The 211967-nt window shown below is 56.7% G+C and carries 194 protein-coding genes and 4 tRNA genes; 88 read left to right on the top strand and 110 right to left on the bottom strand.

The features are described 5' to 3' along the window. Positions 1-204 precede the first annotated feature (204 nt). The 12 genes from ABLU80_RS08075 to mltB form a co-directional block, all read right to left on the bottom strand. Positions 205-281 (bottom strand) — tRNA-Arg (locus ABLU80_RS08075). Positions 282-431: 150 nt separating this feature from the next. Beyond that, positions 432-508: transfer RNA gene (locus tag ABLU80_RS08080), tRNA-Arg, on the bottom strand. A gap of 4 nt (positions 509-512) precedes the next feature. Next, positions 513-605 (bottom strand) — tRNA-Ser (locus ABLU80_RS08085). A gap of 337 nt (positions 606-942) precedes the next feature. Further along, a complete protein-coding gene (csrA, locus tag ABLU80_RS08090) occupies positions 943-1128 on the bottom strand; it encodes a carbon storage regulator CsrA (RefSeq protein ID WP_000906486.1) in 186 nt (61 codons plus the stop codon). Between the two features lie 363 nt (positions 1129-1491). Beyond that, positions 1492-4119: an alanine--tRNA ligase gene (gene alaS, locus ABLU80_RS08095; protein ID WP_015703239.1), complete on the bottom strand. Its 2628-nt coding sequence runs from the start codon at positions 4117-4119 to the stop codon at positions 1492-1494. A 251-nt stretch (positions 4120-4370) separates the two neighbouring features. Next, a complete protein-coding gene (gene recX / locus ABLU80_RS08100; protein ID WP_042894995.1) occupies positions 4371-4871 on the bottom strand; it encodes a recombination regulator RecX in 501 nt (166 codons plus the stop codon). Between the two features lie 70 nt (positions 4872-4941). Further along, a complete protein-coding gene (recA, locus tag ABLU80_RS08105; protein ID WP_015370055.1) occupies positions 4942-6000 on the bottom strand; it encodes a recombinase RecA in 1059 nt (352 codons plus the stop codon). Positions 6001-6089: 89 nt separating this feature from the next. Then, a complete protein-coding gene (gene pncC, locus ABLU80_RS08110) occupies positions 6090-6587 on the bottom strand; it encodes a nicotinamide-nucleotide amidase (protein ID WP_020078118.1) in 498 nt (165 codons plus the stop codon). Between the two features lie 138 nt (positions 6588-6725). After that, a complete protein-coding gene (locus ABLU80_RS08115) occupies positions 6726-7604 on the bottom strand; it encodes a metal ABC transporter substrate-binding protein (RefSeq protein ID WP_047080553.1) in 879 nt (292 codons plus the stop codon). A gap of 7 nt (positions 7605-7611) precedes the next feature. Further along, the gene (locus ABLU80_RS08120; protein WP_015370052.1) at positions 7612-8475 is read right to left on the bottom strand and encodes a metal ABC transporter permease; all 864 of its coding nucleotides are present in this window, start codon (positions 8473-8475) and stop codon (positions 7612-7614) included. Then, on the bottom strand, positions 8472-9182 hold the full coding sequence (locus ABLU80_RS08125; protein WP_072033712.1) for an ATP-binding cassette domain-containing protein: 711 nt from the start codon (positions 9180-9182) through the stop codon (positions 8472-8474). The genes ABLU80_RS08120 and ABLU80_RS08125 overlap by 4 nt, the downstream gene beginning before the upstream one ends. A gap of 305 nt (positions 9183-9487) precedes the next feature. Next, positions 9488-10567, bottom strand: a complete 1080-nt coding sequence (gene mltB / locus ABLU80_RS08130; RefSeq protein ID WP_020078114.1) for a lytic murein transglycosylase B — start codon at positions 10565-10567, stop codon at positions 9488-9490. A 276-nt stretch (positions 10568-10843) separates the two neighbouring features. On the opposite strand from mltB, the gene ABLU80_RS08135 reads away from it, so the two are divergent. The 7 genes from ABLU80_RS08135 (at position 10844) to gutQ (ending at position 15826) form a co-directional block, all read left to right on the top strand. Further along, positions 10844-11407 carry a PTS glucitol/sorbitol transporter subunit IIC gene (locus ABLU80_RS08135; protein WP_020078113.1) on the top strand — a complete coding sequence of 188 codons (564 nt, stop codon included), beginning with the start codon at positions 10844-10846 and terminating at the stop codon, positions 11405-11407. Next, positions 11404-12375 (top strand): PTS glucitol/sorbitol transporter subunit IIB, encoded by a 972-nt coding sequence (locus ABLU80_RS08140; protein ID WP_020078112.1) that lies wholly within the window; start codon positions 11404-11406, stop codon positions 12373-12375. The genes ABLU80_RS08135 and ABLU80_RS08140 overlap by 4 nt, the downstream gene beginning before the upstream one ends. Before the next feature lie 13 nt (positions 12376-12388). Then, entirely contained in the window at positions 12389-12751 is a 363-nt protein-coding gene (srlB, locus tag ABLU80_RS08145) for a PTS glucitol/sorbitol transporter subunit IIA (protein ID WP_015703247.1), read from the top strand. A gap of 12 nt (positions 12752-12763) precedes the next feature. Next, a complete protein-coding gene (srlD, locus tag ABLU80_RS08150; RefSeq protein WP_008806161.1) occupies positions 12764-13543 on the top strand; it encodes a sorbitol-6-phosphate dehydrogenase in 780 nt (259 codons plus the stop codon). A gap of 124 nt (positions 13544-13667) precedes the next feature. Further along, positions 13668-14027, top strand: a complete 360-nt coding sequence (gutM, locus tag ABLU80_RS08155) for a transcriptional regulator GutM (RefSeq protein WP_015370045.1) — start codon at positions 13668-13670, stop codon at positions 14025-14027. A 67-nt stretch (positions 14028-14094) separates the two neighbouring features. After that, entirely contained in the window at positions 14095-14868 is a 774-nt protein-coding gene (locus ABLU80_RS08160; protein ID WP_063446014.1) for a DNA-binding transcriptional repressor, read from the top strand. Then, positions 14861-15826 (top strand): arabinose-5-phosphate isomerase GutQ, encoded by a 966-nt coding sequence (gene gutQ / locus ABLU80_RS08165; protein WP_020078109.1) that lies wholly within the window; start codon positions 14861-14863, stop codon positions 15824-15826. The genes ABLU80_RS08160 and gutQ overlap by 8 nt, the downstream gene beginning before the upstream one ends. On the opposite strand, the gene norR is transcribed toward gutQ, so the two are convergent. Then, positions 15789-17339: a nitric oxide reductase transcriptional regulator NorR gene (norR, locus tag ABLU80_RS08170; RefSeq protein WP_032712392.1), complete on the bottom strand. Its 1551-nt coding sequence runs from the start codon at positions 17337-17339 to the stop codon at positions 15789-15791. The two genes, gutQ and norR, sit on opposite strands and share 38 nt — an antisense overlap. A gap of 187 nt (positions 17340-17526) precedes the next feature. Between norR and norV the strand changes: the two genes are divergently transcribed. Next, complete coding sequence (gene norV / locus ABLU80_RS08175; protein ID WP_047064118.1) at positions 17527-18975, top strand: anaerobic nitric oxide reductase flavorubredoxin; 1449 nt, start codon at positions 17527-17529, stop codon at positions 18973-18975. Then, entirely contained in the window at positions 18972-20105 is a 1134-nt protein-coding gene (gene norW, locus ABLU80_RS08180; protein WP_139397427.1) for an NADH:flavorubredoxin reductase NorW, read from the top strand. Before norV ends, norW begins: the two co-directional genes overlap by 4 nt. Positions 20106-20201: 96 nt before the next feature. On the opposite strand, the gene ABLU80_RS08185 is transcribed toward norW, so the two are convergent. The 4 genes from ABLU80_RS08185 to ABLU80_RS08200 all read right to left on the bottom strand — a co-directional run bounded on the left by ABLU80_RS08185 (position 20202) and on the right by ABLU80_RS08200 (position 25129). Then, positions 20202-21215: a HoxN/HupN/NixA family nickel/cobalt transporter gene (locus tag ABLU80_RS08185; protein WP_230250486.1), complete on the bottom strand. Its 1014-nt coding sequence runs from the start codon at positions 21213-21215 to the stop codon at positions 20202-20204. 1 nt (position 21216) lies between these two features. Next, positions 21217-23445, bottom strand: a complete 2229-nt coding sequence (gene hypF / locus ABLU80_RS08190; RefSeq protein ID WP_230250485.1) for a carbamoyltransferase HypF — start codon at positions 23443-23445, stop codon at positions 21217-21219. 8 nt (positions 23446-23453) lie between these two features. Beyond that, positions 23454-23981: an electron transport protein HydN gene (hydN, locus tag ABLU80_RS08195; RefSeq protein ID WP_015370036.1), complete on the bottom strand. Its 528-nt coding sequence runs from the start codon at positions 23979-23981 to the stop codon at positions 23454-23456. A gap of 134 nt (positions 23982-24115) precedes the next feature. After that, positions 24116-25129 (bottom strand): LacI family DNA-binding transcriptional regulator, encoded by a 1014-nt coding sequence (locus ABLU80_RS08200; RefSeq protein ID WP_015370035.1) that lies wholly within the window; start codon positions 25127-25129, stop codon positions 24116-24118. A 267-nt stretch (positions 25130-25396) separates the two neighbouring features. Here ABLU80_RS08200 and ascF point away from each other — a divergent pair, with 267 nt between their 5' ends. Continuing rightward, a complete protein-coding gene (gene ascF / locus ABLU80_RS08205) occupies positions 25397-26833 on the top strand; it encodes a PTS cellobiose/arbutin/salicin transporter subunit IIBC (RefSeq protein ID WP_015703257.1) in 1437 nt (478 codons plus the stop codon). A 26-nt stretch (positions 26834-26859) separates the two neighbouring features. Continuing rightward, on the top strand, positions 26860-28284 hold the full coding sequence (locus tag ABLU80_RS08210) for a 6-phospho-beta-glucosidase (RefSeq protein WP_032712398.1): 1425 nt from the start codon (positions 26860-26862) through the stop codon (positions 28282-28284). A gap of 104 nt (positions 28285-28388) precedes the next feature. Here the strand turns inward: ABLU80_RS08210 and hycI are convergent, their stop codons facing one another. The 9 genes from hycI to hycA form a co-directional block, all read right to left on the bottom strand. Next, on the bottom strand, positions 28389-28898 hold the full coding sequence (gene hycI, locus ABLU80_RS08215) for a hydrogenase maturation peptidase HycI (protein WP_086630486.1): 510 nt from the start codon (positions 28896-28898) through the stop codon (positions 28389-28391). Beyond that, positions 28891-29301, bottom strand: coding sequence for a formate hydrogenlyase maturation HycH family protein (locus tag ABLU80_RS08220; protein WP_015370031.1), 411 nt, complete (start codon positions 29299-29301; stop codon positions 28891-28893). The genes hycI and ABLU80_RS08220 overlap by 8 nt, the downstream gene beginning before the upstream one ends. Next, entirely contained in the window at positions 29298-30065 is a 768-nt protein-coding gene (locus ABLU80_RS08225) for an NADH-quinone oxidoreductase subunit B family protein (protein WP_348849885.1), read from the bottom strand. The genes ABLU80_RS08220 and ABLU80_RS08225 overlap by 4 nt, the downstream gene beginning before the upstream one ends. After that, on the bottom strand, positions 30065-30607 hold the full coding sequence (locus tag ABLU80_RS08230; protein ID WP_015370029.1) for a formate hydrogenlyase complex iron-sulfur subunit: 543 nt from the start codon (positions 30605-30607) through the stop codon (positions 30065-30067). The genes ABLU80_RS08225 and ABLU80_RS08230 overlap by 1 nt, the downstream gene beginning before the upstream one ends. A gap of 9 nt (positions 30608-30616) precedes the next feature. Next, positions 30617-32326 carry a formate hydrogenlyase subunit HycE gene (hycE, locus tag ABLU80_RS08235; protein ID WP_015370028.1) on the bottom strand — a complete coding sequence of 570 codons (1710 nt, stop codon included), beginning with the start codon at positions 32324-32326 and terminating at the stop codon, positions 30617-30619. 16 nt (positions 32327-32342) lie between these two features. Next, positions 32343-33266 (bottom strand): respiratory chain complex I subunit 1 family protein, encoded by a 924-nt coding sequence (locus ABLU80_RS08240; protein ID WP_042895019.1) that lies wholly within the window; start codon positions 33264-33266, stop codon positions 32343-32345. Between the two features lie 2 nt (positions 33267-33268). Next, positions 33269-35095 (bottom strand): formate hydrogenlyase subunit 3, encoded by a 1827-nt coding sequence (hycC, locus tag ABLU80_RS08245; RefSeq protein WP_032712401.1) that lies wholly within the window; start codon positions 35093-35095, stop codon positions 33269-33271. Then, positions 35092-35700 (bottom strand): 4Fe-4S dicluster domain-containing protein, encoded by a 609-nt coding sequence (locus tag ABLU80_RS08250; protein ID WP_015370025.1) that lies wholly within the window; start codon positions 35698-35700, stop codon positions 35092-35094. Before ABLU80_RS08250 ends, hycC begins: the two co-directional genes overlap by 4 nt. Before the next feature lie 82 nt (positions 35701-35782). Beyond that, entirely contained in the window at positions 35783-36232 is a 450-nt protein-coding gene (hycA, locus tag ABLU80_RS08255) for a formate hydrogenlyase regulator HycA (RefSeq protein ID WP_015370024.1), read from the bottom strand. A 212-nt stretch (positions 36233-36444) separates the two neighbouring features. On the opposite strand from hycA, the gene hypA reads away from it, so the two are divergent. The 10 genes from hypA (at position 36445) to ABLU80_RS08305 (ending at position 46111) form a co-directional block, all read left to right on the top strand. Continuing rightward, positions 36445-36789, top strand: a complete 345-nt coding sequence (gene hypA / locus ABLU80_RS08260; protein WP_015370023.1) for a hydrogenase maturation nickel metallochaperone HypA — start codon at positions 36445-36447, stop codon at positions 36787-36789. A 6-nt stretch (positions 36790-36795) separates the two neighbouring features. After that, the gene (gene hypB, locus ABLU80_RS08265) at positions 36796-37668 is read left to right on the top strand and encodes a hydrogenase nickel incorporation protein HypB (protein ID WP_348849886.1); all 873 of its coding nucleotides are present in this window, start codon (positions 36796-36798) and stop codon (positions 37666-37668) included. After that, positions 37659-37931 carry a HypC/HybG/HupF family hydrogenase formation chaperone gene (locus ABLU80_RS08270; RefSeq protein WP_015703264.1) on the top strand — a complete coding sequence of 91 codons (273 nt, stop codon included), beginning with the start codon at positions 37659-37661 and terminating at the stop codon, positions 37929-37931. Before hypB ends, ABLU80_RS08270 begins: the two co-directional genes overlap by 10 nt. Next, positions 37931-39052, top strand: coding sequence for a hydrogenase formation protein HypD (gene hypD / locus ABLU80_RS08275; protein WP_015370020.1), 1122 nt, complete (start codon positions 37931-37933; stop codon positions 39050-39052). Before ABLU80_RS08270 ends, hypD begins: the two co-directional genes overlap by 1 nt. Then, positions 39049-40059: a hydrogenase expression/formation protein HypE gene (hypE, locus tag ABLU80_RS08280; RefSeq protein ID WP_348849887.1), complete on the top strand. Its 1011-nt coding sequence runs from the start codon at positions 39049-39051 to the stop codon at positions 40057-40059. Before hypD ends, hypE begins: the two co-directional genes overlap by 4 nt. A 139-nt stretch (positions 40060-40198) precedes the next feature. After that, complete coding sequence (gene flhA, locus ABLU80_RS08285) at positions 40199-42271, top strand: formate hydrogenlyase transcriptional activator FlhA (protein ID WP_032708978.1); 2073 nt, start codon at positions 40199-40201, stop codon at positions 42269-42271. Positions 42272-42682: 411 nt separating this feature from the next. After that, positions 42683-43600: a metal ABC transporter substrate-binding protein gene (locus tag ABLU80_RS08290; protein ID WP_348849888.1), complete on the top strand. Its 918-nt coding sequence runs from the start codon at positions 42683-42685 to the stop codon at positions 43598-43600. Then, on the top strand, positions 43597-44418 hold the full coding sequence (locus tag ABLU80_RS08295; protein ID WP_015703269.1) for a manganese/iron ABC transporter ATP-binding protein: 822 nt from the start codon (positions 43597-43599) through the stop codon (positions 44416-44418). The genes ABLU80_RS08290 and ABLU80_RS08295 overlap by 4 nt, the downstream gene beginning before the upstream one ends. Further along, complete coding sequence (sitC, locus tag ABLU80_RS08300; RefSeq protein ID WP_348849889.1) at positions 44415-45263, top strand: iron/manganese ABC transporter permease subunit SitC; 849 nt, start codon at positions 44415-44417, stop codon at positions 45261-45263. The genes ABLU80_RS08295 and sitC overlap by 4 nt, the downstream gene beginning before the upstream one ends. Further along, positions 45257-46111, top strand: coding sequence for a metal ABC transporter permease (locus tag ABLU80_RS08305; protein ID WP_213193807.1), 855 nt, complete (start codon positions 45257-45259; stop codon positions 46109-46111). Before sitC ends, ABLU80_RS08305 begins: the two co-directional genes overlap by 7 nt. Before the next feature lie 164 nt (positions 46112-46275). On the opposite strand, the gene ABLU80_RS08310 is transcribed toward ABLU80_RS08305, so the two are convergent. Next, on the bottom strand, positions 46276-46617 hold the full coding sequence (locus ABLU80_RS08310) for a nitrous oxide-stimulated promoter family protein (RefSeq protein WP_042895283.1): 342 nt from the start codon (positions 46615-46617) through the stop codon (positions 46276-46278). 60 nt (positions 46618-46677) lie between these two features. Then, positions 46678-47565, bottom strand: a complete 888-nt coding sequence (locus ABLU80_RS08315) for a LysR family transcriptional regulator (RefSeq protein WP_015370012.1) — start codon at positions 47563-47565, stop codon at positions 46678-46680. A 183-nt stretch (positions 47566-47748) separates the two neighbouring features. On the opposite strand from ABLU80_RS08315, the gene ABLU80_RS08320 reads away from it, so the two are divergent. Both ABLU80_RS08320 and ABLU80_RS08325 read left to right on the top strand, forming a co-directional pair. After that, a complete protein-coding gene (locus ABLU80_RS08320; RefSeq protein ID WP_015370011.1) occupies positions 47749-48690 on the top strand; it encodes an AEC family transporter in 942 nt (313 codons plus the stop codon). Positions 48691-48725: 35 nt separating this feature from the next. Beyond that, positions 48726-50435, top strand: coding sequence for a thiamine pyrophosphate-requiring protein (locus ABLU80_RS08325; RefSeq protein ID WP_348849890.1), 1710 nt, complete (start codon positions 48726-48728; stop codon positions 50433-50435). Positions 50436-50450: 15 nt separating this feature from the next. On the opposite strand, the gene ABLU80_RS08330 is transcribed toward ABLU80_RS08325, so the two are convergent. Further along, positions 50451-50744: a SelT/SelW/SelH family protein gene (locus ABLU80_RS08330; protein WP_015370009.1), complete on the bottom strand. Its 294-nt coding sequence runs from the start codon at positions 50742-50744 to the stop codon at positions 50451-50453. A gap of 199 nt (positions 50745-50943) precedes the next feature. On the opposite strand from ABLU80_RS08330, the gene ABLU80_RS08335 reads away from it, so the two are divergent. The 6 genes from ABLU80_RS08335 (at position 50944) to mutS (ending at position 59724) form a co-directional block, all read left to right on the top strand. Then, positions 50944-53295: a TonB-dependent receptor gene (locus ABLU80_RS08335; RefSeq protein ID WP_047058921.1), complete on the top strand. Its 2352-nt coding sequence runs from the start codon at positions 50944-50946 to the stop codon at positions 53293-53295. A gap of 73 nt (positions 53296-53368) precedes the next feature. After that, positions 53369-54400 (top strand): hemin-degrading factor, encoded by a 1032-nt coding sequence (locus ABLU80_RS08340; RefSeq protein ID WP_047080421.1) that lies wholly within the window; start codon positions 53369-53371, stop codon positions 54398-54400. Then, positions 54397-55215 (top strand): hemin ABC transporter substrate-binding protein, encoded by an 819-nt coding sequence (locus tag ABLU80_RS08345; protein ID WP_047080420.1) that lies wholly within the window; start codon positions 54397-54399, stop codon positions 55213-55215. The genes ABLU80_RS08340 and ABLU80_RS08345 overlap by 4 nt, the downstream gene beginning before the upstream one ends. Further along, complete coding sequence (locus tag ABLU80_RS08350; RefSeq protein WP_047080419.1) at positions 55215-56210, top strand: iron ABC transporter permease; 996 nt, start codon at positions 55215-55217, stop codon at positions 56208-56210. The genes ABLU80_RS08345 and ABLU80_RS08350 overlap by 1 nt, the downstream gene beginning before the upstream one ends. Then, on the top strand, positions 56203-56982 hold the full coding sequence (locus tag ABLU80_RS08355) for a heme ABC transporter ATP-binding protein (protein WP_348849891.1): 780 nt from the start codon (positions 56203-56205) through the stop codon (positions 56980-56982). The genes ABLU80_RS08350 and ABLU80_RS08355 overlap by 8 nt, the downstream gene beginning before the upstream one ends. A gap of 180 nt (positions 56983-57162) precedes the next feature. After that, positions 57163-59724 carry a DNA mismatch repair protein MutS gene (gene mutS, locus ABLU80_RS08360; RefSeq protein WP_047080417.1) on the top strand — a complete coding sequence of 854 codons (2562 nt, stop codon included), beginning with the start codon at positions 57163-57165 and terminating at the stop codon, positions 59722-59724. 56 nt (positions 59725-59780) lie between these two features. Here mutS and ABLU80_RS08365 read toward each other — a convergent pair whose 3' ends face one another. The 9 genes from ABLU80_RS08365 to ABLU80_RS08405 all read right to left on the bottom strand — a co-directional run bounded on the left by ABLU80_RS08365 (position 59781) and on the right by ABLU80_RS08405 (position 68654). Further along, complete coding sequence (locus tag ABLU80_RS08365) at positions 59781-60923, bottom strand: type 1 fimbrial protein (protein ID WP_052767589.1); 1143 nt, start codon at positions 60921-60923, stop codon at positions 59781-59783. 21 nt (positions 60924-60944) lie between these two features. Continuing rightward, the gene (locus ABLU80_RS08370; protein ID WP_015370001.1) at positions 60945-61496 is read right to left on the bottom strand and encodes a fimbrial protein; all 552 of its coding nucleotides are present in this window, start codon (positions 61494-61496) and stop codon (positions 60945-60947) included. A 23-nt stretch (positions 61497-61519) separates the two neighbouring features. Then, entirely contained in the window at positions 61520-62071 is a 552-nt protein-coding gene (locus tag ABLU80_RS08375) for a fimbrial protein (protein ID WP_015703284.1), read from the bottom strand. Further along, positions 62071-64662 carry a fimbria/pilus outer membrane usher protein gene (locus tag ABLU80_RS08380; RefSeq protein WP_260841888.1) on the bottom strand — a complete coding sequence of 864 codons (2592 nt, stop codon included), beginning with the start codon at positions 64660-64662 and terminating at the stop codon, positions 62071-62073. The genes ABLU80_RS08375 and ABLU80_RS08380 overlap by 1 nt, the downstream gene beginning before the upstream one ends. A 38-nt stretch (positions 64663-64700) precedes the next feature. Then, a complete protein-coding gene (locus ABLU80_RS08385; RefSeq protein WP_163331769.1) occupies positions 64701-65387 on the bottom strand; it encodes a fimbria/pilus periplasmic chaperone in 687 nt (228 codons plus the stop codon). A 49-nt stretch (positions 65388-65436) separates the two neighbouring features. Then, complete coding sequence (locus ABLU80_RS08390; RefSeq protein WP_015703287.1) at positions 65437-65973, bottom strand: hypothetical protein; 537 nt, start codon at positions 65971-65973, stop codon at positions 65437-65439. Between the two features lie 413 nt (positions 65974-66386). Continuing rightward, positions 66387-66623, bottom strand: coding sequence for a non-oxidative hydroxyarylic acid decarboxylases subunit D (locus ABLU80_RS08395; RefSeq protein ID WP_047080415.1), 237 nt, complete (start codon positions 66621-66623; stop codon positions 66387-66389). A 10-nt stretch (positions 66624-66633) separates the two neighbouring features. Continuing rightward, entirely contained in the window at positions 66634-68061 is a 1428-nt protein-coding gene (locus tag ABLU80_RS08400) for a non-oxidative hydroxyarylic acid decarboxylases subunit C (RefSeq protein WP_045361374.1), read from the bottom strand. A 2-nt stretch (positions 68062-68063) separates the two neighbouring features. Further along, a complete protein-coding gene (locus ABLU80_RS08405; RefSeq protein ID WP_032723273.1) occupies positions 68064-68654 on the bottom strand; it encodes a non-oxidative hydroxyarylic acid decarboxylases subunit B in 591 nt (196 codons plus the stop codon). Positions 68655-68826: 172 nt separating this feature from the next. On the opposite strand from ABLU80_RS08405, the gene ABLU80_RS08410 reads away from it, so the two are divergent. After that, complete coding sequence (locus ABLU80_RS08410) at positions 68827-69246, top strand: MarR family transcriptional regulator (protein ID WP_047052758.1); 420 nt, start codon at positions 68827-68829, stop codon at positions 69244-69246. Here the strand turns inward: ABLU80_RS08410 and ABLU80_RS08415 are convergent. Then, a complete protein-coding gene (locus tag ABLU80_RS08415; RefSeq protein WP_045367332.1) occupies positions 69243-70130 on the bottom strand; it encodes a LysR family transcriptional regulator in 888 nt (295 codons plus the stop codon). The genes ABLU80_RS08410 and ABLU80_RS08415 overlap by 4 nt on opposite strands. 122 nt (positions 70131-70252) lie before the next feature. Between ABLU80_RS08415 and ABLU80_RS08420 the strand changes: the two genes are divergently transcribed. Continuing rightward, the gene (locus ABLU80_RS08420) at positions 70253-70630 is read left to right on the top strand and encodes a DUF4440 domain-containing protein (RefSeq protein ID WP_348849892.1); all 378 of its coding nucleotides are present in this window, start codon (positions 70253-70255) and stop codon (positions 70628-70630) included. 52 nt (positions 70631-70682) lie between these two features. On the opposite strand, the gene rpoS is transcribed toward ABLU80_RS08420, so the two are convergent. From rpoS to cysG, 13 genes are all read right to left on the bottom strand, one after another. Beyond that, entirely contained in the window at positions 70683-71675 is a 993-nt protein-coding gene (gene rpoS / locus ABLU80_RS08425; RefSeq protein WP_015703292.1) for an RNA polymerase sigma factor RpoS, read from the bottom strand. 157 nt (positions 71676-71832) lie between these two features. Beyond that, positions 71833-72975: a murein hydrolase activator NlpD gene (nlpD, locus tag ABLU80_RS08430; protein ID WP_015703293.1), complete on the bottom strand. Its 1143-nt coding sequence runs from the start codon at positions 72973-72975 to the stop codon at positions 71833-71835. Between the two features lie 124 nt (positions 72976-73099). Beyond that, complete coding sequence (locus tag ABLU80_RS08435; RefSeq protein ID WP_348849893.1) at positions 73100-73726, bottom strand: protein-L-isoaspartate(D-aspartate) O-methyltransferase; 627 nt, start codon at positions 73724-73726, stop codon at positions 73100-73102. Further along, on the bottom strand, positions 73720-74481 hold the full coding sequence (gene surE / locus ABLU80_RS08440) for a 5'/3'-nucleotidase SurE (RefSeq protein WP_015369987.1): 762 nt from the start codon (positions 74479-74481) through the stop codon (positions 73720-73722). The genes ABLU80_RS08435 and surE overlap by 7 nt, the downstream gene beginning before the upstream one ends. Next, positions 74462-75511: a tRNA pseudouridine(13) synthase TruD gene (truD, locus tag ABLU80_RS08445; RefSeq protein ID WP_348849894.1), complete on the bottom strand. Its 1050-nt coding sequence runs from the start codon at positions 75509-75511 to the stop codon at positions 74462-74464. Before truD ends, surE begins: the two co-directional genes overlap by 20 nt. Further along, positions 75508-75987, bottom strand: a complete 480-nt coding sequence (ispF, locus tag ABLU80_RS08450; protein WP_320944743.1) for a 2-C-methyl-D-erythritol 2,4-cyclodiphosphate synthase — start codon at positions 75985-75987, stop codon at positions 75508-75510. The genes truD and ispF overlap by 4 nt, the downstream gene beginning before the upstream one ends. Continuing rightward, entirely contained in the window at positions 75987-76697 is a 711-nt protein-coding gene (gene ispD, locus ABLU80_RS08455; RefSeq protein WP_348849895.1) for a 2-C-methyl-D-erythritol 4-phosphate cytidylyltransferase, read from the bottom strand. Before ispD ends, ispF begins: the two co-directional genes overlap by 1 nt. Positions 76698-76716: 19 nt before the next feature. Then, positions 76717-77028 carry a cell division protein FtsB gene (gene ftsB / locus ABLU80_RS08460; protein WP_015369983.1) on the bottom strand — a complete coding sequence of 104 codons (312 nt, stop codon included), beginning with the start codon at positions 77026-77028 and terminating at the stop codon, positions 76717-76719. A 138-nt stretch (positions 77029-77166) separates the two neighbouring features. Beyond that, complete coding sequence (locus ABLU80_RS08465; RefSeq protein WP_015369982.1) at positions 77167-77493, bottom strand: DUF3561 family protein; 327 nt, start codon at positions 77491-77493, stop codon at positions 77167-77169. 50 nt (positions 77494-77543) lie between these two features. After that, positions 77544-78149, bottom strand: coding sequence for an adenylyl-sulfate kinase (cysC, locus tag ABLU80_RS08470; RefSeq protein WP_348849896.1), 606 nt, complete (start codon positions 78147-78149; stop codon positions 77544-77546). After that, positions 78149-79576: a sulfate adenylyltransferase subunit CysN gene (gene cysN, locus ABLU80_RS08475; protein ID WP_032709009.1), complete on the bottom strand. Its 1428-nt coding sequence runs from the start codon at positions 79574-79576 to the stop codon at positions 78149-78151. Before cysN ends, cysC begins: the two co-directional genes overlap by 1 nt. A 9-nt stretch (positions 79577-79585) precedes the next feature. Beyond that, positions 79586-80494 carry a sulfate adenylyltransferase subunit CysD gene (gene cysD / locus ABLU80_RS08480; RefSeq protein WP_015369979.1) on the bottom strand — a complete coding sequence of 303 codons (909 nt, stop codon included), beginning with the start codon at positions 80492-80494 and terminating at the stop codon, positions 79586-79588. A gap of 9 nt (positions 80495-80503) precedes the next feature. Beyond that, a complete protein-coding gene (gene cysG / locus ABLU80_RS08485) occupies positions 80504-81910 on the bottom strand; it encodes a siroheme synthase CysG (protein ID WP_162619666.1) in 1407 nt (468 codons plus the stop codon). 246 nt (positions 81911-82156) lie between these two features. Between cysG and ABLU80_RS08490 the strand changes: the two genes are divergently transcribed. After that, positions 82157-83203, top strand: a complete 1047-nt coding sequence (locus ABLU80_RS08490) for an aminopeptidase (protein ID WP_221694940.1) — start codon at positions 82157-82159, stop codon at positions 83201-83203. A 73-nt stretch (positions 83204-83276) separates the two neighbouring features. Here ABLU80_RS08490 and cysH read toward each other — a convergent pair whose 3' ends face one another. From cysH to cysJ, 3 genes are all read right to left on the bottom strand, one after another. After that, positions 83277-84011 carry a phosphoadenosine phosphosulfate reductase gene (gene cysH, locus ABLU80_RS08495; protein WP_015369976.1) on the bottom strand — a complete coding sequence of 245 codons (735 nt, stop codon included), beginning with the start codon at positions 84009-84011 and terminating at the stop codon, positions 83277-83279. A gap of 101 nt (positions 84012-84112) precedes the next feature. Next, a complete protein-coding gene (gene cysI / locus ABLU80_RS08500) occupies positions 84113-85825 on the bottom strand; it encodes an assimilatory sulfite reductase (NADPH) hemoprotein subunit (protein WP_015369975.1) in 1713 nt (570 codons plus the stop codon). After that, positions 85825-87624, bottom strand: coding sequence for an NADPH-dependent assimilatory sulfite reductase flavoprotein subunit (gene cysJ / locus ABLU80_RS08505; RefSeq protein WP_042895330.1), 1800 nt, complete (start codon positions 87622-87624; stop codon positions 85825-85827). Before cysJ ends, cysI begins: the two co-directional genes overlap by 1 nt. Positions 87625-87941: 317 nt before the next feature. On the opposite strand from cysJ, the gene queD reads away from it, so the two are divergent. Further along, the gene (gene queD, locus ABLU80_RS08510) at positions 87942-88307 is read left to right on the top strand and encodes a 6-carboxytetrahydropterin synthase QueD (RefSeq protein ID WP_015369973.1); all 366 of its coding nucleotides are present in this window, start codon (positions 87942-87944) and stop codon (positions 88305-88307) included. A gap of 66 nt (positions 88308-88373) precedes the next feature. On the opposite strand, the gene ABLU80_RS08515 is transcribed toward queD, so the two are convergent. Further along, positions 88374-89162, bottom strand: coding sequence for an SDR family oxidoreductase (locus ABLU80_RS08515; protein ID WP_348849897.1), 789 nt, complete (start codon positions 89160-89162; stop codon positions 88374-88376). Between the two features lie 191 nt (positions 89163-89353). Continuing rightward, positions 89354-90025 (bottom strand): 7-carboxy-7-deazaguanine synthase QueE, encoded by a 672-nt coding sequence (gene queE / locus ABLU80_RS08520; RefSeq protein ID WP_015369971.1) that lies wholly within the window; start codon positions 90023-90025, stop codon positions 89354-89356. Between the two features lie 514 nt (positions 90026-90539). Between queE and ABLU80_RS08525 the strand changes: the two genes are divergently transcribed. Continuing rightward, complete coding sequence (locus tag ABLU80_RS08525) at positions 90540-91649, top strand: SDR family oxidoreductase (RefSeq protein ID WP_015369969.1); 1110 nt, start codon at positions 90540-90542, stop codon at positions 91647-91649. 67 nt (positions 91650-91716) lie between these two features. Here ABLU80_RS08525 and eno read toward each other — a convergent pair whose 3' ends face one another. The 5 genes from eno to rlmD all read right to left on the bottom strand — a co-directional run bounded on the left by eno (position 91717) and on the right by rlmD (position 99546). Beyond that, the gene (eno, locus tag ABLU80_RS08530; RefSeq protein ID WP_015369968.1) at positions 91717-93015 is read right to left on the bottom strand and encodes a phosphopyruvate hydratase; all 1299 of its coding nucleotides are present in this window, start codon (positions 93013-93015) and stop codon (positions 91717-91719) included. 81 nt (positions 93016-93096) lie between these two features. Further along, positions 93097-94734, bottom strand: a complete 1638-nt coding sequence (gene pyrG / locus ABLU80_RS08535) for a glutamine hydrolyzing CTP synthase (protein ID WP_015703305.1) — start codon at positions 94732-94734, stop codon at positions 93097-93099. Positions 94735-95013: 279 nt separating this feature from the next. Continuing rightward, entirely contained in the window at positions 95014-95805 is a 792-nt protein-coding gene (gene mazG, locus ABLU80_RS08540) for a nucleoside triphosphate pyrophosphohydrolase (protein WP_015703306.1), read from the bottom strand. Between the two features lie 70 nt (positions 95806-95875). Beyond that, positions 95876-98113, bottom strand: a complete 2238-nt coding sequence (gene relA / locus ABLU80_RS08545) for a GTP diphosphokinase (RefSeq protein WP_015369965.1) — start codon at positions 98111-98113, stop codon at positions 95876-95878. Between the two features lie 128 nt (positions 98114-98241). Then, positions 98242-99546, bottom strand: a complete 1305-nt coding sequence (rlmD, locus tag ABLU80_RS08550; RefSeq protein ID WP_348849898.1) for a 23S rRNA (uracil(1939)-C(5))-methyltransferase RlmD — start codon at positions 99544-99546, stop codon at positions 98242-98244. Between the two features lie 110 nt (positions 99547-99656). Here rlmD and barA point away from each other — a divergent pair, with 110 nt between their 5' ends. Further along, on the top strand, positions 99657-102407 hold the full coding sequence (barA, locus tag ABLU80_RS08555) for a two-component sensor histidine kinase BarA (RefSeq protein ID WP_015369963.1): 2751 nt from the start codon (positions 99657-99659) through the stop codon (positions 102405-102407). A gap of 150 nt (positions 102408-102557) precedes the next feature. On the opposite strand, the gene ABLU80_RS08560 is transcribed toward barA, so the two are convergent. From ABLU80_RS08560 to syd, 8 genes are all read right to left on the bottom strand, one after another. After that, positions 102558-103697 (bottom strand): glycerate kinase, encoded by a 1140-nt coding sequence (locus tag ABLU80_RS08560; RefSeq protein WP_103825698.1) that lies wholly within the window; start codon positions 103695-103697, stop codon positions 102558-102560. A gap of 66 nt (positions 103698-103763) precedes the next feature. Next, a complete protein-coding gene (gudD, locus tag ABLU80_RS08565; protein ID WP_020078056.1) occupies positions 103764-105104 on the bottom strand; it encodes a glucarate dehydratase in 1341 nt (446 codons plus the stop codon). A 17-nt stretch (positions 105105-105121) separates the two neighbouring features. Next, positions 105122-106462: an enolase C-terminal domain-like protein gene (locus tag ABLU80_RS08570; protein WP_320944737.1), complete on the bottom strand. Its 1341-nt coding sequence runs from the start codon at positions 106460-106462 to the stop codon at positions 105122-105124. A gap of 2 nt (positions 106463-106464) precedes the next feature. Further along, positions 106465-107817 carry an MFS transporter gene (locus tag ABLU80_RS08575; protein WP_015369959.1) on the bottom strand — a complete coding sequence of 451 codons (1353 nt, stop codon included), beginning with the start codon at positions 107815-107817 and terminating at the stop codon, positions 106465-106467. A gap of 472 nt (positions 107818-108289) precedes the next feature. Then, the gene (locus ABLU80_RS08580; RefSeq protein WP_015369957.1) at positions 108290-108733 is read right to left on the bottom strand and encodes a flavodoxin; all 444 of its coding nucleotides are present in this window, start codon (positions 108731-108733) and stop codon (positions 108290-108292) included. A gap of 5 nt (positions 108734-108738) precedes the next feature. Then, positions 108739-109533 (bottom strand): tRNA pseudouridine(65) synthase TruC, encoded by a 795-nt coding sequence (truC, locus tag ABLU80_RS08585; protein WP_048231311.1) that lies wholly within the window; start codon positions 109531-109533, stop codon positions 108739-108741. Beyond that, on the bottom strand, positions 109533-109862 hold the full coding sequence (locus ABLU80_RS08590; protein WP_320944736.1) for a YqcC family protein: 330 nt from the start codon (positions 109860-109862) through the stop codon (positions 109533-109535). The genes truC and ABLU80_RS08590 overlap by 1 nt, the downstream gene beginning before the upstream one ends. Positions 109863-110492: 630 nt before the next feature. Further along, the gene (gene syd / locus ABLU80_RS08595) at positions 110493-111038 is read right to left on the bottom strand and encodes a SecY-interacting protein (protein WP_015369954.1); all 546 of its coding nucleotides are present in this window, start codon (positions 111036-111038) and stop codon (positions 110493-110495) included. A 68-nt stretch (positions 111039-111106) separates the two neighbouring features. On the opposite strand from syd, the gene queF reads away from it, so the two are divergent. The 5 genes from queF to xni all read left to right on the top strand — a co-directional run bounded on the left by queF (position 111107) and on the right by xni (position 117560). Continuing rightward, the gene (gene queF / locus ABLU80_RS08600; RefSeq protein ID WP_020078049.1) at positions 111107-111952 is read left to right on the top strand and encodes an NADPH-dependent 7-cyano-7-deazaguanine reductase QueF; all 846 of its coding nucleotides are present in this window, start codon (positions 111107-111109) and stop codon (positions 111950-111952) included. Positions 111953-112064: 112 nt separating this feature from the next. After that, positions 112065-113432 carry a nucleotide 5'-monophosphate nucleosidase PpnN gene (ppnN, locus tag ABLU80_RS08605; protein ID WP_015369952.1) on the top strand — a complete coding sequence of 456 codons (1368 nt, stop codon included), beginning with the start codon at positions 112065-112067 and terminating at the stop codon, positions 113430-113432. A gap of 493 nt (positions 113433-113925) precedes the next feature. Further along, positions 113926-115215, top strand: a complete 1290-nt coding sequence (locus tag ABLU80_RS08610) for an HAAAP family serine/threonine permease (RefSeq protein ID WP_015369950.1) — start codon at positions 113926-113928, stop codon at positions 115213-115215. A gap of 66 nt (positions 115216-115281) precedes the next feature. Beyond that, the gene (locus ABLU80_RS08615; protein WP_015369949.1) at positions 115282-116649 is read left to right on the top strand and encodes an L-serine ammonia-lyase; all 1368 of its coding nucleotides are present in this window, start codon (positions 115282-115284) and stop codon (positions 116647-116649) included. A 152-nt stretch (positions 116650-116801) separates the two neighbouring features. Next, entirely contained in the window at positions 116802-117560 is a 759-nt protein-coding gene (xni, locus tag ABLU80_RS08620; protein WP_047466376.1) for a flap endonuclease Xni, read from the top strand. A gap of 43 nt (positions 117561-117603) precedes the next feature. Here the strand turns inward: xni and rlmM are convergent, their stop codons facing one another. Genes rlmM through gcvA form a run of 3 tightly spaced genes read right to left on the bottom strand, consistent with a single transcriptional unit; the run spans position 117604 to position 120053 of the window. Beyond that, positions 117604-118704: a 23S rRNA (cytidine(2498)-2'-O)-methyltransferase RlmM gene (gene rlmM / locus ABLU80_RS08625; RefSeq protein ID WP_015369947.1), complete on the bottom strand. Its 1101-nt coding sequence runs from the start codon at positions 118702-118704 to the stop codon at positions 117604-117606. After that, on the bottom strand, positions 118697-119092 hold the full coding sequence (locus ABLU80_RS08630) for a DUF423 domain-containing protein (RefSeq protein ID WP_015369946.1): 396 nt from the start codon (positions 119090-119092) through the stop codon (positions 118697-118699). The genes rlmM and ABLU80_RS08630 overlap by 8 nt, the downstream gene beginning before the upstream one ends. Positions 119093-119135: 43 nt before the next feature. After that, complete coding sequence (gcvA, locus tag ABLU80_RS08635) at positions 119136-120053, bottom strand: glycine cleavage system transcriptional regulator GcvA (RefSeq protein ID WP_015369945.1); 918 nt, start codon at positions 120051-120053, stop codon at positions 119136-119138. A 432-nt stretch (positions 120054-120485) separates the two neighbouring features. On the opposite strand from gcvA, the gene csdA reads away from it, so the two are divergent. Continuing rightward, positions 120486-121691, top strand: coding sequence for a cysteine desulfurase CsdA (gene csdA, locus ABLU80_RS08640; protein WP_348796334.1), 1206 nt, complete (start codon positions 120486-120488; stop codon positions 121689-121691). Further along, complete coding sequence (gene csdE, locus ABLU80_RS08645) at positions 121691-122122, top strand: cysteine desulfurase sulfur acceptor subunit CsdE (protein WP_020078046.1); 432 nt, start codon at positions 121691-121693, stop codon at positions 122120-122122. The genes csdA and csdE overlap by 1 nt, the downstream gene beginning before the upstream one ends. A 77-nt stretch (positions 122123-122199) precedes the next feature. On the opposite strand, the gene tcdA is transcribed toward csdE, so the two are convergent. Beyond that, positions 122200-123009: a tRNA cyclic N6-threonylcarbamoyladenosine(37) synthase TcdA gene (gene tcdA, locus ABLU80_RS08650; protein ID WP_015703318.1), complete on the bottom strand. Its 810-nt coding sequence runs from the start codon at positions 123007-123009 to the stop codon at positions 122200-122202. A 79-nt stretch (positions 123010-123088) separates the two neighbouring features. Then, positions 123089-124186, bottom strand: coding sequence for a murein transglycosylase A (mltA, locus tag ABLU80_RS08655; RefSeq protein WP_015369941.1), 1098 nt, complete (start codon positions 124184-124186; stop codon positions 123089-123091). A 212-nt stretch (positions 124187-124398) separates the two neighbouring features. Between mltA and ABLU80_RS08660 the strand changes: the two genes are divergently transcribed. Continuing rightward, a tRNA-Met gene (locus ABLU80_RS08660) sits at positions 124399-124475 on the top strand. An 87-nt stretch (positions 124476-124562) separates the two neighbouring features. On the opposite strand, the gene amiC is transcribed toward ABLU80_RS08660, so the two are convergent. After that, positions 124563-125816 (bottom strand): N-acetylmuramoyl-L-alanine amidase AmiC, encoded by a 1254-nt coding sequence (amiC, locus tag ABLU80_RS08665; protein ID WP_020078045.1) that lies wholly within the window; start codon positions 125814-125816, stop codon positions 124563-124565. Positions 125817-126042: 226 nt separating this feature from the next. Here amiC and argA point away from each other — a divergent pair, with 226 nt between their 5' ends. Together argA and ABLU80_RS08675 are read left to right on the top strand one after the other, a co-directional pair. Then, positions 126043-127374: an amino-acid N-acetyltransferase gene (gene argA, locus ABLU80_RS08670; RefSeq protein WP_015369939.1), complete on the top strand. Its 1332-nt coding sequence runs from the start codon at positions 126043-126045 to the stop codon at positions 127372-127374. Between the two features lie 692 nt (positions 127375-128066). After that, positions 128067-128372 carry a hypothetical protein gene (locus ABLU80_RS08675; protein WP_045387089.1) on the top strand — a complete coding sequence of 102 codons (306 nt, stop codon included), beginning with the start codon at positions 128067-128069 and terminating at the stop codon, positions 128370-128372. A 35-nt stretch (positions 128373-128407) separates the two neighbouring features. Here the strand turns inward: ABLU80_RS08675 and recD are convergent, their stop codons facing one another. The 12 genes from recD to rppH all read right to left on the bottom strand — a co-directional run bounded on the left by recD (position 128408) and on the right by rppH (position 146999). Next, positions 128408-130246, bottom strand: a complete 1839-nt coding sequence (gene recD / locus ABLU80_RS08680; protein WP_348849899.1) for an exodeoxyribonuclease V subunit alpha — start codon at positions 130244-130246, stop codon at positions 128408-128410. Then, complete coding sequence (recB, locus tag ABLU80_RS08685; RefSeq protein ID WP_348849900.1) at positions 130243-133788, bottom strand: exodeoxyribonuclease V subunit beta; 3546 nt, start codon at positions 133786-133788, stop codon at positions 130243-130245. The genes recD and recB overlap by 4 nt, the downstream gene beginning before the upstream one ends. Further along, complete coding sequence (gene ptrA / locus ABLU80_RS08690; protein WP_086630503.1) at positions 133785-136670, bottom strand: pitrilysin; 2886 nt, start codon at positions 136668-136670, stop codon at positions 133785-133787. Before ptrA ends, recB begins: the two co-directional genes overlap by 4 nt. Before the next feature lie 163 nt (positions 136671-136833). Beyond that, entirely contained in the window at positions 136834-140205 is a 3372-nt protein-coding gene (gene recC / locus ABLU80_RS08695; RefSeq protein WP_032709039.1) for an exodeoxyribonuclease V subunit gamma, read from the bottom strand. 12 nt (positions 140206-140217) lie between these two features. Then, positions 140218-140541 carry a prepilin-type N-terminal cleavage/methylation domain-containing protein gene (locus tag ABLU80_RS08700; protein WP_015369934.1) on the bottom strand — a complete coding sequence of 108 codons (324 nt, stop codon included), beginning with the start codon at positions 140539-140541 and terminating at the stop codon, positions 140218-140220. Continuing rightward, positions 140526-140933 (bottom strand): DUF2509 family protein, encoded by a 408-nt coding sequence (locus ABLU80_RS08705; RefSeq protein ID WP_047740355.1) that lies wholly within the window; start codon positions 140931-140933, stop codon positions 140526-140528. Before ABLU80_RS08705 ends, ABLU80_RS08700 begins: the two co-directional genes overlap by 16 nt. Continuing rightward, positions 140930-141493 (bottom strand): prepilin peptidase-dependent protein, encoded by a 564-nt coding sequence (locus tag ABLU80_RS08710; RefSeq protein WP_063445841.1) that lies wholly within the window; start codon positions 141491-141493, stop codon positions 140930-140932. Before ABLU80_RS08710 ends, ABLU80_RS08705 begins: the two co-directional genes overlap by 4 nt. Next, positions 141484-141948 carry a prepilin peptidase-dependent protein gene (locus ABLU80_RS08715; protein WP_063445840.1) on the bottom strand — a complete coding sequence of 155 codons (465 nt, stop codon included), beginning with the start codon at positions 141946-141948 and terminating at the stop codon, positions 141484-141486. The genes ABLU80_RS08710 and ABLU80_RS08715 overlap by 10 nt, the downstream gene beginning before the upstream one ends. A gap of 186 nt (positions 141949-142134) precedes the next feature. Next, positions 142135-142929 (bottom strand): thymidylate synthase, encoded by a 795-nt coding sequence (gene thyA / locus ABLU80_RS08720; RefSeq protein ID WP_015369929.1) that lies wholly within the window; start codon positions 142927-142929, stop codon positions 142135-142137. Positions 142930-142935: 6 nt separating this feature from the next. Then, entirely contained in the window at positions 142936-143811 is an 876-nt protein-coding gene (lgt, locus tag ABLU80_RS08725) for a prolipoprotein diacylglyceryl transferase (RefSeq protein WP_015369928.1), read from the bottom strand. Between the two features lie 398 nt (positions 143812-144209). Further along, a complete protein-coding gene (gene ptsP, locus ABLU80_RS08730; RefSeq protein ID WP_348849901.1) occupies positions 144210-146456 on the bottom strand; it encodes a phosphoenolpyruvate--protein phosphotransferase in 2247 nt (748 codons plus the stop codon). Positions 146457-146468: 12 nt separating this feature from the next. Continuing rightward, the gene (rppH, locus tag ABLU80_RS08735) at positions 146469-146999 is read right to left on the bottom strand and encodes an RNA pyrophosphohydrolase (RefSeq protein WP_015703328.1); all 531 of its coding nucleotides are present in this window, start codon (positions 146997-146999) and stop codon (positions 146469-146471) included. Positions 147000-147452: 453 nt separating this feature from the next. Between rppH and ABLU80_RS08740 the strand changes: the two genes are divergently transcribed. From ABLU80_RS08740 to ABLU80_RS08760, 5 genes are all read left to right on the top strand, one after another. Then, a complete protein-coding gene (locus ABLU80_RS08740; protein WP_223575784.1) occupies positions 147453-147617 on the top strand; it encodes a hypothetical protein in 165 nt (54 codons plus the stop codon). 64 nt (positions 147618-147681) lie between these two features. Further along, a complete protein-coding gene (gene mutH, locus ABLU80_RS08745; RefSeq protein ID WP_015369924.1) occupies positions 147682-148377 on the top strand; it encodes a DNA mismatch repair endonuclease MutH in 696 nt (231 codons plus the stop codon). Between the two features lie 63 nt (positions 148378-148440). Continuing rightward, positions 148441-149154 (top strand): TerC family protein, encoded by a 714-nt coding sequence (locus ABLU80_RS08750; RefSeq protein WP_015369923.1) that lies wholly within the window; start codon positions 148441-148443, stop codon positions 149152-149154. Positions 149155-149277: 123 nt separating this feature from the next. Continuing rightward, complete coding sequence (locus ABLU80_RS08755) at positions 149278-149496, top strand: YgdI/YgdR family lipoprotein (protein WP_004867116.1); 219 nt, start codon at positions 149278-149280, stop codon at positions 149494-149496. A 252-nt stretch (positions 149497-149748) separates the two neighbouring features. Then, the gene (locus tag ABLU80_RS08760) at positions 149749-150789 is read left to right on the top strand and encodes an NADP(H)-dependent aldo-keto reductase (protein ID WP_015369921.1); all 1041 of its coding nucleotides are present in this window, start codon (positions 149749-149751) and stop codon (positions 150787-150789) included. Positions 150790-150874: 85 nt separating this feature from the next. On the opposite strand, the gene lplT is transcribed toward ABLU80_RS08760, so the two are convergent. Together lplT and aas are read right to left on the bottom strand one after the other, a co-directional pair. Further along, positions 150875-152068 carry a lysophospholipid transporter LplT gene (gene lplT, locus ABLU80_RS08765; RefSeq protein ID WP_020078036.1) on the bottom strand — a complete coding sequence of 398 codons (1194 nt, stop codon included), beginning with the start codon at positions 152066-152068 and terminating at the stop codon, positions 150875-150877. Next, the gene (gene aas / locus ABLU80_RS08770; protein ID WP_348849902.1) at positions 152061-154220 is read right to left on the bottom strand and encodes a bifunctional acyl-ACP--phospholipid O-acyltransferase/long-chain-fatty-acid--ACP ligase; all 2160 of its coding nucleotides are present in this window, start codon (positions 154218-154220) and stop codon (positions 152061-152063) included. Before aas ends, lplT begins: the two co-directional genes overlap by 8 nt. Before the next feature lie 621 nt (positions 154221-154841). Here aas and galR point away from each other — a divergent pair. Then, on the top strand, positions 154842-155858 hold the full coding sequence (gene galR / locus ABLU80_RS08775) for an HTH-type transcriptional regulator GalR (RefSeq protein ID WP_015703331.1): 1017 nt from the start codon (positions 154842-154844) through the stop codon (positions 155856-155858). Here galR and ABLU80_RS08780 read toward each other — a convergent pair. Further along, complete coding sequence (locus tag ABLU80_RS08780) at positions 155819-156298, bottom strand: GNAT family N-acetyltransferase (protein ID WP_015703332.1); 480 nt, start codon at positions 156296-156298, stop codon at positions 155819-155821. The genes galR and ABLU80_RS08780 overlap by 40 nt on opposite strands. A 196-nt stretch (positions 156299-156494) precedes the next feature. On the opposite strand from ABLU80_RS08780, the gene ABLU80_RS08785 reads away from it, so the two are divergent. Next, positions 156495-157496 (top strand): LacI family DNA-binding transcriptional regulator, encoded by a 1002-nt coding sequence (locus tag ABLU80_RS08785; RefSeq protein ID WP_161798777.1) that lies wholly within the window; start codon positions 156495-156497, stop codon positions 157494-157496. On the opposite strand, the gene lysA is transcribed toward ABLU80_RS08785, so the two are convergent. Further along, positions 157489-158751 (bottom strand): diaminopimelate decarboxylase, encoded by a 1263-nt coding sequence (gene lysA, locus ABLU80_RS08790; RefSeq protein ID WP_015369915.1) that lies wholly within the window; start codon positions 158749-158751, stop codon positions 157489-157491. The two genes, ABLU80_RS08785 and lysA, sit on opposite strands and share 8 nt — an antisense overlap. Before the next feature lie 136 nt (positions 158752-158887). Here lysA and ABLU80_RS08795 point away from each other — a divergent pair, with 136 nt between their 5' ends. After that, entirely contained in the window at positions 158888-159814 is a 927-nt protein-coding gene (locus ABLU80_RS08795) for a LysR family transcriptional regulator (RefSeq protein ID WP_015369914.1), read from the top strand. Here ABLU80_RS08795 and ABLU80_RS08800 read toward each other — a convergent pair. The 4 genes from ABLU80_RS08800 to ABLU80_RS08815 form a co-directional block, all read right to left on the bottom strand. Continuing rightward, entirely contained in the window at positions 159801-160493 is a 693-nt protein-coding gene (locus tag ABLU80_RS08800; protein WP_348849903.1) for an aspartate/glutamate racemase, read from the bottom strand. The two genes, ABLU80_RS08795 and ABLU80_RS08800, sit on opposite strands and share 14 nt — an antisense overlap. Positions 160494-160572: 79 nt before the next feature. Continuing rightward, positions 160573-161928, bottom strand: coding sequence for a carbohydrate porin (locus ABLU80_RS08805; protein WP_348849904.1), 1356 nt, complete (start codon positions 161926-161928; stop codon positions 160573-160575). A 109-nt stretch (positions 161929-162037) separates the two neighbouring features. Beyond that, positions 162038-163468 carry a glycoside hydrolase family 32 protein gene (locus ABLU80_RS08810; protein ID WP_348849910.1) on the bottom strand — a complete coding sequence of 477 codons (1431 nt, stop codon included), beginning with the start codon at positions 163466-163468 and terminating at the stop codon, positions 162038-162040. Between the two features lie 18 nt (positions 163469-163486). Beyond that, a complete protein-coding gene (locus ABLU80_RS08815; protein WP_015369910.1) occupies positions 163487-164728 on the bottom strand; it encodes an MFS transporter in 1242 nt (413 codons plus the stop codon). Between the two features lie 223 nt (positions 164729-164951). On the opposite strand from ABLU80_RS08815, the gene ABLU80_RS08820 reads away from it, so the two are divergent. After that, positions 164952-165947: a LacI family DNA-binding transcriptional regulator gene (locus ABLU80_RS08820; protein ID WP_015369909.1), complete on the top strand. Its 996-nt coding sequence runs from the start codon at positions 164952-164954 to the stop codon at positions 165945-165947. Here ABLU80_RS08820 and ABLU80_RS08825 read toward each other — a convergent pair whose 3' ends face one another. The 4 genes from ABLU80_RS08825 to ABLU80_RS08840 form a co-directional block, all read right to left on the bottom strand. Continuing rightward, positions 165948-167366: a sugar porter family MFS transporter gene (locus ABLU80_RS08825; RefSeq protein ID WP_015369908.1), complete on the bottom strand. Its 1419-nt coding sequence runs from the start codon at positions 167364-167366 to the stop codon at positions 165948-165950. It lies immediately after the preceding gene. A gap of 294 nt (positions 167367-167660) precedes the next feature. Further along, a complete protein-coding gene (gene kduD, locus ABLU80_RS08830) occupies positions 167661-168422 on the bottom strand; it encodes a 2-dehydro-3-deoxy-D-gluconate 5-dehydrogenase KduD (RefSeq protein WP_015703339.1) in 762 nt (253 codons plus the stop codon). A gap of 366 nt (positions 168423-168788) precedes the next feature. Beyond that, a complete protein-coding gene (locus ABLU80_RS08835) occupies positions 168789-169967 on the bottom strand; it encodes an acetyl-CoA C-acetyltransferase (protein WP_015369905.1) in 1179 nt (392 codons plus the stop codon). Positions 169968-170078: 111 nt separating this feature from the next. Next, the gene (locus ABLU80_RS08840) at positions 170079-170954 is read right to left on the bottom strand and encodes a LysR family transcriptional regulator (protein ID WP_015369904.1); all 876 of its coding nucleotides are present in this window, start codon (positions 170952-170954) and stop codon (positions 170079-170081) included. Between the two features lie 102 nt (positions 170955-171056). On the opposite strand from ABLU80_RS08840, the gene ABLU80_RS08845 reads away from it, so the two are divergent. From ABLU80_RS08845 to ABLU80_RS08865, 5 genes are all read left to right on the top strand, one after another. After that, entirely contained in the window at positions 171057-171518 is a 462-nt protein-coding gene (locus ABLU80_RS08845) for a multidrug/biocide efflux PACE transporter (RefSeq protein ID WP_110916206.1), read from the top strand. A gap of 139 nt (positions 171519-171657) precedes the next feature. After that, positions 171658-172887: an amino acid permease gene (locus ABLU80_RS08850; protein ID WP_015369902.1), complete on the top strand. Its 1230-nt coding sequence runs from the start codon at positions 171658-171660 to the stop codon at positions 172885-172887. Positions 172888-173002: 115 nt separating this feature from the next. Further along, a complete protein-coding gene (locus ABLU80_RS08855; RefSeq protein ID WP_042897671.1) occupies positions 173003-173869 on the top strand; it encodes an aldo/keto reductase family oxidoreductase in 867 nt (288 codons plus the stop codon). A 400-nt stretch (positions 173870-174269) separates the two neighbouring features. After that, positions 174270-174974, top strand: a complete 705-nt coding sequence (locus ABLU80_RS08860; protein WP_015369900.1) for a hypothetical protein — start codon at positions 174270-174272, stop codon at positions 174972-174974. Next, entirely contained in the window at positions 174974-175564 is a 591-nt protein-coding gene (locus tag ABLU80_RS08865; protein ID WP_015703343.1) for a helix-turn-helix transcriptional regulator, read from the top strand. The genes ABLU80_RS08860 and ABLU80_RS08865 overlap by 1 nt, the downstream gene beginning before the upstream one ends. 21 nt (positions 175565-175585) lie before the next feature. On the opposite strand, the gene ABLU80_RS08870 is transcribed toward ABLU80_RS08865, so the two are convergent. Further along, a complete protein-coding gene (locus ABLU80_RS08870) occupies positions 175586-176287 on the bottom strand; it encodes a winged helix-turn-helix domain-containing protein (protein WP_015369898.1) in 702 nt (233 codons plus the stop codon). A gap of 21 nt (positions 176288-176308) precedes the next feature. Then, positions 176309-176626, bottom strand: coding sequence for an antibiotic biosynthesis monooxygenase (locus ABLU80_RS08875; RefSeq protein ID WP_015369897.1), 318 nt, complete (start codon positions 176624-176626; stop codon positions 176309-176311). Positions 176627-176995: 369 nt separating this feature from the next. On the opposite strand from ABLU80_RS08875, the gene ABLU80_RS08880 reads away from it, so the two are divergent. Continuing rightward, positions 176996-177208, top strand: coding sequence for a YdgH/BhsA/McbA-like domain containing protein (locus ABLU80_RS08880; protein ID WP_015369896.1), 213 nt, complete (start codon positions 176996-176998; stop codon positions 177206-177208). Between the two features lie 112 nt (positions 177209-177320). Here ABLU80_RS08880 and ABLU80_RS08885 read toward each other — a convergent pair whose 3' ends face one another. Beyond that, positions 177321-178187: an EamA family transporter gene (locus ABLU80_RS08885; RefSeq protein ID WP_049052336.1), complete on the bottom strand. Its 867-nt coding sequence runs from the start codon at positions 178185-178187 to the stop codon at positions 177321-177323. A gap of 80 nt (positions 178188-178267) precedes the next feature. Between ABLU80_RS08885 and ABLU80_RS08890 the strand changes: the two genes are divergently transcribed. From ABLU80_RS08890 to ABLU80_RS08940, 11 genes are all read left to right on the top strand, one after another. Next, positions 178268-178774: a MarR family transcriptional regulator gene (locus ABLU80_RS08890; protein ID WP_015369894.1), complete on the top strand. Its 507-nt coding sequence runs from the start codon at positions 178268-178270 to the stop codon at positions 178772-178774. Between the two features lie 162 nt (positions 178775-178936). Beyond that, positions 178937-179407, top strand: coding sequence for a MarR family transcriptional regulator (locus ABLU80_RS08895; RefSeq protein ID WP_015369893.1), 471 nt, complete (start codon positions 178937-178939; stop codon positions 179405-179407). A 346-nt stretch (positions 179408-179753) separates the two neighbouring features. Next, positions 179754-180899, top strand: a complete 1146-nt coding sequence (locus tag ABLU80_RS08900; protein ID WP_116326303.1) for an amidase family protein — start codon at positions 179754-179756, stop codon at positions 180897-180899. 39 nt (positions 180900-180938) lie between these two features. Continuing rightward, positions 180939-182105: an acyl-CoA dehydrogenase family protein gene (locus ABLU80_RS08905; RefSeq protein ID WP_015369891.1), complete on the top strand. Its 1167-nt coding sequence runs from the start codon at positions 180939-180941 to the stop codon at positions 182103-182105. 17 nt (positions 182106-182122) lie between these two features. Continuing rightward, positions 182123-182635, top strand: coding sequence for a nuclear transport factor 2 family protein (locus tag ABLU80_RS08910; RefSeq protein WP_045387129.1), 513 nt, complete (start codon positions 182123-182125; stop codon positions 182633-182635). A gap of 22 nt (positions 182636-182657) precedes the next feature. Beyond that, positions 182658-183962 (top strand): aromatic ring-hydroxylating dioxygenase subunit alpha, encoded by a 1305-nt coding sequence (locus tag ABLU80_RS08915; protein ID WP_015369889.1) that lies wholly within the window; start codon positions 182658-182660, stop codon positions 183960-183962. Continuing rightward, on the top strand, positions 183962-184441 hold the full coding sequence (locus ABLU80_RS08920; protein WP_015703347.1) for an aromatic-ring-hydroxylating dioxygenase subunit beta: 480 nt from the start codon (positions 183962-183964) through the stop codon (positions 184439-184441). Before ABLU80_RS08915 ends, ABLU80_RS08920 begins: the two co-directional genes overlap by 1 nt. Positions 184442-184448: 7 nt before the next feature. Further along, positions 184449-185189 (top strand): SDR family NAD(P)-dependent oxidoreductase, encoded by a 741-nt coding sequence (locus ABLU80_RS08925; RefSeq protein WP_348849905.1) that lies wholly within the window; start codon positions 184449-184451, stop codon positions 185187-185189. Positions 185190-185213: 24 nt separating this feature from the next. Further along, positions 185214-186182 carry a PDR/VanB family oxidoreductase gene (locus ABLU80_RS08930; protein WP_348849906.1) on the top strand — a complete coding sequence of 323 codons (969 nt, stop codon included), beginning with the start codon at positions 185214-185216 and terminating at the stop codon, positions 186180-186182. An 11-nt stretch (positions 186183-186193) separates the two neighbouring features. Continuing rightward, complete coding sequence (locus ABLU80_RS08935; RefSeq protein ID WP_049052332.1) at positions 186194-186688, top strand: flavin reductase; 495 nt, start codon at positions 186194-186196, stop codon at positions 186686-186688. Positions 186689-186819: 131 nt separating this feature from the next. Continuing rightward, on the top strand, positions 186820-188100 hold the full coding sequence (locus ABLU80_RS08940; RefSeq protein WP_045359475.1) for an MFS transporter: 1281 nt from the start codon (positions 186820-186822) through the stop codon (positions 188098-188100). Positions 188101-188143: 43 nt separating this feature from the next. Here ABLU80_RS08940 and ABLU80_RS08945 read toward each other — a convergent pair whose 3' ends face one another. The 4 genes from ABLU80_RS08945 to ABLU80_RS08960 all read right to left on the bottom strand — a co-directional run bounded on the left by ABLU80_RS08945 (position 188144) and on the right by ABLU80_RS08960 (position 192956). Further along, positions 188144-188587 carry a hypothetical protein gene (locus ABLU80_RS08945; protein ID WP_224787770.1) on the bottom strand — a complete coding sequence of 148 codons (444 nt, stop codon included), beginning with the start codon at positions 188585-188587 and terminating at the stop codon, positions 188144-188146. Between the two features lie 565 nt (positions 188588-189152). Continuing rightward, positions 189153-191636, bottom strand: a complete 2484-nt coding sequence (locus ABLU80_RS08950) for a fimbrial biogenesis outer membrane usher protein (RefSeq protein WP_348849907.1) — start codon at positions 191634-191636, stop codon at positions 189153-189155. A gap of 18 nt (positions 191637-191654) precedes the next feature. Further along, the gene (locus ABLU80_RS08955; protein WP_015369880.1) at positions 191655-192338 is read right to left on the bottom strand and encodes a fimbria/pilus periplasmic chaperone; all 684 of its coding nucleotides are present in this window, start codon (positions 192336-192338) and stop codon (positions 191655-191657) included. A gap of 51 nt (positions 192339-192389) precedes the next feature. After that, positions 192390-192956 (bottom strand): fimbrial protein, encoded by a 567-nt coding sequence (locus ABLU80_RS08960; RefSeq protein ID WP_047069219.1) that lies wholly within the window; start codon positions 192954-192956, stop codon positions 192390-192392. 350 nt (positions 192957-193306) lie between these two features. Between ABLU80_RS08960 and ABLU80_RS08965 the strand changes: the two genes are divergently transcribed. Further along, positions 193307-193552 (top strand): hypothetical protein, encoded by a 246-nt coding sequence (locus ABLU80_RS08965; protein ID WP_015369878.1) that lies wholly within the window; start codon positions 193307-193309, stop codon positions 193550-193552. 33 nt (positions 193553-193585) lie between these two features. Here the strand turns inward: ABLU80_RS08965 and ABLU80_RS08970 are convergent, their stop codons facing one another. After that, a complete protein-coding gene (locus ABLU80_RS08970; RefSeq protein ID WP_032706451.1) occupies positions 193586-194059 on the bottom strand; it encodes an Lrp/AsnC family transcriptional regulator in 474 nt (157 codons plus the stop codon). A 138-nt stretch (positions 194060-194197) separates the two neighbouring features. Here ABLU80_RS08970 and ABLU80_RS08975 point away from each other — a divergent pair, with 138 nt between their 5' ends. The 12 genes from ABLU80_RS08975 to ABLU80_RS09030 all read left to right on the top strand — a co-directional run bounded on the left by ABLU80_RS08975 (position 194198) and on the right by ABLU80_RS09030 (position 205999). Further along, entirely contained in the window at positions 194198-194809 is a 612-nt protein-coding gene (locus ABLU80_RS08975; RefSeq protein WP_015703356.1) for a LysE family translocator, read from the top strand. A 581-nt stretch (positions 194810-195390) separates the two neighbouring features. Continuing rightward, positions 195391-195519 carry a hypothetical protein gene (locus ABLU80_RS08980; RefSeq protein ID WP_015369874.1) on the top strand — a complete coding sequence of 43 codons (129 nt, stop codon included), beginning with the start codon at positions 195391-195393 and terminating at the stop codon, positions 195517-195519. A gap of 124 nt (positions 195520-195643) precedes the next feature. Then, complete coding sequence (locus ABLU80_RS08985) at positions 195644-196249, top strand: tyrosine-type DNA invertase (RefSeq protein WP_015369873.1); 606 nt, start codon at positions 195644-195646, stop codon at positions 196247-196249. A 579-nt stretch (positions 196250-196828) separates the two neighbouring features. After that, entirely contained in the window at positions 196829-197425 is a 597-nt protein-coding gene (gene fimE, locus ABLU80_RS08990; RefSeq protein WP_015703357.1) for a type 1 fimbria switch DNA invertase FimE, read from the top strand. A gap of 495 nt (positions 197426-197920) precedes the next feature. Next, positions 197921-198469, top strand: coding sequence for a type 1 fimbrial major subunit FimA (gene fimA, locus ABLU80_RS08995; RefSeq protein ID WP_015369870.1), 549 nt, complete (start codon positions 197921-197923; stop codon positions 198467-198469). Between the two features lie 72 nt (positions 198470-198541). After that, positions 198542-199081, top strand: a complete 540-nt coding sequence (locus ABLU80_RS09000; protein ID WP_020078010.1) for a fimbrial protein — start codon at positions 198542-198544, stop codon at positions 199079-199081. Between the two features lie 74 nt (positions 199082-199155). After that, positions 199156-199842: a fimbria/pilus periplasmic chaperone gene (locus ABLU80_RS09005; protein WP_020078009.1), complete on the top strand. Its 687-nt coding sequence runs from the start codon at positions 199156-199158 to the stop codon at positions 199840-199842. Between the two features lie 81 nt (positions 199843-199923). After that, positions 199924-202557 (top strand): fimbrial biogenesis usher protein, encoded by a 2634-nt coding sequence (locus tag ABLU80_RS09010; protein WP_348849908.1) that lies wholly within the window; start codon positions 199924-199926, stop codon positions 202555-202557. Positions 202558-202570: 13 nt separating this feature from the next. Beyond that, positions 202571-203098, top strand: coding sequence for a fimbrial protein (locus ABLU80_RS09015; protein WP_170926280.1), 528 nt, complete (start codon positions 202571-202573; stop codon positions 203096-203098). A 12-nt stretch (positions 203099-203110) separates the two neighbouring features. Further along, on the top strand, positions 203111-203614 hold the full coding sequence (locus ABLU80_RS09020) for a fimbrial protein (protein WP_015369865.1): 504 nt from the start codon (positions 203111-203113) through the stop codon (positions 203612-203614). 17 nt (positions 203615-203631) lie between these two features. Next, entirely contained in the window at positions 203632-204534 is a 903-nt protein-coding gene (locus ABLU80_RS09025; RefSeq protein WP_015703361.1) for a fimbrial protein, read from the top strand. Then, entirely contained in the window at positions 204521-205999 is a 1479-nt protein-coding gene (locus ABLU80_RS09030) for an EAL domain-containing protein (RefSeq protein ID WP_176338757.1), read from the top strand. Before ABLU80_RS09025 ends, ABLU80_RS09030 begins: the two co-directional genes overlap by 14 nt. A gap of 36 nt (positions 206000-206035) precedes the next feature. Here the strand turns inward: ABLU80_RS09030 and ABLU80_RS09035 are convergent, their stop codons facing one another. Next, the gene (locus ABLU80_RS09035) at positions 206036-206308 is read right to left on the bottom strand and encodes a GNAT family N-acetyltransferase (RefSeq protein WP_015369862.1); all 273 of its coding nucleotides are present in this window, start codon (positions 206306-206308) and stop codon (positions 206036-206038) included. A gap of 11 nt (positions 206309-206319) precedes the next feature. Further along, positions 206320-206550 (bottom strand): 4Fe-4S mono-cluster protein YjdI, encoded by a 231-nt coding sequence (yjdI, locus tag ABLU80_RS09040; protein ID WP_020078004.1) that lies wholly within the window; start codon positions 206548-206550, stop codon positions 206320-206322. Between the two features lie 422 nt (positions 206551-206972). Between yjdI and ABLU80_RS09045 the strand changes: the two genes are divergently transcribed. The 4 genes from ABLU80_RS09045 to ABLU80_RS09060 are packed head-to-tail and all read left to right on the top strand — an operon-like array spanning position 206973 to position 211690. Then, positions 206973-207245 carry a YtcA family lipoprotein gene (locus tag ABLU80_RS09045; protein WP_015369860.1) on the top strand — a complete coding sequence of 91 codons (273 nt, stop codon included), beginning with the start codon at positions 206973-206975 and terminating at the stop codon, positions 207243-207245. 6 nt (positions 207246-207251) lie between these two features. Beyond that, positions 207252-208280, top strand: coding sequence for a multidrug transporter subunit MdtN (mdtN, locus tag ABLU80_RS09050; protein WP_032706346.1), 1029 nt, complete (start codon positions 207252-207254; stop codon positions 208278-208280). Positions 208281-208289: 9 nt separating this feature from the next. Beyond that, positions 208290-210221, top strand: a complete 1932-nt coding sequence (locus ABLU80_RS09055; protein ID WP_348849909.1) for an FUSC family protein — start codon at positions 208290-208292, stop codon at positions 210219-210221. Continuing rightward, entirely contained in the window at positions 210218-211690 is a 1473-nt protein-coding gene (locus ABLU80_RS09060; protein ID WP_032715765.1) for an MdtP family multidrug efflux transporter outer membrane subunit, read from the top strand. The genes ABLU80_RS09055 and ABLU80_RS09060 overlap by 4 nt, the downstream gene beginning before the upstream one ends. The last annotated feature ends 277 nt before the right edge of the window (positions 211691-211967 follow it).

A 211967-nucleotide genomic window follows, 5' to 3' on the forward strand; every position in this document is an offset into this window, starting at 1 on the left:
CCTCCGACCGCTCGGTTCGTAGCCGAGTACTCTATCCAGCTGAGCTACGGATGCATCGGGAAACTTGCTTTACTACGCGTCAGTGTCACAACTAACACATGCCACACTGAGTATGATGGAGTAATCGGTAGAGTGACTCGATTACGCCTCGCACTGCGGGCCGCTGCTTTCACAGCGCTCTTCTTTCTGCTTACAGAGAGAAGATGGTGCATCCGGGAGGATTCGAACCTCCGACCGCTCGGTTCGTAGCCGAGTACTCTATCCAGCTGAGCTACGGATGCATCGGGAAACTTGCTTTACTACGCGTCAGTGTCACAACTAACACATGCCACACTGAGTATGATGGAGTAATCGGTAGAGTGACTCGATTACGCCTCGCACTGCGGGCCGCTGCTTTCACAGCGCTCTTCTTTCTGCTTACAGAGAGAAGATGGTGCATCCGGGAGGATTCGAACCTCCGACCGCTCGGTTCGTAGCCGAGTACTCTATCCAGCTGAGCTACGGATGCAAAATGGCGGTGAGGCGGGGATTCGAACCCCGGATGCAGCTTTTGACCGCATACTCCCTTAGCAGGGGAGCGCCTTCAGCCTCTCGGCCACCTCACCACACAACACGCCTCTTGCGAGTGCTTCGAAGAACTTGTTTCTGCTCTTCGTCGCTGCGATGGCGCACATATTACTTTCTGAGACTTATAAGTCAAACAATTTTTCGAGAGCTTTTTCCGTTTGCACACTTCACGCGCAATTAGCCTGCAAAAACGGCAAAAAGAGTATTTTATCAACAGGAAATAGCCCTTTACGGCCACTCAAAAGCGACAACGAAAAATGACGTACGGCGAATAAAAACAAAAGAGAGGATGTCGCGAGAGAAGAAACAGGAGAAGAAAAGAGAAAAACGACCGCCGGAGGGATGCGCCTCACAATAAAGCGAGGCGCGGAAAGCTTAGTAACTGGACTGCTGGGATTTTTCAGCCTGGATACGCTGGTAGATTTCTTCACGATGTACAGAGACTTCTTTAGGGGCGTTGACACCAATACGTACCTGGTTACCCTTAACCCCTAAAACTGTCACAGTGACCTCATCTCCAATCATGAGGGTCTCACCAACTCGACGAGTCAGAATCAGCATTCTTTGCTCCTTGAAAGATTAAAAGAGTCGGGTCTCTCGCATCCCGGCATTATCCATCATATAACGCCAAAAAGTAAGCGATGACAAACACCTCGCGGTGTAAGCAGTCACGGCATCACATTCTGTTAAACCTAAGTTTAGCCGATCTACACAACTTCAACCCGACTTTATCGTTATCAATACTTATGACGCAAGGTGCCGTAACCCTCTGGTTACGGCACCTATACCCGTCATACTTCAAGTTGCATGTGTGTTGGCTTTCCTCGCTCACCCCAGTCACTTACTTGAGTAAGCTCCCGGGGATTCGCTGCGTCGCCGCCTTCCTGCAACTCGAATTATTTAGGGTAAATGCGTTTATAGTTATTACAGTTTTGCGCTGACCCAGCCTTTCACACTGGCTAACGCAGCAGGGAGAGCAGACGCATCGGTACCGCCGGCTTGCGCCATATCCGGACGACCGCCCCCTTTACCGCCCACCTGCTGGGCGACCATACCAACCAGCTCCCCTGCTTTCACGCGGTCTGTCACATCCTTAGACACACCTGCAATCAGAGAAACCTTACCATCCGCTACCGTAGCTAATACAACGACCGTCGAACCGAGCTGGTTTTTCAGATCATCAACCATGGTACGCAGCATTTTCGGCTCAACGCCGGCCAGCTCGCTGACCAGCAGCTTAACGCCGTTAATTTCTTCGGCTTTACTGGAGAGATTAGCGCTCTCCTGCGCTGCAGCCTGCTCTTTCAGCTGCTGCAGCTCTTTTTCCAACTGACGGGTACGCTCAAGCGCCGCACGAACTTTATCGCCGATGCTGTGGCTATCGCCCTTCAGCAGCTGCGCGATATCACTGAGCTGATCGCTCTGCGCATGCAGGCTGGCAATCGCCCCTTCGCCGGTCACCGCTTCAATACGGCGCACGCCTGCGGCGGTACCGGATTCAGAGGTAATACGGAACAGGCCAATATCACCGGTACGCGCTGCATGAGTACCGCCGCACAGCTCGGTGGAGAAATCGCCCATCCGCAGTACGCGAACGCGATCGTCGTATTTCTCGCCAAACAGCGCCATAGCGCCGGATTCACGCGCGGCATCGATATCCATAATATTGGTTTCGATAGCCAGGTTACGACGGATCTGCGCGTTGACCAGATCTTCTACCGCACGAATCTCTTCCGGCTTCATCGCTTCAAAATGCGAGAAGTCAAAACGCAGCGCTTTATCGTTAACCAGTGAGCCTTTCTGCGCCACGTGGGTACCGAGGACCTGGCGCAGCGCCGCGTGCATCAGGTGCGTCGCGGAGTGGTTGAGACGGATACGCTGACGGCGAGCCTGATCGACATCGGCCTGCACCGCGTCACCCACTTTCAGGGAACCGCTGGCGACTTTACCGATATGACCAATAGCCTGGCCGTACTTCTGCGTATCGCTGACCGCGAAGGAGAAGCCAGCGCCTTTCAGTTCGCCTTTATCGCCTACCTGACCGCCGGATTCCGCATAGAACGGCGTCTGGTCAAGGACTACAACCGCATCCTGACCCGCGCTGACGCTATCAACCGCTTTGCCGTCGATGAACAGCGCAGTAACTTTGCCGTTCAGCTCCAGATGATCGTAGCCTTTAAATTCCGATGCGCCGTCAACGCGAATCATCGCGTTATAGTCAGCGCCGAAACCGCTGGACTCACGTGCGCGGCGGCGCTGCTCTTCCATCGCGGCTTCAAAGCCTGCTTCGTCAACCTTGATGTTGCGCTCGCGGCAGACATCCGCAGTCAGGTCAACCGGGAAGCCATAGGTGTCATACAGACGGAAGGCGGTTTCGCCGTCCAGCGTGTCGCCTTTAAGCTTCGACAGTTCCTCATCCAGCAGCGCCAGTCCACGCTCCAGTGTGCGCGCAAACTGCTCTTCTTCGGTTTTCAGCACCTGCTCAACCAGAGCCTGCTGCTGTTTCAGCTCTTCACCGGCGGCGCCCATCACGTCGATAAGCGGAGCAACCAGTTTCCAGAAGAAGGTGTCTTTCGCGCCCAGCATGTTGCCGTGGCGAATCGCGCGGCGAATGATGCGACGCAGCACGTAGCCGCGGTTTTCATTCGACGGGATCACGCCATCAGCAATCAGGAATGCGCAGGAACGAATGTGATCGGCAATAACGCGCAGCGACTTGTTAGTCAGATCGGTCGCGCCGGTGACTTTCGCCACGCTCGCAATCAGGTTGCGGAACAGGTCGATGTCATAGTTGGAATTAACGTGCTGCAGTACAGCGGCAATACGCTCCAGCCCCATACCGGTATCAACGGAAGGCTTCGGCAGCGGCTCCATGGTACCGTCAGCCTGACGGTTGAACTGCATGAAGACGATGTTCCAGATCTCAATGTAACGGTCACCATCTTCTTCCGGGCTTCCCGGAGGGCCGCCCCAGATGTGGTCGCCATGGTCAAAGAAGATTTCGGTGCATGGGCCGCACGGACCGGTATCGCCCATCTGCCAGAAGTTATCAGAAGCAAACGGCGCGCCTTTGTTGTCGCCGATGCGGATAATACGCTCGCGCGGAACGCCCACTTCATTGGCCCAGATGTCGAAAGCTTCGTCATCGGTCTCGTAAACGGTAACCCACAGTTTTTCTTTCGGCAGGGCGAACCAGTTCTCACCGGTCAGCAGTTCCCATGCGTATTTGATGGCATCCTGCTTGAAGTAATCGCCGAAGCTGAAGTTGCCCAGCATTTCGAAGAAGGTGTGGTGACGCGCGGTGTAACCGACGTTTTCCAGATCGTTGTGTTTACCGCCCGCACGCACGCAACGCTGCGCGGTGGTCGCGCGCGAATAATTACGTTTGTCGAGACCAAGGAAGACATCCTTGAACTGGTTCATCCCGGCGTTGGTAAACAGCAGGGTCGGATCGTTGTGCGGCACCAGGGAGCTGCTGGCAACTACCTGATGTCCCTTACTATGGAAAAAGTCGAGAAACGCCTGACGGATCTCAGCGGTGCTCTTGCTCATAATTATCCTGAAATCAAGCTACACTTCATCCTTCAAGTCGCCTCTGACCTGGCGGAACGTCCTCTCCCGGTAGTGAACTCACGTACGCCCCAGAAGCTGTTCTCTCTTGCCGCCGTGATGCAGCTTGAATGATTTTGTGTATAAGGAATAATCGCCCTGGACGCTGATTATGCAATCACAAGCAGCGGCCCGACGGAATAAAGTGGGAATAAGATAAGTTTTCTTTAGAGGGAAGTAAAATCCCCGATGGGTCAATCTGCAAAATTTCGCCAGATTTCCTGGATATCTTCCATCAGATAGCCGCGGTACAGCAAAAATCGCTGGATTTTAACTTTTTCAGTAAAGGCGGTAGGTAACGGTTCGCCGTATTTACGCTGCGCCTGCTCTTTCGCCAGCGCCGCCCAGTCGATTTCACACTCGCGCATCGCGCTTTCGATGTCGCTGCGGCCAATGCCCTTTTGATTCAACTCCTGGCGGATACGTGCCGGCCCATAGCCCTTGCGGCTCCGGCTGGCAATAAACTGGCGAACAAAACGCTGGTCATCAAGATAGCGGTTTTCCAGGCACCAGCCGACAACCTGTTCGAGCTCTTCCGGCGTAATGTCCAGCTTTTCAGGGCCGTTTTTACTCATTACCGGCGCCGCCAGCTTACGCCGCAGCTCCTGTTCGCTATGATCGCGCATCGCCAGAATACGAATTGCGCGATCCAACAGACGCGCATAGCCGGAGCGGCGTGGTGAAGTCTCAGTCACAGGCACCTCGATAATCTAAGAAAAGCAAAAGGGCCGCATCAGCAGCCCTTTGTCACTCTTTTAGACGATATCAGAAATCTTGTTCGGTTTCTTCTGCGTCGTTACCGTCAACCGCGAAGTCCGGCGTGGAGTCCTGGTTGTTGAGCAGCAGTTCGCGAACCTTCTTCTCAATTTCTTTCGCCGCCGCCGGGTTATCTTTCAGCCAGGAGATTGCGTTCGCTTTACCCTGACCGATTTTGTCGCCGTTGTAGCTATACCAGGCACCTGCTTTTTCAATCAGCTTCTCTTTCACGCCGAGGTCAACCAGCTCGCCGAAGAAGTTGATGCCTTCACCGTAGAGGATCTGGAATTCAGCCTGTTTGAACGGCGCGGCGATTTTGTTTTTCACCACTTTCACACGGGTTTCGCTGCCGACGACGTTGTCGCCCTCTTTCACCGCGCCGATGCGGCGAATGTCCAGACGTACGGAAGCGTAGAACTTCAGCGCGTTACCACCGGTGGTGGTTTCCGGGTTACCGAACATCACGCCGATTTTCATACGGATCTGGTTGATGAAGATCAGCAGCGTGTTGGACTGCTTCAGGTTACCAGCCAGTTTACGCATCGCCTGGCTCATCATACGCGCCGCGAGGCCCATGTGAGAGTCGCCGATTTCGCCTTCGATTTCCGCCTTCGGCGTCAGCGCCGCCACGGAGTCGACGACGATAACGTCTACCGCGCCGGAACGCGCCAGCGCGTCACAGATTTCCAGCGCCTGCTCGCCGGTATCCGGCTGGGAGCACAGCAGGTTGTCGATATCAACGCCCAGCTTGCGGGCATATACCGGATCCAGCGCGTGTTCGGCATCGATGAACGCACAGGTTTTGCCTTCACGCTGCGCTGCGGCGATAACTTGCAGCGTCAGGGTAGTTTTACCCGATGATTCCGGCCCGTAGATCTCAACGATACGGCCCATTGGCAGACCGCCTGCGCCGAGCGCGATATCCAGAGAAAGCGAACCGGTGGAGATGGTTTCCACGTCCATGGAACGGTCTTCACCCAGGCGCATGATGGAGCCTTTACCGAATTGCTTTTCGATCTGGCCCAGTGCTGCCGCCAACGCTTTCTGTTTGTTTTCGTCGATCGCCATTGTTACTCCTGTCATGCGAGGTGAAGCGCGTTCGCTTCGCCGTTAATATTTGTTCAGTTGAGGCAATTATACTGTATGGTCATACAGTATCAAGTATTTTGTAGAAATTGTTGCCAGAGCAGATTTAACGCATAGGCCGTCGCCTGACGACGCACCGCTTCGCGGTCTCCGGCAAAGCATTCGCGGCGGGTCACGCCCTGCCCGTTCGCACAGGCGACACCGAACCACACGGTGCCGACGGGCTTCTCCGCGCTGCCGCCGTCCGGGCCGGCGATACCGCTGACCGATACCGCATAGGTGGCGCGCGCCGCGCGTAGCGCGCCAATTGCCATCTCGACAACCACCGGTTCGCTCACCGCGCCGTTATCCAGTAACGTCACTTCGCTCACGCCAATCATCTGCGATTTGGCTTCGTTGCTATAGGTCACGAAACCGCGCTCAAACCACGCTGAGCTACCGGCAATATCGGTCAGCGCTTTGGCTATCCAGCCGCCGGTGCAGGACTCCGCGGTGGTCACCGTCGCGCCCTGCGCTTTCAGCGCCAGCCCAACCTGTTCGCTTAGCTGCATTAATTCTGAATCGGTCATTTTTGCCCCGCTTAAGCCAGATAAAGAGGCCATCAAAGATAGCACTTTCGGCAGAGATATGGGGACGAGCTGGTGATTTTACGAGGGGGGATCCAAAAATGGGCCGTCCCGCTGCAACCGGGACGACCAGACAACTCGTTACTTCATACTATTGACGATGAGCTCGACGTTATGGCGCAGCATTTTAACGTAGCTATCGGCCACGCCGCCCGGCTTAGACAGCGCTTCCGGATAGAGTTCGCCGCCCGGTTGCGCCCCCGTCGCGCCAGCGATTTGCTGCACCAGACGCGGGTCCAGCTGGTTCTCCATAAACCAGGTATGCACGCCATCGGCTTTGATTTGCTTAATCAACGCCGCCACCTGCGCCGCGCTAGCTTCGCTCTCGGATGAGAGTCCCTGCGGCGCAAGGAACGTCACGTTGTAAGCGCGGCCAAAATAGCCGAAAGCATCATGGCTGGTCAGCACTTTACGCTTCACCTGCGGGATGGCGCTAAACTGCGCCTTCGCCCAGCCGTCAATTGCCGTCAGCTGCTCGATATAACGCTTACCGCTGCTCTGGAGCGCCGCTTTATCCTGCGGGTCGGCTTTCACCAGGCCATCAAGGATATTCTGCGCGTACAACGCGCCATTAGCGGCGCTATTCCAGGCGTGCGGATCGGTCACCGTTTTACCGTCTTCATCGAGGGTATGCGTCTTAACCCCTTTTGACGCCACCACTAATTCGCCCTTAAAACCGGACGCTTTCACCAGCCGATCCAGCCACCCTTCCAGACCAAGCCCGTTGACCACCACCACGTCGGCTTTGCTGAGCAGCGCGCTATCCTTCGGTGAAGGTTCAAAGGTGTGCGGATCGCCATCCGGCCCTACCAGCGTATCGACATGAACATGCTCGCCGCCGACCTGCTGCACCATATCGCCCAGCACCGAAAAGCTGCTTACCACGTTCAGCGTTTTTGCTATCGCCCCCTGCGCCATCAGCCCCACGGCTAACGCCATCACCACTGCACTTCGTTTCATCATTTCCTTACCCCATTAATTTGCGCCAGCCAACGACCAGCCGGCTGCGCGTGCCAAAAAACACTGAAATAAAAAACAGTACGCTGGCGGTCAGCACGATGGCGGGCCCGGCGGGTAAATTCACTGCCCACGAAAGGCTCAATCCCATCCAGGCGCAAAACGCGCCGATCGCCGCCGCCAGCAACAAAATGCCCGGCAGCGTTCGCGCCCAGCAGCGCGCCGCTACCGCGGGCAACATCATCAGCCCTACCGCCATTAACGTGCCGAGCACCTGAAACCCCGCCACCAGGTTCAGTACCAATAGCGCGAGAAACAGGCCGTGCAGCAGCGCCGGTAGCCGCCGCGCGTTGACCTGTAGCCAGGCGCTATCGAACGCCTCGCTAACCAGCCCGCGATAAAACAGCGCAATGCACAGCAGCGTCAGGCTCGCCACGCCGGTGACAAAGAACGCCGCGTCGCTATCCACCGCCAGAATCGAACCGAACAGCAGGTGCAGCAGATCGACGCTGGAGCCGCGCAGCGAGACCAGCGTGACGCCAAGGGCCAGCGAGCCGAGGTAAAACCCGGCAAAACTGGCGTCCTCTTTCAGCGGCGTTCGCCGGCTGACCCACCCCGCCACCAGCGCCACCGCGATCCCGGCGATAAATCCGCCAACGCTCATCGCCAGCAGCGACATGCCGTTAAGGAGATAACCCGCCGCCACTCCCGGCAGAATGGCGTGCGACAGCGCATCGCCCATCAGGCTCATCCGTCGCAGCAGCAATAGCACGCCTAACATGGTGGTGCTCAGCGACAGCGCGAAGCACACCACCAGCGCCCGGCGCATAAAGCCAAATTCAATAAAAGGTTGAAAAAAGGTATGCCAGATCATGCCTGCCTCGCGGTGTTGAAGGCGGGAAGCACACTTGACGTCTCGCCCCAGCGCGCGTGCTGGGGTTCAAGCAGCAGCGTCTCGGGAAAGAAATCGGCCACGCACTGGTTATCGTGCAGCACCGCCAGTATCGTTTGCCCCTGGCGGTGCATATCGACGATAAGCGCCATCAGCTCGCGGCTGGTGGCCTCATCGACGCCGGTAAACGGCTCGTCCAACATCACCAGCGGCGCCTGTTGCACCATCACCCTGGCAAAGAGCATGCGCTGGAACTGGCCGCCCGAGAGCTCTTCAATTGGCGTATTAGTCAGCGCGCTGATCCCCACCCGCTCGAGCGCCGCGGCGATGCGCCGACGCTCGTCGCCGCCCAGACCGCGCAGCAGCGAGACTCGCGGCCATGCCCCCTGGCTGACGACATCGCGCACCAGCAGCGGAAACTGTGATTCCAGGGCATGGCGCTGCGCCAGCCAGCCGACCACGGGCCGCCCTTTGCGCCAGTTAAGCCGTCCGCTAACCGGCGGAATAAATCCAGCCAGCGTTTTCAGCAGCGTCGATTTACCGCAGCCATTAAGCCCGACAATCGCCGTCAGGCTTCCCGCCGCAATCACGCCGCTCATCGCCGGAGTGATTGCCATGCCTTCATACCCGGCAACCAGATGATCCAACTCAATCATGGCAGCGCCACCGCCCACCATGTGGCCAGCCATAGCGCCGCCAGCAGTCCGCAGGCGATTGCCACGCGCGCCGCGCCGGATGCCATAAAAACCGATGTGAACATATTCCCGCCACGATAAAATGTTATAACATAACAATATGGGATTCAGAAAAGAATGTAAATCTGCGTCAGCAAGAGGAAATGTAACAAAGGTCAACAAAAGACATGCAGAAGGGAAAAAACGGATGGATAAGCGCGGCGTCCCGGGGCTACCAACCGGATACCAGACCGTAGCCCGGATAAGGCGCTACGCGCCGCCATCCGGGGAACTCGAAATATGTCGGCTGGATGAAAGGATCAATAACCGCCGCGGGCCTGCGAAACCGCCAGCCCCAGCTGCCAGACAGCCATCGCGTAGTGGGTGCTGTGGTTATATCGGGTGATAGTGTAGAAGTTCGGCAGACCATACCAGTACTGGTACCCGGTGCCGATATCCAGCCGCAGCAGACTGGCCTGCTGATGGTTGCCAAGCGGCTGCGTTGGGGTTAATCCCGCCGCCGACAGCTGTGAAACGCTGTATTTGGTTTTAAAGCCGTTATCCAGACCCGGCGCCTGGCCCAGCGCCTGCACCGCGACGGTATCGCCGCTCACCCAACCGTGCTGTTTAAAGTAGTTCGCCACGCTACCGATGGCATCAACCGGATCCCACAGGTTGATATGACCGTCGCCGTTGAAGTCCACCGCGTATTGCTTATACGACGACGGCATAAACTGGCCGTAGCCCATCGCGCCGGCAAAGGAGCCTTTCAGATCCAGCGGGTCATCGCTTTCGCTGCGCGCCATCAGCAGGAAGGTTTCCAGCTCAGAGGAGAAGTATTCAGCGCGGCGCGGATAGTTAAACGACAGCGTCGCCAGCGCATCGAGGATGCGGGTTTTGCCCATCACCCGGCCCCAACGGGTTTCCACGCCGATAATGCCGACGATGATTTCCGGCGGTACGCCGTAGACCTGATACGCGCGGTTCAGCGCGTCCTGATACTGGTTCCAGAACACCACGCCGTTCTGCACGTTATCCGGCGTAATAAACTGTTTCTTATAGCGTAACCAGGCGCCGTTTGGCCCGGTCGGCGGCAGCCCGCTCGGCGCCTGGCGATCCATCAGTCGCAGCACGTAGTCCAGGCGCTTAGCCTGCGACAGGATCTCCTGGAGCTGCTGTCTATCGAAGCCGTGCTTCGCCACCATCTTATCGATGAACTGCGCCGCCGCTGGGTTATTGGCGAAATCGCCTCCCATCTGCATCACGTTATGCTGCGGTTCCAGCAAAAAGCCGCCGGTTCCGCTCGCCATCTCCGCTTCCGCGGGGGTCTTAGGTTTGCTGCTGCAGGCAGCCAGAAGTGCACATAAAGGGAGTAAAGCCAGATAGCGACGCTTCAACATGGGAATTCCATTTAACAAAATCGGCAAAGGGTAATTATGGTAAAGCATGCGCCCGCCAACAAGGAAGCGGCAATACATTTGCAGACAAAATAGTTCTTTTTTTGCACGTTCTCCGCATTCGATCCGCACGTTAATTTTTTCACTCATCGCGCACAAACTTTCAAAATAAAATATTTATCTTTCATTTTGCGATCAATTTAACACTTTTAAACCTTTCAAAGTGATTAAAATCAGCCTCCAGTTAGCAAGAAAAATAACACGCTGAAGGAGAGAACAATGATTGAAATCGTTACCCACGGCGCTGAGTGGTTCATCGGCCTGTTTCAGAAAGGCGGCGAGGTGTTTACCGGTATGGTGACCGGGATCCTGCCGCTGCTGATAAGCCTGCTGGTGATCATGAATGCGCTGATCAACTTTATCGGCCAGCAACGGATCGAAAAGCTGGCGCAGCGCTGCGCCGGCAACCCGCTTACCCGTTACCTGCTGCTGCCCTGCATCGGCACCTTTGTCTTCTGCAATCCCATGACCTTAAGCCTTGGCCGCTTTATGCCGGAGAAATACAAACCGAGCTACTACGCGGCGGCCTCCTATAGCTGTCATTCGATGAACGGGCTGTTTCCGCACATCAACCCCGGCGAGCTGTTTGTCTATCTCGGTATCGCCAACGGCCTCACCACGCTGGGCCTGCCGCTTGGCCCGCTGGCGGTGAGCTACCTGCTGGTTGGCCTGGTAACCAACTTCTTCCGCGGCTGGGTCACCGATCTGACCACCTCTATTTTCGAAAGAAAAATGGCGATTCAACTTGACCAGAAAGTGCATCTGTCAGGAGCGACATCATGACCCGTATTCGTATTGAAAAAGGAACCGGCGGTTGGGGCGGCCCGCTTGAACTCGACGTTGTTGAGGGCAAAAAGATTGTCTATATCACCGCAGGCACCCGCCCGGCGATCGTCGATACGCTCGCCAGCCTGACCGGCTGGCAGGCGGTTGATGGATTTAAAGAAGGTGAACCGGCGGAAAGCGAAATTGGCCTCGCCATTATTGACTGCGGCGGCACCCTGCGCTGCGGCCTCTACCCGAAGCGCCGTATTCCGACCATCAACATCCACGCCACCGGTAAATCCGGGCCGCTGGCGCAGTATATCGTCGAAGATATTTACGTCTCCGGAGTAAAAGAAGAGAACATCAAACTGCTGGAAGATAGCGGCGAGACGGCAGTGCAACCACTCCCCGCCGCGGGCCGCGATTACGATGCCAGCAAGAAGATTACCGAACAGAGCGACGGCCTGCTGGCTAAGGTCGGGATGGGGATGGGTTCAGTGGTCGCGGTGCTGTTCCAGGCCGGGCGTGACACCATTGATACGGTGCTGAAAACCATTCTGCCGTTTATGGCCTTCGTCTCGGCGCTGATCGGCATCATCATGGCCTCCGGCATCGGCGACTGGATTGCCCACGGCCTGGCGCCGCTCGCCAGCCATCCGCTGGGGCTGGTGACGCTGGCGCTGATCTGCTCCTTCCCGTTGTTATCGCCGTTTCTCGGCCCCGGCGCGGTGATAGCCCAGGTGATCGGCGTGCTGATCGGCGTCCAGATCGGCCTTGGCAACATTCCACCGCACCTCGCCCTGCCCGCGCTGTTTGCCATTAATGCCCAGGCCGCCTGCGATTTTATCCCGGTAGGCCTGTCGCTGGCCGAAGCCCGTCAGGATACCGTACGCGTCGGCGTGCCGTCGGTGCTGGTCAGCCGCTTCCTCACCGGCGCGCCAACCGTGCTGATCGCGTGGTTCGTTTCCGGATTTATTTACCAATAAGAGGTTCCTGAAGATGACCGTCATTTACCACACCACTATTACCCGTATCGGCGCCAGCGCGGCGACGGCGCTGGAAGAACAGATGCTCATTACCTTCCGCGAGGGCGCCCCGGCGGATATCGAAGAGTATTGCTTTATTCACAACCACGGCGAGCTGTGCGGCGAGCTGCGCCCGGGCGCAGAGCTACAGCTCGGCGATCGGCATTATCCGGTGACCGCCGTCGGCGAGGTCGCCGAGCAAAACCTGCGCGAGCTGGGCCACATCACCCTGCGCTTTGACGGCCATCGTCAGGCGGAGTTTCCCGGAACCGTTCACGTCGCGGGCCCGGTACCGGACGCCATCGCGACCGGCTGTGTACTGAAATTTGTTGCTTAGAAGGAGAGAAAGATGAATCAGGTTGCTGTTGTCATTGGTGGCGGACAAACCTTAGGAGAGTTTCTGTGCCGCGGTCTGGCCGCCGAGGGCTACCGCGTGGCGGTGGTCGATATCCAAAGTGAAAAAGCCAGCCGCGTCGCCCAGGAGATCAACGCTGAATATGGCGAAGGTACGGCATACGGCTTCGGCGCCGACGCCACCAGCGAAGCCAGCGTCACGGCGCTGGCCCACGGCGTAGATGAGATTTTCACGCGTGTCGATCTCCTGGTCTACAGCGCCGGTATCGCTAAGGCCGCCTTTATTAGCGACTTCGCGCTGGGCGATTTTGACCGCTCGCTGCAGGTCAACCTGGTGGGCTATTTCCTCTGCGCCCGCGAGTTCTCACGGCTGATGATCCGCGATGGCATCAAAGGTCGCATCATTCAGATCAACTCGAAATCCGGCAAAGTCGGCAGTAAGCATAACTCAGGCTATAGCGCGGCGAAGTTCGGCGGCGTCGGGCTGACCCAGTCGCTGGCGCTGGATCTGGCGGAATACGGCATTACCGTGCATTCGCTGATGCTCGGCAATCTGTTGAAATCACCGATGTTCCAGTCGCTGCTGCCGCAGTACGCCACCAAGCTCGGCATTGATGAGAGCGAAGTCGAGCAGTACTACATCGATAAGGTGCCGTTGAAACGCGGCTGCGATTACCAGGATGTGCTGAACGTGTTGATGTTCTACGCCAGCCCGCAGGCATCGTACTGCACCGGGCAGTCGATTAACGTCACCGGCGGCCAGGTGATGTTTTAAAAGGTTCCCGGATGGCGCTGCGCTTATCCGGGTTACAAAACTGTAGGTCGGGTAAGGCGTTAGCCGCCACCCGACAAAAAACGGTACCCGGGTTGTACCCGGCATCACACCTTCAGGAGACATTATGGTTACCGCACTCATTACCGTCGCCGCTATTGCCTGGCTTTGCCAACTGGCGTTCGGCGGCTGGCAGATCCGCCGCTTCAATCGCGCCTTTGATCGCCTTTGCCAGCAGGGCCGCGTCGGCGTCGGCCGCTCCTCCGGGCGCTTTAAACCGCGCGCGATTGTCGCTATCGCCGTCGATGAAAACGATCGTATTTGCGATACGCTGTTGATGAAGGGACTCACCGTCTTCGCCAGTCCGCAAAAAATCCCCACGCTTAGCGGTAAACATCTCGAGGAATTGCAGCCTGATGTGATCTTTCCCAATGATCCGCTCTGTCAGAATGCACTATCATTAGCGCTTAATCCGAAACATGCATAATTTCGTTGTGAAAGTTAATATCTTGCGAAATTATCACTTCGAAACTTAAACGCAGGATACAACGCCTATGAAACCACGTCAGCGCCAGGCAGCCATTCTCGAGCACCTGCAATCGCAGGGCAAATGCTCGGTCGAAGAGCTGGCGCAACACTTCGACACCACCGGCACCACTATCCGTAAGGATCTGGTGGTTCTGGAGAATGCCGGGACCGTCATCCGCACCTACGGCGGCGTAGTGTTAAATAAAGACGAGGCCGACCCGCCTATCGACCACAAGACGCTGATCAACACCCATAAGAAAGCGCAGATTGCCGAGGCCGCTGTACGATACATCCACGATGGCGATTCAATTATCCTCGACGCCGGCAGCACCGTGCTGCAGATGGTGCCGCTGCTGAGCCGCTTCAATAACATCACGGTGATGACCAACAGCCTGCATATCGTCAACGCGCTTTCCGAGCTCGATAACGAGCAGACCATCCTGATGCCGGGCGGCACCTTCCGTAAAAAATCGGCCTCTTTTCACGGCCAACTGGCGGAAAACGCCTTCGAACAATTCAGCTTCGACAAGCTGTTTATGGGCACCGACGGCATTGATCTGGTCGCGGGCGTCACCACCTTTAACGAGGTCTATACCGTAAGTAAGGCGATGTGCAACGCCGCCCGCGAAGTGATCCTGATGGCCGACTCATCCAAGTTTGGCCGTAAAAGTCCCAACATTGTCTGCGGCCTTGAACGCGTGGATAAATTGATTACCGATGCCGATATTGACCCTGAATTCCAGCGGGCGCTGGAAGCCAAAGGTATTGAAGTCATTATTACTGGAGAACATCATGAGTAACTTTTTGTTAGAGGCCGGACGCCAGACCCTGATGCTTGAGCTGCAGGAGGCGAGCCGCCTGCCGGAACGCCTGGGCGACGACTTCATCCGCGCGGCGGAAACCATCATCCACTGCGAGGGCAAACTGATTGTCTCCGGTATCGGTAAATCCGGCCACATCGGTAAAAAGCTTGCGGCAACCTTCGCCAGCACCGGCACCCCGGCCTTTTTCGTCCATCCGGCGGAAGCCCTGCACGGCGATCTCGGCATGCTCGATAGCCGCGACGTGATGCTGTTTATCTCCTACTCCGGTAGCGCGAAAGAGCTGGATCTCATCGTGCCGCGGCTGGAAGAGAAATCCATTCCGCTGCTGGCGATGACCGGCAAATCCACCTCGCCGCTGGCGCTGGCGGCGAAAGCGGTGCTGGATATCGCCGTGGAGCGCGAAGCCTGCCCGATGCATCTCGCGCCGACCTCCAGCACCGTCAACACGCTGATGCTGGGCGACGCGCTGGCGATGGCGGTGATGCAGGCGCGCGGTTTCAATGAAGAAGATTTCGCCCGCTCCCACCCGGCGGGCGCCCTCGGCGCGCGTCTGCTGAACAAAGTACATCACCTGATGCGCCGCGACGAAGAAGTGCCGCGGGTCAATGCCGAGGCCAACGTCATGGACGCCATGCTTGAACTAAGCCGAACCGGGCTCGGCCTGGTGGCGGTATGCGATGAAACCAACCGCGTGCAGGGCGTTTTCACCGACGGCGACCTGCGCCGCTGGCTGGTTGCTGGCGGTACGCTCAACGATAGCGTCACTCGGGCGATGACCCGCAACGGCGTAACACTGCAGGCGGAAAGCCGCGCGGTGGAAGCCAAAGAGCGGCTGATGAAACACAAAATCAGCGCCGCGCCGGTCGTGGATGAAAACGGCCAACTGGTCGGCGCCATCAACCTGCAGAACTTTTACCAGGCTGGGATCCTTTAAGCCCCAGACGTTTCGCCAGCCGATGCAGGTTGGCGACGTCCAGTTCCAGCGCACGGGCAGTCGCCGCCCAGTTGCGCTGGTTCGCCTCCAGCGCGCGGCTAATCGCTTCTCGCTGAAAAGAGTCAGTCGCCTCGCGCAAATTGACGTTTTCCGTCGCCGGCGCCGCTGCCGCCGTCTCAGCCGGCAACATCGGCGCCGTCACAGCAAACTGGAAATGCTGCGGCTCCAGTACCACTTCATCACCGGCCTGGGTGGCCCGAGCCAGCACCACCGCCCGGTGAATAGCATGCTCCAGTTCGCGCACATTGCCCGGCCAGGACCACTGCTGCAGCCTGTTTCGCGCCGCCTCAGCCAAAATGACCCGCGCCAGCCCCATCCGCAGGCGGCACTGCTCACAGAAATAGCCCGCCAGCAGCACCACATCGTTCTCCCGTTCGCGTAGCGCCGGAACCGACAGCGGGAAGACGCTCAGCCGATGGTACAGATCGGCGCGAAAGCGCCCTTCCACCACCTCCTGGCGCAGATCGCGGTTCGTCGCCGCCAGCACCCGCACATCGACCCGCAGGCTGCGGTCATCGCCGACGCGCTGAATATCGCCATACTGCAACACGCGCAGCAGCTTCGCCTGCAACGCCAGCGACAGTTCGCCGATTTCATCAAGGAACAGGGTGCCGTTATCAGCCATCTCAAATTTACCGCTGCGGTTGCTGATAGCCCCGGTAAATGCCCCTTTCACATGGCCGAACAGCTCGCTCTCCGCCACGCTTTCCGGCAGCGCCGCGCAGTTGAGATAGACCAGCGGATTGGCGGCTCGCGGCGATCCCTGGTGCACCGCCTTCGCCACCAGCTCTTTACCGGTGCCGGTTTCGCCGCTTATCAGCACGTTTAAATCCGAGGCGGCGACGATATCGATCTCTTTTTTCAGCTGCAGCATGGGCGCCGACAGGCCGATAATCTCCTGACGCTCAGGCTGCGCGTCATTCACCGGCTGCACCGGCAACACGTTTTGCGCCTCAAGGCGGGCGATGAGCAGCGCGTTATTCAAGGCGCCAGCCACCAGCGCGGCAATCAGCCGCAGCTCTTCATCGCTGAAACTATCGAAACGATCGGCATCCATACCATCAAGGGTCAGCGCGCCAATCAGCGTCTGTCCGGCAAACAGCGGCAGGCCAACGCAGGCGTGAACCTTCAGGCTCTCATGACCGGGGATCAGCCCGTCATAGGGGTCGGGCAAATCGCTATCCGCCGGGAAGCGCACCACATCCCCGGCGCGCGCAATCGCCTCAAGCCGCGGGTGTCCTTCCAGGGCAAAGCGCCGACCGAGCACATCCTGCGCCAGGCCATCGATTGCCAGCGGCACAAACTGATGCGCCTCATAGCGCAGCAGCGCCGAGGCATCGCAGCCGAGGATCTGCCGCAGGGTAGTAATCAGGCGCGAAAAACGGTCGGCATGACCGATATCGCTTTGTAAATCAATGGCGATTCTCGCCAACTCGTCGACGGAAAAACTCATTGCCGCTCCATTGTCATTTTGACAATACACATTGTCATAACGACTATTTTAATCATTGTCATTTTGACAGCAACTAAAATCAGAAAAAATTAAAAACAGCTAATTATCAATGAATTAAAAACTTGGCACGCAACTTGATATAAGCCAATCAACTGAGTTTAAACACACTGTATTGATTGAGGTTGCTATGTCTATTGCGGTTAAAAATAACATTCTTTGGGTTGGCCAACGCGATTGGGAAGTGCGTGATTTCCACGGTACCGAATATAAAACGCTGCGCGGCAGCAGCTACAACAGCTATCTCATTCGCGAGGAGAAAAACGTGCTGATCGATACCGTCGATCATAAATTCAGCCGCGAGTTCGTGCAGAACCTGCGCAGCGAAATCGATCTGGCTGACCTCGACTATATCGTCATTAACCACGCCGAAGAGGACCATGCCGGCGCGCTGACCGAACTGATGATGCAGATCCCGGATACGCCGATTTACTGCACCGCCAACGCCATCGACTCGATCAACGGCCACCATCATCATCCTGAGTGGAACTTCCACGTGGTGAAAACCGGCGATACTCTCGATATCGGTAATGGTAAACAGCTGATCTTCGTGGAAACGCCGATGCTGCACTGGCCTGACAGCATGATGACCTACCTGACCGGCGACGCGGTGCTGTTCAGCAACGACGCCTTCGGCCAGCACTACTGCGACGAACACCTGTTCAACGATGAAGTGGACCAGATTGAACTGTACGAACAGTGCCAGCGCTACTACGCCAACATCCTGACGCCCTTCAGCCGCCTGGTGACGCCGAAAATTACCGAAATCCTCGGCTTCAACCTGCCGGTGGATATGATTGCCACCTCCCACGGCGTGGTCTGGCGCGATAACCCGACGCAAATCGTCGAGAAATACCTCGAGTGGGCGGCGGATTACCAGGAAGATCGCATCACGATTTTCTACGACACCATGTCCAATAACACCCGTATGATGGCGGACGCCATCGCTCAGGGGATCACTGAAGTCGACCCGCGGGTAGCGGTAAAAATCTTCAACGTCGCCCGCAGCGACAAAAACGACATTCTCACCAATGTTTTCCGCTCGAAAGGCGTGCTGGTGGGCACCTCCACCATGAACAACGTGATGATGCCGAAAATCGCCGGGCTGGTGGAAGAGATGACCGGGCTGCGTTTTCGCAATAAACGCGCCAGCGCCTTTGGCTCGCACGGCTGGAGCGGCGGCGCGGTAGACCGTCTGTCCACCCGCCTGCAGGATGCCGGCTTTGAGATGTCGCTGAGCCTGAAAGCCAAATGGCGCCCGGATATCGACGCGCTGGAACTGTGCCGCCAACACGGTCGTGACATCGCCCGCCAGTGGGCCCTCTCTCCGCTGCCGGTTGCTGAAGCAGCGACAACGCCGGAACCACAGGATTGCGTCTGCGCCGCCGCCGCGGCCGCTGACCTCGGTCCCATGATGCAGTGCAGCGTGTGCCAGTGGGTCTATGACCCGGCGAAAGGCGAACCTAACCAGGATGTACAACCGGGGACGCCGTGGAGTGAAGTGCCGGACAATTTCCTCTGCCCTGAGTGTTCTCTTGGCAAAGATGTCTTTGACGTACTGGCGACGGAGGCAAAATGAGTGATGGCATCGTCATCATCGGCTCGGGCTTCGCGGCCCGCCAGCTGGTGAAAAATATTCGCAAGCAGGATACGCAAATCCCGCTGACGTTAATCGCCGCCGATAGCATGGATGAGTACAACAAACCGGACCTCAGCCATGTCATCAGTCGCGGGCAGAAGGCCGACGATCTGACCCTGCAAAGCGCAGGCGAGTTCGCCGAGCAGTACAATCTGCGTCTGTTTCCCCATACCTGGGTAAGCGATATCGACGCCGAAAACCGGTTAGTGAAGAGCCAGGATAACCAGTGGCGCTACGACAAACTGGTGCTGGCCACCGGCGCGACGCCGTTTATCCCGCCGGTGCCGGGACGCGAGCTAATGCTGACGCTGAACAGCCAGCGCGAATATGGCGCGGCGCAGAGCCAGCTGCACGACGCGAAGCGCGTGCTGATCGTCGGCGGCGGCTTGATTGGCTGTGAACTGGCGATGGATTTCTGCCGCGCCGGTAAAGCGGTAACGGTAGTCGACAATTCAGCCAGCGTGCTGGCGGCGCTGATGCCGCCGGAGGCCAGCAGCCGCCTGCAGCATCGGCTTACCGAGATGGGCGTACATCTGATGCTCAAGGCGCAGCTTGAGGGGTTAGAGCAAACCGCCGATGGCATTCGCGTCAGTCTCGATCGCCAGCGCGCGATAACCGTCGATGCGGTGGTGGCCGCCGCCGGCCTGCGCCCGGAAACGTCGCTGGCGCGCCATGCCGGATTGCAGATTAACCGCGGCGTGGTGGTCAATAACCAACTGCAAACCAGCGACCCGGCAATTTATGCGCTCGGCGACTGTGCGGAAATCAACGGTACGGTACTGCCGTTCCTGCAGCCGATTTTACTCAGCGCTATGTGCCTGAGTAAAAACCTGCTGGCGCAAGCGGGCGAGCTCACCTTGCCGCCAATGCTGGTGAAAGTGAAAACGCCGGATCTGCCGCTGCATCTGGCCGGCGACACCCGCCGCGACGATCTGACGTGGAATATCGTGGCCGCCAAAGAGGGGCTGGTGGCGAAAGGCGTGGATGCCGAAAACCAGCTGCGGGCCTTTGTGGTGAGCGAAGATAAGATGAAGGAAGCCTTTGCGCTGCTCAAGCAACTGGTGAGGTGATGGTTTTCCCGGCTTGCGGCGTAAACGCCTTAGCCGGGCTACGGTATTGTCCTGGTAGCCCGGCTAAGCGCAGCGCAAGCCGGGAAAATAGCCAGCCTAGCGCGCCAAATTATCGTAGCCGCGCCAGCGATAATTAAGCACCGACAGCGCCCAACAAACGACGAACAACCCCACCACCACAAACCCGGCATCGCCGAGGTTATCGTTTAACGCCCCTACCCAGCGCCACACCCCGCCGCTTAGGGCGAACTTATCCATTAACAGCCCCAGCGCCTCCAGGCCGCCGATAAACAGCGCCACCACCACCGAGGTGCCGGTGATGGTCATATTGTAATAGAGCTTGCGCTGCGGCTTGCTGAACGCCCAACCGTAGGCGCCGACCATCAACACATTATCAAGCGTATCCACCAGCGCCATGCCGCTGGCGAACAGCGCCGGGAAGACCATTATCGACCAAATCGAAATGCCGCTCGACGCGCCGGCGGCGGAAATACCCAGCACGCCGATTTCGGTGGCGGTATCAAAGCCGAGACCGAACAAAAAGCCCACCAGATACATCTGCCAGCTGCGGCTTATCAGCCGGAAGGTTTTGCCAAACAGCCAGCTCATCATGCCGCCGCCGCTGACGATTTCGTCGCTGACCTTTTCACCGCGCTTCCACGCCTGGAAGCTGCGCCACACGCTGCGCAAAATCACCAGATTGACCAGCGCCATTGCCAGCAGAAACAGCGCCGATACCGCAGTGCCAATCACGCTGCCGGTATCGTGTAGCCAGCTCATCTGCTGGCTGAAGGCGGTGGCCGTCGCGGCGATCGCCGCCGACGACAGCACCACGATCGACGAATGCCCTAGCGAGAACCATGCCCCGACGCCAAACGGCCGCCGCCCCTGCTGCATCATTTTGCGGGTGACGTTATCAATCGCCGCAATATGGTCGGCGTCGACCGCATGGCGCAGGCCGTAACCCCAGGCCAGCAGACTGGCGGCCATCAATGCCCCGCTGTCGCCAAACGCCTGAAACGCCCATAGCCAGGCCAGGGCGTTCGCGGCGATAAGTCCCAGTACCAGCGCCGCCGCACGCGGCTGTTGGCGTAAAATCATCGTTATCATCTTAAATCCTTTGAGACTGCCAGCGGGCAGCGGCCACCACCGCCTGACCGTAGGCGATCGCGCCATCGCCAGCAGGAAGCTGCTGCGGCAAAAGCAAAGTAAAGTCAGAGAGGTAATCGCTGAGGCGGGCGGCGAGCAGCTGATTATGCAACACGCCGCCGCTACAAACGATCGTCGCGATCCCGCGGGAAGCGGCGCGGTCGCGCGCCAGCGCTGCCAGCCCGCAGGCCAGCGCATCATGAAAGGCCCAGGCTTTCTGCGCGGGCGTCGCCTGCCAGCGCAACCACTGTTGCCAGAAGGTGGCTAAATCCAGTTCGCCGCCACGACAGGGCAGCGTGACCGGATGGCTGACGCCCGGACAGCTGGCTGCCAGCGCCTCCAGCCGACAGGCAGCCTCGCCTTCGTAGCTCAGGGTTTCCGGCGCGCAATCCAGCGCGCAGGCGACGGCATCAAACAGCCGTCCGCAGGAAGAGGCGCGCGGCGAATTAATGCCGCGTTCGATGGCCTGCGCCAACAGCGGCCAGTTTCGCTGCCCCAGCGCGGCGGTTTGCGGGTATGACTGCCAGTCGGGAATAAATGCCAGGCACTGGGCCAACAAATTTCGCCACGGCTGGCGCGCCGCGAGATCGCCGCCCGGCAGCGCGACGGCCGGGAGGCCGCCAAGATGTTCGCATTCGCGGTAGTTCATCCGCAGGCATTCGCCGCCCCACAGCGCGCCGTTTTCCCCCATGCCAATGCCATCGAGGGTCAGGGCAATCACATCGCCGCCGTCGAGCGGCCAGCGGTGTTCCGCCAGGCAAGCCGCCGCGTGGGCATGGTGATGCAGTACCGGCTCGACCGGTAACGACATTGACGCCGCCCACTGTGTCGAGCGATAGCCGGGATGGGCGTCAACCGCTACCCGTTGCGGCGCAAATGCATAAATGCTCTGCATTAACCGCAGCGCACTGCGCCACTGTTGCTCGACGCCCTCCTCGCCGAGATCGCCAAAATGCTGGCTCAGCACCGCCTCGTCGCCGCGCGCCAGACAGAAGGTATTTTTCATATCCGCCCCCAGCGCCAGCAGCGGCGGAATATTATCCAGGCCCGGCGGCAGCGGCAGCGCATCCGGCACGTAGCCTCGGGCGCGGCGCAGCATCTCACCACTTGAGCGCACCAGCGAATCGTCCATACGCTGCACGATATCGCGATTATGTAGCAGAAAACCGTCGGCGATAGCGGCTAAGTCGGTGAGCGCTTCGTGATTACTCAATGCCGGAGGGCGGCCGCTGAGGTTGCCGGAGGTCATCACTATCGGGCGCGCCAGCGCCTGCAGAAGTAAATGCTGCAGCGGATTAGACGGCAGCATCACCCCGACTTCCGCAAGCCCTGGCGCAATCTCGTCACACAGGCCGGGAACCTGCGCTTTAGCCAGCAATACAATCGGCGCGGCGGGCGAGCGCAGCAGCGTTGCCGCCGCGGCGGGTAACCCCGTTGCCGTCGGCAGCATTACCGCCAGCGGTTTTGCCGGGCGCCGTTTACGCGCGCGCAGCGCTTCCACCGCCACGCTATTGCCGGCATCGCAGGCCAGATGAAAACCGCCAATCCCTTTTATCGCCACAATATCGCCCGCCGCCAGCCGCGCGATGGCCGCCTGCAGCGCCGCTTCAGCGAATAGCGTTAGCGTTCCCGCCCGCCACTCCAGCTGTGGGCCGCAATCGGCACAGGCCACCGGCTGGGCGTGAAAACGGCGATCGGCAGGCTGCCGATACTCGGCAGCGCAGCGCGGACACAGCGGGAACGGCGCCATCGCGGTAAAGGGACGATCGTATGGCATGGCGCGAATGATGGTGAAGCGCGGCCCGCAGTGGGTACAGTTGATAAAGGGGTAGCGGTAGCGGCGTTCTTGCGGATCGTTCATCTCCGCCAGGCACGCCGGGCAGGTTGCGGCATCGGGAACAATCTGCGTGCGCATACTGCCGCCGCCGCTGTGGCGAATGGTGAAATCCTGAGGAAGCCTGTGCCAGTGAAACGGGGTGCAGTCGGTGCTGTCAATGCGCGCCAGCGGCGGGCAGTGACGGGCCAACGCGGCAGAAAAGCCACCGTCGTCGCCGATCAGCCTGACCAGCACGCCGTCGCCGTCGTTACAGACATCGCCGCCGCGCGCCATTTGCCGCGCCAGTTGCCAGACGAAGGGGCGGAAACCCACCCCCTGCACTTTGCCGCGAATGCGGATTTGCACCCCGTTCATGCGGCGTATTACCAGGCCAGCGCCGTACGGCGACGTTTTTCGAGGTTCATCTGCTCAAGCTTGTTGCGGTCGACGCAAACCAGCGCGTGGGTCGGGCAGGCTTCAATGCAGGCCGGACCGCTATCGCGCTGGTGGCACAGGTCGCACTTGTTGGCTTCGGCTTTTTCCGCCATGACGTTCAACCCGGCGCCGCTGTGGCGAACGACCGGGCGCACCACCACTTCCATCGCTCCATACGGGCAGGCCACGACGCAGGTTTTACAGCCGATGCAGCGCTCCTGCATCACGTGGACAAAGCCTTTATCGCGGCTGATGGCGCCGTTCGGGCAGACGTTGGCGCATGGCGCGTCTTCACATTGACGACAGGCCGTCGCCGTCGACACATTGACGCCTTTGATCACGTGAATACGCGGCAGGAACGACTGCGGCGTCAGCGCGGCGCAATCCTGATTTTCCTGATGAGAGACCACGCAGGCCACTTCACAGGTGCGGCAGCCGATGCATTTGCTCGCATCGGCGATAATGAAACGGTTCATCCATTTCTCCAGCGGAAAGAAGTTAACGCGCCGGATTATGCATAATACGTTCCAACTTTTATTTTATTGAAATATAAGAGAATTAAATTAAACTCCGCTGTCATCGTCACAACTGACGATGACAGATGACGACATCAGGCATGCGGGCCGCGCGCCAACGACTCGCGTTCAATCAGCTCGCCGGGGAAAGTTTGCTGATATTTAAATTCGCCGCCGTCGAGCATAAAGATCAGCCTGTTGATGCTCTCTTTCATCATTTCGGTGACCGGAATTTTAACGCTGGAGAGCGAAGGGATCACATACGGCGCCAGCGCGATGTCATCGAAACCGATCACCGATACCTGCTGCGGCACTGCAATCCCCTGCTGGTGCAGTTGCTTAATCGCGCCGATCGCCATGTCGTCATTACTGGCGACCAGCGCGCTGAAACTTACGCCGCGTTGGCAGAGCGCTTCGACAGCGGCGGCTCCGGTTTGTGGCGTCCAGCGCCCTTCAACGATCAGTTCTTGCCGCACGGGAAGCCCCAGTCCTGCCAGCGCGTCTTTATAACCAGAGAGACGCTCAACCCCGGTAGGCGAATCCAGCGAACCGGTGATAAAAGCAATGTCGCGATGCCCGCTGGCAATTAACTTTTCAACCGCCATCCGCGCCGAGGCTTTGTGATCGGACCATACGCAGTGGCTGGCGTGGCGGCGCAGGCGACGGTTCAGCACCACGATCGGCTGCTCATGATTGTCGATTATCTCATCCATCTCATCGACGCTTAGAAAGCGCGGATAGATGATGATCGCATCACAGCGCATATCGAGCAGATACTGAATCGCCTCGCGCTCCTCTTGCGCGCTGTGTTTGCCGTCGGCCAGGATCAGCTGCCGCCCCTGATCTTCCGTCAGCCGCGCCACGTGAAACAGCAGCTCGCTGAAATAAACGCCGTGATAAAGGGTGTTGGTTACCACCAGTCCGATAGTCTGGCTTTTTTTGGTCGCCAGATTACGCGCCAGCAGATTCGGCCGATAACCGCTTTCGGCAATTGCCTGAAACACCCGGTCTTTGGTTTCCTGGCTGACATAGCCGTTGCCCGACAGCACCCGCGACACGGTCGCCTTTGATACTCCCGCGCGCTTCGCAACCTCCAGCATCGTTGCCATGGGGTTCTTCCTGTAACTTAAGTTGCCTGCAGTGTACTGCACGTCTCGCTGTTTTTCAGCAGCCGACATCACCGGGATGCTTTCCAGCCGCTGCCTACAAAGCGATCAAAATCACAAATTTGCAAAGTGATTTTTTTAATTCTTGTATGACTCAATGAAACTCATCATGATTTTGTGGAACCGGTTTCCTATGCATATACCGCGCATAGCCGCCGTCAGGCGCTGGCGTGTAATCAGTACCCTATTGATAAAACAGGATAAAATCCGATGTCTAAAAATTATGCAGCCCTGGCGAACCAGATCCTGACGGCGCTCGGCGGCGCAGATAATGTCGTTGCCGTGACCCACTGCATGACCCGCCTGCGCTTCGTGGTGAAAGATAACCAACGCGTGGACGCCCCGGCGCTGAAAGCGCTGCAAGGGGTACTTGGCGTCGTGCGTAGCGATAACCAGTGTCAGGTGATCATCGGCAATACCGTCTCGCAGGCGTATCGCGAGGTGCTGAATCTGCTGCCCGGCGAGTTGCGCCCGGCGGAGCCGCAAGGGAAACCGCCGCTGACCTTAAAACGCGTCGGCGCCGGGATCCTTGATGCGCTGATCGGCACCATGTCGCCGCTGATCCCGGCGATTATCGGCGGATCGATGGTCAAACTGCTGGCGATGATCCTGGAGATGAGCGGCGCGTTGCCAAAAGGCTCTCCGACGCTGACCATTCTGACGCTTATCGGCGACGGCGCGTTCTTCTTCCTGCCGCTGATGGTTGCCGCTTCCGCGGCGGTTAAATTCAAAACCAATATGTCGCTGGCTATCGCTATCGCCGGGGTGCTGGTGCATCCGGGATTCATCGAATTAATGGCTAAAGCCGCGCAGGGAGAACACGTTGAGTTCGCCTTCATTCCGGTTACCGCGGTGAAATACACCTACACGGTGATCCCGGCGCTGGTGATGACCTGGTGTCTCTCTTATATCGAACGCTGGGTCGATCGCATCACCCCGGCGGTGACGAAAAACTTCCTTAAACCGATGCTGATCGTGCTGATTGCCGCGCCGCTGGCGATCCTGCTGATTGGCCCGCTCGGTATCTGGATCGGCAGCGCGATCTCCGCGCTGGTGTACACGATCCATAGCTATCTCGGCTGGCTGTCGGTAGCGATCATGGGCGGACTCTGGCCGCTGCTGGTGATGACCGGGATGCACCGCGTCTTTACGCCAACCATCATTCAAACCATCGCTGAAACCGGCAAAGAGGGCATGGTGATGCCATCGGAAATCGGCGCCAACCTGTCGCTGGGCGGATCGTCGCTGGCGGTGGCGTGGAAAACCAAAAACCCGGAGCTACGCCAGACCGCATTAGCGGCGGCGGCATCGGCGATTCTGGCCGGGATTTCCGAACCGGCGCTGTACGGCGTGGCGGTACGTCTGAAACGCCCGCTGGTCGCCAGCTTAATCAGCGGCTTTATTTGCGGCGCGGTGGCGGGAATCGCCGGGCTGGCCAGCCATTCGATGGCGGCACCGGGGCTGTTCACCAGCGTCCAGTTCTTCGATCCGGCCAATCCGATGACTATCGTTTGGGTCTTTGGCGTGATGGCGCTGTCGGTGGTGCTCTCCTTTGTGCTGACGCTGCTGCTCGGTTTTGAAGATATCCCGGTAGAAAATGCCGCCGCCGACGCCAGACAGCGCCAGGGCGCGGCCACTCACGCCTGAACACTTTTTTGAACGCGAGGTAACGCATGTCGAGTTTTCCACACGGATTTTTATGGGGCGGCGCTCTGGCCGCCAACCAGTCTGAAGGCGCTTATCTTGAAGGCGGCAAAGGGCTGACGACCGTTGATACTATTCCGCACGGCGCCCATCGCCTGGCGGTGAAGCTAGGCCAGGAGAAGCGCTTTACGCTTCGCGAAAATGAATTCTATCCAAGCCACGTAGCGATCGATTTTTACCATCGCTATAAAGAGGATATCGCCCTGATGGCGGAGATGGGGTTTAGCGTCTTCCGCACCTCTATCGCCTGGAGCCGCCTGTTTCCGCGCGGCGATGAACAACAGCCAAACCCGGAAGGTATCGCCTTCTATCGTGCGATGTTTGAAGAGTGCAGAAAGTACGGGATCGAACCGCTGGTCACCCTGTGCCACTTTGATGTACCGATGCATCTGGTGACGGAATATGGCTCCTGGCGTAACCGGAAGATGGTCGATTTTTTCAGCCACTATGCGCGCACCTGTTTTGAAGCGTTTGACGGACTGGTGAAATACTGGCTCACCTTCAATGAAATCAACATTATGCTGCATAGTCCCTACTCCGGCGCCGGTCTGGTGTTCGAGGAGGGAGAAAATCAGGAGCAGGTGAAATACCAGGCCGCGCATCACGAGCTGGTGGCCAGCGCGCTGGCGACAAAAATTGCCCATCAGGTTAACCCGCAAAACCAGGTCGGCTGCATGCTGGCGGGCGGTAATTTCTACCCCTATTCCTGTAAGCCGGAAGATGTCTGGATGGCGTTGGAAAAAGATCGTGAAAACCTGTTCTTTATCGATGTGCAGGCACGCGGCGCGTATCCGGTGTGGGCCGCGCGGGTATTCCGCGAGAAAGGCGTCACTATTGCCAAACAGCCGGGCGACGACGAAATCCTCAAAAACACCGTTGATTTTGTCTCCTTTAGCTATTACGCCTCGCGCTGCGCGTCAGCGGAGATGAACGCCAGCAATACCAACGCCGCCAATATCGTCAAGTCGCTGAAGAATCCGTACATTGCGGCCAGCGAATGGGGCTGGGGCATCGATCCGCTCGGCCTGCGCATCACCATGAACATGATGTATGACCGCTATCAGAAACCGCTATTCCTCGTGGAAAACGGGCTCGGCGCGCGCGATGAAATTGACGCCAATGGCGAAATCAACGACGACTACCGCATTAGCTATCTGCGTGAGCATATCAAGGCGATGCGCGACGCCATCGATGACGGTATTCCGGTCATCGGCTATACCAGCTGGGGCTGTATCGATTTGGTCTCCGCCTCCACCGGCGAGATGAGCAAGCGCTATGGCTTCGTGTATGTCGATCGCGACGATGCCGGAAACGGCACGCTTGCGCGCAAGCGTAAGAAATCGTTCTGGTGGTATAAGAAGGTCATCGCCAGCAACGGGGCGGATCTGGAATAGCCGGTATTGCCGGGTGGCGGCTTACGCCTTACCCGGCCTACGGTCCGTACGGCCTGCCGTTATTTTATTCACCACGCTGGCTGAAACTGCCGGTGTTGGTGGCCTCAAAATCGCTGAGACGTTCCCGGCAGGCCGGGGAACGCCTGCTCCTCGGCCGCTTCCAGCGCGGCAAAACCGCCCTGCTCCTGCCAGCCATCAAGCCGCGCGTATACCGTCGCGACGGCGTCTTTCACAGGCTGAGTCATCGGGTAATAGAAACCGACTATATCGGGCTGAATGCCCACAAAAATCACCTCGCCAACATCCTCTTTTAATTGATCGATAAGATAGTTAAGCGGCATATTGTGGGTGGTCATCATAAACATGTCGGCGATATCGTCCGGGTCGACAATGCGGATTTCTCCGGGGTTGAGCCCCATATCGGTCGCGTCGACGATCAGCAGCCGGGTCGGGCGCAGCTCGCGGATGGCGACGATATCGTTTTCCGGCGCGCTGCCGCCGTCAATCACCACCCAGCCGCCGACCGGATTGGCCGCGCACATCTCCGCCAGCAGCGGGCCTGCGCCGTCATCGCCCATCATGCTGTTGCCGACACACAGTAAAACGTCAGTCACGTAGTCTCCTCACCATCAGATAGATGGCGCTTTCCTGGTGAATATCGTGCAGCATGCTGAGCAGGGTTTTACTCCACGCCTGCTGCTGCGGGGTCTGCGCGGACTGCGCTTTATCAAAGGCGTTAGCCAGCATCGCCACGTGATTGCTGTCGATAACGATCTCGCCATACTTCGGCACGCCTTCCATTTTGCGCCGCGCGGCGCTGCCCGCTTCCAGCGTACCGATCCACGCCAGATAGTCCTCCCAGGGGCAGCTTAACGCCGCCTCCAGGCAGTCAATGACGCCGAGGTGGTGGCCAATCGCCAGGCTGTAATAGACCACCTGCTGCGCCTGATCCGGCGTCGCGTCGTTCTCATCAATAAATTTACGGCTCAGCTGACTGAACACCACCGTCTCGCTCATCGGATACGCGCCCCCTCGACCACCTGATTCAGGTGCGTGACGATCTCGGTCAGACGCGGATCTTTCTCCGCTTCCAGCCAGCGCAGTACCTGGTTATCGCCCTGCCCCAGTAGACGCATATAGTCGTCGGCGATCTGGCGGCCATAGCGATAGCCGGCCAGACGGCGCGCTTCGCGATCGATACGCACCCGCAGCGGCTGCACCATGTTGGGATGCAGCAATTCGGTTGGCTGGTCGTCAAGCTCGCCCGGCTGGCGGGCATGGATTTTTTGCTCCAGCAGACCAAGCGCCATCGCAAAACCGTACAGCGTGGCGGCAGGCGTCGGCGGACAGCCCGGAATATAGACATCGACCGGCACGATTTTGTCGGTGCCGCCCCATACGCAATACAGATCGTGGAAGATACCGCCGCTGTTGCCGCAGGCGCCGTAAGAGAGGCAGATTTTCGGATCCGGCGCCGATTGCCAGGCACGCAGCGCCGGCGAACGCATCGCGCGGGTCACCGCGCCGGTAAACAGCAGAATATCGGCATGGCGCGGCGACGGCACTACTTTAATCCCGAAGCGTTCGGCATCGAAAAGCGGCGAAAGGGTGGCGAAAATCTCGATTTCGCAGCCGTTACAGCCGCCGCAGTCGACGCGGTAAACGTAGGCGGAACGTTTGATTTTTTTCAGCAGCGAGGCCTTCATGCTGGCGATGGATTCATCCACCGACATCGGCAGCGGAATGCCGTTTTCATCGCGCGGGCCTAATAAATTGCTCATCAGCTGGCCTCCCTCATGTGGCGAGTCAGTTCAATACGATCGGATGGCACCAGGCATTTCTGACGCTTGCATTCCGGGCAGGTCTCAAAACTTTCGCGGTGCAGTTCGGCGCGGGTATCGCCGTTGTGCTTAAGCAGCGCGATAGCGTAGTCGATCTCTTTTTGTACCGCGAAAGGCCGTTCGCAGACCCGACAGTGACAGATGGCAAAGCGCGACTGCTGGAGGAAATCCTCTTTTTTCCACACCGCCAGTTCATACTCCTGCGACAGCTTAATCGCCGCCGTCGGGCAAACTTCTTCACAGCGGCCGCAGAAAATGCAGCGCCCGAGGTTGAACTGCCACGCCAGCTGGTTAGTCGCCAGGTCGGTCTCTACCGTCAGGGCGTTAGACGGACAGGCATTCACGCAGGCCGCGCAGCCGATGCACTGCTGCGGATTGTGTTCCGGTTTGCCGCGGAAGTTTTTATCCACCGGCATAGGCTCCAGCGGATAGGAGTGGGTCGCGGTGCCGGTCTTGATGACTTTTTTGATAAAGGTAAACATGGCGATTCCTTATTTCAGCGGCGAGTTTTTACGCTCGATGCTGTAGCGCTCCAGCTCTTTGTACGGCACCACTTTGCTTTTCTTCTTACGTACATCGACCACCGTCATTCGGTCGGTACAGGAGTAGCAAGGGTCGAGGCTGCCAATAATCAGCGGCGCGTCGGAGACGGTGTTGCCGCGCAGCATATAGCGCAGGGTCGGCCAGTTGGCGTAGGTCGCCGCACGGCAGCGCCAGCGGTACAGTTTTTGGTTGTCGCCGGTCATGCTCCAGTGGATATCGTCGCCGCGCGGCGCTTCCGAGAAGCCCAGCGCGAAGCGGTGCGGAATATAGGTGAAGCCATCCACCATCAGCGGGCCGCCGGGCAGATTGTCGAGACCGAAATCAATCATATTCAGCGCGGTATAAACTTCGTTGATACGCACCTTGAGGCGGGAAATCACGTCGCAGCCCTGCTCGCTGTGAACTTCCATCGGCAGCAGACCGTAACCAACGAACGGGTGATCGGCGCGAGTATCGCGGGCGTGGCCGCTGGCGCGGACCATCGGGCCGACGTTACTGAAGTCGCGGGCGATTTCTGGATCCAGACGGCCAATACCGACGGTGCGCTGTTCCATGTTCGGCGTGCTGAGCAACATATCCACCAGCTCCTGCACATCGCGGCGCATCTGCTGCGCCAGCTGGCGGGTCTGGATCATGTCCTCTTTCAGCAGATCGCGGCGAATCCCGCCGATCAGGTTCATACCGTAGGTTTTACGCGCGCCCGTGAGGATCTCCGCCATCTTCATTGAGGTTTCGCGTACGCGGAAGAACTGCATAAAACCGGAGTCAAAACCGGTGAAGTGGCAGGCCAGGCCAAGGTTCAGCAGGTGCGAGTGCAGGCGTTCTACTTCCAGCAGAATGGCGCGGATCATCTGCGCGCGCTCCGGCACCACGATGCCCATCGCGTTTTCCACCGAGGTGGTATAGGCGGTACTGTGGGCGAAGCCGCAGATGCCGCATACCCGGTCCGACAGGAACGTCACTTCGTTGTAGCCCATGCGGGTTTCCGCCAGCTTTTCCATGCCGCGGTGGACATAGAACAGGCGGTAATCGGCGTCGATAATGTTCTCGCCGTCGACAAACAGACGGAAGTGTCCAGGCTCATCGGAGGTGACGTGCAGCGGGCCAATCGGCACCACGTTGTTTTTCTTACTGCCGAGCTCGTTAATGAACTCGTAGGTCTCCGCGTCGGTGGTCGGCGCCGGGCGCTGGCGGTAGTCCATGCTGTCTTTACGCAGCGGATAGAGTTCATCCGGCCAGTCATCCGGCAGCACCAGGCGGCGCTCGTCCGGCAAGCCCACCGGCACCAGACCGTACATATCGCGTACTTCGCGTTCACCCCATACCGCCGCCGGCACGCGCGGGGTCACCGACGGATATTCCGGTTTGTTAGCGTCGACTTCCACGCGCACGGTGATCCAGCATTTAGTGCCCTGCTCCATCGACAGCACGTAGTAAACCGCGTAGTGGCCGTTCAACTTACGTTCGTCGTTGCCGAACAGTACCGACAGCCAGCCCCCCTGCTTGTAGTACAGGAACTCGACCACTTCCGGCAGGTAGTTAACCTTCACGGTGACGGTAAGCTGATCTTTGGTCTGCCAGGCTTCATCCAGCACCACGCCAGGAAAGGCCTGGTGCAGCGCCGCAAGATAGTGTTGACCGATTTTTTCTTCAGACATGCTCAAATTCTCTTAATCACGCCACCAGCAAGGAGACGAAAGCTAAAAAGGCGAAACCAAACCCGGCCCAGGTAACGCGGGAGGTGGCACAAAAGCGCAGACGCGCCATGCTGTTTTCGAACAGCGCGATAATCAGCACTCCCGCCACCAGCTTGACGATGGCGACCACCAGCGCCAGCAGCAGGCCTGGCGCGCTAAAACTGGTCATCTGTCCCCACGGGATAAATACGCCGACGAACATCTGCAGCACCACCAGCTGTTTCAGGCTGATGCCCCACTTCAGCACCGCGAAACCGCTGCCGCTGTACTCGGAAAGCGGCCCTTCCTGCAGTTCCTGTTCGGCCTCGGCTAAATCGAACGGCAGCTTGCCCATTTCGATAAAGGTGGCGAAAGCGCAGGCGCACAGCGCCAGGATCAGCGGGATGCTGCGCTCGGCGGGCCAGTGGTAAACGGTATCGGTAATCGCGCTAATATGGGTGGAGCCGGCAACCTGCGCCGCGACCCACAGCCCAAGCAGCAGGATCGGTTCGACCAGCACGCCGAGCATCGCTTCACGACTGCTGCCGATGGCGGTGAACGGACTGCCGGTATCCAGGCCGGAAATGGCGAAGAAGAAGCGGGCGATGGCGAACAGATAGATAAGCGTAATCAGGTCGCCCAGCCCCGGCAGCGGTGAATCTACGGTCACCACCGGCAGCGCGGCGGCGATGGTCAGCATCACGCCAACCATCACAAACGGCGTCAGGCGGAATACCCAGCCGGAAGCGTCCGGGCCCACGCTCTGGCGACCCAGCAGTTTCAGGATATCCCGATACTCCTGCAGTACCCCCGGCCCGCGGCGGTTATGCAGGCGCGCGCGGGCAACGCGGGTCAGGCCGGACAGCAGCGGCGCGACGGCAAACAGTACCAGCGCCTGTATTAATGCAACGAATAGGTTCACTCTCAGGCTCCTCGCGAAATCACAATCACCACCAGTACCGCCAGTTCGATCAGCGCCACGCTGCGCAGCAAGGCGGGCGCGGCGGCGTTCTGCCAGCCGGGCACCAGCCGTACCGGATTCAACCAGTGACGCAGCTTCAGCAGCGGCGCAAAGGCTTCTTTCACCGGCATGGCGAAGCCGTGGGCGGTGACCACCATCGCTTGTTCATGGTCGTAGCCGCAGACCCACGCCGCGCCGCGCGAGCGCGCCGGCAGGCGGTCGCCTTTGAAGAAGATCATCAGCAGGAACGGCAGCAGCGGACAGGCAATCAGCAGAATGGCGATCAGCGGCTGCGACACGACGCTTGTAGCCTGCGCAGGAACCGGAATAACGTGGCCGACCAGCGGCAACAACCATGGCGCCGCCACGCCGCCGATGACACAGCACGCGGCGGCCAGCACCACGCTTAAGGTCATCAGCCAGGGCGCGCAGGTGGCGTTTTCCGCCTCTTTACTGCGCGGCGCGCCGAGGAAGGTGACGCCGTAGACTTTGGCCATACACATCACCGCCAGCGCCCCGGTAATCGCCAGGCCAACCGCCAGCAGCGGCCCCAGCAGACGGCCGATAAACACCTCGCCGGTGCTCAGCTTGAAGAAGGATTGATAGATAACCCATTCACCGGCAAAGCCGTTCAGCGGCGGCAGCGCGGCCATCGCCATCAGCCCCACCAGCATGGCGAGTGAAATCAGCGGCATTTTTTTACCGATGCCGCCCAGCTTCTCGATATCGCGATGACCGGTACGGAACCACACCGCCCCCGCGCCAAGGAACAGCGTGGTTTTGAACAGGCTGTGGTTGATCAGATGGTACATGCCGCCGATAAAGCCCAGCACCATCAGCGCATTATTGCCGGTAGCAATACCGGTGACGAACGCGCCGAGGCCAAGCAGAATAATGCCGATGTTTTCCAGGGTATGGTAAGCCAGCAGGCGCTGGATATTATGTTCCATCAGCGCGTACAGCCCGCCGATAAAGGCGGTAATCATTCCCAACACCAGCAGCAGCACGCCCCACCACAGCGGTGGCACGCTACCGGCCAGCGACACGGTCAGGATGCCGTACAGACCGACCTTCATCACCACTGTAGAAAACAGCGCGGCGGCCGGGGCGCTGGCGCCCGCATGCGCCTGCGGCGCCCAGCCGTGCAGCGGGATCACCCCGGCGAGCAGGGCAAAACCGAGCAGACCCGGCAGCCACAGCGCCATGTTCTGCGGCGCGCCAGCGGCCAACTGGCTAATCGCCGCCAGATCGAGAGTGCCGTAGAACGACCACACCAGCCAGCAGGTCCACGCCAGCAGCAGGGTACCGAGACGCCCCAGCGCAAACCACAGTTTGCCGGACTGCGCGCAGCCGGTAAGGAACGCGGCGCACAGCGCCATGATTTCCGCCATCACCACCAGGCTGCCGAAGTTAGTCACCACCACCGCGCAGGTGGCGGCAGCCAGCAGCAGGTTAACCAGCAGGCCGTTGGATTTGACCTGCGGATGACGATGCCAGGAAATGTTAAACAGCGAAATCGGCAGCGCCGACAGGCCGATGGCCAGCAGCCACAGAGCGTTAATCCCGCCCACCCGCATCGCCAGATGCAGATACTGCAGCATGCCGCCGTTGATCCGCTCCGGCGCGATCAGCGCCGAGAAGCCGGCGACGATTAACATCGCGCTGGCGACCGCGCCGCCGATCCCGGCAATCGCGCCGCTCAGCGGTTTACGCAAACTAAATAAAAACGCCAGCACCGCGCTGGCGGCATACCAGGCAACCGCCTGATTCACTAATGCAACCACGCTCATTTCACGCCTCCTTGTTGCGCCTGAAACAGCGACAAATCGCCGAGGTCGGTATTAAAGGTCAGTTCGCGCTTACGCTTGCTGGACTTAGCAATGTCGCGAATATCCACCAGCACTAAGGCTTTGGTCGGACAGGTCCGCACGCAGGCCGGGCCCTGCTCATCAAAGTGGCAGAGGTCGCATTTCACGGCGATAGCGCGAACGCCAGGCACCCAATCGAGCAGCGAGCTGACGCGGGCCGGAGCCGGCGGCGCGGCGGGCGCCATCGGCGTGTTAGCGTTGGCGGGAATATCCAACGGGCGGCTGCCGGAGAATTCAATCGCGCCGAACGGGCAGGCGATGCCGCACAGTTTGCAGCTCACGCACAGGCTTTCATTCAGCTGTACCGCGCCGTCAACGCGAGTAATGGCGTTGACCGGGCACACCGCGGCGCAAGGCGCGTCTTCACAGTGGTGGCACATCTGCGGCGCAGACTCTTTTTCATTACGCATGACCTGCAGGCGCGGCATACTTTGCAGGCCATACTGGCGGTGCGTCTCGGAACAGGCGGCTTCGCAGGTGCGGCAGCCGATACAGACGCTGGAATCAGCAATTACAAAACGGTTCACCGGGTCATCCTCGGGTGAAAGTCACTTTTGACGAAATCAGGCCGCGCAGGTGTCGGTTTCGACACTTGTCGACACCTCATAATTAATGGACCTGCGCCAGATGGCTTAAATCCACCGGCTGGTCGCGCTCCATGGCCTCATACAGGCGGTCATAGACGGTGGCGATGATCGCCAGGTAGTGTTCTAGCACCGCTTCGCGGGAACGGTTACTGATGCGACCGTCAATTACGCCTTCCGCATCCAGCGTCGCCTGGGCGATCAGCCGTTTGTCATCGCCATTTTTGCTTTCTACGTAGTATTCGATGGTGTGGCTGTTAAAGCCTTCCGCCAGCGCGACATATACCTGAAAGTGGCCGAACAGCACGAAGCACAGCTCTTTGTCCGGCGCGCAGCTCATCGCGTGATGCAGACGCGCTTTCGACAGGGTGATGCCCTGAACCAGCGAGTTGCAGTAGGTGTGCCACTGCTCCTGATGCTGGCGGTGACGATCGGCGATGTAGTCCGCCTTTTCACTTAATTCCCAAATTGTCATCCCGGATCCTCCCGTTACATGAGATGCACCGGTTAAGCATTTTCCATGCCAAAATTTATTTATTTGAATTTAAAGGAATTATTATAAAACCACGCACCATCACGACATGTCGATGACAGCCGCACGTCGTCGTCATCGACAGTTCCCCCACCGTTTATGGTCTCCTGGCATCGTTATTGCATATAGCCGCCATAGTATTAACGGAGGCCAATATGCACGAAATCACGCTAAGCCAGCGGGCGCTGGAAATTATTGAGCAACAGGCGCGGCAAAACGGCGCGCGCCGGGTCACCGGCGTGTGGCTGAAGGTTGGCGCGTTTTCCTGCGTGGAGGCCAGCGCCCTCACCTTCTGTTTTGAACTGGTGTGCCGCGGCACGCTGGCGGAAGGCTGCGCGCTGCACATTGCCGAGCAACAGGCCGAATGCTGGTGTGAACGCTGTCAGCAGTATGTGCATCTTGTCTCTCAGCACGTCCGCCGCTGCCCGCACTGCGATAACGACCAGTTGCAGATCGTGGCGGATGATGGCTTACAGATTCAGCGTTTAGAATTGGAGTAAAAGATTATGTGTACGACATGCGGCTGCGGAGAAGGCAACCTTTATATCGAAGGCGATGAACATAACCCGCACTCGGCGTTTCGCAGCGCCCCCTTCGCCCCCGCCCCGCGCCAGACCATGACCATCACCGGCGTAAAAACCGATAACTTCACCCCGACCCGCAGCGCGCAAGGCGATCTGCATTACGGCCACGGCGAAGCCGGTACCCACGCGCCGGGCCAGAGCCAGCGGCGGATGCTGGAAGTCGAAATCGACGTGCTGGATAAAAACAACCGCCTGGCGGCGCGCAACCGCGCGCGCTTCGCGGCGAATAACCAACTGGTGCTAAATCTGGTCTCCAGTCCCGGATCCGGTAAAACCACCCTGCTCACCGAAACTCTGACCCGCCTGAAGGGCATCGTCGACTGCGCGGTCATTGAAGGCGATCAGCAGACGGTCAACGATGCCGCGCGCATCCGCGCCACCGGCACGCCGGCGATTCAGGTCAATACCGGCAAGGGCTGCCATCTCGATGCGCAAATGATTGCCGACGCCTCTGCGCGCCTGCCGGCTGGCGATAACGGCATTCTGTTTATCGAAAACGTCGGTAACCTCGTCTGCCCGGCCAGCTTCGATCTTGGCGAACGTCATAAAGTGGCGGTGCTGTCGGTTACCGAGGGAGAAGATAAACCGCTGAAGTATCCGCATATGTTTGCCGCCGCGAGCCTGATGCTGCTCAACAAAGTCGACCTGCTGCCGTACCTCAACTTTGACGTCGAGAAGTGCCTCACCTGCGCGCGGGAAGTGAATCCGCATATCGAGATTATTTTGCTCTCCGCCACCAGCGGCGAAGGCATGGACCAGTGGCTTAACTGGCTGGAGACGCAGCGATGTGCATAGGCATTCCGGGGCAAATTCGCACGATTGACGGGGTGATGGCGAAGGTGGAAGTGTGCGGCATTCAGCGCGAAGTCGATCTGACCCTGGTCGGCGCCGTCGACGAGCAGGGCCAGCCGCGCATCGGTCAGTGGGTGCTGGTACACGTCGGGTTCGCCATGAGCGTGATTAACGAAGCCGAAGCGCGCGATACCCTCGAGGCGCTGCAAAACATGTTCGAGGTTGAACCGGACGTCGGCGCGCTGCTGTACGGCGAGGAGCGATAATGCGTTTTGTTGATGAATACCGCGCGCCGGAGCAGGTGCTGCAGCTGGTCGAACATCTGCAGCAGCGCGCCCGGCTGCTGGACTACAGTGAAGCCCGCCCGCTGCGGATGATGGAGGTCTGCGGCGGCCATACCCACGCCATCTTCAAATTCGGCCTCGACCAGCTATTACCGAACAATATTGAATTTATTCACGGCCCCGGCTGCCCGGTGTGCGTTCTGCCGATGGGCCGCATTGATGCGTGTATCGAGATAGCCAGCCGTCCGGGAGTGATTTTCTGCACCTTTGGCGATGCGATGCGCGTGCCGGGAAAAAACGGGTCGCTGCTGCAGGCGAAGAGTCGCGGCGCCGATGTGCGAATCGTTTACTCGCCGATGGACGCCCTGCGGCTGGCGCAGCAGAATCCGCAGCGCGAGGTGGTGTTTTTCGGTCTCGGTTTTGAAACCACCATGCCCGCCACCGCGCTGACGCTGCGTCAGGCCCGCGAGCGCAACGTCGGCAACTTCTACTTTTTCTGTCAGCACATCACCCTACTGCCAACGCTGCGCAGCCTGCTGGACCAGCCGGACAACGGTATCGATGCGTTTCTCGCCCCCGGCCACGTCAGTATGGTGATTGGTACTGATGCCTACGGTTTCATCGCCAGCGACTATCATCGGCCATTAGTCGTTGCTGGATTTGAACCACTTGATCTACTGCAAGGCGTGATCATGCTGGTTGAGCAGAAAATAGCGCAGCGCAGTCAGGTAGAGAATCAGTACCGTCGCGTGGTGCCGGATGCCGGTAACGCGCTGGCGCAGGCGGCAATCGCCGAAGTCTTTTGCCTGAGCGGCGATAGCGAATGGCGCGGCCTGGGGACGATCAACGATTCCGGCGTTTGCCTGACGCCAGATTATCAACGCTTTGACGCCGAGGCCCATTTCCGCCCGGCGCCGCAGCGCGTTTGCGACGACCCGCGCGCCCGCTGCGGTGAAGTGCTGACCGGGCGTTGTAAACCACACCAGTGCCCGCTGTTTGGCCGCGTCTGCAATCCACAGAGCGCCTTTGGCGCGCTGATGGTCTCCTCAGAGGGCGCCTGCGCCGCCTGGTATCAATATCGCAGTCAGGAAAATAAAGCATGAAAAGCATTCAGTTAGCTCACGGTAGCGGCGGTCAGGCGATGCAGCAACTCATTGGCGAGCTGTTTATGCAGGCCTTCGCCAATCCCTGGCTGGCCGAACAGGAAGATCAGGCGCGTTTAGATCTCGCCGGGCTTGCCGCCCAGGGCGATCGGCTGGCCTTCTCAACGGACAGCTACGTTATTGACCCGCTGTTTTTCCCCGGCGGCGATATCGGCAAGCTGGCGGTCTGCGGCACCGCCAACGACGTGGCGGTCAGCGGCGCCGTGCCACGCTATCTCTCCTGTGGGTTTATCCTCGAAGAGGGGCTGGAGATGGCGACGCTGGAAGCGGTGGTGCGCAGCATGGCAACTACCGCTCAGCAGGCCGGGATTGCCATTGTGACCGGCGATACCAAAGTGGTGCCGCGCGGCGCAGCGGATAAATTATTCATCAATACCGCCGGTATTGGCGCCATCCCCGGCGATATTCACTGGGGAGCGCAGCAGATTAGCGCCGGCGATGTGCTGCTGGTCAGCGGCACGCTCGGCGATCACGGCGCCACCATTCTTAACCTGCGCGAACAACTGGGGCTGGACGGCGCGTTATCCAGCGACTGCGCGGTGCTGACGCCGCTTATCCAGATCCTGCGCGAGGTTTCGGGCATCAAAGCGCTGCGCGACGCCACCCGCGGCGGCGTCAACGCGGTGGCGCACGAGTTCGCCGCCGCCAGCGGCTGCGGTATCGAATTACATGAAGCGAAGCTGCCGGTCAACGATACGGTGCGCGGCGTCTGCGAACTGCTGGGGCTGGACGCCCTGAATTTCGCCAACGAAGGTAAACTGGTGATTGCCGTCGCCAGAGAAGCCGCGCCGCGCGTACTTGAGCATTTACGGTCTCACCCGCTCGGACAGAATGCCGCGATAATTGGTGACGTTGTCGAGCGCGCCGGCGTACGCTCCGTAGGATTATATGGCGTTAAACGTACGCTCGATCTTCCCCACGCCGAACCGCTGCCGAGAATTTGTTAACCATTGAACCCACCCCGGATTGTGGCTTTCGCCTTATCCGGGCGACCTCAACGGCGGCAACAATTGTTTTATTAACAGACTATTATTTGATTCATCTCTTTATTCTGCGCCGCGCTGCGGCGCTTTTTGGACTTAAGCAATGTCGTATACACCAATGGGCGATCTCGGGCAGCAGGGTCTGTTTGATATCACCCGTATTTTATTACAGCAGCCCGATCTGGCCGCGCTGAGTGAAACGCTAACCCGTCTGGTGCAGCAATCCGCGCTTGCCGACCGGGCGGCGATTATCTTGTGGAACCACGGCAACCATCGCGCCGCCAGGTACGCCTGCGACGACGCCGGGCAGCCGGCAAGCTACGAAGATGAAACCGTACTGGCGCACGGCCCGGTACGCCGCCTGCTGTCGCGCCCCGACGCGCTACATTGCGACAACGTGACCTTCGCCGAAACCTGGCCGCAGCTGGCCGCCAGCGGCATTTACCCGGAATTCGGCTACTACTGCCTGCTGCCGCTGGCGGCGGAAGGCCGCATCTTCGGCGGTTGTGAGTTCATCCGCGACGACAACCGGCCATGGAGCGAAAAAGAGTACCAGCGCCTGCATACTTTCGCGCAGATTGTCGCCGTCGTCACCGAGCAGATCCAAAACCGGGTCAGCAACAACGTCGATTACGACCTGCTGTGCCACGAGCGCGATAACTTCCGCATCCTGGTGGCCATCACCAACGCCGTCCTGTCGCGCCTCGATATTGACGAGCTGGTCAGCGAGGTGGCGAAAGAGATCCACCGCTATTTCCGCATCGACGCCATCAGCGTGGTGCTGCGCAGCAACCGCAAAGGCAAGCTCAATATCTACTCCACCCACTATCTCGACGCCAGCCATCCGGTCCACGACCAAAGCGAAGTCGATGAAGCCGGCACGCTAACCGAGCGGGTGTTTAAGAGCAAAGAGATGCTGTTGCTCAATCTGCATGAGCACGACTCGCTGGCGCCGTATGAGAAAATGCTCTTCGAGATGTGGGATAACCAGATCCAGACCCTATGCCTGTTGCCGCTCATGTCCGGCAATACGCTGCTCGGGGTACTTAAGCTGGCGCAGTGCGATGAACAAGTATTTACCACCACCAACCTTAAACTGCTGCGGCAAATCGCCGAGCGCGTATCGATAGCTATCGATAATGCCCTCGCCTACCGCGAGATCCAGCGTCTGAAAGAACGGCTGGTGGATGAAAACCTGGCGCTCACCGAACAGCTCAACAACGTCGAAAGCGAGTTCGGCGAAATCATCGGTCGCAGCGAAGCGATGCACAGCGTGCTTAAACAGGTGGAGATGGTGGCGCAGAGCGACAGTACGGTGCTGATCCTCGGTGAAACCGGCACCGGTAAGGAACTGATTGCCCGCGCTATTCATAACCTGAGCGGGCGCAACGGCCGACGGATGGTGAAAATGAACTGCGCGGCGATGCCCGCGGGCCTGCTGGAAAGCGATCTGTTCGGCCACGAGCGCGGCGCTTTTACCGGCGCCAGCGCCCAGCGCATCGGCCGTTTCGAACTAGCGGACAAAAGCTCGCTGTTCCTCGATGAGGTCGGCGATATGCCGCTGGAACTGCAGCCGAAGCTGCTGCGCGTTCTCCAGGAGCAGGAATTCGAACGTCTGGGCAGCAATAAACTGATTCAGACCGATGTACGGCTGATCGCCGCCACCAACCGCGATCTCAAACAGATGGTTATCGATCGTGAATTCCGCAGCGATCTTTACTATCGGCTCAATGTGTTCCCGATCCACCTGCCGCCGCTGCGCGAACGCCCGGATGATATTCCACTGCTGGTGAAAGCATTCACTTTCAAAATCGCCCGCCGTCTGGGGCGCAACATCGACAGTATTCCTGCGGAGACCCTGCGCACGCTTTCGCGCATGGAGTGGCCGGGCAACGTGCGCGAGCTGGAAAACGTCGTCGAGCGCGCGGTGTTGTTGACCCGCGGCAACGTACTGCAACTGTCGCTGCCGGAAATGCATATTGAACAGGAGACGCTGGCGCCGGAAGTGCTGCCGGAGGAAGGCGAAGATGAATATCAGCTGATCGTCCGGGTACTGAAAGAGAGCAACGGCGTGGTGGCCGGGCCAAAAGGCGCCGCCCAGCGCCTGGGGCTCAAGCGCACGACGCTGCTGTCGCGCATGAAGCGTTTAGGCATTAATAAGGATCGGTTAGTCTAGCCCGGCGATATGTCTCTCATAGCGTGGGGATTCTCCCGGAGGCGGCGCATTGCGCCTTCTCCGGGCTACCAAATCGCGCGGGACCGTAGGTCGGATAAGCGTAGCGCCATCCGACAAAATAACGGCACAACAGCTTGCGCTCTCCCCGGTGGCGCTTACGCTTACCGGGGCTACCAAATCGCACATGAACCGTAGGTCGGATAAGCGTAGCGCCATCCGACAAAATAACGCGGCGCCCCATCAATTACCGGACCGAATCCGGATTACCCCTCCCTCCCCAATCCCTTCTCAGCCTAATCATTACCCCAACATCTAAATAAGAATTATTTTCATTTATAAATAGCTTGTGCTATATAACATAGCAAAGGCTATAAACGATGATTAATTAATCGCAATACCGTGAGGGATCCTATGACGCATCTGCCGCCGTTCAAGTGCCTGTTGTTCTCCGCCGCATTAGCGCTGCTTGCCATCGCCCCCGCTCAGGCGCAAGAAAAATTTAAAGTCATTACCACCTTCACCGTGATCGCCGATATGGCGCAGAACGTCGCCGGCGACGCCGCCGATGTCAGCTCAATCACCAAGCCGGGCGCGGAAATTCACGAATATCAACCGACCCCGGGCGATATCAAACGCGCGCAGGGGGCGAAGCTTATTCTCGCCAACGGTCTCAACCTCGAACTGTGGTTCGCCCGTTTTTATCAGCACCTGAACGGCGTACCGGAAGTCGTGGTCAGCAACGGTATTCAGCCGATGGGTATCAGCGATGGCCCCTACAACGGCAAACCCAACCCACACGCGTGGATGTCGGCGGATAATGCGCTGATCTACGTCGATAACATTCGCGATGCGCTGGTGAAATACGATCCCGTCAATGCCGAAACCTATCGCCGTAACGCCGAGGCCTACAAAGAGAAGATCCGCCAGACCATGGCGCCGCTGAAGGCCGAACTGGCGAAATTGCCGGCGGACAAACGCTGGCTGGTCACCAGCGAAGGCGCATTCTCCTATCTGGCGCGCGATAACGGCCTGCAGGAGCGTTATCTGTGGCCGATTAACGCCGACCAGCAGGGCACGCCGCAGCAGGTGCGTAAAACCATCGACACCATGAAGAAGGAGCATATCCCGACCATCTTCAGTGAAAGCACCATCTCCGACAAACCGGCGCGACAGGTCGCCCGTGAAGCCGGCGCCCACTATGGCGGCGTACTGTATGTTGACTCGCTAAGCGCCGCCGACGGCCCGGTGCCGACCTATCTTGACCTGCTGCGCGTCACCACCGAAACCATCGTCAAAGGGATCAACGATGGCCTGAGGAAACAGTCATGATTGCGCCGCAAGCGGGTCTTATCGTCGACCAGGTCACAGTGACCTATCGCAACGGCCACACCGCCCTGCGCGATGCCTCGTTCAGCGTACCGCGCGGATCGATTGCCGCGCTGGTGGGGGTCAACGGCTCCGGTAAATCGACGTTGTTCAAAGCGCTGATGGGCTTCGTGCGCGTCGGCCACGGCGATATCGCCATTCTCGGCCAGCCGGTCAACCGCGCGCTTCGGCAAAATCTTGTTGCCTACGTACCGCAATCGGAAGAGGTGGACTGGTCTTTTCCGGTGCTGGTGGAAGATGTAGTGATGATGGGCCGCTATGGTCATATGGGCTGGCTGCGGCGGGCGAAGCCCCGCGACCGGCAGATTGTCGATGACGCGCTGGCCCGCGTAGGGATGAGCGAATACCGCAAAAGGCAAATTGGCGAGCTCTCCGGCGGGCAGAAAAAGCGCGTGTTCCTCGCCCGCGCCATTGCTCAGGAAGGCAAAGTGATCCTGCTCGATGAGCCGTTTACCGGCGTCGATGTGCAGACCGAGGCGCGGATCATTGCCCTGCTGCGAGAACTGCGCGACGAAGGCTGTACCATGTTGGTTTCTACCCATAACCTCGGTTCAGTCAGCGAATTTTGCGATTACACGGTGATGGTGAAAGGCACCGTGCTGGCCAGCGGCCCGACGGAGACCACCTTCACCGCCGAGAACCTGGAGCTGGCCTTCAGCGGCGTGTTGCGTCACGTCACGCTAACCGGCGCGGAAGAGCGTATTATCACCGACGATGAGCGGCCGTTTATCAGCCATCGCGCGGCGGGGGGCCAACGATGAGCTGGCTGCTGGAGCCGTTTGGCTATCAATACATGCTCAACGCGATGTGGGTCTCGGCATTAGTCGGCGGCGTCTGCGCCTTTCTCTCCTGCTACCTGATGCTCAAAGGCTGGTCGCTGATTGGCGACGCCCTCTCCCACTCGATCGTTCCCGGCGTCGCCGGCGCTTATATGCTTGGCCTGCCCTTTGCGCTGGGCGCGTTTCTCTCCGGCGGCCTGGCGGCAGGCGGCATGCTGTTTCTTAACCAGCGTTCGCGGCTTAAAGAGGACGCCATCATCGGGCTGATTTTCTCCTCGTTTTTCGGCATCGGTCTGTTTATGGTGTCGCTGAATCCGACCTCGGTGAACATTCAAACCATTATTCTCGGCAATATTCTCGCCATCGCTCCGGAGGATATTATCCAACTGGCGGCGATTGGCTTTATTTCGATGGCGATCCTGTTGCTGAAGTGGAAAGACCTGATGGTCACCTTCTTCGATGAGAACCATGCCCGCTCGATTGGCCTTAACACCAGCGGCCTGAAGCTGCTGTTCTTCACTCTGCTGGCCGCCTGCACCGTGGCGGCGTTGCAAACCGTCGGCGCGTTTCTGGTCATCTGTCTGGTCGTGACGCCCGGCGCCACCGCCTGGCTGTTAACCGATCGCTTCCCGCGTCTGCTGGCCATTGCCGTCGCTATCGGCAGCCTGACCAGCTTCTTCGGCGCGTGGCTGAGCTACTATCTTGATGGCGCCACCGGCGGCATCATCGTGGTGGCGCAGACGCTGCTGTTCTTAGCCACCTTTGTCTTCGCGCCGAAGCACGGCCTGCTGGCTAACCGCCGCCGCGCCAGGGAGGCCTCATGCTAACGATGCTCCTTGAACCATTACAGTTCCCGTTTATGGTCAACGCGATGCTGGTGGCGACGATCGTCGCCGTCCCCTGCGCGCTGCTGTCGGTATTTCTGGTGTTAAAAGGCTGGGCGCTGATGGGTGATGCCATGAGCCACGCGGTGTTTCCCGGCGTGGTGGTGGCCTACATTATCGGTATCCCCTTCGCCATCGGCGCGTTTATTGCCGGCTTATTCTGCGCCGTCGCCACCGGTTTTCTCGACGATAACAGCCGCATCAAGCGCGATACCATTATGGGGATCGTCTTCTCGGGGATGTTCGGCGCCGGGCTGGTGCTGTACGTGGCGATTCAATCCGAGGTCCATCTCGACCATATTCTGTTTGGCGATATGCTGGGGATATCCGCCAGCGATATCGGGCAAACGGCGGTGATTGCGCTGGTGATTGCGCTGATTATCGGGCTAAAGTGGCGCGATTTTTTACTGCACGCCTTTGATCCCAATCAGGCCAAAGCCAGCGGCCTGCGCTGCGGGCTGCTGCATTATGGTCTGCTGTGCATGATCGCGCTGACTATCGTCGCGACGTTAAAGTCGGTGGGGATTATTCTGTCGATTTCGCTGCTGATAGCACCCGGCGCTATCGCCCTGCTGCTGACGCGGCGCTTTGTCAGCGCATTATTGCTGGCAACGGTAATCGCCGTGGGCTGTTCGCTGGCGGGCGTCTGGCTGTCGTTTTATCTCGATAGCGCGCCGGCGCCAACCATCGTGGTGCTATTTACCGCGCTGTTCGTGCTGGCCTTTGTCGCCAGTACGGTCCGTGACGGTCAGAAACAGAGGGCGTCAGCAACGCTCCCCGGTGGCGGTTAACGCCTTAGCGGGGCGACAAAAAACGCGAATGCCAGGAGCTGTAGCCCTGCTAAGCGCAGCGCGAGCAGGGAGAATTGTCGGATGGCGCTACGCTTATCCGACCTACGATCCTTCAACCGCGATCCCGGTGGCGGCGAAGCGCAGCGCAAACCGTGGAAAGGCCGCTATTTTTTCGGCCGGTATTTTTCCGGCAGCTCCGGCACCGGCCGCCTGTCGTCAATCAGGTGACGAATGGTCAGAATCGGGTGGCGCCAGAGCATCCGCGGCCCGGCCCAGCGCATGATCTGCTTCATCTCTTCCCGCTTCGCCGGCTGATAGCAGTGTACCGGACACTGTTTACAGGCCGGCTTCTCTTCGCCAAATACGCACTTATCCAGCCGCTTGTCGGCGTAGGTATTGAGCGCCCGGTAATGCTCACCTTCGTCACGGGCGTCCGGGCAGCGGCGTTGATACAGCCGAATCATACAGCTGATAGTCTTTTTTTCACGTTCGATGCGTTTGCCCATATCACAGCCTCAAGCCAATAAGATGCATTGATTATACACCTTTGTCTCTGTCAGGGCATCTCACTGCTTCAGATGCTGGATTAACTGCAGCGCGGCTCCGGATAACACACCAAAATGGCTCCAGGCATAGAAATCTCTGACAAACACGCTGCCTTCCGCTTCCAGCGGGCGCAACAATCCAAGCTTCTCTTCCAGTCGATAGACGGGGGCGGGCATTGACGTTAAAAGATCGCTCTCAGCGATAAAGGATTTTATCGCTGCGGATGAAGCGCACTCGATAATCGGAACCGGACAGGGCAGCTGATGCGAGCGAAAAATATCTTCGAGGATAAGCATCGGCGTGCTTAACGGCGGCGGCATGATCCATGGATAGTCGAGCATCGCCGCAAGCGACAGACGTTTTTCTTTTTGCAGCGGATGGCCTGGCCTTGAAATGATACAAATACGATCCTGCCAGTTAATTTTTCCACGAACTACGATTTTATCGTCGTGCGGTAAAGGCCCGCAGAGGGCGATATCAATTTCATGCATCAGCAGCAACTTAAACAACTCTGAGTCAATGCGGTCGAATATTTTGATGTGTATCTGGGGATGGCGTTTATGAAAGGCGGCTAATTTATCAATAAAATGGCTGGTTAACAGACTGGATACGCAGCCGATTCTCAAAATCCCCTTGCCCGCCCCGCGGATCAGCGCCATTTCCTCTCTGGCCTTGTTCTCCGTGTTCAACATTGTCATGGCATAGGGTAAAAACGCGCTGCCATACTCACTTAACGCCATTCCATGCTTATGTCGTTCAAATAAGGTGGCATTCAGATCCTCCTCCAGGGTCAGCAATAATCGGCTGAGCCCGGATTGCGTAATCCCCATTTTCTCCGCAGCCAGGGTTAAATTTCCTTCGCTGGCGACGGTAAGAAAGGCTTGTATCTGTTTAATTTTCATAGCCATGACAATTACTCATTGAACGAATTATTTTTACATTTCCCTGGCGCTTCTTTTTGCGTCAAGAATGCAGTAAGCAACGAAAAAAAAGAAAAGTGCAACAGCGGCGCATTTCCGTGGGAAACACTCTCAATATTTATAGATCAACACCCTGACCCTAACGATAATTTATAATGAGAATAAATCACTATGACACAGAACAACATTCTATTAATCCTCGGCGCTATTTTACCCGTTATCATTACCGTTCTCATTGGCTATATCAGCGGTAAACGCAAAGACTTCAACTGGCAGCAGGCTGGTGATATTAATAAAATTGTGATGCTGTATGCTTTACCGCTGAGTATTTTCAGTAATATGGTCATGACGCCGCGGCATATCGTGATGAGCATGGGGCCGGTCGCTATCGCCATTATCCTGGCGCTAATTCTGAGTTTCCTTATTCCCTTAGCTATCGCCCGTTATATCTGTAAACGCTCCCTGGCGCTCAGTACCCTACAGGCTCTGGCCATCGGCTCGCCGGCCGTTCCCTTCATTGGCACCTCGGTACTGGCTTTTTTATTCGGTACCGTCAGCGCCTCACTCATTACTGTTTCCAGTATTACGCAAAATGTCTTCCAGCTCCCGCTGGTGATGATTCTGATGTCCGTTGCAACGGGGGATAAAAGCCAGAATATCTCTTTTGCCACGCGGGTCATCAACGCCATCAAGCAGCCGGTTGTATGGTCGCCGGTTGTCGCGCTGATATTAGTATTAATGGATATTCATATTCCAGAAACCGTATCAATGTCGCTAGGTCTGCTGGGTAAGGCCTCCGGCGGACTGGCGCTGTTTGCCGCAGGCATCGTGCTCTATACTCGCAGCATTGTCATCACCTCCGCCACCATTATTACCGTCATCGCCCGTAATATTCTGGTGCCCGGCGCCTGCTACCTCATTTTGTTAAAAATGGGTTTCAGCATGGAGCAAATAAAACAAGTGGTATTAACGATGGCGATTCCTGTGGGCTCGATCGCCATTATTATTGCTATGCAATATAAGTCCGGCGAGCAAGAAATGGCCTCGACCATGGCGCTAAGTATTATTACTTCCATCATTACGATGGGCGCATTTATTTTCCTGACCTTTTAATCACGGCGATAACATCGCGTTAATCCGGAGAGAATATGACTTCTATCACTGTATCGGCCGCTGAATTATTACTGCACCGGCTTCAGGCCCTCGACGTGGCCTATATTTTTATTAATTCGGGTACCGATTATCCCCCGGTTATTGAAGCGTGGGCCAAAATGCGCGCCACGGGACAACAGGTACCGGAGCTGGTGATATGTCCCCACGAGAACGCCGCTATTGGCATGGCCCATGGCTATTATCTCGGGAGCGGGAAAGTGCAGGCCGTCATGGTTCACACTAACGTAGGCCTGGCCAATGCCGCCTGCGGCGTCATCAATCTGGCCAACAGCAATATTCCGGTGCTGATTTTTGGCGGACGCACGCCGATTAGCGAGCATTCACACTTTGGTTGTCGCAACACGCCGATTGGCTACGGCCAGGAGATGCGCGATCAGGCGGCGCTCATTCGCGAGTCGGTGAAATGGGACTTTGAATTACGCATTGCCGATCAGATCGGCGAGCATGTTGACAGAGCATGGGCGATAGCCCGTTCATTGCCAAAGGGGCCGGTGTATTTGAGCCTGCCCCGCGAGCCGCTATGCGAAACGTTCACCATCGATGAACAAGCGCTTTATGCCTCCCCCACCCAGCAGCCGGTCCGCTATGCGCCAACGCGGGCGGATATTGCCAGCGCCGCCGATGCGATAGCCAATGCCAGACAGCCGGTCATCTTCGCCCAGCGCGGCGCAAGAACGTCTGGTGGCTTTGCGCGGCTCAATACCCTGGTTAAGGAGTGGGCCATTCCGGTGGTGGAATACTGGGGCACTGAAGTCACCCTCGGCAGCGACAATCCTATGCTGGCAGGCAGCGATCCCGAAGGCTGGCTTTCTGCCGCCGACGTCATCATCGTTATCGACTCGCAGGCCCCGTGGATCATCGAAGAAAGCCGCTGCAACGACAGCTGTAAGGTGATCCAGATCGGCCCCGATCCGCTTTTTTCCCGCTACCCCGTCCGCGGTTATCGCGCCGATATTAACCTGGCCGGAGAAACCGACGAGGTATTCGAACTTTTACAAGAGGCGCTCCAGCCGCTTGTGGCGGCGAAGCAACGGCAGGTGGCTGAACGTGAAAAGCATGTGCTTAATCTGATACAACACGCGAAGAACCAACGTGAAGCCCTCCTCCACACCAACCAAAAAGGGGCAATTGGCAAACCCTGGCTGAGTTACTGTCTGGGTCAGCTTGCCAATCAACATCAGGGGAAGATCGTCTCTGAACTGACAACAATGCCGCAGTTCACCGGCCTGACTCAGGCGGACAGTTATTATCAGGAAGCGCTGGCGGGCGGTCTGGGTGAAGCGTTGCCCATCGCCTTAGGGCTGCAGCTCGCCCGGCGGGGTGAGCTTATCATCGCCGCCGTGGGCGACGGCTCCTATCTCTTTGCCAATCCGGCGGTGTGTCATCACATCGCGGAAGTGATGAAGCTTCCCGTGTTGGTGGTGGTCGGCAACAATGGCGGCTGGGGAGCGGTGGCGGGCGGCACCCGGGCGCTCTATCCCGACGGCTATGCTGCTAAGATGAACGCTATCCCGGCCACCGCGTTTTCGTCGTCGCCAGATTTCACCGCGCTCGCCGCCTCCAGCCGCGCGGCTGCGCTGACGGTTTCGCTGGCGGAAGATCTCCCCGGGGTACTGGAAGAGGCGGTCGCTATTATTCGCACTCGCCGACAAAGCGTACTGGTCAACGTTGAACTAGGACGTTAATCACAGCCAGCCGTTTTAGACCTGCTTCCCGGCATTATCCACGTGCCCCAGCGCTTTTTCCGGGAAGCAGACGTCCCTCACCCGCCGTTTCAGCTCGGCAGCGTCCGGGAAACCGCCGTCCCGTTTGCGCTCCCAGATGAGCGCCTCATCGACGCTCACCGTAAAAATGCCGCCGGTACCGGGCACCAGCGTGACCGAAGCGATATCGGTACTAAAGGTATGCAGCAGCTCCTGGGCCATCCAGCTGGCGCGCAGCATCCAGTTGCATTGGGAACAGTAGTGAATGGTAATCATCGCTTTATGGCTCATGTTGGCTTGCTCCCGTCCGCACGAATGTAAACAAAATTCAGAATAGATGATTATTTTGTTGCAAACGATAATACCTATCATTACCATTCGCAATTACTAAATCAGGAATACCACTGTCCGCCAGGGAAAACACGGACCAACCTGCACTCTGGAAGTAACGCGTGAGCCGATACTAATAATTATCAAGGCGTGGCTACAAATGTACAAATCGACTCAATCAGCAGCATGGTGTAAGAAAAGCCTGCTGGCGACTTCTCTGCTCGCAGCAATCGCGCAGAATGCCGCTATCGCGGCCGTGACCCAGGATAACACGACGGATAGCGCGGAACAGATGGTGGTGACCGCCCCGGCCCCACAGCTGAAAGCCGGCAGCGAGCATTCGGTGAGCGCGCAGGAACTGCAGGACAAAGGCGCCAACGACTTCGGCTCAATCATGCGTTATGAACCCCTCATCAGCGCCACCGGCGCCAGCGGCGGTTCCGGCAACGGTAAAAGCGGTTTCGATCGCGGCGGCTATACCGGCTACAACATCCGCGGCCTCGAAAGCAACCGTGTCGGCATCGATGTTGACGGCATTGCCCAGCCAAACGCCACCGGCCGCGGCTACGTTGGCCGTTCCGGCCTCAACACCTTTGGCATTGGCCGCGATTATATCGACCCCTATATGTACGGCAGCGTGGATATTCAGTCGGGCGCCACCTCAACCGAGACCGCTAACAGCTCAATCGGCGGCAACGTCTCCTTCCGCCCGAAATCGGCGGATGACTATCTGCGCCCGGGCAAAACCAGCGCCTTTGGCTACCAGAGCGGCTACGACTCTTCCGACCGCAGCTGGCATAACGGCGTCACCGTCGCCGGCGGCGATGAAACGCTGCGCGGCATTTTCGTCTACAGCCGCCGTGATGGCCAGGAAACCGAGAACAACAGCGGTAGCGTCGACGCTTACCCGGCAAACTGGCACTCTGACGCGTTTATGGCCTCCGGCATCTGGCAGCCGAACGATGAACATAAGTTCACCAGCACCTTCGACTACTATCACAAGACCAACCACAGCCACTTCGATTCGTGGGACTCCAGCGGTAACAGCGTGATCGGCACCGCCAACCAAACCAACCAGACGCGGCGCTGGGGGCTGAGCCTGAAAGACGACTGGACGCCGATGAACGATTACATCGACAGCGTCTCGACCAAGGTGTATTACCAGCATACCGAGGCTCACGACTGGACCTGGATGCCGGATAGCGTCACCCGCAAAATGCAGACGGTCAATTCCGACTACGATACCGATACCTGGGGCCTGCAGACCGCGCTCGCGAAAAGCATCGGCCGCCACGACCTGAGCGCCGGTTTTAACGCCAGCACGACCAAAACCCAGCGGCCATTTAGCCAATCGCCGATCCCTAGCGTCTACAGCGAAATTATGCAGCCGGAAGCGGACAGCCGTAGCTACACCATCGGCGGTTACGTGCAGGATCAGATCAACTTCGATCTCGATAGCCACAACTTCGCGATTATTCCCGGCGTACGCGTGACGCATCAGTCCACTAAACCGGAAGATCTGTCCGATCTTAGCGCTAACAGCAGCGTGCTCACCGAATCGTCGGTGGCGAATCTGTATGGTAAAAACAGCGACACCCAGGTGCTGCCGTCACTGACGTTCCAGTACGACATTACGCCGCGGCTGATGACCTATCTGCAGTACCAGCGCGGCGCGCAGTTCCCGAATGCCAGCCAGCTGTATGGTTCGTGGAACCTGGGCTCCAGCTATGCCGGCAGCCAGCAGTACGCGCTAATCGGCAACAACGATCTGAAAACCGAGACCAGCGACAATATTGAATGGGGTATCAAGGGCGAAGTCACCGAAGGCATCACCGTGCGTACCGCGCTGTTCTACAACAGCTATAAGAACTTTATCGCCTATACGCGTTATTCGCGCGCCAACAATCCGGGCAAATTCACTAACGTCCCGTCGAATATTTACACCATTTATCAAGCGGAAAACCGCGATAAGGCCTATATCTACGGCGGCGAGATCAGCACTAAATTTAACTTCGGCACCTGGTTTGAGCAGGTGGATGGCCTGAGCGCCACCCTCGCCTGGGGCTATAGCGAAGGGAAATCGAAATCCAGTTACTACGGCGATAAATACGTCGACCTCGACAGCGTCGCGCCAATGAAAGCGATCGTCGGCGTGGCGTGGGACGATCCGGCTAAGCGCTACGGTACGGCGCTGACCGCCACCTTTGTTAAGGGCAAACAGGCCACTGCCACCAGCCGCGAGAGCTACAACAACACCGGCTCCGCCATCGCCGATTCCAGCACCGAATATATGCGCGTGCCGGGCTACGGCATGCTGGACTGGACCGCTTACTGGCAGGTGGCGAAGAACGTTCGCCTCAACGGCGGGGTTTACAACATTACCGACCGTAAATACTGGGACTACCTGAGCAGCCGCAACATCGAGACCAGTACCAATCAGGATGCCAACGATAAAGCGCTGGCTGTGATGCCCGGAAGGACCTGGCAACTGGGCGTGAATATCGATTTCTGATCGCCCGAATAATTACAAACCTGCCCCCCGGCCCGCGGGCCGGGGAAATTCATCGTAGAGAAGGATGTGAATTATGCAAAACGCACACGACGATCTGTGGCAGCGCTACCAGGCCACCAAAGCCCGCTCCACCGCCAAATATGCCCGCGACATCGCCGCAGAGATGGGAATTAGCGAAGCCGAATTAACCGCCGCGCGCGTCGGTCACGATGCCGTGCGTCTGCACGACGACGTACGGGCGATTATCGCCGCCCTGGAGAGCATCGGCGAAACCAAATGCATCTGCCGCAACGAATACGCGGTGCACGAGCAGGTCGGCGAATTTACCCATCAACACCTGAGCGGCCACGCCGGGCTGGTGCTCAACCCGCGGGCGCTCGACCTGCGCCTGTTCCTCAGCCAGTGGTCAAGCGTGTTCCACCTCAACGATAACGGCCGCCAGAGCATCCAGTTCTTTGACCCGCACGGCGATGCGCTGCTAAAGGTTTACGCCACCGGGAAAACCGATATGGCGGCATGGCAAACGCTGGTAGCCAAATTCAGCGAGACGGCGCCCGGCGCGCTGACGATTCGCCCGGCCGACCGCGTGAAGTACGCCGACTCCGCCGACGCCGCGGCGCTGGAAAACGAGTGGCGCGCAATGACCGATGTGCACCAGTTCTTTGGCCTGCTGCGTAAACACAATCTTTCCCGTCAGCAGGCCTTCCGCCTGGTGAGCGACGATCTGGCCTGCCGCATCGACAATAATGCGCTGCCGGGACTGCTGGAAACGGTACGCCAGGACGGCAATGAAATCATGATCTTCGTCGGCAACCGCGGCTGCGTGCAGATCTTCACCGGCGTGCTGGAAAAGCTGGCGCCGATGCGCGGCTGGATCAACATCTTCAATAGCGCCTTTACCCTGCATCTGCGCGAAGACAGCGTGGATGAAATCTGGGTCACCCGTAAACCGACCTCCGATGGCCACGTCACCAGCGTCGAACTGTTTGCCAAAGACGGTACGCAAATCGCCCAGCTGTACGGCCAGCGCAGCGAAGGCCACCCGGAGCAACAACAGTGGCGTGCGCAGGTGGCGCGTCTGTGCGCGGAAGGGCAGCCGGCATGAAACGTTGGGGAATACTGCTTGCCGCACTGCCGCTGTTCGCCAGCGCGGCCGCCGAACGGGTAATTTCCCTCGGCGGCGACGTCACCGAAATTGTCTACGCGCTGAACTCTGGGCAGCAACTGGTGGCGAAAGACAGCACCAGCACCTGGCCTGCCGCCGCGCAGAAGCTGCCGGACGTCGGCTATCTACGGCAGTTAAACGCCGAGGGGATCCTCTCCTTACGCCCGCAGCTGGTACTGGCCAGCACGCAGGCGCAGCCGTCGCTGGTGCTGCAGAAAGTGCAGGACAGCAAGGTGACGGTCGTCAACGTGCCGGGCGGCGATAACCTTGCCGCCATTGATAACAAAATCGCCGTTATCGCCAAAGCATTAGGTAAAACTCCGGCAGGCGACGTGCTGCGCCAGCAGGTCAAGCAGCGGATAGCCGCCATTCCCTCACGGCCTATCGCCAAACGGGTGCTGTTTATCCTCAGCCACGGCGGGATGAATACCATGGTGGCCGGACAGCACACCGCCGCCGATGGCGCGATCCGCGCCGCCGGGCTGCAAAACGCAATGCAGGGCTTTGACCATTATCGCGCGATGTCACAGGAAGGGGTGGCCGCAAGCCAGGCGGATCTGGTGGTGATTTCCGCCGATGGTCTCAAGGGGATGGGCGGCGAAAGCGGGTTATGGAAATTGCCCGGTCTGGCGCAAACGCCCGCTGGCCGCCATAAACAGCTACTGGCGATCGACGATATGGCCCTGCTCGGCTTCGGCCCGCGTACGCCGCAGGCGCTCCTCGAACTGCGGAAAAAAGCGGAGCAGTTGCCCTGATGCGCCCTGCCCTCGTTCGCCATTTGCTGTTGATGACGCTGCTGCTGGTCGCATTGACGCTCTACGCCACCACCCTCGGCGCAATGCGATTGCCATTGATCAACCTGCTGCCCTCCGGCGATGAAATCCTGCGCCATATCTGGCTGACGATCCGTCTGCCGCGAGTGCTGCTGGCGCTGCTGGTCGGCGCCGCGCTGGCGCTGTCCGGCTGCGTGATGCAGGGGCTGTTTCGCAACCCGCTCGCCGACCCGGGGCTGCTGGGTATCAGCAGCGGCGCGGCGCTGGCGGTGGCCTGCTGGCTGGTGTTGCCGCTCAGCGTGCCGGCGCTGTTAGCTCTGTATATGCCGATGCTGGCGGCTTTTATCGGCAGCCTGGCAGTGATGGCAGTGATTTTTATCCTCAGCCGCGCAGGCGACGGTTCGCTGTCGCGGCTGCTGCTGGTGGGGATCGCCATCAACGCTTTATGCGGCGCGCTGGTTGGCGTGCTGGCCTGGCTAAGCAATGATGCTCAGCTACGCCAGCTGTCGCTGTGGGGAATGGGTAGCCTGGGTCAGGCCGAATGGCCGACGCTGCTGGTGGCGGCCAGCCTGATTATTCCGGCGTCAATAGCGGTGTGGCGGATGGCAACACGTCTTAACCTGCTGCAACTCGGCGATGAAGAGGCGCACTATCTCGGCGTTAACGTGCGGGCGATACAGCGGCTGCTGTTGTTATGCAGCGCGGTGCTGGTTGCCGCGGCGGTGGCGATAAGCGGCGTCATCGGCTTTATCGGCCTGGTGGTGCCGCATCTGATGCGAATGTGGCTGGGGGCGGACCACCGCGGGCTTATCCCTGGCTCGCTGCTGGCGGGCGCGATTCTGCTGTTGATTGCCGATACCCTGGCGCGCACCGTCGCCGCGCCGGCGGAGATGCCGGTGGGGCTGCTGACCAGCCTGCTCGGCGCGCCGTGGTTCCTGTGGTTGATATTTCGTCGGGAGAAACCAATCCATGGATAACAACTATCGGGCGCAAGGGCTGTCGCTGCGGCTCGGCCAACGTCAGGTGATTGACCAGGTTTCGCTGACGCTTCGCGGCGGCGAGATGACCGCGCTGATCGGCCCGAACGGCGCGGGCAAATCCACCCTGCTGCGGCTGCTAACCGGCTTCCTTACCCCGGATAGCGGCGAACGCATGATGGACGGCAAAGCGCTGGAGCGTTGGTCGCCGCAGGCGCTATCGCGCCGCCGGGCGGTGATGTTGCAGCGCACTCCACTCCAGGCCGACTGGACGGTGGAAACGGTTATCGCCATGGGGCGCTCGCCGTGGGAAGCGACCGCCAGTCCGCAGACTCTGCGCGATGTTATGGCGGAAACCGGCTGCGATCATTTGCGCGGCAGGCGCTATCCGTCGCTTTCCGGCGGCGAGCAGCAGCGGGTACAGCTGGCCCGCTCTCTCGCGCAGCTGTGGCAAAACGGCGCGCCGCAGGGATGGCTGTTTCTGGATGAACCCACCTCGGCGCTGGATCTCTATTACCAGCAGCATCTGTTACGCCTGCTCAAGCGGCTGACCGCTTCCGGCCAGCTACATGTCTGCGTGGTGCTGCACGATCTCAACCTCGCCGCCCTGTGGGCCGACCAGATTCTGCTGCTGCACCAGGGACAGGTGGTAGCGCAGGGCACGCCGCATCAGGTTATCCAGCAGGAAATCATCCGCCGCTGGTACGGCGCGGACGTGCGCCTCGGCCAGCATCCGGAAAAAGCGATTCCACAGGTTTATCTGGCGCCCTGAACGTCACGTGCGGCCAGCTTAGCGATGGCCGCGCGCCTGAGAATTGGAATCAGGATCGCTGCGTCCACTTCGTCACTTTCCCTCAAATGCCTATCTCCGTTATCATGTCTTCCTCATGCGATAACGACGACAATAATAAAATCGCACTCTATTAAAAATCAGGGACCTGGATAACACCCTATGAGCACAATCGACAATTTAGACGCCCATACCCCAATGATGCAGCAGTATCTGAAGCTGAAGGCTCAGCATCCGGAGATCCTGCTGTTTTACCGGATGGGCGACTTTTACGAGCTGTTTTATGACGACGCCAAACGCGCCTCGCAGCTGCTCGATATCTCGCTGACCAAACGCGGCGCTTCCGCGGGCGAACCGATTCCCATGGCCGGCATTCCCCACCACGCGGTGGAAAACTATCTCGCAAAGTTGGTAAACCAGGGCGAGTCGGTCGCGATTTGCGAACAGATTGGCGATCCGGCCACCACCAAAGGGCCGGTTGAACGCAAAGTGGTACGCATCGTCACGCCGGGCACCATCAGCGATGAAGCGCTGCTGCAGGAGCGCCAGGACAACCTGCTGGCCGCCATCTGGCAGGACAGCAAGGGCTTCGGCTACGCGACGCTGGATATCAGCTCCGGGCGCTTTCGCCTGAGCGAACCGGCCGACCGCGAGACCATGGCGGCGGAACTACAACGTACCAATCCGGCGGAACTGCTGTATGCGGAAGATTTTGCCGAATCGTCACTGATTGAAGGCCGCCGCGGCCTGCGCCGTCGCCCGCTATGGGAGTTCGAAATCGACACCGCGCGCCAGCAGCTCAACCTGCAGTTCGGCACCCGCGATCTGGTGGGCTTCGGCGTCGAAAACGCCCCGCGCGGGCTGTGCGCCGCCGGCTGCCTGTTGCAGTACGTAAAAGATACCCAGCGCACCTCGCTGCCGCACATCCGCTCCATCACCATGGAACGCCAACAGGACAGCATCATTATGGATGCCGCCACCCGTCGCAATCTGGAGATCACCCAGAATCTCGCCGGCGGCGTTGATAACACCCTTGCCTCGGTGCTCGACTGCACGGTCACGCCGATGGGCAGCCGCATGCTCAAACGCTGGCTGCATATGCCGGTACGCGATACCGCGGTGCTGGTTGAACGCCAACAAACCATCGGCGCCTTACAGGAACGCTATACCGAGCTGCAGCCGGTGCTGCGTCAGGTCGGCGACCTTGAGCGTATTCTGGCGCGTCTGGCGCTGCGTACCGCCCGCCCACGCGATTTAGCCCGTATGCGCCATGCCTTCCAGCAGCTGCCGCTGCTGCGCGAGCTGCTGGCCGACGTTGACTGTCTGCCGGTGCAACAGCTGCGCGAGAAAATGGGCGAGTTCGCCGAACTGCGTGAACTGCTGGAACGCGCGATCATCGACGCGCCGCCAGTGCTGGTGCGTGACGGCGGCGTTATCGCTCCGGGTTATAATGAAGAGCTGGATGAGTGGCGGGCGCTGGCCGATGGCGCGACCGATTATCTCGACAAACTGGAAATCCGCGAACGCGAGCGGCTGGGCCTTGATACCCTGAAGGTCGGCTACAATGCCGTTCATGGTTACTACATCCAGATCAGCCGCGGCCAGAGCCAGCATGCGCCGATCCACTATGTGCGCCGCCAGACGCTGAAAAACGCCGAGCGCTACATTATTCCTGAACTGAAGGAATACGAAGATAAGGTCCTGACGTCTAAAGGCAAGGCGCTGGCGCTGGAAAAACAGCTCTATGACGACCTGTTCGAAAAGCTGCTGCCGCATCTGGCCGACTTACAAACCAGCGCCAGCGCGCTGGCCGAGCTGGACGTACTGGTGAACCTCGCGGAACGCGCGGAGACCCTGAACTACTGCTGCCCGACCTTTATCGATAAACCCGGTATTCGCATTACCGAAGGCCGCCACCCGGTGGTGGAGCAGGTGCTGAAAGAGCCGTTTATCGCCAACCCGCTGCAGCTGGCGCCGCAGCGCCGCATGCTGATCATCACCGGCCCGAACATGGGCGGTAAAAGTACCTATATGCGCCAGACCGCGCTGATTGCGCTGCTGGCCTATATCGGCAGCTACGTGCCGGCGCAGAAAGTAGAAATTGGCCCGATCGATCGCATCTTTACCCGCGTCGGCGCGGCAGATGACCTGGCGAGCGGCCGTTCCACCTTCATGGTGGAGATGACCGAAACCGCCAATATTCTGCACAACGCCACCGAACACAGCCTGGTGCTGATGGACGAGATTGGTCGCGGCACGTCTACCTACGACGGTCTGTCGCTGGCGTGGGCCTGCGCGGAGAATCTGGCAAATAAGATCAAAGCGTTGACCCTGTTCGCCACCCACTACTTCGAGCTCACCCAGTTGCCGGAAAAAATGGAAGGCGTGGCCAACGTGCACCTCGATGCGCTGGAGCATGGCGATACCATCGCCTTTATGCACAGCGTGCAGGACGGCGCGGCCAGCAAGAGCTATGGCCTGGCGGTCGCCGCGCTGGCGGGAGTGCCGAAAGAGGTGATCAAGCGCGCGCGGCAGAAACTGCGCGAGCTGGAGAGCATTTCGCCAAATGCCGCCGCCACGCAGGTTGATGGTACGCAGATGTCGCTGCTCTCCGCGCCGGAAGAGACCTCGCCGGCGCTGGAAGCGCTGGAGAATCTTGACCCGGATTCGCTGAGCCCGCGTCAGGCACTGGAGTGGATCTACCGCCTGAAAAGCCTGGCGTAATTAACCGTTAAATAACAAAAAGCCTGGCGTCATCGTCAGGCTTTTTGTTTTTAGCATCAGTTATATTGCAGGGTGATCGTCCCGGTGGCATTGGCGGTACCGGGGGTAATGGTTTCCCCTATTTTATGGTAGTTAGCCCGGAAGGTCAGAGTTTCATTGGCGGAAGCGCCGCCAGGGTTGGTCGCGTCAGCATAGGTACTGGCCGTGCCGGTATCTCCGGAAAAGGGCGTAGCGCCATCAGCGTCGGTCCCCGCAGACCAGGTTGAAGTGTCACTGCGCTTTGAGTAAAAGATCGGTATCGTCTGGCCTGCGCTCATCAACACATAGAACCCGCCATTGGGAAGTTTTCTTTCCAGCTGTACCCCCACCCCCGTCGCCGTACTCCCGTCGCCATTATCGGATAGCGCAATCGTTGAATCATCTCCCGCCACCGTCGCCGCATTCATGGTCATCGAGACATTGGTTCCCGGCTCGCAGGTCAGATTGACGTTTTTTTCCGGACCGGAATAGACGTAGCCGGTACTATCAAATGCCGACACTTCGACATCCCCCATTGGGAAGTTGAGACTCGCCACATCCGCCGTACAGCCCATCGCATGTACTTCAACCGTGGTGGTCGACAGCGTCAGCGTGGAGGCGATGTCGCCATCACTGCTATCAATACTCTGCGTTTCGCGATAATCGACCCGCGCCAGCGGGCTCGGAACGTTAAACGTACCGCTGGTTATCGGCCCGCCGGTGGCGATAATCTGCACCCGATAGGCGGAGTTATTGAGGGTGTGGTCAGAGCCTGCCCCGGCATCGTGTTCCTGCCAGCTGTTATCGATCGCCCGTTCGTCATCAAACGGACCCGCCTGATTAATGGTATAGACGCGGATACCGAGCCCGGTGGCGGTTGAACCATTGGTCAACGGATAGACATTATCCTGCAGCGGGCTGGCGGTGGTTAACGCGCCGGCGTAGTGAAAACCAACGTAATAGGACCCCGCACAGTTCTTGATGGTTGTCGTGCCGCCGGACATATATCCGGAGTCATAAAGGATCTCGCCCGGCGCATAATTTTTACTGGAGACCAGTAGCTGCTGCGGCATCGCGACATAAGATTGCGACGGGGTGTCGTCGGTACGATGACAAACCGCCTGGACCGCCAGCGGAAACAGCCCCAGCAATAACAGGGTGGGATATAAAAATTTTAACACGTTGTTTGCCTTAAATCGGGGTTAATTATAGGTCACGTTCAACGTGACCGCGGAGCTGAATTTACCCGCCGTTGGGGCGCCATGAGGGGTGTACATGCGGGCAATAAATTTCAATGCGCCCGCGCCATTTTCAATGGGTACCGGATAACTCACCCCATTGGCCAGCGCCACGTGGATAGCTGGATAATCGAACAACTGCAATCCAACATCGGTAGCGCCATCGGCATCAGGCGTCACCTGATTGGCATAAATGACCGAGCCATAGGTCGGGTCTTCGGAATAGGGCGTGCCGGTGAAGGTGACTGTGGCCTGGCTGATTTCAGCAGTACAGCTGTCAAAACTGATGGTGACTGGAACATTACCGGTGTTACCGCCGGCAACAGAAAAGTCTCCTTTATAGTATTTCCCCAGATCTACGGTTTCAGGATTGGTGACATTACAGGTTCCTGCGGCAATCCTGCCGTGAAAGGTAATATCACGTGTCTCCCGGAGATTATTATCCCCAGCCAGAGCTGACATTGCGCTAACCAGCATCCCCGCGAAAAACAGAACAGCATATAAAAATTTTGACATGTCTCCTGCCTTTTATCAGGTAACTAGTTATAAACAACGTTCAGGGTGACGACGCTCTGGAACTCCCCGGTGCCGGGGTTGTGGCCTGGAGTTGCCATTCTTGCGATAAAAATGATTTCACCGGCATGGCTGTCTGACTCGAGAGTGACGTCATGACTCTGCCCGTTAGACATTTGCCAGTGATCCGCATCAGTTAATAATTCCAGTGCAACATCGGTTGCGCCGCCCCCCTCTGCCGTAATCCCGTTGGCAAAATAGAATGGCTGGGTTCCATCTACGGCACCGGTAAACGCTACCGTCGCTTTAGTCAGCGAGGGAGAACAGTTAGTGAAAGAGACAGTGAACGGGACATTGTCCGTGCTATCGCCTTCATTAATAAAATCCGTTGGCAGATAGGTTCCTAGTTCAACGGTCGCGGGATAACTAACATTACAGCTGCCTGCCACAATATTCCCCGTGACGCTGAAGTTAATGACATCCTGTGTGTTGTACGCCAGCGCAGACGGCAGCCCGGCAACGAAAAGCAGGCTCGTCGCCGCCATGCGTCGGACGGTAGCAAAATGAAAGCGTGACATCAGTGAGCCCCCTGGACGGGATGGCATATCCCGTTGATAAACAGAATATCGGCCTGCGACTTCGCGCCCGCCAGTGTGTAGTCAACGGCACACTGTTTGTTCGCCCCGTCGCCCCACTTGACCATCAGTTGCCCTTTATCGGCGAGACCAACCAGGTACACTTCGCCACTGTCGCCGACGATGCTGCTGCGGGTGTCGTCCGAATCATCGCTGGTTTGCGTGACTACCGCGCCGAACGGCACCGGCTTACCGTTGAAGATCAACGTCATCATCGCCTTCCGGCCAATCCAGGTGTTGTACTTCACGCGGACCACCGCGCCTTTGGTCGGCACCACGGTTTTGGCGACGTTATCAATGGCCGCGGTGGCATCGCTGGCCTCCACGGTATTGAGGGAAATCTGATTACTGTGGTACGGACGCACGTACGGCACAATCGCATTACCAAAGTAGTCGGTATGGACGTTAGTCTGGCCATTGATCGGCACCCCGGAGACGCCCGGCGTTTCCACCAGCGCTACGCTGTCATTCAACTGACGGGCCAGGGTAATACCGCCGCTGTGAACCACCATTCCACCGCGCAGGCTATAGTTCAGACGACGGCTGTAGTCGTCGTAGCTGTAACCGGCGGACACATCGGCATACGAGCTCTGGTAGCCGACGGTAACGTTGCCGTTGGTCGCTTCTGAATCGGCGTTATAGCCTTCCGACACCTGCCAGTTGAGCTGGTTTTGCTGCATTGCGGTGCCGGAAATACCGATGTTATGCGTGGTATCGCCGTGTTTGCTGCTGTTCATCGAGTAGTTAGCCGAAATCGACTGCGCCGCTTCACTATTGCTGAAGGCGCTGAACGGTACGCTAAAGTTAAGCGAGAAGACGTTATCGTCATCGTATTCATCGGAATCGTTGCCATAACCGCCATCAACGTTTTTCGTGTGCGCATAGTTCAGCGAGTACGATACCGGCCCCAGCGTGCTGCTGAAGCCGAGGTTCAGCGAGTCGGCGTGCTGGCTATTCCAGTAGGAGGCGTCATACATGGTCAGGGACAACGTACCGAAAGGCAGCGTCTGTGAGATAGTCACGTCGAAACGATTACGTTCGCGACCGTTATCGATGGCGCTGTTGCCCGGGTCCCAATCATTGAGGAAATCCTGGAACGACAGATAACCGCGGGTTGAGAATTTGTAGCCAGCCACCGCAATATCGGTGTTGGTCTGCTGCAGCGTCTTGCTGTAGCGCACGCGGTACGACTGGCCGCTATGGTGTTCCATCTGCCGTATATTGTCCGGTTGCGGGACATCCGCCCACGACTGTGAAATATCAAAAGAGAGCGCCCCGGCGCTGCCGAGGTTAAACCCGGTACCGGCAATCAGGTTGGAGTATTTGTCTTCCGCCTGAATATAACCGCCGTACAAGGTCACGCCTTTGCCGACGCCCCAGGCCGCCGATCCCTGGACAAAGTTAAAGTCTTCCGCCCGCGAATCCGATCCGTCCTGGCGGGTTTTACCCGCCACCAGACCATACTGCACCTGTCCTTCACGCTGTAGCACCGGCAATGTGGCGTAAGGGACGATGAAGCTACTTTGCGAACCATCAGACTCCTTGATCACCACTTTCAGGTCGCCGGAGCTACCGGTCGGGTACATATCGCTGAATTCGAATGGCCCCGGCGGCACTGTGGCCTTATAGATGCTGTGTCCATTCTGGTACACGGTGACCTCGGCGTTGCTGCGGGCGATACCGCGGATCACCGGCGCGAAGCCCTGCATGCTGTCCGGCTTCATATCATTATCGGAATACATCTGTACCCCGGTAAAACCCACGCTATCAAACACGCCGCCTCGGGTGGTGCCCTGCCCGAGAACCAGTTGGCTTTTCAGGGATTTAATATCGCGGGAAGCGTAGGTGTACACCGAATCCCACTCACTTTCGGATTCAGAGTGGCTGTAGGTGGAATAGTTACGCAAACGCCACGCCCCCAGGTTCAGCCCCGGCTGTAGGCTGACGAACTGGTTGCTACTGTCCACGCCATTACGGTGGTGCAAATCCTGCTGACCAGAGACGCTGTAGTTAAGCAAACCGGCGGCAATACCTTCATCCCATCGCTCTGGCGAAACGTAGCCACGGGCGGTGTTGAGCAGGGCAACCTGCGGGATAGTGAGATCAAAGCGCTGATTCGCCAGATCCATTTTCTGTTCCAGACCCGGAATAGCCTGCATGCTGGCGCACTCGCTGGTTTTGTCCTGTTCGCTAAAGTAGTTATCGACCCGCACATTCCAGGCTTTCAGCTCAGACACGCTCAGGCACGCCCCCACAACCTGTCCGGCAGTGGTGTTCTTGTCGTCCGACAGCTTGCGAAAGGAAATGGTTTTAGTATCCACCAGGCTACCGTTGATATAAATATCGACGTTATAGTCACCAGGCGGTACCTCATCTTTGGCAAACAGACTGAGATCCATCATTGGCGTCTCTGTACTATCCGTTTCCAAAAGACGAGGGTTAAAATGTTCCTGAGCAATGGCGCTGAAAGAACTGAAGGCAATACTGAGCCCCAGCCCTAAAGAAAGGACATAGGTATGCTTAACTTTTTCCATTATTACCCTGTATCCGTACGGGATACGTACCGTGCCGATTAATATGAAGAGACTTTGTCCTGACCTTTCACGCCGTAATCATTAATCAGCGACCAGGTCACTTTGCCGTGGGAGGGGATCTTCCCTTCGGAAATATTCAGCGTGGAGAACGGCGCGACAAAATATTGGCCGCTGAGCGCATGATTATTAATTTCTATGCTGGAGAAGTTCATATAAAACGGCGTCGGATTATTGACCTGCACACCGCCGGCAGCTGGCTTCCATACCACTTTATTTGCACTGCTTTCCGGCGACTGGCCTTTGAGCGCAACCGGGCGATAGATCAGCTTAATTTTCGAATTAATGGCAATCTGCATGGTATTTTTGCCAGCAGAACTATCATCCGTAGCGGGAATACCTTTTACGTTTAGCCACAATAATGATTCGCGATCTTCCGGAACCGGCATCCCTGAACGAACAATCCGGATTGACGCTTTTTTCCCGGCTTCGAGGCGAAACAGCGGCGGCGTAATAATCATAGTTTCTTTTTTCAGCGCGCTACCTTCGGCGGGACTGACCCAGGATTGCACCAGATTGGTAACTTTGTCCGAGTTTTCCACGGATAACGAGGCGGCCTGATGGGAGCCGTCAAAAATCACCCGCGTTCCGCCGGTAACGATACTGGCAGACGCATTCAGACTGGCAACGGCGGCCACACAAAAAACAAAAGCTGCGATGGGTTTCATTATGCAATGCACTCACAGAAATATAAGGAGGGTTTCCCCTCCTTCAGGATTAGTTATAACGGACGTTATAGGTCACGACGGACTGAACCGTACCAGCAACAGCCTGATCAACAGCAATCATCGATGCGGTGTAGGTCTCGGTAGCAGAGCCAGAGTCCAGGGTAATAGGATCGTTGTCTGCATTGTTCTTCACGATGGTGCCATTAGAACCGCCTTGCTTCAGTTGAACGGCAACGTTTTGTGCAGCAGTGACGCCAACCCCAGAGGCAGTATTCGCGAAGTACGAGTCATCACCAGCCACCGGGTCAACCGGCGCAGAGAAGACAATATTGACATTGGACGCAGTCGGGCACTGGTCCAGATTAAAAACGAACTGTTTCGGCGCGCCGAGGTCACCTTTTGCTACCAAATCAGTTGCTGCCACGCTGCCCAGTTCAACGGTTGCATCCGGAGTACCGCCATCAACAGTGATATTGCAACCCGTCTCCAGCACTTCACCGTTAAAGGTAATGGTGTTAGATGCCATCGCTGCCGCGCTCATGCCAAAAGTCAGAACCAGAGCTGCGCCGATTTTAGTAAGTTTCATTCTTTAATATCCCAATAAAAATAATAAACATCGCAATTATTAATTGTTGTCAAAATGACAACCGAAAAGCATTATCAACAAACGCCCATTAAATAATGCACGTTCAGTGATAATGTTTATTAACTCGTTTAGAAAAAATGGACGTCAATATGTATTTTAAAATACCCCATCGAGTCCATATTTAGACTACAAGATATTTACAGATTGATTCAAATTGGATGCATTTAATTAAAAACTTATGGAGGGTTGACTGTTTAAAAAACACCCAGAGAGAAGCAGAAATGAGTAATGATAGCTGACAGGATGTGAATTATAATCCTTAATGATTAAGTCACTAGTTATAATCTAATTGAAAATAGTTGTCACGCCCTTTAATTCTAAATAAAAAGGCCCGGAATATCCGGGCCAGTGATTTAACGCTTTTCTTCCGCCAACAGCGGTGGAATATGCGGCACCTGTGGCGCTTCATCAATATCTTTCTGCGTCATGCGGAACGCTTGCGGATAATGTTCGCGGCTGGTACGACGCAGCGGTTCGGTATTACGCCAGGTATAGAGGCAGTGCTGACACTGGTAAACGATCCACACCCCTTTTACCGGCGACGTCGCCATCACTTCAATCTGTTCATCAGCACAACGTGGACAAATCATCTTCTTCTCCTTATTTACGGTTGGCCAACATGGCGGTCAGTTTTTCAGCCCAGGCTTTGGTTTCCGGTAAATCCTGAACCGGCTGGCTGTAGTGACCGCGAAGGTCAGGCGCAACCGGGGTGGTGGCGTCGATAATCAGTTTGTCGGTGATCCCCGCCGGACTGGAACCTGGGTCGAGCTCCAGTACCGACATGTTCGGCAACTGTACCAGGTCGCCCGCCGGGTTGACCTTCGAGGAGAGCGCCCACATCACCTGCGGCAGGTTGAACGGATCGACATCTTCATCGACCATAATCACCATTTTCACGTAACCGAGGCCGTGCGGGGTAGTCATCGCCCGTAATCCCACCGCGCGGGCAAAACCGCCGTAGCGTTTTTTGGTGGAGATAATCGCCAGCAGGCCATGGGTGTACATGGCGTTGACCGCCTGCACTTCCGGGAACTCCGCCTTCAGCTGCTGGTACAGCGGCACGCAGGTCGCCGGGCCCATCAGATAGTCGATTTCGGTCCACGGCATTCCGAGATACAACGATTCAAAAATCGGTTTTGTGCGATAAGAGACTTTATCGATACGCACCACCGTCATATTGCGGCCGCCTGAGTAGTGGCCGGTGAACTCGCCGAACGGCCCTTCGATTTCACGCTTGCGCCCTTCAATCACCCCTTCAAGGATAACCTCTGAGCCCCAGGGAACGTCAAAGCCGGTCAGCGGCGCGGTGGCGATGGGATACGGGCTTTCGCGCAGCGCGCCCGCCATCTCATATTCTGACTGATCATATTTCAGCGGCGTGGCGCCCATCAGGGTAATAATCGGATCGTTACCCAGGGTGATGGCAATGGGCAGATCCTCACCGCGCTCTTCCGCTTTATGCAGATGCAGCGCGATATCGTGCATCGGTACCGGCTGCAGGCCCAGTTTGCGCTTGCCTTTCACTTCCATCCGGTAAATACCGACGTTCTGCTTGCCGAAGTTGTCCGGGTCAAGCGGATCGCGCGAAACCACACAGGCTTTGTCGAGATAGAAACCACCGTCGCCATCGTTCAGGCGGAACAGCGGCAGAATATCGAACAGGTTGATATCGTCGCCATCAACGGTGTTTTCCGCCCACGCCGGATTGGCGCGACGCTCCGGCGTTACCGGGAATTTATCCCAGCGGCGAATAAATTCATCAATCTGCTTTTTCACCGGCGTGTTTGGCGGCAGCCCCAGCGAAATCGCGTGGTTTTGCCAGGAACCGATGGTGTTCATGGCGACACGGGCGTCGGTAAAGCCGCGAATGTTATCGAACCATAGCGCCGGCGCGCCGTCGCCGATGCGCCCAGTGGCGTTAGCGGCAGCGGCGAGGTCCGGCTCGGCATTCACCTCTTCGCTAATTTTTAGCAGTTGCCCCTGCTCATCCAGCGCCTGCAAAAAGCTGCGTAAATCATCAAAAGCCATGACTAATTCTCCTGTGATAAATTCCCGACCGCGCGTAAGCCGTTCCAGCGACGCGCTTTGTGGTATTCGAGACCAAACTGATCCAGCACCCTGGTCACGATATGGTTGGTGATATCCTCTACCGTTTCCGGGTGGTTGTAATAGGCAGGCATGGGCGGCACCATCGCCACGCCCATGCGCGACAGCGCCAGCATGTTCTCCAGATGAATGGTGCTCAGGGGCATTTCACGCGGCACCAGAACCAGCTTGCGCCCCTCTTTCAGCACCACGTCCGCCGCGCGGCCGACTAACCCTTCCGCATAGCCAGCGCGAATACCCGCCAGCGTTTTCATGCTGCAGGGGATAACAATCATGCCGTCGGTACGAAACGATCCTGATGAGATGGTCGCGGCCTGATCCGCAGGGCTATGGCAGAAGTCCGCCAGCGCGGCGACATCACGAGCGCTATAGGGCGTTTCCAGCTCAATGGTGGTTTTTGCCCATTTCGACATGACCAGATGCGTTTCCACATCCGGCATTTCATTCAGCGCCTGTAACAGCGCGACGCCTAACGGCGCGCCGGTCGCCCCGGTCATCCCAATAATCAGTTTCATTCGCTACCTCATACATTGTTCGTATACGAACCTTTGTATTAAAACTACGCTCATTCTTAGGGGATCTCAATATCGTTCGTACACGATCGCATCAATAATCAAAAAAATGAGATGTGAAAAGAAGCCGAAAATACGGCTATCATAAAGGTGATATTTTTGTGACGGAGTGTCCATGGAGTTACGTAACGAGGCGTTCCACCTTCTACGCCAGCTTTTTCAACAGCATACCGCGCGCTGGCAGCATGAATTACCGGAACTGACCAAGCCGCAATACGCGGTGATGCGCTCGGTCGCCGAACATCCTGGTATCGAGCAGGTGACGCTTATCGAAGCGGCCGTCAGCACGAAAGCGACGCTGGCGGAGATGCTTAGCCGGATGGAGAAACGCGGGCTGGTACGCCGCGAACACGATCCGAGCGATAAACGTCGCCGCTTTGTCTATCTGACGAATGAAGGGCAGGCGCTGCTGGCAAATTCCATGCCGCAGGGCAACCGGGTCGATGAAGAATTTTTGAGCCGCCTTAACGAAGAGGAGCGCGCGCAGTTTTCCCGGCTGGTGCTGAAAATGATGGAAAGTAAAAACGCGGATTAAGCGGTTCGTTCGCGCAGAAAATCGATAAATGCCCGGACCTTGGTTGGCACATGCTGCGCGTCCGGGTAGACGGCGTATACCCCCTGCGATGGAAAAATATACTCTGGCACTACCCGCACCAGCTCCTGCCGCGCGATAGCTTCGGCCACCAGCCACTCCGGGAGCAGCGCCACCCCGCTTCCCGCCAGCGCGAAGCCCATTAACGCTTGTGCACTATCGGCTGAGATCCGCGGTGGTTGCGTAATTTCAAAAGCGATCGATTGCCCTTCGACGGTCAGGAGCTGCCAGCGCAGCGGCGTCGCTAAGCGCTCGTTAACTATCCACTCCGCCTGTGCCAGGTCGGCAAGCGTGCGCAGCGGATGTTTATCCAGCCAAATCGGCGAGGCCACGGGCACGATGGCGAAACGCGAAATCCGGGCCGCATGATAGCGTGAATCGGCCAGGGTCCCGAGGCGTATCGCGACATCAAAACGTTCAGAGATCAAATCCGCGTGATAAGACGATGAGACGTGACGCACCCGCAGCGCCGGATGTCGACGAGCAAATTCCGCCAGTGCCGGGATAATCACCTGGGCGCCATATTCCGGGGTGGTGGTGATCCGCAGTTCACCGCTTAACCCGGCGTGGCTGGCGCGCACCTCATCCTGTAAATTCTCCGCGTCTTTCAACAGCCCGACGCCGCGCTGGTAAAACACCGCCCCGGCTTCGGTGAGCGTTAACCGGCGCGTCGAACGCAGCAGCAACGTCACCCCCAATTCACTCTCTAGCTGGCGAACGTTAAAACTGACCACCGCTTTGGTCTGCCCAAGCGCCGCCGCCGCGGCAGTAAAGCTTCCGGCATCAACAACGGCGACAAACATGGTAACGCGCTGCAGGTTTAGCATTTGAATAGAGCTTATTGTCAAAAATTTTTAGACAGTATATCCCTGAAAAGCGCATTTATCCGCCCCTGAGACGCGGTTTACAGTAATCCCCTGCATTGCCTGCAGCTTAATCCGGAGAAAACATGAACCCATGGATCCAAGAAGTTATCGACGCCCACGTGATCATTGAACAATGGCTGGGCCGGAAAGAAGGTAGCGCACAAGCGCTGATGAGCCGTTTTGCGCAAGAATTTACAATGGTTCCTATCAGCGGCGCTAAGATGGATTACCCGACGGTAAGCGGCTTTTTCCATAGCGCTGGCGGCAGCCGCCCGGGATTAAGTATCGTGGTTGATAATGCGCAGGTGTTGAGCGAATGGCATGACGGCGGCGCGGTGCTCTACCGCGAAAGCCAGACCCTGCCGGAACGAGGCGAAGTCGTGCGCTGGTCCACGGCGATATTTCAACGCATTGAGGGAAAAATCCTCTGGCGTCACCTGCAGGAAACCCGTATCGGTTAATGCAAAGGAAAAGGCCCAATCGCTGGATTGGGCCTTTTTGAGAGAAAACGATTTATTCGCGGAATAGCGCTTCGATGTTTAGCCCCTGTCCCTGCAGGATCTCCCGCAGGCGGCGCAGGCCTTCCACCTGAATCTGACGCACGCGTTCGCGGGTCAGGCCGATTTCACGACCCACATCTTCAAGCGTTGCGGCTTCATATCCCAGCAGCCCGAAACGACGAGCCAGTACTTCGCGCTGTTTGGCGTTCAGTTCGAACAGCCATTTGACGATGCTTTGTTTCATATCATCGTCCTGCGTGGTGTCTTCCGGGCCGTTGTCTTTTTCATCGGCCAGAATATCCAGCAGCGCTTTTTCTGAGTCACCGCCCAGCGGGGTATCCACTGAGGTAATGCGCTCGTTCAGACGCAGCATACGGCTAACGTCATCAACCGGTTTATCCAGCTGTTCGGCTATCTCTTCGGCGCTTGGCTCGTGGTCCAGCTTATGCGACAACTCGCGCGCGGTACGCAGATAAACGTTCAGCTCTTTCACAATATGGATGGGTAAACGAATGGTACGGGTTTGGTTCATAATCGCCCGTTCAATCGTTTGACGGATCCACCAGGTGGCGTAGGTTGAAAAACGGAACCCACGCTCCGGGTCAAACTTCTCAACTGCGCGGATCAGGCCGAGGTTACCTTCTTCAATCAGATCCAGCAGCGCCAGACCACGATTGCTGTAACGACGAGCAATCTTCACCACCAGACGCAGGTTACTTTCAATCATGCGACGGCGTGAAGCAACATCTCCACGTAGTGCGCGACGGGCGAAATAGACTTCTTCTTCGGCCGTCAGCAGCGGGGAATAACCAATCTCACCAAGATACAGCTGTGTCGCATCGAGAACGCGCTGGGTGGCGCCTTGCGACAGCAGCTCTTCCTCAGCCAGATCGCTATCACTGGGTTCCTCTTCTACTAAGGCTTTCTCGTCGAAAACCTCCATTCCGTTCTCATCAAATTCCGCGTCTTCATTTAAATCATGAACTTTCAGCGTATTCTGACTCATAAAGGTGGCTCCTACCCGTGATCCCTGAGCAAAGCACCTTCCGCGACCCATCACTAAACGACGCCGGAGTTATCCTCTTTATGCCTCCACTGAAGGAGGCATATCGCGACCGCCCTGGCGCCTTTCATGGTGTTACGCTTATCCGTACTTTGCCAAATTATCGCTGCGGTAAGTACTGCAGCGGGTTGACGGATTTCCCCTTGTAACGAATTTCAAAATGTAATCTTGTTGAGCTGGTTCCGGTGCTACCCATGGTAGCGATTTTCTGCCCCGCTTTGACTTCCTGTTGCTCCCGAACCAGCATGGTATCGTTATGAGCGTAGGCACTCAGGTAATCATCGTTGTGTTTGATGATAATAAGATTACCGTAACCGCGCAGTGCGTTACCGGCATAGACGACGCGCCCATCGGCGGTCGCGACAATAGCCTGTCCTTTACTGCCTGCAATGTCGATACCTTTATTGCCGCCTTCCGCGCCGCTAAAGTTCTCGATAACCTTGCCATCAGTCGGCCAGCGCCATGATGAGATCGGCGAACTGGTAGACGTACTGCTTGCAGTCGGTTGGGTTGTGCTAACGGTTGATGGCGCCGTAACCGGAGCGACCGCTGTCGTGGTCGTTGCTGGTTTATTATTCGGCAACATCTTAGTAGCACTCTGTTCACCTGAAGATTCAGAATACGTAATAGTCGGTTGTGACGCAACCACTGCGGTGGATTTTTGTGCAGAAGTTGTGGTGGCCGTCGCACCGCCGCTTGCTTGCGCGCTAGCCTGAGATACCGGGTTTTCGCCGGTGATCGGCTGGCCTGCGGAGTTGCCGACCTGCAGCACCTGGCCCACGTTCAGCGCGTACGGCGCCGGGACGTTGTTGCGTTCCGCAAGATCGCGGAAATCGTTGCCGGTGACCCATGCGATATAGAACAGGGTATCGCCGCGCTTAACGGTATAGGTGCTGCCGCCGGTGTAGCTGCCTTTCGGAATATCGCCATATTTACGGTTGTAAACGATCTTACCGTTCACCGTCTGTACCGGCTGCTGAGCCATCGGCTGAACCTGGGTCGGCTGAGTCTGAATTGGCTGGGTCTGCATCGGCTGAATCGGCTGAGCCGGCGGAACTTGCTGCGCGCCGGAGGATGGCGGTGTAATCAGCATCCCGGAATTGGTGCTGGAGGACGCAGCGCCGCTTGCCGAATTCACCGGCGCAGGCGGATTATTGGTATTTGTACACCCGGCCAGCCAGAGTGAAACCAGTGACAACGCCGCAATACGGCTTACGGTAAATTTTGGGCTTCCCGCGCTCATTTATCCCCCAGGAATATGTTAACTGCCAATATCTTGCTTACCGGGCAGCGCCCGGCCAGGACACTGAAAAATGTGTCCACCCTACGCCTAAACTTAGGCAAAAAAAACCTGGAATAATCCGGGTTCAGGCCAGTTCCCCTCTGACGAGCGGAACAAAGCGAACGGCTTCGACGGTATCGATGAAAAATTCGCCGCCGCGGCGACGGATCCGCTTCAGGTACTGATGTTCTTCACCGACAGGCAAAACCAGCACGCCGCCTTCATCAAGCTGCGCCATCAGCGCGGTCGGAATTTCCGGCGGCGCGGCGGTGACGATAATCGCGTCAAAAGGCGCGCGAGCCTGCCAACCCTGCCATCCATCGCCATGACGGGTTGAAACATTATGTAAATCAAGTTGTTTAAGACGCCGACGCGCCTGCCACTGCAGGCTCTTAATCCGCTCAACCGAGCAGACGTGGTGCACGAGGTGCGCCAGGATCGCCGTCTGATAGCCGGAGCCGGTGCCGATTTCCAGCACCCTTGAGTCCGGCGTCAGTTCCAGAAGCTCCGTCATCCGCGCCACCATATAAGGCTGCGAGATGGTTTGCCCCTGGCCAATCGGCAGCGCGGTGTTTTCCCACGCCTTATGTTCAAAGGCTTCATCAACGAATTTTTCGCGCGGAACCTGCGCGATTGCCTCGAGGACTCGCTCATCGACGATGCCCTGAGTGCGTAGCTGATTCAACAAACTTTCAACACGTTTACTTACCATTGCGTATCAACCCCGACGCGTTCTAACCAATCGGTTACCACCTCATGTGCCTGATGAGCGGTTAAATCGACATGCAATGGCGTTACGGAAACATAGCCTTCATCCACCGCCGCAAAATCGGTCCCCGGCCCGGCATCGCGCTTATCTCCCGGCGGGCCGATCCAGTACAGCGTATTGCCGCGCGGATCTTTTTGCGGGATGACCTGGTCGGCCGGATGCCGGTTACCGCAGCGGGTGACGCGAATGCCTTTGATTTGCTCGAGGGGAAGATCCGGCACGTTGATGTTGAGGATCCGCCCGGTACGCAGCGGCTCGCGGCTTAACGCGCGCAGAATGGTGCACGTCACTGCCGCCGCGGTATCGTAATGTTGATAGCCGTTCAGCGAAACGGCAAGGGCGGGAAAACCAAGATGGCGGCCTTCCATCGCGGCCGCGACGGTACCGGAATAGATAACATCATCGCCAAGATTGGGGCCCGCGTTGATTCCTGAGACCACAATATCCGGGCGCGGGCGCATCAGCGCGTTAACGCCGAGATAGACGCAGTCGGTCGGCGTGCCCATCTGGACGGCGATATCGCCATTTTCAAAGGTGAACGTGCGTAGAGAAGATTCCAGCGTGAGCGAATTTGAGGCGCCGCTGCGATTACGATCGGGTGCAACAACCTGGACCTCGGCAAATTCGCGTAAGGCCTTCGCCAGGGTTTGGATCCCCGGCGCGTGGATACCGTCATCGTTACTCAGCAATATTCGCATAGTCACCCGTTGTATTGATAAGTTCCCTTACCACGCTGGTGGCAAAACTTCCCGCTGGCAGCCAGAAGCGCAGTTCAACAGTGACATCATCCCACCAGTTCCAGCACAATTGCTGCGGATACAGCAGCATCGCCCGGCGCGCGGCTTCAACTTTTTCGCGCGTCAGCAGCGCCTGTAGCGACGTTTCTTCGGCTATCGCGGCTTGCTCGGCGGCCAGCGCGTCGCGTTGGCTGCCCCAGTCGCCGCTGCCCGGCAGCGCAGCGGTAATCATCAGCTCGCGGTTATCGACCCGCGTCTGCAATTCCGCCAACTCTTCGGTGGTTGCCACAAACCAGCTTCCGCGCCCCGCTAATTGTAGCGCATCGCCATCAACAACCTGATTAAATTCCGTTTTTTTTAATCTAATTGCAACTTGCTGATTAAACAACGCGCTGCGAGCCGCCGACAACCAAAAACTGCGTTTATTGCGATCGCGCACCGGTTCGCCGCTCTCGGCCCAGCGCAAAGCGCCCTGCAGGTTACTGCCGCCGATACCAAAGCGTTGCGCGCCAAAATAGTTCGGCACGCCGCCGTCGGCAATCGCCTGCAAGCGCTTTTCGACATCGTCGCGTTCGCTGATTTCCCGCAGGATCAGCGTGAACTGGTTGCCCTTCAGCGCGCCTAAACGCAGCTTACGCTTATGGCGGGCATACTCCAGCACCTGGCAGCCTTCGAGCTGAAACTTGCTCAGATCCGGCATCTCTTTGCCCGGCACGCGGGCGCACAGCCACTGTTCGGTGACCGCGTGCTTATCCTTTTGCCCGGCAAAGCTCACTTCGCGCGCATGGATTTTAAGGAATTTCGCCAGCGCATCGGCAACAAAACGGGTGTTGCAGCCATTTTTCAGAATCCGCACCAGCACATGTTCGCCTTCGCCATCAGGGGCGAAACCGAGGTCTTCGACCACCAGAAAGTCTTCCGGATTGGCCTTCAGCCGCCCCTGGCCCAGCGGCTTGCCGTGCAGGTATGTTAAGTCATCAAAGGCGATCATTGCGCAGCCTTACGCAGCAGCGCCACCGCTTCACAGGCGATGCCTTCGCCACGGCCAGTGAAGCCAAGCTTCTCGGTGGTGGTCGCTTTCACATTGACGTCGTCCATATGGCAGCCGAGATCTTCGGCGATAAACACGCGCATCTGCGGGATATGCGACAGCATTTTTGGCGCCTGGGCGATGATGGTGACGTCAACGTTGCCAAGGGTATATCCCTTCGCCTGAATCCGCCGCCACGCTTCACGCAGCAGCTCCCGGCTATCCGCGCCTTTAAAGGCCGGATCGGTATCCGGGAACAGTTTGCCGATGTCGCCGAGCGCCGCGGCGCCTAGCAGCGCGTCGGTCAGCGCATGTAGCGCGACATCGCCATCGGAATGGGCGAGCAGCCCTTTCTCATAAGGAATACGTACCCCGCCAATAATAATTGGCCCTTCACCGCCAAAAGCGTGTACGTCAAAACCGTGTCCAATTCGCATTAAGCCTTCTCCTGGTGTCGGGAACGGGTAAGGTAAAATTCGGCCAGCGCCAGATCTTCCGGGCGCGTTACTTTAATATTATCAGCTCGTCCGGCGACCAATTCGGGATGGAAGCCGCAGTACTCCAGCGCCGACGCTTCATCGGTGATGGTCGCGCCTTCATCCAGCGCGCGCGTCAGGCAGTCAAATAGCAGTTCACGCGGGAAAAATTGCGGCGTCAGCGCATGCCATAAATCATTGCGTTCAACGGTATGGGCGATCGCGGTTTTGCCCGGTTCGGCACGCTTCATGGTATCGCGCACCGGCGCGGCAAGAATCCCGCCGACGCGGCTTGTCGCGCTCAGCGCCAGCAGTCGCGAGAGATCGTCCTGATGCAGGCATGGTCGCGCGGCATCATGAACTAGCACCCATTGCGCATCCGCTAACGCTTTTAGCCCCGCCAGTACCGAATCGGCGCGCTCGGCGCCGCCGTCAACGACGGTGACCTGCGGATTATGGGCTAAGGGAAGTTGACTAAAGCGGACGTCGCCAGGGCTGACGGCGATCACCACCCGCTGAACGCGTTCGTTCGCCAGCAGCGCGGCGACCGAATGTTCGAGAATCGTTTTGTTACCGATTGAGAGATATTGTTTCGGGCACTCCGTTTGCATACGGCGGCCAAAACCGGCTGCCGGCACCACGGCGCAAACGCCCGGAAAAGTGGCTGCCATATTGTCATCCTGGGCTTGTTTATCGATTATTCTGCGCAGAACCCTGATTGCGTTTTGAGGCATCCGGCACCAGACGATAGAACGTTTCGCCCGGGCGGGTCATGCTGAGTTCATTGCGTGCGCGTTCTTCGATCGCTTCCTGACCGCCGTTGAGATCGTCAATTTCGGCGAAAAGCTGATCGTTGCGCGCTTTTAATTTGGCGTTAGTGGCCTGCTGAGCGGAGACATCGTCATTAACCCGGCTATAGTCGTGCAAACCATTTTTGCCAAACCACAGCGAGTACTGTAGCCAGACCAGCAAAGCTAATAATAGCAGCGTTAATTTACCCATCCTGCCCCCTGAAAAACGGCATCATCATCCCATAACTCGCCGGAGTACTCTACCCTGGCGCGCGGACGATGCCGCGTAACGCGGGGACTGTACCACATTTTTGCGATGGATACCCAGGCTTGATTCATCCCAAAAAGGCTATCCCAACAGCCAGAGGAACAGCAGACCAAACATCAGCCCGACGGTTAAAATCGTCGCGCAAACGCTGTAAATCAGCTTGCCGTCCAGTAATGAATGTAGCGCAATACCGACCACCACGGCGACCGGCATAATGGCAAGGAAGAAAGGCCAGGTGTAGAGGAAGAAAAAGAGCGTATTACCGCCATACAAGAGGAAGGGAATACCCAGCGCCAGCAGCCACGAAATAAAGCCCACGGCGGCGCCCGACAAAGACCAGGTGGTCTCGTCGCTGGCCGCCGGAGGCGGTTCTGAACGAATAATACTGAGGTTCTGGGTATTGCGCATATCGAATCCTGTTGACCGGCCGACCGGCACCCCTCGATGCCGTTGCCTTTTCAGGATCTGATAATATCGCTCTGTCGAAGCAGGTCTAATAGTTGGTGCACCAAATTTGTTACCAATTGTTCACCATCCAGATGAATTTCAGCATTCTCCGGGGATTCATAGACCGAATCGATACCGGTAAAATTGCGCAACTCCCCTGCCCGCGCCTTTTTGTACAATCCTTTCGGATCCCGCGTCTCACAGATGGCTAACGGGGTATCGACAAAGACCTCGATAAAGCGTCCTTCCCCCAAACGCTCACGTACCATCTGCCGTTCTGCACGATGCGGAGATATAAATGCCGTCAATACAACCAGCCCGGCATCGACCATCAGCTTAGCCACTTCACCGACGCGGCGAATGTTCTCTTTGCGATCGTCGTCACTGAATCCCAGATCGCTGCACAGCCCGTGACGCACATTATCGCCGTCAAGCAAATAGGTGCTTACGCCAAGCTCGTGCAGCGCCTCTTCCAGCGCCCCGGCGACGGTGGATTTACCCGACCCCGAGAGGCCGGTAAACCACAGCACCACGCCGCGGTGGCCATGGTGCTGCTCGCGCTGCTCGTGGGTCACCGGATGCGCATGCCAGACGACGTTTTCGTCATGCCGGGCCATTACTTGCCTCCCAGCAGATCGCGCGCGTCCCAGTGCGGGAAATGTTTACGAATCAATTGATTCAGTTCCAGTTCAAACGCGCTGTACTGCGACGTCGGGGCCTGCGCCTGCAGGTGCGGTTCGTTGACCATTCCCGCGCCAACCGTCACGTTGCTCAGGCGATCGATAAAGATAAGCCCGCCGGTCACCGGGTTGTCCTGATACGGATCGAGCACCAGCGGCTCGTCAAAGGTCAGCTCCACCAGCCCGATGCCGTTCAGCGGCAGGGTTTCGACTTCACGCTGGGTCAGATTGTTGATGTCCACCTGATAGCGGATAGCGTCAACGCGGGCGCGGGTTTTCTTGCCAGCCACTTTGATGTCATAGCTTTGGCCCGGCGACAGCGCCTGCTCCGCCATCCACACGACGTCGATGCTGGCGCTTTGTACCGCAGGCAACGAGGCTTCGGCGTCAACCAGCAAATCACCGCGGCTGATATCGATTTCATCTTTCAGGACGATAGTGATCGCTTCCCCCGCCCCGGCCTGAGGCAGGTCGCCGTCAAAGGTGACAATACGCGCCACGTTCGACTCGACGCCCGACGGCAACACCTTCAGGCGCTGGCCAACGGTGACCGTACCGGAAGCGACGGTGCCGGAGAAACCGCGGAAATCCAGGTTCGGACGGTTCACGTACTGCACCGGGAAGCGCAGCGGCTGGCTTTCAACCTCGCGCTGGATGTCAACGGTTTCCAGCACTTCCAGCAGCGTCGGGCCGCTGTACCACGGCATTTTATCGCTCTGGGTGGCGACGTTATCCCCTTCCAGCGCCGAGAGCGGCACGAAACGGATATCAAGCTTGCCCGGCAGCTGTTCGGCGAAGGTCAGATAATCTTCACGAATTTCATTGAAGCGCGCTTCGCTGAACTCGACGAGATCCATTTTGTTCACCGCGACCACCAGGTGCTTAATCCCCAATAGCGTAGAGATAAAGCTGTGGCGGCGAGTCTGGTCGAGCACGCCTTTGCGGGCGTCAATCAGCAGGATCGCCAGATCGCAGGTGGACGCGCCGGTCGCCATATTACGGGTGTACTGCTCATGGCCCGGCGTGTCGGCAATGATAAATTTGCGTTTCTCAGTCGAGAAGTAGCGATAGGCGACATCAATGGTGATGCCCTGCTCGCGCTCGGCCTGCAGGCCATCCACCAGCAGCGCCAGATCCAGTTTCTCGCCCTGAGTACCGTGACGCTTGCTGTCATTGTGCAGGGAAGAGAGCTGATCTTCATAAATCTGGCGCGTATCGTGCAGCAGGCGGCCAATCAAGGTACTTTTGCCGTCATCGACGCTGCCGCAGGTCAGAAAACGCAGCAGGCTTTTGTGCTGTTGCGCGTGCAGATAAGCTTCTACGCCGCCTTCTTTAGCAATTTGTTGTGCAATCGTAGTGTTCATGGCGGCTCCTTAGAAATACCCCTGACGTTTTTTCAGCTCCATGGAGCCTGCCTGGTCGCGGTCAATGACGCGCCCCTGACGTTCGCTGGTGGTGGATACCAGCATCTCTTCAATAATTTCCGGCAGCGTTTGCGCGTTGGACTCTACCGCGCCGGTCAGCGGCCAGCAGCCGAGGGTACGGAAGCGCACCATCTGCTTTTTGATCATCTCGCCCGGCTGCAGATCGATACGGTCGTCATCGATCATCATCAGCATACCGTCGCGCTCCAGTACCGGGCGCTCTGCCGCCAGGTACAGCGGAACGATTTCAATATTTTCCAGGTAGATGTACTGCCAGATATCCAGCTCGGTCCAGTTAGAGAGCGGGAAGACGCGAATGCTTTCGCCTTTGTTAATCTGGCCGTTGTAGTTGTGCCACAGCTCCGGACGCTGATTTTTCGGGTCCCAGCGGTGGAAACGATCGCGGAAGGAGTAAATACGCTCTTTAGCGCGGGATTTTTCTTCATCACGACGCGCGCCGCCGAATGCGGCATCAAAGCCGTATTTGTTCAGCGCCTGCTTCAGGCCTTCGGTTTTCATGATATCGGTGTGCTTGGCGCTGCCGTGAACGAACGGGTTGATGCCCATCGCCACCCCTTCCGGGTTTTTATGCACCAACAGTTCGCAGCCATAGGCTTTGGCGGTACGGTCACGGAATTCATACATCTCACGGAATTTCCAGCCGGTATCGACGTGCAGCAGCGGGAACGGCAGGGTCCCCGGATAAAACGCTTTGCGCGCCAGATGCAGCATTACGCTGGAATCTTTACCGATGGAGTACATCATCACCGGGTTAGAGAATTCGGCGGCCACCTCACGAATGATATGGATGCTTTCCGCCTCCAGTTGCCGCAGGTGAGTGAGTCGTTTTTGGTCCATAACCGTTCCTTAAGCCAGATTTACCACAGAAGAGTTAAACCCTTCCGCTGTCGTTGTGTGTTGAAACCAGGCGAGCTGCTGATGCAGCTGTACCACTTCGCCCACCACCAGTAGCGCGGGCATTGGGGCATCTTTCGCCAGATGTTCGAGCTGTTGTAACGTGCCTGTCAGCGTCTGCTGATCCTCGCGAGTGCCGCGGGAAATCACCGCCACCGGAGTATTCGCGTCGCGGCCATGGGCGATCAGCTGAGCGCTGATGTCCGCCGCTTTCATGGTGCCCATGTAAATCGCCAGCGTTTGTTGGCTCTTCGCCAGCAGCGCCCAATCAAACGGCGCGCTGTCAGATTTATAGTGACCGGTGACGAAAACTGCGCTTTGCGCATAATCGCGATGGGTCAGCGGAATGCCGGCATAGGCCGTCGCGCCCGCCGCGGCGGTAACGCCTGGCACCACCTGGAACGGGATCCCGGCGGCGGCGGCCGCCTGCAGTTCTTCCCCGCCGCGTCCGAAAATAAACGGATCGCCGCCCTTCAGGCGCACCACCGTTTTCCCCGCTTTGGCAGCCTCCACCAGCATTTGATTCGTTTCGTGCTGCGGTACGGAGTGCTCGCCCGCGCGCTTGCCAACGCAGATCATTTCGGCATCGCGGCGCACCAGTTCCCGCACGCTCTCGGTCACCAGATGGTCATAAAACACCACGTCCGCCTGTTGAATCGCCTGCAGGCCGCGTAGCGTCAGCAAGCCGGCATCCCCCGGCCCGGCGCCTACCAGAATAATTTCGCCCACGCTGCGTTCCGGCCTGTCGAGTTCATCCTGCAGCGCCCGTTCCGCCGCCGCGTGGTTACCGGCCACCATCAGGCTGGCAAAACGCCCGGTGAAAACGCGCTCCCAGAAGCGACGACGCGCTTCGGTGGTGGTCAGCCGGGTTTTGAGATGATGGCGCCAGTAGCTCGCCGTTTCGGCCAGCCGCCCTAGATTGGTGGGCAGTAGCGCTTCGATTTTTTCTCGCAGAATGCGCGACAGCACCGGCGCCTTGCCGCTGGAGGAGATCGCCACCAGCAATGGCGACCTGTCGACAATAGAAGGAAAGACGAATGAGCACAGCGGCTGGTCATCCACCACGTTCACCAGGCGGTAGCGGGCGTTAGCCGCGGCAAACACCCGCTGGTTGAGTTCACGATCGTCGGTGGCGGCAATCACCAGAAATACATCGTCCACCTGCTGCTCATCAAAGGCGGTTGCCCGCCAGCTGATTTGCTGACGTTCAACCTGTTCAGCGAGCTCCGGCGACAGGACGGCGGCGACCACCTGTACCTTCGCCTGCGCCCGCAGCAAGAATTTAATCTTACGGACGGCAATTTCACCGCCGCCGATAACCAGCACGGGTCTCTCTTTCAACTCGGCAAACAGGGGCAAGTAATCCACGGCGCAACAACTCTCTTACATTCAGCAATAGAGGGACTATAGGGGGCGGCCTTGAGCAAATGAAATTACGAAATGGAATGAGTTGTGACGCAAAAGAATAACGAGCTGGAAATCTAAATATCAAAAAGTGCTTAACACGCTCATTTTCCGCTATTTAAGAGCAAATGAAATTGTTTAAGCGCCGTCACAGTTTCATACTAACGCGGTCGAAATGTTTCGCTTGTGTAAGGACCCATTATGTTTTCCGCGATGTGCCGCCGTCTGCTGCCGCTGGCGCTTGGCACAGGTTTTGTCTTCTCCGCCGCTCCGGCATTCAGCGCCCTGGGCGACACCGCCAATACCCAGGCCCGCCATATTGCTACCGTCTTCCCCGGAAGAATGACCGGTACGCCGGCCGAGATGCTATCAGCCGATTATCTTCGTCAACAGTTTGCCCAGATGGGTTATCAGAGCGACGTGCGTAGCTTTAATACCCGCTACATCTATACCGACAGCAATCAACGTAAGAACTGGCACAACGCCACCGGCAGCACGGTTATCGCCGCGCATGAAGGCCAGTCTCGCCAGCAAATCATTATTATGGCGCACCTCGATACCTACGCGCCGCAGAGCGATAAAGACGTTGAGAACAACCTTGGCGGCCTGACGCTGCAGGGGATCGACGATAACGCAATGGGGCTCGGCGTGCTGCTGGAGCTGGCGGAACATTTAAAGAACGTCCCCACCCGTTACGGCATTCGCTTTATCGCCACCAGCGGCGAGGAAGAAGGCCGCCTGGGCGCGCAAAACATACTTAAACGCATGAGCGAGGCGGAAAAGAAAAATACGCTACTGGTGATTAATCTCGATAACCTGGTGGTCGGCGATAAGCTCTATTTCAATAGCGGGCGCAGCACGCCGGCATCGGTACGCAAGCTGACCCGCGATCGCGCGCTGGCTATCGCCCGTAGTCACGGTATCGCCGCGTTCACCAATCCAGGGCTGAATCCGGAGTTCCCGAAAGGCACCGGTTGCTGTAACGATGCCAGCGTTTTTGATAACGCCGGGATCCCGGTACTCTCCGTGGAAGCGACTAACTGGTCATTGGGTAAAAAGGATGGCTATCAGCAGCGCAGTAAAACCCGTAGCTTCCCGCAGGGTACCAGCTGGCATGATGTACAACTGGATAACCAACAGTATATCGACAAAGCGCTGCCGGGAAGGATCGAGCACCGCGGGCGCGATGTAGTGAAAGTGATGTTGCCGCTGGTGAAAGAGCTGGCGAAAGTTGAGAAGAAAAAGTGATTTGCGCAAAGCGAACCCGCGGTATAGCCCGCGTGTCCGCTTTGGAATAACACTCTCCGGCATAGCGCATCGCTTAGCCTTCGTGCAATCCGCACTCCCGCTTGAGGCCAAAGAATCGGGTTTCTTCTTCCGCCATACCGGGTTCCCATTTACGGGTAGTGTGAGTGTCACCAACGGACAAATACCCCTGCTCCCATAGCGGGTGGTATTTCAGGCCGTGCTTTTGCAGATACTGATAAACCGTCCGGTTATCCCAGTCGATAATCGGCAGCAGCTTAAAGACGCCGCGCTGGATAGCCAGCACCGGTAAATGCGCCCGGCTGCCGGACTGCTCGCGGCGCAGGCCAGCAAACCAGGTGCGGGTGTTGAGCTCCTTCAGCGCCCGGTTCATCGGCTCAACTTTGTTGATTTCATTGTACTTCTCAATGCCTTCAACGCCCTGCTCCCACAGTTTGCCGTAACGCGCTTCCTGCCAGGCGGCGCTTTCCGTCGCCCGGTAGACTTTAAGGTTCAGGTTGAGCTTCTCGGTCAATTCATCAATAAACTGATAGGTTTCCGGGAACAGATAGCCGGTATCGGTCAGGATCACCGGAATGTCCGGGCGCAGCTGGTTCACCAGATGCAGGCTGACTGCCGCCTGAATACCAAAGCTTGAAGAGAGCGCATAGTCGCCGGGCAGGTTTTCCAGCGCCCACGCCACGCGTTCTTCGGCGCTGAGTTTTTCCAGCTGAGTGTTAACTTCCGCCAGCGCCATGACGCGTTCTACTTTAGGCAGATCGTTCAGCGCGTTTAGATCGAGTTTGGACATAGATTCCTCACTGTGTGCCTTGCCTGATGGCGCTTCGCTTATCAGGCCTACGCGAACGGTAGGCCTGATAAAGCATTCATGCCGCTATCCGGCAATTCAGGTTATTCCCAGAAATCACGCGCCGGGTCGAGCACCGGGCGAATGATGCCCGCACGCACCGTAAAGTCGCCGAAGCCTTCACCCGCTTCGCGCTCTTTCGCCCAGCGCCCTACCAGCTCGTCGAGCGAAGCAAGGATCTCCGGCTCGGTGATATTTTCACGATACATTCGTGGAATGCGCGTCCCGCTGCGGTTGCCGCCGATATGCAGGTTATAGCGGCCAGGGGCTTTACCCACCAGGCCAACTTCCGCCAGCATCGCGCGGCCGCAGCCGTTCGGGCAACCCGTGACGCGGGTTACGATATGCTCATCGCCAACGCCGTGCTTGCTCATCACCTCTTCGACCTTGTCGATAAACGACGGCAGGAAACGCTCGGCTTCGGCCATCGCTAACGGACAAGTCGGGAACGACACGCAGGCCATTGAGTTCTCACGCTGCGCCGTGACGGCATTCATCAGGCCATGATCGCGGGCCAGTTTCTCGATCCGCGCTTTCTGATCTTCCGGTACGCTGGCGATGATCAGGTTCTGGTTGGCGGTGATGCGGAATTCACCTTTGTGAATCTTCGCGATCTCCAGCAGGCCAGTTTTTAGCGGGCGGCCCGGATAATCCAGAATACGGCCGTTCTCAATAAACAACGTCAGGTGCCAGTTATTATCGATACCCTTAACCCAGCCGATGCGGTCGCCGCGGCCGGTAAACTCGTACGGACGAATCGGTTCGAATTTGATCCCGGCACGACGCTCAACTTCCGCCTTGAAGGTCTCCACGCCGACGCGCTCAAGGGTATATTTGGTTTTCGCGTTTTTACGATCGGTACGATTACCCCAGTCGCGCTGGGTGGTCACGACCGCTTCCGCCACTGCCAGGGTATGCTCCAGCGGCAGATAGCCAAACTCGCTGGCGGTACGCGCATAGGTTTTCTTATTACCGTGCTCGATAGACAACCCGCCGCCCACCAGCAGGTTAAAGCCGACAAGCTTGCCGTTTTCCGCAATCGCCACGAAGTTCATATCATTGGCGTGCAGATCGATATCGTTCTGCGGCGGGATCACCACCGTCGTTTTGAATTTACGCGGCAGATAGGTCTGGCCGAGGATCGGTTCCTCGTCGGTGGTGGCGACCTTTTCCTGATCCAACCAGATCTCAGCATAGGCGCGGGTACGCGGCAGCAGATGTTCAGAGATCTTCTTCGCCCACTCGTAGGCTTCGGCGTGCAGCTGCGACTCAAACGGGTTCGAGGTGCACAGCACATTGCGGTTCATATCGTTGGCGGTCGCCAGCGCGTCCAGGCCAACGGAGTGCAGCATCTGATGCACCGGCTTCACGTTCTTCTTCAGAATACCGTGGAACTGGAAAGTCTGACGGTTGGTCAGACGAATACTACCGTAGATGGTGTTATCCGCGGCGAATTTATCGATCGCCTGCCACTGTTTGGTAGTGATAACGCCGCCCGGCAGACGGCAGCGCAGCAGCATCGCGTGGCGCGGCTCCAGTTTCTGCGCCGCGCGTTCCGCGCGAATATCGCGGTCGTCCTGCTGGTACATACCGTGGAAGCGGATGAGCAGGAAGTTGTCGCCTTTAAAACCGCCGGTCAGGCCGTCATTTAAATCTTCCGCGATGGTGCCGCGCAGGTAGTTGCTCTCGATCTTCATACGCTCGGCGTCGGAGAGTTTACCTTCGACCACCAGCGGGCCAGGATGTTTTTCGCTCATTAGTAGACATCTCGCTGATAACGGCGCTCAACGCGCAGCTCACTTAAAAATTCGTCCGCCGCTTCGGCGTCCATCGCGCCGTATTCGGCAATCACTTCCAGTAACGCCTGCTCGACGTCTTTCGCCATACGATTGGCATCGCCGCAGACATAAATATGGGCGCCGTCGTTAATCCAACGCCACACTTCAGCCCCCTGCTCGCGCAGTTTGTCCTGTACATAGATTTTTTGTTGTTGATCGCGAGACCAGGCCAGGTCGATACGGCTCAGCACGCCCTCTTTGACGTAGCTCTGCCATTCCACCTGATAGAGAAAATCTTCCGTGAAGTGCGGATTGCCGAAGAACAACCAGTTCTTCCCTTCCGCCCCTTCCGCCGCGCGCTGCTGCATAAAGGCGCGGAACGGCGCGATCCCGGTTCCAGGGCCAATCATGATAACCGGGGTTTGCGGGTTAGCAGGCAGACGGAAGTTGTCATTGTGTTCGATAAAGATGCGCACTTCGCCATCTTCTTCCACGCGGTCGGCGAGGAAGCTGGACGCGCCGCCGGCGCGAGCGCGGCCTTCGATGTCATAACGCACGACGCCAACGGTAACGTGGACTTCGTTTTCCGCTTCCGCCTGTGAGGACGCAATAGAGTAGAGGCGCGGCGTTAGCGGGCGCAGTAGGCCGATTAAGGCTTCCGCATCCAGTTGCGCCGGCGAGAAGCGCACCATATCGACGATAGGCGTCGTCGCAGCGTAGTGCTGCAACTGCGCTTTATCGCCGACCAGCGGCAGCAGCGTTTCACTGCGGGTCAGGGTGGCATAGTTCTCAACAATATTGGCGGTGTTGACCGTCAGCTCAAAATGCCACTCCAGCGCTTGCGCCAGCGGCAGCGTTTTGCCTTCGATCGTGACCGGTTCATCACCCTTGAGCCACAGCAGCTCCACCAACTCTTTGACCAGCGCAGGATCGTTCTGATACCACACGCCTAGCGCATCTCCCGGCTGATAACGCAGGCCGGAATCACCCAGATCGATCTCAATATGACGGACATCTTTTTCCGAGTCGCGACCGGTTATTTTTTGATTCACAGCAAGCGTCGCCGTCAGCGGCGCTTCTTTAGTATACGGACTGGTATGAATTTCATTCACGGCGCCGCTGGTCGCAAGCTGGGCAGGCGCAGCCGTCGGCGCGCGCGCTTTCAGCACATCCACTACGCGAGCGCGCCATTCCGCCGCCGCGGCTTGATATTCAACGTCGGCATCAACGCGGTCTAGCAGGCGTTCGCCACCCAGTTCGGCCAGTTTGCTATCGAAATCTTTGCCGGACTGGCAGAAAAACTCATAGGAGGTATCGCCGAGGCCAAACACCGCGAAGGCGGTGCCATCGAGCTTCGGCGCTTTCTTTGAAAACAAGAACTTATGCAATGCGACGGCTTCTTCCGGCGGCTCACCTTCACCCTGAGTCGACGTCACCACTACCAGCAGTTTTTCACCGGCGATTTGTTTGAATTTATAGTCGCCAGCGTTCACCAGTTTCACATTCAGCTGCGCAGCCTGCAGATCGTCGCGCAGCGCTTCAGCAACCCGACGCGCGTTGCCGGTCTGCGAAGCGGAAATCAGGGTGATGGCCGGCGCTTCTACCACCTGAGCGGGCGCGCTTACCGCGGCGCCGGGCTGCTGGTTCAGCATGCCCCAGAAGTAGCCGGATACCCAAGCCAGTTGGGTTGGCGTAAAGTCGGTCGTGGCCGCCTGTAGGCGCGCCAGTTGCTCCGGGTTTAGCGGCAGCAGATTGGAAGGTGGGGCCTGTGTCGTCATGCGTCGTTATGTTCCAGTAAGCAAAGCTGTTATTCACGCCCTGTCAGCGCGACAAAAACAGAAGAGATTGTAAGGTTAACGGCGGGCATACTAACAATTAAAGAAGGGATGGAAATAACAAATAACCAAATGGACTAACCTGTTTTAGTTATAGTTATTAACAACAAAAACGATTAGTTAACCTGTTGAAAAATAATAAATTAAATCATCAAAACACCACAAAAATGGCGATTTTGCGTTCAGGGCCGTTTTAGTTAATGCTAAAAAATGTACTTTCCGGTACCCTACGGCGGTTTTTTTCGTCCTGTTGAGAGTTAATGATGTCCACCACGCTGTTTAAAGATTTCACCTTCGAAGCCGCCCACCACCTGCCGCACGTACCGAAAGGCCACAAATGCGGTCGCCTGCATGGTCACTCTTTTATGGTGCGTCTGGAGATTACCGGTGAAGTCGATCCCCATACCGGGTGGATCATGGATTTCGCCGAGCTGAAAGCCGCGTTTAAACCGACCTACGATCGTTTAGACCACTATTACCTGAACGATATCCCAGGACTGGAGAACCCAACCAGCGAAGTGCTGGCCAAGTGGATTTGGGATCAAATGAAACCGCTGGTTCCTCTGCTGAGCGCGGTAATGGTAAAAGAGACCTGCACCGCAGGCTGCGTCTATCGCGGCGAGTAATGCCCTGTCTATCCGCCATCGGGCTGCAGCCATGGCGGTTTTCTGTTTCATCCCACGCCGTTGGAATCAGCGCACCAGATAGCCGCCATCCACCGCCAGAATATGACCGTTAACGTAATCCGAAGCCCGGCTGGCGAGGAACACAACGGCGCCCATTAAATCCTGCGCTTCTCCCCAACGGCCTGCGGGTATATGCGCAAGTACGCGTCGGTTCTCTTTTGGGATACTGCGGGTGATAGCGGTCATGGCAGTTTCGTAATAGCCAGGCGCGATGCCGTTAACCTGAATATTATGCGGGCCCAGCTCATCGCAGTAGGCTTTGGTTAAGCCAGCCAGCGCATGCTTGGTGGCGGCATAGGCCGGCGACCAGATGCCGCCGAGATAAGAAAACACCGAACAGATATTAATAATCTTACCGCTTCGCCGCGGAACCATAATTTTCGCGGCTTCGTGGCTGAGCTCGAACGCTGCGGTCAGGTTAGTCTCGATCATCGGATCCCAGTCTGTTCGCCCAAAGCGCAGCACCTTATTCAACTGACAAATACCGGCATTGTTCACCAGAATATCAACGGTACCGAAACGTTCGCAGCAGGCGGCGATAATCCGCTGCGGCATACCGCCATCGGTGATATCCGCCAGCATGAATTCCAGCTCAACGCCCTGCTGTTCGATAAGTTTGCGGGTTTGCGTGTGTTCTTCGCGCAGAGCGGGAACAAACAGATTCGCGCCGGCGGTCGCCAGAGCAACGGCAAAAGCCTGCCCCAGGCCGCTATTACCACCGGTAACGATAGCGGTTTTCCCCTTGAGCGAGAAGAAGTCCATAGAGAAGGCAGTGGATGGATCAATTGGCTGCATGGTTAACTCGTTCCTTAAGTCAACGTATCAGCCGCCCGCTTCAGGCGGCTGAATTAATGCGCCAATGATAGCACTGCTGTCATGAAGGCGTATCTCAACCCCGGCGCTGAAATCGAGTGCAAAGATGAATTCATATATGAAGAAGAGAGCTGCCGGGCGGTTAGCAACCTACCCGGCAATGAAAGAGGTGATCAGGCGATGTTCAGGTATTTATGCGTCTGCATGGATAAGCGCCAGTTTCGGGCGATACAGGTCTCAATGCACAACCGCGTGGCATCTTCTTTTTGGCTAATCGGCTGCAAGGCAATAATACGCGGCTTTTCGTCGGCCAGCGTTTCCAGCAGTTCATCCAGCGCTTCGATATCGCGCACGCGGCCAACCGGATGCTTGATTTCATCGGCGCGCTGCAGCGCCTGCGAAAGCACATCATAGCCGCCGCGCATGTTCACTTTCGGCGAGACCGTGACCCAGGTGTTGTGGCTGCAGCGCACTTCATGGGTGCCGCTGGTTTCAATCTGGCAGCTGAAACCATGTTGCTCAAGCAGATCGGTCAACGGCGTGAGATCGTGAATACAGGGCTCGCCGCCGGTAATCACGACGTGACGGGCGGTCCATCCCTGACGGCCAATGATCGCCAGCAGATCGTCGCTGGTCGCCGGGCCCCACTTATCGCTCTCTTTGGTTTTAGCGAGGATACTAAATAGAGACACTTCCCGATCGGCCAGCTTATCCCAGGTATGTTTGGTATCGCACCAGGCGCAACCAACCGGGCATCCCTGCAAACGAATAAAAATGGCAGGCACGCCGGTAAAGTAACCCTCGCCTTGCAAGGTCTGGAACATCTCGTTAATCGGGTACTGCATAGTCATCTCTGTTCAGGTGGTAAAAAGGTATTATCGCAGATTCAGGCGCTCAGGTCTTGTCCTCAGCTGCGATTACCAGACCCCATCGTCAGCTTTTCGTAAGCCATCTTTTTATATTAGCTAGCAAACTATAAAATAAGCACAAAATGTATTTACGATATTTTGAGTATTATTTTAGCATGCGCCGCACTTGGTCATTGAATTGGATTATTTATTACTTTCTTCAGATGTATCTGCGCGCGGATAAAGATGTAACAAAGAATGTCTTTGATGATCGTAATGACATTATCCATCGCTGTCCAAAGCAACAAAAAGAAATTATTAATCAACGATGTACAAACCGATACATGAAACAATGAATCTTTTATCTTCGCCCAGGGTCAAATTCAATTCACTTGATTTCCATAGCTTAAAATAAGCTTAAGAAAGCGCTTGTTGCCGCCTGTTTTTATTTAATCTCCGTTTAATTTTCTGCGCCTAGAATCCAGTCGACCAACCATGAGAGACTGCATTCATGAATACATTATTAATTACAGGCGTTACCGGATTTCTGGGTGGAGCGGTATTAGAGAATATCCTCAATAATGAAAATGGGATTAATCTACTGCTCCTGGTGCGAGCCAATAACGATGAAGCGGCTCTGGCCCGGGTGAAGGAAAACCTGCGTAAATTCAATATTGCAGAGGAGAAGCTGGCCGCATTAACCCCCCGGCAGATCCTGCTCGGCGATTTGTCATCACCGGAGACGTTCCTGAGCGACCCGCGTCTGGAGCAGGTCACTCACGTGATCAACAGCGCTGCCGTCGCCTCATTTGGTAATAACCCACTCATCTGGAAAGTGAACGTCGAAGGAACGTTCAAATTTGCCCAACGGATGTCCCGCGTAGCTGGACTACAACGTTTTCTCCACGTCGGCACCGCGATGTCCTGTACCCCGGAGCCAGATTCACTGGTCGCAGAAAGCGCTGAATTCCGCGAGCACGCCGAGCATCTGGTGGAGTATACCCATTCCAAATCGACGATTGAGCGCCTGATGCAGGAGCAATGCCCGACGTTACCGTTAGCCATCGCCCGCCCTTCTATCGTCGTTGGTCATACTCATCACGGTTGCCAGCCCTCAAGCAGCATTTTTTGGGTGTTCAGCATGGGGCTGATGCTGCAAAAATTCCTCTGCTCCCTGGAAGACCGTGTTGACGTGATCCCGGTCGACTACTGCGCCGATGCACTGCTGATGTTATTACAACGCCCGTTGGCGCGTGGTGAAGTCGTGCATATCTCCGCCGGAGAAGAAAACAGCGTGAAATTTGCGGAAATCGATCGCGCGATGGCCTCAGCGCTGGAGCAGGCTCCGGTAGGCGACCGATACGCGCAGGTCAGCTACGAGACGCTGGTTAAAATGCGCCGTGAGTTGAAGGATATTTTTGGCCCGTGCAACGAGCGCCTGATGCTCAAAGCGATGCGCCTGTATGGCGCCTTCGCGACGCTTAACGTCCGCTTCAGCAATGATAAGCTGCTGAGCATGGGCATGCCTAAACCGCCGCGTTTCACCGATTATATCGACCGCTGCGTACAAACCACCCGCGGGCTTTCTATCCCGCAGCAGATGGCCGTCGATTTTAAGTAAACACAATGCGCAGGTAAAAAAAATGCCAGTCCGCAGACTGGCATTTTTATTTCACAAAAAGTCAGGATTAAGCCTGGCCTTTGATCTCTTTACGACCGTTGTACGGCGCTTTTTCACCCAGCGCTTCTTCGATGCGAATCAGCTGGTTGTATTTAGCAACGCGGTCAGAACGGCTCATAGAACCAGTTTTGATCTGGCCTGCAGCGGTACCAACAGCCAGGTCAGCGATGGTAGCGTCTTCAGTTTCGCCAGAACGGTGAGAGATGACAGCGGTGTAGCCAGCGTCTTTCGCCATCTTGATTGCAGCCAGAGTTTCGGTCAGAGAACCGATCTGGTTGAATTTGATCAGGATGGAGTTAGCGATGCCTTTTTCGATGCCTTCTTTCAGGATCTTGGTGTTGGTTACGAACAGATCGTCACCAACCAGCTGGATTTTGTCGCCCAGTACTTTGGTCTGGTATGCGAAACCGTCCCAGTCAGACTCGTCCAGACCATCTTCGATGGAGACGATCGGGTACTGTTTGGTCAGTTCTTCCAGGAAGTGGGTGAACTCTTCAGAGGTGAACGCTTTGTTGCCTTCGCCAGCCAGAACGTATTTACCGTCTTTGTAGAATTCAGAAGCTGCGCAGTCCATCGCCAGAGTGATGTCTTTGCCCAGTTCGTAGCCTGCTGCTTTTACCGCTTCAGCGATAACAGCCAGCGCTTCGGCGTTGGAACCCAGGTTCGGCGCGTAGCCGCCTTCGTCACCAACTGCAGTGTTCATACCTTTGGATTTCAGAACTTTCGCCAGGTGATGGAACACTTCAGAACCCATACGTACGGCTTCTTTCAGAGTCGGCGCGCCAACCGGCTGAATCATGAATTCCTGGATGTCGACGTTGTTGTCAGCGTGCTCACCACCGTTGATGATGTTCATCATCGGAACCGGCATAGAGTATTTGCCCGGAGTGCCGTTCAGTTCAGCAATGTGTTCGAACAGCGGCTGGCCTTTAGAAGCAGCTGCTGCTTTGGCGTTCGCCAGGGATACCGCCAGGATTGCGTTCGCACCGAAGTTGGATTTGTTTTCAGTACCGTCCAGGTCGATCATGATCTTATCGATGCCAGCTTGATCTTTAGCATCTTTACCCAGGACTGCCTGAGCGATCGGGCCGTTTACCGCAGCAACAGCTTTGGTTACGCCTTTACCCAGGAAACGGGATTTGTCGCCATCGCGCAGTTCCAGCGCTTCGCGGGAACCAGTAGAAGCACCTGACGGAGCAGCTGCCATACCGACGAAACCACCTTCCAGGTGTACTTCGGCTTCAACAGTCGGGTTACCACGGGAGTCGATGATTTCACGACCGATGACTTTAACGATTTTGGACATTAGGTTTTCCTCAGTACAAGTTAAACTAAAACTCCAGACAAACAATGCACCCAATTGGGTGCATTGCCGTTCTAACTCTTTTTACTTCGCCTGACGCTTCTGGTACTCGCTCGCGGCTTTCACAAAGCCTGCAAACAGCGGGTGGCCGTCACGCGGCGTCGAAGTAAACTCCGGGTGGAACTGGCAGGCCACAAACCACGGATGGTTCGGCACTTCGATGATCTCGACCAACTGATCATCCCCGGAACGGCCCGCAACGCGCAGGCCGGCAGCTTCAATCGGTTTCAACAACATGTTGTTGACTTCGTAGCGGTGACGATGGCGCTCGGTGATAGTCGGCTCGCCGTACAGCTGACGGACCAGAGAATCATCACCCAGTTGGCACTGCTGCGCGCCAAGGCGCATGGTGCCGCCGAGGTCGCTCTTCTCTGAACGAACTTCAACGTTGCCTTCTTCGTCACGCCATTCGGTAATCAGCGCCACCACCGGGTACTTACAGTCTGGCACAAATTCCGTAGAGTTGGCGTTTTCCATGCCCGCTACGTTGCGCGCGAACTCAATCAGCGCAACCTGCATACCCAGGCAGATGCCCAGATATGGAATATTGTTCTCACGCGCATAGCGCGCGGTGGCGATCTTACCTTCAACGCCACGGTAGCCGAAGCCGCCCGGGATGAGGATCGCGTCCAAATCTTTGAGGATTTCGACGCCGCGCGTTTCAACATCCTGCGAATCGATAAGCTTGATGTTGACGGTCACGCGGTTTTTCAGACCACCGTGTTTCAGCGCTTCAATCACCGATTTGTAGGCATCCGGCAGTTCAATGTACTTACCAACCATACCAATGGTGACTTCGCCTGCCGGGTTAGCTTCTTCATAGATTACCTGTTCCCATTCGGCCAGGTTTGCTTCCGGACAAGTTAAGCTGAATCGTTTACAAATATAATCGTCCAGACCCTGAGATTTCAACAGGCCTGGAATTTTATAAATGGAATCGACGTCTTTCAGAGAAATCACAGCCTTTTCCGGGACGTTACAGAACAATGCAATTTTTGCACGTTCGTTGGCCGGAACCGCGCGATCGGAGCGGCAAATCAGGATATCTGGCTGGATACCGATGGAGAGCAGCTCTTTAACAGAGTGCTGAGTCGGTTTAGTTTTGACTTCACCCGCCGCCGCCATGTATGGCACGAGGGTCAAGTGCATGAACAGAGTATGCTCACGGCCGATTTCTACCGCCATCTGGCGAATAGCTTCGAGGAACGGCAGGGATTCGATATCGCCTACGGTACCGCCGATTTCAACCAGCACCACGTCATGGCCTTCGCCGCCAGCCAGTACGCGCTCTTTGATGGCGTTGGTGATGTGCGGGATAACCTGTACGGTTGCGCCCAGATAGTCGCCACGGCGCTCTTTACGCAGAACGTCGGAGTAGATTCGACCGGTGGTGAAGTTGTTGCGGCGAGTCATCTTGGTGCGGATGAAGCGCTCGTAGTGGCCCAGGTCCAGATCGGTTTCAGCGCCGTCTTCAGTAACGAACACTTCCCCGTGCTGGATTGGGCTCATGGTGCCCGGATCGACGTTGATGTACGGATCCAGTTTCATGATAGTTACATTGAGCCCACGGGCTTCAAGAATGGCTGCCAGGGAAGCTGCGGCAATGCCTTTACCCAGAGAGGATACGACCCCGCCGGTCACAAAAATATAGTTCGTTGTCATGCTGAACCTGAGAAGTTAGGGTAAAACGATGGAATAACCAGGACGGGAAAGTAGTATACCCGAACATGCGTGACGCCACAAACTTTCATTCTCCCCTCCTCTTCTTTCTACCAGCCGCACCTGCGTTGCGACTCGAACAACTCGAAGAGGCAGGCTACATGGTGTTTCAACAACATAACGGAATGAGAAAATAGCCGCTTTTGGCGAAATGTTTTTGACGTAAATCAAGCGCTTGTTATTTATAAAATCACACAAATAGCGCTTGATCACGAAAACTCGTTAGAGATCAGTTTCCTGGCGTTTTACTTCCTGCCACACTTCTTCCATGGTTTCGAGGTCAACGCCGGTCATTTCCAGACCTCTGGCGGCGACAATACGCTCAACTTCGCGGAAGCGGCGCTCAAATTTGAGGTTCGCTTTCTGCAATGCGACCTCGGCTTTAACCCCTAAATGACGGGACAAATTCACCGTGGCGAACAGCAAATCGCCCACTTCTTCCTCAAGTTTAGCTTCATCAACCACCGCCTGCTGCGCTTCATGCATGACTTCATCTATCTCTTCATGCACTTTATCGAGCACCGGGCCAAGCGAGGTCCAGTCAAAGCCGACCGCCGAGCAGCGACGCTGAATTTTATGCGCGCGCATCAGCGCCGGCAGGCTATGCGGAATATCATCCAGCGCCGAGTGTTGCGCCTTTTCCGCTCGTTCCGCGCTCTTAATCTGCTCCCAGCGCGCCAGCACTTCCGCACTGTTCCCGGCCGAAGCATCGCCAAAGATATGCGGATGACGACGTTCCAGTTTGTCGCTGATGGCGGCGCAGATATCGTTGAAATCAAAACGCCCTTCTTCCTGCGCCATCTGCGCATAGAACACCACCTGGAACAGCAGATCGCCAAGCTCGCCGCGCAGATCGTCAAAATCTTCGCGCGCAATGGCGTCCAGCACTTCATAGGTCTCTTCAAGAGTGTAAGGGGCGATAGTGGCAAAGGTCTGTTCTTTATCCCACGGGCAGCCGTTTTCCGGGTCGCGCAGGCGGCGCATGATGCCGAGCAGGCGGTCAATTTGAGTCATGTAACAATCCTGGAAATTTAAAATAGTAGGCCGGATAAGGCATCTATGCCTTATCCGGCCTACAGACGAATTAACCGCCGTGCAGACGACGCGCGTCGATCACATCCGGCACCTGGTTCAGCTTGCCGAGCACCCGGCCCAACACCTGCAGGTTGTAGATTTCAATGGTCATATCGATGGTCGCCAGTTGCTGTTTCGTATCGCTGCGGCTGGCCACGCCCAGCACGTTCACCTTCTCGTTGGCAAGAATAGTGGTAATGTCGCGCAGCAGGCCGCTGCGGTCGTTGGCGACCACGCGCACCACCAGCGAATATCCCGCCGAATAGCTCTCACCCCATACCGCATCAACGATGCGTTCCGGCGCGTGAGACTGCAGCTCAGCCAGCTGATCGCAGTCGGCGCGGTGTACTGAAATCCCGCGCCCCTGGGTGATAAAGCCGACGATTTCGTCGCCGGGGATCGGCTGGCAGCAGCGGGCAATGTGATGCATCAGATTGCCGACGCCCTCAACCACCACCCGGCCATTGTCTTTGCTGCGGTTCTGCGGGGTGTAGGTTTTTTGCTGCAGTTGCTTCAGCGCGGCCGCATCCTGCTCGGCGGCGCTCGGTTTGTTGAACTGCGCCTGCAGGAAGTTGACCATCTGGTTAAGGCGAATATCGCCGCCGCCGATAGCCGCCAGCAGTTCATCCAGTTCATTAAAGTTGTAGCGCGGCAGCAGATGTTTCTCGGCATCCTTCAGGCTGATGCCCAGATGCTCGAGCTCATCATCGAGGATCTGCCGCCCGGCGAGAATGTTTTTATCGCGATCCTGTTTACGGAACCAGGCGTGAATTTTGGAGCGTCCACGGCTGGTGGTCACGTAGCCAAGGTTCGGGTTCAGCCAGTCGCGGCTTGGGTTCGGCTGCTTCTGGGTGATTATCTCAATCTGATCGCCCATCTGCAGCTGATAGGTGAACGGCACAATGCGCCCGCCAATTTTGGCGCCGATGCAGCGGTGCCCGACATCGCTATGGATATGGTAGGCAAAGTCGAGCGGAGTTGAGCCCGCCGGCAGATCAACCACGTCGCCCTTCGGCGTAAACACGTAGACCCGGTCATCGAAGACCTGGCTGCGCACTTCGTCGAGCATTTCGCCGGAATCGGCCATCTCTTCCTGCCAGGCGATCAGCTTACGCAGCCAGGCGATACGGTCTTCATGGCCGCGACCGCCGCTCGCCCCGGCGCTGGCACCCTCTTTATACTTCCAGTGCGCCGCCACGCCGAGCTCGGCGTCTTCATGCATCTGTTTGGTGCGAATTTGGATCTCAACCGTTTTCCCGCCCGGCCCAAGCACCACGGTGTGAATAGACTGGTAGCCGTTCGGTTTCGGGTTGGCGACGTAATCATCAAATTCGTCAGGCAGATGACGATAGTGGGTATGCACGATCCCCAGCGCCGCGTAGCAATCCTGCAAACGTTCAGCGACGATACGTACCGCGCGCACGTCAAACAGCTCATCAAAAGCGAGATGCTTCTTCTGCATTTTGCGCCAGATGCTATAGATATGCTTCGGACGCCCGTATACCTCAGCCTTCACGCCTTCATTTTTCATTTCTGAGCGCAGGTGGCCGACGAACTCATCGATGTAATGTTCGCGGTCGATACGGCGTTCGTGCAGCAACTTAGCAATACGCTTATATTCGGCTGGATGCAGGTAACGGAAGCAGTAGTCTTCCAGTTCCCACTTCAGTTGACCGATGCCTAAGCGGTTCGCCAGCGGCGCATAGATGTTGGTACACTCTTTTGCTGCCAGTACGCGCTCATCTTCGGGTTCATCTTTTACCTCGCGCAGGTGAGCGATACGTTCCGCAAGCTTGATAACCACGCAGCGGAAATCATCGACCATCGCCAGCAGCATGCGGCGAATATTGTCGACCTGTTCTGAGGAGACGGTGTCGGTGTGCGTGGCTTTAAGCTGGCGAATCGCCGCCATATCACGCACGCCGTGAATCAGGGTAACGACGGATTTGCCGACGCTCTCTTGCAGGACCTCTTCGCTGACGACGTTGCCGTCCGCCAGCGGAAACAGTAAAGCGGCCCGCAAGGTATCGATATCCATATTGAGCATGGAGAGAATTTCTACCATCTCCACGCCGCGCCAAAGCAGGAGATCCGCCTGCGGGTGTCCCTGCGTTGTTACGCGACAATAATCCCAGGTCTCGGCTAAGCGCTCACACGACTGCTGGCTGGAAATCCCCAGACTCGCGATCCATTTCTTCGGGTCAAACTCACCAGCTTTATTAAGATGTGCACTTCTTACCGCAACCATTGTCCTCTCCTTAAGGGACTCAGCCTACCGAAGTCAGCAAGCCGTATTTTATACCCGTCATACTTCATCCTTCAGTCCACACCGCCATCAGGCATCTTCACTGTCGCCTCGATGCGGGCTGAACAATTTTATGTAAGCTCGCGCTCAAACAATACTATCGATTCCAGGTGCCCGGTGTGCGGGAACATGTCCAGCATCGCCAGACGTTGAATGCGATATCCCGCCTGAAGCAACGCTTCGCTATCGCGCGCCAGCGTCGCCGGGTTACATGAAACATAGACCATCCGCCGCGGTGCCAGCTTGATAATATGCGCCATCACGCCCGGCGCCCCGGCTCTTGCCGGGTCGAGTAGAATTTTATCAAAGCCATGCTTCGCCCAGGCCTGCTGGGTAACATCTTCTTCCAGGTTTTCATGAAAGAAAGTCACGTTCTGCAATTCATTGAGGGCGGCATTTTCCCGACCCTTTGCCACCAGCGCGGGTACGCCTTCGACGCCCACCACGCTCGCCGCCGCTTTGGCCAGCGGCAGGGTGAAATTGCCCATACCGCAAAACAGATCCAGAACGCGGTCCTGCGGCTGAATATCTAACCAGGCCAGCGCCGTACGCACCATTTTCTGGTTTACGCCATCGTTGACCTGGATAAAATCGCGCGGACTGAACACTAAGCGTAGTCCGTCTGACGTGTACCATGGTTCATCGCCGCGAATATGTTCAAGTATCTCGCTTTGCGGCGCGAGGTACAGGGATAGACCGTGAGTTTGCGAAAAACGTTCCAGTTTTTCTTTATCCGCCGCCGTCAGCGCGGCGGTATGGCGTAAAACCATCAGCGGGCCATTATCCGCCTGCACCAGCTCAACGTGGCCAAGTTGACGTTGTGATTGCAGGCTGGTTAAACACTCGCGCACCGCGGGTAACAACGCCTCAAGTTGGGGCGCCAAAACGGGGCACTGCACCACATCGATGATTTCGCTGGAGTTGGCCTTGCGAAAACCCATCTGCAGTTGTTGGGTCTTTGGCTGATAATTCAAGCTAAAACGCGCCCGACGCCGGTAGCCCCAGGGTTCAGCGGCTATAATGTCGTCAACGTCACGTTTCATCAGGCGGGAGAGCGCGGCGCGCTTGCTTTGCTGCTGTAGTTCAATGCTCGCATGTTGCTGCTGACATCCGCCGCAGACGCCGAAATGCGGGCAGCGCGGCGCGACGCGCTGTGGGCTGTCGTTGAGACGGCGTTTAACCTGAGCGCGGGCATACTGTTTTTTATCCTCTACCAGCACGACTTCCGCCTGCTCTTGCGGCAACAGGCCGGGGATAAACAGCGCCTTACCCTGATGACGGGCTACGCCCTGGCCAAAGGGATCAAGGTCATTTACCGTCACGGTTATGATCTGGCGCGTCGTCACACGCCGTTTTGCAGAGTAGAATTGCGCCATCGTAGAGGATTATCTCAAAAATATACTGACTCTATACATGAAATCATTCGGGCTACCAATGCAGAAGCCGTCTGAAGGTTGATATGTATATTCTCCCATAATGGAACCGCATGACCAACTACAGCCTACGTGCTCGCATGATGATTCTTATTCTGGCGCCGACCGTTTTGATTGGTCTGCTGCTCAGTATTTTCTTCGTTGCCCACCGCTATAACGACCTGCAGCGGCAGTTGGAAGATGCCGGCGCCAGTATTATCGAACCGCTGGCGGTATCCAGTGAGTACGGCATGAATTTGCAAAATCGCGAGGCGATCGGCCAACTTATCAGCGTGCTTCACCGCCGCCATTCCGATATCGTGCGGGCTATTTCTATTTATGATGCTAAAAACCGGCTGTTCGTTACCTCTAACTTCCAGCTCGATCCGCGGGAAATACAGCTCCCGCGCGGCGCGCCCTTCCCTCGCCGGCTGAGCGTCACCCGCCACGGCGACATCATGGTACTGCGCACGCCTATTGTGTCAGAAAGCTATCTGCCCGATGAGTCACCGGAAAGCGATGCTAAAATGCCGGACAATATGCTCGGCTATGTGGCGCTGGAGCTCGACCTTAAATCTGTGCGCCTGCAGCAGTACAAAGAGATATTTATCTCAAGCGTCATGATGCTGTTTTGTATCGGCATTGCGCTGATTTTCGGCTGGCGCCTGATGCGCGACGTGACCGGACCGATTCGTAATATGGTCAACACCGTTGACCGCATCCGCCGCGGCCAGTTGGATAGCCGCGTTGAAGGTTTTATGCTCGGCGAGTTGGATATGCTGAAAAACGGCATTAACTCGATGGCGATGTCGCTGGCGGCCTACCACGAGGAGATGCAGCACAATGTCGATCAGGCGACCTCGGATCTGCGCGAAACGCTGGAGCAGATGGAGATTCAGAACGTCGAGCTGGATCTGGCGAAAAAGCGCGCCCAGGAGGCCGCGCGCATCAAGTCCGAGTTCCTTGCCAATATGTCGCACGAGCTACGAACTCCGCTTAACGGCGTGATTGGCTTTACCCGCCTGACCTTGAAAACCGATCTCAACGCTACCCAGCGCGACCACCTGACCACCATCGAACGTTCGGCGAATAATCTGCTGGCCATCATCAATGATGTGCTGGATTTCTCCAAGCTCGAAGCGGGCAAGCTGATTCTGGAAAGCATTCCTTTCCTGCTGCGCAATACCCTGGATGAAGTGGTGACCTTGCTGGCACATTCGGCGCACGATAAAGGCCTTGAGCTCACCCTCAACATTAAAAGCGACGTCCCGGATAATGTGATTGGCGATCCGCTGCGCCTGCAGCAGGTGATCACCAATCTGGTGGGTAACGCGATTAAATTCACCGAACACGGCAACATTGATGTGCTGGTTGAACAGCGGGCGATGAGCAATTCGCGAGTACAAATCGAAGTACAGATTCATGATACCGGCATCGGCATTCCGGAGCGCGATCAGTCGCGGTTGTTCCAGGCCTTCCGTCAGGCCGATGCCAGTATCTCACGCCGCCACGGCGGCACCGGCCTGGGGCTGGTTATCACTCAGCGGCTGGTCAAAGAGATGGGCGGCGATATCTCATTCCATAGTCAGCCGAACCGCGGTTCCACCTTCTGGTTCCATATCAGCCTTGACCTGAATCCGAACGCTATTACCGACGGTTTCGATACCCATTGCCTGGCGGGCAAGAAGCTGGCCTACATTGAAGCCAATACCACCGCTGCGCAAAGCACGATGGAACTGCTGGCAACTACACCGCTGGAAGTGGTCTACAGCCCGACGCTGTCAGCGCTGCCGGATGCGCACTACGATATTTTACTGGCCGGTATTCCGGTGTCGATGCGCGATCTCAGCAACCAGCGGGAAAAACTGGTCCGCGCTTGCTCACTTTCCGATACCCTGGTGCTGGGGCTGCCTTGCCACGCGCAGGTTAGCGCCGAAGAGCTGAAAAGAAACGGTGTTACCGCCTGCCTGCTTAAACCATTGACCTCCACGCGGCTTTTCCCGGTGCTGATGGCCTCTTGCCGCGCGCAGCCGCCGGTGCCACAGCCCTATATCGATAGCGATAAACTGGCGATGACGGTAATGGCGGTAGATGATAACCCGGCCAACCTCAAGCTTATTGGCGCGCTGCTGGACGATCTGGTGCAGCATGTCATTCTGTGCGATAGCGGCCAGGATGCCGTAGAGCAGGCCAAACAGTCGCAGTTGGATCTCATTCTGATGGATATTCAGATGCCGGATATGGACGGTATTCGCGCCTGTGAATTAATCCGTCATCTCCCGCATCAGCAGCAGACCCCGGTGATCGCGGTGACCGCCCACGCCCTTGAGGGGCAGCGCGAGAAACTGCTGGCCGCCGGGATGAACGATTATCTGGCGAAGCCGATTGAAGAAGATAAGCTTAGCACCCTGCTGTTGCGCTATCAGCCCGGCATGCACGTCGCCGCGCCGCAATTAGCCGAACCGGTGGAGCCGGTTATCGATCATAACGTCACGCTCAACTGGCAGCTGGCGCTGCGTCAGGCTGCCATGAAACCAGACCTCGCGCGGGAGATGCTGCAAATGCTGCTCGCCTTTATGCCGGAGGTGCGCAATAAAGTTGAAGAACAGCTGGTTGGCGAAACGCCGGAAGGGTTGCTGGATTTAATTCATAAATTGCACGGCAGCTGCAGCTATAGCGGCGTACCGCGGCTGAAAAAACTGTGCCATACCCTTGAAAGCCAGTTGCGCGCAGGTACCGCGCCGGAAGAGCTGGAGCCGGAACTGCTGGAACTGTTAGACGAGATGGATAACGTCGCCCGCGAAGCGTGCAAGATGGGAGTGTAAACCCCGGATAGCGGCGCTGCGCGCCTTATCCGGGCTACGATCCGGTACTCGGTTGGTAGCCCCGGTAAGCGTAAGCGCCACCGGGGAGGGTTCCCGGATCGCGGCGCTGCGCGCCTCATCCGGGCTACCAATACCACTGCGCCGGCCGGGTTACCGCTTGCCGCCCATCTCTAATACCGCCGCCACGTTACGTGCCGTCATCCGCACGTTGGCGGCGGCGTTCGCCAGCGCCTCTTCCAGGGTACAGACGGAATAGAGCACGCTAAAGACGGCATCGAGGCCATGCTGATGCACGACGCCAACATCGGCGGTCAGGCTGCCGGCAATCCCAATCACCGGCACGTTGAAGCGTTTCGCGACCTTCGCCACCCCCACCGGTACCTTGCCGTGAATGGTCTGGCTGTCGATACGCCCTTCTCCGGTAATCACCAAATCGGCATCAGCCACTAGCTCTGCCAACCCCAGCGCATCGGTCACAATCTCAATTCCCGGACGTAGGTTGGCGCCGCAAAACGCATACAACGCCGCCCCCATACCACCCGCCGCCCCTCCCCCTTCCAGGTTCAGCACGTCAATATCTAAATCACGGTCGATAATCTGCGCAAAGTGTTGCAGGCCGCGGTCAAGACGCTCAATCATCGCCGCCGTCGCCCCTTTTTGCGGGCCAAACACCGCGCTTGCGCCCTGCGGGCCGGTTAACGGATTGGTAACGTCGCAGGCGACATCAATCCGGCAATCAGCCAATCTTGGATCCAGTTCGCTAAGATCGATCCGCGCCAGCGTCTCCAGCGCGCCGCCGCCCGGCGCAATTTGCTGTTGCCCGGCGCTCAACAGTTTTGCCCCCAGCGCCTGCGCCATGCCGGCGCCGCCGTCATTGGTCGCACTGCCGCCGATGCCAATAATAATCTGCGAAACCCCCGCATCCAACGCGTGACGAATCAGCTCGCCGGTTCCCCAGGAGGTAGTCAGTAGCGGATTACGTCGCGTGGGCGGCACGCTTTCCAGTCCGCTGGCTGCCGCCATTTCGATATAGGCGCAGCGCATATCGCCGGACAGGCCGTAAAAGGCGTTGACCGGTTCGCCAAGCGGTCCGGTAACGCTGACCTGTACGATATGCCCTTGAGTCGCGGCCACCATCGCCTCAACGGTACCCTCACCGCCGTCGGCAACCGGGACTTTAACGTACTCCGCATGGGGATAAATTTCGCGGAACCCCGTTTCTATCGCGGTGGCGACGTCCAGCGCACTCAGGCTCTCTTTGTAAGAATCCGGCGCGATCACTATCTTCATAAGTGTCCTTAATATGAATAACCCCGGCGACCGGCAGTTGCCGACCCTTACAGAGTCGGCGTTATCTTAGCGAACCATGCAAGGACGTTTGTTATCAAAGGTCCAGTTCGGGATTAAATATTGCATCGCCATGGCGTCATCACGCGCACCCAGGCCATGTTTCTTATATAGCTCATTAGCCTGCATCACGCGGTCCATATCCAGCTCAACACCCAGACCCGGCGTCGCCGGCACCTGCACCATACCGCCTTTGATTTCAAACGGCTGTTTGGTCAGACGCTGGTTACCCTCCTGCCAGATCCAGTGGGTATCGATAGCGGTAATTTTACCCGGCGCCGCCGCGGCCACATGGGTAAACATCGCCAGCGACACGTCGAAGTGATTATTAGAGTGCGAACCCCAGGTCAGGCCGAATTCATGACACATCTGCGCCACGCGTACCGACCCTTGCATGGTCCAGAAGTGCGGGTCCGCCAGCGGAATATCCACCGATTGTAGCGACAGCGTATGGCCCATCTGCCGCCAGTCGGTGGCGATCATGTTGGTCGCGGTCGGCAGCCCGGTCGCCCGACGGAATTCAGCCATCACTTCGCGGCCGGAGAAACCTTGTTCAGCGCCGCAAGGATCTTCCGCATAGGCCAGCACGCCTTTCAGCTGTTTACCTATCTGGATGGCTTCATCCAGCAGCCAGGCGCCGTTCGGGTCGAGGGTCACGCGCGCATCAGGGAAACGCTTCGCCAGCGCGCTAATCGCTTCGGCTTCTTCAAAACCGGCCAACACCCCGCCCTTCAGTTTAAAGTCATTGAAGCCATATTTTTCGTAAGCGGCCTCCGCCAGGCGAACCACCGCCTCCGGCGTCATCGCCTCTTCATGACGAATACGATACCAGTCGCACTGTTCATCCGGCTGGCTTTGATAAGCCAGCGGCGTCGCGTGGCGGTTACCGACAAAGAACAGGTAGCCCAACATTTCGACTTCGCTCCGCTGCTGGCCGTCGCCAAGCAGAGAAGCAACGTTCACGCCCAGATGCTGGCCCAGCAGATCCAGCAGCGCCGCTTCAATCCCGGTCACCACGTGAATGGTAGTGCGCAGATCGAAGGTTTGCAGGCCGCGGCCGCCGGCATCGCGGTCGGCAAACTGGTTACGCACGGCGCTCAGCACATTTTTGTACTCGCCCAGCGTTTTACCCACCACCAACGGCGCGGCGTCTTCCAGGGTCTGGCGGATCTTTTCGCCGCCGGGGATTTCGCCAACGCCCGTGTGCCCGGAGTTATCTTTGATGATAACGATATTACGGGTGAAGTACGGCGCGTGCGCGCCGCTCAGGTTCATCAGCATGCTGTCATGCCCGGCGACCGGGATAACCTGCATAGCGGTCACAATTGGCGTTGAAGATGATGTAGTCATAGCGTAATCCTTTTTAATTAATGACGGCCGAAAACGGGGCGTTTACGGTCGAATGTCCAACCGGGAATCAGATACTGCATCGGGCCCGCATCGTTACGCGCGCCGCCTGGCAGCGCCTTATAAGCCTCATGAGCTTTATGCACCTGTTCCCAGTCCAGCTCCACGCCGAGTCCCGGCGCGTCTGGCACGGCGATTTTGCCGTTGATAATCTGCAGCGGATTTTGCGTCAGGCGCGCATCGCCCTCCTGCCAAATCCAATGGGTATCGATAGCGGTCGGATTGCCCGGCGCCGCGGCGCCGACGTGGGTAAACATCGCCAGCGAAATATCAAAGTGGTTGTTCGAATGACAGCCCCAGGTCAGCCCCCAGTCATCGCACAACTGCGCCACCCGAACCGCGCCGGAGAGCGTCCAGAAGTGCGGGTCCGCCAGCGGAATATCGACGGCGTTGAGCATGACCGCATGCCCCATTTCGCGCCAGTTGGTGGCTATCATGTTAGTCGCCACCGGCAACCCGGTGGCGCGGCGGAACTCAGCCATCACTTCCCGACCGGAAAAGCCCTGTTCAGCGCCGCACGGATCTTCAGCATAGGTCAGGACATCCTGCAGCCCTTTGCACAGCGTAATCGCTTCATCCAGCAGCCAGGCGCCGTTCGGGTCAACGGTAATGCGGGCGTCAGGGAAGCGTTTTTTCAACGCGCGGGCGGCGTCGATTTCCTGCTCGCCAGGTAATACGCCGCCTTTTAGCTTAAAGTCTTTAAAACCGTAGCGATCCTGCGCTGCCTCCGCCAGTCGCACTACCGCGTCGCTATTCAGCGCCTGCTGGTGACGAAGACGGTACCATTCGTGGTCGCCCGGCGTCCGCGCAAGATAGTCCAAATCGGTTTTTTCGCGGTCGCCGATATAGAACAGGTAGCCCAGCACGGTCACCGCATCACGCTGTTTGCCCGGCCCCAATAGTTCGCACACCGGGACATTCAACACCTTGCCAAGCAGGTCGAGCAGCGCGGCTTCCAGCGCCGCTACCGCATTGACTTTCAATTCGAAGGTCCATGCCCCTTTGCCGAAGGTGTCGAAATCCGCCGCCTGATTGCCTTTATGTACCTGCTGCACCACGCGGTTGAGGCGAGCGACTTCCTGCCCAACCACCTGGGGTATGGCATCGACCAACGTCTGGTAGATGACTTCGCCGCCGGGCGCTTCGCCGACGCCGGTATGGCCGGCGTTGTCGGTTAACACCACAATATTGCGGGTAAACCAGGCATTATGCGCGCCGCCGATGTTCATCAGCATGCTGTCGTGCCCGGCGACCGGAATCACCTTCATTTCGGTAACGATTGGGCTGGATTGGGTATTCATGATTAACGCCCCGCAATCGGTTTAAGTTCGATACGTTTGATATCGCCAACCAGCACCAGGTAGCTGAATACCGCCACCAGAGCGTGGATACCGACGTAAATCAGCGCGCCGTTGAAAGAGCCGGTGGTGCCGACGATATAGCCGATAGCGATAGGGGTGACGATGCCGGAAATATTGCCGAACATGTTGAACAGACCGCCGGACAGGCCGCTGATTTCTTTCGGCGCGGTGTCCGCCATTACCGCCCAGCCCAGCGCGCCAATGCCTTTGCCGAAGAAGGCCATCGCCATAAAGCCGATGATCATCCATTCCGCGTTGACGTAGTTACACATCAGCATGGTCATGGACAACAGCATGCCCAGTACGATCGGCGTTTTACGCGCGATATTCAGCGAGCCGGTACGGCGCATCAACCAGTCGGAAATAATCCCGCCCAACACGCCGCCGACAAAGCCACACACCGCCGGAATCGAGGCGACAAAACCCGCTTTGAGGATCGACATGCCGCGCGCCTGCACCAGATAAACCGGGAACCAGGTGATAAAGAAGTAGGTTAACGCGTTGATGCAGTACTGGCCGATATAGATCCCGACCATCATTCGCGAGCCGATCAACTGCTTGATTTGGCCCATTTTTACGCTAAAGGGCACCTTCTGCGCACTGCTCTTTTGATCCATATTGATCAACGCGCCGCCTTCGGCGATGTAGTCCAGCTCTTTCTGGTTAACGCCTGGGTGGTTATTGGGATCGTGGATCACTTTCAGCCACACGAAGCTGATGACAATACCCAATCCGCCCATAAAGAAGAATACGTGCGACCAACCCACTTCATGGGTCAACCAACCCATAATCGGCGCGAAAATAACGGTGGCAAAATACTGCGCGGAGTTAAAAATCGATACCGCCGTCCCTCTCTCCTGCGCCGGGAACCAGGCGGCCACAATGCGGCTATTACCCGGGAACGAGGGCGATTCGGCAAGGCCGACGAGGAAGCGCAGGGTAAATAGCGCGATGATAATGCCAAAGCCGCTAAAGATATCCACGAAGCCCTGCAGCAGGGTAAACACGGACCAGATAAAGATGGACCAGAAATAGACGCGTTTAGAACCAAAGCGGTCAAGCAGCCAGCCGCCTGGGATCTGTCCGATCACATAGGCCCATGAAAACGCGGAAAAAACGTAACCCATGCCAACAGGATCGAGGCCGATATCCTTGGCCATTTCAGAACCGGCGATCGACAGCGTCGCGCGGTCGCCATAGTTAAAGGATGTGACGATAAACAGCATCACCACTATCCAATAGCGAGCATTGGTGCGCTTTTCAGCGGCGCTCGCAGCCTGACTTAATGAACTCATTGTTGTACTCCTGAATCATAGCGTTTAGCTACGTTCATTCTGAACAGCACAACCTGTAGGGTAATCAGAATGACGTGTTAGTGTTTTTTTCGTTATATCTGGCGTACTGCTTTTGTCACTGGCAGGAAAAGTATAAAAAGAGGCGTCGGCGGGCTCACCGTGCATATACACAGCTTTAGCGGGTGATACTGCGTTAGTTTATGGCGTATGCCTAAGGTTGTGGGGAGTAGTTCACGGAAATGGAAAACCGCCGCCCGCTGATGGGTCGATGGACGACATTACCTTCAGAGTGTGAATCGGCTCTCTTGACGCCGGGGAAACGCAAAGAAAAAAGCCATATCGATAAAGTGGTTATCAGGCAGATGCCCGAAGCCGGGCGCGATGGATAACGTTAAGATAACCCTGACCGTTTATCCGGCCACTGGCAGCTTAAGCGCGCCCTCTACGTAGGGAGAGGGCGTTCTTAATAGGATTAGTCGAGCAGTTTAGCCCACGCTTCTACCCAAGGGTTGGAAACGCTTTCCGGTTCCGGGTCTTCGCTGGCGTCAATGGTGAGCATCTCGCCAATACGACGCGCGCCCTGCTCCTGCAGCAATGCATCAAAGGTTTTACCGCCGCCGCAGAAGTTGGCGTAGGTACTATCGCCAAGCGCGATAATGCCGTAGCGCAGATGCGGTTGATACATATCTTTAATGCCTTCATACAGCGGAACGATGCTGTCCGGCAGATCGCCCTGCCCGGTGGTCGAGGTCACGACCAGCACGTATTTGCCGGTATAGGATTCCCAGTCTTTTACTTCCGGGTCCTCAAAGACCGTCGCTTTATGCCCCAGCCCGCTCAGAATGGCTTCCGCCTCTTCGGCGACCAACAGCGAGTTTCCGTACATTGTGCCGACAAAAATTCCGACTTCTGCCATAGTGATTATCTCCCTGGATTATCCGCGATACTCTCATCCTGACCGCTGTCGTCGGCAAACTCAACCCTTTCATTTAACGGGAGAAGCCCGCGCCAGCCAAACTGCGACAGCGCGCGCATCCAGACATCATCCAGACCCGCGCGAATCGTCAGCGGCTCGCCGGTAAACGGATGCGTTAATGACAGCTGACTGGCATGCAGCATCAGGCGATTACAGCCGAAATGTTCAGCGGCGCTGCGGTTTTGCCGTAGATCGCCATGTTTGCTGTCACCGAGGATCGGATGGCGCAGATGGGCCAAATGGCGACGCAGCTGATGCTTACGCCCGGTTTTCGGCTCCAGCTCCACCAGCCCGTAGCGGGTGGTCGGGTAACGGCCGGTGGCGACCGGCATTTCTACCGTCGCCAGCCCGCGATAGTGGGTCACCGCCGGCTGCGGGCCTTTATCTTCACGAGCGAATTTATCAGCGATTTTATCCAGCTCTTCTACAAGCGGATAATCCAGTACCGCCTCTTCAGTCAACCAGCCGCGAACGATGGCGTGATAGCGTTTTTGCATCTGGTGTTGTTCAAACTGCTGCGCCAGCAGCCTGCCCGCCTCGCTCGACAACCCCATCAACAGCACGCCGGAAGTCGGCCGGTCCAGGCGATGAGCGGTGAAGACGTGCTGGCCGATTTGATCGCGCACGGTCTGCATCACTACCACTTTCTCGTCGCGATCCAGCCAGCTACGGTGCACCAGCCAGCCGGATGGTTTGTTCACCGCCACCAGCCACTTATCCTGGTAAATGATCTCCAGCATCAGGCGTCTTCATCCGCGAATAATGCATCCAGCAGCAGCAACTCGGCCACGATAGCTTCGCGCGCCGGATGGGCTTTATCCAGCGCCATCTCGTAATAGGGCGCGACGGCAAAGTTCTGCGGCAGCGGCATACCGCTGGCAATCAGTTGATGCATACGTGGGATCAGCACCCACTGTAGCCATTCCAGCGGCTCGAGCGTGTCCAGGAAAAACGGCTGCTCGCTGGCGAAAGCGCGGCTATCCGGGGCCTGTTCCTGCCAGTGGTTTGTTTCGCGCAGCAGCGCTTCAATGGCGTGCAGGCGATCGCGCACGCTAGCGTGAAGGGTCATGGGGAAACCTCGATGAATTGTAAACCGGGCGCAGGATAGCAAATCCGCGAGAGAAATAAAAAAAGGGAGCACTGTATAAACAGTGCTCCCGGTTCGTTTTGCAGCATTCCAGCTACATTGGTGCTCCCTGCTCGTCCTTGAAAACTTTTCCTGAGGTCTCCTGACCAAGTTCATCCATAAACTAGCGCATCCTGCTTTCACACCACCCCGATGTGAAATAACTTATCCCTAAGTGTGTCCAGATCTTCCTGATCCACCGTTCATCCTGAGCGGCTCTCGTTCTCCATCCTGGAGGTGTCCTTTACGCTTTCCTGCGTTATCCTTGCTTCATCCTGAAGCCTGTCCTTGCAACGCCATCCTGGCGGGTCCTGTAGAAGAGCCATCATCCTGATGTTCTCTTCATCCGCGACTTCCTGTCGACGTACATAGGATCACTGATTCCGCCTCTTCTTACAAGACTTACTACGACAATCTCTTAAGATTAGTGGCCAAACCAAAAGCGCACACAATCATCAAATCATTAAATAACAATGAGTTATATGTAATCACTACGTAAAAAATTGCTGAAAATGATGACGATCTCTTACAGGTCTTGTAAGAGATCTCTCACAAACAACTTGGGGAAATGGATTACAGAAGGGGCTCAAGCTGATTCAGGAAACTCGCAAGCGAGTGAGAAAGGGTCTCTCTTTTTCGGGTACCGAGCGTCTCTTTAATCACTTCGCCGCTCAGGTTGCAGACCGAAATAACCTCCAGTTCGCTATCCAGCGTGGCGATAAACAGCGTCGGCGATAGCTTCAGACGTTTTTGTACCACCAGGTGACCAATGAGGTTTTCCTGTACTCGCTGGAAATCATCCGGGCTCCATGCCTGCAGCAGAGTGAGGTTCTGTTCCGCGAAGCGGGCGTGCATATCGCCAGCGAACTGAGTGGTATAATAACTATGAATCGGCTGTTGTACCACAATCTCCAGCGCCCGTTCAACCCCATCGAGATGGTGTTCTAACGTAAACGGCTGCGGCTGCCAGAAAACGGCATCGTCTTCACTGGCGCTAATACAGGGAGATGGGATGCCATAAAGGTCTTCGCTACGCGGCAGGCTGGCATAACGCTGCTGCCACGCATCGCAGTAACGTTGGGTAAATGATTGCAGCGCTTCTATGGTCTGATGATCCACCGGTTTCTCTCTTCACGTTAGACAGGATACACTTGGCATATAGTGTACCCGCTTTACTATGGTGAAACATGTCTTCTTACGATAATCATCAGGCGCTGGCCGGCCTGACGCTCGGTAAATCAACGGATTACCGCGATACCTATGACGCTTCGTTGCTGCAGGGCGTGCCCCGCAGCCTGAACCGCGATCCGCTCGGCCTGCATGCCGATAATCTGCCGTTCCACGGCGCCGATATCTGGACGCTGTACGAACTGTCGTGGCTGAACGCCAAAGGCCTGCCGCAGGTCGCCGTCGGCTACGTGGAACTCAGCGATACCACCATCAATCTGGTGGAATCGAAAAGCTTCAAACTGTACCTGAACAGCTTCAACCAGACCCGCTTCGCCGACTGGCAGGAAGTTCAGGCCACGCTGACCCGCGATCTTAGCGCCTGCGCCCAGGGCGAGGTCAAGGTTTCGCTGTACCGACTCGATGAGCTGGAAGGGCAACCGGTCGCCCATCTGCATGGCGCCTGCATCGACGATCAGGATATCGAGATTGATAACTATCAGTTCAGCGCCGACTACCTGCAGGACGCGGCCAGCGGTAAAGTCGTCGAAGAGACGCTGGTCAGCCATCTGTTGAAATCGAATTGTCTGATCACCCACCAGCCGGACTGGGGCTCGGTACAGATTCAATATCGCGGGCCGAAAATCGATCGCGAAAAACTGCTGCGCTATCTGGTGTCGTTCCGCCACCACAATGAATTCCACGAACAGTGCGTCGAACGCATCTTTAATGATGTGCTGCGTTTCTGCCGCCCGGAATCGCTTTCCGTGTACGCTCGCTACACCCGCCGCGGCGGCCTGGATATCAATCCGTGGCGCAGCAACGGTGAATTCGTGCCGGCAACCGGGCGTCTGGCACGGCAATAAGCGAAATTTTTCACACTTTGCGTGCGTTAACGCGTACGCAAGGTTGTGGAAAGACTACGGCCAGGGCTATTGTAATCACAGGAAGACGATAATCGTCCTGTAAGGAGTTCACTTGATTACACACGTTAGCCCGCTTGGTTCAATGGATATGCTGTCACAGCTGGAAGTGGATATGCTTAAACGCACCGCCAGTAGTGACCTGTATCAACTCTTTCGCAACTGCTCGCTTGCTGTGCTCAACTCGGGGAGCCTGACCGATAACAGCAAGGAGCTACTGTCTCGTTTTGAAAACTTCGATATTAACGTGCTGCGCCGCGAACGCGGCGTGAAGCTGGAACTGATCAACCCGCCGGAAGACGCTTTCGTCGATGGCCGTATTATCCGTTCCCTGCAGGCCAACCTGTTTGCCGTGCTGCGCGATATCCTGTTCGTCTACGGGCAGATCCACAACACCGTCCGCTTCCCGAATCTCGATCTCGAAAGCTCAATTCACATCACCAACCTGGTGTTCTCGATTCTGCGCAACGCCCGCGCGCTGCACGTCGGCGAAGCGCCGAATATGATTGTCTGCTGGGGCGGCCACTCTATTAATGAAAATGAGTACCTGTACGCGCGCCGCGTCGGTACCCAGCTTGGCCTGCGCGAACTGAACATCTGCACCGGCTGCGGGCCAGGCGCCATGGAAGCGCCAATGAAAGGCGCCGCCGTCGGCCACGCCCAGCAGCGCTATAAAGACAGCCGCTTTATCGGCATGACCGAACCTTCCATTATCGCCGCTGAGCCGCCAAACCCGCTGGTCAACGAACTGATCATCATGCCGGACATCGAAAAGCGTCTCGAAGCGTTCGTGCGCATCGCCCACGGTATTATCATCTTCCCCGGCGGCGTGGGTACTGCGGAAGAGCTGCTTTATCTGCTGGGCATCCTGATGCATCCGGATAACAAGGCGCAGGTGCTGCCGCTTATCCTCACCGGGCCGAAAGAGAGCGCCGACTACTTCCGCGTGCTGGACGAGTTCATCGTTCATACCCTCGGCGAATCGGCTCGCCGCCACTATCGCATTATTATTGACGATGCCGCGGAAGTGGCGCGCCAGATGAAAAAAGCGATGCCATTGGTCAAAGAGAGCCGCCGCGAAACCGATGACGCCTACAGCTTCAACTGGTCGATTCGTATTTCGCCGGACCTGCAGATGCCATTCGATCCGACGCACGACAATATGGCCAATCTCAAACTTTATCCGGACCAACCGGTGGAAGTGCTGGCCGCCGACCTGCGTCGCGCCTTCTCCGGTATTGTCGCCGGCAACGTGAAAGAAGTCGGTATTCAGGCTATCGAGAAATATGGTCCTTACAAGCTGCATGGCGATCCGGAAATGATGCGCCGCATGGACGATCTGCTGCAGGGCTTCGTTGCCCAGCACCGCATGAAGCTTCCGGGCGGCAGTGCCTACATTCCGTGCTACGAAATCTGCTCCTGATAACGTGATACCTCTCCCGGGCGGCGGTCGATACCCTGCCCGGGTACCCCCGTCCTCAATTTCCAGTTAATTAATTTTTCTAATTAATGATTCGTAGAGTTTCCACATAGCCAAACGTTTGCGTTTCCAAAAAGAGCAATAAAATTCACCATAAAAATAACATTCTGGCGAAAAAACGTCGTTTACATCACTTTTTTGCAGCAAAAACCTCGTTATTTGGTAACAGAGCTTTTATCTCATGTGCTGCAAATGATAGCCTTCGCGCCACATTTATCTGGCTGATCACCATAAACAGACTGTTGGGCTAAAAACGTTCAGATTTAAAGTGGATTATTGCATTTGGGATCCCGATCACTGATGTATTTTCCATATAAATGTATCTTGCCGCCCAATTGTTACGGAGAAAATTTCTAAAAAACCGTAAAGCAACGAATTTCATATTATTTAATCGTTTTTATTTACTAGATTTTGTTGATTCCTCCAGGAGATACAGATGGAAACCACACAAACCAGCACTATCGTTTCGGGTGAATCCCGCAGCGGATGGCGCAAAACGGATACCATGTGGATGCTGGGCCTGTACGGCACGGCGATCGGCGCGGGCGTTTTGTTCCTGCCAATCAACGCCGGCGTCGGCGGTATGATCCCACTGATTATCATGGCGATTCTGGCCTTCCCGATGACCTTCTTCGCACACCGCGGTATGACCCGCTTCGTGCTGTCCGGTAAAAATCCGGGCGAAGACATCACCGAAGTCGTTGAAGAACACTTTGGCGTAGGCGCAGGTAAACTGATTACGCTGCTCTACTTCTTCGCAATCTACCCGATCCTGCTGGTTTATAGCGTGGCGATCACCAACACCGTCGAAAGCTTCATGGCGCACCAGCTGCACATGACGCCGCCGCCGCGCGCCATTCTGTCCCTGATTCTGATTGTCGGCATGATGACCATCGTGCGTTTCGGCGAGCAGATGATCGTTAAGGCAATGAGTGTCCTGGTATTCCCGTTCGTTATCGCGCTGATGGTTCTGGCGCTGTACCTGATCCCGCAGTGGAACGGCGCGGCGCTGGAAACCCTGTCGCTGAGCAGCGCGTCAACAACCGGTAACGGTCTGCTGATGACCCTGTGGCTGGCGATCCCGGTAATGGTCTTCTCCTTTAACCACTCGCCGATCATCTCCTCCTTCGCGGTAGCGAAGCGTGAAGAGTACGGCGAAGGCGCAGAGAAGAAGTGCTCCAGCATCCTGGCGCGCGCTCACATCATGATGGTGCTGACCGTTATGTTCTTCGTCTTCAGCTGCGTACTGAGCCTGTCTCCGGCGGACCTGGCGGCGGCGAAAGAGCAGAACATCTCGATTCTGTCTTACCTGGCGAACCACTTTAACGCACCGGTTATCGCCTGGATGGCGCCGATCATCGCGATGATCGCTATCACCAAATCCTTCCTCGGCCACTATCTGGGCGCTCGTGAAGGTTTCAACGGCATGGTGATTAAGTCTCTGCGCGGCAAAGGCAAAACCATCGAAATCAACAAACTGAACAAGCTGACCGCGCTGTTTATGCTGGTCACCACCTGGATTGTGGCCACGCTGAACCCGAGCATCCTCGGCATGATTGAGACCCTGGGCGGTCCGATTATCGCGATGATTCTGTTCCTGATGCCGATGTACGCAATCCAGAAAGTTCCGGCCATGCGCAAATACAGCGGCCACATCAGCAACGTCTTCGTTGTGATTATGGGCCTGATTGCCATCTCCGCGATTTTCTACTCTCTGTTCAGCTAATTCTCTTAAGACCTCCCCTCGCGCCGCTTAACGGCGGCGCGCTTTCCGACAGTACTGGAATACATCATGATCAGCGTATTCGATATTTTCAAAATCGGCATTGGCCCATCCAGCTCCCATACCGTTGGACCGATGAAAGCGGGCAAACAATTTACTGACGACCTGATTGCGCGCGGCCTGCTGGCCGACGTCAGCAAAGTCGTCGTCGACGTTTACGGCTCCCTGTCTCTGACCGGTAAAGGCCACCATACCGATATCGCCATTATCATGGGACTGGCCGGCAATCTGCCGGATACCGTCGACATCGACGCGATCCCGGGCTTTATCCAGGACGTTAACACCCACGGCCGCCTGCTGCTGGCGAACGGTCAGCACGAAGTCGAGTTCCCCGTCGACCAGTGCATGAATTTCCATGCCGACAACCTGTCGCTGCATGAGAACGGCATGCGCATTACCGCGCTGGGCGGCGACAAGGTGCTCTACAGCCAGACCTACTACTCCATCGGCGGCGGCTTTATCGTCGATGAAGAGCACTTCGGCCTGACCACCGAAGCGCCGGTTGCCGTGCCTTATCCGTACAAAAATGCTGCCGACCTGCAGAAACACTGCAATGAAACCGGCCTGTCGCTCTCCGGTCTGATGATGCAGAACGAGCTGGCGCTGCACAGCAAAGAAGAGCTGGAACAGCACTTCGCCGCGGTGTGGGAAGTGATGAGCGCCGGTATCGAGCGCGGCATTACCACTGAAGGCGTGCTGCCGGGCAAACTGCGCGTTCCGCGCCGCGCCGCCGCGCTGCGCCGCATGCTGGTGAGCCAGGACAATACTAACAGCGACCCGATGGCGGTAGTGGACTGGATCAACATGTTCGCGCTGGCGGTGAACGAAGAGAACGCCGCCGGCGGCCGCGTGGTGACCGCGCCAACTAACGGCGCGTGCGGTATCGTTCCGGCGGTACTGGCCTACTACGACAAGTTTATCCGCAAGGTGAACGCTAACTCTCTGGCCCGCTATATGCTGGTCGCCAGCGCCATTGGTTCGCTGTATAAGATGAACGCCTCTATCTCCGGCGCCGAAGTCGGTTGCCAGGGCGAAGTCGGCGTGGCCTGCTCGATGGCCGCGGCCGGTCTGGCGGAGCTGCTGGGCGCTAGCCCGGCCCAGGTGTGCATCGCCGCGGAAATCGGTATGGAACATAACCTCGGCCTGACCTGCGACCCGGTTGCCGGCCAGGTGCAGGTACCGTGCATCGAGCGTAACGCCATCGCGGCGGTCAAAGCGGTTAACGCCGCGCGCATGGCCCTGCGCCGTACCAGCGAACCGCGCGTATGCCTCGATAAGGTTATCGAGACCATGTATGAAACGGGCAAAGATATGAATGCTAAGTACCGCGAAACCTCTCGCGGCGGCCTGGCGATGAAAATCGTCGCCTGCGATTAACGCCTCTGGCCCGGCACGCTTCGGCATGTCGGGCCAACTCTCCTCCAGCTCAGGCTCATTCTGCGAGCCTACTTCCCGAACTTCGCGCTACCAATAGCCTCATCTTGCCACCGATGTTACCCTTACAGCCTGAGAACAAAGGGAGGTATCTTGTGGCTGTTCATCTGTTAATTGTCGACGCGCTCAACCTGATCCGCCGTATTCATGCGGTACAGGGTTCACCCTGCGCGGATACCTGCCTGCACGCCCTGGAACAGCTTATCGTCCACAGCCAGCCGACGCACGCCGTGGCGGTGTTCGACGATGAAGACCGCGCCCACGGCTGGCGCCACCAGCGGCTGCCGGACTATAAAGCCGGGCGCGCGCCGATGCCGGAAACGCTGGAAGCGGAAATGCCGGCGCTGCGGGCGGCTTTCGAACAGCGCGGTATCCGCTGCTGGGCGCTGCCCGGCAGCGAAGCGGACGACCTGGCGGCCACGCTCGCCGTTAAAGTTGCCCAGGCCGGGCATCAGGCGACTATTGTCTCGACCGATAAAGGCTACTGTCAGCTGCTGTCGCCGACCATTCGCATCCGCGACTATTTCCAGAAACGCTGGCTGGATGCGCCGTTTATCGCCAATGAATTCGGCGTGATGCCGGAGCAACTGCCGGACTACTGGGGCCTGGCGGGAATTAGCAGCTCGAAAGTACCGGGCGTTGCCGGGATTGGGCCGAAAAGCGCGGCGCAGCTGTTAACGGATTATCAGGATTTAGAAGGCATCTACGCGCGGCTTGCCGAAGTGCCGGAGAAGTGGCGTAAGAAGCTTGAAGAGCATAAAGAGATGGCATTTACCTGCCGGGAAATCGCCCGCCTGCAAACGGATTTACAGCTCGATGGCAACCTGCAGCAGCTGCGTTTGCCATCCGCGTGATCCCCGGCCGCGCTGATGCGTGGCCGGGGCTGCTGAGCGCTGATTAGCGCTCGTCGCGGCGGCCGCCGACCGCCGCCCACAGGCGACGCACGTGTACGGTCACTTCTTCACGGTCGTGATACAGCTGACGGGCCTGAATCTGCGCGTTAATACCGTGCTCATCAAGCTGCGCCTGAATATAGGCCAGGTTTTGCGACACCTCTTCATAGCGCTTTTTCATCGGCAGCTTAAGGTTAAAAATGGTCTCGCGGCACCAGCCGTTCACCAGCCACTGCGCCATTAACGCCGCCACCTTCGCCGGTTTCTCAACCATGTCGCACACCATCCACGAGATGTTGTTGCGGTTCGGACGATAGCGGAAGCCATCTTCACGCAGCCAGGTCACCTGTCCGGTATCCATCAGGCTCTGCGCCATCGGGCCGTTATCGACCGAAGAGACCCACATGTTGCGCTTCACCAGTTGATAGGTCCAGCCGCCCGGGCAGGCGCCGAGATCCACCGCGTACATGCCATTCGCCAGACGTTCGTCCCACTCATCCGCCGGAATGAAGACGTGAAATGCCTCTTCCAGCTTCAGCGTTGAACGGCTCGGCGCATCGGAAGGGAACTTCAGGCGCGGGATCCCCATATAAAACGGCGAGTTGTTATTGCTAAAGGAATAGCCGGTATAGCAACAGCCGGGTGCGATAAAGAACACGTGCACCACCGGACGCTTCGGCGTTTCATAGTTGGTCAGCACGCCGGCTTCACGCAGCGCCGCGCGCAGCGGCACCGTGAACTTGCGGCAGAACTTCATCAGCTCTTTGCTTTCGTTGGTATCCGCGACCTCAACGCGCAGATCGCCGCCCTTTTCCACCACGCCCTGCAGCATGCCGACGATCGGCGTGATGCGGTCTTCCGGCGGCAGGTCGCGCAGCAGTTCGCCAACAACGAACATCTGACGCGCGAAAATCAGCGAGCTAAACGGTAGATCGCGCACCAGCTTCTCGCCATCGCCCTGCTGATAGCACTCAAAAATCACATATCCGGAGTCGTCTTTAACCCGGGCAAAACCAAATACCTCAAGGCGGGCTGCCTTATCGGTAATTTCTGCTGCGCACTCTTTCTCAAACCCGGGGCGACAATAGAGGACAACCTTATTCATGAACAACGCCCTTACGTTTCAGACGAATTGCACCAATTAACATTAATACCCAACCGGCAAGGAAGCAGACGCCGCCTACCGGGGTAACGAACGCCCACAGGCGTAAATGCGACAGCGCCAGGCAATATAAGCTGCCGCTGAACAACACGGTTCCCAGCGCCAAAAACACGCTGCTCCAGTAAAACCAGATGCTTATCCGCCGCTGCATGGCGACAGACAGGCCTAAAATCGCCAGCGTATGAAACGCCTGATACTCAAGGCCGGTGTGGATCCAGGCCATTTCGGCCGCACCCAGCGATTTACTTAATACGTGTGCGCCAAAGGCGCCCAGAGCCACAAAGATAAAGCCGCTGATGGCGGCAAAAATCAGCATAAAACGGCTGGTCATGTTGATACCCTACAAAGTCAGTTAACGCCTGGTCATCAGGCCGTTATTGTTCGTAACGAAAGCGGAATTTTTCTTGTTCGCTCGCCGCCTTCGCTAAAATCCACTGGCGGAAAGCGGCTATTTTACCCAGTTCAGCCTGACTGTCATGACAAACAAGGTAAAACGCGTTCTTACTGACCAGAACATCATTAAACGGGCAGACCAAACGGCCTGCTTCAATTTCGGACTGGGCCATGACGTTATTGGCCAGTGCGACGCCTTGTCCATGGATTGCCGCCTGCAGCACCATCGCGCTGTGGCTGAATATCGGTCCCTGTTGCACATTGATATGATTTAGACCCAGTTGCCGGGTATAAGTTTGCCAGTCGCGGCGAGAGGCATCATGTAACAGCGTATGTTGCGCCAGATCGGCAGGCGTTTTCAACGCTTTGTCACCGGTTAACAACAACGGCGAACAAACCGGTAGTAAATATTCGGCGTACAGTTTTTCAACACGCAGCCCCGGCCAGTTGCCGCGGCCATAGAAAATCGCCACGTCGACGTCGTCGGCCAGTTTGTCTTCCTGACGGTCCACCGCCTGGATCCGCACGTCGATCCCCGGATAAGCTGAGTTAAAGCTTGAGAGTCGCGGCACCAGCCACTGAATGGCGAAACTGGGCAATAAACTAACAGTTAGCGCCCCTTTCGCGCTGCGCGCCTGTAGTTTACGCGTGGCTTCGGTGAGCTGCGAAAAAATCTCTTTAATATCCTGAAAATAGCTTTGCCCCTCTTCCGTTAACAGCAGCGAGCGATTGCGTCGACGAAACAGCTTCAGGCCCAGAAAGTCCTCTAGTGACTTGATTTGGTGACTTACTGCGGCCTGCGTCACAAAAAGCTCATCGGCTGCGCGAGTGAAGCTCAGATGACGTGCGGCTGCATCAAAAACACGTAATGCATTCAGAGGTGGTAATCGCTTCGACATGGTTATTCTGACTGAGATGTTAACGAGTTTTAACAAATAGGAAACAACAGTTAACCTATTAGTTTTTTTTATCTGAGCCATTATAAATTGTCCGTTGAGGTTCTACCAGCAAATACCTATAGTGGCGGCACTTCCTGAGCCGGAACGAAAAGCTTTTTTTGGAATGCGTGTTCCAACAAGCTTTTGGCTTACGGTTGTGATGTTGTGTTGTTGTGTTTGCAATTGGTCTGGGTTTGCAGACCATGGTAGCAAGGCTACCTTTTCACTTCCTGTACATTTACCCTGTCTGTCCATAGTGATTTAATGTAGCACCGCAATGCGCGGTGCTTTTTTTTGCCGAAAAATCACCGTTCTCCCCGCCTCCTCGCTATCACCAGCCTTGCCCTAATGGGGAATTTGCGCGACGATCGTGATATCGATATGAGGAATTCCATGAACGCATTCAATCCCGCCCACTTCCGCGCCCAGTTTCCAGCCCTGACGGATGCCGGCGTCTACCTGGATAGCGCGGCGACGGCGCTAAAACCGCTGGCCGTGATCGATGCCAGCGACCAGTTTTATCGCCTGAGCGCCGGCAACGTCCACCGCAGCCAGTTTGCCGCCGCCCAGCGTCTTACCGAGCGCTACGAGGCGGCGCGCGAACGCGTCGCCAGCTGGCTTAACGCCTCTTCCGGCAAAGAAATCGTCTGGACCCGCGGCACCACCGAAGCCATCAATATGGTCGCGCAGAGTTACGTGCGCCCGCGCCTGCATCCTGGCGATGAAATAATCGTCAGCGAAGCCGAACACCACGCCAACCTGGTGCCGTGGCTGATGGTTGCCGAACAAACCGGCGCGCGGGTGGTCAAGCTGCCGCTGGGCGCCGATCGTCTGCCGGATATCGCTCAACTCCCTTCGCTTATCTCTCCGCGCAGCCGGGTGCTGGCGATTGGCCAGATGTCTAACGTCACCGGCGGCTGCCCCGATCTGCGACTTGCTATTGATTTCGCCCATCAGGCGGGAATGATAGTGATGGTTGATGGCGCGCAGGGCGCGGTGCACTTTCCGGCCGACGTGCAGGCGCTGGATATCGATTTTTATGCCTTCTCCGCCCACAAGCTGTATGGCCCAACGGGTATTGGCGCGCTGTATGGCAAAAGCGAGCTGCTGGCGGAGATGTCGCCATGGCTCGGCGGCGGCAAAATGATTACTGAAGTCTCATTCGATGGCTTTAAAACCCAGCCCGCCCCCTGGCGGCTTGAAGCCGGGACGCCCAACGTCGCCGGCGTTATCGGCCTCAGCGCCGCGCTGGAATGGCTGCAGGAAATCGATCTTACACAGGCGGAAAGCTGGAGCCGTAGCCTGGCGACGCTTGCGGAAGATGAACTGGCAAAGCGGCCCGGTTTTCGTTCGTTCCGCTGTCAGGATTCGAGCCTGCTGGCCTTTGATTTCGAGGGCGTACACCATAGCGATATGGTTACGTTGCTGGCGGAGTCCGGCATTGCGCTACGCGCCGGGCAGCATTGCGCGCAACCGCTGCTGGCGGCATTAGGCGTCAGCGGTACGCTGCGCGCCTCATTCGCGCCGTACAATACGCAAGATGATGTTTATGCGCTGGTGCACGCTATCGACCGCGCGCTGGAAATACTGGTGGATTAATGATGACCTCCCAACCTTTAAGCGCCGCGCTCAGCGAAGCGACGCTGCGCCAGATCTTCGCCCCGCTAACTCAGTGGGAAGATAAGTACCGCCAGTTGATTTTAGTGGGTAAGAAACTGCCGCCATTAACGGATGACCAGCGGGCGCAGGCGAAAGAGATCGCCGGCTGCGAAAACCGTGTCTGGCTGGGGTATCAGGTTGATGCTGAGGGCAAGATGCACTTCTTTGGCGATAGCGAAGGGCGTATCGTGCGCGGCCTGCTGGCGGTGCTGTTAGCCGCCTGCGAAGGAAAAAGCGCCGCTGAGATTTTAGCGAATGATCCGTTGGCGTTATTCGATGAGCTGGGTTTGCGCGGGCAGCTTAGCGCTTCGCGCAGCCAGGGGCTGCAGGCGCTAAGCGACGCGGTGCTCGCCGCCGCCCGCGAGAACTAATTCAAACGCCCTCTCCCCGGCTTGCGCTACGCTGAGCCGGGCTACGGTTCTGCGCCGTCCGGAAAACGTCCCCCGGGCTATTCCCCCTGACGCTGCGCTTTCGCCAACATCTTCTTCAACGCATGGGATACGGCGACAAAACCAAAGGTCGCCGTCACCATGGTCGCCGCGCCAAAACCGGAGGCGCAATCCATTCGCTTCGGCCCTTCCGCCGTGCTTTTCATTGCACATACGCTGCCATCCGCCTGCGGGTAGACCAATGCTTCGGTCGAGAAGACGCAATCAATGCCCAGCTTTCCTTTACTATTCTTCACTACGCCAAACTGGCTTTTCAGTCGTTCGCGCAGTTTCGCCGCCAGCGGATCCTGAATAGTTTTCGCCAAATCGGCCACCTGGATCTGCGTCGGATCGATTTGCCCGCCGGCTCCGCCGGTCGTCACCAACGGTACTTTATAACGGCGGCACCAGGCGATCAGCGCCGCTTTTGGCCTGACGCTATCGATCGCGTCGATGACATAGCTAAAGCCCGCTCCCAGGTATTCCGCTACGTTCTCGGGCGTGATGAAATCATCGATAACCGTGACCCGACACTCCGGGTTAATCAGACGTATACGCTCGGCCATCACTTCCGCTTTCGCCAGCCCAACGTTGCCGCCAAGGGCGTGGATTTGGCGATTGGTATTGGTGACGCAAACATCATCCATATCAATCAGCGTAATCGCGCCAATCCCGGTACGCGCCAGCGCTTCCGCCGCCCATGAGCCGACGCCGCCGATCCCGACCACGCAGACATGCGCCTCGGCAAAACACTGCAGCGCCTTTTCGCCATATAAACGCGCCGTGCCGCCAAACCGCTGGCGCCAGGCATCGCTGATTACTACAGACATAAAACCTCAGAATAAAGTAGAGACCCCGGATCCGGCGCGTTGCGCGGATCCGGGTTAGACACGTTCGGACTTTTAAACGTTAACCGCTAAAGACGCTACCGGCGCCTGGCGCGTTTTTCAGTACCCACACGCGGCCATAGTGGTTATACCAACCGGCGCGATGACCCGCATCCGGGCCGATGCCCTGGTAGATATCGAAGTGCTGGCCTTTAATCGCCCCGCCGACATCCAGCGCCACCATCAGGCGTAGCTCGTACTGACCGTTAAACTTACCGTTATTATCCAGCAGAGGCACCTCGGCCAGCAAGGTGGTTCCCGGCGGAATAATAGAACGGTCAGAGGCGACCGACGCGCGGCCAATCAACGGTACCGCGCTCGCCCCTTTCACCGGCGCGTAGGACTGCGGTTTAAAGAAGACGAAAGATGGGTTCTGCTCCAGCAGCTCGCGGACTTCCGCTTCGCTATGCTTTTCGCCCCATTCACGGATCGCCTGCATCGACATATCTTCCCGCTTCACTTCGCCGCGGTCGATAAGCACTTTACCGATACTACGGTAAGGCCAGCCGTTTTTCCCGGCGTAGCTGAAGAAGTTAAGCGGCGAACCGTCGCCAAAGTCGATATAGCCGCTGCCCTGCACGTCCATGATGAAGTTATCCATCAGCGAGTTGCTGTAGGCCAGCACGTAGTTATCGCTGAGCGCTCCGGCATAGATGCTGGCGCGGGAAGGAAGCTTGCCGTTTTTCGGCGGCATACGGTAAATAGGATACTGGAACTCGCCCTGGCGAGTGTGGCGGGCCTGTACGACCGGGGTGTAGTAGCCGGTAAACTGCACGTTGCCGTAGTTATCAGCCCCCTGCATCTGCCAGGCATCAATACCAAACTGGCGTAACGTGCGGGTATCGCCGCCGGAACGCAGCCACTCCTGAATCGCGTTATAGACGCTGCTCTGGCTATTATAGAGACGCGGAGAGGCGCTACGAATCTGACCAACCTGCTGGGAGAAGTCGCCGGCGTTAATCGGCGCGCCTACCGCATCAGGTTGGTTTACCAATGAAAACGGCTGGGTAAACTTGCCATCACTATATTGCTGACCGCGATCGGTCGGTTTCGAGGTACAGGCGGCGAGCATCGCCAGCATTGCCCCCGTCGCTACATATTTTGCCCAACGTCCTTTCATGGTATCTCTTCTTTATTGCTGCTAAGCCTTAGTGCGTGATGAAGATAACAAACCCATGCGGCTAATGAAATGCACGAAAGCGCCCCGCAGCCCAAATTGTGTAAAAATTCGCCCATTACTGTATTTTTAGCCGCCGTTTTTTACAAAATTGACGATTTCTACGAAAAAAGGTTGCATCAGAACGCTAGCGGAGTATAGTGCGCTTCCACGGACGCGGGGTGGAGCAGCCTGGTAGCTCGTCGGGCTCATAACCCGAAGGTCGTCGGTTCAAATCCGGCCCCCGCAACCAACACAATGAACACCCTTAAGGGTGTTTTTTTGTTTCTACCGTCCGTAAATACTGCTATAAAAAAAAGCGCCCGAAGGCGCTATTTTTTTATCCACGTCTGGCCAACGTCGCCCCATCGGCAAAGTAGGCTTTGATCCCCGCCAGAATCGACTCCGCCACTTCCTGCTGGAATTTCGCGGTCTTGAGTTTACGCTCTTCTTCGACGTTACTGATAAAAGCCGTTTCGACCAGAATTGAAGGAATATCCGGCGCCTTCAGTACCGCAAAGCCCGCCTGCTCCACCTGATTTTTATGCAGCTTGTTGATATTGCCCATTTTTTGCAACACCGCTTTACCAAATTTCAGGCTGTCGGCGATGGTCAATGACTGCACCATATCGAACATGGTGTGGTCGACGTAACGATCGCCGCTCTTGCTGACGCCGCCGATTAAGTCCGAGGCATTCTGCGTTTGCGCGAGGTATTTTGCGGCGGTACTGGTAGCACCCTTGGTCGAGAGCGCGAACACCGAAGAGCCGCTCGGCTGACGGCTGGTAAAGGCATCGGCGTGAATCGAAACGAACAGGTCGGCACGCTGCTTCTGCGCCTTGGCGACACGCACCTTCAACGGAATAAACACGTCTTCGTTACGGGTCATATAGACCTTCATATTACCTTCACGCTCAATGAGCGCGCGCAATCGACGGGCAATCTGCAGCACCACGTCTTTCTCACGAGTTCGGTATTTACCAATCGCGCCGGAGTCTTCACCACCGTGGCCGGGATCGAGCATGATAACGATAGGACGATCGCGCCCGGCTTTCCCCGGCTGCGGCCCGCTTTCTGCCGGCGGTACCTGACGTTCCAGATCGCCTTTGTTGTAATCTTCCAGCAGCGCCAGTAGCGGATCCTGCACATCGGTGGCCGTAGAGGGATAAAGATCCATCACCAGACGCTCTTTAAAACCGGCGACCGGCGCCAGCGCAAACAGCTGCGGTTTGACGTTTTGTTTCAGTTCAAACACCATCCGCACGGTCTGTGGGTCGAACTGGCCCACGCGCGCGGATTTGATATACGGGTCGTCGTCGCGGATTTGCCCGCCCATCCCTTTCAGAACCGAATTCAGGTTAACGCCTTCAATATCAACCACCACTCGCTCAGGATTGCTTAACGCAAACTGCCGATATTTCAGTACATGATTGGATTCCACCGTGACGCGGGTGTAAGTCGACGACGGCCAGATACGCACCGCGACTACCTGCGCGGCGGCGGCCAAACCGACCGGACTCACACTCATTAACCACATGGCGCCCGCCCCTTGTAAAAAACGACGGCGGCTTAATCCCGACTTGTATCCCGACATGCCACTCCCAAGCAAAAAAACGTGTTTGAAGCCAAAATGAACAGATTGACCAGAAACTTTAACCAAAGCCGCATAACCTGTCATCTATAAAAGGGTAAACAAACTTTGACACCCAAGGTTTTGTCACAATGTTTTCGCAAATTAGTGACAAATTAGGGGTTGCGCCACGAAGCAAAACAGAATAAAAATACACTTATTACGAATAATCATGCGTCGAGGGTTTGTCATGGTGAAGGAGCGTCGCACTGAACTGGTCGAAGGATTCCGCCATTCTGTTCCCTATATAAACGCACACCGGGGAAAAACGTTTGTCATCATGCTGGGCGGAGAAGCCATTGAGCACGATAACTTTTCCAGCATAGTCAATGACATTGGCTTATTGCATAGCCTCGGTATTCGCCTGGTGGTGGTCTATGGCGCGCGCCCGCAAATTGACGCCAACCTCGCGGAACATCACCACGAGCCGGTTTATCACAAGCAGACCCGCGTCACCGACGCCAAAACCCTTGAGCTGGTGAAGCAGGCCGCCGGTATGCTGCAGTTAGAAATTACCGCCCGCCTGTCGATGAGCCTCGGCAATACGCCCCTGCAGGGGGCGCATATCAACGTGGTGAGCGGCAATTTTATTATTGCTCAACCTCTTGGCGTCGATGATGGCGTGGATTACTGCCACAGCGGCCGTATTCGCCGCATCGATGAAGAAGCCATTCATCGCCAACTGGACAGCGGCGCAATCGTGCTCATGGGCCCGGTCGCGGTATCCGTCACCGGCGAGAGCTTCAACCTCACTTCTGAAGAGATAGCCACCCAACTGGCGGTAAAGCTGAAAGCTGAAAAGATGATCGGCTTCTGCTCGTCGCAGGGGGTCTACGACCAGCATGGCGAGATCGTTTCCGAGCTGTTCCCTAACGAGGCGCAGGCGCGGGTAGAGGAGCTGGAAGCGGAAGAAGATTATAATTCCGGTACCGTACGCTTCCTGCGCGGGGCGGTGAAAGCCTGCCGCAGCGGCGTGCGCCGCTGCCATTTAATTAGCTATCAGGAAGATGGCGCGCTGCTGCAGGAGCTATTCTCACGTGACGGTATCGGTACGCAGATCGTCATGGAAAGCGCCGAGCAGATCCGCCGGGCAACCATTAACGATATCGGCGGCATCCTCGATCTTATCAGCCCGCTGGAGCAGCAAGGCATTCTGGTGCGCCGCTCGCGCGAACAGCTGGAAATGGAGATTGATAAATTCACCATCATCCAGCGCGATAACACCACCATCGCCTGCGCCGCGCTCTATCCGTTCCCGGAAGAGAAAATCGGCGAAATGGCCTGCGTAGCGGTGCACCCGGATTACCGTAGTTCGTCACGCGGCGAGGTACTGCTGAGCCGTATCGCCGCCCAGGCGAAGCAGATGGGGCTCAGCAAGCTATTCGTGTTGACCACCCGCAGTATCCACTGGTTCCAGGAACGCGGCTTCACCCCGGTGGATATTGATTTGCTGCCGGAGAGTAAAAAACAGATGTACAACTATCAGCGCCGTTCGAAGGTATTGATGGCAGACCTGGGCTGACGGATAACTCCCCGGATAGCGGCTTGCGCCTTATCCGGGCTACGGTTCGGTAGTCGGTTGGTAGCCCCGGTAAGCGTAAGCGCCACCGGGGGAGGATTCCCGGTTAGCGGCTTACGCCTTATCCGGGCTACCCGATTGCAAATAGGCATATCCCACGCCTTCAGGATAGTAATTTTGTTCTATCACCGCCGCATCAGTGACAAATATTCAGCATCCGGGCTTTATTCCTGGTTTAATGCCGAGGTATATCTTTATCACTGCATCAACGCTATGCTCCTTCCTAAAGAATAAAAAAAACAACACATTATTGATAAGCATGATGAATAATGCATAAATCTGATAGCTGGATTATTAATAGGTCTCAGACGGTTGCTTCCATCATTGCTATATACCCATGGTTAATAATATTGATTACACATATTAAATACAGCCTCGTGCCCTACAATTTTACGGAAGATGGATTATATCTACTGGTTCCCACCACCGTATTATCTATTATTAACCTTACGCTTTCGCTTATCACTATCGGATGCATGAGCGTTTTTACATTGCTAAAACCGAGAAGGCTAAAAATCTATTTCTGCGCAATGAATACCTGTTACCGCTTTGGCTATATCTTTATGCTTAACAGCAAATTACGATGTATTTTCAGTAAGAAAAGTTCAAAAGCACCATCAAGGACAGGTATAATTATGGAAAAGAAACCTAATTGGCTAGTAAGAAACATAAAAAAAATCACCGCCGTGATTTCTATTTACCCTTGGATATTATTACTTTTAGCAATGATGAGCAGTGGACCGGCCTATGCAGCCCTTGCCGCTACCGCTATGGTTATTCTTTTATTTATCGTTTTATCCATCGTTAATTTTATTATTTCAGTGGTAATTATTGTTATTGCTGATATATCAACACCAAGTACTCCAAAAAGCTACGTAGCCTATTTCTTTGCCATGAACTCAGTCTCTTTACTCTGGCTGTTACTTTTATTTGCTTACTAATCAGAGGTGAAGAGCGTATTCACGCCCTTCATCCCCTACCCGTGTCCGGCGAAAATCTCCGCCAGGCCGCTGCGCCGTTCGGTGCGCGTCACGATGGCTTGCGCCAGTACCTGCTCGTCGGCGTAAAGCGACAGGCGCCGTTTGGCGCGGGTAATCGCGGTATAAACCAGCTCGCGGGTCACCAGCGGTACGCTACGAGAAGGCAAGATCAGCGCCGCATGATCGAACTCCGACCCTTGCGACTTATGCACCGTCATTGCCCAGGCGGTATCATGTTCCGGCAGGCGGCTTGGCTGCACCGATTTAATGCTGCCATCCGGCATCGGGAACCACACGCGAAGTTCGCCGTCCCTTTCCAGCGCAATACCGATATCACCGTTAAACAGCCCCAGCGCGCTATCGTTACGGGAAATCATCACCGGACGACCATCGTACCAGCGTGAATGGCGCGGTAGCGTAATCGCCCGCTTACGATGAAGCATCTGCTCCAGCTGTTCATTCACGCCGCTTACTCCATAAGGCCCTTCACGCAGCGCGCACAGCAGCTGAAATTCGCCGAAGGCGGCAATCATCTGTTCCGGCGCGGCCTGCTCGCGGCGCAGTTGCAGATAACGACCGTAGCCCTCCTGTGCCGCCATCAGCATCGCTTCATACTCCTCGGTGGTGCTGAGCGGCTGCAGTACAATATCCTCGAACGGCTGGCGTAACGTCGCTTTCACCTCGGCGCGCGCGCCGGCATTGACCGCCCGCGCCAGGCTGCCGATACCGGAATGGCTGCCAAAGCGGTAGCTTTTTTGCAGCAGACATAGACTATCGCGCAACGCGCCGGCGATCTGCCCCTCCCCCGCCGGCACCGTTGCGCCGGTCAGCCTCGACAGCTCTTGCGCTCGCGCCGCGGTATAACCGGATGTCGCCCAGGCGCAGATATCGCCGAGCACCGCCCCGGCTTCCACGGAGGCCAGCTGATCACGATCGCCGAGAAAAATCACCCGCCCATGTTCCGGCAAAGCATCAATCAGGCGCGACATCATCGGTAAGTCGATCATGGAGGCTTCATCGACCACCAGCACATCCAGATGCAGCGGGTTCCCGGCGTGGTAGCGCATGCGTTGGCTGCCGGGCTGCGCCCCCAGCAGGCGATGCAGGGTACTGGCATCGGCGGGAACCAGCGCTTTTTGCTCATCGCTAAGCGGAAGTTTTCTTAACGCCGCCCCAAGGGACTCCGTCAGGCGCGCTGCGGCTTTGCCGGTCGGCGCCGCCAGCCGAATTCGACAGCGCGGCGTGTCGTTGATCTGAATCAGCGCCGCCAGCAGCTTCGCGACGGTAGTGGTCTTGCCGGTGCCGGGACCGCCGGAGATCACCGAAATGCGCCGGGTCAGCGCCACCGCCGCAGCGACTTTTTGCCAGTCGATATCGTCGGTCGCAGGAAAGAGTTCATTCAGAGTTGCCGTTAACCGTCCTTCATCAACCTCCAGTACCCGGTTCGTCTCATTAAAAAAGCGGGCGACGGTGAGTTCATTACGCCACATGCGGTTCAGGTACAGCCTGTCGCCACATAAAATCATCGGCGTCGGTTCGTCGCCGCGGCTCACCGCTGACGAAGAAAGCAACAATTGAGGCCAGTACTGCGGCTCTCCGGCCATCGCCAGCAACTGGTCGCGGATCTCGCCGGCCTTGCCGCTTAGCGCTTCTTCAGCGTTGAGGCGCGACAGCGGCAGGCAGACATGACCTTCTCCGGCATCCCGGCTCAACAGCGCGGCGGCCAGCTTCACTGCCGGAGGGGCATCCTGTGCCACCATCAGCGCAAACTGTACGTCCAGCGGTCGCAGCAAACGCTGCTCGGCGGCGGCCAGCAGCAGTTCATCCATGGTCATGAGTCCACCTCCAGGGTAACACCGGCAAATAGCGCGTCGAGGCCGTCAATCAGCGGCTGCGCCGGGCGGGTGGTAAAGATCCCCTGCCCGCCTTCCTGCCCGTCCATGCCGCGTAAAAAGAGATAAATGACGCCGCCAAAGTGCCGCTCGTAGTGATAATCGGCAATACGGTGACGCAGATAACGGTGCAGCGCCAGGCTATACAGCTGGTACTGCAGATCATAACGATGCAGGCGCATCGCCTGGATCATCGCCTGCTGGGTATAGGCTTCGCGGTCTTCGCCCAGCCAGTTAGATTTGTAGTCCAACAGGTAATAACGACCATCATGACGAAATACCAGATCGATAAACCCTTTCAGCATGCCGCGGACCTGGCGGAAATCGAGCGCCGGGGTATCAGCCGACAGCGGATCATAGCGGCGGATCAGCGCGTCCAGCTGCAGCGGATCCAGCGGTTGTTCAATCGGTAGATAAAAGGCCATTTCCACCTGTTTATCCCGCACGCCCAGCTGATTCAGGGCGATTTCAGCCCCCGGCAGGCGTGTTCGCAGCACGCCGTCCAGCCATTCGCTCAACACCGGCGCCCACTCTTCGCCAAAACCGTGCAACTGTAGTTTTTGCGCCATCCAGTCAACCGGTACCGGCTGACTGAAATCGAGATCTTCAAACAGGCTATGCAGGAAAGTCCCCGGCGACGCGCCGCGTGGGAACTGATGAGGCGTGAGCTGCGGCTCTTCCGCCACCTCACCAACGCCCGCGGCGTCGATATCGAGACGCGGTAGCAGCTCCTGACCGGCGCTGGAACCATGTTGCTGCAGGCCGGAATAACTGGTCACCCGCCAGTCGTCACTCACCTGGCGTTCAACCGTCCGCGCCGAAAGCGACGGTAGCGCGTTTTCCGGTGCCTGCCACGGCGTCTGGTCCATGGTATCGGGAATACATAGCGCAATATCATCGTGGCATAATGCCTGTAGCCGCGCGGTCAATCCCGCCGCGTCCATCGGCTCGCCGTCCTGCAGCAGACGGCCGAGGGCGCTGTGATGAAAATCGCTGTTGCCAGGTTTATCGCTTCGGCGGGTACTTAACGGCGCGACCCCGAGACTGCAGTGCCACACCGCGCGGGTCAGGGCGACGTACAACAGGCGTAAATCCTCTGCCAGACGCTCGGCTTCCGCCAGCTCAAGGCTATTCTCCCCCTCTCCGAGGTCGAGTACCGCGGCAAAGGAATCGCGGTCGTGGTAAAACGCCTGATCCTGTTTACGAAAGCGCGCGATAAAGGGCAGCCAGACCAGTGAATATTCCAGTCCTTTTGATTTGTGGATGGTGACGATTTGCACCAGATGCTTATCGCTCTCCAGACGCATCTGCTGGCTGGAAGCATTGCTATCCGGTTCGGCGATATGTTGCGTCAGCCAGCGCACCAGCGCGTGCTCGCTCTCCAGCTGATTAGCCGCCTCTTGTAACAATTCGCTGATATGCAAAATATCGGTCAAACGGCGTTCGCCGCCGTGGGTCGCCAGCAGATTTTCGGCAATATGACGCGCCCCCATCAGCGCGCGCAGCATTGGCATCACGCCGCGCTGGCGCCAGATGTGCCGGTATTCACTGAACTCCTCTACCAGCGCATCCCAGGCACGTTCATCCTGATTGAGGTTTTCGATATCCTGCGCATTAAGGCCAAACATCGACGTCGCCAGCGCGCTGCGTAGCGTGTTTTCACGCTCTGGCGCCAGTACCGCCTGTAGAACCCACAGTAATTCCTGCGCTTCCGGGGTTTCAAAAACGCTGTCGCGGTTTGAGAGATAGACCGACGGGATCGACAAAAGCTGCAGCGCATCGCGAATGAGCGCCGCTTCGAGACGGTTACGCACCAGCACGGTGATATCGGAGGCACGCACCGGCTCGGCTTTTTCGCCGCGCCACAGCAGCGCGCGCCCCTGCTGGCCGGCGCTGAGCCAGTCGCGGATCTGCGTCGCACACAATTGCGCCATAAAAGACTGATAATCGCCAGAACCGACGGCTTCGCCAGGCATTAACCACATGTTCATCGCCGAGATCGGCTTCTCATCAATGGTAAAGCGCAACGTCTGATTTTTAGCGGCTGGCTTCACCGGCAAGAATGGGATCTCGCGGAACATGAATGGATTATCACTCAGGCCGAACAGACGATTTACGCTCTGTACCATGCCTGGCGCCGAACGCCAGTTGGTATCCAGCGTATAGTGGGCAGCGACATCGCCACGCGCTTTCATATAGGTGAAAATATCGGCGCCGCGAAAGGCGTAAATCGCCTGTTTCGGGTCGCCAATCAGCAGCAGGGCCGTATCCGGCTGGCGACGCCAAATGCGGCGGAAGATACGATACTGTTGCGGATCGGTATCCTGGAACTCATCGATCATCGCCACCGGGAAACGCTGACGAATAGCGCTGGCCAACGCTTCGCCGCTGTCGCCGCGCAGCGCGTCGTCAAGGCGGCTGAGCATGTCGTCAAAGCCCAGTTCGCCTCGACGCCGCTTTTCGCGGGCGACCGCTTCGCGGATCTCCACCATCGCCCTGGCGATAACCAGATCGTTTAAGGTAAGCGGTGAGGCGAGCAGCGCCTCTACCGCGCTGAATAAGGGATGCAACGGTGGTTCGCCGCCGTCTTTGGTGCGCTCAAGGAGGAACGGTTGCGAGAATTTTTCCAGCGCATCAGGCAACTGATAACTCAGCGTTTCTTCCTGCGCCCAGGCGCTGACCTTTTCGATCCACTTGCCCTGGTTGCCGCGGTTGAACTTGCGGCGATCGAGCCCTGAGTTTTCCAGCACGTTTTCAATTTCGCTAACCTGCTCCTGCCACTGCTGCTTCAGCGCATTGATACGTTCCAGGATTTGCTGATGGCGGCTTGCCAGCGTCTCTTCCGCGGGCGGCGGCGATTTTAGCTGCGGCGCTTCGCCCTGTAGCCAGCGGTCGATCGCCTTGAGCAGATCGCGTGGTCCTTTCCACTGTTCATGGATCACCGCGGCGATATCGCGCGGCAGCGGATAACAGTGGCGACGCCAGAAGTCGGCGCAGGCCTGATAACGCAGGCGGGATTCGTCTTCAATCAGTTGCTGTTCAAACAGCATGCCGGATTCGAAGGCGTTGAGGCTTAGCATCCGCTGACAGAAGCCGTGGATGGTAAAGACTGCCGCCTCGTCCATCTGCCGCTCCGCCAGCATCAACGTTTGCGCCGCCTGGTTTTTATCGGCGATTTCCGCGAGCAGAGAGGCATACAGAGGATTACTGGAACTCTCACGCAAACAGGCGATCCGCAGTTCATGAATATTGCTGCGGATGCGCCCGCGCAGCTCTTCCGTCGCCGCTTCGGTAAAGGTAACCACCAGCAGCTCTTCAACGCTAACCGGCCGGGGGAAAGCTGATTCTCCCCCCAGCCCCAGCAGCAGCCGTAGATATAGCGCGGCGATGGTAAAGGTTTTGCCGGTGCCCGCGGAGGCTTCTATCAGCCGCTCGCCCGTCAGGGGCAAGCGGAGTGGGTCAAGAGACTCAGCGGTTTCGGTCATTCATTCTCTCGCATCAGGGGTAAGGATTTTTGCAATGCGCTGACGCTTTCCCATACCTTACCGCCTTCAGGGGCGGCGTATTCCGTCTTGCCGTTCTGGCTGCCGGAAACCTGGGATAACAGTGCCATGCCTTGCGGATCCACCACCGTCTGATGGAAGAAGTCGGCAAGTTTTTGCGGCGTCAGCAGTTTCATCTGAGCCACTACTTTATCACGTGAATCGAAGCGCATATTACCGCGATCGAAATCTTTGCTCAGCTTTGATGCTTCTTCGCTCAACGTTTGCGGCGCCTGCAGCATCTGGCTAATCGCCGCCTGCTGGATCTGGGCAAACTCTTCCGGTTTCATCGCCCGCAGTTTGGCTTCCGCCGTCGGGAAGAAGGCCTGGAAGCGCTGCCAGAGGAAGGCTGGCTGTTTATCGCTGCTCTGTAGCAGGAAGCCCATCCCCCACTGGCGGCCAACATTCATTGAGAAGGCGAATACCGCATAGCCGAGTTGTTCTTCAGTACGTAACTGGTTGTAGAACCAGGGCTGAATAATCTGCCCTAACAGCGAACTGGCGGCCATGCTGCTGTATTCATCGACGTTTGGCGGCGCGAAAACCGCCGCCAGCGCGGAGTCGGTGCTGCTGCCTGCTTTCTCAAACATCGCCAGCTGTTTGCTGTCGATCAGCACGTCTTTGTTGCGACACCACTCGTTGCCATCGGCGCCAAGCTGTTTTTGGATCTGGCGGGCCAGATCGGTGGACTGTCTGGCGCTCATGTTACCGATGACCAGCAGCTCCGGCCGCCCTCTTGCTTTCAGGTTATCGCGGTAGTTGATCACCTCTTTCAGAGTGATTGACGGTAGTAAATCGCGACGTGTTTTACGCTCAAAATAGGGTACCTGCGACAGCATCTGAATCGGCATAATCGCCTGGTCATAGGCTTTGCCTTTGTCCGCCGAATCCATCATCTGGGCATACCAGGACTTCGCTTGCTCAAGCTGCTCTTCGGTCGGCGTATAGCTAAAGTAGCCGTCCAGCAGCGCGGTAAAGAGCTGCGGCAGACGCTGGGTATAGCCGTTGGCATTAACCATCAGACCGTTGTTGGCGCCGGTCGAGAAGCTTATCCCGCCTACCGCGGCCTGATTGCTGAGCTGATCGAGGGCGATACCGGCCAGGTAATCATTCAACGCGAACATCACCTGACGGCGCGCGCTGTCCATCGCCTGCGGGTTACGTAGCACCAGCGAGACGTCGGCCTTCGGTTCACTGGCAAAATACTGGCTTGGCGCGTACACCACGCGCAGCGTCGGCTCATCGACGATAAGCTCCGGATGCGGGTAGGCCTTATCGCTCTTAATCAGCGTGAAATCATCCGGAATATACGGGTTCAGCGCCGGCAGTTGCAGCTTAATGGCCGCAGATTTTTGCTGCCAGTCGGTGAAGGTCCGGGCGCTAATTTTATCGACCTGGTACGGCGCGTTGACGAAATAAGCGGTTTTGTTGTGCGGCTCATTCGGGCTGATGTACCAGATACGCGCATTTTGCGGGGTCATCATCGCCAGACGGTCTTTAATCGCCTGGGCATCATAGCGGTCGGCGATATTAACCACGTCCAGTACGTGCTCTACCGGCACGCGAATCATGGTATCGGCCAACCACTCCACATAATCCATATCGCGGTTAATCGACGGATAACGGAAATCGAGCTCCAGCACGTGGGCTAATTCATCAAAGTAGCGCTTATCAATACCCTGTGTACGCAGCAAATTCAGGTAGCTGAAAATAGCGGCGGTAACTTCATCGCGGTGCGCCAGGCCTTTATCGGTGAGGGTAGCGGAGATCGCCAGCACGCCGCTATTACCGTTGACCGCCGGATCGGAATCCGCGCGAATCCCTTCCGCCAGCCCCTGCTTCTGCAGCCAGTCGGATAAGGTGCCGGGGCTGCGGTTGCCAATCATATAGGTCACCAGCTCATCGGTCTTGCTGCGGAATTGAGCGCTGTTGTTATCGATGCGGAATTCAACGCGCAGCACCTTACGCGGCATCGCCGGCACGTAGTGAATCACAATGCCCTTCTGCGCATCGGTCACGACAGGTACGGTAATCTCCGGCTTGCTGATGTCATGATTAGGCACCCGCCCGTAGGTCGCGGCGGCAATGCTTGCCAACTCAGGCAGCGGCTTATTGCTATAGATAACTGCCTTCATCAGGTTTGCCGAGTACCAACGGTCGCGGAAAGCGTGCAGCGCATCAAGCACCGGGCTACCAGGCTTATCGCTCAGCGTATCGAGGTTACCGCCGGAAAATTGTGAAGCCGGATGCGCAGGGTTGATGGTTTCGGCGCTCACCTGCGCCATGCGCATCCCGTCCCGGGTGCGCGCCATAGTCAATTCGGCGTTGACCGCGTTACGTTCGCGTTCGGCATATTTTTTATCCAGCAGCGGCGCAGCAATGGCATCGGCCAGCCGATCGACAGCGCCGTTGAGAGCATCGTTTTCCACTTCAAGGTAGAACGCGGTGCGATACGGCGCCGTGCTGGCATTATGACTGCCGCCGTGCATTTTGAGGAATTCAGCAAGGCTGTCAGGCTGCGGGTACTTCTGCGAGCCCATTAAGGTCATATGCTCGAGATAGTGCGCCAGCCCTTGATGGTCGGCCGGATCCTGCAAGGAACCCACCGGCACCACCAGCGCCGACAACGATTTTACCGCCTGCGGATCGGATACCAGCAGCACGACCATGCCGTTTTGCAGGCGAATAGCCTGATAGTGACGGGGATCTTTTTCGCTTTTACGGATGGTTTCCTGAATCGGTTGCCATCCGGTGTCTGCCTGACTTAACGGCGCCCAAAGGGCGACCACTACAACAAGAACTTTGAACCATAAACTGCGGGGCATTCACGGACCTCATCATTAACAAACTTCGCGCTGCATAGCGTCAGCGTGGATACCCATCATCAGGCTCGGGCCATCTTCCGGGTATTTAAAACATCAGTCCGTGATTCGCTGCGCATAATAAATGAACAACCTTCTTTTGCGCAATTTTTATACTATTACAATTTTATTCGGACTGATGGAAACGAAATATCGGCAACAGATAACGCTGCGCCTGCGCGATAATCTCTTCATAGTACGCAGGCTCAAGGGTGCGCCACAGGCGCTGGTACCAGATATCGGCACCTTCGCCGCTCACCACCATATTACCTTCGTAGGCCTGAAGGAACTTGCTACGCGCTTTTTGTTGCGTATCGTCATCCATTAACATGACATCCTTTTCTGCGTCGTAACAGGCTTTTAGCCACGCGCCGCCGCTTTCCGGCAACAGCAGTAGCGGTTTTGACATCCCCTGCAGGTAGCCTTCTACCAGCTCATTTAGATACGCCTGCGCCTGCTCCGCCGCCAGCGGCGGGAAACGCCATTCGCCTTCCTTGCGCACGAACAAGCGACTTTCGCCGAGACCGCCGCTAGCACAATAGACAAGATGTTCCAGCCAAAGTTGCACGCCCTGAGAGACGCTCAGCAGCGACGGACGCCAGCGCAATAGCCCATCCGGCTGTACCTGCTGTAGCCAGCCGGTGAGATTGATACCGTTGCACTGTAGGTCGATCTCCATACTTTGCGCGGGCTGACGACTGGCGATAACCCGCTCAGCCAGGTTCTGCATTTCCTGACGCTGTGCCTCCCATGCCAGTTCGCCAAACGCGCCAAAAGGCAGCTCACCCGCCGCACGAAAACGACGATACATCGCTGACGCATCCTGTTGTTCAATCAGCGTATTCAGCAACTGTTGGTTCAACTGGTAACGGCTTAGCCCTTCAAGCACGAAAGGCTCATCTTCGGGGATCTCGCTCTCTTCAGAGCGGAAATTCACCCGCAGACGCTGCTGGAAGAAAGCGCGCACCGGATGCTGCCAAAAGCGTAACAGCTGTTCGAACGGCAGCGTGTCGATATCGAGCGGCGCAAGCGGCTGGATAAATTCACTATGCGCCTCTCCCTGCTGGCTGGCGGCGGCCAGCCACTCTCTTGCATAGCTCTGATCTTCATCCGGCAGGTAATTGGCGGCATCAAAAGGCATGCGCGTATGCAGATGGGTAATGTGCTCTTTAACGCGGCGTTCGCTGGCATCGCAGTCCAGCGCTTCATCGCCTTCAAGGCAGTGGCTCTGACCGATATAGTCCGCCAGTTCCTGTACCAGCACCGAAGGATAGCGCTCGCTATTATCCTGAATAGAGCGGCCGATATAGCTGATGTATAGCTTCTGTTCGGCCGACATCAGCGCTTCCAGGAACAGATAGCGGTCGTCGTCGCGACGGCTACGGTCGCCGCGCTGCGGTTTTTGGCTCATTAAATCGAAACCCAGCGGCGCGAGGGTGCGTGGGTAGACGCCGTCGTTCATCCCCAGCAGGCAGACAACTTTGAAGGGAATAGAACGCATCGGCATCAGGGTGCAGATATTCACCGGCCCGGCCAGGAAACGCTGGCTGATGCGCTGCTGATCGAGGCGCTGCGCCAGCTCATCGCGCAGCAGCGATAGCGGTACGGCAGCCCCGTACTGCGCATCCAGCCCGCCATCGATGATGGCTTGCCATTGCTGTTCAATCAGCGCCAGCGCCGCTTCGGTTTCACTGTCCGGCAGGAAGAAATCCGTGAGCAGATCGCGGCACACCGGCAGCCACTCTGTCAGCGGGCGATCCTGTGCCAGACCGCGGCGCCACAGATTGAGCTGCATCAGCAGCGAAGCGAGATTCCCCACCAGTTCGGCAATCAGCCCGCTGGATTCATCATAGGGCAGCACCGACTGCCACTCGCCCTGGCTGCTGTCCATCGCATATCCCAGCAGCATACGTGTTAAACCGAAACGCCAGGTGTGCTGACCGGTCGCCGGGAGATCCATTTCGCGCACGTTGTCGTCATCCATGCCCCATCGTACACCGGATTCATTGACCCACTGGCGCAGGTAGCGTAGCCCCTCTTCATTGATATTGAAGCGCGCCGCCAGCACTGGCACATCCAGCAGCGCCAGCACATCTTCACTGGCGAAACGGCTATCCGGCAGAGAAAGCAACGTGATAAACGCCTGTAGCGCCGGGTGCGATTCCCGCGCCCGACGGTCGGAAATCGCCCACGGCAACCAGCGTTCGCCGCGCGCTGCGCCGAATACCGCCTGAATATAGGGACTGTAGCTGTCGATATCGGCGACCATGACGATAATATCGCGCGGCGTCAGCTCCGGGTCTTCTTCCAGCATCGCCAGCAGTCGGTCATGCAGCACTTCCACTTCTCGTTGCGGACTATGGCAGACGTGGATAGCCAGGCTGCGGTCGTCAGTCGCCAGCGGACGCTTGCTCTTACTGCTGGCGAACTCTTGCGCGGTGCGCCCTGCCACCGCGGCGTTGCGCAGATCCAGAATATCTGCCTGAAGGTTATGCAGCAGGTTATCGGGGGCGATATCGACAAAGGCGTCCAGCTCTTCATAGCGCTCCAGCCCGGCCAGCAGATAGATATAATCGCGCCCGAGCTTGCCCCACGAGGCCAGCAGCGGGTTGCCAACATCCTGCTCGCCATCATCATTAAACAACCCCGGCGCCTGTTCAGTGTCGCGGAACAGCGGCAGCTCGCGCGCCTCGCGGTGGTGGCGGCGCTGGCGCGACATCAGTTTGGCGAGAAACGCCGGATCTTTAATATCGCCCCAGTAGTAGCGACAGGGGTTAGTGAAGAGTACATAGACATCGACGTGCTTGCCCAGCGCCTGCAGGGCCTGCAAATACACCGGCGGCAGCGCGGAGATGCCGCAGATAAAGACCCGCGACGGCAGCCCGGCTGGCGGCTGGTCAGCATTTTCCAGCGCGCTGATAAAGCGCTGGTACAGATTAGCGCGGTGCCACAGCGGTTGCCCAAGCTCCGCGGTGTATTCGACTAACGCTTTCCACAGCGGAGCCTGCCACTGCTGAGCGTCGCCCAGCCCGTCAACCCGTTCATCGGCCTCCCAGCGCATCAGCCACTCCGGGCGATAAACCAAATACTGGTCATACAGATCGGCCACCCGCGCGGCAAGCTGGAACAGCTTACGTTTGTCGCTATCATCGCTCAGATAGTGGCGCAGCAATGTGAAGGCGTCATCGTCGAGATACTGCGGTAGTAGAGTCATTAGCTTCCAGCTCATGCTCTGTTTACTGAAGGCGCTCTCGCCGGGAATATCATCGAGCACGCGAACGAACATATCCCAGATAAAGCTGGCCGGCAGCGGAAACTCGATATTCGCCGCAATGCCGAAGCGCTTTGCCAGCGTCATCTGCAACCATTGCGCCATACCGGTACTTTGCACCAGCACCATTTCCGGCATGAAAGGGTCATCCAGCCGCTGGCGCTCGACGATAAACTCCATCAACGCTTCAAGCACATCCAGACGGTTTGAGTGGTACACCCTTAACATATTCGCTCCTGACTACTGATTTGCCGGACAATGTAGCCGGTTCATCTGCACCCGCTTAGCGGCGGGCATGGTGATCGTTACCGTGATGCTGACACAACTTTGCCTGGATGTCTGCAAGCGGCTTATTTGCCCTTGCGCGGGCTGTGCCGGGGGAATGAGTTGGCTAAAGCGCCACGCCTCCCGCCACTGCTGGCGGTAGGCGTTCAATTGAGCGGCGCCGCTGGCCAGCCCGCGGTGATAACCGCCAAGCGCCGCGATGGTCATGATTAACAGCGCCATCGCTAATAATGTTTCCGCAAGGCTAAAACCGCGCTGGCGCGCTACGGCATCAGGCATAACGCACTCTCCTTTAACGGGCAAAAATCGCTCCATCCATGCGCTAAATAGCGCAGCACGCCCTGTTCAACCCATGCTGACTGCCACAGCTGTACTGTGCCGCTGCCGGCGATAAGCAGCGCGCGGCCATCATTAAAAAGCCGCAGGCACGCTCGCCAGCGTTGGCTGCTTTCCTGTTGACACACCACATCGCTCTGCAGCGGCCAGTTCACCCCTTTGCCCCATTGCAGTGCCGACTGCGCGGCGGCCGTATCGCGAATCGCCTGGGTTTCGGCGCTCACCTGCGCCAGCAGAGATCGCTGCTGCTGATTCATCCCCTGCAACAGCAGACTGCCCAGCGCCAGTAACAGCAGCACCATCAGCAGCGATGAAACTCCGCGCTGGCGTTTCACAGGTTGAACCCCGTCACCCAATATTGCGCCTCGGCAGAAATACGCGAGTCCGATTGCGCCTGCGCCCCCAGGGTAACGATAAGTTCAGGAGAGAACCCGCTTATCGCCTGCCGCTCAACGTGAAAGCGTGTGACCGTGAGAGCGGCGGGATTGGTCATTTTCTCCCAATTTTTACCGCCGCAGTCAGCGACGCCGCGCCGCGTTTCCAGCGCTCCGTCGCGCAGGCGAAAACCGGTGGAATCGGCATCGGCCTCCGGCGCCAGTTCCCAAATGCCGTTGCTGTTGCCATCCCAGCGAACGATGACGCACTGCCCGCCGTCGGCAATCACCAGCGCCTGACCATGACATTGACCTGCGCAATATCCGGCGCGCTGCAAATGTTTGGCTAACGCATAGACCCGCTGCCATAGCTCATTTTCCAGCGCCTGCTGCTGCGTTTGGCTAAGAACCTGGCGCTGTAGCGCCGGAAGGAAACGAGCGGCCCCCAGCAGTAAAACAGAACCTATCGCCATGGCGATTAGCGTTTCGATGAGCGAAAAGCCGCGCTCTACTACTGGCATAATTCCTCTCCTTCCCGGCACAGGCGTATGCGCCCCCAGTTAGAGACAACAATCCGCCACGCTCCGCCATCGCTTTGCAGCAGGATATAACCGGCCCAGGCGCTGTTGCGCAGGCCGTAGAAGCCGATTCCCGCCGTCAGGTGCCGCAAGGTAATTCCCGGCCATAGCGGCTGCAGGGTAAAAGGCGTTTTCGCGTGACAGTCAGCCTCCACGCCGATTGCGCTCAGGCACCAGCCGGTGGGCGATTGTCCGACGCGAATGACGCGCTCGCGGTTGTGCCAGTTAGCGTCATCGCGCAGCAGCACGAGATAATCGCGCACCTGGCAGGCGACCTGCCACAGGCGCTGTTGCTGTTGCCAGCGCTGCCAGCCGTACATACCGCTGGCGCTGAGGATGATCACCAGCATCATGGTGACCAGCATTTCAATTAGGGTGTAGCCATGCTGTCTGTTCATGGCGTCGAGTATGCGTTGCTCTGACCATCCATTCGAATGGTAAATCTACGGTTCGCGTCGCGGCTCGGGAAAAAATTCGCCAGTTGCAGGATGTTGAGCGGCGTCAGGAATCAGGCTCGCAAAATTCTACGAAGAGCATAAAAAAACCGGCGCTGCTGGCGCCGGTTTGTCATCACTACAGAGAGGTTAAATCGCCACAGGCGCTTTAATACCCGGATGCGGGTCATAACCTTCAATTTCGAAGTCTTCAAAACGGTAGTCGAAAATCGACGCCGGTTTGCGCTTAATGACCAGCTTCGGCAGCGGACGCGGTTCGCGGCTCAGCTGCAGGTTGGTCTGCTCCAGGTGATTGCTGTACAGGTGAGTGTCGCCGCCGGTCCAGACAAAATCGCCCACTTGCAGATCGCACTGCTGCGCCACCATATGCACCAGCAGCGCATAGCTGGCGATGTTGAACGGCAGGCCGAGGAACACGTCGCAGGAGCGCTGATACAGCTGGCAGGAGAGCTTGCCGTCCGCGACGTAGAACTGGAAGAACGCGTGGCACGGCGCCAGCGCCATTTTATCCAGCTCACCGACGTTCCATGCCGACACGATGATACGGCGAGAGTCGGGGTCGTTTTTCAGCTGTTCCATGACCGTGCTGATCTGGTCGATATGGCGGCCGTCCGGCGCGGGCCAGGAGCGCCACTGTTTGCCGTAGACCGGCCCCAGATCGCCATTCTCATCCGCCCACTCGTCCCAGATTGTGACGTTATTTTCGTGCAGATAGGCAATGTTGGTGTCGCCCTGCAGGAACCACAGCAGTTCATGGATGATGGAGCGTAAATGACAGCGCTTGGTGGTCACCAGCGGGAAGCCTTCCTGCAGGTTAAAACGCATCTGGTGGCCGAAGATAGAGATGGTGCCAGTGCCGGTGCGGTCATTTTTTGGCGTGCCCTCGGCGAGCACTTTCTGCATCAAATCAAGATACTGTTTCATGGTTCCTCAAGAGTTTTGTTGCTGCGGACGGTGACGATAAGCCCAAACCATCATAATGATACCCGCAAGCACCATCGGGATCGAAAGAATCTGCCCCATACTGATGTACTGTACCCAGCCGCCGGTAAACTGCGCGTCCGGCTGACGGAAGAATTCCACGATAATGCGGAACAGGCCGTAGCCAATCAGGAACAGGCCGGAAACCGAACCGGTCGGGCGCGGTTTACGGATAAACAGGTTCAGGATCAGGAACAGCACCACGCCTTCCAGCGCCAGCTCATAAAGCTGCGAGGCGTGACGCGGCAGCGCGCCGTAGGTATCGAATAATGATTGCCATTCCGGGTGCGACGGCAGCAGCGCCAGATCCTCAGCGCGCGAGCCAGGGAAAATCATCGCGTAATGGAAGTTCGGGTCAACGCGGCCCCACAGTTCACCGTTGATAAAGTTGCCCAGACGCCCGGCGCCGAGGCCAAACGGGATCAGCGGCGCGATGAAATCGGAGACCTGGAAGAAGGTGCGTTTGGTGCGTTTGGCGAAGATAATCATCACCAGAATCACGCCGATCAGGCCGCCGTGGAACGACATGCCGCCATCCCAGACGCGGAACAGATATAGCGGGTCGCTAAGGAAGACCGGCAGGTTGTAGAACATCACATAGCCGATACGGCCGCCGAGGAATACGCCGAGGAAGCCCGCGTAGAGCAGGTTTTCCACTTCATTTTTCGTCCAGCCGCTGCCCGGACGATTGGCCCGACGGGTGGCCAGCCACATCGCAAAGACGAAACCAACCAGGTACATTAAGCCGTACCAGTGGAGAGAGACCGGTCCAATGGAAAATATTACCGGATCGAACTCCGGAAAATGCAGGTAGCCACTATTCATCTGTCACCATAAAGACTTGTTATTCCGCCGAAAGTGGACAGCGGTGATGATCCGTGCCCGCTTAAAACGGGCACTCCGAAGGAGGCGAATGATAGCATAAGCGTGTAGTGCGATCCGCGCTGAACGTGTAAAAGATATGTATACGGATGCTAACAGCGTGCGGTTTTTTGGTCGGGTGGCGGCTAACGCCTTACCCGACCTACGGTCCGTGCGGCCTGCCTTTAATTTATTCACCATGATGGCTGATACTACTGGTGCTGGCGATCTCAACCCCCCCGGTGGCGCTGCCGCTTACCGGGGCTACAGCACGATGCGATTTGGTAGCCCGGAGAAGGCGCAACGCGCCGCGTCCGGGGAAAACCCTTATAAAAATTGCAAACCGATAACAGTATCTACTGTTACCGTCCGCCGCGGATCAGGCCGCCGAGACCGCGGCGCTCCATAAACGCCGCCACCTGGTGGCGCACTTCGGTGGTCATCTGCGCTTCCAGACTGCGCCGTGACAGCTCCTGCGCTTCTTCGATATCGATACGGCGTAGCAGATATTTCACGCGCGCGACCGAACGGCCGTTCATCGACAAATGGCGATAGCCGAGTCCTACCAGGATGGTGACGCACATCGGGTCACCCGCCATTTCGCCGCACAGGCGCAGATCGATACCAAAACGCTCGGCGTCATGAGCGATCATTGCCAGCGCCCGCAATACCGCAGGATGCAGGCAGTCGTACATATTGGCGACGCGGGTATTATTGCGGTCGACCGCGAGGATGTATTGCGTCAGGTCATTGGTGCCGACCGAGATAAAGTCGATGCGGTTTGCCAACTGCGGCAGCATAAAGACCATAGACGGCACTTCCAGCATCACCCCAAGGCGCGGGCGCGGAATAGCGTAACCAATCATCTCTTCGACTTCACGGCTGGCGCGCTCAATCAGGCGGCGGGCTTCGTCAACCTCTTCGAGGCTGGTGACCATCGGCAGCAGGATGCTGAGGTTGCCGGTGGCGGCATTGGCGCGCAGCATCGCGCGCACCTGGATCAAGAAGATCTCTGGCTGATCGAGCGTAATACGGATCCCGCGCCAGCCAAGGCACGGGTTCTCTTCGCTGATCGGCATATACGGCAGTTGCTTATCGGCGCCAATATCCAGCGTACGCAGGGTTACAGGCTTGCTGTTAAACATCTGCAGCATGCCCTGATACTGAGCGACCTGCTCCTCTTCGGAGGGGAAGCCGCTCTGTAACATAAACGGAATTTCGGTGCGGTAAAGCCCGATACCATCGATAAAGCTGCCGAGTTTCTCTTCATGCTCCGGGCTCAGGCCGGCGTTGAGCATCACTTTTACCCGTTCGCCGCTTTTCAGTTCGGAAGCGCGTTCGAGATCGTCTTCCGCCAGCCGGCTCAGTTCGTTCTCTTCGCTGATTAACCGCTGATATTCCTGCAGCAGCACCGGTTCGGGATCGACCAATAGATCGCCGCGATAACCATCAACGATCAGCATATGGCCATGCAGCAGCGACGGCTGAATATCGGCGCCCATTACCGTCGGGATGCCCAGCGCGCGCACCATGATCGCCGCGTGGGAGTTGGCCGCGCCGTCGCGCACCACCACCCCGACTAAACGGTCCTGCGGCACTTCCGCAAGCGTGGTAGCCGACAGTTCGTCGGCCACCAGAATAATGCGCTCAGGCCAGGTGTTAGGCCCCTGGGTGGTGTCGTCGAGATGGAACAACAGCCGCTGTCCGAGAGTACGTAAATCCCCCGCCCGCTCTTTCAGATAGCCATCGCTGAGGGCGGCAAACTGCTCGGCAAATTTTTCAATGACCTTTTTCACCGCCCATTCGGCGACGGAGCCTTTGTCGACTTCGTCGAATAGCTCACGGCGCAGGCGCGCATCGGATAGCAGGTGCGAATAGAGGTCAAAAATAGCCGCCGTCTCTTTTTGCGCCCCGGCGGCGTAGCGCTTGCTGTAGCGACGAAACTCATTCGCCGCCTCTTCCAGCGCGCCGGTGAGACGTTCGCGCTCGGAAGCGGTGTCCAGCGTCGAGGCCTCGTAGACCTGCTCCATCAACGGCAGGCTGGCATCCATCCAGCCTTCGGCAATCGCCACCCCGGATGATGCCGGCAGCGCGCGGATGCGGGTCTGACGATACTGCCCAAACAGCGCATTTAACTGTGATTGGGAGAGAATCGCGGCCATCTGGGTGGCGAGGGTGACAAGGAAGGACTCTTCGCTTTCATCGAACTGGCGCAGCTCACGCTGCTGGACTACCAGCACACCCAGCAGCTGACGCCGCTGGATGATCGGCACGCCAAGGAAGGCGCGAAAACGATCCTCCTTAACAGCCGGTATATATTTAAAGCTGGGATGCTTCTGCGCATCGGCGAGGTTGATAGGTTCGGCCAGCCGCCCCACCAGGCCGACAAGACCTTCATCAAATGCGAGTGCGACTGTGCGCCCACGGGGTTTTTTCAGCCCGCGCGTGGCCATCAGGTAATAGCAGCGTCGATCGTTGTCAGCCAGATAAACCGAACAAACTTCCGTTTCCATCGCTTTACAGACATCCGTCACCAGGATATCCAGCGCCTCGTTTAAACGCGGCGCGCTGGCGACCTTCTCGACTATTTCTCGCAACCGAGTGAGCATAATGTGCGTGGCTTAACCTCTTTTACGTCGATAAGCAGGCGCGCTTTGTGGCTTCGGTGTGGTTTCAGCGAGCGACATTGTCACACCCGCGAACTCTTTCATCACCCGGCGGTAAACGTCGCGCTTAAACGACACCACCTGACGAACCGGGTACCAGTAACTTACCCATCGCCAGCCATCAAACTCAGGTGTACTGCTGGTTTGCATATTAATAGCCGTATCGCTGCCGACCAGTTGTAGAAGAAACCACTTCTGCTTCTGACCGATACAAACCGGCTTTGTGTCCCAACGCACCAAACGTTTAGGCAGCTTGTAACGCAGCCAGTTACGGGTTGAGGCCAGGATCCGCACATCTTTGCGGCTTAACCCAACCTCTTCGAACAATTCCCGATACATTGCCTGCTCGGCGGACTCGCCTGGATTAATGCCCCCTTGCGGGAACTGCCACGAGTGCTGACCATAGCGCCGGGCCCACATCACCTGGCCCTGGCGGTTACAGATTACAATGCCGACATTTGGGCGGTAGCCATCGTCATCAATCACCGGACTACCTCAAAATAAGCTTCAATGTGAATGATTGTTTCACACTCATTGGAAACGGTAAACCACTCTCTGTGTGGCGTGATAACGAATAACATTTGAATAACTCACAGTAATCACCCGAGTTATAAACAGTGAACGCCATCCCCGGGCCATTTTATTCACTTTTTCTGTGGATAGAGTTGTGAAGAAGTACGGAATTAACCAGGGAAAACCCAGAGTAGTCCGAACGACGTAGAGATAGGGCTTCTTAATAATGACATACTATTCATTAAGTTATCATAGTTCACACCGACAAATTACAGCATAACGTGATGATCATCACATATGCGATCCGGCAACTGATGAAAGATCGAACAATGCCGCTTTTATCCACAGATAAAGCACACTCGTCGGGCACATTTTGTCTAAAAATTCGATTTTCGTCGCACGTCAAGGCTGTAAATCGAACCAGTAGTGGGGCTTTTCCCCAGTTATCCCATTTTTCTGTGGATAACATGGTGTAAGATCCTGTTCATTGTCAGTGACCAGTTCTGGAAAACCCGTTTTCACTGTTTTCACAAGCGAAGAAACGGGACAAAAAACATATATAAATCATCACATTGGTATAGTTACCCATAAAAAGGTAAACTCTATCCACAACGCATAAAAATAGCGCTCACTTTTTAACCAGAGGTTTTCCATCATGCCAGCCATCGCTCCGCTAACCGCTCCGCCGCAAAGTCAGGAGCAACTTCTTGCTCAGGCCCAGCGGCTGGCGGGTTATTCGCTGGGGGAACTGGCGGCGCTGGCGGGGGTCCCCATTCCCCGCGATTTGAAACGCGATAAAGGCTGGATTGGCATTCTGCTGGAAATTTGGCTGGGCGCCAGCGCCGGGAGCAAACCGGAGCAGGATTTCGCTGCCTTAGGCGTGGAGCTGAAAACCATCCCCATTGACCGTCAGGGCCGTCCTCTGGAGACCACATTTGTTTGCGTGGCGCCGCTAACCGGTAATAGCGGCGTGACCTGGGAAAGCAGCCACGTGCGGCATAAGCTACAGCGCGTATTGTGGATCCCGGTAGAAGGCGAACGCGAGATCCCGCTCGCGCAACGCCGCGTCGGCGCGCCGCTATTATGGACGCCAGACGAGGAAGAAGATCGCCAGCTGCGCATGGACTGGGAAGAGTTGATGGATTTGATCGTGCTCGGCCAGGTTGAACGCATCACCGCCCGCCACGGCGAGGTATTGCAACTGCGCCCTAAAGCGGCCAACAGCAAGGCGCTAACGGAAGCGATCGGCGCCCATGGCGAGCCGATCCTCACTTTGCCGCGCGGCTTTTATCTGAAAAAGAACTTCACCGCCGCACTGCTGGCGCGTCATTTTCTATTAGGACATGAATAATTTTTTGTTCTGCCGCAACGCCTGCATATAATTACGACTTTATTTTTTGCAGGACTTTGAACAATGTTATTTGCATGGATAACCGATCCTAACGCCTGGCTGGCGCTCGGCACGCTGACGCTGCTGGAGATCGTTCTCGGGATCGATAATATTATTTTTCTCTCTCTGGTTGTCGCTAAGTTGCCCACCGCCCAACGCGCCCATGCGCGGCGTATCGGGTTAATGGGAGCCATGCTGATGCGTCTCGGCCTGCTGGCGTCTATCGCCTGGGTCGTTAAGCTCACCAATCCACTCTTCACCGTATTCGGTCAGGAGATCTCATTTCGCGACCTGATCCTGCTGCTCGGTGGCCTGTTCCTGATCTGGAAAGCGAGTAAAGAGATCCACGAATCGATTGAAGGCGAGGAAGAAGGCCTTAAAAGCAACGTCCACTCCTTCTTTGGCGCCATCGTACAGATCATGCTGCTGGATATCATCTTCAGCCTTGATTCAGTCATCACCGCCGTCGGCCTCTCCGATCATCTGTTCATTATGATGGCCGCGGTGGTGATTGCGGTTGGGGTGATGATGTTTGCCGCACGTCCGATCGGCGACTTCGTTGACCGTCACCCGTCGGTCAAAATGTTGGCGTTGTCGTTTCTGATCCTGGTCGGTTTCACCCTGATGCTGGAGAGCTTCGATGTGCATGTGCCGAAAGGTTACATCTACTTCGCGATGTTCTTCTCCATTGCGGTCGAAACTCTCAACCTGATGCGCAATAAGAAAAACCCGCTATAAGCCACAAAATTGCAGTCCGGAAGCGGGCTGCAATTCTTTTTAAGACTTTACTGCTTTTTATGTCTCACAAATCAGGCTATTAATATACTGGTACGAGGTGCGGCCATAAGTGAGGTAATGACGATGAAAAAATGGGCAGTATTGATTTCCGCCGTAGGACTGGCGTTCTCGGTTTCCGGTTGCAGCAGCGATTATGTCATGGCGACAAAAGACGGACGTATGATTCTTACCGACGGTAAACCGGCGGTTGACGATGACACCGGTTTGATAAGCTACGAAGATCAGCAAGGCAATAAAATGCAGATCAACCGCGACGACGTGTCACAAATTATTAAGCGTTAAGCTTTTTCGTCGGTTAAAAGCATAATTTCCGACAACCACAGCAACAGAAAAGAGTCGGGATCCCCCTGCTATATCCCAGGGCAACCCCCTTCAGGATCTCCAGACCCGGCTTTTTTGATATTTTCCCTTTCTCTTTTTCTCTCCCTCTGCCATGTTGTTATTCCCATCAGCCTGCAAGCGCTTTGAAGTTTGTGGGGAGATAGTTTTGTCGGGAAACTCCTGACCTTGTTGATAAAAATAAGGAAGCCGGCTATGCAGTATCACCGTATCCCACACAGTTCTCTTGAAATCAGCACGCTGGGGCTGGGCACAATGACGTTTGGTGAACAAAATAGCGAGGCCGACGCTCATGAACAGCTCGACTACGCCGTAAGTCAGGGAATTAACCTGATTGATGTCGCCGAAATGTATCCTGTCCCGCCGCGCCCGGAAACCCAGGGTCTGACCGAAACCTACGTCGGCAACTGGCTGGCGAAACGCGGCAACCGCGAAAAGCTGGTTATCGCCTCTAAAGTCAGCGGCCCGGCGCGCAATAACGACAGCAGCATTCGCCCGAACCACGCGCTGGATCGCAAAAATATTCGCGACGCGCTGCACGACAGCCTCAAGCGTCTGCAAACCGATTATCTCGACCTCTATCAGGTACATTGGCCACAGCGCCAGACCAACTGTTTCGGCAAGCTGGGCTATACCTGGAGCGACTCCGCGCCGGTGGTCACCCTGCTCGATACGCTGGAAGCCCTCACCGAATTCCAGCGCGCCGGGAAAATTCGCTATATCGGCGTCTCTAACGAAACCGCTTTTGGCGTCATGCGCTATCTGCATCTGGCCGATAAGCACGACCTGCCGCGCATCGTCACGATTCAAAACCCGTACAGCCTGCTTAACCGCAGCTACGAAGTGGGGCTGGCGGAAGTGAGCCAATATGAGGGCGTTGAGCTGCTGGCGTATTCATGCCTGGCGTTCGGTACGCTGACCGGTAAGTACCTCAACGGCGCGCAGCCGGCTGGCGCACGCAATACGCTATTCAGCCGCTTTACCCGCTACAGCGGCGAGCAGGCGCAGAAAGCGGTGGCCGCTTATGTGGACATTGCCAAACGCCACAATCTCGATCCGGCGCAAATGGCGTTGGCCTTTGTGCGTCGCCAGCCATTTGTCGCCAGCACCCTGCTCGGGGCCACGACCATGGAGCAGCTCAAGACCAACGTCGAAAGTTTGCATCTTGAGCTGAGCGAAGAGGTGTTAGCGGAGATTGAAGCGGTGCATAAGGTATATACCTACCCAGCGCCTTAAGAGGGTAAAACCCGGGTAGCGGCGTAAACGCCTTACCCGGGCTACTGGAGAGCAGACATTTGTGAGTCCGTCCCCCTCCGGGGCGTTATTTACGCCGTCCCCACCACCACAATGCGGCGATGGCTAGCGCAAAGACCGCGCCAAACCCTATCCCCACGCCAACCGGCGGGATCCCAACGCTGACCGCCAGCGAGTACAGCCCCAGCATGAGCAGCATCGCCACGTTTTCGCCGAGGTTCTGTACCGCAATGGCGTTACCTGCGCCAACGGTATGTTTCCCGCGCTCCTGCAGCAGCGCGTTCAGCGGCACAATAAAGAAGCCGCCGCACACACCGAGCAGTAGCAGCAGGCCAAATGCTGGCAATAGCGACTGCTGCACCGCGAAGGCAATCACCGCGACGCCAATCAATATCCCGGCGGGCATACAGCGCGAGACGGTTTCCAGCGTTACCAGCTTCGCCGCCGCGCCAGCGCCAACCACAATCCCGACGGCGACCATCGCATTGAGGTAGGTCGGCATCGCGTTGCTGGTGATCCCAAGCGCTACGGGCACCCAAATCACCAGCAGGAAGCGCAGCGTCACCCCCGCGCCCCAAAACAAGCTGGTGCCCATCAACGAGAAACGCGTTTCGCTATTACGCCACAGCGTTTTACAGGCGCTGAAGAAGCTATGGGTCATCGGCCTGAAACGCCACGACTGCCCAGGACGAGCCGCCGGTAGTTTCGGGATCCACAGGTTAGCGACCACCGCGCCGCCATAAACCAGCGCACAAACGATAAGCGCCGCCAGCACGTGCCAGTCCGCAAGAATGCCGCCCGCCATCGACCCTAGCAGGATAGCCGCGATGGTCGACGACTCCATCAGTCCGTTAGCCTTCACTAACTTATCGCCGGTGGTCAGTTCGCCCAGAATACCGTATTTCGCCGGCGAATAGGCCGCCGCGCCAACACCCACCAGCGTATAACCGATAAACGGATTGACGCCAAAGCAAATACACCCGGCGCCGAGCAGCTTCAGGCCGTTAGCGACCATCATCACCCGGCCTTTGGCGAAGCTATCGGCAAACTGACCGACAAACGGCGCAAAGAGAATGTAAGCGCCCACAAACAACATCTGCAACACCGGCTGGCTCCACTCCGGATAGTAGAGCTGTTTCATCAGCGCCAGGGTGGCGAACAGCAGCGCATTATCGCCGAAGGCCGACAGGAACTGGGCGCAGATCACCGCCATCATCCCTTTCGAGTACAGTGAAGCGTTAGTGTGCACTGACTCACTCATTTGAATGCTCCGCCTCTTCTACCATGTCTTTCAGGGTGACAAAGTCCGGCTTGCCGCTGCCCAGTACCGGCAGCTGTTTCAGCCAACGAATATCGCGCGGCACCGCCAGTTCCGGTACGCCATGTTCACGTGCGTAGCGCAGCAGCTTTTCGCGATTGAGTTCATTATCGGTGGTAAACAGCACCAGCGCCTCGCCTTTGCTGGCGTCCTGCTTAATGGCCGTGGCGTGCATTTTGTCCGGTGAGACCGCCAAAGCGACCTGCTCGACCATCTCCAGCGAGACCATTTCGCCGGCGATTTTGGCGAAGCGTTTGGCGCGGCCCTGGATACGCACGTATCCCTGCTCGTCAAAGACGACGATATCGCCGGTGTCGTACCAGCCGCTCTCCACTTCACCGTACTGGTTTTCCGCCGTCGGCGCTTCCAGCACGCCGGGGTTTTCTACCCGCAGATAGCCTTTCATGATGTTAGGCCCTTTTAACTGCAGTCGGCCTCCCTGTTCGATGCCCGGCATCGCCAGCAATCGGGCATCCATCCCCGGAAGAATACGCCCGACGGTGCCGACTTTCGCCGCCATCGGGACGTTGATGGAGACCACCGGCGCGCATTCGGTCACGCCGTAGCCTTCAAGGATGCGCAGACCAAATTTGTCCTGCCACAGCTGCTTGGTGCTGTCCTGCAGTTTTTCCGCCCCTGCCACCACATAGCGCAGGCGATAAAAATCATACGGGTTGGCAAAGCGGGCATAGTTGGCGAGGAAGGTTGAGGTGCCGAACAAAACGGTACAGTTACGATCGTAAACCAGCTCCGGCACCACCCGATAGTGCAGCGGGCTTGGATAGAGGAATACTTCCGCGCCGGTGAATAGCGGCGTCAGCAGGCCGACCGTCAGGCCGAAGGAGTGGAAAAGCGGCAGCGCCGACATAAAGCGGTCGTTGGCGGTAAAATCGGCGATGGTTTTAATCTGTTCGACGTTAGCCAGCAGGCTTTTATGGCTATGCACCACCCCTTTTGGGTTCCCCTCCGAGCCGGAGGTAAAGAGGATCATCGCCGCATCTTCCGGCTGCTGCTTGACCTGCGCCAGACGCGGCGCCAGCAAATGGCCAAATATCCACAGTTTGTCGGCGGTGGTGACATCGCCTTTCAGATCTTCCAGAAACACCCAGCGCACCTGAGTCAACTGCTCCGGCAGGTGCCAGAGCTTGCCCTTATCGAGGAAGGTACGGGAAGTAAAAATGGTTTTGATTTCCGCGGCGGTAATCGCGCTGCTGAGTCCTTTGACGCCGGCGGTATAGTTCATCATTGCCGGGATTCGCCCGCGGGCAATCGCGCCGAAAATCACCGCCGCGCTGATACCGGCGTTAGGCAGCATCAGGCCGATTTTCTCGCCCTGCGCGCTGTATTTTTCCAGAATACGCGCGACGAACAGCGTTTTGGTCAACAGTTTACGGTAGGTATCCGGCTGGAAATTAATATCTTCCACGCAGTTTTTGCGCGCGCCGAAGCGGTCCTGCGCCGCCAGTAGCGACTCATACAGCGTTTCACGCGGCCGCACCGCCATGCGCGCTTCCATCATAATCTGGTGCAGCATTTCGCCGGCGATTTTTCGCCGATCGCGGGCGCGCGGCGCCTCCGGCATCGGCAGATGCGTCGGCGGCAGTAAATGGAGCTGAATACGCGGAAACAGGCGGCGTTTTACCAGCCCCTTCAGGCGGCTGAATGGCGTAAGTTCGGCGCCTTCAATTCGCAGCGGCACAATGGTCGCTTTCGACTTCGCCGCCACGAACGCCGCGCCGTCATAGATTTTCATCAGCGAACCGCTGACCGAAATACGCCCTTCCGGGAAGATAACCACCGGGCGTCCCTGCTCAATCAAGCGCACCAGATGCTTAATTGACATCGGTTTGGTGGGGTCCAGCGGAACAAAGTCGATAAGCGGCGTCAGCGCCCGCATAAACCAGCGCTGGCTAATCGAGGTATAGACCGCAAACACCGGCCGCACAGGCAGAAAGAGCGCCAGTAAAATACCGTCGAGAAATGAGACATGATTGGGCGTTATTAATACTTTTTCCTGATAAAGCGCCTGAGTGTCTCCGGTCAATCGCACCCGGTACAATCCTTTGAACAGTAATCGAAAAAATCCCAACAGCATAACGACTCCGCGTGGCTGATTTAGTAATCCAAGCAGGTTACATGAGAAGGCGGGGAAAAGCAGTGTGGGGGGATAAAATTCAGAATAAAAAAAACCTGCGCATCCGCGCAGGCCGGTGCAAGATAATCAGTACGAAGTGCGTACTTAAGAAACTCACCAATCAATACCTCTGGGACCCTGATTGTCGCGTTTTTACCCGCGATCGCGCCAGCGCGAAAACGCAAGGGAATGAGCCTAAGTGCAACCAGGTATTACGATTCTCGCTATCTGTAACAGCATGAATAACAGGCAAAAAAAAACCTGCGCATCTGCGCAGGTTGGTGTAATTAAGTGGTCAACATGACGTTGACTCCACCTATCAATACCTCTGGGATAGCCAGAGTATCAATGCATCACTCAACGAAACCAGCGAACATTCGCAACAGCTAATCGCAAAGTGTAAGCAAAGATGAGAATTCTCTTTTCACCGTTGCATCCCTCGCATTGTGCTGTGTAACTTTTTCACTGCTAATCTCTGTCTGCGTCACATTTGTATCAACCAGAATAGCGGTAGCCTTGAATCCGCTGCGCTTTCCCGTAACATAACTATTATGTAAACGCTTACCCTAAAAAAGGTCCGGTATGGCGACAATTAAGGATGTAGCCCGACTCGCTGGAGTGTCCGTCGCTACCGTCTCACGCGTTATCAACAACTCGCCAAAAGCGAGTGAAGCCTCTCGTCAGTCGGTAACGGCGGCGATGGAAACCCTGAACTATCACCCCAACGCCAACGCCCGCGCGCTGGCGCAGCAGTCAACGGAAACCATCGGCCTGGTGGTGGGCGACGTTTCCGATCCCTTCTTCGGAGCGATGGTCAAAGCCGTCGAGCAGGTGGCCTACAGCACCGGTAATTTTTTGCTTATCGGCAACGGCTACCACAACGTGCAAAAGGAACGTCAGGCGATTGAACAGCTAATCCGTCACCGCTGCGCGGCGCTGGTGGTGCACGCCAAAATGATCCCCGACGATGAGCTGGCGGGGCTGATGAAACAGATCCCCGGCATGGTGTTGATTAACCGCATCGTGCCGGGTTTCGAGCAACGCAGCGTGGCGCTCGATGACCGCTACGGCGCCTGGCTGGCGACGCGCCATCTGATTCAGCAGGGCCACAGCCGCATTGGCTATATCTGCTCCAACCACGCGATTTCCGATGCTGAAGACCGGCTGCAAGGTTATTACGATGCCCTGAAGGAGAGCGGCCTGGCCGTCAATGACCGGCTGGTCACCTTCGCCGAGCCTGACGAAAGCGGCGGCGAGCTGGCGATGACCGAGCTATTAGGCCGCGGCAGAAACTTTACCGCCGTCGCCTGTTACAACGATTCAATGGCCGCCGGCGCGATGGGGGTGCTCAACGATAACGGTATCGAGGTGCCGCAGGAAATTTCGCTGATTGGCTTCGATGATGTGCTGATCTCGCGCTACGTGCGCCCCCGCCTGACCACCGTACGTTATCCGATCGTCACCATGGCGACCCAGGCGGCGGAGCTGGCCCTGGCACTAGCAGAACAGCGCCCGGCGCCGGAAATCACTCACCTCTTCAGCCCGACGCTGGTGCGCCGTCACTCGGTGATAACGCCCGCGGAAAGTGACAAGTCATAGCGGTACAGGCTCACGGCGGTGGCCGGGTAATCCAGGCCCTCGCCGATATAGCGCCAGCCAAAGCGCTCATAAAAATCGCGGCAGGCGGAATAGAGATAAAGCTGCGGATAACCGCACTGGCGGGCATAGTCGATGACGTGCCGCTGCAGCTTCCCGGCCAGCCCCTGCCCGCGCGCCGTTTCGGCGACAAAGAGCGCCGCCATCCATGGAAATAGATCCTGACGGCTTATCAAATCGCAACGCCACAGCCCCACGGTACCCAGCAGCGCCTCGCCATCGGTGGCGATAAAGGTCAGCGGCAGCGCCCCCGGCGTTTGGCTATGTTCAACAATACTGCTAAAAAACGCCTGCGGTAAGGCATCGCCGGCAAAAGCCTGCCATAGCCACTCCGCCACCTGCGGCCCATGCTGCGGCGCGGCGTACAACGGTTGAATCTGCATTTTTTCCCCCTGTGAATCGATGAATTCTAGCGCGCCGCTCGCGCCCGCGCATCCGGGGTCGGAAAATGCCTTCAACAGGATTTCCGCAAAAAGCGTGATCGCGATAGTCTTTGCCGTCGTCAGGCTCATATCCCTCTGAATGACTGTGGTAAACTGCGCCCTATCACCGGTTATCAGGAATCGACGAATGGCAACAATGCTGGATGTCTCAATACGCGCAGGCGTCTCGAAAGCGACGGTTTCCCGCGTGTTGAACGGCACAGGTCAGGTAAAAGAGAGTACCCGCCAACAGGTATTCAAAGCGATGGAAGAGCTGGGCTACCGGCCTAATTTTCTCGCCCGCTCGCTGGCGAATCGCACCAGCAACAGCATTGGACTGGTGGTATCGACATTCGACGGTTTTTACTTTGGCCGCTTGCTGCAACAGGCGTCGCGCCAAACGGAAGCCTGGGGCAAACAGCTTATCGTCACCGACGGCCACGATGCGCCCGAACGGGAAGAAGAAGCGGTACAAATGTTGGCCGACCGTCAGTGTGACGCCATCGTGCTCTACACCCGCCATATGAGCGAACAGAAAATTATGTCGCTTATCGAAACCATTGAAACGCCGCTGGTGGTGATTAACCGCGACGTTAGCCAGGCGCGGGAACGCTGCGTGTTCTTTGAACAGCAGGAAGCGGCGTTTCAGGCCGTCGACTATCTGATCTCCCAGGGGCATCGCGATATCGCCTGCCTGACCGTGCCGATGCATACCCCAACGGGTAAAGCGCGCCTGGCGGGCTACCGCAGCGCCCTGGAAAAGCACGGAATTGCGTGGGAACCGGCGCGGGTCAAGTACGGCGATTCAACGATGACCCGCGGTTATGAGCTGTGTCGGGAATTATTAGAAGAGAAAACGCCGTTTAGCGCGCTGTTCTCCTGTAACGATGATATGGCGTTGGGCGCCTCGAAAGCGCTGCATCAGGCGGGGCTGCGCATTCCGCAGGACGTATCGCTCTTCGGCTTTGACGACGCTCCTAGCGCGAAGTGGCTGGAGCCCGGATTATCAACGGTTTATCTGCCGATCGACAATATGATCACCACCGCCATCGACCAGGCGATTAAGCTCGCCAACGAACAGCCGATCGAAACCATCCCGCCGTTCACCGGTACGCTGGTACTGCGTGAATCGGTAACGACGGGGCCATTCTTTAAATAAGCTCCAGCGCCAGCAGTTCTTCAATGGTCTGGCGACGGCGAATCAGGCGCGCGCTGCCGTTATCAAACAGCACTTCCGGTAGTAGCGGGCGGCTGTTGTAGTTTGAAGACATCGATGCGCCGTACGCGCCGGTGTCGTGCAGCACCAGGTAATCGCCCGGCGCCACCGCCGGCAGCAGGCGAGTTTCCACTTTCCCGCCCTCCTGTTGGGTAAAGACGTCGCCGGATTCGCACAGCGGCCCCGCGACCACGGTTTCCAGCTGCGGTTCGCCGCTCAGGTCGCGCCCGTCCGCCGCCAGCGCGGTAATATGATGATAACTGCCGTACATGGCCGGGCGCATCAGATCGTTAAAGCCGGCATCGATCAGCACGAAGTGGCGGCTGCCCATCTCTTTCACGCTACGCACCTGCGATACCAGCACGCCGGACTCCGCCACCAGGAAACGCCCCGGTTCGATCTCCAGCTTTACCGGATGCCCCAGATGTTTGGCGATCTGCTCGCGCGCCGCATTCCACAGGCCAAAATAGTGATCGGTATCGATCGCCTCTTCGCCTTCGTGATATGGGATCGATAAACCGCCGCCGGCGGAGATCGCCTGCAGATCCTGACCAAACTCCACCACCTGGCGCACCATCGCGCCGCATACTTGCTCAAGATGACCGTAATCAACGCCGGATCCGATATGCATATGGATGCCGACCAGCTGCAGCGAATGGCGGCGAATCACCTCCAGCGCCTGCGGCAGCTGGCTGAACCAGATACCGTGTTTGCTGTTTTCGCCGCCGGTATTGGTCTTCTGGCTGTGGCCATGACCAAATCCCGGGTTGACCCGTAGCCAGACGCGGTGACCCGGCGAGACTTCGCCCAGTTGGCTAAGCATATCCACGGATCCAGCATTCACCGGGATCTGTAACGCCTTCACTCGCTCAAGGGTCGCGCGATCGATCAGATCGGCGGTAAAGACGATATCATCCGGATGCTGCACGGGATCGTAACCTGCCGCCAGCGCGCGTTCGATCTCGCCAAGCGACACCGAATCCACCTTAACGCCCTGCTCGCGCATCAGACGCAGAATATGAATATTGGAGCAGGCCTTCTGCGCAAAACGCACTACGTCAAACTGGCTAAGTTGGGCAATCTGGCGGCGGATAATCTGCGCGTCATAGACCCATACCGGGCAACCGAACTCAGCGGGCAGGCGCAGTAGATTATCGGCGGTCAGATCGGTATCGGTGGCGTTCAGCGAGCGTGGCATAAGGACTCCGGTGCGTACGTGTGTTTGTCGATGTTTTTTCCGATTACGCCACAGCGTGAAGAGAATAAAAAATATCGTTTTGTCACGAGTCTATGCAAAAATGATATGGCTATCTGATGCTAACCGGGAACCGCCCATGCCTGCCGTCAACTTACGCCATATTGAGATTTTCCACGCGGTGATGACCACCGGCAACCTAACCGAAGCGGCGCGGATGCTGCATACCTCGCAGCCGACGGTCAGCCGTGAACTGGCGCGTTTTGAGAAAGTGCTGGGCTTAAAGCTGTTTGAGCGCGCCCGCGGCCGTCTGCAGCCGACGGTGCAGGGGCTGCGACTGTTTGAAGAAGTACAGCGCTCGTGGTACGGGTTGGATCGCATCGTTAGCGCCGCGGAGAGCCTGCGCGAATTCCGCCAGGGAGAGCTGTCGGTAGCCTGTCTGCCGGTCTTTTCGCAGTCATTTCTGCCGCTGCTGCTGCAGCCGTTCCTGGCGCGCTATCCGGACGTCAGCCTGCAGATCGTGCCGCAGGAGTCGCCGTTGCTGGAGGAGTGGCTATCCGCCCAGCGCCACGATTTGGGGTTAACGGAAACGCTGCATACGCCGGCCGGCACCGAGCGCACGCCGCTGCTGACCTTAAATGAAGTCTGCGTGCTGCCACAAAATCACCCGCTGGCCGCGAAAACCGAACTCACCCCCGCCGACTTCCACGGTGAAAACTATATCAGCCTGTCGCGCACCGACAGCTATCGTCAGCTGCTTGATGCGCTATTTATGGAGCACCAGGTGAAAAGACGGATGGTGGTTGAAACCCACAGCGCGGCGTCGATCTGCGCGCTGGTGCGCGCTGGTGCGGGCATTTCGGTGGTTAACCCGCTCACCGCCCTCGACTACGCTGAGAGCGGCGTGGTGGTGCGGCGCTTCAGCGTCGATGTGCCCTTTACCGTCAGCCTCATCCGCCCACTACATCGCCCCGGTTCCGCGCTGGTCGACGCCTTTGTCCAGCATCTGCAAACCAGCCTGCCGCGTATCGAACAGCCGCTGGCGGCGGTACTTAAGAGAGCATAAATTCCACCGCGTCGGCGGCATGGATCGCCGCGGTATCAAATACCGGCAGCGGACTACTCGTTTCCGGTACCAGCAGGCCGATTTCGGTGCAGCCGAAGATAACGCCTTGCGCCCCCTGTGCCGCCAGCGCCTCGATGACCTGCAGATAATAGTCGCGCGAGGCGTCGCTAAAGGTGCCGAGGCAGAGCTCATCAAAGATAATCTGATTGATGCCCGCCCGATCGTCAGCCTGCGGGATCAGCGTCTCAATTGCAAACTGCTGCTGTAGACGGCCGCGATAAAAATCCTGCTCCATGGTGTAGCGGGTGCCCAATAGCGCGACCCGACGCTGGCCTTTAGCGCTGATAGCCCGCCCGGTGGCGTCAGCGATATGCAGGAACGGCACCTCGCAGCGGGCTTCAATCGCATCAGCCACCTTATGCATGGTGTTGGTGCACAGCACGATGCCCTCGGCGCCGGCCTGCTGTAGCCCCAGCGCGGCCGTGGCGAGGATCTCGCCGGCGCGATCCCACTCCCCTGCCGACTGGCAGGCTTCAATCTCATGAAAATCAACGCTATGAAGCAACAGGCTGGCGGAATGCAGGCCGCCGAGCCGCGCTTTAATGCCTTCATTGATTAACCGGTAATAGGGAATGGTGGATTCCCAGCTCATGCCGCCCAGCAGGCCGATGGTTTTCATTATCTGCTCCTTTATGGTTTGCTCCAGTGAAGCAAACCTGCCGATAACTTTCCACTGTTGCTGTTGGGCGGCGACCCCATCAGAAGAAATATTTAAAGCGCACGCGCGCGCCGTAGCGTTCGTCGTCGTTCCCGCTCTGCTGGGCCGACGAATCCAGCCATGAGGCATAGGCGCCGAGATAAATATTAAAGTTCGGCATATCCATGATATTCGGCAGTTGCCAGGAGGCATGGATCGTGTGGATGTCATAGCGGCCCGGCGTCAGAATCGCGCAGTCGCCATCGCACTCGCCGCTGACCCCCGCCATGTTGAACTGGTCGATTTTGTTGTGCGCGTAGATATATCCCAGCTCGACGCGATGCCACAGCGCGTTGATACCGGCGCTGAAATCCTCTTCATCCGCCGCGTCCAGATAAGCGGTGCTGAGATTCACCACCATGCCATCCTCGGCATCGGTTTTCAGCGTATTCCAGCTCATGGTCAGGCCGTAGCCGGTACGGCTGGACTGATCGACCCAGCGTCCGTTCTGGTTTTGATAGCCATAGGCATTGTTCACCAGATTACTCTCAACCGCCGCCGCCACTGACCACGGTCCGGACTGCCAGGCCGCCACCGGCCGCACATAGACCACGTTTTTATGATTTTCGAGCGCGTTGCCGTGGTAGTTTTGATCGACAAACAGCGAGCTACCGTCTTCCACCAGCGTGTTGAGCTCAAAGTACCAGTTATCGAGGTATTTGCTCAGCAGGAAATTACCGCCGCTGCTGCTACGCCCGCGCCCCTCTTTCATCATGTAGATATAACCGTAACCGTCGCTATAGAGATCGTTGGCGGTATTACCAGAATATTCAATAAACGTATCCTGATTCAGCGGGAACATATCGTAAGCTTCAAAGCGCCCGATTTTTATTTTCCAGTCATTTTCCTGACCAAAGAAAAATACGGCATCATCAAGATTCATTTTTCCGGTCATATCCGCCAGCGGTTGTACGCTAAAGCCGGAATATTTCCCATTAGCGCCTTTACGTAAACCATCGAATCCTAACAAAATACGCCCATTAATATCCCAGCGCTCTTTATCCCCCGGCGCCCAGTTCTTATTCGCGCTGGTTTTTACCGAGGTCAGGCTGCCGGTTCGACTGGCGCCATCCATATTAAATTCAACATCACCGTAAAATTTTAAATCGACATCTTTATTCACCGCCAGCGCGGGCGCGGCAACCGTCGCGGGCGCAGTCGCGCTGCTGTTAGCCGTCGCGCGCTCCTGTTGCTTCAGTTCGCGGATTTCCGCCTCGGCGTTTTGCGCCCGCTGCTCGGTGGCTTTTAAGCGCTGCTCCATCTGCGCCAGACGCTCCTCAAGAGAAAGCGTTTGCTGCGCGTCGGCGGCGGGAATAAATAAAGACGAGATAAGACATCCAACCCAGATTTTATTCATCGCTAGACCCTGCTTATTATATATTAAAGGTATTGTTTTATTATTTTGGTGAATATTAAATAACCCGCCAGCGTTTGCTTACGGGTTATTCAGGTTAATGATTATTTAATTAGAGGTTCCATGCTCCGCCATCAATTAATGCCGCACTACCGCTCCAGGAAAATAAAGCTAATTCCCGGCGCTTGGCATCAGGATAAATACGGCTGCTGAGGCAGGCTTCGCCGTCATTAACGAAAACCTCGACGGATGAGCTATCGAAAAATAGCCGCAGCTTCAGCGCCGAACCGGCTGGTAACGGAACGCTGCGGGTGCCGCACAAACCATATTGCGGATAGCGACGCTCCAGCACCAGACGCTGCATCTGATTGTCGACATATATCTTCAGCCCTTCGCCAAAGCTCAAACCGTACTGCTCGGCGCAGCTATTGGCCGTATCCCAATGCAGGTTGACCTCCATGGTTTCGCAGCGCTCTACCATCGTCAGCTGCTGATTCTTCAACGAACTGACCGGCCACGGGAACCAGTCGCGGCGCAGACCTTCCACCTCTTTTGCCGGACGCATCAACAGCCGATTATCGGCACCGAGGCTTAACTCGCGCGGCAGCGACAGCATGCCGGCCCAACCGTCCTGCTGCTCCGGCAACGGCGACTCCCACATATCCAGCCAGCCGATCACAATCCGCCGGCCATCGGGGGTGAGGAAACTTTGCGGCGCATAGAAATCGTGACCGCTGTCGAGTTCGACAAACGCCTCTTCGCGGACAAAAGGTTGCCCCGGCTGCCAGTCCCCCAGCAGATAGCCGCTCTGGAATAAATTGCGCCGGGCAAAGCCGTCCGCGGCCATCCCCTGCGGCGAGAACATCAGCACCCGCTTGCCATCGAGTTCAAAGAAATCCGGGCACTCCCACATGTAGCCCATCCCCGCTTCGGCCTGGGCAAGAATACCGGCGTCCTGCCAGTGGCTCAGGTCGTCAGAACGGTACAACCGCACCTGGCCGACGTCGTCTACCCGCGCGCCGACCACCATGTACCAGCTTTCACCTTCACGCCATACTTTCGGGTCGCGAAAATGGTGCATCCCCGGCGGGGTATCGATAACCATCCCCTGGCGCTCAAAATGGATGCCGTCGCGGCTGGTCGCCAGGCACTGCACCTGGTACAGGTTATTTTCATCCGCGGGATCGCCATGAAATTTATGGCCGGTGTAGATGAGTGCCAGCGTATCGCCATCAACCACCGCCGAGCCGGAGAAGCAGCCGTCTTTATCTTCCGGCCCTTCCGGCGCCAGCGCCACCGGCAGGTGTTCCCACTGCACAAGGTCCTTGCTGCGCGCATGGCCCCAGTGCATCGGCCCCCACTGGTTTGAATACGGGTGGTGCTGATAAAACGCGTGGTACCAGCCGTCGAACCATACCAGCCCGTTGGGGTCGTTGATCCAACCGGCACGGGCCGCCAGGTGATAACGCGGATACCAGCGCGGGTTGAGATCCACGCTTTTCGCCTGCAGTTCCCGCTCCGCGTTACTAATGGAATAGATCATATTCATTTCTCTTTTCAGTCAGATAGTGGATGGCTGCGACATGAGCGAATCCGAAGAGGGCTTATTGGATCGCAGCAGGAAGATGGAGATGAAGGTGGTGCAGAACACCAGCAGTCCCATGATCAAATAGGAGTCGGCGAAGCCGTATTTTTCGTAGCTATAGCCCGCCAGCGGCGACAGTACGGTGGCGATGACCGAACTGGTGCAGGCGAAACCAACCAGGTACAGGGTGGAAGAAAGGCGTTTATCAAAGTTCAGGCTGTTGTATTTGAAGATGGACACCAGCAGCACCGGTAATTCCACGGCGTGCAGCAGTTTCGTAATCGAGATCAGAACCGGGCCTTCCACCAGCCCGGAGGCCACCATGCGCATCGCCATCACCATGCCGGCGAAGATCAGGCCGTTTTTCGCGCCGATGCGATTGACCAGCCACGGGGCGCAGAACATTCCCGCCGCTTCGAGGAACACCTGGAAGGAGTTGAGATAGCCATACATGGCGTTCCCTTCATGGAGCGTGGCGAACTGCGAGGAGAAGTAGACCGGAAACTGCTGGTCGTAAACGCCGTAAATACAGGTGCCAACGACGAAAAACACCAGCGCCCAAAAGCGCGGCAGCGTCAGCAGGCGCAGCGCGTCTTCCAACGTGACTTTACCGCCACTGACCGCCTCCTGCATGGCGTGCGGCGCTGAAGAGACCTTAAGCCGCGCCAGCAGCATGAAGAAAACCAGACCAGAACAGCTGGCGACGGCGAAGTTCAGTTGTGGGTTAATGTTGAACAGCAGCCCAGCGAAAAAGGTCGCCACCGCCCAGCCCAGCGATCCCCACATCCGCGCTTTGCCGAATTCAAACTGGCTTTGCCGCGCTACGCGCTCGGTATAGGACTCCAGCACGCCAATGCCGCCGTTAAAGGTCAGGCCGATATAGATGCCGCCAAAAATACTGCCGAGCAGCACGTTGATTTTCAGCAGATAGCCAAACAGCAGATAGGCCGGGCCGGAAAGGATCAGTAAGACGGTGATATACCAGAGTAAATTTTTGCGCAGCCCCAGTTTATCCTGGATAAAGCCGTAGCAAATCTGGGCGAATAGCGCCGAGACCGACAGCACCGCGTAGATAATGCCGGTATCCCCGGCTTTCAGCCCCACTTCCTGATGTAGCCAGATGGAAAGCAGCGAGCCGGAAGAAGACCAGGTAACAAAAAAGAAAAACAGTAAGGCACTGAGTAAGGGGTAGCTGTGAGAGTGATGCATCTTCATCATGACATTCTCGTGTTGGAGTAATGCGCAAATGGTAACGTTAACAAAAAACAACTCTCATCTGGTTTTGTGACGATTCATGATGTTAATCACAAAAGTTAACGTTAACATAATGGAGATGAGATCGCGATCAACTATTCCTCGCCATGCTTCACCATCAGGCTGGGATAGACTATCGTATGATCCTTTTACATCAGCGACTTAGTTGTATACCGGAGTAATCACCATGGCATCCCTGAAAGATGTAGCGAAGCTAGCCAACGTCTCACTGATGACGGTATCCCGCGCGCTGAACAGCCCGGAGCGCCTGAAGGCGGAAACGCTCGCCCGCGTACAGGCGGCTATCGAACAGACCAATTACGTCCCCGACCTGTCGGCGAAGAAAATTCGCGGCGCCCGGGCAACGCCGAGCACCATCGGCGTGCTGGCGCTGGACACGGTGACCACCCCATTCTCGGTAGAGATAACGCTCTCTATCGAAGAGACGGCGCGGGCCCACGGCTGGAACAGCTTTGTGGTTAACATGTTCTCGGATGACAATCCAGATGCCATCCTTGACCTGCTGCTTTCCCACCGCCCGGACGGCATCATTTACACCACCATGGGGCTACGCCAGGTTCCGCTACCGGCGAAATTGTTGACGCTGCCCTGCGTGCTGGCCAACTGCGAAAGCCTGAACGAGAACGTCGCCAGCTATATTCCGGACGATGAGCAAGGCCAGTACGACGCGGTGAAAGCGCTGCTGGCCGCCGGCTATCGCCGCCCGCTCTGTTTGCATCTTCCGGCCAGGCATCTGGCGACGATACGCCGCCGACAGGGGATGGAACGCGCCTGCCGCGAGGCGCAGGTCGATCCGGATACACTCGATCACTGCTATATGACCTACGGTGACGAACACTATCGCGATATTCCCGGCCAGCTGCTGGCCCATATTGATCAGGGTAAACCGCGGTTTGATTCCGTAGTGTGCGGTAACGATCGCATCGCTTTTATGGTCTACCAGACGTTGCTGGCGCAGGGCTTGCGAATCCCTGAAGATGTGGCGGTGGTGGGTTATGACAACATGGTGGGGATTGGCGATCTGTTCCTGCCGCCGCTATCAACGGTGCAGTTACCGCATTATGAAATTGGCCGCCTGAGCGCCCTGCATATTATTAACGGCGACAGCCATCGGGATACCATTAAGGTTCCCAGCCCGTGGCTGCCGCGCGAATCCGTGTGATCAGTTGCCGATGTTACGCAGCTTTTCCCCGGACATCAGCTTGCGTTCGATATGTTCAAGCGTCACGTTTTTGGTTTCCGGGATCAGCCAGAAGGTCACGCCGATAAACGCCACGTTCAGCGCGGTATAGAGCCAGAACGTGCCTGCCGCGCCAATCGCGTCCAGCAGCGTCAGGAAGGTCGCGCCAATAATCATGTTCGACACCCAGTTGGTGGTGGTCGAACAGGTGATGCCGAAGTCGCGGCATTTTAGCGGCTGGATCTCAGAGCAGAGGATCCACACCACCGGCGCGGCGCTCATCGCGTATCCGGCAATACACATCATGGTCATTCCCACCGATAGCCAGGAGAGGCCGCTGCCGGCGGTACCGTTATCAAACTGCATCAGGCAGTAGCCCAGCACCAGGGTGCCCAACGCCATCACGCTAAAGCCGATTTTCAATGCCGGTTTACGCCCGGCCTTATCAACGGTAAACACCGCGATAAAGGTGGCGAACATGAAGGTCAGGCCGACCACCAGCGTGGCGATCATCTGCTGCTCGGTGGTGGTAAAGCCGGCCATTTTGAAGATCCGCGGCGCGTAATACATGATGATATTCATGCCGGTAAACTGCTGCATCGCCTGCAATAACATGCCAAGGAATACCGCCCGACGCACGTTGCGGTTCACTTTGAACAGCGCCCAGCCGCCCTGCTTGAGCTTCAGGCTTTCGCGGATTTCATTCAGCTCATCGCGCGCCTTTTCCGAGGTATCGCGCAGCATGCGCAGCACTTCTTCGGCCTCGATATGGCGGCCTTTTTCCGCCAGCCAGCGCGGACTGTTAGGCAGGAACACCACCAGGATAATCAGCAATACCGCCGGCAGCGCCAGCACGCCAAGCATCGCCCGCCAGTTGCCGCTGTAGCTGAAGGCGGTATCGGATAAGAAGGCCAGCACGATGCCAAGCGTGACCATCAACTGATACATGCTGATCATCTTGCCGCGAACGTTTTCGCTTGCCATTTCAGAAAGATAGAGCGGTGCGGTATAAGAGGCGATACCGACGGCGACGCCAAGGACAATACGCGCAGCCAGCAGCATCTCGACGCTGGTGGCGAATGCCGAGCCGATAGAGCCCGCCACAAATAGCACCGCGCCAACCATCAAACTGTATTTACGGCCAAGACGGAAAGAGAGCCAGCCGTTGAACAGCGCGCCGATCGCCGCGCCAAGCATCATACTGCTGACCACCCACTCCTGCAGACGGCTGGATAAAACGAAATGATCGGTGATGAAAGGTAGCGCCCCGGCAATCACGCCGATATCAAGGCCGAATAACAAACCCGCCACCGCGGCGGCAATGGAGACAAACTGGTTCATGCGCCGGGTGTTGCGCTGCGCATTGGGGAGTAAACCCGGATCGGTGGTCAATGAAGTCATTTTTTTCCTGCCTCAACAGAGTATGCGTGCAGTGAAAGTACGGGATCGCAGGGCTAAGGTGTCAGGCGGGAGATGGCGAAGATATGGATAAAACGGCTGGCAGCATTGTTTTTGTGATGGACATTAAACTTTATCTTATGCAAAAAATGCTGTCCGATCGTCAAAACAACCCTGATGAATGGCGAGTATTTTATTTTCCATTACTAACGAGTATGGATTATTTAAACCTCATGATATGGACGATCATTGTTCAGAAAACAACCCGCCGGTTGGCGGGTTGTTTGACTATGTCTGTTAGCGCGCCAGCCAACCGCCATCTACCGCCACGGTATAGCCGTTGATGTAATCGGATGCGCTGGAGGCGAGAAACACCACCGGCCCCATTAAATCGCTCGGTAGGCCCCAGCGGCCGGCCGGGATACGGTCGAGAATTTCCGCGCTGCGCTGTTCATCGGCGCGTAACTGCTGGGTATTGTTGGTTGCCATGTAGCCGGGGGCAATGGCGTTAACATTGATATTATGCTTTGCCCATTCGTTGGCCAGCAGGCGAGTTACGCCCATGACGCCGCTTTTCGAGGCGGTGTAGGACGGCACGCGGATCCCGCCCTGGAACGACAGCATGGAGGCAATATTGATGATCTTGCCGCCGTTACCCTGAGCGATGAAGTGCTTCGCCGCGGCCTGAGACATGAAAAAGACGCTTTTGATGTTCAGGTTCATCACGTCATCCCAGTCCTTCTCGCTGAATTCGATAGCATCCTGACGGCGGATTAGCCCCGCGTTATTGACCAGAATATCGATGTGGCCAAATTCCGCCACCGCGCGCTCAAGCAACTGCGGAATACCATCTATCTGCCGCAGGTCAGCGGTGAGGCTCAAAAAACGACGCCCCAGCGCGGTAACGCGCTCGATGGTTTCCGTCGGCTCAACGATATTAATACCGACGATATCGCAGCCCGCTTCCGCCAGCCCAACCGCCATGCCCTGGCCTAAACCGGTGTCGCAGCCGGTCACTACCGCGACTTTCCCCTGAAGAGAGAATGCATCAAGAATCATATCTGGTTCCTTTCTTTCACGGCCTGCTCACCACAGGCAAGGTTCTGAGGCTAAGAAGAACTCCTGGGGCATCCCCATCATAAAAATAAAACAGAGTTCCGTTTTGCTGATGGTCACATAGTAGACCGCTGAAAAATCATTTTCAACGACAATTAAAACAACGTTTCATTTTTTATGATTAAAAATGATAAAAACGCAAAACGGATCACATCGCCAGGAACTAGCAACCTGTACAAAAGCTATAAATACAGTGAGTTAGGTTATCTTTGGAAAATAACCGCGAAGAGAGAAAATCGGAGAGAAAAACGAAGAAAAGAAGATCGGCGAGGAAGTTGGACATCGCGCCGAAGACGGCGCGAGATCGTATTATGCGCGCTCCACCGCCAGCGCAACGCCCTGACCGCCGCCGATACACAGCGTCGCGAGCCCTTTACGCGCATCGCGCTTGATCATTTCATGTACCAGCGACACCAGAATACGGCAGCCGGACGCGCCAATCGGATGCCCCAGGGCGATAGCCCCGCCGTTAACGTTAACCCGCCGTTCATCCCACTCCAGCACTCTGCCAACGGAGATCGCCTGGGCGGCAAAAGCTTCATTAGCTTCGATTAAGTCAACCTCATCCAGCTGCCAGCCCGCGCGCTCAAGGCAGCGCCGGGTGGCATGTACCGGCGCGATACCCATTAGCGCCGGATCGACGCCGACGCTGGCGAAGGCGCGAATGCGCGCCAGAATCGGCAGCCCCAGCTCCTGGGCCTTTGATTCGCTCATCATCATTACCGCCGCCGCGCCATCGTTAATACTCGATGCATTACCCGCGGTCACCGACCCAAGCTGGTCGAAGGTGGGCATCAGGCTGGCTAACCCTTCAGCGCTGGCATCCATCCGCGGCTGCTCGTCGGTATCCACCAGCCGTTGACTGCCGTTATGCTCGGTGGCGACCGGCACGATTTCATCGCGAAACCGCCCGGAGTCTATCGCCCGCCGCGCTTTTTGCTGCGAGCTAAGCGCCCAGGCGTCCTGTAGTTCGCGGCTGATCCCATACTCCCGCGCCAGATTTTCCGCCGTCACGCCCATATGGTAATCATTGAAAGCGTCCCACAGCCCATCATGCACCAGGCTGTCGATAAGCTGGCTATTGCCCAGCTGCGCGCCGGTTCGGCTGTCGGTAAGCACATGCGGCGCGCGGCTCATGTTTTCCTGGCCGCCGGCGATCACTACATCCGCTTCGCCGCATTGGATGGCCTGAGTCGCCAGGTGCAGCGCTTTCAGCCCGGAGCCGCAAACGTCGTTGATGGTGATCGCCGAAACGGTATTCGGCAGCCCGCCGCGGATCGCCGACTGACGCGCCGGATTCTGCCCGGTGCCCGCGGTCAGCACCTGACCGAGGATCACTTCATCAATGCACTGCGGATCGATTCCGCTCCGCTCGACTAACGCCTTCACCACCACGCTGCCCAATTCCACCGCCGAGTGACGCGCCAGCGTTCCCTGAAAACAGCCGATAGGCGTACGCAACGCGCCGACGATCACGACATCTTTCATCCTTTACCTTCTGCGCAAAGAACCATCAATAGATGCCGTTATAGTAGAGAATTGTTATCAAAAAATTTCGCAATTGTTTAAAAAAAGTGAGGCGGTTCACAAAGTTCGCCGTCACGACTCGCGGCCTTGCCCTTCAAGATGTTGGCGCAGCCAGCTGCCCGCTTCCCCCAGCGGCGTACGCTTGTTCCATAGCAGATCCACCGAGATCGAGCGCGGCCAGCCGGCGATATTCAACGCTTTGAGCTTGCCGCTACCGGCGAACTCTTCCACCAGCGCGCAGGGCAAAATGCACCAGCCAAAGCCCTGCACCGCCATACTCAGCAGCAGCAAATAGTTGGGCGCCGACCATACCTGACCGCGCGAGGGATCCGGCGCGCTCTCAAGATAAGTGCTAAGCCGCAGTTCACGCCAGCCGTGCAGATCATCCCAGAAAACCCGCCCCTGACCGGCCAGCGGATGCCCCGGCGCAACATAAATCCCCATCGCCGTTTGCAACGGCAGGCGCATGCTGCCGATCTCCATCGGATAGCTGTCCCTGGCTTCGATAAGCCCCACCTGAGCGCGCTCTTTTTGCAGCAGATCTACCACGTCTTCATCTTCGCCAATCAGACATTCAAACTCGGTATGCGGAAAACGCCGATCGAACTGTTCCAGCAAATCCTCCAGTACGTCCGGGTGCAGGGTATCCGACAAGACGAAGGTCAGCCGCGGTTCGGTATTGCCGGATAACGAACTGGCGAGCTCATCCAGCCGCGAACTGGCGGCCAGTATTGCTTTCACATAGCCCAGCACCTGCTCGCCCTGCGCGGTTAGCGTCGGCTGGCGAGTGGAACGATCGAACAGAGTCAACCCCAGGTCGGTTTCAAGATTCGAAATCGCGGTACTGATGGTGGACTGGCTTTTACGCATCCGCCGGGCGGCGGCAGAGAACGAACCGCTGGCGGCGGCTTCTACAAAGGCGGTGAGAGCTTCGGGAGAATAGTGCATAACCTATCTACTTTATCGATGGAATCTATCTTTTGTTTATCACATTTTTCCATAAAATGCCGGGTAAATCTGGATGACAGAACTGACAAGAGGTATCCCAAAATGAAAACCAATCACCTGCAGCGTAAGACACTGCTGGAACGCGTACTCCACGCGGTGAGCTTTGAAGGTCTCGCCACGTTAATTCTGGCCCCCACCGCCGCCTGGCTAATGCAGCGATCGGTGGTCGAAATGGGCGGCTTGGCCATTTTGCTCGCCACCATGGCGATGGTCTGGAACCTGATCTATAACGCCACCTTCGACCGTCTGTGGCCGGTTTCACGCCTGGCGCGTACGCTGCGGGTGCGCGCGCTGCACGCCATCGGCTTTGAGTGCGGCTTTATCATCATCGGCGTCACCGTCGTCGCGCTGGTGCTTGGCGTGTCGCTGGTGCAGGCATTTATGCTGGAAATCGGCTTTATGCTGTTCTTCCTGCCCTACACCATGTTCTTTAACTGGGCGTGGGATACGCTGCGCGTGCGCGTCCTGAAGTATCGCCAGCCGCAGAGTCTGCCGAATAGTTAACGTTCTCGATCGCGCGGATCGCCTAACCCTTTGGCGATCCGCAGGTTTATTTATCGCCGAAAACTATCACCGCAAACGATTCATAAATGTGGTAAATTGCACTCCTTTTTTTGGGTTATACGGTTGATAAATTCGCATAATGTCTAAAATTTGGTCTAAAGAAGAAACTCTATGGAGTTTTGCTCTATATGGCACTGCCGTAGGCGCCGGCACCCTATTCCTGCCGATTCAACTCGGTTCGGCCGGCGCCATCGTGCTGTTCCTTACCGCTTTGGTTGCCTGGCCGTTAACCTACTGGCCGCACAAAGCGCTGTGTCAATTCATCCTGTCGGCCAAAGTGGCGGCCGGTGAAGGGATCACCGGCGCGGTCAATCATTACTACGGCAAAAAAGTCGGCAATCTGATCACCAGCCTGTACTTTCTCGCCTTCTTCGTAGTGATCCTGATCTACGCCGTGGCAATCACTAATTCGCTGGCTGAACAACTGGCGAGACACGTGGCGATGACTCCTGGCGTACGCGCTCTGCTGAGCCTCGCCGTGGTGCTGGTACTGAATCTGATCTTCCTGATGGGGCGTCATATGACCATCAAAGTGATGGGATTCCTCGTCTTCCCGCTGATTGGCTGTTTCCTGTTCCTCTCCATCTACCTGATTGGCAGCTGGCAACCGGAACATCTCACCAGCCAGATGCAGCTGAACGCAAAGACCTGGCACCAAATCTGGATCTCGATTCCCGTGATGGTTTTCGCTTTTAGCCATACGCCGATTATTTCGACCTTCGCTATCGATCAGCAGGAGAAATATGGTGAGCTGGCCATGGGTAAATGCAAAAAAATCATGAAGGTGGCCTACACCATCATCTGCGCCAGCGTGCTGTTTTTTGTCTTCAGTTGCCTGCTGTCCATTCCGCTGCCGTACATCGAAGCCGCGCGTAATGAAGGGGTGACGATTCTCTCTGCGCTCTCCATGGCGCCGGGCGCGCCGGGCTGGCTTGCAGTGACCGGCATTATCGTCGCGGTGGTCGCGATGTCGAAATCGTTCCTCGGCACCTATTTTGGGGTGATCGAAGGCGCCAGCGAAATCGTTAAAACCTCGCTCGGCCAGCTCGGCATTCGTAAGAGCCGCGCCTTTAACCGCGCCATGTCGATTATGCTGGTCTCGGCGCTGACCTTTATCGTCTGCTTTATCAATCCGAACGCCATCTCGATGATTTACGCCATCAGCGGCCCGCTTATCGCCATGATTCTGTTCATCATGCCGACGTTGTCGACGTATATCATTCCGGCGCTCAAGCCCTACCGTTCGCTGGGTAATCTCATTACCTTAATCGTCGGCCTGCTCTGCGTCTCGGTGATGTTCTTCAGTTAAATCGCTCTCGCGGCGACGCCTTCAGCGTCGCCGCACGTTCTGCCAACATTCTCGCCCATCGCTTCTCCCTGACGGGATTACACTTACTCCTTGCCTATCATCGGAGGGAGTCATTATGTCCAGCGTAACATTATCCGGGGTCATGACCTTAGGCGACCGTCAGGTTTACCGGCTTGGATACGGCGCCATGCAGCTCGCCGGCCCCGGCGTGTTCGGGCCGCCAAAAGATCCCGACGCCGCCATTCGCGTTCTGCAAGAAGCCGTCGCCGCCGGGGTGAATCATATCGATACCTCAGATTTCTACGGCCCGCATATCACCAATCAGCTAATTCGTCAGGCGCTGCATCCCTATAGCGACGACTTGTGTATCGTCACCAAGGTCAGCGCCCGCCGCGATGAGAAAGGCAATTGGCTACCAGCGATGTCGCCGGCGGAACTCACCCAGGCCGTCGAAGATAACCTGCGTAACCTCGGCCTGGAGAGGCTGGAGGTGGTCAATCTGCGCAGCATGCTCGGCACCCACGGCCCGGTGGAGGGTTCGCTGGAGGAACCGCTAACGACCTTACTGGAACTAAAAGCCCGCGGTCTGATACGTCACATCGGTCTGAGTAACGTCACCGCCAGACAGGTTGCCAATGCGCAGAAGCTGACGCCCATCGTCTGCGTGCAAAACCAGTACAACATCGCTAACCGCGGTGACGACGCGTTAATCGACGCGCTGGCGCAGCAAAACATCGCCTACGTGCCGTTCTTCCCGCTGGGCGGTTTTACGCCGCTACAGGCGCAAGAGCTTAACGAGGTTGCCGCCATGCTCGACGCCACGCCGATGCAGGTGGCGCTGGCGTGGTTACTGCAGCGCTCGCCGAATATTTTGCTGATTCCGGGCACCTCATCGGTGGCGCATTTACGGGAAAATCTCGCCGCTGCAACGCTTACCCTCCCCGCCGGAGCACTGGCGAAGCTGGATAGCATCAGCGGTTGATGGCGTCAACTCCCCCCTTTACGGCGTTTGCCGTGAAGGGCTATCCCCTTAATATTAAGCTGGAATTAGGCCATCTCTGCTGGCACTATATATCCTACAAATCGGGTTATGCTGATTCCTCGTCGAGGAAATAACCTTATAAATTGCATTGAGTTACGTTATTTCTTAGGCCTCCTAATTGGGAGGCTGTTGTCGTTTGTATTGTTCCATGGTTTTTGTTAACACTCTTGATTACAGGAAAAAACAATATCGGCTTCGACGTTTATACAAATCAATTTGGCTACAAAGATAGTCAATATCATCGAACGTTCACAAAAACATCTGGTTAACATAATCAGTATGTCGCTATTGCTGTAAAAAAAATTAACTATGCACAGTAACGATTCAACAAGGATTACCCATGATAGAGGGAACGATAAAAACCAGTAAGTATGAAATCATTGCTATTTTCAGAGAGGAACAGAGAAAGCAAACAGAGATAGAAATTTTCTTTAATAACAAAAGCATCAGTACTCAGATTGCGCGTGTAGATTTTGCCGAATTCCATATCCAGAGCGATAGCAAAATCCCTGCGGGGAATAAATTCAAATTTATTCTGCATAGTGATTCAGGAAAGATCGAGTTCACCTCCCAGCGGCAGAAGAATTCCGCTGGCGGCGCGGAGAATAGCAATAAGGTGGCATTTGCGTTACCGGAATGCATCCAGGTTGTACAAAGACGACGAGATCCGCGATTTCGTTTACGCGATGAGAATGATTTCTTTTGTCATGGGCGCCATAAAAATGGCGAAAACTATGCTTTTGATATCAAAGATATTTCAGATGGTGGCTGCGCGCTGATTGCGCAAAGTCCAAATCTGAAATTCCTTGCCAACAACTCAACGCTGAAAAACGCCATTCTGTCTCTGGCTGAATATGGCGAAATCACCGTTGATCTGATTATCAAGAACGTGGCGATGGTCACGCTGGATAGCGAAGAAAAGAGTCCGGAAAACTACTATCAGATTTCCTGCCAGTTTAAGTTCCGCCGCAGCGATGACAGGAAGAAAATAGAAAAAACGCTGATCGATTTGATTCTGGAAGCCAAGCGTAAGAAGAGAGTTTAATGCCCTTGAACAATATCTTGCTGTACACTGACGACAATATCATTGGCCAATCTATTCATGATTATCTGAGCGATATTCACCAGGATATCACCCAGGCCAGTTATCAGGACATCGTGCAAGGGGGCGTCGCGCCCCTGGCTGAGACGGTGATCTTCAATATGATCCACAAGGATATATCCGCCGCCGATACGGTCGTATTACTCAACAAACTGCGCTTTCATTTCTCGCGCTGTACACTGTTGGTATTGATGGTAAAAAGCGATATCGCCAATCTGTGCCGGGAATTAATCGATCTGGAAAACCTGTTAATCCTGACGGAAAAATCTTCTTTAGACGCATTTTCGGCAATTACCAGAACGCAGGATGAAACTCCACAGACCCGGTATTTGCGCACGCAGCGAAAGCTGACCGCCAGAGAGCTGCAGGTACTGGAACTTATTATCGCCTGCAATAACAACAAGCGAATTGCCTCGCTGCTGAATATCGATCATAAGACGGTACACAGCCACCGCATTCACATTATGAAAAAGCTGGGAATGAATAGCTCGCAGGTGATGCATAAGCAAATCGTCAATATGAATCACTGCTGAACGGCTATCCTGCCGCCGGGTCTACAGCGCCAGGCCAAAGTGCTGACGCAGCGCTCGCTTCCCAGGCTCGCTGATTGTCACTTCGCGATAGCCCGGGACCGGCATAAACCAACCTTTTTGCACGCCCCACTGCAGCAGGGCAGCGCCCGCGGCACCGCCCAGATGAAAACGGCGCTCGCTCCAGTCGAGGCAGGCGCAGCATACTTTGCGGCGGGATCCGCTATCGCACGTAATACCTAAGCGGGCGAAATGCGCCTCCCCCGCCGCGGTAAGCGCGGTGCCATTTGCCGTGAGCCACGCTTGCTGCTGCAGAAAATCATAGATGGCGACGGCCACTTCACCCGCCAGATGATCGTAGCAGGTACGCGCCATACGCAGCGTTCCCGGCGTTCGCGTGGTCAGCGGCACTGCGCTTTTGCCCGCCATGGTCATCATATTTTCCAGCAATCCGGCGACATCGCCGCCCGCCAGCCGATAGTAGCGATGCCGCCCTTGCGCCAGGCAGATCAGTAAGCGACTGTTGACCAGACGGCTAAGGTGAGCGCTGGCGGTCGACGGCGAAATATCCGCCGCGCCGGAGAGCTCAGTCGCCGTCCATGCCCGGCCATCCATTAACGCGCAGAGTATTTTCACTCGTGAAGGGTCAGCCATCGCCGAGGCAACCGCCGCCATCGCGACGGCCAGCGCTTCGTCATCATCAATGACAACCGCAGGGTGCAACATACTGCCTCCGCTTAATATTGGTTACGCAGAATGCGAACTCTGCATTTGGTATTCACGCAACACCTGCGCCACGCGAATCTGATAATCAGCAAAGATAGACTCCCGCCCTTCCCGCTGCGCCGCCTGATGACAAATATTGCGCTTCCAGGCTGCAACCGCCTGTTCGTCCCGCCACCACGACAGCGACAAAATCTTTCCCGGCGCACTGAGGCTTTGAAAACGCTCGATGGCGATAAAGCCGTCGATGGTTTCCAGCAGCGGTTTCAACTGCGCCGCCAGCGCGAGGTATCGTTCTTGCTGCGCTGGCGTGACCTGTGCTTCAAAGAGTACCGCAATCATGGTTTTTTCCTCCAGCAATGAATGAAGCCGCACTGTAGCGCGCCGATGGTTAGCAATGCTTCGCCAGCGGGCGAAGTATCGCGGTCACAACAAGCCAAAAAACCACCAAACCATTCACACAATCAATGCCAGGAGAAATTCTGTTGAGGCATAAACGCGGGTCAACGGAAATTAGCACTCTCGAAGATGAGATATAACATTCTGTTTTCACAGTTTTTTTCAATAAAAACCCCATTTACAGTCATCAAACCGTCATAAAAATGTGATCTAAATCGCACTTTTTGCAACGTACGTTATAGTTAGCAGGCTTATTATAAACCCATCGAAAGCACAACGCTTTCCACCATAAAAGTTAAAAGGATAAACACCATGAAAAACGTAAAATTACTTGCTGCTGCTGGTATGCTGTCTCTGGTTTCTTTCGCAAGCTTCGCGGCTCACCCGGTGAGCGTGACCTCTGATACCCTGGACAACGCAGAAGCAAAAATCGCTGCTATCGCTAAAGATCAGGGCGCCTCTTACCACATTACCGAAGCCTATACCGGTAATCAGGTACACATGACGGCGGAACTGTCTAAATAACCGAATGGTCGCAGAGGGAGCTGCCGGACAGGTCGTCTCAGGACGGCTGGTCTGGCTCCCGCCACGTAAAAAAACACGGCAATGTCGAGCCCCTTTATGGGGCTTTTTCACGTCAACGTTTCGCCAGCGCGCGCTGAATAGAGAGCACACTCGCCAGTACCACAATAAGGCCCGCCAGCGCCATCCCCTCAATTTTCTGCCCGAGAAAGATCCATCCCAGCAGCACCGCCGTCACCGGACTTAGCAGGCTCATTGCCGATACCGCCACCGGCGACAATCGTCTGATACCGCGGAACCATAAACCATAGGCCAACATCGCCCCGGCCACACACAGCCAGACATAACCTGCCGCCTGTAATGGGGTGATATTGTGCAACGGCGGGTCCACCAGCAGCGCGATGGGCAGTAACACGATCCCGCCTATCAACAATTGCCAGCCGGTCATCGCTACAACCGGCAACGATAGCGCCCAGCGCCGCGACAGCCAGGTGCCCAGCGCCATACTGACGGCGCCAAGAAAAGCGGCGCCGATACCTAACGAATCCAGCACCGTGCGCGGAGAAAGCAGCAACATCGCCATACCGATGATCCCGGCGCAGGCGGAAACCACCGCCAGCCACGGCGAACGCTGGCGATCCACGCACCAGGCCAGCAGCATCACCAGCAGCGGCTGAATCGCGCCGATCACCGCCGCCAGCCCGCCGGGCAAGCGGTAGGCGGCGATAAACAGCAGCGCCTGAAAGGCGCCGATATTTAATATTCCGGTAATGATCAGCTTCCACCACTCACCGCGCTGCGGAAACTGGCGGCTCCACAGTAACAACGCAATCCCGGCGGGCAACACGCGCAACAGCGCGGCGATAAAAGGACGGTCCGGCGGCAAGAATTGCGAAGTGACGATATAAGTGGTTCCCCAGATGGCGGGAGCCAGCGCGGTCAGCAGCAGATCGACCGCCAGATGACGAGTAAAAAAGGCCATGATTTTATCTTCATATCAAGTTAAATTGTGCAGCAAGTATGTATCGATAAATATCTTGATATCAAGACAAGTGAGCACGCATGGACAAATTACCGCCAACGGATGCCGTTGACCGCATTCTCGCCCAATGGCAGCGCGAGCGCCCGGATCTGGATTGCAGCCCAATGGGGCCGATTGGCCGCCTCAAGCGCTGCGCCATGCTGCTGGAGCCGCGGGTGGAGGCGGCGTTTGTTAAACATGGGCTGGTACGTTGGGAGTTCGACATGCTGGCGACGCTGCGCCGCGCCGGCGAGCCATTCGTGCTGTCGCCGACCCAGCTCTTTTCGACACTGATGATTACCTCCGGCACGATGACCCATCGCCTCAAGGCGCTGGAAAAACGAGGGTTGATTACCCGCTTAGCAAATCCTCAGGATGCCCGCAGCATGCTGGTCGCGTTAACGCCAGAGGGACGAGCGCTGATCGATGAGGCGGTTGCCACCCACGTGGCGAATGAGCAGCAACTGCTGGCGGGGCTTTCCGCCCCCCAACTCCAGCAGTTAGACGAGGCGCTACGGGTATTTATGCGTCTGCTGGAGAATGAGTGACCTCCGGCGACAGGCGGTTGCTACGATGAACAACGCGCGGCTAACAAAGAGGCCATCCTCCCGGCATCATAGCGCATGGTTTTCGCAGTACTGCGTTTTGCAATAACCGCTAAATGCGCATACCATCTGCACATTCTATCGTCGTCAGGCAAGGAGATGCTTGTGGATAAGACTCACTCTTCGACCCCGCCAGAGAGCCACGAAAGCCGCTTTCATAAAGAAGAGTTCCCCTTCTTCTGGGTGGTTAACGTTTACGCCCGTTATACCCAATTAATGGAAATCGAGCTCAAAAAAATCGACATCGACCTTTCCCGCTTCCGCGTACTGATGTTGGTGCACCAATACCACCGCGCCAGTATTTCGCGGATCACCGAATATGCCGTTAGTAAGATGCCGACGGTGACCAAAATTGTTGGCCGTCTGCGCGATGATGGCCTGCTCACGACCCACGTTAGCGTCAGCGATGGCCGGGTCACCGAAGCGGAACTCACCGCCGCCGGTGAAGCCAAGGTTGCCGAAGCCCGGGCATTAGCGGAAACCGTGTTTGCTAAAGCCTTCAAGGGCGTCACCCCGGCGCAGGAAAAAAAGATGAATCAGGTGCTGGCGCTCATTCTGCACAACCTCGATGACTGATCCTCTGCGAAAATAACCATTTACTATAAATGGTTATTCATTTTGTTTTGCCCTCCCCTGCGTTTTTCGCACACTTTTTTATCATTTTTTTAACTTATATTTTTCATTTATTTTTGTGACGACCTTCAAGAGATTAAAATTTAAACACCAATGTTTAATGATTTAAATCAATGAGTTAAAAAACAACCTCTCTTTCATAGCATCATCTTATCGTCAATTACGATGTAAAAAACAGGTGACAAATTACTTGAAATTTCAAGTTTTACTGACAAGATTACCTCAAACGCCAGCGGGTCGTTTTTTAGTCATTTCGCGCGGTAATTATCCCCTCACGGAGATGTGAAACATGGTTACTGAACATCGTACAGAGGCAGAAAAAGCAGAATCCGGGTTTATCTCGCGCTTCACCCTTGGCGAAGGCGAGCTGACGTTTGCGGTTAAAGACAGTCTCGATATTGCCGGTTTTCCGACCCGCGCCGGCAGCCCGGTATTGCAGGATGCGCCGCCTGCCGTTCGCCATGCCGCCGTAGTCGAGGCGCTGCTGGATAACGGCTGCCAGCTGCGCGGCAAAACCACCCTGCACGAGCTGGCCTTTGGCGTCACCGGCATCAACCCGCATAGCGGTACGCCGCGCAATCCGCATTATCCGCAGTTAATCCCCGGCGGTTCGTCCAGCGGCTCCGCCGCCGTGGTCGCGGCCGGTGAAGTCGACTTCGCCGTCGGCACCGATACCGGCGGCTCGGTGCGAATGCCCGCGGCCTGCTGCGGCGTGGCTGGCCTGAAGCCGAGCTTTGGCCGTCTGAGCCGCGCTGGCGTCATGCCGACGGAAAGTTCGCTCGACTGCGTCGGCCTGTTCGCCCGCGATATCGCCACATTGCGTCAGGCGCTGGCAAAAGCGCTGGGGGAATCAGCGCCTCCTGCGCGCCGGGACGCCCCCGCGATAAGTTATCTGGCGGGCACGGCAACGCCGGAAATTGAGCAACTGATCGTCTCACGTCTGCAGCAGGCGGGGCTGGCATGGACTCGCGCTGAACTACCGGGGTTCAACGAAGCGCATCAGGCCGGGCTTACGGTGATAAGCCAGGAAAACTGGCTGGCGTTTCACAGCATCATCAACGCGCCGAACCTGGCGCCGGATGTCGCCCGGCGGATCCGCGCCGGCGCGGAGATTGGCCCTCAGCAACGGCAGGCTGCGGAAAGCGTGCGTCAGCAATTTAGCGCCGCGGTGGATGCCCAACTGGCGAAAACCCCGCTGATTCTGCTGCCGACCCTGCCGGAATGCCCGCCAACGCTGGAAGAAGCGGCGGATCCGCTCAAGGTGGTCAACCTGACTCGCCTGGTGCGCCCATTTAATTTAAGCGGCCACCCGGCCCTGAGCCTTCCGCTTGGCGAAATTAATCATCGCCCGGTGGCTCTGCAATTAGTCGCCAATAAAAATAAAGAGTTTGATTTACTTAATTACGCTGAGTATTTGCTGGAAAAATTAAAATAATAAAACCGTACTTTCATTAACTGGAAGAGGCTAAATCGCATGTTAAACCCCTCTGCAACTTCGCGTGCGGAAAAGACCCTGCACGCCACGACAATAGAGTTTGCCGAATTACTCGCAGATATTAAAAAGCGCAGCGAGGAGTTCGAGCAGCAGAAATATATCCCAGCGGATATTATTTCCCGCTTTAAAAAGATCGGTGTTTATCGCGCGCTTGTGCCAAAACGCTACGGCGGCGATGAAATATCACCTGCGGAGTTTTGTCAGTTAATTGAAACGCTCTCAACAGCGGACGGATCCGCCGGCTGGGTGGCGAGTTTCGGCATGAATCCGTTTTATCTTGGCGGCCTACCGCCGAGCAGTCTCGATGAGCTTTACCGCCACGGGCCGGATATTGTCTTTGCCGGCGGGATCTTCCCGCCGCAAAAAGCGACGACTCAGGATGGCGGCTACCGCGTCAGCGGGCGCTGGAGCTTCGCCAGCGGCTGCAGCGGCGCCGAACTTATCGGCGTGGGTATTCTGACCGATGACGGCAGCGATCGTCCGCTGCCGCGCATCGCGGTACTACCCGCCGGGGAGTTCACCATCGATCCGGTCTGGAATACGGTCGGCCTCTCCGGTACCGGCAGCCATGACGTAGTGCTGAATAATGCCTTCGTGCCGCAGGAGTGGACCTTTATTCGCGGCGGCGAACTTAACCTCGAAGGCCCTCTGTATCGCTATCCGGTACTGTCGCTGGCCACTCAGGTGCTGTCGGTGGTCGCGCTGGGTATCGCCCGCGCGGCGTTATCAGAAATTTACGCCATTGCCGAACGCCAGAGCTCGGTCACCGGCGCGCCGTGCCTGGCGGATCGCCAATTCGCGCAGATGGAAATCGCTCACTGCGAAGCGGATCTGCGTTCGGCGCGCTGCTGGTTCTACGACGCCATCGACGATGTCTGGCAAGCGATTCTGCGCGGCGATGAACCGGGAGAAGAGCGGATTAACGCCATGCGCCTCTCTTCCACCCACATTACCCGCGTCTCTGCTTCGGTTACCACCCGCGCGCTGAAACTGGCCGGGATGCCGGGCATATCGATGCGCAGCCCGCTTCAGCGCTATGCCCGCGACTCCATGGTCATCACCCAGCACGCCTTTATGGGCGAGCTGACATACATCAACGCCGGCAATATGTTCTTCGGCCACTCGCCGCAGCCAGGCTATTTATGAGTTATACGGAGCCGGCAATGAATGAAGAAATGCTGCAACGCCTGGAAAAGCTGGAAGCCGTAGTGCAAATCCGAAACGCCATCAGCCAGTATATGCATCTCTGTGATGACCTGACGCATCCGGATACCGCCCGGCAAATTGGCGCGCTATTTAGCGAAACGGCTATTTGGGAAGGTATCGGCAAATTATATCAACACAAGCTCGGGCGCCACTGCGGCAGAGCGGCGATCGTCGGGATGATGAACGCTTATATTAGCGAGCCGTCACACTTCGCCATCAACGTACATTATTTAACGGCCGAGCATATTCGCGTCGACGAAAATAACCGCGCGGTCGGCCGCTGGAAAATGCTGCAAGCTTCAACGTTTCGCCGCGGCGGCTCGCATTTAAATAGCGCGGAGCTCGTCATTGAATTTATTAAACAAGATCAACAGTGGTTAATTCATCATTTTACCACCCGTAATTTATTTAGCCGCCCGGTAGATGACTGGCATTCGCTCGCCGATTTACCGGTGCCTGATGATCATTAAAAGAGATATGTGGAGAGTGACAATGTCTGAATGTATTCCGGTAAAAAATATCGATACCAGCCATACCGCCGAAACGCTGGCGGCACTGGTGCAAAGCGACCGGGTCCATACCTGTCTCTATACTTCCGAGGAAATTTTCGACCTCGAAATCGACAACATTTTTAACCGTACCTGGGTATGGGTCGCCCACGAGAGCGAAATCCCTGACGCCGGCAGCTATAAATCCTCGATGGTGGGTACCCAGCCGGTGATCGTCGTGCGCGATCGCAAAGGCAATATCAACGTGCTGCTCAACCGCTGCCGCCACCGCGCCGCCACCGTCTGCGAACATCGCAGCGGGAAAACGAACGGTTTTACCTGCCCGTATCACGGCTGGGGCTATGGCCTCGACGGCGCGCTGCGCGGGGTGCCGCATCCGGAGAGCTACGGCGATACGCTGAACAAATCTGAGCTCGGCATGGTGCGCCTGCGCGTTGAAAGCTACGCCGGAATGATTTTCGCCAGCTTCAACCACGACATAGAGCCACTGACCGACTTCCTCGGCCCGGCGATGAAATGGATGGATCTGTTCATGAAACAGGGGGCTGGCTACGCGCTGCAGGCCACCACCGCGCACCGTTTTCGCTTTCCCGGCAACTGGAAAATCCAGCTGGAAAATACCACCGACGGCTATCACTTCCCGATCGTTCATAAGTCGTTTTTAAGCTCGGTCGATAAACAGACCGAAGAGATGCTCAACTTCGTCGACGGCAAAGGTTTCGTGGAAGATCTCGGCAATGGCCACAGCGTGATGGTGATGATCCCCGAGCTTATCGATCTGGAAGCCAATCTCGATGCGCCAATCCCGGAGCGCTTTAGCGAGCTGGCCCAGGCCCTGCGCGAAGAAGGCCACGACGAGCAGCAGGTGCGGCGCATCGTACGCGCGGTCGGCGGCAGCGGTTTTAACCTTAACCTGTTCCCCAATGTCGCCTGTTCAATGGCCTTCTTCCGCGTGCTGCAGCCGATATCGGTAAAAGAGACGGAAATTCATCACATGGTGCTGACCATGAAAGATGGCCCGGCGATCGCCAACCAGGCGCGCCTGCGGCTGCACGAACACTTCCAGGGGCCGATGGGCTTCGGCACCCCCGATGATTCAGAGGCCTGGGAGCGGGTGCAGCGCGGCGGCGGCGCGGGCGACGATCTGTGGATCATGCTCAACCGCGGCCTGCCCGGCGAAGTCCGCACCGCCGACGGCCTGCGCAGCGACGTCAGCGCCGAAACCGGCATGCGCGCCGCCTATCAACAATGGAAAAAGTACATGACCGCTGATAACCGGGGGCAATAATGAACACATCACCTATCCTCAACGCCGCCATTCAGTTTATTAACCTGGAAGCGGACCTGCTCGATCAAGGCGAATTCCGTGAATGGCTGGCGCTGTGGCGCGCTGAGGGAATTTACATCATTCCCATCGATCAGCAGACCACCGATTTCGCCAACGTGCTCAACTACGCCTACGACAACCACGAGATGCGGGAAAAACGCGTGCAGCGTTTATACAGCGGCGAATCGATCTCCACCACCCCGCGCGCGCGCACTATCCGCATGAGCGGCCGTTATCGCCTGCTCAGCGCCAGCGATGAGGTCGTCGAAGTACGCTGCGCCCAATTCCTTTACGAGTACCGCAAGGGCAATGAACAGCACTACGCCGCTGACGTCACCTGGACGCTGGCGCCGGAGGGCGACAGTTTCCGCATCCTGCAAAAGGTCGTACGCCTGATTAACGGCGACGATTACCTGCATAGCATTGGCTACATCCTGTGAGGACTTTATGACACGTAGCGTACTTATTACCGGCGCGGCCAACGGCCTCGGGCTGGTTATCAGCCGCCATCTCTGGCAACAGGGCTATCAGGTGGCGATGGCCGACCTCAATCTCGATACGGTCACCCGCAGCGCCCAGGAGATCGATCCCAGCCAGCAGCGGCTGCTGCCGCTGGCGCTGGATATTCGCCAGCCGCAACAGTTCAGCGACGCGCTGGCGCAGCTCCGCGCACGTTTCGGCGAACTCGACGTACTGGTCAACAACGCCGCCTTAACCCTGACCACGCCGATCATGGAGATCGACGTAGAAGAATTCGATCGCGTCACCAGTACCAACCTGCGCGGTACCTTCGTCGGCTGCCAGGCTATCGGCCGCTATTTCAGCCAGCGCCAGCAGGGCAGCATTATTAACCTCGCGTCGCTGGCCGGGCAAAACGGCGGTACCGCCTCCGGCGCCCACTATGCAGCCTCCAAGGGCGGCATTATTACGCTGACCAAAGTCTTCGCCCGCGCCCTGAGCAACGCCGGGGTGAGCGTCAACGCAATTGCGCCGGGGCCGCTGGATCTACCTTCCGTTCGCGCCGCGGTGCCGGAAGAGAAAATGCCGGCGCTGCTGGAGATGATCCCGATGAAGCGGCTTGGCGATCCGCTGCTGGTCGCCCGCGCGGTAGAACTGCTGGCGGCGCCCTCCGCCACCTTTATCACCGGCGCGACCTGGGATATCAACGGCGGCATTTATATGCGTTAAGCCCTTCGCGGGTGGAGAAAAACTATGGCTGAAACATTGACGGTACGCGTCATAGAACGCGAAATTCAGGGAGCCGAGGTGGTAGTCCTGACGCTGGCCTCGCCGGACGGCGCTCCTCTGCCCTCGTTTAGCGCCGGGGCGCATATCGATTTGCATCTTGGCGATGGCATCGTGCGCCAGTATTCGCTGTGCGGCAGCGCCCATCACCCGCAGCGCTATCGGTTAGGGATCCTCAAGGATCGCGCCTCGCGCGGCGGTTCGCTGGCGGCGCACGCTTTACAGCCCGGCGACGAGGTGCAAATTAGCCACCCGCGCAACCTGTTCGCGCTGGAGATGTCGGCGCCTCATAGCATTCTGATCGGCGGCGGCATTGGCATCACGCCGATGCTGGCGATGGCCGATACGCTATTTCGCGCCGGGAAATCCTTTGAAGTGCATTACTGCGGCCACAGCCGTGAGGGAATGGCGTTTCTGGCCGAACTGGCGGATTGCCACTTTAGCGCTCAGGTTCAGCTGCATATCAGCGATGAAAACGGCAGGATCCGCCCTCAGGAACTCCTGATGCCTCACGCCGCCGCCGGCCACCTGTACGTTTGCGGCCCGGAAGGTTTTATGGCGTGGATTAACGAAACGGCTCAGGGGTGCGGTTTCAGCGCGGATCGGCTGCATCAGGAGTATTTCAACCGCGAGGTAGAAACCAGCGGCGGCAGCTTTGAGGTTGCGGTTCCAGAACTCAATCTGAGCGTCACCGTCGGTGAAAACGAGACCATCGTCGCCGCGCTGCAAAAGGCCGGCATCAAAGTCAAAGTCTCCTGCCAACAGGGCGTCTGCGGCACCTGCCTCGCCAACGTTTGCAGCGGCGAACCTGACCACCGCGACGAGTATTTAACCGAAGAAGAACGCGAAGATAACGACCAGATCCTGCTGTGCTGTTCGCGGGCCAAAACCCCGCGGCTGGTTATTGAAGGCTTCGAATACGTCAAACTGAAATAACGGGTATTACTATGAACCTGACATCTGATTTTCGTAATGCCATGGCGCAACTGGGCAGCGCGATCACCATCATTACCACCGATGGCCCGGCGGGCCGCTTCGGCTTTACCGCCTCGGCGGTGTGTAGCGTGACGGATTCGCCGCCGACGCTGCTGGTATGCATGAACCGCTCGTCCTTCGCACACGGCAAATTCCAGCACAACGGCGTGCTGTGCGTTAACGTGCTCTCCGGACAGCATCAGCAATTGTCCGGGATTTTCGCCAACGGCCAAATCCGCTCTGAAGAACGCTTCCTGCACGACGAATGGCTGGCGCTGGAGACCGGTTCGCCGGCGCTGGCTTCCGCCGTGGCGAACTGCGACTGCATCATTGCCGACAGCCATGAAGTGGGCAGCCACAGCGTATTTTATTGCGAGGTCAAACAGATCCGCTTCGGCAACCCCAGCGACGGGCTGGTCTGGTTTAATCGCCAGTTCCATACCCTTAGCATGGCGTCGTGCCGTTAAGTTTCATCATAACCATAAAAACCCTGCCGACCCATCGCCCGGCGCCAGCAGGCGCCGCCTGATTCACCTGCACTGGAGTTAACCTTATGTCTGGAGCTGTGAGCGGTACAACGGTCCCCCCGGCGCAACCTATGCGCAAATTAATCATCGGGTCTTTTCTCGGCAACTCGCTGGAATGGTACGATTTTTTCCTGTATGGCACCGCGGCGGCGCTGGTCTTCGGGCCGCTGTTTTTCCCGGCCACGAATGACCCGCTGCTCGGTTCATTTTTAGCCTTTTCCGGCTTCGCTATCGGCTTTATCGCCCGCCCCCTCGGCGGCGTGATATTCGGCCATCTCGGCGATCGCTACAGTCGCAAAATGACGCTTATCATCACCCTGACGCTGATGGGCGCCAGTACGTTCTTAATTGGTCTGCTGCCAACCTACGCCCATATCGGCGTATTGGCGCCAATCGCCTTGATTACGCTGCGCTTTGTGCAGGGCGTGGCTTCCGGCGGCGAATGGGGCGGCGGGGTGTTGATGCTGAGCGAAAACGCGCCGGAAAGCCAGAAAGGGTACTACACCGCCTGGAGCCAGGTGGGGGTCTGCGGCGGGTTTGTTCTTTCTTCGCTGGCATTCTATCTGGTGCAGCTGCTGCCGCAGGAAGAGGTGATGTCGTGGGCGTGGCGTATTCCGTTTTTGCTCAGCCTGTTTATCTTTCTGGTGGGCGTCTATATTCGCCGTAACATCCAGGAAAACGCGGAATTCGTGGCGCGCAAAGCAGAAAACGACAGCAAAAATGAGGCCCATCATTTACCGGTGCTCAGCGCCTTCAAAAATCATCCACGAGCGATATTACAGGCTATCGGCCTGCGGCTGGCGGAAAACGGCGCGGTGTATATCTTCTTCACGTTTTCAGTGGTCTATTGCAAACATATCGGCATCGACACCCGCGACCTGATCGCGGCGGTTACCATCGCCATGACGGTGGAGATCGCCACGATTCTCGGCTGGGGATGGCTTTCCGATCGCATTGGTCGTAAGCGGCTTTACTACATCGGCGTGATAGGCATGGCGCTGGTCGCCTTCCCCTTCTTCTGGCTGCTGAATATGCACACCTTCCCGGCGATGCTGCTCGCCATGCTGTTGGCATTGCCATTGTGCCATGGCGCGATGATTGCCGCGCAGCCGTGTCTGATGGTGGATTTGTTTCCGGTGGAGGTACGCTACACCGGGCTGGCGCTGGGGCATGAGATTGGGGCGGTGATTTCCGGTGGTATTAGCCCGATGCTGGCGGTAGCCTTTTTAATGATGTGGGATAGCTATATCCCCATTGCGCTGATGCTGCTGGCCTTTGCGCTACTGGCGCTGGTGGCGCTGATAAGTATTCGCCAGCCGCAGCCGCGACCTGAAGCGGTCGCGACCACCTAACCCAGGCATGCCGCGCGTAAAGGAAGGCGCGCGGCGCGGACGGCTAGTTATTGTTGATGACGATAATAACCCGGCTTTTAATCGTGCCGCCGCGGATATTCTCGCCATATTTCATCGGCTTGATTTGCAGATAGATCGGGTTGCTATCGCCATGTCGGGCATCCTCACTGGAGTGGTAGAGGAAACCGCTACCGTACTGGAGTTCCCCGCCCTGACTATCGAGCAGATGAAAACCGACTTCGCCGGCGCCGGTGGCGGCATCCTGATCGTCATTCTTCAATATTTTGCTGGTGCCGGCAAAGCCGGAGGCGGCGACAAAGTAGTAATCAATTTTACCCGGCGTCAGTTCGAATACCGCCGACTCGTCCCGGCTACAGTCGATATCAACGCGTTCCAGGCGATATTGCGCTTTGTCTTCTTTAATATCGAAGTAGCTGTAATCGCCCATATTAATGAAGCGGTTCGGGACGTTAAAACCACAGGTCATGATATTTACCTGCAGGGTGACGTTAAAGGTGTAATTGATGTTAACGTTATGACATTCATTATTCTTACAATATTTCAAAACTATACCGTAACGCATCTGGAAAGGTACTCCGGGAGTAACACGCTGCCCGTTAGCGCTACCTTCTTTAATCTCATAGCGTATGCCGACCAAACTATTAAACATATCTGCCAAATTATATACTTGGTTTTCAACAATTTTTCCGTTTCCCAACGATTCCATTTTTGTCTGGTCGAAGGAGAAATTAATCTCATAGATCTTACTGCCTACCTCAACATAGTAGGAGGTTTGTGGTGGCGATTGCAGACTGACCGAGACCGTAATATTTGAGTTACTGGGGCAGCGAAAGCTGAATGCGTTAGCCTGAAGTGAACTATCACGTAAATTGAGCTCCCCGTTGGCGGCCAGCGGTTTAAAAGTGTAGTTGCCGCTAGCCTCAATCGACGCCGGAGGGATGCTCGGCGTTAATTCGCAGTTCCCCGCCCGCGCTAAAAAAGAGCATAAGCTTAATACCAGCAAAATTATCCATTTCATGAAAATCGTCCTTTTAGCGGCAGACATAGGTCTTACCTTCATCAATGGTATGTTTAAATGTAATGGTGCAGTAATGGCCCTGCTGCTTATCGACCGCGATGGTAATCGACGGCGGAACGTTATCGGTGCGGATATACAGCATGCTGCCCTGGCCGACGACGCCGACATTCTGTCCGTCGTTATCTTCAATTTCATAGCCAAATTTCAGCGGCGTACCGTCCGGGCGTTCGGCGTGAATAAGCCAGGGTTGACGCTGGTCGGTATCGAAACGCGCCAGCACCACCGCGCCGCGGTACGGAGCCACCGCTTTCCGGTTGCCAATCAACTCGGTTTTGCTCTGCGTATTGGCGGTATTCAGCAGCAACGAACTTTCGCGATAGGGCAAGACATGGTCGAAAATGACCGTTCCCTGCGCGTTGGTGGTGCGATATTTCTGACCATTGACGTAAGCATTTTCCAGGCCCGGCGCCTGAATAATGGCGAAGGTTTCCGATAGCTGGTTAGCGAAATTGATGCCGCCAGACCAGGCCACCACCCCGCCAGACAGGCTGCCGCTGGCCTGGGTATATTTTGACGACTGGCTGTAGCTGCCGCTCAGCGTCGCCAGCGGCGCGTTCCAGGTAAGGTTGCCGCCGGCGGTGGTTTCATGGTTTTGCTGCTGCCGGCTTAGGTTCACGCCATAGTCAAACTGGTCGCGCTGGCCGCCCGTACCGCTGATGCCGGTATTATTGGAGGCAAAACCGTCGTTATCGAAGGTCGTCGAATTCGACAGCGTCAGGCGACGCGCCAGCACGCTATCGCTCTCTCCCCAGATCAGCGGAATCGAAATGAAGAGGTTAAAGCGCTTATCTTCATGATGATCCTCGTCATAGGTCTGGCTGGCCGAAATGGTCCAGGAAACCCGCTGCCAGTTATTGGTGTAACTCAGTTGATAATCTTTATTACTGCCGCTTTTTCCCCAGTAATCACGCCATAAAGCGCTCAGTGAGAAAGACCCTAATCCTTCCGGCAACGACTGGCTAATATTGGCGGATAAGCTATTTTTACGGCCAAAATCATAACGGTAATAATCATCAATGTTGTAAACGTCATTATCATCATGGTGATAACTATTACGGTTCTTCGCCCAGACATGATCGTTAAAGGTGCGATAGTCGCTGGTTGAATAGCGATAAGCCGCCATACCGAAGCGCGTTTTAGTCTGGGTGAGGTATTTGTTGTAGGCAATCTGATAACTTTGCCCTTCAAAAGTACCGTTATCCTGATCGCTGCGCGCCCAGGTACCGTCAACGGACACCGCGCCGAGATGGGTATTCCACCCGGTTCCCATAGTAAAAGCCTGATAGTCGGTACCGAGCATGGTACCGCCATACAGGGTCAGCAGATTGTTCAGGCCATATTGATAGCTGGCCTGCATAAAATCTTCCTGATTGCTGGCGCCTTCAATATGGCTGCGCCCGGCGGCAATGTCATATTTAGACACCCCCGGCTGTAACATATTGGGTACCGAGGAATAAGGCACCAGGTAGGTGGTTACCGAGCCGTCGGCTTCCCGGATAGTGACATCGAGATCCGCCCCGCCGCCGGCGAGTTGTAAATCGGCAATCGCAAAAGGCCCCGGCGGCACCTCTTTCTGATAGACGGTGAAGCCGTTCTGCTCGATAGTTACCAGCGCGTTGCTCTGGGCAATCCCCTGCACGATTGGCGTAAAGTTCTGTTTTGAGTTTGGCAACATTTGCATGTCGCGGAACAGACGAACGCCGCGAAAGCGTACCGCATCGAAAATATCCGCTGAGGTATACATGTCGCCCGCGCGCAAGGTGCCTAAAATTGGCGCAAAGCTGCGCTCCAGATACAGGGTGTTGCTTTTCCAGTCGCCGCCACCGCTATCGGCTTTACTGTAGGTGGCATCAGAGTGCAACTGCCAGCTCAACAGGTTCAGCCCGCTGTTGAAGCGGGCGTAAGTGCTTTTGTTATTGCCACTGTCTTTATAGTCGCTGTAATACTGGCTCAGATAATAAGAGGTATAGAGCGCGTTAACGCCGCGGTCCCAACTTTCCGGCGCGACGTAGCCGCGCTCAAGATCCAGAACGTAGGCCTGAGGAATTTCTAAATCAAGCTGAAAAATATTGATATTAAACGTATAACTGCCGCTCCGCACCGCGGATTTAAGCGTCATGCACTGGTTATCTTTTGCCAACGGCGCGCTATCCGCTTTGATTCCCAACTGATGTAATAATGCCGATGACAGGCAGGTATCATCCGGATTACTGGCGACTACGATTGGATATTTACCACGCCATTGTTTATTGACGTAAATATCTAATTCATATTCACCGGGCAGTGGTTGATTACCCGCAAAGTGAAAGCTTGATGATTTTTCACCTTTCATTCCGCCGATCATGAAATTGGTATCAAAAGTCTCTTCAGCGGCCTGCAGCTGACCGGATAATAAAACCAACAATATCATTGAGGAAAGCGGCGTCATCCTTAACATGGCCAACTCCATTATTTATTATTTTACATTGAGCCTGTCGCTAATAAAGTTTCCATTATCATCAATCATCGTTAGCGAATACTGGCGGGCGAGATTATTTTTTAAAAAGACATCCTGACTGGATAACGGCGCAAGCATAACGCTGCGCTCATTGACTTTAACGTTACTGAGTTTAATTTCAGTAATCGTCAACCAATTTGCCGAACCATTGGCAATATGCAGAGCGTTTTTGCGCGAAGACAACGAAATACTTTTAAACGTATCTTTATTTACCGCCGCGATACCTTTAGGGCGATAAAAAAGCTTAATGCGGTTTTGCATGGCAAACCGCAGCGTATTCGCCCCCTCACTTCCTGGTGTATTCGGAGGAATATCGAGTACGTTGAGATAAAACAGCGACTCTTTGTTCGCCGGAAGTTTGTTGGCTAACTTTTTAATTCGCAGCTGCTGACCGGAGTTACCCGTTATGCGCGCCACCGGCGGCGACAGCAGGAAAGGCACGTTGATTTTTTCCGGCGGCAATGAAGTATTGCCATCGTCAATCCACGACTGCACCAGTGAAGAGCGGGCGCCATGATTCATCAACTGTACGACCACTTCTTGTTTCTCAGCCGGATAAACCACCCGGGTACCGAAAATCACCACTCCGGCATGCGCGGGCTGCATAGCGATAAATAAACCTGCTAATAAAATCCGTTTCATAGCACCACACCCTTAGCACAATAATAGCCGGCGAAGCGCCGGCACAGTTCCTTACTCCGCAGAGACGGCAATCGTTAACACCGAGCGGACTTCACCGGCGGTTACCGGTGTGGCGGCATTAATTCGGGCGTATTGCGCCGAAAAGTTCATTTGATAAACGCCATTGCCCAAAGAAGTCACCGCACCCGGCAAATTATTGACGTCATATATGGTATTTTCATTAATATCCGCGGAGCCGAGTCTTAATTTAAAACCGACACCATTAGCAGACGTTGTAGTTGCGATAGGATTAAGTACGCCGCCGGTAGTATAGGTCCCGCCGCTAATATCAATCGATTTCAATACCGTGCCTTCCGGGCAAACGATAGTTAATGGATCGCTACTGGTAGCGAAATTGCCGGATAAGACTTCACCGGCTGACATGCCGGCAAAACGGGTAGCGTCAACATCAGCCAGTTGAATCGTACTGCTATAATCGGTTTCAAAACGACAGGAAGAATTAATAACATTACCAATAATAACTAACTCGCCCTGCTCTTCACTTGGCGCCGCGGCAAAAGCATTAATACTCATCAGCACGGTTGAAAATACTGCAGCAGCAATAATTGAACGTTTCATATAATATTCCTTTTATTAACAATTCCATTTAACTTCGCGGAGACTGAGAAAAATCTCATGCCGCGAGCATCGCACGGCCAAATATCCGCCACAACCGGATGAATAAGGATCGTTGATAAAAATCAAGGCAAATACTTAAAGCGACTGAGCCCTGATGCTATATTCGTAATCTCTTTAGCGTAATAAGCTAAAATACGTAGCAACGAGAATAATAAAATGAGAACTTGCCGGGCTTGTTTAATAATAAACTAAAAAAAAGAGAGTTCAGCACATTTTGTATCGATTTACATAAGATTACGAACCACAATTATAACCTTCCGTGATTTATTTTTATATTTAAGGTTTCGACAATGAAAAAAATAATCCTGCCTCTGCTTACCGCCGCCCTGTTGCTGCCGACCCTCACCGCGCACGCCACCTACCGCGCGGAAAAACGCCAGGATGCTCGCGATATCCGTCAGGATGCGCGCCAGAGTGGACGTGAAGAAAAACGTGAATGCGTGAGAAATGATGACAAGAGCAATATGCGCTGTCGCGAAGATAAGCGAGAAAATCGGCGCGAAGGCCGCCGCGACGCGCGTGATGAAAAGTGGTAATTCGCCATTCTACAATGCCCTGGCAGCAGGGCATTAGCGGGAAGCGTTTAACGTCTCCAGGGGGAAAGGGCGATCCTGCACCACGGTTTTCATCACCAGCGTCGAGCGTAAATGCTGCACGCCGGGCATCGCCGACAGTTTGTCATCATAGAGTTTCTGAAACGCAGGAAGATCCCGGGTGACGACGTGCATCAGATAGTCCGGATCGCCAAACAATCGTTGCGCCAGCACAACCTGCGGGATCTCCGCCACCGCCTCCTCAAAAGCGCTGACCGCTTTTTTATCGCCCTCTTTTAACGTGGCGAAAACGATAGCCAGAAAATTGAACCCCATTTTTCCCGGGTCGAGATTGGCGCGATAGCCGGTGATCACCCCCTCTTGCTCCAGCGCTCGTAGTCGCCGGTGGCAGGGAGAGAGGCTCAAATTCACCCGCTCCGCCAGTTCAGTTATCGACAGACGACCATCGGCCTGCAGCTCAGCAAGAATTTTTCGATCTATGCTATCCATTTGGAAGATTTTCTCTTTTATCGCCGGATTATGACATAACATTGAAAGCTCATTTCGCTTCTATGTCGATATTCTTTATCACACGATAACCTAATTTTGCGAGTGTGTGATGTCTAATATCGTTGTGGAGCGTTGCTGATGGAAATAAGCCTGATCGCCAGCTTCTGGATAGTCTCGTTCCTGTTGATTATTACCCCCGGTGCTGACTGGGCCTATGCCATCAGCGCCGGTATCAACGGCCGTCGCGTCGTTCCGGCGGTGATGGGGCTGATGTCAGGACATCTGCTGGCAACGATTATCGTCGTCGCCGGCGTCGGGGTGTTAATCGCCGGTCATCCACTGGCGCTATCGGCGATCACCCTGGCGGGCGCGGCCTATTTATTGTGGCTCGGGGTCATGATATTACGCCATCCGGCGGCGCCGGGCGCGGCGCAACAATCGGCTGGCAGCTGGAATGCGTGGGCGGTGAAGGGACTATGCATTAGCGGCCTTAATCCAAAAGTCTTTCTGTTGTTCCTCGCCCTGCTGCCGCAGTTTACCGATCCGCACGGCAGTTGGCCGCTGGCGCTGCAGATGTCGGCGCTGGGTGCGATGCACCTGATGACCTGTACGCTAATTTATCTGTTGGTCGGCTATGGGTCGCGGGCGGTACTGGCGGCCCGCCCACAGGCGGCGAAAGGAGTGAGCATGGTTTCAGGGCTTATCATGATTGCCATTGCGATTATCCTGTTTTACCAGCAGTTAAGATAATTCGTAAGCCGTGGCGCTTACTGGGGAAGTTGATTAGCGCCATACGGCTTCATCAACAAATATAATCCGGGCTCTCTGGTCACTATTACGTTGTTGAGCCTGACAAGCCCGGGCAGTTATTTTCTGATACAAACAGAGATAAATTTCCTATAAATCATAAGCGGTTACAGCAGAAATTGCGCTTCGCAATAACTTCTTAAAGCTTCCTAAAAACTCCGATTAAGTCTCTCATTAACTGATTACGCGAGCGGAAAATTCCGACTGCTCGATAATAAGTAAAATCTCTCTTTGAAACGTCTGCACATTTATTAACGCTATTCTCTCTACGATTTTTGCAGTATGGTTTAATCGCTGTTGTAGTGTTGCGGTGAATGCTATCAGGTGTCTTACGCTATTTTGTATGGCAAAACATTTACGCAACGCCAACCTGTTTATTGAGGCAATTATCCTCATGGATAACGGTTTGCAGCGTTATCCAGCCAGGACTCAGTTTATCAGCCGGTAGTCTATGACCTTGCTGTAAGCGCGCATACTCAAGAGGAGAAAGGATGAACAGGACGTGTAAACCTCCAGGAAAACCGATGTACATCAAATGCCTGAGCGCTTCGCATCAGGAATTCGCCTGCGTACAGCTTGCGGGCGATGAAGCCACTTCATTATATCCACAGGATTTCGCGCAGCTTTGCCGCGATAAAGTCCTTGTTACTTGAGGGATAGTAAAAGCGATCCGCATCATGCTTATTCATAAAATGCGCAACCTATCTTCGGATCCTGTAATAGGCCAGCCAGAGCCTATGGGATAGTAATGTACGCCTGCAAAAGAAAGGGAACATAATGAAGAATAATAGTGACATTAAAAAAAGGAACTTCCTGACTCAGAATGAAATCGAGTCATTACTCAATGCTGCCAATAGCGGACCTCATGCAGCTCGTAATTATTGCCTGACATTACTTTGTTTTATTCATGGCTTTCGTGCCAGCGAAATTTGTCGCCTGCGAATTTCAGATATTGACTTGCGTTCAAAATGTATTTACATCCATCGATTAAAAAAAGGTTTCTCAACCACTCATCCATTGCTGAATAAAGAGATCCAGGCGCTAAAGCGCTGGCTGGATATTCGTGATGAATATCCACAATCCACCAGCGAGTGGTTATTTTTATCGCGTAAGGGTAATCCTCTGTCGCGCCAACAGTTTTACCAGATCATTTCCGCCTCCGGCGATCAGGCAGGATTACCGCTGGAAATTCACCCGCACATGTTACGCCACTCCTGCGGCTTTGCGCTGGCTAATATGGGCATTGATACGCGACTTATCCAGGATTATCTCGGCCACCGCAACATTCGCCATACCGTCTGGTACACGGCCAGTAACGCCGGGCGCTTTTATGGTATCTGGGATAATTCCCGCGAGAAGCAAAGAATCTCGCTTTTCCAGTAAGGTAGCCTTACGCCACGGATGGCGTTTCGTTGTCGGTTCCCCTCTTACTGCCAGCCCCTGCCCGCCATCCCCGGCAAGACTGTTGCAAATTTGCTCTGTTTAGGCTGCGATAAATTGCAGCTTTCCTCATATATAGATTTTTTCTTGCGAAACATTAATAAAAATTAACCATACGTTAAATATGTTTATTGTTCTTAAAAGTTCTTATTTAGAACATGAAAAAAAACGTTCCTATGCACCTGTAATTCATCAGGATATTAGTTCGTTATTTATTGTTAAATTAATCCTTTCAGCACATGTTTTCCGTTCAATAAATAGCTGGCATTAACTTTTTTCCTTGCTATTTTATGCACCTGCCCGCGACCTGGCACAGCTCTATTGTGGTAAAGAATAAAATAGATAAAAATAAGAATTATCGCGTAGCGGTAATTTATGTTTGTGTAAATGTAATGTGATACCTGTTGGTCTTTATCCCTCTCAAATAATACGGGCTTTCCATTCAGATTATTTTTTATGCATCCTGAGATTTTTTCTCAGGCTGTTCCTTGCGAGTAAACTTAAATTCAGGAGCTCAAAATTGTGAACCGACGTCGTTTTCTCACCGCCAAAGAAGTTCAGGCAATGATGCAGGCGGCCCAGCACGGCCCAACCGGCGAACGGGATTACTGTCTGATCCTGCTGGCGTTTCGCCACGGGATGCGTATCAGCGAATTACTCGATCTGCACTATCGCGATCTCGACCTTAACGAAGGACGCATCAATGTTCGCCGCTTAAAGAACGGTTTCTCTACCGTACATCCGCTGCGTTTTGATGAACGCGAAGCGATAGAACGCTGGACACAGCAACGGGCCGGCTGGAAGGCAGCAGGCAAAAGCGACGCTCTATTTATCTCGCGCCGCGGCACCCCGCTTTCACGACAACAGGCCTATCGCATTATCCGCGCCGCCGGGGAAGAAGCGGGAACCGTGACGCATACGCATCCGCATATGCTGCGTCATGCCTGCGGCTATGAACTGGCGGAAAGAGGAGCTGATACCCGTTTGATACAAGATTATCTCGGACATCGTAATATTCGTCATACTGTCCGTTATACCGCCAGTAATGCAGCGCGTTTTGCCGGGATTTGGGAAAGAAACAATCTGTTAGAGGAAAATTTACAAGCGCGGAAGAAATAGGATAACCGATTGATAAAAAGGAAAATTTTTAATATCGAACAAGTCAATTGGGGCCAAACTGTCTATATCATAAAAATGTTTTGTAATCTTTTGCAACTGACAACTGCATATTTCATCAAAAAAAATTATATCTAATTGATTTACATTGAATTCTCCAACGACCTTTCTTTACTTATCCTCGTCAGACTATCTCGCATTCGCCCGCTTTTCGCTATCGAAGCCAAGTACGCCGTTTTTCCATTCACGGCAAAGTCATAGCTTTTAAATCCATAAAACAAACCATTAGAAGTATATAAATCCAAAATACAACCAACCTTAACAAAATAAAAGCCATAAATCCTGATGAGTCAAAATGGCCCCAATTGACTCATCAGTAGGGGCAAAAACTGTGCAGAACCGGCAGTCGCACCATTCGGCTGATTTATGGAATGCCTGGAAGGCAAGACGACTGCCATTTTTGGTTCGTAATATCGATTTTGTTTAAAGGAAAACAGCATGAAAATCAAAACACTGGCAATCGTTGTCCTGTCAGCTCTGTCCCTGAGCTCCGCGGCGGCCCTGGCCGATACCACCACGGTAAATGGCGGAACAGTGCATTTTAAAGGAGAAATCGTCAACGCAGCCTGTGCAGTCGATGCCGGTTCTATCGACCAGACCGTTCAGTTAGGCCAGGTTCGTTCGGCAAAACTGGCTACCGCGGGCAGCACCAGCTCCGCTGTAGGTTTCAACATTCAGTTAGACGACTGTGATACCTCTGTCGCCACCAAAGCCTCTGTCGCTTTCTCTGGTACCGCGGTTGACAGCACCAACACCAGCGTTCTGGCTCTGCAGAGCTCCGCTGCTGGCGGCGCGACCAACGTCGGCGTACAGATCCTCGACAAAACCGGCACTCCGCTGGGCCTGGATGGCGCTACCTTCAGCGCGGCCACCACGCTGAACGACGGCACCAACATCATTCCTTTCCAGGCGCGTTACTACGCCACTGGCGCGGCTACTGCCGGTACTGCTAACGCAGACGCCACCTTCAAAGTGCAATACGAGTAATTCAAACATCAGACAGGGAAGCATTCCGGGCCAGGATGGCCCGTTATCCACTACGGGATTGGGGTGATAACGATGCAAGGAGTGAAGACAGGTCTGCTGATGTTTCTGTTTCCGCCGCTGGCGCTGGCCGGCAACCACTGGAACGTCACGGTGGCTGGGGGAAACATGCGTTTTCAAGGCGTCATCATCGCTGAGTCCTGCCGTGTTGAAGCCGGCGACCAGCAGATGACCGTCAATATGGGGCAGATCAGCAGTAATCGCTTTCATTCAGCCGGGGAAGATACCAACCCGGTGCCATTCGATATTCACCTTCAGGATTGCAGCACCGCAGTCAGCCAGCATGTCGGCGTGTCTTTTCGCGGCGTGGCCGACGGCAAAAATCCGGATGTGCTCTCGGTTGGCGAAGGACCGGGTATCGCCACCGGCGTCGGCATCGCGTTATTTGATAACGAAGATCAATTGATTCCGCTGAATAGCCCGCCGGGCGCCTGGCGGCGGCTGTATACCGGCCCCACCACGCTGCATTTTGTAGCCAAATATCGGGCGACCGGCAATCAGGTCACCGGGGGAGCGGCAAACGCGCAAGTTTGGTTCTCTCTGACCTATCAGTAATTAACCAGCAAATATGCCGGAAACAGGAAACAACGGTGAGTACAAAAGGGGTAAACGTGAAAAAGAGACTGGGGATGACGCGCGGACTACTGGCGGGATTATTGATGATAGTCGCAAGCGGTTATTCCGCCTGGGCTCAGGCCGGCGTTGCGCTCGGCGCCACGCGGGTTATCTATCCGGCCGGGCAAAAACAGGTGCAGTTAGGGGTGACCAATAATGATGACAGCAGCACCTATCTGATTCAGTCGTGGGTGGAAAACGCCGACGGCGGCAAAGATGGCCGCTTCGTGATTACGCCGCCGCTGTTCGCCATGCAGGGCAAAAAAGAGAATACCCTGCGCATCATTGACGCCACCAATAAACAACTGCCGCAGGATCGCGAAAGCCTGTTCTGGATTAACGTGAAAGCCATCCCGTCGATGGATAAATCCAAACTGAGCGACAACACCCTGCAGTTGGCGATTATCAGCCGCATCAAGCTCTATTACCGCCCGGCGAAGCTGGCGCTACCGCCGGATCAGGCGGCGGAAAAACTGAGCTTTAGCCGCAGCGGTTCGTCGTTAACGTTGACTAACCCTACCCCTTATTACCTGACTGTCACCGAACTTAACGCCGGCACCCGGGTGCTGGAAAACGCGCTGGTGCCGCCAATGGGTAAAACCTCCGTCAAGCTGCCGCCGGATGCCGGTAGCAACATTACTTATCGCACGATTAATGATTACGGCGCGCTGACCCCAAAAATGACTGGCGTGCTGCGTTAATACAGGTTTGGCCCGCCGGGCGGGCCAAACCGCGCATAACAATAAGAACTGACAGCCGGGCGAATTGAGACCGGAGGGACTATGTCACATCTCAAATATGGACAGGACCGTTTTGGTTCCCGCAGCGCGAGGCTCCGCCCACGCGCTATTTTGGCCATGGCGAAACTCCCCGTGGCGCTCTGTTTTGTCCTGCAGGCGGGCTACGCGCAGGCTGAACTCTATTTTAACCCGCGTTTTTTAGCTGACGACCCTGCGGCGGTGGCCGATCTTTCCGGTTTCGAAAACGGGCAAGAGGTGCCGCCCGGCACCTACCGCGTCGATATTTACCTTAACGACGGCTTTATGACCACTCGCGATGTCACTTTTAACCGCGGCGAAAAAGGCCATGGGTTAAGCCCGTGCCTGACCCGCAGCCAACTGGCGGGCATGGGGGTCAATACCGCGGCGGTGAACGGGATGAGTGCCCTCGCCGCCGACGCCTGCGTGCCGCTGACCGAACTTATCACTGATGCCACGACGCGCTTCGATGTCGGCCAGCAGCGCCTGTACCTCACCGTGCCGCAGGCTTTTATGAGCAACCGCGCGCGCGGCTATATTCCGCCAGAAATGTGGGATGACGGCATCAACGCTGGGCTGCTGAACTACAACTTCACCGGTAACAACGTCCATAACGATACCGGCGGCAGCAGCAACTACGCTTATTTAAACCTGCAAAGCGGCCTCAATCTCGGTGCCTGGCGGCTGCGTGATAACACCACCTGGAGCTACAGCAGCGGCGGCAGCAGTTCCAGCAATGAGAACAAATGGCAACACGTCAACACCTGGCTTGAGCGCGACATCACACCGCTACGCTCGCGCCTGACCCTCGGCGATAGCTACACCAACGGCGATATTTTCGACGGCATAAACTTCCGCGGCGCCCAGCTGGCGAGCGATGACAACATGCTACCGGATAGCCAGAAGGGCTTTGCGCCGGTGATCCACGGCATCGCCCGCGGCACCGCGCAGGTGTCGATCAAACAAAACGGCTATGAGATTTACCAGAGCACGGTCCCGCCGGGCCCGTTCACCATTAACGATCTCTATGCCGCAGGCAACGGCGGCGATCTGCAGGTGACGATTAAAGAAAACGACGGCACCAGCCAGGTCTTCAGCGTGCCGTGGTCAACTGTGCCGGTACTGCAGCGCGAAGGGCACACCCGGTACGCGCTGACCGCTGGCGAATATCGCAGCGGCAACGATCAGCAAGAAGAGCCGAAGTTCTTTCAGAGTACCGTGTTACACGGTCTGCCTGCGGGCTGGACGCTATATGGCGGTACGCAGCTCGCCGACCGCTACCGCGCCTTTAATCTCGGCGTGGGGAAAAATATGGGCGATTTCGGCGCCGTGTCGCTGGATGTAACCCAGGCCAATGCCACCCTACCCGACGACAGCGATCATCAGGGGCAGTCAATTCGCTTCCTCTATAACAAGTCGCTGAGCGATGTCGGCACCAATATCCAACTGGTGGGCTATCGCTACTCTACTAAAGGTTATTACAGCTTTGCCGATACTACCTACCGCCGGATGAGCGGTTATGACGTAGAGACCCAGGATGGCGTAATCCAGGTGAAGCCGAAATTCACCGATTACTACAACCTCGCCTACAACAAGCGCGGCAAAGTGCAGCTAAGCGTCACCCAACAGTTGGGGCGTACCGCCACGCTCTATCTGAGCGGCAGCCATCAGACCTACTGGTCAACCGGCAAAGCGGACCAGCAGCTGCAGGCCGGGCTCAACGCGGCGGTGGACGACATCAACTGGACGCTGAGCTACAGCCTGACCAAAAACGCCTGGCAGCAGGGCCGCGACCAGATGCTGGCGGTCAACGTCAATATTCCGTTCAGCCACTGGCTGCGTTCCGACAGCAAATCGGTATGGCGGCACGCCAGCGCCAGCTACAGCATGTCGCACGATCTTGATGGTCGGATGACCAATCTGGCGGGGCTTTACGGCACCCTGCTGGAAGACAATAACCTGAGCTATAGCGTGCAGACCGGCTACGCCAGCGGCGGCGAAGGCGATAGCAGCGGCACCGGCTATGCGGCGCTGAACTATCGCGGCGGCTACGGCAACGCCAACGTCGGCTACAGCCGCAGCGACGGTTTCAAACAGCTCTACTACGGCGTCAGCGGCGGTGTGCTGGCCCACGCCAACGGCGTGACCCTGAGCCAGCCGCTGAATGACACCGTGGTGTTGGTGAAAGCACCCGGCGCCGGTGATGTCAAAGTGGAAAACCAGACCGGGGTGCGTACCGACTGGCGCGGCTATGCGGTGCTGCCTTACGCCACCGAATACCGCGAAAACCGGGTGGCACTGGATACCAATACCCTTGCCGATAACGTCGATCTCGATGACGCGGTGGTCAGCGTTGTCCCTACCCACGGCGCTATCGTGCGGGCGGACTTCAAAGCCCACGTCGGGGTCAAGTTACTGATGACGCTGACCTATAACGGCAAACCGGTGCCGTTTGGCGCGATGGTCACCTCGGGCAGCAATCAGAGCGGCAGTATCGTGGCCGATAACGGCCAGGTCTACCTGAGCGGGATGCCGCTCGCCGGCAGCGTGCAGGTGAAATGGGGCGAAGGCGCGAACGCCAGCTGCGTGGCCAGCTATCGCCTGCCGGAAGAGAGTCAGCGGCAGGCGCTGAGCCAGCTATCGGCAGAGTGCCGTTAAGGAACGCATGATGATGAAAAAACCACTTAACCTGTTTGGCGCCGTCCTGACGCTGGTCTGCGCCAACGCCTTTGCGGCGGACAGCACCATCACCATCAGCGGCTACGTGCGCGACAACGCCTGCGCGGTGGCCACCGAATCGAAAGAGTTTACCGTCGATCTGATGGACAACGCCGCGAAGCAGTTTAACGCCGTCGGCGCGACCACGCCGCTGGTGCCGTTTCGCATCGTGCTGTCGCCCTGCGGCAGCTCGGTGACGGCGGTCAAAGTCGGCTTTAACGGCACCCCGGATAGCGACAATAACGACCTGTTAAAAATCGACGGCGGCGCCTCTGCGGCGGCGGGGATGGCGGTGCAGATCCTCAACGGCCAGCAGACGATGCTGCCGGTCAACGCGCCCTCTTCGTCGATCGCCTGGACCACCTTAACGCCGGGGCAGACCAACACCCTCGGTTTTTACGCCCGGCTGATGGCAACCCGCGTACCGGTGACCGCCGGTCACGTCTACGCCACCGCCACCTTTACCCTTGAATTCCAGTAACCGGAGGCTGAGATGAAAGCACACTACGCAGGATGGCTTCTGGCAGGCGCGCTGGCGTTAAACATTATCCCACTGCATGCCGCCGACATCACCATCACGGTGAACGGCAAAGTGGTGGCCAAACCGTGTACGGTCTCCACCACTAACGCCAGCGTCGACCTCGGCGATCTTTATACCTTCAGCCTGGTATCGGCGGGTTCCGCTTCGGCCTGGCACAGCACCGCGCTGGATTTAAGCAACTGCCCGGTCGGCACGTCACGCGTCGTCGCCACCTTTAGCGGCACCGCGGACAGCACCGGCTATTACAAGAATCAGGGTACCGCAGGAAATATCCAGCTCGAACTACAGGACGACAGCGGCACCACGCTCAATAACGGGGCGCAAAAGTCGGTTCAGGTCGACGAAAGCTCGCAGTCGGCGCGTTTTCCGCTGCAGGTTCGGGCCCTGTCGGTTAACGGCGGCGCCACCCAGGGAACCATTCAGGCGGTGATTAGCGTCACCTATACCTACGCCTGAGTCAGGAGAGTTTGTTCATGAAAAAAATCATCGCTCTGTTTACCGCCCTGCTGCTGATGGGCTGGTCGCTGGACGTCGCGGCATTCACCTGTAAAGTTGCCGACACCGGGCAAACTATGACTTCAGGCGCGGCGAATGTTTACGTCAACTTAACGCCCTCTATTGGCGTCGGCCAAAACCTGGTTGTCGATTTATCTTCTTCCATCGTCTGTAAAAATGACTCCAGCGGCGGCTCCATTATTGACTATATCAACCTCACCAGTGGCTCAGCATTCGGTGGCGCGCTGGAGGCATTTACCGGGAGCATTTATTGGGCAGGCAATACTTACCCATTACCGATGAACTCGAACTCGTCGGTCTACATCATCACCCACACAGATTATCGTGGATTACCGTTGCGCATGTACCTTACCGCAACCGGCGCTGCGGGCGGGGTCGTGATTAATTCTGGCGAGCTTATCGCGCGGCTCAATATGCATAAAGTGGCCAGCGACGGAAACCCGAGAGATTTCACCTGGAATATTTATGCCAATAATAATGTCGTGGTACCAACGGGCGGTTGCGACGTGTCAGCCCGTGATGTCACGGTTACGCTTCCCGACTATCCGGGTTCCATGGCCGTACCCGTCACGGTTCACTGCGCGCAAAATCAAAACCTTGCCTATTACCTGACGGGCACCACCGCCGATAGCGCCAATTCCATATTTCGCAATACCGCTTCCGCTTCGCCGGCACAGGGTATTGGCGTCCAGTTGACGCGTAACGGGACCGCCGTTCCGGCCAACAGCAATGTCTCACTGGGTACAGTTGGCACTTCGCCGGTGAATCTCGGGCTGACCGCCACCTACGCGCGCACCAGCGGCCAGGTAACGGCGGGTAACGTCCAGTCGATTATTGGGGTGACGTTTGTCTACCAGTAAAGCCGATACCCCGCAGGCGACGACGGATTACATTCTGTCGCCCTGCGCCATGGCGGCGGCGGGATTAGCCCGCATGGTCGACGACGGTTGCCGCCAGCCTGTGTGGCTACAGCCGCGGGTGCAGAGCATGCTGTCGATATCTGCGCCAGCCGACGTCCGGCAAATCGTGGTTTTTCTGCCCGACGATCCCTGGTGGCTACTGTTCGTCCTGCGCGAAGCCGCCTGGTTACTCAACCAGGCCAAACGGCCTTTGCCCATGGTGCTCTTAAGCCGCAGCCCGGCGCCGTGGCTATGGCAAACCTTACTGCACCAGGTCGGCGACCGCCGCCTGCTGGTCGCCGTGCAGGCGGTCTCATCCGATCTACCGTGCCGCCGTCTGGCGGCATTGCTGCAAGGCGGCCTGGTCGGCTACCCCGGCCTGCAACAGCTTTCCGCCATTGAGGCGCTGGCGCGCGGCAAGCCGCCGTCGGGCTTAAGCAAAATCGAACTTAACGCCACCCTCGCCCTGCTGTATGGCCACAGCATCACCAGCCAGGCGCAGATCCGCGGCGTCAGTCAGAAAACGCTCTACAACCAAAGAACCTCAGGACTAAACAAGATGGTGGAGTATCATCCGCATCTGGCGAGCCGATTTCCGGGCAGCCGAAGCAAACGCGTAACAGGTCAGGGCATGACCGCGCTGACCCCCTTCGAACGTGAGTTTATCCATGCTATTCACAGCCGGCAGATCTTTCCGGTCTTTCAGCCGATTGTCGACGAGCGCTTACGCCTGCAGGGCATCGAGATCTTATCCCGCTGGCGCAAAGATGGCGTGGTACTGCCGCCGGGCGAATTTCTCCCGCATATTCACTCCGAATACGCCTGGCTATTACTGACCGCCTTTGTCCTGCAGGAAGCGGTGCAGAATATCAATCGCTATCAGGGCGAGTTCTATTTTTCGGTCAATATCCCTCCCTGCATCGCCTATCACGATAATCTTGCCCGTATGATGGAAACCGCCTGGCAACAGCTACAGAACCCACATTGGGCCAACCGGCTGGTGCTGGAATTTGCTGAAACCGTCGATTTACAGCAGCAAGGAAAAGCGGTGGAGAATATGAGTAATATTCAGCAGCAGGGCTTTCGCATCTTTCTCGACGACTGCTTCTCGCACAGCAGCGTGATGTTCCCGGTACGCACGGCGCGTTTTAGCGGCTACAAGCTGGATATGAGCATCGTCAATGATTTTCAGCGCGACCCGCACGCGCTGGTGTTGATTAAAAGCCTGGTCTACTACTGCCAGCTAACGCAGAACCGCTGCATCGCCGAGGGGGTAGATAGTCTGGAGAAATTTAATCAGCTAAAAGCGCTGGGAGTCGATCGTTTCCAGGGGTATCTGTTCTCACCACCGGTCACTCGCGAGCATCTGGGAGAGATCATTTCGCGATTTTTACCGGATCATGCCACCTGCCGGTTGGCCGGATAATCGCAGCACGGCGCCAGCCACAGCTGGCGCCGTATTTCAGGCGCGAATGTCGTCGTACTCGCGGGTGTTATCGAATTCGTGTTTGGCAAACGGGCACAGCGGAATGATTTTGCGCTGTTCCTGGCGCATTTTTTCGACCACTTTCGCGACCAGCTGTTTACCGACGCCCTGGCCTTTCAGGCTGGGATCGACATCGGTATGCTCAATAATGCTCAGATGTTCACCGGTTGGAACAAAGACAATTTCCGCCACCTGGTTTCCCTCGGCGTCATTAACGTAGAACTTGTTATGGCCTTCCAGAATTTCCATCATTTCCTCGCTTATTTGTGGCGATACTTCAATGCGCCGCTGGGACAGGTATCGATCACTTTGACCACCGTCGCCACATCCACCTGATCGGGGATGATCCACGGTTTACGTTTCAGATTGAACAGCTTCGCGCTGCCGCGCACGCAGTTACCCGAGTGCTGACAGATATCGGTATTGAAATAGACATCTATCTTCTCGCCGGTATAGGCCCGGTAGCCCGCGTCCAGTAGTTCTTTATCCATGACATTGCCTCAGTATTTTTATTATGTTTACCTAAGAGCCTATCTCATTAGGGCTATTTTGCTTGCCATTTTTAACCTGGGCAGTGCTCAAAATCCTCACGTACTACGTGTACGCTCCGGTTTCTGCGCGCTGTCCGTGTTCAAACTGGCTGCGCCAATTACGCCTACTGGGATAGGCTCTAAGAATAGCTCGCGGCATAGCCGCTGACTATGGAGAAATGAGAAACGCCCTATTTCAATTATTTCGCTAATGATAAAGCGACTTTTTAATACCTACGCGAAATTAAACTATTATCAGAGGATAACCATAACTCGGCTAAGCAAACCATCAGCGCTATAATTTAGGCGGTGTATGAGGGTTTATTTGATCAAAAACGAATAAACTCAATTGTTCAATGGCATGAACATTCAGGTATCTTCCTTTGAAGCAAATTGTAAAACGGGCGCGCCCGGCATTGTTATTACTTCTTTTGGCGGTCTCCGGTTGCTCTTTATCCCCCGCCATACCGGTATTAGGCGCAGCATTCCCCGGCTGGTTCTTCTGCTTTTTAGGCGGCGCATTACTGCTGATCCCTTGTCATATCCTGATTGCCCGTAAAGGCTGGCAGGCGCGCTTTTCCCCGCTGGTATTAAGTTACCTGGCGTTAATGTTTCTATTTGCCACTATTCTGTGGTTTCTTCTTTTCGCACATTAAATACCTATGACTCAATCCAGCCCAAGCGTTTTACGGAAAAAATGGCCCTTGTTGGCTCTCGTCCTCGCCGCCATTGTGGCGCTGATCGTGGTTATCTGGCAGTTGCAGACTTCGCCGGAAACCAACGACGCCTACGTCTACGCCGACACCATCGACGTGGTGCCGGAAGTCAGCGGGCGAATCGTTGAAATGCCGATCCGCGATAACCAGCGGGTGAAGAAAGGCGATCTGCTGTTCCGCATCGATCCGCGCCCCTATCAGGCGATGCTGGACGATGCTAAATCACGGCTGGCGGCGCTTGATGCGCAGATTATGCTGACCCAGCGCACCATCAAAGCCCAGCAGTATAACGCTCAGTCGGTGAGCGCCGCGGTAGAGCGGGCGAAGGCGCTGGTGAAACAGACTACCTCGACCCGTATCCGCCTGGAACCGCTGGTGCCGCAGGGATTCGCCGCGCAGGAAGATCTCGATCAGGCGCGCACCGCGGAAAAAGCCGCCCGCGCCGAACTGGAAGCTACGCTGCTGCAGGCTAAACAGGCTGATGCCGCGGTCACCGGCGTCGATGCAATGGTCGCGCAGCGCGCCGGGATCGTCGCGCAAATCGCCCTGGCGGAACTGCACCTGGAGTTCACCGAAGTTCGCGCGCCGTTTAACGGCGTAGTTATCGCCCTGAAAACCACCGTCGGACAATATGCTTCCGCCCTGAAACCGGTCTTTACGCTGCTGGATAACGACCACTGGTATGTGATTGCGAACTTCCGTGAAACCGATCTGCAAAACGTTCGGCCTGGCGTGCCGGCAACCGTGACGGTGATGACCAACCACAGCCGCCCCTTTGACGGCGTCGTCGATTCCGTTGGTTCAGGCGTACTGCCGGAGGGCGGTAGCGTCATTGGCGGGCTGCCGGTAATTCAGAAGAGCATCAACTGGGTACATGTGTCGCAGCGCTTCCCGGTTAAAATCGCGGTGAAAAATCCCGACCCGGAACTGTTCCGCATGGGCGCCTCCGCCAGCGCCGTGCTGCAGGCGAAATAAGGGTCCGGCATGCATAATTTCTGGTTGTTTCTGCAACGGGAGCTCGCCGACGCGCCGGGGCGGGCCAACTATACCCTGCGCCTGACGCTGAGCTGCGCAGTGCTGATCACCCTGTTTATGACCCTGCAGATCCCGTTTCTCGCCGTGGCGCTGATCGTGGTGTTTTACGTCAGCCAGCCGAACATTTTGATGATTAAGCTGGGCAGCGTCCTGTTTTTTGTCACCATCAGCGTGGCGCTGGGGCTGGTGCTGCTGATCATCAAGTGGACCTATGATTTCCCGCTGATTCGCCTGGTCGCTTCGGTATGCCTGTTCTTTGGCGCGATGTATCTGATGCGCGTGCTGGGCAAACTCGGGCTGGCGTTTTTCGTGGTGGCGCTGGCGGTGATCTATGCCCAGACCTTCCCGTCGATGACCAGCCAAAGTGAAGTTCTGGTGCGCCTGCTGCTGTGGCTTTGGGTGGCGATCAATACCGCAATGCTGGTCACGCTCCTGGTTAACGCCTGCTTTCGCCAGGCCTTCCCCGGCTACCAATTCCGTGCCCAACTGGTGGTGATGCAGCGGCAGGTCGCCGACGTGCTGACGCAGAACGCCGCGCCGCCGACCTTCAAAGAGATCGCCGGGCGTTTTAATCAGTTGCAAGGATTGTTTAAGCAGGCCCGTTTTGCGGCGCCGGAAATTGCCGCCGATCCGTCGCGCTGGCAGGCGCTGATGGCGACCACCCTGCGCTGCTATCACCTCGCGGCGCTGCTGCAACCGGGCGACGATCACGCCGCGGCGCGCCAGCAGATCGCCGCCGCGCTACAGGCGCTGGCGCCGTCGATGAACGAGGGTACGCCGTTTTCATTCTCCGCGCCGGCCATTGATGATCGCGGCGCCAATACGCTGATTTTACAAGAGATGGCGGATGTACTGGCGAAGCTGGCGCGCGGTGAAACCATCGACCTGCCGCAGGGTGAAGCCGAGAAGTCGCCGCTGCTGCTGCCGGATGCCTGGCGCAATCCCGCTTATCTGCATTTCGCCCTGAAAACCCTGCTGGCGACGCTGCTGTGCTACGTCTTCTATACCGCCGCGGACTGGCAAGGGATCCACACCATCATGCTGAGCTGCGTGATTGTCGCCCAGCCGGGGCTGGGGGCGACGATGCAAAAAACCTGGCTGCGTATCGGTGGCGCGCTGCTCGCCACGTTGCTGGCGCTATTGTTGATCGTCTTTGTACAACCGTGGACCGAGTCCATCGTCGGCCTGCTGGCGATGGTTTTGCCGGTAATGGCGCTCTCGGCGTGGATTGCCGCCGGGTCAGAGCGTATTGCCTACGCCGGGATCCAAATCGGCTTTACCTTCTCGCTGGCATTCCTCAGCTGGTTTGGCCCACTGACCAACCTGACCGAACTGCGCGACCGGGTCATCGGTATTTTGCTCGGCGTACTGGTCTCATCGATCGTCCATCTTTACCTGTGGCCGGATAGCGAAGCGCCACAGCTGAAATCGCGGCTGGCGCAACTCTATCGCCAGATAGCCGACTTCCTGCGCACGAAAGATGATAAGCCGCAGATGGTGCCGCTGTTCCAGGCGCTGACCACCAGCGAAACGCTGCTGCATCGAGTCGCCGCCGAGCCGCTGAGCACTTTCGCGCATCCGTGGCCGCAGGCGAAATCCTGGCCGAGCAAAGCCACCTGGCAGCAGGCGCAGGAGATAGTACGCCTGAGCGAGGGCTACCGGCTGTATGCCGCACCGGGAGACCCCTTCTTAAGCCGCTGCGCCGAACAGTTACAGGCGTATGCCGATGATATTGAACGTCAGCAGCCGACGACAGCCGTCGCGCCGCTGGTTGTCGATCCGGCTAATCCGTTCGGCGAATCGCTGGCGGCTTTACTGGCCACCCTGCCGGACTGGTCAGACAAACCTTCTGAATTTACGCGACAGGCAGAACCGTCATGATAAAAATGGATGCCGCAGCACGTTTTCTGCGCTACTCACCGCTGGCCTTCGTCATCAGCCTGTTGACAGGATGCGCGCTGATTCAGGACGATCCTGGCGAAGTGCCGATCGTTAATCCGCAACAGGCGCAGCTGGCGCAGGTGATCCACCTGGCGAATAGCGGCTGGCCGGCGGCCCGCTGGTGGGAAGGGTATCACGATCCCCAGCTCAACATGCTGGTAAACCGCGCGCTGCAAAATTCGCCGACCATGCAGGCGGCGCGGCTACGCATTTCACAGTCACAATCCACCGTCGAGCTGGCACAGTCGGCAATGGGCGTGCAGGCGACCGCCGTGGCGGCGCAGAACCGGATGCGTATAACCGATAAATCCTTTAGCTGGCCCTACTCCTATTCTCTGCCGGTGGATAAAAACGGCCCGTGGTACACGCTCAATACCGTGGGCGTCGGCGCGACGCTGAATATCGATTTATGGGGCGCCGACCGGGCCCGCGTCGCGGCGGCTATTGGCGAAAAGAACGCTCGCCAGGCGGAAACCGCCGGTATCGAACTGGACCTCGCCAGCAGCGTGGCGCAGCTGTACTTCGCCATGCAGGCCACCTTCCAGAAGATCGTTCTGCTGCAGCAGCTTGAAGAAATAGCGCGGCTGTCGGTACAGGCGCATGAACACCGCACCCAGCGCGGCGTGGAGGATAGCGTCGATATCGCCAATGCGCAGGCGGAACTGCTGGGCGCGCAGCAGCAGGTGATTACCGCCCGCGGCACGCTAACCCAGTACCGTGAAACGTTGCGGGCGCTGATTGGCGCCGACGCGCAGAGTATGCCGGAGATCCACCCGGTCGCCCTGCCGGCGTTGCAGGAAACGCTGCCGGATTCACTCTCCTTCGAATTGCTGGCGCGTCGCCCGGATCTGCAGGCCCTGCGCGGTTATGTGACCGCTTCTATGAGCCAGGTAGATGCGGCGAAAGCGGCCTTTTATCCGCATTTTGATATTAAAGCCTTCTGGGGATATAACGCGCTGAGCGTTGGCGATCTGTTTAAGTCGTCCTTCCAGCAGATTAACCTGCTGCCGGGGCTGTATTTGCCGATATTCGATGGCGGCCGCCTGAACGCCAATCTCAAGTCGGTACGTACGGCGAGCAATATCCTGATTAAGCAGTACAACCAGGCGGTGCTGGATGCGGTACGGGACGTGGCGATAAGCTCCAGTCAGCTTAACGATCTCAACCAGCAGGTGGCGCTGCAGGAGCTGAAGGTGACGGCAGCGATGGCTACCACCCGCAGCGCCAGCGCCCATCACCAGCGCGGCCTGTTAAGCCGCTATGCCGCACAAGAAGCGCGGCGACCGGCCATCGCCCAGCAGCTGTTATTGCTGGATATTCAGGCCCAGCGCCTTAGCACCGATATCACGCTGATTAAGGCCCTCGGCGGCGATTACCGCGGCCCGGCGGTGGGTTCCGCAAAACCGTAGCCCTGCTAAGCGCAGCGCGAGCAGGGAAATCCCCGGATGGCGGCTTATGCCTTATCCGGGCTACCGTTCTGATGAAGCCCCGGTGGTAAGTTCTGCAAAACCGTAACCCTGCTAAACGCAGCGCGAGCAGGGAAATCCCCGGATAGCGGCTTACGCCTTATCCGGGCTACCGTTCTGATGAAGCCCCGGTGGTAAGTTCCGCAAAACCGTAACCCTGCTAAGCGCAGCGCGAGCAGGGAAATCCCCGGATAGCGGCTTACGCCTTATCCGGGCTACC

The organism is Klebsiella sp. CN_Kp104, assembly GCF_040064515.1.
Lineage (GTDB): Bacteria > Pseudomonadota > Gammaproteobacteria > Enterobacterales > Enterobacteriaceae > Klebsiella > Klebsiella aerogenes.

Coding starts and splice junctions, on each gene's coding strand:
- csrA (WP_000906486.1), bottom strand. CDS start 1,128: ATGCTGATTCTGACTCGTCGAGTTGGTGAGACCCTCATGATTGGAGAT.
- alaS (WP_015703239.1), bottom strand. CDS start 4,119: ATGAGCAAGAGCACCGCTGAGATCCGTCAGGCGTTTCTCGACTTTTTC.
- recA (WP_015370055.1), bottom strand. CDS start 6,000: ATGGCGATCGACGAAAACAAACAGAAAGCGTTGGCGGCAGCACTGGGC.
- pncC (WP_020078118.1), bottom strand. CDS start 6,587: ATGACCGATTCAGAATTAATGCAGCTAAGCGAACAGGTTGGGCTGGCG.
- ABLU80_RS08115 (WP_047080553.1), bottom strand. CDS start 7,604: ATGAAACGAAGTGCAGTGGTGATGGCGTTAGCCGTGGGGCTGATGGCG.
- ABLU80_RS08120 (WP_015370052.1), bottom strand. CDS start 8,475: ATGATCTGGCATACCTTTTTTCAACCTTTTATTGAATTTGGCTTTATG.
- ABLU80_RS08125 (WP_072033712.1), bottom strand. CDS start 9,182: ATGGCTGGCCACATGGTGGGCGGTGGCGCTGCCATGATTGAGTTGGAT.
- mltB (WP_020078114.1), bottom strand. CDS start 10,567: ATGTTGAAGCGTCGCTATCTGGCTTTACTCCCTTTATGTGCACTTCTG.
- ABLU80_RS08135 (WP_020078113.1), top strand. CDS start 10,844: ATGATTGAAATCGTTACCCACGGCGCTGAGTGGTTCATCGGCCTGTTT.
- ABLU80_RS08140 (WP_020078112.1), top strand. CDS start 11,404: ATGACCCGTATTCGTATTGAAAAAGGAACCGGCGGTTGGGGCGGCCCG.
- srlB (WP_015703247.1), top strand. CDS start 12,389: ATGACCGTCATTTACCACACCACTATTACCCGTATCGGCGCCAGCGCG.
- srlD (WP_008806161.1), top strand. CDS start 12,764: ATGAATCAGGTTGCTGTTGTCATTGGTGGCGGACAAACCTTAGGAGAG.
- gutM (WP_015370045.1), top strand. CDS start 13,668: ATGGTTACCGCACTCATTACCGTCGCCGCTATTGCCTGGCTTTGCCAA.
- ABLU80_RS08160 (WP_063446014.1), top strand. CDS start 14,095: ATGAAACCACGTCAGCGCCAGGCAGCCATTCTCGAGCACCTGCAATCG.
- gutQ (WP_020078109.1), top strand. CDS start 14,861: ATGAGTAACTTTTTGTTAGAGGCCGGACGCCAGACCCTGATGCTTGAG.
- norR (WP_032712392.1), bottom strand. CDS start 17,339: ATGAGTTTTTCCGTCGACGAGTTGGCGAGAATCGCCATTGATTTACAA.
- norV (WP_047064118.1), top strand. CDS start 17,527: ATGTCTATTGCGGTTAAAAATAACATTCTTTGGGTTGGCCAACGCGAT.
- norW (WP_139397427.1), top strand. CDS start 18,972: ATGAGTGATGGCATCGTCATCATCGGCTCGGGCTTCGCGGCCCGCCAG.
- ABLU80_RS08185 (WP_230250486.1), bottom strand. CDS start 21,215: ATGATAACGATGATTTTACGCCAACAGCCGCGTGCGGCGGCGCTGGTA.
- hypF (WP_230250485.1), bottom strand. CDS start 23,445: ATGAACGGGGTGCAAATCCGCATTCGCGGCAAAGTGCAGGGGGTGGGT.
- hydN (WP_015370036.1), bottom strand. CDS start 23,981: ATGAACCGTTTCATTATCGCCGATGCGAGCAAATGCATCGGCTGCCGC.
- ABLU80_RS08200 (WP_015370035.1), bottom strand. CDS start 25,129: ATGGCAACGATGCTGGAGGTTGCGAAGCGCGCGGGAGTATCAAAGGCG.
- ascF (WP_015703257.1), top strand. CDS start 25,397: ATGTCTAAAAATTATGCAGCCCTGGCGAACCAGATCCTGACGGCGCTC.
- ABLU80_RS08210 (WP_032712398.1), top strand. CDS start 26,860: ATGTCGAGTTTTCCACACGGATTTTTATGGGGCGGCGCTCTGGCCGCC.
- ABLU80_RS08220 (WP_015370031.1), bottom strand. CDS start 29,301: ATGAGCGAGACGGTGGTGTTCAGTCAGCTGAGCCGTAAATTTATTGAT.
- ABLU80_RS08225 (WP_348849885.1), bottom strand. CDS start 30,065: ATGAGCAATTTATTAGGCCCGCGCGATGAAAACGGCATTCCGCTGCCG.
- ABLU80_RS08230 (WP_015370029.1), bottom strand. CDS start 30,607: ATGTTTACCTTTATCAAAAAAGTCATCAAGACCGGCACCGCGACCCAC.
- hycE (WP_015370028.1), bottom strand. CDS start 32,326: ATGTCTGAAGAAAAAATCGGTCAACACTATCTTGCGGCGCTGCACCAG.
- hycC (WP_032712401.1), bottom strand. CDS start 35,095: ATGAGCGTGGTTGCATTAGTGAATCAGGCGGTTGCCTGGTATGCCGCC.
- hycA (WP_015370024.1), bottom strand. CDS start 36,232: ATGACAATTTGGGAATTAAGTGAAAAGGCGGACTACATCGCCGATCGT.
- hypA (WP_015370023.1), top strand. CDS start 36,445: ATGCACGAAATCACGCTAAGCCAGCGGGCGCTGGAAATTATTGAGCAA.
- hypB (WP_348849886.1), top strand. CDS start 36,796: ATGTGTACGACATGCGGCTGCGGAGAAGGCAACCTTTATATCGAAGGC.
- ABLU80_RS08270 (WP_015703264.1), top strand. CDS start 37,659: ATGTGCATAGGCATTCCGGGGCAAATTCGCACGATTGACGGGGTGATG.
- hypD (WP_015370020.1), top strand. CDS start 37,931: ATGCGTTTTGTTGATGAATACCGCGCGCCGGAGCAGGTGCTGCAGCTG.
- hypE (WP_348849887.1), top strand. CDS start 39,049: ATGAAAAGCATTCAGTTAGCTCACGGTAGCGGCGGTCAGGCGATGCAG.
- flhA (WP_032708978.1), top strand. CDS start 40,199: ATGTCGTATACACCAATGGGCGATCTCGGGCAGCAGGGTCTGTTTGAT.
- ABLU80_RS08290 (WP_348849888.1), top strand. CDS start 42,683: ATGACGCATCTGCCGCCGTTCAAGTGCCTGTTGTTCTCCGCCGCATTA.
- ABLU80_RS08295 (WP_015703269.1), top strand. CDS start 43,597: ATGATTGCGCCGCAAGCGGGTCTTATCGTCGACCAGGTCACAGTGACC.
- sitC (WP_348849889.1), top strand. CDS start 44,415: ATGAGCTGGCTGCTGGAGCCGTTTGGCTATCAATACATGCTCAACGCG.
- ABLU80_RS08305 (WP_213193807.1), top strand. CDS start 45,257: ATGCTAACGATGCTCCTTGAACCATTACAGTTCCCGTTTATGGTCAAC.
- ABLU80_RS08310 (WP_042895283.1), bottom strand. CDS start 46,617: ATGGGCAAACGCATCGAACGTGAAAAAAAGACTATCAGCTGTATGATT.
- ABLU80_RS08315 (WP_015370012.1), bottom strand. CDS start 47,565: ATGGCTATGAAAATTAAACAGATACAAGCCTTTCTTACCGTCGCCAGC.
- ABLU80_RS08320 (WP_015370011.1), top strand. CDS start 47,749: ATGACACAGAACAACATTCTATTAATCCTCGGCGCTATTTTACCCGTT.
- ABLU80_RS08325 (WP_348849890.1), top strand. CDS start 48,726: ATGACTTCTATCACTGTATCGGCCGCTGAATTATTACTGCACCGGCTT.
- ABLU80_RS08330 (WP_015370009.1), bottom strand. CDS start 50,744: ATGAGCCATAAAGCGATGATTACCATTCACTACTGTTCCCAATGCAAC.
- ABLU80_RS08335 (WP_047058921.1), top strand. CDS start 50,944: ATGTACAAATCGACTCAATCAGCAGCATGGTGTAAGAAAAGCCTGCTG.
- ABLU80_RS08340 (WP_047080421.1), top strand. CDS start 53,369: ATGCAAAACGCACACGACGATCTGTGGCAGCGCTACCAGGCCACCAAA.
- ABLU80_RS08345 (WP_047080420.1), top strand. CDS start 54,397: ATGAAACGTTGGGGAATACTGCTTGCCGCACTGCCGCTGTTCGCCAGC.
- ABLU80_RS08350 (WP_047080419.1), top strand. CDS start 55,215: ATGCGCCCTGCCCTCGTTCGCCATTTGCTGTTGATGACGCTGCTGCTG.
- ABLU80_RS08355 (WP_348849891.1), top strand. CDS start 56,203: ATGGATAACAACTATCGGGCGCAAGGGCTGTCGCTGCGGCTCGGCCAA.
- mutS (WP_047080417.1), top strand. CDS start 57,163: ATGAGCACAATCGACAATTTAGACGCCCATACCCCAATGATGCAGCAG.
- ABLU80_RS08370 (WP_015370001.1), bottom strand. CDS start 61,496: ATGTCAAAATTTTTATATGCTGTTCTGTTTTTCGCGGGGATGCTGGTT.
- ABLU80_RS08375 (WP_015703284.1), bottom strand. CDS start 62,071: ATGTCACGCTTTCATTTTGCTACCGTCCGACGCATGGCGGCGACGAGC.
- ABLU80_RS08380 (WP_260841888.1), bottom strand. CDS start 64,662: ATGGAAAAAGTTAAGCATACCTATGTCCTTTCTTTAGGGCTGGGGCTC.
- ABLU80_RS08385 (WP_163331769.1), bottom strand. CDS start 65,387: ATGAAACCCATCGCAGCTTTTGTTTTTTGTGTGGCCGCCGTTGCCAGT.
- ABLU80_RS08390 (WP_015703287.1), bottom strand. CDS start 65,973: ATGAAACTTACTAAAATCGGCGCAGCTCTGGTTCTGACTTTTGGCATG.
- ABLU80_RS08395 (WP_047080415.1), bottom strand. CDS start 66,623: ATGATTTGTCCACGTTGTGCTGATGAACAGATTGAAGTGATGGCGACG.
- ABLU80_RS08400 (WP_045361374.1), bottom strand. CDS start 68,061: ATGGCTTTTGATGATTTACGCAGCTTTTTGCAGGCGCTGGATGAGCAG.
- ABLU80_RS08405 (WP_032723273.1), bottom strand. CDS start 68,654: ATGAAACTGATTATTGGGATGACCGGGGCGACCGGCGCGCCGTTAGGC.
- ABLU80_RS08410 (WP_047052758.1), top strand. CDS start 68,827: ATGGAGTTACGTAACGAGGCGTTCCACCTTCTACGCCAGCTTTTTCAA.
- ABLU80_RS08415 (WP_045367332.1), bottom strand. CDS start 70,130: ATGCTAAACCTGCAGCGCGTTACCATGTTTGTCGCCGTTGTTGATGCC.
- ABLU80_RS08420 (WP_348849892.1), top strand. CDS start 70,253: ATGAACCCATGGATCCAAGAAGTTATCGACGCCCACGTGATCATTGAA.
- rpoS (WP_015703292.1), bottom strand. CDS start 71,675: ATGAGTCAGAATACGCTGAAAGTTCATGATTTAAATGAAGACGCGGAA.
- nlpD (WP_015703293.1), bottom strand. CDS start 72,975: ATGAGCGCGGGAAGCCCAAAATTTACCGTAAGCCGTATTGCGGCGTTG.
- ABLU80_RS08435 (WP_348849893.1), bottom strand. CDS start 73,726: ATGGTAAGTAAACGTGTTGAAAGTTTGTTGAATCAGCTACGCACTCAG.
- surE (WP_015369987.1), bottom strand. CDS start 74,481: ATGCGAATATTGCTGAGTAACGATGACGGTATCCACGCGCCGGGGATC.
- truD (WP_348849894.1), bottom strand. CDS start 75,511: ATGATCGCCTTTGATGACTTAACATACCTGCACGGCAAGCCGCTGGGC.
- ispF (WP_320944743.1), bottom strand. CDS start 75,987: ATGCGAATTGGACACGGTTTTGACGTACACGCTTTTGGCGGTGAAGGG.
- ispD (WP_348849895.1), bottom strand. CDS start 76,697: ATGGCAGCCACTTTTCCGGGCGTTTGCGCCGTGGTGCCGGCAGCCGGT.
- ftsB (WP_015369983.1), bottom strand. CDS start 77,028: ATGGGTAAATTAACGCTGCTATTATTAGCTTTGCTGGTCTGGCTACAG.
- ABLU80_RS08465 (WP_015369982.1), bottom strand. CDS start 77,493: ATGCGCAATACCCAGAACCTCAGTATTATTCGTTCAGAACCGCCTCCG.
- cysC (WP_348849896.1), bottom strand. CDS start 78,149: ATGGCCCGGCATGACGAAAACGTCGTCTGGCATGCGCATCCGGTGACC.
- cysN (WP_032709009.1), bottom strand. CDS start 79,576: ATGAACACTACGATTGCACAACAAATTGCTAAAGAAGGCGGCGTAGAA.
- cysD (WP_015369979.1), bottom strand. CDS start 80,494: ATGGACCAAAAACGACTCACTCACCTGCGGCAACTGGAGGCGGAAAGC.
- ABLU80_RS08490 (WP_221694940.1), top strand. CDS start 82,157: ATGTTTTCCGCGATGTGCCGCCGTCTGCTGCCGCTGGCGCTTGGCACA.
- cysH (WP_015369976.1), bottom strand. CDS start 84,011: ATGTCCAAACTCGATCTAAACGCGCTGAACGATCTGCCTAAAGTAGAA.
- cysI (WP_015369975.1), bottom strand. CDS start 85,825: ATGAGCGAAAAACATCCTGGCCCGCTGGTGGTCGAAGGTAAACTCTCC.
- cysJ (WP_042895330.1), bottom strand. CDS start 87,624: ATGACGACACAGGCCCCACCTTCCAATCTGCTGCCGCTAAACCCGGAG.
- queD (WP_015369973.1), top strand. CDS start 87,942: ATGATGTCCACCACGCTGTTTAAAGATTTCACCTTCGAAGCCGCCCAC.
- ABLU80_RS08515 (WP_348849897.1), bottom strand. CDS start 89,162: ATGCAGCCAATTGATCCATCCACTGCCTTCTCTATGGACTTCTTCTCG.
- queE (WP_015369971.1), bottom strand. CDS start 90,025: ATGCAGTACCCGATTAACGAGATGTTCCAGACCTTGCAAGGCGAGGGT.
- ABLU80_RS08525 (WP_015369969.1), top strand. CDS start 90,540: ATGAATACATTATTAATTACAGGCGTTACCGGATTTCTGGGTGGAGCG.
- eno (WP_015369968.1), bottom strand. CDS start 93,015: ATGTCCAAAATCGTTAAAGTCATCGGTCGTGAAATCATCGACTCCCGT.
- pyrG (WP_015703305.1), bottom strand. CDS start 94,734: ATGACAACGAACTATATTTTTGTGACCGGCGGGGTCGTATCCTCTCTG.
- mazG (WP_015703306.1), bottom strand. CDS start 95,805: ATGACTCAAATTGACCGCCTGCTCGGCATCATGCGCCGCCTGCGCGAC.
- relA (WP_015369965.1), bottom strand. CDS start 98,113: ATGGTTGCGGTAAGAAGTGCACATCTTAATAAAGCTGGTGAGTTTGAC.
- rlmD (WP_348849898.1), bottom strand. CDS start 99,546: ATGGCGCAATTCTACTCTGCAAAACGGCGTGTGACGACGCGCCAGATC.
- barA (WP_015369963.1), top strand. CDS start 99,657: ATGACCAACTACAGCCTACGTGCTCGCATGATGATTCTTATTCTGGCG.
- ABLU80_RS08560 (WP_103825698.1), bottom strand. CDS start 103,697: ATGAAGATAGTGATCGCGCCGGATTCTTACAAAGAGAGCCTGAGTGCG.
- gudD (WP_020078056.1), bottom strand. CDS start 105,104: ATGACTACATCATCTTCAACGCCAATTGTGACCGCTATGCAGGTTATC.
- ABLU80_RS08570 (WP_320944737.1), bottom strand. CDS start 106,462: ATGAATACCCAATCCAGCCCAATCGTTACCGAAATGAAGGTGATTCCG.
- ABLU80_RS08575 (WP_015369959.1), bottom strand. CDS start 107,817: ATGAGTTCATTAAGTCAGGCTGCGAGCGCCGCTGAAAAGCGCACCAAT.
- ABLU80_RS08580 (WP_015369957.1), bottom strand. CDS start 108,733: ATGGCAGAAGTCGGAATTTTTGTCGGCACAATGTACGGAAACTCGCTG.
- truC (WP_048231311.1), bottom strand. CDS start 109,533: ATGCTGGAGATCATTTACCAGGATAAGTGGCTGGTGGCGGTGAACAAA.
- ABLU80_RS08590 (WP_320944736.1), bottom strand. CDS start 109,862: ATGACCCTTCACGCTAGCGTGCGCGATCGCCTGCACGCCATTGAAGCG.
- queF (WP_020078049.1), top strand. CDS start 111,107: ATGTCTTCTTACGATAATCATCAGGCGCTGGCCGGCCTGACGCTCGGT.
- ABLU80_RS08610 (WP_015369950.1), top strand. CDS start 113,926: ATGGAAACCACACAAACCAGCACTATCGTTTCGGGTGAATCCCGCAGC.
- ABLU80_RS08615 (WP_015369949.1), top strand. CDS start 115,282: ATGATCAGCGTATTCGATATTTTCAAAATCGGCATTGGCCCATCCAGC.
- rlmM (WP_015369947.1), bottom strand. CDS start 118,704: ATGAATAAGGTTGTCCTCTATTGTCGCCCCGGGTTTGAGAAAGAGTGC.
- ABLU80_RS08630 (WP_015369946.1), bottom strand. CDS start 119,092: ATGACCAGCCGTTTTATGCTGATTTTTGCCGCCATCAGCGGCTTTATC.
- gcvA (WP_015369945.1), bottom strand. CDS start 120,053: ATGTCGAAGCGATTACCACCTCTGAATGCATTACGTGTTTTTGATGCA.
- csdA (WP_348796334.1), top strand. CDS start 120,486: ATGAACGCATTCAATCCCGCCCACTTCCGCGCCCAGTTTCCAGCCCTG.
- csdE (WP_020078046.1), top strand. CDS start 121,691: ATGATGACCTCCCAACCTTTAAGCGCCGCGCTCAGCGAAGCGACGCTG.
- tcdA (WP_015703318.1), bottom strand. CDS start 123,009: ATGTCTGTAGTAATCAGCGATGCCTGGCGCCAGCGGTTTGGCGGCACG.
- mltA (WP_015369941.1), bottom strand. CDS start 124,186: ATGAAAGGACGTTGGGCAAAATATGTAGCGACGGGGGCAATGCTGGCG.
- amiC (WP_020078045.1), bottom strand. CDS start 125,816: ATGTCGGGATACAAGTCGGGATTAAGCCGCCGTCGTTTTTTACAAGGG.
- argA (WP_015369939.1), top strand. CDS start 126,043: ATGGTGAAGGAGCGTCGCACTGAACTGGTCGAAGGATTCCGCCATTCT.
- ABLU80_RS08675 (WP_045387089.1), top strand. CDS start 128,067: ATGGAAAAGAAACCTAATTGGCTAGTAAGAAACATAAAAAAAATCACC.
- recD (WP_348849899.1), bottom strand. CDS start 130,246: ATGACCATGGATGAACTGCTGCTGGCCGCCGCCGAGCAGCGTTTGCTG.
- recB (WP_348849900.1), bottom strand. CDS start 133,788: ATGACCGAAACCGCTGAGTCTCTTGACCCACTCCGCTTGCCCCTGACG.
- ptrA (WP_086630503.1), bottom strand. CDS start 136,670: ATGCCCCGCAGTTTATGGTTCAAAGTTCTTGTTGTAGTGGTCGCCCTT.
- recC (WP_032709039.1), bottom strand. CDS start 140,205: ATGTTAAGGGTGTACCACTCAAACCGTCTGGATGTGCTTGAAGCGTTG.
- ABLU80_RS08700 (WP_015369934.1), bottom strand. CDS start 140,541: ATGCCTGATGCCGTAGCGCGCCAGCGCGGTTTTAGCCTTGCGGAAACA.
- ABLU80_RS08710 (WP_063445841.1), bottom strand. CDS start 141,493: ATGCCAGTAGTAGAGCGCGGCTTTTCGCTCATCGAAACGCTAATCGCC.
- ABLU80_RS08715 (WP_063445840.1), bottom strand. CDS start 141,948: ATGAACAGACAGCATGGCTACACCCTAATTGAAATGCTGGTCACCATG.
- thyA (WP_015369929.1), bottom strand. CDS start 142,929: ATGAAACAGTATCTTGATTTGATGCAGAAAGTGCTCGCCGAGGGCACG.
- lgt (WP_015369928.1), bottom strand. CDS start 143,811: ATGAATAGTGGCTACCTGCATTTTCCGGAGTTCGATCCGGTAATATTT.
- ptsP (WP_348849901.1), bottom strand. CDS start 146,456: ATGCTCACTCGGTTGCGAGAAATAGTCGAGAAGGTCGCCAGCGCGCCG.
- mutH (WP_015369924.1), top strand. CDS start 147,682: ATGCCAGCCATCGCTCCGCTAACCGCTCCGCCGCAAAGTCAGGAGCAA.
- ABLU80_RS08750 (WP_015369923.1), top strand. CDS start 148,441: ATGTTATTTGCATGGATAACCGATCCTAACGCCTGGCTGGCGCTCGGC.
- ABLU80_RS08755 (WP_004867116.1), top strand. CDS start 149,278: ATGAAAAAATGGGCAGTATTGATTTCCGCCGTAGGACTGGCGTTCTCG.
- ABLU80_RS08760 (WP_015369921.1), top strand. CDS start 149,749: ATGCAGTATCACCGTATCCCACACAGTTCTCTTGAAATCAGCACGCTG.
- lplT (WP_020078036.1), bottom strand. CDS start 152,068: ATGAGTGAGTCAGTGCACACTAACGCTTCACTGTACTCGAAAGGGATG.
- aas (WP_348849902.1), bottom strand. CDS start 154,220: ATGCTGTTGGGATTTTTTCGATTACTGTTCAAAGGATTGTACCGGGTG.
- galR (WP_015703331.1), top strand. CDS start 154,842: ATGGCGACAATTAAGGATGTAGCCCGACTCGCTGGAGTGTCCGTCGCT.
- ABLU80_RS08780 (WP_015703332.1), bottom strand. CDS start 156,298: ATGCAGATTCAACCGTTGTACGCCGCGCCGCAGCATGGGCCGCAGGTG.
- ABLU80_RS08785 (WP_161798777.1), top strand. CDS start 156,495: ATGCTGGATGTCTCAATACGCGCAGGCGTCTCGAAAGCGACGGTTTCC.
- lysA (WP_015369915.1), bottom strand. CDS start 158,751: ATGCCACGCTCGCTGAACGCCACCGATACCGATCTGACCGCCGATAAT.
- ABLU80_RS08795 (WP_015369914.1), top strand. CDS start 158,888: ATGCCTGCCGTCAACTTACGCCATATTGAGATTTTCCACGCGGTGATG.
- ABLU80_RS08800 (WP_348849903.1), bottom strand. CDS start 160,493: ATGAAAACCATCGGCCTGCTGGGCGGCATGAGCTGGGAATCCACCATT.
- ABLU80_RS08805 (WP_348849904.1), bottom strand. CDS start 161,928: ATGAATAAAATCTGGGTTGGATGTCTTATCTCGTCTTTATTTATTCCC.
- ABLU80_RS08810 (WP_348849910.1), bottom strand. CDS start 163,468: ATGATCTATTCCATTAGTAACGCGGAGCGGGAACTGCAGGCGAAAAGC.
- ABLU80_RS08815 (WP_015369910.1), bottom strand. CDS start 164,728: ATGATGAAGATGCATCACTCTCACAGCTACCCCTTACTCAGTGCCTTA.
- ABLU80_RS08820 (WP_015369909.1), top strand. CDS start 164,952: ATGGCATCCCTGAAAGATGTAGCGAAGCTAGCCAACGTCTCACTGATG.
- ABLU80_RS08825 (WP_015369908.1), bottom strand. CDS start 167,366: ATGACTTCATTGACCACCGATCCGGGTTTACTCCCCAATGCGCAGCGC.
- kduD (WP_015703339.1), bottom strand. CDS start 168,422: ATGATTCTTGATGCATTCTCTCTTCAGGGGAAAGTCGCGGTAGTGACC.
- ABLU80_RS08835 (WP_015369905.1), bottom strand. CDS start 169,967: ATGAAAGATGTCGTGATCGTCGGCGCGTTGCGTACGCCTATCGGCTGT.
- ABLU80_RS08840 (WP_015369904.1), bottom strand. CDS start 170,954: ATGCACTATTCTCCCGAAGCTCTCACCGCCTTTGTAGAAGCCGCCGCC.
- ABLU80_RS08845 (WP_110916206.1), top strand. CDS start 171,057: ATGAAAACCAATCACCTGCAGCGTAAGACACTGCTGGAACGCGTACTC.
- ABLU80_RS08850 (WP_015369902.1), top strand. CDS start 171,658: ATGTCTAAAATTTGGTCTAAAGAAGAAACTCTATGGAGTTTTGCTCTA.
- ABLU80_RS08855 (WP_042897671.1), top strand. CDS start 173,003: ATGTCCAGCGTAACATTATCCGGGGTCATGACCTTAGGCGACCGTCAG.
- ABLU80_RS08860 (WP_015369900.1), top strand. CDS start 174,270: ATGATAGAGGGAACGATAAAAACCAGTAAGTATGAAATCATTGCTATT.
- ABLU80_RS08865 (WP_015703343.1), top strand. CDS start 174,974: ATGCCCTTGAACAATATCTTGCTGTACACTGACGACAATATCATTGGC.
- ABLU80_RS08870 (WP_015369898.1), bottom strand. CDS start 176,287: ATGTTGCACCCTGCGGTTGTCATTGATGATGACGAAGCGCTGGCCGTC.
- ABLU80_RS08875 (WP_015369897.1), bottom strand. CDS start 176,626: ATGATTGCGGTACTCTTTGAAGCACAGGTCACGCCAGCGCAGCAAGAA.
- ABLU80_RS08880 (WP_015369896.1), top strand. CDS start 176,996: ATGAAAAACGTAAAATTACTTGCTGCTGCTGGTATGCTGTCTCTGGTT.
- ABLU80_RS08885 (WP_049052336.1), bottom strand. CDS start 178,187: ATGGCCTTTTTTACTCGTCATCTGGCGGTCGATCTGCTGCTGACCGCG.
- ABLU80_RS08890 (WP_015369894.1), top strand. CDS start 178,268: ATGGACAAATTACCGCCAACGGATGCCGTTGACCGCATTCTCGCCCAA.
- ABLU80_RS08900 (WP_116326303.1), top strand. CDS start 179,754: ATGGTTACTGAACATCGTACAGAGGCAGAAAAAGCAGAATCCGGGTTT.
- ABLU80_RS08905 (WP_015369891.1), top strand. CDS start 180,939: ATGTTAAACCCCTCTGCAACTTCGCGTGCGGAAAAGACCCTGCACGCC.
- ABLU80_RS08910 (WP_045387129.1), top strand. CDS start 182,123: ATGAATGAAGAAATGCTGCAACGCCTGGAAAAGCTGGAAGCCGTAGTG.
- ABLU80_RS08915 (WP_015369889.1), top strand. CDS start 182,658: ATGTCTGAATGTATTCCGGTAAAAAATATCGATACCAGCCATACCGCC.
- ABLU80_RS08920 (WP_015703347.1), top strand. CDS start 183,962: ATGAACACATCACCTATCCTCAACGCCGCCATTCAGTTTATTAACCTG.
- ABLU80_RS08925 (WP_348849905.1), top strand. CDS start 184,449: ATGACACGTAGCGTACTTATTACCGGCGCGGCCAACGGCCTCGGGCTG.
- ABLU80_RS08930 (WP_348849906.1), top strand. CDS start 185,214: ATGGCTGAAACATTGACGGTACGCGTCATAGAACGCGAAATTCAGGGA.
- ABLU80_RS08935 (WP_049052332.1), top strand. CDS start 186,194: ATGAACCTGACATCTGATTTTCGTAATGCCATGGCGCAACTGGGCAGC.
- ABLU80_RS08940 (WP_045359475.1), top strand. CDS start 186,820: ATGCGCAAATTAATCATCGGGTCTTTTCTCGGCAACTCGCTGGAATGG.
- ABLU80_RS08945 (WP_224787770.1), bottom strand. CDS start 188,587: ATGACCTGTGGTTTTAACGTCCCGAACCGCTTCATTAATATGGGCGAT.
- ABLU80_RS08950 (WP_348849907.1), bottom strand. CDS start 191,636: ATGTTAAGGATGACGCCGCTTTCCTCAATGATATTGTTGGTTTTATTA.
- ABLU80_RS08955 (WP_015369880.1), bottom strand. CDS start 192,338: ATGAAACGGATTTTATTAGCAGGTTTATTTATCGCTATGCAGCCCGCG.
- ABLU80_RS08960 (WP_047069219.1), bottom strand. CDS start 192,956: ATGAAACGTTCAATTATTGCTGCTGCAGTATTTTCAACCGTGCTGATG.
- ABLU80_RS08965 (WP_015369878.1), top strand. CDS start 193,307: ATGAAAAAAATAATCCTGCCTCTGCTTACCGCCGCCCTGTTGCTGCCG.
- ABLU80_RS08970 (WP_032706451.1), bottom strand. CDS start 194,059: ATGGATAGCATAGATCGAAAAATTCTTGCTGAGCTGCAGGCCGATGGT.
- ABLU80_RS08975 (WP_015703356.1), top strand. CDS start 194,198: ATGGAAATAAGCCTGATCGCCAGCTTCTGGATAGTCTCGTTCCTGTTG.
- ABLU80_RS08980 (WP_015369874.1), top strand. CDS start 195,391: ATGTACATCAAATGCCTGAGCGCTTCGCATCAGGAATTCGCCTGCGTA.
- ABLU80_RS08985 (WP_015369873.1), top strand. CDS start 195,644: ATGAAGAATAATAGTGACATTAAAAAAAGGAACTTCCTGACTCAGAAT.
- fimA (WP_015369870.1), top strand. CDS start 197,921: ATGAAAATCAAAACACTGGCAATCGTTGTCCTGTCAGCTCTGTCCCTG.
- ABLU80_RS09000 (WP_020078010.1), top strand. CDS start 198,542: ATGCAAGGAGTGAAGACAGGTCTGCTGATGTTTCTGTTTCCGCCGCTG.
- ABLU80_RS09005 (WP_020078009.1), top strand. CDS start 199,156: ATGACGCGCGGACTACTGGCGGGATTATTGATGATAGTCGCAAGCGGT.
- ABLU80_RS09010 (WP_348849908.1), top strand. CDS start 199,924: ATGTCACATCTCAAATATGGACAGGACCGTTTTGGTTCCCGCAGCGCG.
- ABLU80_RS09015 (WP_170926280.1), top strand. CDS start 202,571: ATGAAAAAACCACTTAACCTGTTTGGCGCCGTCCTGACGCTGGTCTGC.
- ABLU80_RS09020 (WP_015369865.1), top strand. CDS start 203,111: ATGAAAGCACACTACGCAGGATGGCTTCTGGCAGGCGCGCTGGCGTTA.
- ABLU80_RS09025 (WP_015703361.1), top strand. CDS start 203,632: ATGAAAAAAATCATCGCTCTGTTTACCGCCCTGCTGCTGATGGGCTGG.
- ABLU80_RS09035 (WP_015369862.1), bottom strand. CDS start 206,308: ATGGAAATTCTGGAAGGCCATAACAAGTTCTACGTTAATGACGCCGAG.
- yjdI (WP_020078004.1), bottom strand. CDS start 206,550: ATGGATAAAGAACTACTGGACGCGGGCTACCGGGCCTATACCGGCGAG.
- mdtN (WP_032706346.1), top strand. CDS start 207,252: ATGACTCAATCCAGCCCAAGCGTTTTACGGAAAAAATGGCCCTTGTTG.
- ABLU80_RS09055 (WP_348849909.1), top strand. CDS start 208,290: ATGCATAATTTCTGGTTGTTTCTGCAACGGGAGCTCGCCGACGCGCCG.
- ABLU80_RS09060 (WP_032715765.1), top strand. CDS start 210,218: ATGATAAAAATGGATGCCGCAGCACGTTTTCTGCGCTACTCACCGCTG.